The 230,686-nt window shown below is 70.9% G+C and carries 184 protein-coding genes, 2 tRNA genes, 3 rRNA genes, 1 other RNA gene, 2 pseudogenes and 1 riboswitch (2 of these 193 running past the window's edge); of the genes and pseudogenes, 122 read left to right on the top strand and 70 right to left on the bottom strand.

The window, feature by feature from the left end; translation table 11 throughout:
• On the bottom strand, positions 1-501 hold the 5' portion of the coding sequence (locus LNW72_RS16940; RefSeq protein ID WP_250976189.1) for an RNA polymerase sigma factor SigF. The gene continues 390 nt to the left of window position 1, outside the view; only the first 501 of its 891 coding nucleotides appear in the window; the start codon lies at positions 499-501; its stop codon lies off the left edge, out of view.
• A 292-nt stretch (positions 502-793) separates the two neighbouring features.
• On the opposite strand from LNW72_RS16940, the gene LNW72_RS16935 reads away from it, so the two are divergent.
• The 7 genes from LNW72_RS16935 to LNW72_RS16905 all read left to right on the top strand — a co-directional run bounded on the left by LNW72_RS16935 (position 794) and on the right by LNW72_RS16905 (position 7,802).
• Positions 794-1,162 (top strand): STAS domain-containing protein, encoded by a 369-nt coding sequence (locus tag LNW72_RS16935; RefSeq protein WP_138356116.1) that lies wholly within the window; start codon positions 794-796, stop codon positions 1,160-1,162.
• A 123-nt stretch (positions 1,163-1,285) separates the two neighbouring features.
• The gene (locus LNW72_RS16930; protein ID WP_250976188.1) at positions 1,286-1,765 is read left to right on the top strand and encodes an ATP-binding protein; all 480 of its coding nucleotides are present in this window, start codon (positions 1,286-1,288) and stop codon (positions 1,763-1,765) included.
• Positions 1,766-1,869: 104 nt separating this feature from the next.
• Positions 1,870-2,571 carry an LPXTG cell wall anchor domain-containing protein gene (locus LNW72_RS16925; protein ID WP_250976187.1) on the top strand — a complete coding sequence of 234 codons (702 nt, stop codon included), beginning with the start codon at positions 1,870-1,872 and terminating at the stop codon, positions 2,569-2,571.
• A 238-nt stretch (positions 2,572-2,809) separates the two neighbouring features.
• The gene (locus LNW72_RS16920; RefSeq protein ID WP_250976186.1) at positions 2,810-4,117 is read left to right on the top strand and encodes a DUF4175 domain-containing protein; all 1,308 of its coding nucleotides are present in this window, start codon (positions 2,810-2,812) and stop codon (positions 4,115-4,117) included.
• Positions 4,118-4,156: 39 nt separating this feature from the next.
• A complete protein-coding gene (locus LNW72_RS16915; protein ID WP_250976185.1) occupies positions 4,157-5,236 on the top strand; it encodes a WxL protein peptidoglycan domain-containing protein in 1,080 nt (359 codons plus the stop codon).
• A gap of 5 nt (positions 5,237-5,241) precedes the next feature.
• Positions 5,242-6,426, top strand: a complete 1,185-nt coding sequence (locus tag LNW72_RS16910) for a hypothetical protein (protein ID WP_250980186.1) — start codon at positions 5,242-5,244, stop codon at positions 6,424-6,426.
• On the top strand, positions 6,423-7,802 hold the full coding sequence (locus LNW72_RS16905) for a hypothetical protein (protein WP_250976184.1): 1,380 nt from the start codon (positions 6,423-6,425) through the stop codon (positions 7,800-7,802). The genes LNW72_RS16910 and LNW72_RS16905 overlap by 4 nt, the downstream gene beginning before the upstream one ends.
• Before the next feature lie 127 nt (positions 7,803-7,929).
• On the opposite strand, the gene LNW72_RS16900 is transcribed toward LNW72_RS16905, so the two are convergent.
• From LNW72_RS16900 to LNW72_RS16890, 3 genes are all read right to left on the bottom strand, one after another.
• Positions 7,930-8,178: a hypothetical protein gene (locus tag LNW72_RS16900; RefSeq protein ID WP_250976183.1), complete on the bottom strand. Its 249-nt coding sequence runs from the start codon at positions 8,176-8,178 to the stop codon at positions 7,930-7,932.
• Positions 8,175-8,930, bottom strand: coding sequence for a cupin domain-containing protein (locus LNW72_RS16895; protein ID WP_250976182.1), 756 nt, complete (start codon positions 8,928-8,930; stop codon positions 8,175-8,177). The genes LNW72_RS16900 and LNW72_RS16895 overlap by 4 nt, the downstream gene beginning before the upstream one ends.
• A 640-nt stretch (positions 8,931-9,570) precedes the next feature.
• On the bottom strand, positions 9,571-11,100 hold the full coding sequence (locus tag LNW72_RS16890) for an oligopeptide:H+ symporter (RefSeq protein WP_250976181.1): 1,530 nt from the start codon (positions 11,098-11,100) through the stop codon (positions 9,571-9,573).
• 344 nt (positions 11,101-11,444) lie between these two features.
• On the opposite strand from LNW72_RS16890, the gene LNW72_RS16885 reads away from it, so the two are divergent.
• On the top strand, positions 11,445-12,119 hold the full coding sequence (locus LNW72_RS16885) for a response regulator transcription factor (RefSeq protein WP_138356121.1): 675 nt from the start codon (positions 11,445-11,447) through the stop codon (positions 12,117-12,119).
• Between the two features lie 23 nt (positions 12,120-12,142).
• Positions 12,143-13,429: an ATP-binding protein gene (locus LNW72_RS16880; protein WP_250976180.1), complete on the top strand. Its 1,287-nt coding sequence runs from the start codon at positions 12,143-12,145 to the stop codon at positions 13,427-13,429.
• A 10-nt stretch (positions 13,430-13,439) separates the two neighbouring features.
• Here LNW72_RS16880 and LNW72_RS16875 read toward each other — a convergent pair whose 3' ends face one another.
• Positions 13,440-13,961: a GtrA family protein gene (locus LNW72_RS16875; RefSeq protein WP_250976179.1), complete on the bottom strand. Its 522-nt coding sequence runs from the start codon at positions 13,959-13,961 to the stop codon at positions 13,440-13,442.
• Between the two features lie 157 nt (positions 13,962-14,118).
• On the opposite strand from LNW72_RS16875, the gene LNW72_RS16870 reads away from it, so the two are divergent.
• The 3 genes from LNW72_RS16870 to LNW72_RS16860 are packed head-to-tail and all read left to right on the top strand — an operon-like array spanning position 14,119 to position 16,980.
• Positions 14,119-15,258, top strand: a complete 1,140-nt coding sequence (locus tag LNW72_RS16870; RefSeq protein ID WP_250976178.1) for a 5-(carboxyamino)imidazole ribonucleotide synthase — start codon at positions 14,119-14,121, stop codon at positions 15,256-15,258.
• A complete protein-coding gene (purE, locus tag LNW72_RS16865) occupies positions 15,255-15,782 on the top strand; it encodes a 5-(carboxyamino)imidazole ribonucleotide mutase (RefSeq protein ID WP_250976177.1) in 528 nt (175 codons plus the stop codon). Before LNW72_RS16870 ends, purE begins: the two co-directional genes overlap by 4 nt.
• 13 nt (positions 15,783-15,795) lie before the next feature.
• Positions 15,796-16,980 carry a dipeptidase gene (locus LNW72_RS16860; RefSeq protein ID WP_250976176.1) on the top strand — a complete coding sequence of 395 codons (1,185 nt, stop codon included), beginning with the start codon at positions 15,796-15,798 and terminating at the stop codon, positions 16,978-16,980.
• A gap of 225 nt (positions 16,981-17,205) precedes the next feature.
• Here LNW72_RS16860 and LNW72_RS16855 read toward each other — a convergent pair whose 3' ends face one another.
• A complete protein-coding gene (locus LNW72_RS16855; RefSeq protein ID WP_250976175.1) occupies positions 17,206-17,568 on the bottom strand; it encodes a VOC family protein in 363 nt (120 codons plus the stop codon).
• A 91-nt stretch (positions 17,569-17,659) separates the two neighbouring features.
• Here LNW72_RS16855 and LNW72_RS16850 point away from each other — a divergent pair, with 91 nt between their 5' ends.
• Entirely contained in the window at positions 17,660-18,217 is a 558-nt protein-coding gene (locus LNW72_RS16850; RefSeq protein ID WP_250976174.1) for a CGNR zinc finger domain-containing protein, read from the top strand.
• A gap of 189 nt (positions 18,218-18,406) precedes the next feature.
• Here LNW72_RS16850 and LNW72_RS16845 read toward each other — a convergent pair whose 3' ends face one another.
• The gene (locus LNW72_RS16845) at positions 18,407-19,345 is read right to left on the bottom strand and encodes a chlorophyllase (RefSeq protein ID WP_250976173.1); all 939 of its coding nucleotides are present in this window, start codon (positions 19,343-19,345) and stop codon (positions 18,407-18,409) included.
• A 71-nt stretch (positions 19,346-19,416) separates the two neighbouring features.
• Between LNW72_RS16845 and LNW72_RS16840 the strand changes: the two are divergent.
• Positions 19,417-19,785, top strand: a pseudogene (locus LNW72_RS16840) (MerR family transcriptional regulator); the annotation flags it as partial.
• A 153-nt stretch (positions 19,786-19,938) separates the two neighbouring features.
• Here LNW72_RS16840 and LNW72_RS16835 read toward each other — a convergent pair.
• Complete coding sequence (locus LNW72_RS16835) at positions 19,939-21,282, bottom strand: UDP-glucose/GDP-mannose dehydrogenase family protein (protein ID WP_250976172.1); 1,344 nt, start codon at positions 21,280-21,282, stop codon at positions 19,939-19,941.
• 106 nt (positions 21,283-21,388) lie between these two features.
• On the opposite strand from LNW72_RS16835, the gene LNW72_RS16830 reads away from it, so the two are divergent.
• Together LNW72_RS16830 and LNW72_RS16825 are read left to right on the top strand one after the other, a co-directional pair.
• Positions 21,389-22,648, top strand: a complete 1,260-nt coding sequence (locus tag LNW72_RS16830) for an LCP family protein (RefSeq protein ID WP_250976171.1) — start codon at positions 21,389-21,391, stop codon at positions 22,646-22,648.
• A 93-nt stretch (positions 22,649-22,741) separates the two neighbouring features.
• A complete protein-coding gene (locus LNW72_RS16825; RefSeq protein ID WP_285369590.1) occupies positions 22,742-23,917 on the top strand; it encodes an acyl-CoA dehydrogenase family protein in 1,176 nt (391 codons plus the stop codon).
• A gap of 80 nt (positions 23,918-23,997) precedes the next feature.
• Here LNW72_RS16825 and LNW72_RS16820 read toward each other — a convergent pair whose 3' ends face one another.
• The 3 genes from LNW72_RS16820 to LNW72_RS16810 form a co-directional block, all read right to left on the bottom strand.
• Positions 23,998-25,242 (bottom strand): acyltransferase, encoded by a 1,245-nt coding sequence (locus tag LNW72_RS16820; protein ID WP_250976170.1) that lies wholly within the window; start codon positions 25,240-25,242, stop codon positions 23,998-24,000.
• A gap of 202 nt (positions 25,243-25,444) precedes the next feature.
• Positions 25,445-26,653 carry an LCP family protein gene (locus LNW72_RS16815; protein ID WP_250976169.1) on the bottom strand — a complete coding sequence of 403 codons (1,209 nt, stop codon included), beginning with the start codon at positions 26,651-26,653 and terminating at the stop codon, positions 25,445-25,447.
• An 82-nt stretch (positions 26,654-26,735) separates the two neighbouring features.
• On the bottom strand, positions 26,736-28,364 hold the full coding sequence (locus tag LNW72_RS16810) for a hypothetical protein (RefSeq protein WP_250976168.1): 1,629 nt from the start codon (positions 28,362-28,364) through the stop codon (positions 26,736-26,738).
• Positions 28,365-28,633: 269 nt separating this feature from the next.
• Between LNW72_RS16810 and LNW72_RS16805 the strand changes: the two genes are divergently transcribed.
• Together LNW72_RS16805 and LNW72_RS16800 are read left to right on the top strand one after the other, a co-directional pair.
• Entirely contained in the window at positions 28,634-29,866 is a 1,233-nt protein-coding gene (locus LNW72_RS16805; RefSeq protein ID WP_250976167.1) for a cytochrome P450, read from the top strand.
• A gap of 58 nt (positions 29,867-29,924) precedes the next feature.
• Complete coding sequence (locus LNW72_RS16800) at positions 29,925-30,479, top strand: acyl-CoA thioesterase (protein ID WP_250976166.1); 555 nt, start codon at positions 29,925-29,927, stop codon at positions 30,477-30,479.
• Positions 30,480-30,512: 33 nt separating this feature from the next.
• Here LNW72_RS16800 and LNW72_RS16795 read toward each other — a convergent pair whose 3' ends face one another.
• Positions 30,513-32,036: an LCP family protein gene (locus LNW72_RS16795; protein WP_250976165.1), complete on the bottom strand. Its 1,524-nt coding sequence runs from the start codon at positions 32,034-32,036 to the stop codon at positions 30,513-30,515.
• Between the two features lie 110 nt (positions 32,037-32,146).
• On the opposite strand from LNW72_RS16795, the gene LNW72_RS16790 reads away from it, so the two are divergent.
• Positions 32,147-33,178 (top strand): glycosyltransferase family 2 protein, encoded by a 1,032-nt coding sequence (locus LNW72_RS16790; protein ID WP_250976164.1) that lies wholly within the window; start codon positions 32,147-32,149, stop codon positions 33,176-33,178.
• Between the two features lie 59 nt (positions 33,179-33,237).
• Here LNW72_RS16790 and LNW72_RS16785 read toward each other — a convergent pair whose 3' ends face one another.
• The 5 genes from LNW72_RS16785 to LNW72_RS16765 all read right to left on the bottom strand — a co-directional run bounded on the left by LNW72_RS16785 (position 33,238) and on the right by LNW72_RS16765 (position 40,963).
• The gene (locus LNW72_RS16785) at positions 33,238-34,983 is read right to left on the bottom strand and encodes an LCP family protein (protein ID WP_250976163.1); all 1,746 of its coding nucleotides are present in this window, start codon (positions 34,981-34,983) and stop codon (positions 33,238-33,240) included.
• Between the two features lie 5 nt (positions 34,984-34,988).
• Positions 34,989-36,470 (bottom strand): LCP family protein, encoded by a 1,482-nt coding sequence (locus tag LNW72_RS16780; RefSeq protein ID WP_250976162.1) that lies wholly within the window; start codon positions 36,468-36,470, stop codon positions 34,989-34,991.
• Positions 36,471-36,828: 358 nt separating this feature from the next.
• The gene (locus LNW72_RS16775; protein WP_250976161.1) at positions 36,829-38,502 is read right to left on the bottom strand and encodes an LCP family protein; all 1,674 of its coding nucleotides are present in this window, start codon (positions 38,500-38,502) and stop codon (positions 36,829-36,831) included.
• 219 nt (positions 38,503-38,721) lie between these two features.
• Positions 38,722-40,029, bottom strand: a complete 1,308-nt coding sequence (locus tag LNW72_RS16770; protein WP_308401958.1) for an LCP family protein — start codon at positions 40,027-40,029, stop codon at positions 38,722-38,724.
• 178 nt (positions 40,030-40,207) lie between these two features.
• On the bottom strand, positions 40,208-40,963 hold the full coding sequence (locus LNW72_RS16765) for a TIGR03089 family protein (protein WP_250976159.1): 756 nt from the start codon (positions 40,961-40,963) through the stop codon (positions 40,208-40,210).
• 128 nt (positions 40,964-41,091) lie between these two features.
• Here LNW72_RS16765 and LNW72_RS16760 point away from each other — a divergent pair, with 128 nt between their 5' ends.
• The 3 genes from LNW72_RS16760 to LNW72_RS16750 all read left to right on the top strand — a co-directional run bounded on the left by LNW72_RS16760 (position 41,092) and on the right by LNW72_RS16750 (position 44,763).
• Entirely contained in the window at positions 41,092-42,486 is a 1,395-nt protein-coding gene (locus LNW72_RS16760; protein ID WP_250976158.1) for a peptidoglycan recognition protein, read from the top strand.
• Positions 42,487-42,675: 189 nt separating this feature from the next.
• Positions 42,676-43,758, top strand: a complete 1,083-nt coding sequence (locus LNW72_RS16755) for an NDP-sugar synthase (protein ID WP_250976157.1) — start codon at positions 42,676-42,678, stop codon at positions 43,756-43,758.
• An 81-nt stretch (positions 43,759-43,839) separates the two neighbouring features.
• A complete protein-coding gene (locus tag LNW72_RS16750) occupies positions 43,840-44,763 on the top strand; it encodes a DNA-3-methyladenine glycosylase 2 family protein (protein ID WP_250976156.1) in 924 nt (307 codons plus the stop codon).
• Between the two features lie 156 nt (positions 44,764-44,919).
• Here the strand turns inward: LNW72_RS16750 and LNW72_RS16745 are convergent, their stop codons facing one another.
• The 3 genes from LNW72_RS16745 to LNW72_RS16735 are packed head-to-tail and all read right to left on the bottom strand — an operon-like array spanning position 44,920 to position 47,748.
• The gene (locus LNW72_RS16745; RefSeq protein WP_250976155.1) at positions 44,920-46,248 is read right to left on the bottom strand and encodes a coenzyme F420-0:L-glutamate ligase; all 1,329 of its coding nucleotides are present in this window, start codon (positions 46,246-46,248) and stop codon (positions 44,920-44,922) included.
• Positions 46,245-47,201 (bottom strand): 2-phospho-L-lactate transferase, encoded by a 957-nt coding sequence (gene cofD, locus LNW72_RS16740; RefSeq protein ID WP_250976154.1) that lies wholly within the window; start codon positions 47,199-47,201, stop codon positions 46,245-46,247. The genes LNW72_RS16745 and cofD overlap by 4 nt, the downstream gene beginning before the upstream one ends.
• Positions 47,202-47,226: 25 nt before the next feature.
• On the bottom strand, positions 47,227-47,748 hold the full coding sequence (locus LNW72_RS16735; RefSeq protein ID WP_250976153.1) for a cysteine dioxygenase family protein: 522 nt from the start codon (positions 47,746-47,748) through the stop codon (positions 47,227-47,229).
• Positions 47,749-48,417: 669 nt separating this feature from the next.
• On the opposite strand from LNW72_RS16735, the gene LNW72_RS16730 reads away from it, so the two are divergent.
• The 3 genes from LNW72_RS16730 to LNW72_RS16720 all read left to right on the top strand — a co-directional run bounded on the left by LNW72_RS16730 (position 48,418) and on the right by LNW72_RS16720 (position 54,265).
• Complete coding sequence (locus LNW72_RS16730; RefSeq protein ID WP_093737255.1) at positions 48,418-48,681, top strand: WhiB family transcriptional regulator; 264 nt, start codon at positions 48,418-48,420, stop codon at positions 48,679-48,681.
• 233 nt (positions 48,682-48,914) lie between these two features.
• Positions 48,915-52,664, top strand: coding sequence for a glycosyltransferase family 2 protein (locus tag LNW72_RS16725; protein ID WP_250976152.1), 3,750 nt, complete (start codon positions 48,915-48,917; stop codon positions 52,662-52,664).
• Positions 52,665-52,792: 128 nt separating this feature from the next.
• Positions 52,793-54,265 (top strand): DUF5719 family protein, encoded by a 1,473-nt coding sequence (locus LNW72_RS16720; protein ID WP_250976151.1) that lies wholly within the window; start codon positions 52,793-52,795, stop codon positions 54,263-54,265.
• Between the two features lie 125 nt (positions 54,266-54,390).
• On the opposite strand, the gene LNW72_RS16715 is transcribed toward LNW72_RS16720, so the two are convergent.
• Positions 54,391-54,852, bottom strand: coding sequence for a metallopeptidase family protein (locus LNW72_RS16715; protein WP_250976150.1), 462 nt, complete (start codon positions 54,850-54,852; stop codon positions 54,391-54,393).
• Positions 54,853-55,145: 293 nt separating this feature from the next.
• On the opposite strand from LNW72_RS16715, the gene LNW72_RS16710 reads away from it, so the two are divergent.
• From LNW72_RS16710 to LNW72_RS16685, 6 genes are all read left to right on the top strand, one after another.
• Positions 55,146-55,565 (top strand): DUF3499 domain-containing protein, encoded by a 420-nt coding sequence (locus tag LNW72_RS16710; protein WP_250976149.1) that lies wholly within the window; start codon positions 55,146-55,148, stop codon positions 55,563-55,565.
• 82 nt (positions 55,566-55,647) lie between these two features.
• Positions 55,648-57,006 carry a phosphomannomutase/phosphoglucomutase gene (locus tag LNW72_RS16705; protein WP_250976148.1) on the top strand — a complete coding sequence of 453 codons (1,359 nt, stop codon included), beginning with the start codon at positions 55,648-55,650 and terminating at the stop codon, positions 57,004-57,006.
• A gap of 181 nt (positions 57,007-57,187) precedes the next feature.
• Positions 57,188-57,367 carry a Trm112 family protein gene (locus LNW72_RS16700; RefSeq protein ID WP_250976147.1) on the top strand — a complete coding sequence of 60 codons (180 nt, stop codon included), beginning with the start codon at positions 57,188-57,190 and terminating at the stop codon, positions 57,365-57,367.
• 105 nt (positions 57,368-57,472) lie between these two features.
• Entirely contained in the window at positions 57,473-58,609 is a 1,137-nt protein-coding gene (locus LNW72_RS16695) for an SIS domain-containing protein (protein WP_250980184.1), read from the top strand.
• Positions 58,610-58,613: 4 nt separating this feature from the next.
• On the top strand, positions 58,614-59,891 hold the full coding sequence (manA, locus tag LNW72_RS16690; RefSeq protein ID WP_250976146.1) for a mannose-6-phosphate isomerase, class I: 1,278 nt from the start codon (positions 58,614-58,616) through the stop codon (positions 59,889-59,891).
• An 85-nt stretch (positions 59,892-59,976) separates the two neighbouring features.
• A complete protein-coding gene (locus tag LNW72_RS16685) occupies positions 59,977-60,948 on the top strand; it encodes a cation diffusion facilitator family transporter (protein WP_250976145.1) in 972 nt (323 codons plus the stop codon).
• A gap of 117 nt (positions 60,949-61,065) precedes the next feature.
• On the opposite strand, the gene LNW72_RS16680 is transcribed toward LNW72_RS16685, so the two are convergent.
• Positions 61,066-63,141: a fructose-specific PTS transporter subunit EIIC gene (locus tag LNW72_RS16680; RefSeq protein ID WP_308401956.1), complete on the bottom strand. Its 2,076-nt coding sequence runs from the start codon at positions 63,139-63,141 to the stop codon at positions 61,066-61,068.
• A gap of 415 nt (positions 63,142-63,556) precedes the next feature.
• On the opposite strand from LNW72_RS16680, the gene ahcY reads away from it, so the two are divergent.
• A complete protein-coding gene (ahcY, locus tag LNW72_RS16675; RefSeq protein WP_250976144.1) occupies positions 63,557-65,008 on the top strand; it encodes an adenosylhomocysteinase in 1,452 nt (483 codons plus the stop codon).
• 195 nt (positions 65,009-65,203) lie between these two features.
• Positions 65,204-65,818, top strand: a complete 615-nt coding sequence (locus tag LNW72_RS16670) for a hypothetical protein (protein WP_250976143.1) — start codon at positions 65,204-65,206, stop codon at positions 65,816-65,818.
• Between the two features lie 97 nt (positions 65,819-65,915).
• On the opposite strand, the gene LNW72_RS16665 is transcribed toward LNW72_RS16670, so the two are convergent.
• Positions 65,916-66,836 carry an RDD family protein gene (locus LNW72_RS16665; RefSeq protein WP_250976142.1) on the bottom strand — a complete coding sequence of 307 codons (921 nt, stop codon included), beginning with the start codon at positions 66,834-66,836 and terminating at the stop codon, positions 65,916-65,918.
• Positions 66,837-66,952: 116 nt separating this feature from the next.
• Here LNW72_RS16665 and LNW72_RS16660 point away from each other — a divergent pair, with 116 nt between their 5' ends.
• From LNW72_RS16660 to rrf, 4 genes are all read left to right on the top strand, one after another.
• Entirely contained in the window at positions 66,953-67,960 is a 1,008-nt protein-coding gene (locus LNW72_RS16660) for a stage II sporulation protein M (protein WP_250976141.1), read from the top strand.
• A 664-nt stretch (positions 67,961-68,624) separates the two neighbouring features.
• Positions 68,625-70,146 (top strand): 16S ribosomal RNA (locus LNW72_RS16655).
• Between the two features lie 291 nt (positions 70,147-70,437).
• Positions 70,438-73,561: ribosomal RNA gene (locus LNW72_RS16650) — 23S ribosomal RNA — on the top strand.
• Between the two features lie 78 nt (positions 73,562-73,639).
• Positions 73,640-73,755 (top strand): 5S ribosomal RNA (rrf, locus tag LNW72_RS16645).
• Together the 16S, 23S and 5S rRNA genes form the textbook arrangement of a ribosomal RNA operon.
• Positions 73,756-74,020: 265 nt before the next feature.
• Here rrf and LNW72_RS16640 read toward each other — a convergent pair.
• From LNW72_RS16640 to LNW72_RS16620, 5 genes are read right to left on the bottom strand one after another with little or no spacing between them, the layout of a single operon-like run.
• A complete protein-coding gene (locus tag LNW72_RS16640; protein WP_250976140.1) occupies positions 74,021-75,331 on the bottom strand; it encodes a DUF58 domain-containing protein in 1,311 nt (436 codons plus the stop codon).
• Positions 75,332-75,348: 17 nt separating this feature from the next.
• The gene (locus tag LNW72_RS16635; RefSeq protein ID WP_250976139.1) at positions 75,349-76,314 is read right to left on the bottom strand and encodes a MoxR family ATPase; all 966 of its coding nucleotides are present in this window, start codon (positions 76,312-76,314) and stop codon (positions 75,349-75,351) included.
• The gene (locus LNW72_RS16630) at positions 76,311-77,573 is read right to left on the bottom strand and encodes a DUF4350 domain-containing protein (protein ID WP_250976138.1); all 1,263 of its coding nucleotides are present in this window, start codon (positions 77,571-77,573) and stop codon (positions 76,311-76,313) included. Before LNW72_RS16630 ends, LNW72_RS16635 begins: the two co-directional genes overlap by 4 nt.
• Positions 77,570-78,211 carry a DUF4129 domain-containing protein gene (locus tag LNW72_RS16625; protein ID WP_250976137.1) on the bottom strand — a complete coding sequence of 214 codons (642 nt, stop codon included), beginning with the start codon at positions 78,209-78,211 and terminating at the stop codon, positions 77,570-77,572. The genes LNW72_RS16630 and LNW72_RS16625 overlap by 4 nt, the downstream gene beginning before the upstream one ends.
• A 6-nt stretch (positions 78,212-78,217) precedes the next feature.
• Positions 78,218-79,480, bottom strand: coding sequence for a glycerophosphoryl diester phosphodiesterase membrane domain-containing protein (locus LNW72_RS16620; RefSeq protein ID WP_250976136.1), 1,263 nt, complete (start codon positions 79,478-79,480; stop codon positions 78,218-78,220).
• Between the two features lie 87 nt (positions 79,481-79,567).
• Between LNW72_RS16620 and mtnA the strand changes: the two genes are divergently transcribed.
• From mtnA to LNW72_RS16585, 7 genes are all read left to right on the top strand, one after another.
• Positions 79,568-80,635, top strand: a complete 1,068-nt coding sequence (mtnA, locus tag LNW72_RS16615; protein WP_250976135.1) for an S-methyl-5-thioribose-1-phosphate isomerase — start codon at positions 79,568-79,570, stop codon at positions 80,633-80,635.
• 243 nt (positions 80,636-80,878) lie between these two features.
• Positions 80,879-81,556, top strand: coding sequence for a two-component system response regulator MtrA (gene mtrA, locus LNW72_RS16610; RefSeq protein WP_138358886.1), 678 nt, complete (start codon positions 80,879-80,881; stop codon positions 81,554-81,556).
• A gap of 1 nt (position 81,557) precedes the next feature.
• Entirely contained in the window at positions 81,558-83,462 is a 1,905-nt protein-coding gene (gene mtrB, locus LNW72_RS16605; RefSeq protein ID WP_250976134.1) for an MtrAB system histidine kinase MtrB, read from the top strand.
• On the top strand, positions 83,462-85,312 hold the full coding sequence (locus LNW72_RS16600) for an LpqB family beta-propeller domain-containing protein (protein ID WP_250976133.1): 1,851 nt from the start codon (positions 83,462-83,464) through the stop codon (positions 85,310-85,312). Before mtrB ends, LNW72_RS16600 begins: the two co-directional genes overlap by 1 nt.
• Positions 85,313-85,483: 171 nt before the next feature.
• Complete coding sequence (locus tag LNW72_RS16595) at positions 85,484-86,197, top strand: phosphoribosyltransferase family protein (RefSeq protein WP_250976132.1); 714 nt, start codon at positions 85,484-85,486, stop codon at positions 86,195-86,197.
• Between the two features lie 280 nt (positions 86,198-86,477).
• Positions 86,478-87,155 carry a ribosome hibernation-promoting factor, HPF/YfiA family gene (hpf, locus tag LNW72_RS16590; RefSeq protein ID WP_250976131.1) on the top strand — a complete coding sequence of 226 codons (678 nt, stop codon included), beginning with the start codon at positions 86,478-86,480 and terminating at the stop codon, positions 87,153-87,155.
• A gap of 132 nt (positions 87,156-87,287) precedes the next feature.
• Positions 87,288-88,028: a response regulator transcription factor gene (locus LNW72_RS16585; protein WP_250976130.1), complete on the top strand. Its 741-nt coding sequence runs from the start codon at positions 87,288-87,290 to the stop codon at positions 88,026-88,028.
• An 83-nt stretch (positions 88,029-88,111) separates the two neighbouring features.
• Here LNW72_RS16585 and LNW72_RS16580 read toward each other — a convergent pair whose 3' ends face one another.
• Positions 88,112-89,308 carry a winged helix-turn-helix domain-containing protein gene (locus tag LNW72_RS16580; protein WP_250976129.1) on the bottom strand — a complete coding sequence of 399 codons (1,197 nt, stop codon included), beginning with the start codon at positions 89,306-89,308 and terminating at the stop codon, positions 88,112-88,114.
• 158 nt (positions 89,309-89,466) lie between these two features.
• Positions 89,467-90,057 carry a GNAT family N-acetyltransferase gene (locus LNW72_RS16575; RefSeq protein WP_250976128.1) on the bottom strand — a complete coding sequence of 197 codons (591 nt, stop codon included), beginning with the start codon at positions 90,055-90,057 and terminating at the stop codon, positions 89,467-89,469.
• Positions 90,058-90,254: 197 nt separating this feature from the next.
• Between LNW72_RS16575 and secA the strand changes: the two genes are divergently transcribed.
• Complete coding sequence (secA, locus tag LNW72_RS16570; RefSeq protein WP_250976127.1) at positions 90,255-93,032, top strand: preprotein translocase subunit SecA; 2,778 nt, start codon at positions 90,255-90,257, stop codon at positions 93,030-93,032.
• Positions 93,033-93,139: 107 nt separating this feature from the next.
• Here secA and LNW72_RS16565 read toward each other — a convergent pair whose 3' ends face one another.
• A complete protein-coding gene (locus tag LNW72_RS16565) occupies positions 93,140-93,604 on the bottom strand; it encodes an Rv3235 family protein (protein ID WP_250976126.1) in 465 nt (154 codons plus the stop codon).
• Between the two features lie 210 nt (positions 93,605-93,814).
• Between LNW72_RS16565 and LNW72_RS16560 the strand changes: the two genes are divergently transcribed.
• From LNW72_RS16560 to LNW72_RS16550, 3 genes are all read left to right on the top strand, one after another.
• Positions 93,815-94,321 (top strand): hypothetical protein, encoded by a 507-nt coding sequence (locus tag LNW72_RS16560; protein ID WP_250976125.1) that lies wholly within the window; start codon positions 93,815-93,817, stop codon positions 94,319-94,321.
• A 40-nt stretch (positions 94,322-94,361) separates the two neighbouring features.
• Positions 94,362-95,018 (top strand): HAD family hydrolase, encoded by a 657-nt coding sequence (locus LNW72_RS16555; RefSeq protein WP_250976124.1) that lies wholly within the window; start codon positions 94,362-94,364, stop codon positions 95,016-95,018.
• 327 nt (positions 95,019-95,345) lie between these two features.
• On the top strand, positions 95,346-100,289 hold the full coding sequence (locus LNW72_RS16550; RefSeq protein WP_250976123.1) for an NAD-glutamate dehydrogenase: 4,944 nt from the start codon (positions 95,346-95,348) through the stop codon (positions 100,287-100,289).
• 98 nt (positions 100,290-100,387) lie between these two features.
• Here LNW72_RS16550 and LNW72_RS16545 read toward each other — a convergent pair whose 3' ends face one another.
• The 9 genes from LNW72_RS16545 to LNW72_RS16505 all read right to left on the bottom strand — a co-directional run bounded on the left by LNW72_RS16545 (position 100,388) and on the right by LNW72_RS16505 (position 116,824).
• Complete coding sequence (locus LNW72_RS16545; protein ID WP_250976122.1) at positions 100,388-101,701, bottom strand: serine/threonine-protein kinase; 1,314 nt, start codon at positions 101,699-101,701, stop codon at positions 100,388-100,390.
• Positions 101,702-101,878: 177 nt separating this feature from the next.
• The gene (locus LNW72_RS16540) at positions 101,879-102,496 is read right to left on the bottom strand and encodes a class I SAM-dependent methyltransferase (protein WP_250976121.1); all 618 of its coding nucleotides are present in this window, start codon (positions 102,494-102,496) and stop codon (positions 101,879-101,881) included.
• Between the two features lie 185 nt (positions 102,497-102,681).
• On the bottom strand, positions 102,682-106,254 hold the full coding sequence (locus LNW72_RS16535; RefSeq protein WP_250976120.1) for a bifunctional glycosyltransferase family 2 protein/CDP-glycerol:glycerophosphate glycerophosphotransferase: 3,573 nt from the start codon (positions 106,252-106,254) through the stop codon (positions 102,682-102,684).
• 173 nt (positions 106,255-106,427) lie between these two features.
• Positions 106,428-107,351 carry a class I SAM-dependent methyltransferase gene (locus LNW72_RS16530; protein ID WP_250976119.1) on the bottom strand — a complete coding sequence of 308 codons (924 nt, stop codon included), beginning with the start codon at positions 107,349-107,351 and terminating at the stop codon, positions 106,428-106,430.
• A gap of 11 nt (positions 107,352-107,362) precedes the next feature.
• Positions 107,363-109,636, bottom strand: a complete 2,274-nt coding sequence (locus tag LNW72_RS16525; protein WP_250976118.1) for a bifunctional glycosyltransferase/CDP-glycerol:glycerophosphate glycerophosphotransferase — start codon at positions 109,634-109,636, stop codon at positions 107,363-107,365.
• 178 nt (positions 109,637-109,814) lie between these two features.
• The gene (locus LNW72_RS16520; protein WP_250976117.1) at positions 109,815-110,666 is read right to left on the bottom strand and encodes a carbohydrate ABC transporter permease; all 852 of its coding nucleotides are present in this window, start codon (positions 110,664-110,666) and stop codon (positions 109,815-109,817) included.
• Positions 110,663-111,946 carry a carbohydrate ABC transporter permease gene (locus tag LNW72_RS16515; RefSeq protein ID WP_250980182.1) on the bottom strand — a complete coding sequence of 428 codons (1,284 nt, stop codon included), beginning with the start codon at positions 111,944-111,946 and terminating at the stop codon, positions 110,663-110,665. The genes LNW72_RS16520 and LNW72_RS16515 overlap by 4 nt, the downstream gene beginning before the upstream one ends.
• A gap of 79 nt (positions 111,947-112,025) precedes the next feature.
• Positions 112,026-113,408, bottom strand: coding sequence for an extracellular solute-binding protein (locus LNW72_RS16510; RefSeq protein ID WP_250976116.1), 1,383 nt, complete (start codon positions 113,406-113,408; stop codon positions 112,026-112,028).
• Between the two features lie 239 nt (positions 113,409-113,647).
• Positions 113,648-116,824, bottom strand: coding sequence for an FtsK/SpoIIIE domain-containing protein (locus LNW72_RS16505; protein WP_250976115.1), 3,177 nt, complete (start codon positions 116,822-116,824; stop codon positions 113,648-113,650).
• 425 nt (positions 116,825-117,249) lie between these two features.
• Here LNW72_RS16505 and LNW72_RS16500 point away from each other — a divergent pair, with 425 nt between their 5' ends.
• The 4 genes and pseudogenes from LNW72_RS16500 (at position 117,250) to LNW72_RS16485 (ending at position 123,545) form a co-directional block, all read left to right on the top strand.
• On the top strand, positions 117,250-118,890 hold the full coding sequence (locus LNW72_RS16500) for a serine/threonine-protein kinase (RefSeq protein WP_250976114.1): 1,641 nt from the start codon (positions 117,250-117,252) through the stop codon (positions 118,888-118,890).
• A gap of 278 nt (positions 118,891-119,168) precedes the next feature.
• A pseudogene (locus LNW72_RS41665) lies at positions 119,169-120,443 on the top strand (serine/threonine-protein kinase); the annotation flags it as partial.
• A 1,121-nt stretch (positions 120,444-121,564) separates the two neighbouring features.
• A complete protein-coding gene (gene prfB / locus LNW72_RS16490) occupies positions 121,565-122,686 on the top strand; it encodes a peptide chain release factor 2 (RefSeq protein ID WP_250976112.1) in 1,122 nt (373 codons plus the stop codon).
• A 247-nt stretch (positions 122,687-122,933) separates the two neighbouring features.
• A complete protein-coding gene (locus tag LNW72_RS16485; protein WP_250976111.1) occupies positions 122,934-123,545 on the top strand; it encodes an LPXTG cell wall anchor domain-containing protein in 612 nt (203 codons plus the stop codon).
• An 84-nt stretch (positions 123,546-123,629) separates the two neighbouring features.
• On the opposite strand, the gene LNW72_RS16480 is transcribed toward LNW72_RS16485, so the two are convergent.
• Positions 123,630-127,610, bottom strand: coding sequence for a hypothetical protein (locus LNW72_RS16480; protein WP_250976110.1), 3,981 nt, complete (start codon positions 127,608-127,610; stop codon positions 123,630-123,632).
• Between the two features lie 518 nt (positions 127,611-128,128).
• Between LNW72_RS16480 and LNW72_RS16475 the strand changes: the two genes are divergently transcribed.
• The 3 genes from LNW72_RS16475 to LNW72_RS16465 all read left to right on the top strand — a co-directional run bounded on the left by LNW72_RS16475 (position 128,129) and on the right by LNW72_RS16465 (position 136,128).
• Positions 128,129-135,091 (top strand): RHS repeat-associated core domain-containing protein, encoded by a 6,963-nt coding sequence (locus LNW72_RS16475; protein ID WP_250976109.1) that lies wholly within the window; start codon positions 128,129-128,131, stop codon positions 135,089-135,091.
• A 15-nt stretch (positions 135,092-135,106) separates the two neighbouring features.
• Entirely contained in the window at positions 135,107-135,376 is a 270-nt protein-coding gene (locus LNW72_RS16470) for a MafI family immunity protein (RefSeq protein WP_250976108.1), read from the top strand.
• A 143-nt stretch (positions 135,377-135,519) separates the two neighbouring features.
• Complete coding sequence (locus LNW72_RS16465) at positions 135,520-136,128, top strand: hypothetical protein (protein WP_250976107.1); 609 nt, start codon at positions 135,520-135,522, stop codon at positions 136,126-136,128.
• A gap of 68 nt (positions 136,129-136,196) precedes the next feature.
• Here LNW72_RS16465 and LNW72_RS16460 read toward each other — a convergent pair whose 3' ends face one another.
• Both LNW72_RS16460 and LNW72_RS16455 read right to left on the bottom strand, forming a co-directional pair.
• The gene (locus LNW72_RS16460) at positions 136,197-136,394 is read right to left on the bottom strand and encodes a DUF397 domain-containing protein (protein WP_250976106.1); all 198 of its coding nucleotides are present in this window, start codon (positions 136,392-136,394) and stop codon (positions 136,197-136,199) included.
• 11 nt (positions 136,395-136,405) lie between these two features.
• Positions 136,406-137,257, bottom strand: a complete 852-nt coding sequence (locus tag LNW72_RS16455) for a helix-turn-helix transcriptional regulator (protein ID WP_250976105.1) — start codon at positions 137,255-137,257, stop codon at positions 136,406-136,408.
• Positions 137,258-137,533: 276 nt separating this feature from the next.
• Between LNW72_RS16455 and LNW72_RS16450 the strand changes: the two genes are divergently transcribed.
• The gene (locus tag LNW72_RS16450; RefSeq protein WP_250976104.1) at positions 137,534-137,878 is read left to right on the top strand and encodes an ATP-binding protein; all 345 of its coding nucleotides are present in this window, start codon (positions 137,534-137,536) and stop codon (positions 137,876-137,878) included.
• A 101-nt stretch (positions 137,879-137,979) separates the two neighbouring features.
• Here the strand turns inward: LNW72_RS16450 and LNW72_RS16445 are convergent, their stop codons facing one another.
• Entirely contained in the window at positions 137,980-138,168 is a 189-nt protein-coding gene (locus LNW72_RS16445; RefSeq protein ID WP_164299236.1) for a hypothetical protein, read from the bottom strand.
• Positions 138,169-138,441: 273 nt separating this feature from the next.
• On the opposite strand from LNW72_RS16445, the gene ftsE reads away from it, so the two are divergent.
• From ftsE to ssrA, 5 genes are all read left to right on the top strand, one after another.
• Complete coding sequence (gene ftsE / locus LNW72_RS16440; protein WP_138357585.1) at positions 138,442-139,131, top strand: cell division ATP-binding protein FtsE; 690 nt, start codon at positions 138,442-138,444, stop codon at positions 139,129-139,131.
• A gap of 54 nt (positions 139,132-139,185) precedes the next feature.
• Positions 139,186-140,103, top strand: a complete 918-nt coding sequence (gene ftsX, locus LNW72_RS16435) for a permease-like cell division protein FtsX (protein WP_250976103.1) — start codon at positions 139,186-139,188, stop codon at positions 140,101-140,103.
• Positions 140,104-140,170: 67 nt separating this feature from the next.
• Positions 140,171-141,355, top strand: coding sequence for a S41 family peptidase (locus LNW72_RS16430; RefSeq protein WP_250976102.1), 1,185 nt, complete (start codon positions 140,171-140,173; stop codon positions 141,353-141,355).
• An 18-nt stretch (positions 141,356-141,373) separates the two neighbouring features.
• Positions 141,374-141,853 (top strand): SsrA-binding protein SmpB, encoded by a 480-nt coding sequence (smpB, locus tag LNW72_RS16425; protein WP_138357582.1) that lies wholly within the window; start codon positions 141,374-141,376, stop codon positions 141,851-141,853.
• Between the two features lie 118 nt (positions 141,854-141,971).
• Positions 141,972-142,361, top strand: a transfer-messenger RNA (tmRNA) gene (gene ssrA, locus LNW72_RS16420).
• Between the two features lie 47 nt (positions 142,362-142,408).
• On the opposite strand, the gene LNW72_RS16415 is transcribed toward ssrA, so the two are convergent.
• On the bottom strand, positions 142,409-143,746 hold the full coding sequence (locus tag LNW72_RS16415; protein WP_250976101.1) for an MFS transporter: 1,338 nt from the start codon (positions 143,744-143,746) through the stop codon (positions 142,409-142,411).
• 110 nt (positions 143,747-143,856) lie between these two features.
• On the opposite strand from LNW72_RS16415, the gene LNW72_RS16410 reads away from it, so the two are divergent.
• The 7 genes from LNW72_RS16410 to LNW72_RS16380 all read left to right on the top strand — a co-directional run bounded on the left by LNW72_RS16410 (position 143,857) and on the right by LNW72_RS16380 (position 153,471).
• Positions 143,857-144,894 (top strand): LysR family transcriptional regulator, encoded by a 1,038-nt coding sequence (locus LNW72_RS16410; RefSeq protein ID WP_250976100.1) that lies wholly within the window; start codon positions 143,857-143,859, stop codon positions 144,892-144,894.
• A gap of 99 nt (positions 144,895-144,993) precedes the next feature.
• Positions 144,994-146,388, top strand: coding sequence for a nitrate/nitrite transporter (locus LNW72_RS16405; protein WP_250976099.1), 1,395 nt, complete (start codon positions 144,994-144,996; stop codon positions 146,386-146,388).
• A gap of 180 nt (positions 146,389-146,568) precedes the next feature.
• Positions 146,569-147,834, top strand: coding sequence for a uroporphyrinogen-III synthase (locus tag LNW72_RS16400; RefSeq protein WP_250976098.1), 1,266 nt, complete (start codon positions 146,569-146,571; stop codon positions 147,832-147,834).
• A 139-nt stretch (positions 147,835-147,973) separates the two neighbouring features.
• Positions 147,974-148,633, top strand: coding sequence for an ABATE domain-containing protein (locus tag LNW72_RS16395; protein WP_250976097.1), 660 nt, complete (start codon positions 147,974-147,976; stop codon positions 148,631-148,633).
• A gap of 236 nt (positions 148,634-148,869) precedes the next feature.
• Complete coding sequence (locus LNW72_RS16390; protein ID WP_250976096.1) at positions 148,870-151,200, top strand: UvrD-helicase domain-containing protein; 2,331 nt, start codon at positions 148,870-148,872, stop codon at positions 151,198-151,200.
• Positions 151,201-151,590: 390 nt separating this feature from the next.
• Positions 151,591-153,024, top strand: a complete 1,434-nt coding sequence (locus LNW72_RS16385) for an NAD-dependent malic enzyme (protein WP_250976095.1) — start codon at positions 151,591-151,593, stop codon at positions 153,022-153,024.
• Between the two features lie 165 nt (positions 153,025-153,189).
• Positions 153,190-153,471, top strand: a complete 282-nt coding sequence (locus LNW72_RS16380; RefSeq protein WP_007264399.1) for an HU family DNA-binding protein — start codon at positions 153,190-153,192, stop codon at positions 153,469-153,471.
• A 111-nt stretch (positions 153,472-153,582) separates the two neighbouring features.
• On the opposite strand, the gene murA is transcribed toward LNW72_RS16380, so the two are convergent.
• Positions 153,583-154,923 (bottom strand): UDP-N-acetylglucosamine 1-carboxyvinyltransferase, encoded by a 1,341-nt coding sequence (gene murA / locus LNW72_RS16375; RefSeq protein ID WP_250976094.1) that lies wholly within the window; start codon positions 154,921-154,923, stop codon positions 153,583-153,585.
• A 277-nt stretch (positions 154,924-155,200) separates the two neighbouring features.
• Here murA and LNW72_RS16370 point away from each other — a divergent pair, with 277 nt between their 5' ends.
• The 6 genes from LNW72_RS16370 to LNW72_RS16345 all read left to right on the top strand — a co-directional run bounded on the left by LNW72_RS16370 (position 155,201) and on the right by LNW72_RS16345 (position 162,704).
• Positions 155,201-155,779 (top strand): YqgE/AlgH family protein, encoded by a 579-nt coding sequence (locus LNW72_RS16370; protein WP_250976093.1) that lies wholly within the window; start codon positions 155,201-155,203, stop codon positions 155,777-155,779.
• Between the two features lie 11 nt (positions 155,780-155,790).
• Positions 155,791-156,075 (top strand): DUF3039 domain-containing protein, encoded by a 285-nt coding sequence (locus LNW72_RS16365; protein WP_138356570.1) that lies wholly within the window; start codon positions 155,791-155,793, stop codon positions 156,073-156,075.
• 60 nt (positions 156,076-156,135) lie between these two features.
• Positions 156,136-157,767, top strand: a complete 1,632-nt coding sequence (locus tag LNW72_RS16360; RefSeq protein ID WP_250976092.1) for a beta-N-acetylhexosaminidase — start codon at positions 156,136-156,138, stop codon at positions 157,765-157,767.
• Between the two features lie 263 nt (positions 157,768-158,030).
• Positions 158,031-158,924 (top strand): xanthine dehydrogenase family protein subunit M, encoded by an 894-nt coding sequence (locus LNW72_RS16355; RefSeq protein WP_250976091.1) that lies wholly within the window; start codon positions 158,031-158,033, stop codon positions 158,922-158,924.
• Positions 158,921-160,288, top strand: coding sequence for a 2Fe-2S iron-sulfur cluster-binding protein (locus LNW72_RS16350; RefSeq protein WP_250976090.1), 1,368 nt, complete (start codon positions 158,921-158,923; stop codon positions 160,286-160,288). The genes LNW72_RS16355 and LNW72_RS16350 overlap by 4 nt, the downstream gene beginning before the upstream one ends.
• A gap of 94 nt (positions 160,289-160,382) precedes the next feature.
• Positions 160,383-162,704, top strand: a complete 2,322-nt coding sequence (locus tag LNW72_RS16345; RefSeq protein WP_250976089.1) for a xanthine dehydrogenase family protein molybdopterin-binding subunit — start codon at positions 160,383-160,385, stop codon at positions 162,702-162,704.
• Between the two features lie 88 nt (positions 162,705-162,792).
• On the opposite strand, the gene LNW72_RS16340 is transcribed toward LNW72_RS16345, so the two are convergent.
• Positions 162,793-162,864 (bottom strand) — tRNA-Cys (locus LNW72_RS16340).
• A gap of 202 nt (positions 162,865-163,066) precedes the next feature.
• On the opposite strand from LNW72_RS16340, the gene LNW72_RS16335 reads away from it, so the two are divergent.
• Positions 163,067-164,500, top strand: a complete 1,434-nt coding sequence (locus LNW72_RS16335; RefSeq protein ID WP_250976088.1) for an MFS transporter — start codon at positions 163,067-163,069, stop codon at positions 164,498-164,500.
• 168 nt (positions 164,501-164,668) lie between these two features.
• Positions 164,669-166,459 (top strand): DEAD/DEAH box helicase, encoded by a 1,791-nt coding sequence (locus tag LNW72_RS16330; protein WP_250976087.1) that lies wholly within the window; start codon positions 164,669-164,671, stop codon positions 166,457-166,459.
• A gap of 82 nt (positions 166,460-166,541) precedes the next feature.
• On the opposite strand, the gene LNW72_RS16325 is transcribed toward LNW72_RS16330, so the two are convergent.
• The gene (locus tag LNW72_RS16325; protein WP_250976086.1) at positions 166,542-167,072 is read right to left on the bottom strand and encodes a hypothetical protein; all 531 of its coding nucleotides are present in this window, start codon (positions 167,070-167,072) and stop codon (positions 166,542-166,544) included.
• A gap of 585 nt (positions 167,073-167,657) precedes the next feature.
• Between LNW72_RS16325 and LNW72_RS16320 the strand changes: the two genes are divergently transcribed.
• The 4 genes from LNW72_RS16320 to LNW72_RS16305 all read left to right on the top strand — a co-directional run bounded on the left by LNW72_RS16320 (position 167,658) and on the right by LNW72_RS16305 (position 173,286).
• The gene (locus LNW72_RS16320) at positions 167,658-169,154 is read left to right on the top strand and encodes a WxL domain-containing protein (protein ID WP_250976085.1); all 1,497 of its coding nucleotides are present in this window, start codon (positions 167,658-167,660) and stop codon (positions 169,152-169,154) included.
• A 327-nt stretch (positions 169,155-169,481) separates the two neighbouring features.
• Positions 169,482-171,392, top strand: a complete 1,911-nt coding sequence (locus tag LNW72_RS16315; protein WP_250976084.1) for a hypothetical protein — start codon at positions 169,482-169,484, stop codon at positions 171,390-171,392.
• A gap of 312 nt (positions 171,393-171,704) precedes the next feature.
• Positions 171,705-172,397, top strand: a complete 693-nt coding sequence (locus LNW72_RS16310; protein ID WP_138356580.1) for an IclR family transcriptional regulator — start codon at positions 171,705-171,707, stop codon at positions 172,395-172,397.
• 100 nt (positions 172,398-172,497) lie between these two features.
• A complete protein-coding gene (locus LNW72_RS16305; RefSeq protein ID WP_250976083.1) occupies positions 172,498-173,286 on the top strand; it encodes a S16 family serine protease in 789 nt (262 codons plus the stop codon).
• A 32-nt stretch (positions 173,287-173,318) separates the two neighbouring features.
• Here the strand turns inward: LNW72_RS16305 and LNW72_RS16300 are convergent, their stop codons facing one another.
• Genes LNW72_RS16300 through LNW72_RS16280 form a run of 5 tightly spaced genes read right to left on the bottom strand, consistent with a single transcriptional unit; the run spans position 173,319 to position 177,640 of the window.
• Positions 173,319-174,299 (bottom strand): glycine betaine ABC transporter substrate-binding protein, encoded by a 981-nt coding sequence (locus LNW72_RS16300; RefSeq protein WP_250976082.1) that lies wholly within the window; start codon positions 174,297-174,299, stop codon positions 173,319-173,321.
• Positions 174,296-175,180, bottom strand: a complete 885-nt coding sequence (locus tag LNW72_RS16295) for an ABC transporter permease (protein WP_250976081.1) — start codon at positions 175,178-175,180, stop codon at positions 174,296-174,298. Before LNW72_RS16295 ends, LNW72_RS16300 begins: the two co-directional genes overlap by 4 nt.
• Entirely contained in the window at positions 175,177-176,466 is a 1,290-nt protein-coding gene (locus tag LNW72_RS16290) for a betaine/proline/choline family ABC transporter ATP-binding protein (protein ID WP_250976080.1), read from the bottom strand. The genes LNW72_RS16295 and LNW72_RS16290 overlap by 4 nt, the downstream gene beginning before the upstream one ends.
• Entirely contained in the window at positions 176,459-177,106 is a 648-nt protein-coding gene (locus LNW72_RS16285) for an ABC transporter permease (RefSeq protein WP_250976079.1), read from the bottom strand. The genes LNW72_RS16290 and LNW72_RS16285 overlap by 8 nt, the downstream gene beginning before the upstream one ends.
• A gap of 60 nt (positions 177,107-177,166) precedes the next feature.
• Complete coding sequence (locus LNW72_RS16280) at positions 177,167-177,640, bottom strand: Lrp/AsnC family transcriptional regulator (protein ID WP_250976078.1); 474 nt, start codon at positions 177,638-177,640, stop codon at positions 177,167-177,169.
• Between the two features lie 123 nt (positions 177,641-177,763).
• On the opposite strand from LNW72_RS16280, the gene hppD reads away from it, so the two are divergent.
• Entirely contained in the window at positions 177,764-178,909 is a 1,146-nt protein-coding gene (gene hppD / locus LNW72_RS16275) for a 4-hydroxyphenylpyruvate dioxygenase (RefSeq protein WP_250976077.1), read from the top strand.
• 76 nt (positions 178,910-178,985) lie between these two features.
• Entirely contained in the window at positions 178,986-180,353 is a 1,368-nt protein-coding gene (locus LNW72_RS16270) for an FAD-binding oxidoreductase (RefSeq protein WP_250976076.1), read from the top strand.
• A 22-nt stretch (positions 180,354-180,375) separates the two neighbouring features.
• Here the strand turns inward: LNW72_RS16270 and LNW72_RS16265 are convergent, their stop codons facing one another.
• Positions 180,376-180,849, bottom strand: coding sequence for an SsgA family sporulation/cell division regulator (locus LNW72_RS16265; protein WP_187145292.1), 474 nt, complete (start codon positions 180,847-180,849; stop codon positions 180,376-180,378).
• A gap of 268 nt (positions 180,850-181,117) precedes the next feature.
• Here LNW72_RS16265 and LNW72_RS16260 point away from each other — a divergent pair, with 268 nt between their 5' ends.
• Positions 181,118-182,509 carry an RDD family protein gene (locus LNW72_RS16260; protein WP_250976075.1) on the top strand — a complete coding sequence of 464 codons (1,392 nt, stop codon included), beginning with the start codon at positions 181,118-181,120 and terminating at the stop codon, positions 182,507-182,509.
• 369 nt (positions 182,510-182,878) lie between these two features.
• Positions 182,879-183,316, top strand: coding sequence for an RDD family protein (locus tag LNW72_RS41660; RefSeq protein WP_308401954.1), 438 nt, complete (start codon positions 182,879-182,881; stop codon positions 183,314-183,316).
• A 95-nt stretch (positions 183,317-183,411) separates the two neighbouring features.
• Here LNW72_RS41660 and LNW72_RS16250 read toward each other — a convergent pair whose 3' ends face one another.
• The gene (locus LNW72_RS16250) at positions 183,412-183,702 is read right to left on the bottom strand and encodes a hypothetical protein (RefSeq protein WP_250976074.1); all 291 of its coding nucleotides are present in this window, start codon (positions 183,700-183,702) and stop codon (positions 183,412-183,414) included.
• 340 nt (positions 183,703-184,042) lie between these two features.
• Between LNW72_RS16250 and LNW72_RS16245 the strand changes: the two genes are divergently transcribed.
• Complete coding sequence (locus LNW72_RS16245; RefSeq protein WP_374117273.1) at positions 184,043-186,415, top strand: immune inhibitor A domain-containing protein; 2,373 nt, start codon at positions 184,043-184,045, stop codon at positions 186,413-186,415.
• A 68-nt stretch (positions 186,416-186,483) separates the two neighbouring features.
• The gene (locus LNW72_RS16240; protein WP_138356592.1) at positions 186,484-186,792 is read left to right on the top strand and encodes a hypothetical protein; all 309 of its coding nucleotides are present in this window, start codon (positions 186,484-186,486) and stop codon (positions 186,790-186,792) included.
• 81 nt (positions 186,793-186,873) lie between these two features.
• On the opposite strand, the gene LNW72_RS16235 is transcribed toward LNW72_RS16240, so the two are convergent.
• Both LNW72_RS16235 and LNW72_RS16230 read right to left on the bottom strand, forming a co-directional pair.
• Positions 186,874-187,464 carry an isochorismatase family protein gene (locus LNW72_RS16235; RefSeq protein ID WP_250976073.1) on the bottom strand — a complete coding sequence of 197 codons (591 nt, stop codon included), beginning with the start codon at positions 187,462-187,464 and terminating at the stop codon, positions 186,874-186,876.
• A 118-nt stretch (positions 187,465-187,582) separates the two neighbouring features.
• A complete protein-coding gene (locus tag LNW72_RS16230; protein ID WP_250976072.1) occupies positions 187,583-188,911 on the bottom strand; it encodes a nicotinate phosphoribosyltransferase in 1,329 nt (442 codons plus the stop codon).
• Positions 188,912-189,012: 101 nt separating this feature from the next.
• On the opposite strand from LNW72_RS16230, the gene clpS reads away from it, so the two are divergent.
• The 7 genes from clpS to LNW72_RS16200 all read left to right on the top strand — a co-directional run bounded on the left by clpS (position 189,013) and on the right by LNW72_RS16200 (position 193,681).
• Positions 189,013-189,369, top strand: a complete 357-nt coding sequence (gene clpS, locus LNW72_RS16225) for an ATP-dependent Clp protease adapter ClpS (protein WP_250976071.1) — start codon at positions 189,013-189,015, stop codon at positions 189,367-189,369.
• Positions 189,369-189,902: a DUF2017 domain-containing protein gene (locus tag LNW72_RS16220; protein WP_250976070.1), complete on the top strand. Its 534-nt coding sequence runs from the start codon at positions 189,369-189,371 to the stop codon at positions 189,900-189,902. Before clpS ends, LNW72_RS16220 begins: the two co-directional genes overlap by 1 nt.
• Positions 189,903-190,166: 264 nt before the next feature.
• The gene (locus LNW72_RS16215; protein ID WP_250976069.1) at positions 190,167-191,636 is read left to right on the top strand and encodes an amino acid permease; all 1,470 of its coding nucleotides are present in this window, start codon (positions 190,167-190,169) and stop codon (positions 191,634-191,636) included.
• A gap of 134 nt (positions 191,637-191,770) precedes the next feature.
• A complete protein-coding gene (locus LNW72_RS16210; RefSeq protein WP_250976068.1) occupies positions 191,771-192,181 on the top strand; it encodes a M67 family metallopeptidase in 411 nt (136 codons plus the stop codon).
• Between the two features lie 58 nt (positions 192,182-192,239).
• The gene (locus tag LNW72_RS42080; protein WP_374117272.1) at positions 192,240-192,344 is read left to right on the top strand and encodes a putative leader peptide; all 105 of its coding nucleotides are present in this window, start codon (positions 192,240-192,242) and stop codon (positions 192,342-192,344) included.
• 81 nt (positions 192,345-192,425) lie between these two features.
• The gene (locus tag LNW72_RS16205; RefSeq protein WP_250976067.1) at positions 192,426-192,731 is read left to right on the top strand and encodes a MoaD/ThiS family protein; all 306 of its coding nucleotides are present in this window, start codon (positions 192,426-192,428) and stop codon (positions 192,729-192,731) included.
• Positions 192,731-193,681, top strand: coding sequence for a cysteine synthase (locus LNW72_RS16200; RefSeq protein WP_250976066.1), 951 nt, complete (start codon positions 192,731-192,733; stop codon positions 193,679-193,681). Before LNW72_RS16205 ends, LNW72_RS16200 begins: the two co-directional genes overlap by 1 nt.
• Before the next feature lie 55 nt (positions 193,682-193,736).
• On the opposite strand, the gene LNW72_RS16195 is transcribed toward LNW72_RS16200, so the two are convergent.
• Positions 193,737-194,201, bottom strand: a complete 465-nt coding sequence (locus LNW72_RS16195) for a type II toxin-antitoxin system PemK/MazF family toxin (RefSeq protein WP_250976065.1) — start codon at positions 194,199-194,201, stop codon at positions 193,737-193,739.
• A gap of 225 nt (positions 194,202-194,426) precedes the next feature.
• Here LNW72_RS16195 and LNW72_RS16190 point away from each other — a divergent pair, with 225 nt between their 5' ends.
• The gene (locus LNW72_RS16190; protein WP_250976064.1) at positions 194,427-195,179 is read left to right on the top strand and encodes an MBL fold metallo-hydrolase; all 753 of its coding nucleotides are present in this window, start codon (positions 194,427-194,429) and stop codon (positions 195,177-195,179) included.
• 171 nt (positions 195,180-195,350) lie between these two features.
• Here the strand turns inward: LNW72_RS16190 and LNW72_RS16185 are convergent, their stop codons facing one another.
• Positions 195,351-196,601 carry a PTS transporter subunit EIIC gene (locus LNW72_RS16185; RefSeq protein WP_250976063.1) on the bottom strand — a complete coding sequence of 417 codons (1,251 nt, stop codon included), beginning with the start codon at positions 196,599-196,601 and terminating at the stop codon, positions 195,351-195,353.
• A 218-nt stretch (positions 196,602-196,819) separates the two neighbouring features.
• On the bottom strand, positions 196,820-198,118 hold the full coding sequence (locus LNW72_RS16180) for a PTS transporter subunit EIIC (RefSeq protein ID WP_250976062.1): 1,299 nt from the start codon (positions 198,116-198,118) through the stop codon (positions 196,820-196,822).
• Positions 198,119-198,355: 237 nt separating this feature from the next.
• Here LNW72_RS16180 and LNW72_RS16175 point away from each other — a divergent pair, with 237 nt between their 5' ends.
• The 4 genes from LNW72_RS16175 to rdgB all read left to right on the top strand — a co-directional run bounded on the left by LNW72_RS16175 (position 198,356) and on the right by rdgB (position 200,599).
• A complete protein-coding gene (locus LNW72_RS16175) occupies positions 198,356-198,595 on the top strand; it encodes a glucose PTS transporter subunit EIIB (RefSeq protein WP_138356607.1) in 240 nt (79 codons plus the stop codon).
• A gap of 121 nt (positions 198,596-198,716) precedes the next feature.
• Complete coding sequence (gene rph, locus LNW72_RS16170) at positions 198,717-199,439, top strand: ribonuclease PH (protein ID WP_250976061.1); 723 nt, start codon at positions 198,717-198,719, stop codon at positions 199,437-199,439.
• A 128-nt stretch (positions 199,440-199,567) separates the two neighbouring features.
• Positions 199,568-199,957 carry a hypothetical protein gene (locus LNW72_RS16165; RefSeq protein WP_250976060.1) on the top strand — a complete coding sequence of 130 codons (390 nt, stop codon included), beginning with the start codon at positions 199,568-199,570 and terminating at the stop codon, positions 199,955-199,957.
• Between the two features lie 39 nt (positions 199,958-199,996).
• Positions 199,997-200,599 carry an RdgB/HAM1 family non-canonical purine NTP pyrophosphatase gene (gene rdgB / locus LNW72_RS16160; RefSeq protein WP_250976059.1) on the top strand — a complete coding sequence of 201 codons (603 nt, stop codon included), beginning with the start codon at positions 199,997-199,999 and terminating at the stop codon, positions 200,597-200,599.
• A 59-nt stretch (positions 200,600-200,658) separates the two neighbouring features.
• Here rdgB and LNW72_RS16155 read toward each other — a convergent pair.
• From LNW72_RS16155 to bcp, 5 genes are all read right to left on the bottom strand, one after another.
• Positions 200,659-200,743 (bottom strand) — tRNA-Leu (locus tag LNW72_RS16155).
• A gap of 46 nt (positions 200,744-200,789) precedes the next feature.
• Positions 200,790-201,800 (bottom strand): HNH endonuclease signature motif containing protein, encoded by a 1,011-nt coding sequence (locus LNW72_RS16150; RefSeq protein WP_250976058.1) that lies wholly within the window; start codon positions 201,798-201,800, stop codon positions 200,790-200,792.
• On the bottom strand, positions 201,801-202,250 hold the full coding sequence (locus LNW72_RS16145; RefSeq protein ID WP_308401952.1) for an HNH endonuclease: 450 nt from the start codon (positions 202,248-202,250) through the stop codon (positions 201,801-201,803). It lies immediately after the preceding gene.
• 162 nt (positions 202,251-202,412) lie between these two features.
• Complete coding sequence (gene proP / locus LNW72_RS16140; RefSeq protein WP_250976057.1) at positions 202,413-203,921, bottom strand: glycine betaine/L-proline transporter ProP; 1,509 nt, start codon at positions 203,919-203,921, stop codon at positions 202,413-202,415.
• A gap of 113 nt (positions 203,922-204,034) precedes the next feature.
• On the bottom strand, positions 204,035-204,502 hold the full coding sequence (gene bcp / locus LNW72_RS16135) for a thioredoxin-dependent thiol peroxidase (RefSeq protein ID WP_250976056.1): 468 nt from the start codon (positions 204,500-204,502) through the stop codon (positions 204,035-204,037).
• Between the two features lie 131 nt (positions 204,503-204,633).
• On the opposite strand from bcp, the gene LNW72_RS16130 reads away from it, so the two are divergent.
• From LNW72_RS16130 to LNW72_RS16120, 3 genes are all read left to right on the top strand, one after another.
• Complete coding sequence (locus LNW72_RS16130; protein WP_138356614.1) at positions 204,634-204,957, top strand: DUF3618 domain-containing protein; 324 nt, start codon at positions 204,634-204,636, stop codon at positions 204,955-204,957.
• 49 nt (positions 204,958-205,006) lie between these two features.
• Entirely contained in the window at positions 205,007-205,309 is a 303-nt protein-coding gene (locus LNW72_RS16125) for a co-chaperone GroES (RefSeq protein WP_250980180.1), read from the top strand.
• Positions 205,309-205,375, top strand: a riboswitch (guanidine-III (ykkC-III) riboswitch). It overlaps the preceding gene by 1 nt.
• A 32-nt stretch (positions 205,376-205,407) precedes the next feature.
• Positions 205,408-205,728, top strand: coding sequence for a multidrug efflux SMR transporter (locus tag LNW72_RS16120; RefSeq protein WP_138356615.1), 321 nt, complete (start codon positions 205,408-205,410; stop codon positions 205,726-205,728).
• A 21-nt stretch (positions 205,729-205,749) separates the two neighbouring features.
• Here LNW72_RS16120 and LNW72_RS16115 read toward each other — a convergent pair whose 3' ends face one another.
• Complete coding sequence (locus LNW72_RS16115; RefSeq protein WP_250976055.1) at positions 205,750-208,014, bottom strand: transglycosylase domain-containing protein; 2,265 nt, start codon at positions 208,012-208,014, stop codon at positions 205,750-205,752.
• 287 nt (positions 208,015-208,301) lie between these two features.
• On the opposite strand from LNW72_RS16115, the gene LNW72_RS16110 reads away from it, so the two are divergent.
• The 3 genes from LNW72_RS16110 (at position 208,302) to LNW72_RS16100 (ending at position 211,034) form a co-directional block, all read left to right on the top strand.
• Entirely contained in the window at positions 208,302-209,102 is an 801-nt protein-coding gene (locus LNW72_RS16110) for an ABC-2 family transporter protein (RefSeq protein ID WP_250980179.1), read from the top strand.
• Between the two features lie 136 nt (positions 209,103-209,238).
• Positions 209,239-210,003 (top strand): ABC transporter permease, encoded by a 765-nt coding sequence (locus LNW72_RS16105; protein ID WP_250980178.1) that lies wholly within the window; start codon positions 209,239-209,241, stop codon positions 210,001-210,003.
• 20 nt (positions 210,004-210,023) lie between these two features.
• Positions 210,024-211,034 (top strand): ATP-binding cassette domain-containing protein, encoded by a 1,011-nt coding sequence (locus tag LNW72_RS16100; RefSeq protein ID WP_250976054.1) that lies wholly within the window; start codon positions 210,024-210,026, stop codon positions 211,032-211,034.
• A gap of 6 nt (positions 211,035-211,040) precedes the next feature.
• Here the strand turns inward: LNW72_RS16100 and LNW72_RS16095 are convergent, their stop codons facing one another.
• The gene (locus LNW72_RS16095; RefSeq protein WP_250976053.1) at positions 211,041-212,183 is read right to left on the bottom strand and encodes an aminotransferase class V-fold PLP-dependent enzyme; all 1,143 of its coding nucleotides are present in this window, start codon (positions 212,181-212,183) and stop codon (positions 211,041-211,043) included.
• A gap of 156 nt (positions 212,184-212,339) precedes the next feature.
• Between LNW72_RS16095 and LNW72_RS16090 the strand changes: the two genes are divergently transcribed.
• The 7 genes from LNW72_RS16090 (at position 212,340) to LNW72_RS16060 (ending at position 218,371) form a co-directional block, all read left to right on the top strand.
• Positions 212,340-213,671 (top strand): DUF445 domain-containing protein, encoded by a 1,332-nt coding sequence (locus LNW72_RS16090; protein WP_374117271.1) that lies wholly within the window; start codon positions 212,340-212,342, stop codon positions 213,669-213,671.
• 60 nt (positions 213,672-213,731) lie between these two features.
• Positions 213,732-214,550 (top strand): class E sortase, encoded by an 819-nt coding sequence (locus LNW72_RS16085; RefSeq protein ID WP_250976052.1) that lies wholly within the window; start codon positions 213,732-213,734, stop codon positions 214,548-214,550.
• 11 nt (positions 214,551-214,561) lie between these two features.
• Positions 214,562-214,777 (top strand): DUF3311 domain-containing protein, encoded by a 216-nt coding sequence (locus LNW72_RS16080; RefSeq protein WP_374117270.1) that lies wholly within the window; start codon positions 214,562-214,564, stop codon positions 214,775-214,777.
• Positions 214,774-216,246, top strand: a complete 1,473-nt coding sequence (locus tag LNW72_RS16075) for a sodium:solute symporter family protein (protein ID WP_250976051.1) — start codon at positions 214,774-214,776, stop codon at positions 216,244-216,246. The genes LNW72_RS16080 and LNW72_RS16075 overlap by 4 nt, the downstream gene beginning before the upstream one ends.
• A gap of 48 nt (positions 216,247-216,294) precedes the next feature.
• Positions 216,295-216,603, top strand: coding sequence for a DUF6412 domain-containing protein (locus LNW72_RS16070; protein WP_250976050.1), 309 nt, complete (start codon positions 216,295-216,297; stop codon positions 216,601-216,603).
• Between the two features lie 99 nt (positions 216,604-216,702).
• A complete protein-coding gene (locus LNW72_RS16065) occupies positions 216,703-217,431 on the top strand; it encodes a membrane protein insertase YidC (RefSeq protein WP_250976049.1) in 729 nt (242 codons plus the stop codon).
• A gap of 85 nt (positions 217,432-217,516) precedes the next feature.
• Positions 217,517-218,371, top strand: coding sequence for a fumarylacetoacetate hydrolase family protein (locus LNW72_RS16060; RefSeq protein WP_250976048.1), 855 nt, complete (start codon positions 217,517-217,519; stop codon positions 218,369-218,371).
• A 393-nt stretch (positions 218,372-218,764) separates the two neighbouring features.
• Here the strand turns inward: LNW72_RS16060 and LNW72_RS16055 are convergent, their stop codons facing one another.
• Positions 218,765-219,235 carry a heme-degrading domain-containing protein gene (locus LNW72_RS16055; protein WP_250976047.1) on the bottom strand — a complete coding sequence of 157 codons (471 nt, stop codon included), beginning with the start codon at positions 219,233-219,235 and terminating at the stop codon, positions 218,765-218,767.
• Positions 219,232-220,320 (bottom strand): Gfo/Idh/MocA family oxidoreductase, encoded by a 1,089-nt coding sequence (locus tag LNW72_RS16050; protein WP_250976046.1) that lies wholly within the window; start codon positions 220,318-220,320, stop codon positions 219,232-219,234. Before LNW72_RS16050 ends, LNW72_RS16055 begins: the two co-directional genes overlap by 4 nt.
• 56 nt (positions 220,321-220,376) lie before the next feature.
• On the opposite strand from LNW72_RS16050, the gene LNW72_RS16045 reads away from it, so the two are divergent.
• The 11 genes from LNW72_RS16045 to LNW72_RS15995 all read left to right on the top strand — a co-directional run bounded on the left by LNW72_RS16045 (position 220,377) and on the right by LNW72_RS15995 (position 230,478).
• Complete coding sequence (locus LNW72_RS16045; protein WP_250976045.1) at positions 220,377-221,471, top strand: ROK family transcriptional regulator; 1,095 nt, start codon at positions 220,377-220,379, stop codon at positions 221,469-221,471.
• Positions 221,472-221,511: 40 nt separating this feature from the next.
• A complete protein-coding gene (locus LNW72_RS16040) occupies positions 221,512-222,258 on the top strand; it encodes a GntR family transcriptional regulator (RefSeq protein WP_250976044.1) in 747 nt (248 codons plus the stop codon).
• Between the two features lie 138 nt (positions 222,259-222,396).
• Positions 222,397-223,515, top strand: coding sequence for a TIGR03364 family FAD-dependent oxidoreductase (locus tag LNW72_RS16035; RefSeq protein ID WP_250976043.1), 1,119 nt, complete (start codon positions 222,397-222,399; stop codon positions 223,513-223,515).
• Between the two features lie 8 nt (positions 223,516-223,523).
• The gene (locus LNW72_RS16030; RefSeq protein ID WP_374117269.1) at positions 223,524-224,291 is read left to right on the top strand and encodes a phosphonatase-like hydrolase; all 768 of its coding nucleotides are present in this window, start codon (positions 223,524-223,526) and stop codon (positions 224,289-224,291) included.
• A complete protein-coding gene (locus LNW72_RS16025) occupies positions 224,288-225,436 on the top strand; it encodes an ABC transporter ATP-binding protein (RefSeq protein WP_250976041.1) in 1,149 nt (382 codons plus the stop codon). Before LNW72_RS16030 ends, LNW72_RS16025 begins: the two co-directional genes overlap by 4 nt.
• Positions 225,433-226,341, top strand: coding sequence for a 2-aminoethylphosphonate ABC transporter permease subunit (locus tag LNW72_RS16020; protein ID WP_250976040.1), 909 nt, complete (start codon positions 225,433-225,435; stop codon positions 226,339-226,341). The genes LNW72_RS16025 and LNW72_RS16020 overlap by 4 nt, the downstream gene beginning before the upstream one ends.
• On the top strand, positions 226,328-227,125 hold the full coding sequence (locus LNW72_RS16015) for an ABC transporter permease subunit (RefSeq protein ID WP_250976039.1): 798 nt from the start codon (positions 226,328-226,330) through the stop codon (positions 227,123-227,125). The genes LNW72_RS16020 and LNW72_RS16015 overlap by 14 nt, the downstream gene beginning before the upstream one ends.
• A 52-nt stretch (positions 227,126-227,177) precedes the next feature.
• Complete coding sequence (locus LNW72_RS16010) at positions 227,178-228,242, top strand: 2-aminoethylphosphonate ABC transporter substrate-binding protein (protein WP_250976038.1); 1,065 nt, start codon at positions 227,178-227,180, stop codon at positions 228,240-228,242.
• Between the two features lie 93 nt (positions 228,243-228,335).
• Positions 228,336-229,115 carry an HAD-IIA family hydrolase gene (locus LNW72_RS16005; RefSeq protein WP_138358361.1) on the top strand — a complete coding sequence of 260 codons (780 nt, stop codon included), beginning with the start codon at positions 228,336-228,338 and terminating at the stop codon, positions 229,113-229,115.
• A gap of 136 nt (positions 229,116-229,251) precedes the next feature.
• A complete protein-coding gene (locus LNW72_RS16000) occupies positions 229,252-229,821 on the top strand; it encodes a hypothetical protein (protein ID WP_250976037.1) in 570 nt (189 codons plus the stop codon).
• Positions 229,822-229,827: 6 nt separating this feature from the next.
• Complete coding sequence (locus tag LNW72_RS15995) at positions 229,828-230,478, top strand: class F sortase (RefSeq protein WP_250976036.1); 651 nt, start codon at positions 229,828-229,830, stop codon at positions 230,476-230,478.
• Between the two features lie 68 nt (positions 230,479-230,546).
• Here the strand turns inward: LNW72_RS15995 and LNW72_RS15990 are convergent, their stop codons facing one another.
• Positions 230,547-230,686, bottom strand: partial view of a hypothetical protein gene (locus LNW72_RS15990; protein WP_250976035.1) — the final stretch only. The gene runs 421 nt beyond the window's last position; only the last 140 of its 561 coding nucleotides appear in the window; its start codon lies off the right edge, out of view; the stop codon is at positions 230,547-230,549.

Here is a 230,686-nt window from a genome sequence, read left to right as displayed (position 1 = left end):
GGCCAGCTCGTCGCCGGCCTTGGCCAGGTCGAGCCGCAGCTCCTGCAGCCGGCGCGGTACCCGTACCGACCAGCTGGTGTCACGGAAGAAGCGCTTGATCTCGCCGATGATCGTCGGCATCGCGAAGGAGGGGAACTCCACGCCGCGGCTGAGCTCGAAGCGGTCGATCGCCTTGATCAGGCCGATCGTGCCGACCTGGATGATGTCCTCCATCGGCTCGCTGCGGGTGCGGAACCGGGAAGCCGCGAACTTCACCAGGGCGAGATTGAGCTCCACGAGCGTGTTGCGGACGTAGGAGTATTCGTACGTGCCCTCGTCCAGCGTCTCGAGGCGCAGGAACAGTGTCTTGGACAGGGCTCGTGCGTCGACCGGACCCACCGTCTCGAACGGGGGTATCTCGGGGAGGCCCTCCAGCCCCTCCGGCTCTTCCAGGTCTTCCTGCTCAGAGCCAACGGACGGGCTGGTCGTCGTCGCGGTGATCGCGTCAGGCCGGGGTGTCATGCTCTCCTCCCTCGGTTACGGCATCAGGCTGCCGGTGCCATGCCTCTAATACGGTGTGCTGCGCCTCCGAGGCGGCCGGTTTTCGATAGGTGTTGTTCAACCCCTACCCCGTTTCACGCGTGTGGCGCAACTTCCGGCCGACCGTCCCAACGGGCGATTAGCGGGCCGCGGAGGGGGCAGGCGGGAGGCATCCGAGGGGCGTCCACCGGGCAGCTGAGGGGTCGCTTCCCCGTGATTCGGGATGCGCGTAGGGTTCGGGGTGCGCATGACCCAAGATTCCAGAGGAGCGCACATGGACCGCGGGATGGTCGGTACGGCCGGCCGGGACCGGTTGCACGTGGACGTGCGACAGCACGGCACGTACGCCGTCGTCACGCCTGCGGGCGAGCTCGACCACCACACCGCGGAGCTGCTCAGCGAGCCGCTCGAAGCGTGTGTCGCCGCGGGCTGCACCAAGCTCGTGGTGGACTGCTCCCAGCTGGATTTCTGTGATTCCACCGGATTGAACGTCCTGCTGGGCGCCCGGCTGAAGGCCGAGGCGGCCGGTGGGAAGGTCCATCTGGCGGGTATGCTGCCGGTGGTCGCTCGTGTGTTCGAGATCACGGGTGCCGAAGCCGTGTTCACCGTCCACGCAACCCTGGACGAGGCATTGCAGGAGTGACGGAAGCATCGCCGGTGGCGATCTCCCACTCCACCCTGTTTGGTAGAGCTCCCGAGGTGTCCCCGGGAATTCGTCGGGCAGGAGACTCCTGAAACTGTCGGACATCGGTGAGGTGAGGCGCTGATGAGCACCACTCGGCCCCACGCGGCGGACGACCGCGGTTCGGACCCGGGCGACATTGTCGTGCCCGAGGCCGGATCCGCGCGGGTTCTGCGGCTCCTGGGTGAGAGTGCCATCGTCCCGCGCGCCCGCGACTTCACTCGCGAGGCGCTGCAGGCCTGGGGCTGGCTGCCCGCCTCCTCGCCGGAGCGCCGGGCCGCGGCCGAGGACGTGCTGCTCGTCGTCTCGGAACTGGTCACCAACGCGTGCCTGCACGCGGACGGCCCCGATGAGCTGCGGCTGATCCACAGCCCCAAGGTGCTGCGACTCGAGGTCGCCGACAGCGGGGCGGGCGAGCCGGAGCCGCGCGTTCCGCACCGGGCGGGCCGGCCCGGCGGGCACGGCATGTTCATCGTGCAGCGGCTGTGCACGGACTGGGGCGTCGCGCGGCACCCCGAGCAGCCGGGCAAAACGGTCTGGGCCGAACTCGCAGCTCCCGCCTGATTTCCCCCTCTGCACTTCCCTTCCCTCTCCAAGATCACGGGCGTACTGTCGGCCGCCGAATCTGATGTGCCGTCAGTAACTTGTGGCGGAAGGGAGAAGAGCCGATGAAACACGTCATGAACAGCGTCCTCAGCAGAGCGGCCGCCCGCGGTGGAGTACTGGCCCTCGCGACGGCGACCGCGGCGGGTGCGGCGCTGCTGGTCGCCCCGGCCGCACACGCCGAAACGGTGGACGTCGCCTACAGCTGTCAGTCGCCGATCGGGAAGAAGGACGCGGTGTCGCCCATCGACATCACGAGCGTCCCGTCCGGCTCCGGCTACAAACTCACGATGAGCTTCAAGAAGGGTGTCTCCTCCAGCCCGATCGAACTCGGCAAGGGGGCGATGAACCCGAGCGCGACGATCAAGGTCGGCGGTGCGGACTCCGGTTCGGTGTCGGTGGTCGGCACCGCGAACGACGCGGCGATCCCCGCCAACACCCCCATCAAGATCAACGATCTGACCGGCACCTACACGCCCAAGAAGTCGGGCAAGGTCACCTTCACGGCCGGTGTGCTCACCATCAAGGCCCTCGGCACGGTCACGACCTGCAACGCCACCAACAGCCCCAAGCCCTCGCTGGCGCTGGACGTCAAGGCGGCGGGCGGTGGCGGCGACAGTGGTGCCACGGCCCCGCCGGACGCCACGCTGCCGCAGACCGGTCCGGCCGACAGTGCCGTGGCGCTGGGCACCTTCGGCGGCACGGTACTGCTCGCCGGGGTCGCCGGCGTGCTCTGGCTCACCCGCCGGGCCGCCAGAACCCGCTGATCCGGGCCCGTGGCACCGACTCGGGCGTCGGTGCCGCGGCCCGGCATGTCCACGGTCGCAACTGCCCTGACCAGTACGGATGTTGTATCTGACGGTCAGTCAAATCTGGTCGTCCGGCTCCATTGACTTCTTTCGGCCGTCCCGTCTCAATGTCCAGCGTCGGCGCAGAGGAAAAGGGACGCTGCGCCCGGACCGTGATCAAGGGGACAAGATGATCGCTCACGCGCGAAGATCCGTCATGCGCGGACGGAGACTGGCCGCCGTGCTCGGGGCCGCCGCACTCATGGTGGGGGGCGGCGCGGTGCTCGCGGCGCCCGCCCAGGCGGCGACGGCCGTGGACTTCCAGACGCACTGCATTCCGCCCGCCGTGGCCGGGCTGCCGCCCATCGACGGCGTGTCCAACGCGACCGTGTCGGTCGCGCCCGCCAACCCGAAGGTCGGTGACACGGTCACCGTCACCTACACCCTCACCAAGGCGGCCGCGAGCAACCCGACGGACATCGCGCTGCCCGCCGATGTCGTCACGCCCCGCGCCAGCGTCGTGCTCGGCGGTGTCCAGACCGGCGCCGTCGCCGTGACCGGCCCCAAGAGCAACCCGCCGATCCCGGGCAAGGGCTCCTTCCCGCCGCTGGTCATGACCGGCACCTTCGTGGTCACCGCTCCCGGCGCCATCACCCTGTCGCCCGGTGACTACACCATCCACACCAGCTACATCCTGGAGCTGGACACCGTCTGCACCGTCACCGGCGGGCCCGCGCCGGTCTCCGAGACCGTCACCGCGAGCCCGGCGACCACCCCCAACCCGCGGACCCTCGCGCTGGGTTCGGCCCAGGGCGACCCGGGCACCGCGGTCGCCGTCACCGGCGGACACTTCACCGCGGGTGCCACCGTCACGGTCCTGGCCATCGCCGGGTCCAACCCGACCGCGGACATGACCTCCGCGACCGCCGACGCGCAGGGCGGCTTCACCGCCTCGCTCGTCGTCAACGACCTCGCGACCACCGGCATCGTGGCCTTCGAGGGCGCGAGCTACGACCCGGCGACCGCCGCCGGGCCCGCCGCGTACAAGGTCAACGACAACACCCCGATCCCGCCGGGGAGCCAGAAGCTCAACGCCTCGGTCACCGCCGGGACGCTCTCCATGACCCAGGCCGGCGACACCGTGGAGATGACCCCGGTGAACTTCGGTGACGGCGGCGCTTCGACCGGCGCACTGCAGACGGTCACCGTCAAGGACTTCCGTGGCGGCGCCGCGGGCTGGTCCCTGACCGGCGCGGTCACCGACTTCAAGGGCCCGGGAGGCGCCGTCATCGGTGCCGACAAGCTCAGCTGGACCCCGTCCTGCACCGCCAAGGCGGGCAGCCTCAGTGTCTGCGCGGCGGGTTCGCCCGGCGCCGTGGGCACGGGTGGCGCCACGCTGGCCAGTACGTCCAACGGCACCGTGACCGGTGGTGAGTTCACCGCCGACGCGGGCCTGTCGCTGAACGTTCCGGCCTACTCCGGTCCAGGAACCTATTCCGGAGTCTTGACCCTGACCCTGACCTGACGCACAGTCAGTTAACTCGGACCGAGGGAGATGCCAGACATGTCGAGGGCCAAGGCGTGCGCAGTGCTGCTGACGGTCGCCGCGTTGCTCGGCATCGGTCTCGGTCCCGCGGCAGGACCGGCCGGCGCCGCCGACAACGGGCGCTGGTCGGTCTTCCCCGCCCCGGCGGGCGGGGCCAAGGACAAGACGAGTACCAGCCAGGAACGACAGTTCTTCACCCTGGAGGCGGGACCGGGGACCACCGTCAAGGACAAGGTCTCGGTCTCCAACCTCTCCGACGCGCCGATGCAGTTCAAGATCTACGGCGCCGACGCGTACAACACCCCGCGCGACGGCGGGTTCGCCGTGCGCGGCCCCGAGGAGACCAACAAGGACATCGGCACCTGGGTGAAGCTCGCCCAGGGCAGCCTCACCGTCCCGCCCAGGACCCGCGCCGACATCCCGTTCACCCTCACCATCCCCGACACCGCCACCCCCGGCGACCACCCCGGCGCGATCGTCGCCCTCAACACCGAGACCGACAAGACCAAGGGGAGTGTCGCGGTCGGCGTACGGCGGGCCGTCGGAGCCCGGATCTACCTCCGGGTGAGCGGCCCCAGCCTCCCCGCGCTCTCCGTGGAGAACGTCCGTATCGACCACGGCCAGCCCTGGCTGCCCGGCACCGGTGAGAGCACCGCCACCATCCACTACACCCTGGTCAACCGGGGCAACGTCTCCCTGCTGCCGCGCCTGCGGGTCAAGGCCACCGGGCTGTTCGGCAACACCCTGCTGGACCGGCAGGCCAAGGGGCTGCCGCTGGAACTCCTGCCGGGACAGCAGGTCGAGCTGACCGAGAAGTGGGCCGGGTCGCCGCAGTTCGACCGGGTGAGCGTCAAGCTCACCGTCACCACCGACCGGGGCGAGCTCAACGAGACGGCCGGTGCCTCGTTCTTCGCGGTCCCGTGGCTCGCCACCGGGGTGCTGCTCGCCGGACTGGCGCTGCTGACCGCCTGGTTCATCGTCAGGCGCCGCAGGAACCGTCCGCCGCGGCCGGTGGAGGAGGACCCCGATCCCGATACGGGGACGGCAGGGACAGCGGTCGGCGTGACGAGCGTGGGAAGCAGGGGCGGACAGGCGTGAGCACCATGCACAGGGAACCACTCCGGGCGACGGCGGCCGCCGTGCTCGCCGCGGCGCTGCTCGTTCTGTCCGCGCTCACCGCGCAGCCGTCGCACGCGGCGGCGCCGGTGGCGGTCCGCAACCCGGCGGCGGTCCGGGCGCCCGCCGCCGACCAGAAACCCGCGGTGGCGCTGTCGCCGCAGCAGGCCAAGCCCGGTACGGAGATCACCGTCACCGGCCGGGGCTGGAAGCCGACCACCCTGCTCACCCTCCTGGTCTGCGGGCAGAACGCGATCGGCGGCACCAACTCCTGCTCCAACGAGTCCGGCCGCGCGGTCACCACCGACGCCAAGGGCGGCTTCACCCAGAAGCTGCCGGCCGTCGCACCGCCCAAGCCCTGCCCCTGCGTCGTGCACGTCGCGACGGTGATGGGCGACTCCGTCACCGTCGACGCGCCGTTCGTCGTCACCGGGCATCCGGTCGCCGAACTGCCGCAGACGTCCGGTGCCGGGCGGCTCGCGGTGCTCACCGCCAGGCTGCGGGGCGGCGGCGGACTGCTCACCTGGTTCGGCTCCCCGCCGCAGCGCCAACTGGTCTTCACCGTCGGCAATCTCGGCTCGGGACCGGTGAAGAACCCGGTGTTCCAGGTCGGTGTCTCGCACGGCGTCTTCGCCCCGCAGTGGGAGGAGCAGCAGTGGAGCGGCAGCGTGGCGCCGGGGATGAAACAGCAGATCAAGCTGCCCGTCGAGCTGACCTCGGGGGCGCACGGCGACTACCGGGTGCAGCTCAAGTACGGCGACAAGGTGCTCGTCACCGAGCCGTGGGACGTCGGACGGCCCTGGGGCGTCACGCTCTTCTGGATCCTGCTCTGCGTCGTCGTGCCGGCCGCGGTCTTCCGGATCGGGATGGCCGTCGTGGACAGGGCGCGGCCGCGGCTGCCCGGCACGATCTACGCCTCCGGCCGCCGCCGTAAGGCCCCCTGGCGGCCCGCCGCGCTGCTCCACCTGCCGCCGCCCCGCCGTTCGGCGCCGTCCCCGTCGGCCACGTCATCGCCCGACGGCGGGCGCCCGCCGGGCTCCCGGGCCCCGGACGACACGGGCACGCTGCCCTGGTTCAGCCAGGGCACCCTGCCGCCGCCGGCCGCCGGGCCGCAGCCCCCACCGACTTCCGCACCGAGTACCGAACGTCCATCTTCGAAAGGAAGCACGTGACGAATCGACCATCGCGACCGCGGAGGAGCAGGGCCGCCACAGCGGTCGGTGTCGCGCTCATGCTCGGGGGCGGCTCGGCGCTGCTGATCGCGGCACCCGCACAGGCCGCCGAGTCCTCGTTCGCGACCAAGTGCATACCGCCGAAGATCGCGAACCTGCCCGACATCAACGGGACGACCAAGGCGGACATCACCGCACCGGCGACCGCCAAGGTCGGCGACACGATCGACGTGACGTGGAAGACCGTGCAGGCCGCGTCGCAGAACCCGGGCGTCGCGGATCTGCCCGCCAACTCGGTGCTGCCCACCGGCAAGGTCACGATCGGCGGTGCGCAGACCGGATCGCTGGACGTCGCGGGAACCCGGACGAATCCGGCGATCCCGAAGAACAGCCCCATGGTGCTGTCCGACATGAAGGGCAAGCTGAAGCTGACCGCTGCCGGTGACGTCACGCTCTCGCCCGGCGCGTACAACATCAACGCGAACTACATCATGTCGACCGACACCGCCTGTGCGCCGACCGGCACCGTTCCGGTCGCGGTCACGATCAAGGTGACGTCCGGCGGCACGGGCGGCACGACGACGTCCGGCGGTACGACGTCGGGCGGTACGACGTCCGGTGGCACCACGACCTCGGGCACCACCGGTGGCACGACGACCTCGGGCGGCGCCACGTCCGGCGGCACCACCGCAGGCACCACCACCGGTGGTACGACGTCCGGCGGTACGACGGGAGGTGGCGGTGAGCCCAACGGCACCGAGCACAAGGGCACGCCGGTCTCCGTGACCTTCGACTGCGGGTCGTTCGGCAAGCCGACCGGCCAGGTGGCCATCGACGCCACCAAGAGCAGCGCGGGATACAACCTCTCCGTGCGGTTCATCGGCTCGGTCATGAAGACCCCCGCACCCCTCCCCAAGGGCTTCATCACCGCGACCATGGCCGTCAAGGTGGCGGGCGCGGACAGCGGCACGGTCCAGGTCAAGGCGCCGCCCAACACCAAGGCGTTCGCCCAGAACGACCCGGTCACCCTCGATCCCCTCACCGGCGTCTACTCGCCGGGCAGGACCGGATCGGTCACGCTGCACCCGGGCGTCCTCGCCGTCCAGCTCGCGCAGGGCGGCACGCCCGTCGCGACCTGCACGCCGACCAAGGCCGTCGACGCCTCGCTGACCCTCGACATCAAGGAGAAGGGCAGCGACAGCGGCGGTACCAACGGCAGCGCCGCCAACAGCGCGACCACCACCAGCGGCGGTCTCGCCCAGACCGGCGCCGACAACAACGGCTCGCTGCGCGCCCTCGGCCTCATCGCGGGCACCGTCCTCCTCCTCGGCGGCGCCATCTTCACCTTCACCCCGTGGCGCAAGCTGCGCCACTGACCGCACCACACAGCACGACGACACGGCACGGCACGCAAGCACGTACGACGAGGCCCCGGCTACCAGGCGGGGCCTCGTCCCGTCCTCGCGCCCAGGGGGTGCCGCCGCGAGGACGGGCCCCCGGGCATCAGTCGTCGTCGGAGGACCGGAAGCGGGTGAACAGCCCGGAGCCGTGGTCGGCGAGCAGGTGCTTGTACCGGTCGCCCTCGTCGAACTCCTCGTAGTCGGTGATGGCGTCGCCGGCGAGGATCAGGCTTTTCGCGCAACCGAGGCACCAGTCCTTACCGGTCTCCAGGTCCCGCAGGTCGGCGGGGTGCACCGTGCAGAACGAGCAGGGGCGCCGATGCTTGCCGCCGGATGCCGGCCGGTCGGTCACTCCACTCCCAGGACGCTGAGCTGCTGCGCGGTGCGGACGGCCGCGGCCGGGGCGTGCGGGTCCAGCGCTGCGAGCTGGTCAGCCAGCCCCTGACCAGTCTGGGCGATCAGCGCCGCCATGTCGTTGTTCGACAGGTCCGGGGGAAGCGCCGCACGAAGGTACGGATCGGCGGTCACGTGGGCGAGGAGCTGCTGTACGAGCCAGAAGCGGGTGAGGAGCTGCACGCCGAAGGTGATGTGCAGGGAGCGCCGGGTCGTGGTGTGACCGTGGTGGACCCAGCCGCGCGGGATGAACAGCACCTGCCCGGCCGTCAGCTCGACCTCCACGTCCGGATGGTCGGTCACGCGGGCCAGTTGCTCGTCGGTGAAGCCGACCGCCGTCCAGCGGTGGGGTTCCAACGGATCGGTGAAGACCGGTCGGCTCAGCTGCCAGACCTTGCTGCCGGCGGTCTGGGCGAGGAACACACTGTGGGTGCCCCAATGTGGACCGTACCCGCGGCTGCCCGCGGGGGTGCTGTATGCGTTGCCGGTCACGGGGTGCCCGAGCTCCGCGGCGAGCTGCTTACAGAAGGCGACCAGCGGCGGCCACGTGATGTGCAGGCCGTTGAGGACCAGCGTGCTCGTCGGGTGGTCGGCGTCCGGCCGGCGGCCGTCGATGGCGCCTTGGTGCGCCATGCCGATCTCGATCGGCCGCAGCCCGGGGTCGACAGCGATCTGCCGGACAGCGTCCAGGTCGAGGAGCCGCCAGGTCACCGCGGTCCCGTTCGTACACGACGGGGATGTCCGGCCAGGCTCGGCGGAAGGTGTCGGCATCGCCGGGCAGTCTGTCTAAGGCAGCGGCCACGGGGTTCTCCAGGTCCAGGCAGAGGGGTGGCCCGCTGCCCCCGCGGCCACCCGGGATGCGCCATGATCGCGCCAGAGGCAGGCAGGGCGTATGGATGATCAGCCGCCGGTTGTCGTGTTCGGCATCGGCGGATTCCTAGCCGTCTTCCACGGGCCCACCATCGTCGACGTCCTCCTCAACCTCCTCATCTGCGGGCTTCTTGGGACCGCAGCGCGGTGTCTTGGCTACGTGCTTTCCACAAGGACGGACCCCTGCAGAGTCGCATCCCAGACGAGGACCCACCCCACCCCTGGGGCCGCCATCCGCGATAGCCTCCCCCCCCACCCGTCCGGGCTACTGGATGGAAGGGATGCCCTTCGAGTCGTGGCAGCACGCCGACCAGCCGATCCGCCTTGTCCTCACCTGCCGCCGTGGTGACGACGAAGGGATCCTCGCCCGTCGGATCGACAACCCGCCAATGCCGACGCCGGCGGCGCCACCCCAGGCATGACGAGGCCCCGGTGACCGTACGGTCACCGGGGCCTCGTCACGCGTGCGCGGGACGGGACGTCAGCGGACGTCGCCCATCAGCGCGACGACCTTCTTGCGGTACATCCAGATGGCGAAGCCGGCGAGGATGGCGAGGGCCGCTTCGAGGCCCACCATGCCGGTGCCGTTCAGATCCACGCCCGCGATGGACAGCAGGCTGGTGGTGCAGTCGCCCGCGGTGACCGCGAGGAACCAGACACCCATCATCTGGCTGCCGTACTTGGCGGGGGCCATCTTCGTGGTGACCGAGAGGCCGACCGGCGAGAGGCAGAGCTCACCGATGGTCTGGATCATGTAGATCATGACCAGCCACATCGGGCTGACCTTCGTACCGTCCGAGGCCAGGCCCATCGGGACGACGAAGACGACGAACGAGGCGCCGATCAGGAACAGGCCCATGGCGAACTTCACCGTGGTGCTCGGTTCGCGGTTCTTCTTCGACAGCCAGATCCAGCCCCAGGCGATGACCGGGGCCAGCGCCATGACGAAGAGCGGGTTCACGGACTGGAACCACGAGGACGGGAAGTCGATCCCGAACATCGAGCCCTGCGTCTTCGTCTCGCCGAAGATCGACATCGTCGATCCGCCCTGGTCGTAGATCATCCAGAACACGGCGGCGGCGACGAAGAACCAGATGTAGCCGCTCATCTTGGACTGCTCGGCGGCCGAGAGCTCCTTGTCCTTCTTTATCCGGACCAGGACGCCGACCGGGATGACCAGGCCGATCACGGTGATCGGCACCAGCGCCCAGTTGAGCGTGTAGTGCCCGGTGAGCACGACCACACCGTAGAAGACCGCGGCGGCGATCAGCCACAGCAGGCCCTTGCGCAGGGTGGTGTTGCGCTCCTCGACCGACAGCGGCTTCGGGACGACGCTGCTGCGCTCGCTCAGGTGGCGGGTGCCGAGCAGGAACTGGATCAGGCCCAGTGCCATGCCGACGGCGGCGAGGGCGAAGCCCAGGTGCCAGCTGTAGTTCTGGCCGACGGTGCCGATGATCAGCGGGGCGGCGAAGGCACCGATGTTGATGCCCATGTAGAAGACGGTGAAGCCGCCGTCCCGGCGCGGGTCGTTCGGCCCGTCGTAGAGGTGGCCGACCATCGTCGAGATGTTCGCCTTGAGCAGGCCGGAACCGAGCGCGACCAGTGCCAGGCCGACGAAGAACATCGCCTGGCCTGGGACGGCGAGCGTCAGGTGGCCGGCCATGATGATGCCCGCCGCGATGGCGACCGTCTTGCGCGGCCCCCAGACCCGGTCGCCGAACCAGCCGCCGGGCATGGCGAGCAGGTACACCATCGCCATGTAGATGGAGTAGATGGCCACGGCGGTGGCCGCCGTCATCGCGAGGCCGCCGCCCTGGGAGCCCTTCTCGGCGCCGGGGCCGCCGGCGATCAGATAGAGCGGGAGGAGGGCCTTCATGCCGTAGAAGCTGAACCGCTCCCACATCTCGGTCATGAAGAGGGTGGCCAGGCCGCGGGGGTGGCCGAAGAAGGTCTTGCCGCCCGGAGCAGGGGTCCCCTGCGGGGCGGCGTCCTTCGTCAGGCTGGACGCCATGGTCGATCCTTGTTCGCTCGGGACGCGCGACGGAACAGACCGCGCGCCCGGTGGGGGTGGCCGGCACCGGCGCGCTATGGGGGCGCGCCGGGATCCACGCCCGCCGCGCGGTGCGCGCTGCGGACCCGGCCGTCAGGTCAATCACTCACTGCTGGTTTGTGCCAGCCCCGTCACAGAAGAGGCCTTCGGCGCGTGTTGTGCGCGGAAGGACCCTGAGTGCTGCTACGGGCGATTCATTACTTTATGGCAGCCCAACGCGTGGTATAGGGCGTCTTGAGACCTACCTCACAGGGCTGTTGGCACCGCTACCTCGGCGCCTGCCCACGCGGACTACCATCAAGCCCATGACCCGCGTACTTCTTGCCGAGGACGACGCATCCATCTCGGAACCGCTCGCGCGCGCCCTGCGCCGCGAGGGCTACGAGGTCGAGGTGCGTGAGGACGGGCCCACCGCGCTCGAAGCCGCCCTGCTGGGCGCCGTCGATCTGGTGGTGCTCGACCTGGGGCTGCCCGGTATGGACGGCCTCGACGTATGCCGCAGGATCCGTACCGAGGGACACACCTTCCCGGTGCTGGTGCTCACCGCCCGTGCCGACGAGGTCGACACGGTGGTCGGCCTGGACGCGGGTGCCGACGACTACGTCACCAAGCCGTTCCGGCTCGCCGAACTGCTGGCGCGGGTCCGGGCGCTGCTGCGCCGCGGCACCACCGACGCGCCGCAGCCGTCCACCCACGGGGTGCGGATCGACGTCGAGTCGCACCGCGCCTGGATGGGCGACGACGAGCTGCAGCTCACCGCGAAGGAGTTCGACCTCCTGCGGGTCCTGGTGCGCGACGCGGGCCGGGTCGTCACCCGTGAGCAGCTGATGCGCGAGGTGTGGGACACCACATGGTGGTCGTCGACCAAGACGCTCGACATGCACATCTCCTGGCTGCGCAAGAAGCTCGGCGACGACGCGACCGCGCCCCGGTACATCTCCACCGTGCGCGGTGTGGGGTTCCGGTTCGAGAAGAACTAGCCGAAGGCTGACACCCTTCACCCATGCGCCGCCGACTGATCTCCTCCACGCTCGCTGTCGTCCTCGTCGTCATCGCGGTCTTCGGGCTCTCGCTCGTCATCGTCGAGACCCGCACGATCGAGAGCAGCGCGCAGGAGAGCGTCGACTCCGAGGCGGTCCGGCTGGCGGGCAGCGTCGACAGCCGGCGGGCCAGCGGGGAGAAGGTCGACACCGGATCGCTGGCGCAGCAGGTGGCCGCCGACCGGTTCGCGATCGTCCGGATCCCGGGCAGCGCGCCCATCGAGCTCGGGACCCGGCCCTCGGGCCGGGTGATCACCTCGACCCAGAGCGGCGACGACGGCGCGAGCGTGGTCGTCGAGGAGTCCCGCTCCAAGATCAGCCAGGAGATCGGCAGGACCCTGCTGGTCATCCTGGCCGTGGCGCTGCTCGCGGTGCTGGCGGCCGTGATCCTCGCGGTGCGGCAGGCCCGCCGGCTCGGCAGCCCGCTGACCGACCTCGCGGAGACCGCCGAGCGGCTCGGCTCCGGCGACCCGCGGCCGCGGCACCGCCGCTACGGGGTGCCGGAGCTGGACCGGATCGCCGATGTCCTGGACGCGAGCGCGGAGCGGATCGGCCGGATGCTGACCGCCGAGCGGCGGCTCGCCGCCGACGCCTCGCACCAGCTGCGGACGCCCCTGACGGCGCTCTCGATGCGACTGGAGGAGATCGTGGCCACCGCGGACGACGAGGATGCCGTCAAGGAGGAGGCGACGATCGCGCTGAGCCAGGTGGAGCGGCTCACCGATGTGGTGCAGCGGCTGCTGACCAACGCCCGGGACCCGCGCTCCGGCTCGGCGGTCGACTTCGACCTCGACGACGTGATCAAGCAGCAGATGGAGGAGTGGCGCCCGGCCTCGCAGAGCGAGGGGCGCACCATCATCCGCTCCGGCACCCAGGGCCTGCGGGCCGTCGGCACCCCCGGCGCGGTCTCCCAGGTGCTGGCCACCCTGATCGAGAACTCGCTCATGCACGGCGCCGGCACCGTCGGCCTGCACACCCGGGTGACCGGCAACCAGGCGGTCGTGGAGGTCACGGACGACGGGCCGGGCGTACCGCCCGACCTGGGCGCACGGGTCTTCGAGCGGACGGTCAGCGGCCGCAACTCCACCGGACTGGGGCTGGCCGTGGCCCGGGACCTGGCCGAGGCGGACGGCGGGCGGCTGGAGCTGCTCCAGCAGCGGCCGCCGGTCTTCGCGCTCTTCCTGGCCCAGGAGGATCCGACGGGGCGGCCGCGGCGGCCCCGAGGGGACGCCGGCGCGTCTCCCGCGTAGCGCGTGGGACCTACTGCGTGGTGCGGCTGTGCGGCGCGGAATCGGTGTCCGCCTCCGCCGAGGCCAGGATCGACTCCGCCTGCTCCGCCACCTCACGGGCCGGCAGCGCCTTGAAGACCCAGGTCCGGTAGGACCAGAAGCGGAAGAGGGTGGCCACGCCGATGCCGGCGAACTTGAAGATGTTGCTCTGCAGCGAGCTGTCCCAGCCGAACCCGTACGTCGCCACGTAGAGCACCGCGTTCTCGATGACCAGGCCGACGGCGCTGAAGCCCAGGAAGAGGCCCAGCTCCTTCGAGCGGCTGCTCCGGTCGCGGTCACGGTAGGTGAAGTACCGGAAGCCGACGTAGTTGAAGAGAATCGATACGGCGGTGGCGATGATGCTCGCCCGGACCGTCTGCAGGCCGGTGCTGTGCCGCACCAGGTTGAAGATCCCGACGTTGACCAGGACGCCCGCGCCACCGACCACACCGAACTTGGCTACCTCGCGGTACAGGGACCCCAAACGGGACTGCACGGTCTGGCGTCCGCTCATGATGATCCGCTCGGCCCTGTCTGTCGGTGTGACCCGCCCGGGGCCCGTGGTGGCTCTTGGTCTAGTCGTACTGGCTCTTCATGCTAACCGCACGGGCCGAGGCGCTGCCCGTGGGTGGCGTCATTCGGGGGTCCGCCCGCCCGATATCCTGGGGAACGTGACATTCCCGGTAGTCGGCATGGTCGGCGGCGGCCAGCTCGCCCGTATGACCCACGAAGCGGGCATCCCGCTCGGTATCAGGTTCAAACTCCTCAGCGACACCCCGCAGGACTCGGCGGCGCAGGTGGTGAGCGATGTCGTCATCGGCGACTACCGCGATCTGGAGACCCTCCGCGCCTTCGCGCAGGGCTGCGACGTGATCACGTTCGATCACGAACATGTCCCCACCGAGCACCTGCGGGTCCTGGAGGCGGACGGCATCGCCGTCCGCCCAGGACCCGACGCCCTGCAGCACGCCCACGACAAGGGCGTCATGCGGGCGAAGCTCAGCGCGATCGGGGTGCCGTGCCCGCGGCACCGGATCGTCACGGACCCGGCGGACGTCGCACGGTTCGCCGCGGAGGGTGACGGTTTCCCCGTCGTCCTCAAGACCGTGGTCGGCGGGTACGACGGCAAGGGCGTGTGGGTCGTGCGCGACGAGGACGGGGCCGCGGATCCCTTCCTGGCGGGCGTCCCGGTGCTCGCGGAGGAGAAGGTCGACTTCGTGCGGGAACTGGCGGCCAATGTGGTGCGCTCGCCGCACGGCCAGGCCGTCTCCTACCCGGTCGTGGAATCCGTGCAGGTCAACGGGGTGTGCGACACCGTCATCGCCCCCGCGCCCGACCTCAGCGCCGAGCTGTCGGCGCAGGCCCAGCAGCTCGCGCTGACCATCGCCGCCGAGCTGGGCGTCGTCGGGCACCTCGCGGTCGAGCTGTTCGAGACCCGGGACGGCCGGATCCTGGTCAACGAACTGGCGATGCGCCCGCACAACAGCGGCCACTGGACGCAGGACGGCGCGATGACGTCCCAGTTCGCCAACCATGTGCGCGCGGTCCTGGACCTGCCGCTCGGCGACCCGCGCCCGCGCGCGAAGTGGACCGTGATGGCCAACGTCCTCGGCGGCGACTTCCCGGACATGTACTCCGCGTATCTGCACTGCATGGCCCGCGACCCGCAGCTCAAGATCCACATGTACGGCAAGGACGTGAAGCCCGGCCGCAAGGTGGGCCACGTCAACACCTACGGCGACGACCTGGCGGATGTGCGCGAGCGCGCCCGGCACGCGGCCGACTACCTGCGAGGAACGATCACCGAATGACAGCGACTCCTCTCATCGGCATCGTGATGGGCTCCGACTCCGACTGGCCCGTCATGGAAGCCGCCGCCAAGGCCCTGGACGAGTTCGAGATCCCGTACGAGGTCGACGTCCTCTCCGCGCACCGGATGCCGCGCGAGATGATCACGTACGGCGAGCAGGCCGACGGCCGCGGCCTCAAGGCGATCATCGCGGGCGCGGGCGGCGCCGCCCACCTGCCCGGCATGCTCGCCTCCGTCACCCCGCTGCCGGTCATCGGCGTGCCGGTGCCGCTGAAGTACCTCGACGGCATGGACTCGCTGCTGTCCATCGTCCAGATGCCGGCCGGCGTCCCGGTCGCCACGGTGTCCGTCGCGGGCGCGCGCAACGCGGGACTGCTCGCCGTCCGCATCCTCGCCGCGCACGACCCCGAACTCCTCGGCAGGATGCGGCACTTCCAGGAAGAGCTGAACGAACAGGCCACCGACAAGGGCAAGCGGCTGCGCGCCAAGGTCCAGGGTGCGGCAGGCTTCGGGTTCGGCAAGTAACCAAGGAGACCCGATGGACCTGATCGCCCGCGCCACGGAACTGCTCGCCGCCCACCCCGTCGTGGACGGACACAACGACCTCCCGTGGGCACTGCGCGAGCAGGTCCGCTACGACCTCGACCGCCTCGACATCGGCACCGACCAGAGCGCCTCGCTGCACACCGACATCCCGCGGCTGCGCGCCGGCGGCGTCGGCGCGCAGTTCTGGTCGGTCTACGTACGCAGCGACCTGGCCGGCGACGACGCGGTCTCCGCGACCCTCGAACAGATCGACGTGGTGCGCCGGATGACGGAGCGCTACAGCGACGACCTGCGGCTCGCGCTCACCGCCGACGACATGGAGACGGCCCGTGCCGAGGGCCGGATCGCCTCCCTCATGGGCGCCGAGGGCGGCCACAGCATCAACTGCTCCCTCGCCACGCTGCGCGCCCTGCACCAGCTCGGCGTCCGCTACATGACGCTCACCCACAACGACAATCTCCCGTGGGCCGACTCGGCGACCGACGAGCCGCGCGCGGGCGGCCTCACCGCCTTCGGCGAGGAGGTCGTCCGGGAGATGAACCGCTGCGGCATGCTCGTCGACCTGTCACACGTCTCAGCCCCCACGATGCGGGATGCGCTGCGCGTCAGCGAGGCACCGGTCATCTTCTCGCACTCGTCGTCGCGCGCCGTCTGCGACCACGTCCGCAACATCCCGGACGACGTCCTGGCACTGCTGCCCGCCAACGGCGGCGTCGCGATGGCCACCTTCGTCCCGAAGTTCATCCTCACCGACGCGGTCGCCTGGACCCAGGCCGCCGACGAGAACATGCGGGCCAACGGCCTGCACCACCTCGACACCACGCCCGCGGGCATGGCCGTCCAGCGCGCCTTCGAGGCGGCGAACCCGCGCCCGGTCGCCACACCGTCCACGGTCGCGGACCACCTCGACCACATGCGCGAGGTGGCCGGCGTCGACCACCTCGGCCTCGGCGGCGACTTCGACGGCACGGCCTTCACCCCGTCGGGCCTCGACGACGTGGCCGGCTACCCGAACCTGATCGCCGAACTGCTGGGCAGGGGCTGGTCGGACGCGGACCTGGCGAAGCTGACGTGGCGGAACGCGGTGCGGGTTCTGCGGGACGCCGAAGCGGCTGCCGCCTTGGCGCAGGTTAAGAGGGGTCCGTCGCTCGCGACGATCGCTGAACTGGACGGCTAGGTGCGGGTGCGGGTGCGTTGTGGGGTCGGGGGCCGGGCCCTCCGGGGGAGGGGTCCGAAATCGTATATTTAGGGCCTGGCGGCCCACAAATATACGGCAGCATTTCGGACCCCTCCCCCTCCGACCCCGGCCCCCTCACGTCACAGACACCCGTCTGCGGGCGAGCCCTCACCCTCGGGCGCTCCCACGCCACCTGCTCCCTCCGTGAGCAGGTGCTGGGGGTGGTCAGTAGACGCAGAGGCAGAAGGGGTGGCCGGCGATGTCCGCGAAGACGCGCCAGTTGCGCTTGCCGTCGTGGTCGTCCTCAAGGAGCGTGGCGCCGAGGGCGAGTACCGCTTCCTGGGCCGCGTCCAGGTTCTCCACGGCCACGTCGATGTGGAACTGCTGCGGCCGCTGAGGGTCGGGCCACTGCGGCTCCACCAGGTGCGGGGCGCGCTGGAACGAGAGTTTGACGCCGTCGGTGGCGCGCAGCACCACCCAGTCGTCGTCGGCCTCCTCCACATCACCGCCCATCACGGCTGCGTAGAAGGCGGCGAGTGCTTTGGGGTCGGGACAGTCCAGTACCACGGAACCCAGCTTGCCGATCATGGAGCGCACCTCTCTCGATGTCGTTACCGCCATAGGCGTTCAACCGGTAACCGTTACTTCATGATGGCCCAGTGGAGGTAACGTGGCAAGGGTGGAGCAGCCCGGAGAACGCGCCCCCGCTCCTGGACTCCTGCTTCTGGTCCAGGACCTGGCGAACACCGTCGACCTGGAGTCGGCCGAGGACCAACTGCGCGTTCCCGCCGACCTGGACGCCTGGGCGGGGCAACACGATCTGCCCGGCCCGAGCTTCGGCCCGGCCGACCTCGATGACGTGCTCGCGCTCCGCGAAGCGCTGCGGGACGCCTGCCAGGCCCACACGGGAACGCGGCTGCCGGACCCGGCCGCAGCCGAACTGGAACGGCTACTGCGCGCCGCGCCGCTGCTGCTGGCGATCGACGCGGAGGGCGGTGCCGCGGTACGTCCTGCCGACGGGCTGACCGGCGCCCCCGCCCTCACCGCCCACATCGCGGCGGGCATAGCCACCGCCGTCGCCGACGGCACCTGGCCACGCCTCAAGGCGTGCGCGTCCCACAGCTGCCGCTGGGTCTACTACGACCGCAGCCCCGCCGGCCGCAGCCGCTGGTGCACGATGGCCGTCTGCGGCAGCCGAGCCAAAATGCGCGCCTACCGGAGTCGTACGACCACCTAGGGTCTGTCGTCTGGATCTCCGTGGGGGAAGGAGCGGTGTCCGGTGCGTGCAGCTGCAAGGCGGAGGAGGGAGGCAACGCGGAGCGTCGTCGACCGACGACAACGCGGCAGATGTGCGTGCTGGACACCGCGACGCCGCGGAGATCCAGACGACAGGCCCTAGGGCCGCCCATCGTTGATCCTGCGGGGGTCACTTGTCGTCCAGCCGCCCCAGCGGGTGGGCGTCGGCGAGGACGGTCCGGGCCAGCTGCCAGTCGGTGTGGTCGATGCCGGTGATGTGGCGTAGGTAGGCGAGGGTGACCTGCTGGACGAGGGCGACGCGGCTGGGGTCCTCGTCGGTGGTCTCTGCTGCCCGGTAGCCGGAGATGCCGCCGAGGAAGTGCTCGCCGCCGTAGACGGTGAGCAGGCTCTTGTTGCCGCGGCTGAGGGTGTAGGGGTCGCTTGTCCAGGCGGGTCCTCGGGTGGTGAGCGGGAGGTCGTCCTTGTCGCCGGCGACCACCAGCCCGGGGGCGGTGATGTGGGAGAAGTCCTGGTCGCGGAGCCAGGGAAGGTTCTCGTAGGCGAAGGGGCTGAGTTCGTCGCCGCCCTTGCCGGCCGTGGCCAGCTGGATGCTGGCCATGACCCGGGAGTCGGACAGGTCGTCGGCGGTGCCGGTCTGGGGGTCGGTGACGCGCAGACCCACCAGGAGGCCCGCGGTCTGGCCTCCGAAGGAGTGGCCCGCCGCGACGATGCGGCTGTGGTCGACCCGGCCGGAGAGGCCGGGCACGGATGCCTCCAGCGGCTTGAGCTCATCCAGGATGCGCTTCATGTCCTGCACGCGGTAGCGCCACAGGTGGGGCCTGCGGGAGTCGTCCGCGGCGATGGCGACCCGCTTGGAGTCGAGATGCGTGGCTTGGATCACCACGAAGCCATGAGAGGCCCAGTGGTCGACCAGCGGTGCGTAGCCGTCCAGGTCGGAGCCGAATCCGTGTGCGAGGAGCACGATCGGCAGGCGTGTGCCGGTGAGCGGTGCGGAAACGCGTACGTGCAGGTCCTGGCCGCGCTGGGGGGCGGGCAGCACGATCGGCTTGACCGTCACGGTCGGGGTGGGAGCGGGGCCGGTGAGGCCGGTCGTCTGGTGGGTGATCATGTCAGCTACGCTAAAACTTGACGTTGACGTCAAAGGCAAGTCGTTATGGCGCAGATCACCTGGAGCTCGGAATGCGCATTGGGGAACTCGCCCGCCGCACAGGCGTCAGCACCCGGGCCCTGCGGTACTACGAGGAGCAGAACCTGCTCACCGCCGAGCGCAGCAACACCGGCCAGCGCCACTACCCGGAAACCGCGGTCGCCCGGATCGTCCTGGTCCGGGAGCTGTTCACCGCCGGCCTGTCGAGCAAGACCATCGCCGAGCTCACGCCCTGCGTCATCGACGGCAAGGCCACACCCGAACTCCTCGACCGCCTGGCTGTGGAGCGCGGTCGCATCGACCAGCACATCGCCGATCTCACGCACACCCGAGACCGGCTCGACTCGGTCATCGCCAGCGCCTCCGCATCCATGGACACCGGGACCGCCTGCCGGCCCGGCCCGGCATCGACCGCGAATTCACCCTCGCCTACGACGATCAGGCGCGCCCATTCCGCCGGTCCTACGACAGCACCGGCGAAGCACTAGCCGGGGGAACTCACCCGCAACCTGCGATCGGGAGCCGCCCATCCGACCCACCACAAACGGCAACGACTACGCCGACGGCCGGCCCATCGCCCGGAACTTCCACCCCGCCGAACGCCACGCCGCAGGCGACAGCGCGTTGCGGCCGTCGATGATGTGCCGCGTCGCCGCCACCTCGCCCAGCGCCGCCGGGTCGAGTTCACGGAACTCGCGCCATTCGGTGAGGTGCAGAACGACATCCGCACCGCGCACCGCGTCGAGCGCCGTGGCCGCGTACCCGAGGGTGGGGAAGAGCAGCCGGGCGTTGTCCATGCCCTTGGGGTCGTAGACGGTGACCTGGCCGCCCTGGAGGTGGATCTGGCCCGCCACGTTGAGCGCGGGCGAATCCCGTACGTCGTCCGAGTCCGGCTTGAAGGCCGCGCCCAGTACCGCGATCCGCTTCCCGAGGAAGCTGTCGCCGCCGACCGCCTCGCGGGCGAGCTCGACCATGTGGCCGCGCCGCCGCATGTTGATCGAGTCGACCTCGCGGAGGAACGTCAGCGCCTGGTCGGCGCCGAGTTCGCCGGCGCGGGCCATGAACGCGCGGATGTCCTTGGGGAGGCAGCCGCCGCCGAAGCCGATGCCGGCCCGCAGGAACTTGTGGCCGATCCGGTCGTCGTGGCCGATCGCCTCGGCGAGCTTCACGACGTCGCCGTCGCCGGCCTCGCAGACCTCGGCCATGGCGTTGATGAAGGAGATCTTCGTGGCGAGGAACGCGTTGGCGGCCGTCTTGACCAGTTCGGCGGTGGGGTAGTCGGCGACGACGAACGGCGTGCCTTCTGCCACCGGCGTCGCGTAAACCTCCCGCAGCAGCTTCTCGGCGTGCGCGCTCGCGACGCCGACGACGACGCGGTCGGGGTGCAGGGTGTCCTGGACGGCGAAGCCCTCCCGCAGGAACTCGGGGTTCCAGGCCACCTCGGCGTCGGCGCCGGCCGGGGCCAGTTCGGCGAGCCGGGCGGCGAGCCGGGCGGCGCTGCCCACCGGCACGGTGGACTTGCCGACGACGAGGGCGGGCCGCCGCAGATGCGGGGCGAGCAGCTCGAAGGCGCTGTCCACGTAGGACATGTCGCAGGCGTACTCGCCGTGTTTCTGCGGGGTGTTGACACAGACGAAGTGGACATCGCCGAACTCGGCGATCTCCTCCCACGAGGTGGTGAAGCTCAGGCGTCCGGTCGATCCCGCGATACCGGCCACGTGCCGGGCGAGCAGGTCTTCGAGGCCCGGCTCGTACATCGGGACCCTGCCGGCCGACAGCAGCTCGATCTTGCGGGGGTCGATGTCCAGCCCCAGTACCTCGAAGCCGAGCTCGGCCATGGCGGCAGCGTGGGTGGCGCCGAGGTAACCGGTGCCGATGACGGTGAGCTTCAGAGGCATGCGAAGAGCATAGTCGCGTCCTGGTGTGTGAAATCCAGGGTGAGGCCATGGCCAGAGTCCACGCCGGAAGGACAGAATGCGTAGACAGTGCGAGGGGGTGGTGGCCGTGGATCGAGCCGGCCAGGGGGATGCGGTACCGAGACCCGAAACGGGTCTCTCCAAGGCAGCGGGATCCGCACCGGATCAGCGGGACGAGGGGGCGGCCGAGCGGGCCGGCCAGGCGGACGAGGCGGCGGCGCCGGGCGGGGCGGCCGGGGCCGGGAGGGCCGAGCCCGAGGAGGCCGGGGGCCTGATCCCCGGGGTGGCGGAGGACCCGCAGGAGACACAGGTCCGCAGGGCCCGGCGGCGGCGCAGGACCCGTCGGGTGCTGCTCGGCGCCGTGGTGCTGCTGTGCACCGGGGCGCTGCTGATCGTCGGTACGGGCTGGTACGCGTACGAGCACTACACCGGCCGCGTCGACCGGATCCCGAACGTGTTCCCGACGAATGTGCCGGCCGCGGCGATACCCGCGCCCAGCAAGGGAGGACAAACGTTTCTTCTGGTGGGTATAGACGCGCGCTCGGACCTGCCGACCACCGGCAAGGGCGCGAAGGCGCCGGAGTGGCAGCCGGGTGCGCAGCGCAGCGACACGATGATGCTGGTGCACCTGCCGGCCGACGGGAAGCACGCGTATGTGGTCTCGCTGCCCCGTGACTCCTGGGTGGCGGTCCCGGGCCACGGCAGCGCCAAGCTGAACGCGGCCTTCTCCTGGGGCGGCCCGCCGCTGCTGATCGACACGGTGCAGCGGCTCTCCAAGGTGAAGATCGACCATCTCGCGGTCGTCGACTGGAGCGGCTTCAGGAAGCTGACCGACGCGGTCGGCGGGGTGGACATCACCGTCGACAAGACGGTCTCGCGGCGCAACGGCGCGGGGATGTGGGACGCCGGCACCCACCACATGGACGGCGACGAGGCACTGGACTACGTACGCGAGCGGTACGGCCTGCCGCGCGGCGACCTGGACCGCACCCACCGGCAGCAGAACTTCCTTCGGGCGGTGCTGAACAAGGTGCTGTCGGGGGACACCCTCAGCAACCCGCTCAAGGCGAAGCGGATGCTGGACGAGGTGACGAACTCGGTGAGCGTCGACGATTCGCTCTCGAACGGCGCGTTGCGCGATCTGATCTGGGGCATGAAGGACGTCAGGTCCTCGGACATGGCGTTCATGAACGCGCCCGTCGCCGGCTTCGACATGATCAAGGGCCAGTCGGTGGTCCTGCTCGACGGCAACGGCACGTCGGCCCTGTGGGAGGCGATGCGCAACGACACGATGGCCGACTACGTGGCGTCGAACACCCTCGACCGGCTGGGCAACAAGGTGTCGTGAAGCTCACGTGGGCCGGACGGGCCGATCGGCCGGATCCGGCCTACGATCGTAGGGTTACTTAACGGTAGTTAGCACTCGGGGAGTGAGACAGCCTTGGCCGGTTCTTCCGATTTCGACCTCTACCGGACGTCCGAGGAGCACGACATGCTCCGCGACTCGGTCCGTTCGCTCGCCGAGGCGAAGATCGCACCCTTCGCGACCGAGGTCGACGAGGAGGGCCGCTTCCCGCAGGAGGCCCTCGACGCGCTCATCGCGGCGGACCTGCACGCCGTGCACGTCCCGGAGGAGTACGGCGGCGCGGGCGCGGACGCCCTGGCCACCGTGATCGTGATCGAGGAGGTGGCCCGCGTCTGCGGGTCGTCCTCCCTCATCCCGGCCGTGAACAAGCTCGGCTCGCTCCCGGTGATCCTGTCCGGCTCCGAGGAGCTCAAGGCGAAGTACCTCGGCCCGCTGGCCAAGGGCGACGCGATGTTCTCGTACGCCCTGTCCGAGCCCGAGGCGGGCTCCGACGCGGCCGGCATGAAGACCCGCGCGGTGCGCGACGGCGACTTCTACGTCCTCAACGGCGTGAAGCGCTGGATCACCAACGCGGGCGTCAGCGAGTACTACACGGTGATGGCCGTCACCGACCCCGAGAAGCGCTCCAAGGGCATCAGCGCCTTCGTCGTCGAGAAGTCCGACGAGGGCGTCTCCTTCGGCGCCCCGGAGAAGAAGCTCGGCATCAAGGGCTCGCCCACCCGCGAGGTCTACCTCGACAACGTGCGGATCCCCGCCGACCGCATGATCGGCGCCGAGGGCACCGGATTCGCCACCGCGATGAAGACCCTCGACCACACCCGCGTCACCATCGCCGCCCAGGCGATCGGCATCGCGCAGGGCGCCCTGGACTACGCCAAGGGGTACGTCCACGAGCGCAAGCAGTTCGGCAAGGCCATCGCCGAGTTCCAGGGCGTGCAGTTCATGCTCGCCGACATGGCCATGAAGCTGGAGGCCGCCCGCCAGCTGACGTACGCGGCCGCCGCCAAGTCCGAGCGCACCTCCGGTGGCGCCAAGGACGAGGACCTGACGTTCTTCGGTGCCGCCGCCAAGTGCTTCGCCTCGGACGTCGCGATGGAGGTCACCATCGACGCCATCCAGCTGCTCGGCGGCTACGGCTACACGCGCGACTACCCGGTCGAGCGCATGATGCGCGACGCCAAGATCACCCAGATCTACGAGGGCACCAACCAGGTCCAGCGCATCGTGATGGCGCGCAACCTGCCGAAGTAACCCGCGACGACGTACGCGAAAGCCCCGGACGGATCCCGTCCGGGGCTTTCGCGTACTCCGGCCGGTCCGCCGGACGGGTTCTAGCGGTCCGCGCCCGCCAGGACGCCGGCGGTGGTCTCCCGCTCACCCGTCGCCTGCGCGGGGATCGACGGCGTCTGGCGCTTGGACCGCAGGTCCTTCAGCCCCAGGGCCGGGTGCTCCACCAGGTGCCAGGAGAGCATGGCCGCCACCAGGGTGCCGGCACTCGCGAGACCCAGATAGGCGGCGAATCCCCAGCGGGCGCCGCCGAGCGCGGCCAGGGACTGTTCCACCACGAAGCCGTATATGTAGATGCCGTACGAGTAGTCGTGCTTGCGGCCCACCCGCTGGAAGGGCCTGGGCAGCCGGATCGCCAGCCACAGCAGCAGATAGGCGAAGGCCGGCACGCCGAGCGCGTAGAAGGCGCCGTAGTGGAGCGAGACGAGCATCACCAGGGCGGCGAGGGCGGCGAGCGGATCGCTGACCGGCACGTGCTCCTTGTAGAGCTCGAACAGGGCGCCGATCGCGAAGGCGAGGCCGAGGTAGACCAGCCAGTTCATGCTCAGTCCGCCCAGCATCGGGAGGTTGAGGTTCCCGCCGTGGGGCGCGTGCGGGGCACCGTCCCTGATCGGGTGCTTCAGAGCGTCGGCGACGACCAGCCAGCCCAGGACGAGGGCGACGGCCACCACGACCCGGCGCGACCGCAGCACCGAGCCGGTCAGGACGAGTACCGCCACTCCCAGATAGCAGAAGATCTCCAGCTTGAGGGACCACAGCGCTCCGTTGAAGGAGGTGTTGTACGCCAGCCCGTGGGCCTTCGCGGTCTCCATCACGCCGGATATGGGGTACTCCCGCGAGCCCGCGCCCCAGTTCCGGTGGAGGTAGTGCAGCGGTCCGTGCGGATGGTCCCAGAATCCCGTCAGGTTGCTGTGCTGCCGCCAGAACAGGAACGGCGCCACCAGCAGGGCGGTGACGAGCAGACAGGCCCACAGGCCGGGGAGCAGGCGCAGCGCGCGGTGCCAGATGAACCGGCCGATGGTCAGCCGGCTGCCGCTGCGGGTCACCAGGATCCCGGACAGGACGAAGAAGCCGAAGACGGCCACGGTGCCGAGGGTGGTCTGGCCCTGGGAGAACCGCGCGAGGGGTTCCTTGTAGCCGAATCCCAGGATCAGGGAGTGCGAGACGAGGACCGAGACCGACAGCAACAGCCGCAGCAGACCCAGGCTGTTGTTCCGGCCGGAGAAGAGCTCCGCGACCGTGCCACGGGACCAGCGGAACGAACCCCGGCCCACTCGTGCGACTCCCATGACATCCCATCGCGATCGCCGTTGCGTGTATCGAGCGCCGCGTCGGCTGGTCGGAGACCAGCGGGCGCCCCCTGGTCTCCCGGGGGCGCCGCACTGTTCGTTTCGTGAGAGGTCAGTGTGAAGTTACTTTGATATGACTGTCAAAGGGAGCGCATAGATCCGCTGGGGCCGGGGGCTTCCGCGGCCGGCCGCGGAAGCCGCGTCACTTGGAAGTGACGGTGACCGTCTCGTCGTTCTTCAGCTGGGCGAAGAGCTGCTTCGACTTCGTGGAGTCCCACTTCACCGCGACGCCGTCGTTGCGCGTCGGCAGGTTCGCGGTGGAGATCGGAACGGTCATCGACTTGCCGTCGCCGCCGGTCACGCCCTTCATCGCCCAGAACATCGAGGTGATGTTCCACAGGCTCATGTCCTTGTCGACGATGAGGGTGTCGAGGCCGGAGCTGATCACCGGGTAGAGCGTGAACGGGTCCAGCACGGTGGCCGGCGAAGCCGCCTGGTGGGCGAGCGACGACAGGAACTTCTGCTGGTTGCGCATCCGGCCCAGGTCCTGGTCGGCCTCCTGGTGCCGCTGCCGGACGAAGGCGAGACCCTGCTTGCCGTCCAGCGTCTGGCAGCCGGCCGGGAAGTCCGCGCCCGACGCCTTGTCCTTGAGCGGCTTGTCGAGGCACATGTCGACCCCGCCGAGCGCGTCCACCAGGTTCACGAAGCCGGAGAAGCCGATCTCGGCGTAGTGGTCGATGTGCAGACCGGTGTTGTACTCGACGGTCCTGGTGAGCAGCTCGGGGCCGCCGTCCGCGTAGGCCCGGTTCAGCTTGTGGGTGGCCTCGGGGTAGCGCTTGTGGGACTGCTGGCCGGTGAAGGCCGGGATGGTGACGTACGAGTCACGCGGCAGGCTGAGCATCGTGTTCCCGTTGTCACCGACGTGCAGCACCATCATCGAGTCGGTGCGCTTGCCCTCGGCGGCGCCGGTGTGCAGATCCTGCTCCTGCTCCTTGGAGAGCCCCTCACGGCTGTCGGAGCCGACGATGAGGTAGTTCGTGCCCTTGCCGCCGGTCGGCCGGTCCTCGACCTTGCTGAGGTCCACCTCGCGGCGCACCTTGCCGTCGGCCCAGAAGTAGGTGCTCACGGACACCACCAGCAGCGCCACGACCAGACCCAGCAACGTGAACTTCACGATGCGGGCCCGGCTGCCGGGGCGGCGTCCTGAACCCCGGCCGCGACCGCCGCCGGTGCTGGGCGGCCCGTAGCCGTCGCCGCCGGATCCGCCGCCGTACGAAGGCTGCGGGGGAACCCCGCCCGCGGCGCCCGAGCCCGCACGGGCGGCGGCCGCGCCACGGCGCGGCGACAGCTCGGGGGGCAGTGGCGGCTCGGTGCGCCGGCGCTGCTCTGCTTCGTTGGTCCATCCGCTCATAGGCAAAGTGTGCCCGCTGGAGGGCACCCACCGGCAATCGCAGGCGGTTCTGTGGCAGACCCGATGCATTTCCGCACGGATGTCACAGAGCGGTCATCGCGAAGTCCCGGCCAGGGGTCTCCCGGCCCCCGCCGTGCCGCTCGGGACGGCCGTGCAGCCGCTCCCAGAGCGCCGCCAGGGCCCGGTGCACCCGGGGGGAGTCGATGCCCTCGACCGCCCGTCCGGCGTCGGTGGCCAGCCCCCGGGCCCGGTCCGCGGCCCCCTGGTCGAGCGCGGCCACGGCCCGCAGGACGAGGGTGCCGGCCCGGTCACGGGCCCGGCCCTCGGGCAGCGCGGCGAGGGTCCGCCGGAGCCAGTGGTCGGCGGCGGCCGGACGGCCCAGCGCCAGCTCGCAGGCCGCGGCCTCCGCGCAGTAGTCGGCACGGTGGTCGGCGCTGCTCCGGGCGTCCGGGGTGAGGATGGCGCCCGCCGCGGCGAGCAGCCGCTGGCACACGTCGGCCTGCCCCAGTACGGCGTGGGCCCGGGCCTGCCGGGCCATGAGCAGCGCGGCGGAGTGGCGTACGGAGCCGGAGAGCTCTCCGGCGGCCGTGGGCGTGGCTGTGGCGGGGGTCACGGCCGGGGTGGCGGCGCGGCCGTCGCCCGCCGCTTCCCTGGCGAGGCCGGCGCGGGCGGCCCGCGCCACGGCCAGCGCCTCCTGCGGGCGCCCGGCGCTCAGGCACTGCAGGCTCATGGCGGAGAGGACCCGCGCCCCGAGCGGCCGGTCGGCGGCCGCGTGCGCGGCCGAGAGGGCGGCGCTGAAGTACCGCTCGGCCGCGGCCTCGTGCCCGGTGTCGAAGCAGGCGCGGCCCGCGAGGCACGCCAGCTCGCCCGCGACCGCGAACAGCCGTCGTGCCGGGAGCTCCGCGGCGGCCGGTCCCGGCCGGGCGGCGGGCCCCCTGGCCAGCAGATCGGTGACGAGGCGCAGCTCGGCGTCGGCGACCGCGCGGACCGGCCCGCCGCCGAGCGCGGCCTCCATCCGGCGCAGCGCCGGGACCCGCTCCTCCAGAGCGCCGAGCGCGGCGAGCAGCGCGGGCGGAACGGGGTCGGCGGGAGCGTCGGGCACGGCGGACGGACCGGTGCGCTGCGCCGGTACGGAGACCGGGACGGGGACCGGCGGTACGGGGACTGGCAGCGGGGTGGAGGCCGGCAGTGGGGCGGCTCCGGACGCGGGGACGAGCAGCGGCGTGGGCGCGGGCGGCGCGGCCGTCGGCGCCGGCACGGTCGCCGGCAGGGGCCACGACAGGGGGGCGAGCGCGAGCCACCGCTGGGCCGCCGCCGCGGCGCTGCCCGCACCCGCGACCACGAACCCGCGCCGGTCGTGCAGCGCGGTGCCGGCCGTCGCGTCGAGCGCGGCCACGCAGTCCTGCGGCGTCCACGCGACGCGTGCCGCCGTACGGTCGCCCACCGGCAGCCACGCCGGCCACGGGGAGGAGGACAACAGGGCGTGCGGAACGCCCAGTTCGCTGGCCAGGGCCTGCTGGGTCTCCAGATCGGGGACGACACCGCGGTGCTCCCAGCGCCACGCCTTCTCCCGGCGGGCGGACATGTTGCCGACCCGGCGGGCCACGATGTCCACCACGTCCTGGTACGTCCAGCCGCGCTCCGCGCGTATACAGCTCAACGGGTGGCCCAAGGGCTGGTCCCCGTCGGTCACCGCGCGGTTCCCCGGCATGCGGTCCCCCTCCCCGTCCTCGGCTTTCGGATGCCGCACTGTAGCGCCGTCAAATGACCGGCTGTGAAAGTTCGTTGGCGCGGTGAGGCAACAGCGAAGCTACACGGGCGCTCCGGCCGCGCCGCGGGGCCCGGATCCGGGCCCGGACGCCCGGCTTCCGCGGGGCCTGGAGTGCCACCGGTCGATGGCACCAAATGCCGTTCGCTGAACGGTTATTGACAATGGGGTGGCCGGAACGGTCAGCTTCTGCCATCCCCTTGGAGGCAACCATGACCTGCCCCGTCGACCACAGTCGCATCGCCCTCGACCCGCTCGTACGTGATCTTGTCGGGGAGGGCGCCCTGCTACGGCAGGCCGGGCCCGTGGTCGCCATCGAGGTGCCCGGCGGAGTCGAGTGCTGGGCCGTCACGCGCCACGCCGAAGCCCGCCGGCTGCTCACCGACGCGCGCCTGGTGAAGGACATCAACCGCTGGGGCGCCTGGACCCGCGGGGAGATCCCCACGACGTGGCCGCTGATCGGTCTGGTCGCCCCCGGCACGAGCATGGTCACCGCCGACGGCGACGAGCACAAACGGCAGCGGCTGCTCACCGCCCAGGCACTCACCCCGCGCCGGATGGAGCGGCTGCGGCCGCGGATCGAGGAGATCACCCGCACGATCCTCGACGAGTTCGAGGCGGCCGGCGCGGGCGGCGCCGTCGTCGACTTCAAGACCGTGTTCGCGTTCAAACTGCCGATGCGCGTCATCAGCGAGCTGATGGGCGTCGAGGCCACTGAGCACACCCGGCTGCGCGAGCTGTACGACACCTTCTTCAGCAGCGTCACCCCCGCCGACGAGGTGCGGGCGGCGATGGCCGAGCTGTTCGCGTTCTTCGCGAGCGTCGTGGCGGAGAAGAAGCGGCGGCCGGGCGACGACCTCACCAGCGCGCTGCTCGCCGCCACCGAGGGCGGCGACCGGCTGTCCGACGAGGAGCTGGTCGGCACCCTCCTGGTCATGATCGCCGCAGGTCATGAGACCACCATCAATCTGATGGTGAGCGCCGTACGCGGGCTGCTCACCCACCCCGACCAGCTGGCGCTGGTCCGCTCGGGAGCCGTCCCCTGGGCGGCGGTCGTCGAGGAGACGCTGCGCTGGTCGCCGCCGACCACCAACTTCCTGTTCCGCTACGCCACCGAGGACATCCCGGTCGGCGGCGTGGTCATCAAGGAGGGCGACGCGGTGATGATCTCCTACGGCGCGATCGGCCGGGACGAGGTGCAGCACGGGCCGACCGCCGAGGAGTTCGACATCACCCGCGACGCCGCCCGGCACCTCTCCTTCGGCTACGGCCCGCACGTCTGCCCCGGCGCGCCCCTCGGCCGGCTGGAGGCCCTGGTCGCGCTGCCCGCGCTCTTCGACCGGTTCCCCGCTCTCGCCCTGGCCGTGCCCGAGGAGCAGCTGGTGAACAATCCGTCGATCCTGGTGAACAGCCTGCGCGAGCTTCCGGTGCGGCTCTCGGTGTAGCGCGGCGGAGGAACGTGCCCGGGAGGAGCGCGTCCGGAGCCCGGCTTATGGTGGACGCATGACCACCGATCTCGCCGGCAGTACCCCGGAAGCCGGGCTTCCGGGCAAGCCGACCGCGGCAGCCCGCACGACGCTGTCGCACATCATGACGGCGCACGACACCAATCTGCTCGGCACCGTGCACGGCGGCGTGATCATGAAACTCGTCGACGACGCGGCGGGCGCCGTCGCCGGCCGGCACTCGGGCGGCCCGGCGGTCACCGCGTCGATGGACGAGATGGTCTTCCTGGAGCCGGTCCGGGTCGGTGACCTCGTCCATGTGCGCGCCCAGTGCAACTGGACCGGGCGCTCGTCCATGGAGATCGGCGTGCGCGTCATGGCCGAGCGGTGGAACGAGTCCACCCCCGCGACCCAGGTCGGCAGCGCCTACCTCGTGTTCGCCGCGGTCGACGAGTACGGCAGGACCCGGCCGGTCCCGCCGGTGATCCCGGAGACCGAGACGGACAAGCGGCGGTACCAGGAGGCGCAGATCCGCCGGATGCACCGGCTCGCCCGGCGCGAGGCCATCAGGGAGCTCCGCGAGAAGCGCGCCGCCGAAGGATTCGACGACTAGGGCCTGTCCTAGAGCCTGTCGTGGCCCGGCGGCTCAGGCGCACACCACCTGGTCGCCGGTCACCGCGCCCGCCCCGCCACCCGTGGCCGGTGCCGGATCCTGCGCCCGGATCGTCGTCACGCCCTTGTACCCGGCGCCGATGGTCACCTTCATCAGCGGTCCCTGCCCGACGGCCGGCACCAGCTCCGCACCCGGCAGCGCGGCCGCCAGGGACTTCGCCGAGCGGTCCCAGCGGGGGTCGAAGCGGATGACGGTGCGCGGCACGTTGTGCACGTTGGCGTTGCCGGGCGAGCCCGTCGTGGCGAAGCCGGTGGCGCGCAGCGCCTTGTCCGCCCGGTCGCCGAGGCCGGTGACGGCCGTCCCGTTGTCGACCTGGACCCGGACCGCGTGCGGATCGACGTCCACCTGGACCTTCGACTGCCGGCGCTTGGCGTCGGCCGGGGCGCGGACGGCCAGCGGCTGGTCCGCGCGGATCGCCGCCCAGAGCTTGCCTGCCTTGGCGTCGTCCCACTTCACCGTCGAGCCGATGCCCTTGACCTGGTAGCCCATGTTGCCGATCGGCACCGAGGTGAACTCCGACGAGCCGGGGGTGAAGCCGCGCAGGCCCTGGGCCAGCGAGATCAGGTCCTTCGGCTTGAGGTCCTGGTCGGCGCGGACCGATCCGAGCACGGTGGAGGCGACCCGGCTGAGCTTGACCGGGTCGGTGAGCAGACCACCACTGGTGATCTTGTGGATGATCTGGGCGAGGAAGCGCTGCTGGCGCTGCATCCGCCCCAGGTCGGAGGCGCCGTCGAGGTGGCGGGAGCGGACGTACTGCAGGGCCGCGCCACCGTTCAGCTGGGAGGTGCCGACCGGCAGGTTGAGGCCGGTGTACGAGTCCTTCAGCGGGCGGACCGTGCAGACCTGGACGCCGCCGAGGACGTCCACCGTCTTCATGAAGCTGGTGAAGTCGATCTCCAGGTAGTGGTCGATGTGCACCCCGGTCATCTTCTCCACCGTGGCGACGGTGAGCCGGGGGCCGCCGTCCGCGTAGGCCGCGTTGATCTTCGCGGCGTGGCTGACGTGCCGGGCGCCGCTGAACGCGTCGTCGTGCGGCGGCAGCATGACGTAGCTGTCGCGCGGGATGCTGACGACGCTCACCCGGGAACGGTCCTCCGACAGATGCACCAGCATGATCGTGTCGGTGCAGTGGCAGGGCGCTCCGCCGAGGTGGTAGCGCTCCTTGTCGGCCGGTTTCAGCCCGTCCCGCCCGTCGGTGCCGACCAGCAGGAAGTTGATGCCCTTGGTACTGCCGGGGCGGTCCCGCATCCCGCCGAACGCGTCCACCCGGCCGATGCTGTCGCCCACTCCGCTGACCACGGCGTGGCCGACGCCGCTGGTCGTGATGATCGCCAGGGCCAGCCCGCCGGCGATCCGGGTGCTCCAGCGCACCTGCCGTCCGCCGGACCGGGGTCCCCGCCGCGTGCCCGGTCGCGGTCCCGGTCGCCGGGCGGGATTCACCGGTGGGCGGGGCCTGCGGGGCGGGGTGGCGGGCGGGCGAGCGGGTGGAACCGTCATCGGGGCGCACCTCCGCGGGAGACAGGGGACCCGGTCAGGCTAGACAAAACGGACAGTATTCAAAGCCCCCCACACGCTGGGGTCCCCCATTCGCGGTAACGTTTCCCGCGATGAACGCTGCCAACGACCCCGCCACCCCCGCTGTCTCCGTGATCATGCCGGTGCTCAACGAGGAACGTCACCTGCGCGACTCCGTCCGGCACATCCTGGAGCAGGACTACCCAGGTGAGCTCGAGGTCGTCATCGCGCTCGGCCCCTCCGCGGACCGTACGGACGAGATCGCCGCCGAGCTGGTCGCGGAGGACCCGCGGGTCCACACCGTGCCCAACCCGACCGGCCGCACCCCCGCCGCGCTGAACGCCGCGATCAAGGCGTCCCGGCACCCGGTAGTGGTCCGTGTCGACGGGCACGGGATGCTCTCGCCGGACTACATCGCCACCGCCGTGCGGCTGCTGGCCGAGACCGGCGCGGCCAACGTCGGCGGCATCATGCACGCCGAGGGCGAGAACGCCTGGGAGGACGCGGTGGCCGCCGCCATGACGTCCAAGGTCGGCGTCGGCAACGCGGCCTTCCACACCGGCGGTGTCGCGGCCCCGGCCGACACCGTCTACCTCGGCGTCTTCCGCCGTGAGGTGCTGGAGCAGCAGGGCGGCTACAACGAGGAGTTCATCCGCGCCCAGGACTGGGAGCTGAACTACCGGATCCGTGAGGCCGGCCACCTCATCTGGTTCTCGCCCGAGCTGCGCGTCTCCTACCGGCCCCGGCCGAACGTGCGCGAGCTGGCGAAGCAGTACAAGAACTACGGCCGCTGGCGCCATGTCGTCGCCCGCTACCACCGCGGTTCCGTCAACGTCCGCTACCTCGCGCCCCCGGCCGCCGTTCTCGCCATCGCGGCGGGCGTCGTGGTGGGCGCGGCCGTCACCCCGTGGGGCTTCGTGGTCCCGGCCGGCTACCTCGCCGCCATCGGACTCGGCTCGGTCCCGGCGGGCAAGGGCCTGTCGTTCGCCGCCCGGGTGCGGATCCCGGTCGCGCTCGCGACCATGCACATGTGCTGGGGCTGGGGTTTCCTCACCAGCCCGCGGTCCCTGGCCAACAAGGTCATCGCCAGCCGGCGTCCCAGTGTGACGACGGCCGGCGTCTGAACGCACCGCGCCGGCCCGGACCGCTGTCGGTCCGGGCCGGCGCCATGTCCGGGGGTCCGCTACCAGACGTAGTGGGCGCCCGGGTACGTGTTCACCTTCATGCACGCCGAAGTGTCGGCGCCGTTGAGCGCGGACGAGGTGGACGGCGCCTTGTCCGGGGCTCCGGAGCCCGAACCGCCCGCGGTCCTCGGGTACGTGGTGCCCGTACGCCAGTCGGAGCCGATGACCACCGTCACCTTGGTCACGCTCTTGGAGCTCCGTACCGCGCTGTCCGGCAGCCCCAGTGCCTTGGCCACCGCCTGTGCGTCGCCCTTCAGGGTGGCGCTCGGGTAGCTGACCGTGGTGTCGGCCTGCGGCTGCGGGGTGGTGTCGGGGGCGGCCCGGGTGAAGCCGAGGGTGCTGAGCCGGCCGACGATGGTCTTGGCACGGCCGCTGACCGCCGCCTGCGACGCGGTGGCGGTGCCGTTCCGCACCGAGACGTCGATCTCGCCCTTCGGCGCCGCCGGGTCGGCGGGCGAGGCGGTCGCGGTGGCGGCGGCCCCGGGCGTCGGCGCCTTGGCCTTGCCGTCGACCGGGTTGTCCGCGCGCACCAGCGCGAAGAGCTTGTCGGCGTCACCCGGCTTCGGGATGACGTGCGCCTTGTTCTTGGGGTCCCAGTCCCACGGCATCGTGGTCATGGTGATCCGGTCGGCGGGCACCTTCTTCAGCTCGTTGCCCAGGTCGTACAGCTTCTTGACGGTGCCGAGGCCGGTGTCGACGGTGACCGACTTGGTCGCCGCCTCGGCGAGGCCGGTGAGCTGCCCCGGGTCGGTGAGCTTCGCGCCCTTCTTGAGCTCGCGGATCATCGAGTTCATGTACAGGTGCTGCGCGTGCGTACGGCCGAGGTCGGTGCCGTCCTCGAAGCCGTGCCGGGTGCGCAGCCACTGCAGGGCCTGCTCGTCCTTGATGGTCGAGGTGCCGGCCTTGAGCTTCAGCCCGGACTGCTTGTCGTAGATGTTCTTGTCGACGCAGACCGGGACGCCGCCGATGGCGTCGGCCATCTTCACCACTCCGGCGAAGTCGACCATCATGAAGTGGTCGATGGAGATGCCCGTCATCTCCTCCCACGTGGCGACCGTGCAGCCGGGACCGCCGTGCGTGAGGCTGGCGTTGATGATGTCCTCGGACTTCTGGTAGACCGTGCCGTCGTGCGGGTCGGTGCACTTGGGGATGGCCACCCGGGTGTCGCGCGGGATGCTGATGACCGTCATGTTGCTGCGGTCGGCCGACAGGTGCAGCAGCATCTGGACGTCGGCACGGGGCTTCTCGCCCCGGGTGTCCGCGGCGCCGCCGAGCTTGACGTTCTCGTCGGAGTTCCGGCTGTCGGAGCCCATCAGCAGGATGTTGAGCGGCGTCTCGCCCTCGGCGTTGGCCTGCGGCTTGGAGAGCTTCGCGTCGCTGAGGTTGAGCTCGTCCTTCTTGATGTTCGCGTTGAGGTGCTCGTAGTACGCCCAGCCCGCGCCGGCCGTGCCGAGCACCGCCACCGCGGTGCCGATCCCGATCCAGCGCAGGGCCCGGCGCCGGCCGCTCCGCGGCGCCTTGCGGGACCGGGAGCCACCCCGGCGGTGACCGCTGCCCGCTGCCTGCCGAGACGTTTCTGCGGACGGCGAGCCAGGAGTCCGCGACGTGTCGTCCGCGTACGGATCCGCGCCGGCCCCGCCGGCGTCCGACCGGTACAGACTGTCGTCCCAGCCCAGTTCTGAGGGGCTGTTCTGCGCGGGAACGTCGCTCCGCGTCGCCGCGCCTCTGGTTCGCCGGTGCTCCACGTCCTCTACTTCCACTGGTAGGGCTTGTAGACGTCCATGCAGCCCTTGTCGGTGCCGTTCAGCGCGTCCGCGTTGGTCGGGACGGAGCCGGCGCCCGGAGCCGTCTTGCCGTAGTCGGTGCCCGTGGTCCAGTCCGCACCGACGATGACGATGACGCCCGTCACATCGGCGGAGGCCTTCACCGCGGCGGCCGGGATCTTCAGGGCGGCGGCGACGGACAGCGCGTCGGCCCTGCCCTGCTCACCGGCGCTCGTGGGGTAGTTGACGACCGTGCCCTTGCTGGGGTTCGCGGACTGACTGGCCTTCGCCTTCGTGAAGCCGCCCGTGACCAGCGCCTTGGAGACGTTGGACGCGCGGTTCCCGACGGCCGAGCCGTTCTTGTCGCCCGCGGTGCCGTTCACGACGCTGACCGCGATGGTGGCCGGGGCCGCGGCGGCCGGGCCCGACTTGGTCGGAGCCGGCTTCGGGGTGTTCGCGGCGGTGCCGTTGGCGTCCATGGCGACGTCGTTGCGCAGCAGCGTCCAGATCTTCGCCGCGTCCGCCTTGGCCGGGACGTAGTGGGCGTCGGGGTTCAGCGGGTCGGCGAGGTGCGGCATCGTCAGCATCGTCATCCGGTTGGCCGGCACGCTCTTGAGCTCCATGCCGAGGTCGTAGAGCTTCTTCGGCGTGCCGATCTCCTTCGAGACCCGGAACGCCTCCATCGCCTTCGTCGCCAGGTTGTTGAGGCGGGCCGGGTTGGTGAACAGGCTCTGGCTCTGCAGATTGCGCATCATCGAGTTGAGGTACATGTGCTGCGCCTTGGCGCGGCCCGCGTCGTCACCGAAGGCGTGCCGGGTGCGCAGCCACTGCAGCGCCTGCTGGCCCTTGACCGGCCAGGTGCCGGCCTTCATCTTCAGACCGGAGCCGCCCTTCTGGGCCGGGGTCGGATGGTCCCAGATGTTCTGCTTGACGCAGACCTCGACATTGCCGACGGCGTCGGCCATCTTCACCACGCCGGCGAAGTCGACGGTCATCCAGTGGTCGATGTAGACGCCGGTCAGGTTCTGGATCGCCGCGCGCGTGCAGCCCGCGCCGCCGCGGCCCAGCGACTCGTTGATGATGTCGTTCTCGGTCGCCTTGAACACCTTGCCGGTGGTGGTGTCCGTGCACTCCGGGATGGGCATCCGGGTGTCGCGGGGAATGCTGACCACCGACATGTTGCTGCGGTCGGCCGATATGTGGAGCAGCATGATGACGTCGGCCCGGGGCGGTTCGCCCGCCGTGTCGCGGGCGCCGCCCAGATCCTTGTTGGCCTCGGAGTCGCGGGCGTCGGAGCCGAGCACCAGGACGTTCAGCGGGGTGTCGCCGTTCGCGTTCGCCTTGGACGGCGCCACATCGCTCTTGCCGTTGTTCAGGTCACCGGTGCGGATCTTTCCGGCGAGGTACTCGTAGTACGCGTATCCCGCGCCGGCGCCGGCGAGGATGAGCAGCGAGAGCGTGCCCGCCACCCAGCGGAATATCCTGCTCTTCCGGCTGCGCGGCTGCCGCCGGCCACCGGCGCGGCGGTGTCCGCCGCCCCCGCCGGTACCGCCGTTCCGCTGCCCGGGTACCGCGGCCGTGCCGGCGCCGACCAGCGAGGGGTCGGTGACGGCGCCCGTGACGGTGCCCGCGCCGGGGCTCGGATGGGAGCCCGTGCGCGAGGCGGTGCCGTCACCGGATCCGTCCCGGCCCTGGCCCCCGCCCTGGCCCCGCCCTGGTCCCGGTCCTGGTACAAGCTCTCGTCCCAGCCGGGATCTCCCGGCCCTCGGGCGTCTCGCGCCCCACCGCCCCGTACACCGCTGTCCCGCATGGCCCCCCCTGGATACGTCATTTCGCGCAGACGCTCTTGTCGTCCGCCACGACCTTCTGAATTCCCTCCGGCGCCGAAGTCGGCGCGGCTATCGGTGTTCCCGCTCCCTTGAAGTCCTTGCCAAGGGTGAGCGTCATGTTGGCCTTGGCCGCCGCGTCGGCGGTCCCCGGCTGCAGCGCGGACGCCGGCAGCCCCATCATCGCGGCCAGGGCGCGCGCCTGGTCGGCCTGGTTCGGCGCGTAGACGAGCGTGGTCGTCGCCACCGTTCCGGCCGGGGCGTTGCCGCCGTTGGTGGAGCGGTTGACGGCCTTGTTGTTCTGCAGCCAGTTGATGGTGTCCTGCGCGGCCCCGGTTACGCCACTGCCGTTGAACACCTTGACGCGAACCTGTGACGCGGGGGCCTTGGAGCCGGACAGTCTGTCCGGGGCCTTGGAGGCGTCCGGGGTGCCCGGCTTCTTCGCCACCTCGGTCAGCGAGATGTCGCCCTTCACCATGGAGAAGACCTGCTGGGCCTTGGTCGGGTCGAGGATGACCGTCTTGTGCACCTTGCCGTCCGCCGGGTTGTCGATGACCGGGACGGTGGCGAAGGTGATGTTCTTGGTGTCGACCGCGCTGAGGTCCTTCGCCAGGTCGGACAGTTTCGAGATGCTGCCGATGGCACTGTCGACGGTGAGCGCCTTGGTGGCCGCGTTCGCCAGCTTCCACAGCTTGCTGGGGCTGGTGAGGGTGTCACCGGACTTCATCTGGCGGATCATCGAGCCCAGGAACTGCTGCTGGAGCTTGATGCGGTCCAGGTCGCCGCCGAAACCGACCGCGTGCCGGGTCCGTACGAACGCGAGCGCGTCGTCGCCCGAGACCTTGTGGTGGCCCTTGCCGAGGTCGAGGTGCGACTTGGGGTCCTTGATCGGCTTGGCCAGGCAGATGTCGACCCCGCCGACCGCGGTCGACAGGTCCTTGACCGCGGTGAAGTTGGCCATCATGAAGTGGTCCACGCTCACCCCGGTCAGCGCCTTCACCGCGCGCATGGTGCACCCCGGGTCACGGCCCTCCTGGCCGAGGCTGGTGTTGAACCGGACGTTCTTCTCCGCGGCGACGACCTTCGTCGAGCCGTCCTTCTGCTTCGTCGGGCAGTCCGGGATGTCGGTCATCAGGTCGCGCGGAATGCTCAACGCGGTCGCGTTGGTCCGGTCCTTGGAGACATGGAACAGGATCGTGGTGTCGGCATGGCCGACGCTGCCCGCGTCGCCGTACTCCTTGCCGAGCCCCTCACGGCTGTCGGTGCCGATCACGAGGATGTTCACCGGACCGTCGGCGGTGACGTCCTTGTTGCCCGCGTCGCCGACGTCGACGGTGGTGATGTTGTTGTTGAAGTGCTGGTAGACCAGATAGCCGCCGATGGAGCCGGCGACCAGCACGAAGCCGACCGTGGCCGCGGTCCAGACGAGGACCTTCTTCTTGCGGGACTTCCGGGGCTTGGCCTTGCGGCGGCTCGCCCGGTTCGGTGCGTCCGAGGGGTTCGACGGGGCGCTGCGGGTGCCCTGCTGTTCGCGGCGCTCACGCCTGCCGCCCTGTGCGGACACGCTGGGTGACGGAGGCTGTTCGGGATCAATCCGCAGCACGTAGCTGCCCGTCTCCGGATCAAGGACCCACTGGTCTGCCGGGTCGATGTTCCTGTGGCCTTGCGTGTCCACGGTTGCTCGGGTCCTCCGTCGGTGCCACGCGGCGCCTGCCCCCTGGGCGCTCGATCTTCTGGTCTTCCGTGTGAATGCGGGCCGGTTGGCCATCCTCCGGGTCCGGCCGGATCGCTCACACTAGCCCCACACTTCAGCGTCTAGTCACGTGCGTGACAAATTCCACTCCCCTACAACTGGACAAACCATCCAATCCAACCGGCCTGTTGGCCATACCTTTTATTGCGCTTTACCACAGATGTCTTGGTCGGCCGTCGTGCCCGGAAACGTCGGTTCGCCCCCGCTCGGCACCGGAGTCGCCTTCGTACCCCGCGACTTGCCGTCCTCCCCGCTGCCGGTGTCCGTCGGTTCGGCGACCGCCGTGGGGCCGGCGGTCGCGGGTGCGGTGGTCGCCGGCGCGGTGGGCTTCGGCGTTTCGGTCGTCCCCGAGACCCCGACCGGCTGGTCCGCGCGGAGCGTGGCGAAGAGCTGATTCGCCTCGGGCTGCATGAGTTCGTCCCGGTCGTTGTTGTTGATGTACGGCTGGCGCGGCGCGGTCAGGAAGCGCACCGCACTGGTCGGGGTGTTCTCCAGACTGCGGACGAGGTCGTACAGCTCGCCCAGCGAGTCCAGGCCCGGGTCCGCGGTCAGCGACGACGTCGCCGCCGAGAGCAGCGGGTACAGCTTGGTCGGGTTGAGCAGCACACCGTCGCTGCGGATCTTGTTCACCAGCGAGGCCAGGAAGTCCTGCTGGCGGTTCATCCGCTGGGTGTCGCTGCCGTCGCCGATGCTGTACCTGGCGCGCACATAGCCCAGCGCCTGCTCGCCGTAGAGCGTCTGCTTCCCGGCCGGGAGGTTCAGATGCGCCTCCGGGTCGCGGATCGCCTTCGGCACGCACACCTCCACTCCGTCCACCGCGTCGACCATCTTCTTGAAGCCGCTGAAGTCCACGATCAGATGGTGGTCGATGCGGATACCCGTCATCCGCTCGACGGTACGGATCGTGCAGGCCGCCCCGCCGAACTGGAACGCCCAGTTGAACTGGACGTACTTCTCCTGGGTCATGGTTCCGTTCGCCTGTGTGCAACTGGGCACATGGGCCATCAGGTCGCGCGGGATGCTGACCGCGGTGGCGCTGCTGCGGTCGGCGGACAGGTGCAGCAGGATCGTGGTGTCGGAGCGCTGGGTGCCGCTGTCCTTGCCGTACTCGGTGTTGCCGTTGCCGCGGTTGTCCGACCCGATGAGCAGGATGTTCTCGGCCGAGGTCGGACCGGGGGTGGGCCGTTCCGCCTGGATGCGCTCCAGCTCGTTGGCGGTCCTGAAGTCGGTCTTGATGTTGCCGTCGAGCTGCTTGTACAGGTACCAGGCGGTCCCGGTGCCCACGAGCAGCAGGAGGACGGTGGAGCCGCCGAGCACCCGCAGCCAGCGACGCCCCTTGCGCGCCGCGGGTGCGGCGGGCGGGGTGTCAGCGCCCTCGGCGCCGTCCCCGGCAGGCGACACGTCCTCCGGTTCCGGCGGCGGGGCGGGCGTGCCTCCTTGCGTGGTCACGTCTGCGCCCATCCCTCGGTGAGTCACTCGGTGCCGGACTCCTCAGGCGGTGAAGCCCGACCGGCACCCGTTCAGACAGCCGATTCCCGTTCATGGTTGCGTGACTTCGCTCTTCCCTTGGTCGGTGATCAACCCAGCATCCCCCAGGACGGCGCGGAGGGCCCGGGGGAGGGGGTCGTCACTGGGCCGTGTGGGTGACGCGCTCGCTCTTCTCCCGTTGTGCCAGCTGGTCTGTGGGAAGCCGGTCGAGGTGCCGGCACAGGACGACCGAGCCGTCCGTGGCCAGCGGTGCCAGCAGGCCGGCGGCCAGCCCGTCCCAGTCGTCGAAGGACCGGCCGGAGAGCAGCCGGGATCCCGGGCCGAGGCCCAGCCCCGCGGCGCTCTCGCGGGCCCGGCCGACCACCTCGGCGGCGGTCAGCAGCGAGCCGTCCGGGAGCTGGAGCGCGGGTGCGTCCGGGCCGACCGGGGCGTACGGCGCGAAGCGGTCGCCCTGGCTGGGCACCTCGACCGCGTAGTCGGCGAAGCCGGCCGGCGGCTGCGGGAAGCGGCCGCCGAGCGGGCGCAGCGCGAGCGCGACCCGCTCGCCGTCGCAGGCCAGGGCGGCATCGAGCGTCTCCGGTCCGCTGACCACCAGGTCCGCGGCGGCCGGATCGCCGCCGGGGACGACGACCACTCCGGTGGAGAAACAGGCGAGCAGCCAGACCGCGGTCTGCCAGTGCGCGGGCAGCAGCAGCGCGAGCCGGTCACCGGGCTGCGCGCCGAGGTCGTCCTGGATCAGGTTGGCGGTCTTCGCCACCCAATTGCCGAACGTGGCCACGGAGAGTTCGACGCGTTCGCCGGTGGCGTCGTCGTAGAAGGTCACCAGCGGGCGGGCGGGCTCCGTCCGGAGGGCGTAATCCAGCAGGCCGGCGGGGGTGTTGGCGGTAGCGGTCACCCGGCTCAGGCTACCCGCCGCCGGGCCGGCGGCCCTCGCCCGGACGGGCGAGGGCGGAGGGTCGTTCCGGCGGACTGCCCGTCAGATCTCGACTGGACATACATGAGGCTTATGTAACGATCTGTCCTATGCGTGCATTCCTAGCCACCACCATCGGCGTCGCGTGCACGGCCGCGCTGGCGCTTCCGTTCGCCGTTCCCACGGGCGCCGCCGCACAGAGCGGGCGTTCCGCGCGGCCGGCCCACACGACGGCCTCCCACCTCCCGGGCAGCACCCGCAACCTTCCGCTGGTGCCGCTCACCGCCCCCACCGTCACCCATGGAACCGACCGTGCGCCCGGCGCCCCCGCCGAGCAGGGTCTGTCCGCCCGTCAGGTCGCCCCGTTCTCCCTGCTCGGCGTCACCTGGGACAACCCGGCGGCCGATCTCGACGCCGCCGTCCAGGTCCGCACCCGGGCGGCCGGCACCGGCACCTGGTCGGGCTGGCGGGACGTACAGGCGCACAACGACGACGCCCCCGATCCGGACGGCCGGACCGGCCGCGGCGCCACCGCCCCGCTGTGGGTCGGGGCCTCGGACGGTGTCCAGGTCCGCGTCCAGCCGGCCGCCGGCGGTGACCGCGGCGCCGGCTCCGCCGCCAAGGCGGTGCCACTGCCCGGCGGGCTGCGGCTGGAGATGGTCGACCCGGGCGACGACGGCCCGGTCACCCCGGCCACCGCGCCGGGTGCCCCCGTCACCGATCCGAGCGCACCGGACACCACTCCGGTCACCACCCCGGGCACCACCCCGGCCACCACTCCCGCCACCACCCCGGTCCTGGACGACCGCGGTGTGGAGTCGGCCCCGGGCGCAGCTCCGGTCACCGAACTCCCCGCGCTCACCAAGGCCGAGACCGAGGCCGCGGCGGGCGGCGCGTCCTACGTCGGCGCACGTCCCCGGATCGTCACCCGGGCCGGCTGGGGCGCCGACGAGGGGCTGCGTGAGGCGGGCTTCGTCTACACCAACACGGTGAAGGTGGTCTTCGTCCACCACACCGCCACCGGCAACGACTACACCTGCTCGGGGGCGCCCGCCCTCATCCGCAGCATCTACCGCTACCACGTGGAGAGCAGCGGCTGGCGGGACATCGGCTACAACTTCCTCGTCGACAAGTGCGGAAACATCTACGAAGGCCGCGCCGGCGGCGTCGCCAAGCCGGTCATGGGCGCTCACACCATGGGCTTCAACACCGACAGCGCGGGCGTCGCGGTGCTCGGCACGTTCACCTCCAGCTCGGCTCCCGCCGCGGCCGTGAAGGCGGTGTCGCAGCTGGCCGCCTGGAAGCTCGGGCTGCACGGCGGCAACCCGACCGGCACCACGCACCTCACGTCCGGTGGCGCCAACCTGTACACGAAGGGCACCAGCGTCAAGCTCAACGTCATCTCCGGGCACCGCGACGGCTTCGCCACCGAGTGCCCCGGCACCAAGCTCTACGGCCAACTCGGCACCGCCCGTAAGACGGCAGCCGATCTGCAGGGCCGCTGATCCTCCGTCCACCCCTCCCTTCCGCGGCCCCGGCGACCACTGCGTCCCGGGGTCGCGGAACTCGTGCGTGCCGGGGTCGCGGAGCGCCGGGTTCCGCGTGTCCGGCGGTGCGAGTGGTCAGCTCATCCGTTCATCTGCCTAAGATTGCCGCCCACCGGCCCGCCCACCAGGAAGCAGAGAAGAACCCAGGTGACTGAAGCGATCCTCTTGGTCGGCGGCAAGGGCACGAGACTGCGCCCGCTGACGGTGCACACGCCCAAGCCCATGGTCCCGGCGGCCGGTGTGCCGTTCCTGACCCACCAGCTCGCCCGCGCCCGCGCGGCCGGCGTCGAGCACATCGTGCTCGCCACGTCCTACCTCGCCGAGGTCTTCGAACCGCACTTCGGCGACGGCTCCGAGCTCGGCCTGCACCTGGAGTACGTCACCGAGGACGAGCCGCTCGGCACCGGCGGCGCCATCCGCAACGTCGCGTCCCGGCTCCGGTCCGCCCCCGGCGAGCCGGTCCTCATCTTCAACGGCGACATCCTCACCGGCCTCGACATCCGCGCCCTCGTCGACAACCACCGCACCACCGGCGCCGACGTCTCCCTGCACCTCACCAAGGTCGCGGACCCGCGCGCGTTCGGCCTCGTCCCCACCGACCCCTCCGGGCGCGTCACGGCCTTCCTCGAGAAGCCGCAGACCCCCGAGGAGATCGTCACGGACCAGATCAACGCGGGCGCGTACGTGTTCAACCGCTCGGTGATCGACAGCATCCCGGCCGGCCGGCCGGTCTCGGTCGAACGGGAGACGTTCCCCGGCCTGCTGGCGGCCGGCGCGCATCTGCAGGGCATGGTCGACTCCACGTACTGGCTCGACCTCGGCACCCCGCAGGCCTTCGTCCGCGGCTCCGCCGACCTCGTCCTCGGCCGCGCTCCGTCGCCGGCCGTCCCCGGCCGCCGGGGCGAGCGGCTCGTCCTGGAGGGCGCGGTCATCGGTGAGGGCACCAAGCTCACCGGCGGCACCTCCATCGGCGCCGGAGCCCGGATCGGCGCCGACGCCAGCATCGACGGCAGCCTCGTGCTGGACGGCGCGGTCGTCGAGGACGGCGCGGTCATCCGCGACTCCCTCATCGGCACCGGCGCCACCATCGGCGCCCGCACCGTGCTGGACGGCGCGGTCATCGGCGACGGCGCCACCGTCGGCGCGGACAACGAGCTGCTGCACGGCGCCCGCGTCTGGTGCTCCGCCCGGATCCCGGCGGCCTCGATCCGCTTCTCGTCCGACCAGTAGCGGCGTCCGACCAGTAACGGTCGTCCGACCAGTAGCGGCAGGCGGGCGGTCCTGTCCGAGGGGGCGGCTACGCTCGGTCGCGTGCGCACGAGCATCCGCAGCTGGACCCCCGAGGGCCGGCCCGACCTCCGCCTGACGCTGGGCCCGCTGGGCCGCGGCCCGGGCGATCCGGCGTTCCGGATGACGCCCGACGGCGCGATCTGGCGGACGGCCCGCACCCCGCAGGGCCCCGGCACCCTGCGGATCACCGCGGCCGACGGCGCCGTACAGGCGCAGGCCTGGGGCGATGGGCGGGACTGGCTCCTGGAGGCGCTGCCCGGGCTGCTGGGCGCCGGCGACGACCCGACGCCGTTCACCCCGCGCCACCGCGTCGTGCACGAGGCGCACCGGCGGAATCCGGGCCTGCGGCTGACCAGGACCGGCCTCGTCCTCGAATCGCTGATCCCCGCGATCCTGGAACAGAAGGTCACCTCCGACGAGGCGTACCGCGCATGGCGGCTGCTCCTGCGCCGGCACGGCGAACCGGCCCCCGGCCCGGCCACCGGCGGCCCGGACGGCGGGATGTACGTCATGCCCGCCCCGCGCCAGTGGTCCCTCATCCCGTCCTGGGAGTGGCACCGTGCCGGCGTCGACAACAAGCGGTCCTCGACGATCCTGCGCGCGGTCCGGGTGGCCGCGCGGATGGAGGAGGCCGCCACGATGGACCTGGCGTCGGCCACCGCCCGGCTGACGGTGATCCCGGGCATCGGCCCCTGGACCGCCGCCGAGACGCTGCAGCGCAGCAACGGGGACCCGGACGCCCTGACCGTCGGCGACCTGCACCTGCCGAACATCATCGGCTTCGCCCTCACGGGAGCGTTGCGCACTGACGACGCCGCTATGTGCGCCCTGCTGGCCCCGTACGAGGGCCAGCGGCACCGGGCGGCGCGGCTGATCCTGCTCAGCGGCCGGGTACCGCCTCGGCGTGCGCCGCGCTTTTCGCCACGTGACATCAGTCGGATCTGAGCGGGCCGCGGGGTCGGTGGGTCGGGGGCCGGGCCCTCCGGGGTGGGGCTTCGAAATCGACTATTTACGAGCCTGGCGGCTCACAAATAGCTCGGCAGCATTTCGAAACCCCACCCCTGCGGCCCCGGCCCCCTCCTGTCCGATCCCGCCTGCGGGTCAGCGGACCGTGATGAACCCCTCCGCGGTCCGCTCCGGGCGAGCCGGAGGCGCAGCCGACGCGTGGCCGACGGCGACCGCGCCCATCGGGTCCCAGTCGGCCGGCAGTCCGAGGACGTCCCGGACGACGTCGCGGCAGAACATCGTCGAGGACACCCACGCGGAGCCGAGCTGCTCGCCCGCCAGGGCGACCAGCAGGTTCTGGACGGCGGCGCCGACCGCGACGACGAACATCTCGCGTTCCGCGCCCGCCCGCCGCGCGTCCGGATACGCGTGCGCGCCGTCGGCGACCAGGCAGGGAACGATCAGATAGGGCGCGCGCCGCAGCACGTCGCCGCGCCGCAGCCGGCGGGTGATGTTCTCCTCGGGGAAGCCGTCGGCCCGCAGGTCCGCCTCCCAGGCGTCCCGCATGGCGTCGAGCAGCCGGGTCCTGGAGTCCGCGGATTCCAGGAGGACGAACCGCCAGGGCGTCGTGTGGTGCGGGGCGGGTGCGGTGACGGCCAGGGCGACGGCGCGGCGGACCGCGGACCCGTCCACCGGCTCCGTCGTGAAGTCCCGGACCGTGCGGCGGGCCGCGACCGCCTCGCGGACGGCCTCCGACGTGCCGAGCCGGAACATGTCCGTGCCCGCGTCCCGGACGAGGGCGCGGGCGCCCGGTCCGTCGTCCGCCGTCACCAGGTGGCCGAGGCCGCGGACGACGGCGACCGGCAGTCCGGCCGACTTGCCCTTGACGAGGTCCCCGGCGGCGGCGAGTTCGTCCCCGGTGGCGGTCACCGTCATGCTCAGGGCGTTGCCGTGCGAGTCGGTGCCGCCGCGCAGGTCCTCCAGGACCCGCAGCCCGGCGGCGCCGATGGCGACGTCGGTGAGCCCCTCGCGCCACGGCCGTCCGAAGGTGTCGGTGACCACGACCGCGACCTCGACGCCGAGCGCCGCGCGCAGCCCCTCCCGGATCCCGCGGGCGGACGCGTCCGGGTCCTCGGGCAGCAGCAGTACGGTGCCGGGCGCGGTGTTGGAGGCGTCGACGCCGGCCGCGGCCATGACGAAGCCGTGCCGGGTCTCGACGATCCGGGTGGGTCCGCGCCGCGCGACCAGCCGCACCATCTCGGCGTCGATCGCGGCCTCGCGGTCGTCGGCGCGGATGATCCGGCCCTCGGCCTTGCTGACGATCTTCGACGTCACCAGCAGCACGTCGCCGTCGGCGAGCGCGGGATCCGCGGCGGCGATCAGCTTGGCGAGGTCGTCACCGGGCTGCACCTCGGGAATCCCGGAGACGGCCAGCACCTGGAAGGACGGGGCGGCCGCGTCCGCCGGGAAGGACGGAGCCGTCACGTGCGGACCTCCTCCGCCAGCGCCAGCGCTTCGCGCGCCATGGTGGTGGTGGCTTCGAGGTCGGTCATCATCAGCGGCACGGCCCGGCAGCGGATGCCCGCGGACTCGATCCCCTCGACCGCCGCGGCGTCCACGGTGTCGACGAGCCAGCCGTCGAGCAGCCCGGAGCCGTAGTGGGCGGCGACCGCGGCGGCGGTGGTCTCGACCCCGACGGCCTCCAGGACCTTGTCCGCCATTCCGCGCACCGGCGCGTCACCGACGATGGGCGACAACCCGACGACCGGGACGCCCGCCTCGGCGATGGCCTCGCGGATGCCCGGCACGGCCAGGATGGTGCCCACGCTGACGACGGGGTTGGACGGCGGGAAGACGATGACGTCCGCTTCCGCGATGGCCTCCAGGACACCGGGGGCCGGCTTCGCCTGTTCCGCGCCGACCGGCACCACGGCGTGCGCCTCGACGGAGGCGTGCAGCCGCACCCAGTACTCCTGGAAGTGCACGGCCTTGCGCTCGCCGTCGACATCCACGAGGACATGCGTCTCGACGCGGTCGTCCGACATGGGGATGAGCCGGACACCCGGCTGCCAGCGCTCGCACAGCGCCTCGGTGACGGCGCTGAGCGGGTAGCCCGCGCCGATCATCTGGGTCCGCACGATGTGGGTCGCGAAGTCGCGGTCGCCGAGCCCGAACCACTCCGGCCCGACGCCGTACGCCGCGAGTTCGGCCTTGACGGTGAAGGTCTCGTCGGACCGGCCCCAGCCCTGTTCCTCGTGGATGCCGCCGCCGAGGGTGTACATCACGGTGTCGAGGTCGGGACAGACCTTGAGTCCGAACAGGTGGATGTCGTCACCGGTGTTGCCGATGACGGTGATCTCCGCATCCGGTGCCGCTGCTTTGAGGCCGCGCAGGAAACGGGCCCCCCCGATGCCTCCGGCCAATACCACGATTCGCATGGGGACAGTCTGTCAGCCCGGTCCGTCAGCCCCGCACTGACTCCTGCGCCGGCTCCTGCGCGGAGGGCGCGGTGCAGGCGGCGTAGGGGGTCATCGCGGTGAGACCGGGGAAGTAGACGTGCAGGCTGACGGCCGGTTCCAGGGAGTCGTTGACGACCTCGTGGAGGTAGCCGGGCGCGAAGGCGCGCTGGCCGCCCGGCACCAGGGTGCGCCGGACCTCGGCCGAGCCGGCGGACAGCGCGCGCTCGGTCAGTTCGCCCTGGAGGACGGTGAGCACACCGGAGGAGCGGCCGTGGTCGTGCAGCCCGCTGCTCTGCCCGGGTACCCAGCTGAGCAGCCACACCTCGTAGCCGGGGCCGGTCTGCAGCCGGGCGTACCAGCGCGTGGTGGCGTCGTAGCGGACCAGTGGTGCCCAGCGGGCGCGGTCGGCCGCGATGGAACGGGCCAGGCCGGCGAACTCGGCGACGGTGCCGGGGTGCTGGGGCACCGGGGGCAGCAGGTGGGGGAGGGCGAGCGGGTCGCCGGCGATCGAGACATCGCTGTACATGTGCGGAGGTTCCTTGCCGGAAGCTGCGGAGGGCGGCGGACGCGACACCGGGCGATCAGGAGAGAGCGCTCAGTGGTCCAGGAATCAGGACTCAGCGGCAACAACAGGAACGACGACAGCGGACCGGCACAGCGCGGTGGGACTCGCGACGGCGAGTCCGAACGGGCGCATGGGTCACTGCTGGCATGGGTATAGGAGACCGGTCTCCTTGACGGCTTGTCAACCTCTTGTCCGTTATGTCCGAAATCTTTCACCTGAACCGGTCGAGCGAGGTGGTGAAAGGTTTGTGCGGAGAGATGTGCGGATAGGTGGCGCAGCAACCGCACATGGGAGCGTCGTCCTTCTCGGCGCCGCCGCGACCCCGTGGCCGGATTGTGATCCACAACGCTTCATTCCGCGAGGCGGAACGTGGCCCGGCGCTGCGACGTCTGACGAGGTGTGGGCAGTGGATCACGGTGGATCAACTGGAGCAGGGTTGACAGATGCTGGCGTTTGGGATGATTTCCACACTTTCTGCCAACCCTTGGTTCAGCGGAGTGAATAACGGACCCAATAGCAGATCTCGGCTTGACTGGCCCGTATCGGCACACTTGTAATTTCACTCGTGTCGTTCAGCCGCTACTGGTAACGGCAACATCACGGGGAAGCAAAGACAGACGAGGGGCGCGCATGACCGAGCAGTTCCAGCTTCTGCTGGCCGAGGAGGCTGACGAGGAACTCGGGTGGCAGGAGCGCGCGCTCTGTGCGCAGACCGATCCCGAATCGTTCTTCCCCGAAAAGGGCGGATCCACTCGCGAGGCGAAAAAGGTCTGTCTCGCCTGTGAAGTCCGCTCCGACTGCCTCGACTACGCACTCGCCAACGACGAACGCTTCGGAATCTGGGGCGGACTGTCGGAACGCGAACGACGACGTCTCAAGAAGGGCGTGGTCTGAGACCCGTCCACCGCACAAGGTTCGCACGGCCCGCCTCCCGGCCTCATCCGCCGGGAGGCGGGCCGTTGTTGTGTCCGGTGCCGGTGTCCCGCACCGGTGCGGCGGCGGTTATCCACAGGCGCCGGGAAGGGCCGGGGGCGTGAGCCGTTAGTGTGGGGGCCCGTCCGAGGCGCGCCGTCCACCCCAGTGGTCACAGCGTCCACCGCAGTCCAGCGAACCGGGGCCCGAACCGGATGTCCGTGAACAGCCAAGCGTCGGCCTTTTTCCCGGCCGCCCCAGAGTTGCCGCGCCATGTCGTCACCGCCGTGCTCGTCGCGCACGACGGCGCCCGCTGGCTGCCCAACGCGCTCTCGGGCCTCCTTGCCCAGGACCGTCCGGTCCAGGACGTCATCGCCGCCGACACCGGCAGCGCCGACGACTCCGCCCAGCTCCTCGCCGGCTCCCTCGGTGCCCAGCGGGTGCTCCACCTCGCCCGCCGCACCAGCTTCGGTGCCGCCGTGGACGAGGCGGCCCGCGCCGCCGGCCGGCTCACCGCCGAGCAGCTGCCCTATCTCCAGCGCGCCAGCGGATGGGACCCCGTCAGCCGCAGCTGGAACGACGACGCGTACGACGAGCCCGACCACCCGCACGGCGAGCCGGTCGAATGGCTCTGGCTGCTGCACGACGACTGCGAGCCGGAACCCGGCGCCCTCGCCGCCCTGCTGCGCACCGCCGACTCCTCGCCCTCCGCGGCGGTCATCGGCCCCAAGCTGCTCAGCTGGTACGACGCCCGGCAGCTGCTGGAGGTCGGGGTCAGCATCGCCCGCAGCGGCCGCCGCTGGACCGGGCTGGAACGCCGCGAGCAGGACCAGGGACAGCACGACCAGATCCGTCAGGTCCTCTCCGTGTCCAGTGCCGGCATGCTGGTCCGCCGCGACGTGTGGGACGAGCTGGGCGGCTTCGACCGCCATGTGCCGCTCATGCGGGACGACGTCGACTTCTGCTGGCGCGCCCAGGCCGCCGGCCACACCGTCCTGGTCGCCCCGGACGCCGTGATGCGGCATGCCGAGGCCGCCTCCCGTGAGCGCCGCCCGGTGGACTGCGCCGGCCGCTCCGCCGTCAACCCGCACCGCGTCGACAAGGCCGGTGCCGTCTACACACTGCTGGCCAACACCCGCGGTCCGCTGCTGCCCTACGTGATCCTGCGGATCGTCCTCGGCACCCTGCTGCGCACGCTCGCCTACCTCGTCGGCAAGGTGCCGGTACAGGCCGTCGACGAGATCGTCGGGCTGCTGCGCGTGCTGGTGCGCCCCGGCCGGGTGCTCGGCGCGCGCCGCCGCCGCGGCCAGGGCGCCGTCCCGCCGTCCGAACTGCGGCCGCTCTTCCCGCCGCCGGGCGCGACCGTGCGGGCCACCGTCGACCAGGTCGTCAGCAACTTCTCCGGACGCTCGGAGGCCGCCGCCGCGGCCGCCGGCCGGCACGGCGGCGGCATCGAGTCCGGGCCCGGCGACGAGGACGGCGAGTACATCGAGGTCGAGCAGTTCGCCCGGCTCAAGCGCATCGCCCGCAAACCGGGACCGATGCTCTTCGCCGTCCTGCTGGTCGTCTCGCTGGCCGCCTGCCGCTCGCTGCTCGGCTCCGGATCGCTGCTCGGCGGCGCGCTGCTGCCCGCCGCCCCCGGCGCCTCCGACCTCTGGGCCTCGTACAGCGGCGCCTGGCACGCCCTGGGGACCGGCGGCACCCAGCCCGCCCCGCCCTACCTCGCGGTCCTGGCGCTCTTCTCGACCGTCCTGTTCGGCAGCACCGGGCTCACCCTGACCGTGCTGCTGGTCGCCTCCGTCCCACTGGCCGGCGTCACCGCGTACTTCGCGTCCCGGCCGCTGGTCGAGTCCCGCCTGCTCCGCGCCTGGGCCAGCGTCGCCTACGCGTTCCTGCCCGCCGCCACCGGTGCGCTGGCCGGCGGCCGGCTCGGCACCGCGGTCCTCGCGATCCTGCTGCCGCTCATGGCCCGCACCGCGATCGCCACCGCCGGACTGCAGCTGACCGACGGCGCCATCGAGCGCGGCGCCCGGCCCAGCTGGCGCGCCACCTGGGCGCTCGCCCTGATGCTCACCTTCACGACCGCGTTCACCCCGCTGGTCTGGCCGGTCGCCCTGGTGCTGTGCGCGGGTGTGCTCGCGCTGCGCGTGGTGAGCGGCCGGCAGCGGCTGCTCGTTCCGCACCTGCTGCGCTGCGCCGCGCTGATCGTCACCCCGGTCGTGCTCCTCGCGCCCTGGTCGCTGTCGCTGCTCACGCATCCCGGACGTTTCCTGCACGAGGCGGGCCTGCCCTACGGCATCAAGGCCGCCTCGGCCGTCGACCTGCTGATGATCAGCCCCGGCGGGCCGAACGGCTCCGGCGGACTGCTGCTCATCGGCCTCGTCCTCGCTGCGCTCGCCGCCCTGATGCGTGCAGAACGCCGGCTGGCGGTCCTCACCGCCTGGGCGGTCGCGCTGACCGGACTGCTCTTCGCCATCCTGGAGAACGGCAAGGCGTGGGCCGGCCCCGCCACCCTCGTCTACGGCCTCGCGCTGCTGTCGGCCGCCGCGATCGGCGCCGAGGGCGCCAAGGACCGCATCGCCGCCAAGGGCTTCGGCTGGCGGCAGCCCGTCGCCGCGCTGATCGCCCTGGCCGCCGCCGCGGCCCCGCTGCTGGCCGCCTTCACCTGGGTCTCGGACGGCGCCAACGGTCCGCTCAAGCGGCACGACCCGGTACAGGTCCCCGCGTTCGTCGCGGAGGAGAGCAGCAGCAGCGACCAGGCCCGCACCCTGGTGCTCGACGGCAAGCCGACCGGCGTCTCGTACGTCCTGGTCCGTGGCGCCGGCGCGCGGCTGGGCGACGCGGAACTCGCCGCCGAGGCGGGCCGCGACAGCCGCCTGGACGACACGGTCGCCAACCTCGTGGCAGGCTCCGGCGCCGACCAGGCGACCCGCCTCACCGGCTACGCCGTCCGCTACGTCCTCGTACAGCCCGGCGCCCCGCGCGAGATGGGCCGGGTGCTCGACAGCACCCCGGGCCTGACGCGCGTCAGCCAGGCCGACGGCAGCGCCCTGTGGCGCGTCGACACCGCCGTCTCCCGGATGGCCATCGTCAGCAAGGACGCACCGCCGGTGCCCGTCCCGGCCTGGCGGGTCGAGGCGCACGCCAAGATCCCGGCCGGCGGCGCGGGACGCGTCCTGCGCCTCGCCGACGCGGCCTCCGCCGGCTGGCAGGCGACCCTCGACGGCCGGCCGCTCAAGGCCACCAAGGTCGACGAGTGGGCGCAGGGCTTCGAACTGCCCGCGGACGGCGGCCGGCTCGACGTCACGTACCAGGACCCGGCCGCCCACACCGGCTGGCTGTGGGCGCAGGGCTTCCTCCTGCTCGTGGTGGTCGTCCTGGCGCTGCCCGGCCGCCGCCGGCAGATCGACGACGACCTGCCGGAGCAGGAAGCGGTCGCCGCGGACATGTCCGCCTCCGGGATCCCGGCGCAGGCGTCCGGCGAGGGCCGCCGCGCCCGCCGCCTCCAGGCCGCCGCGGACGCCGAGGCCGCCGCCGAGACGGGCCCCGACGACGACGGGAGCGACCCGGACGGGACGGCCCCGGCCGAGTCCCCGGCCGCGGCGATCCCGGACCAGTACGACCCGTACGCGGCACCCGAACCGGTCGACCCGGGCGGCGACCCGTACGCCGCCGTCCCGCAACAGGATCCGTACGGTCAGCAGTGGGACGGCTACCAGTACGCCGCCCCCGCGGACCCCGCCGGCTACGACCAGAACAGCGGCTACGACCAGCAGAACAACGGCTACGGCCAGCAGCAGAACCAGAACGGCGGCTACGACCAGGACAACGGCGGCTACGCCGACCCGTATCCGTACGGCCAGCAGCCGCCGCCGGCCTACGACCCGTACCGGCAGGACGAGGACGGCAACGGGTACTACACCGACGGCGACCAGCACCGCGACGGGGGCAGCCGGCAGCCCTGAGCACCGCGACCCGGCGGCACCGCAGAACCCGTCCGCCGGGTCCCCCACACCAGGTACGTCACGCACGTCACGCCGGCCGTGACCAGGCCGACCGGCCGGCCCCGGGCAACACCGCGAGGTGAAAGTCAGTGAACCGCAGCATCATCTCCCTGGCGGGAGCGACCGCAGCACTCGCCGCCCTCACCGGCGCGGCCGTGCTCACCGGAGCCGGCGACCCGGCCGCCGCGCCCGTGGGCTCCGCCGCCCGGCAGCCGGTGCAGCGGTCGGCGCTCGTCTGCCCGGCGCCGTCGGGCTCCGAGCTGGCGTCCACCACGTACACCTCGTTCACGCCCAAGGGCGCCCAGACGGGCAAGCAGGGCACCGCCCAGCTGCTGCCCGCCATCGGGGACGCGAGCGCCAAGGCCAAGCCGCTCGCCCCGCTCACCCAGCCGGGTGCGCCCGTCACCGCCAAGGTGGAGAAGGCCGACAGCCCGGCGCTGATCGGCACCGCCGAGGGCGGCCTGGCGCCCGGCTGGAGCGTTCAGCAGACCACCGTGGTCAGTGTGGGTCCCGGCCGCGCCGTGCTCGGCACGTCCTGCGTCGCCCCGGACAGCGAGTTCTGGTTCCCGGCCGCGAGCACCGCCGCCGACCGCCAGGACTTCCTGCACCTGGTGAACCCCGACGAGTTGGACGCCGTCGTCGACGTCGAACTGTTCGGCAAGGACGGCGCGCTGAAGGCCACGACCGGCGACGGCGTCTCCGTCCCGTCGCAGGGCAGCACGTCGATCCTGCTCTCCACCCTCGTCACGGAGAAGGTCCAGGACCTGACCGTGCACGTCACCGTCCGCAGCGGCCGGGTCGGCGCGGCCGTCCAGGCCGTGGACGGCAAGGCCGGCGCGGACTGGCTGCCCGCCGCCGCGGACCCGGCCGCCGGCCTGGTCTTCCCCGGCATCCCCGCCGACGCCACGTCCGTGCGGCTCGTCGCGTACGCCACCGGCCAGGACGACGCGGACCTGAAGGTGCGGCTCGCCGCCCCGACCGGCTCGATCACCCCGGCCGGACACGAGACGCTGCACGTCAAGAGCGGTATGACGACCACGATCGAGCTCGGGGACGTCACCAAGGGCGAGGCCGGATCCCTGCTGCTGACCCCGACCGACGCGCATGGGGCCGCGCCGATCGTCGCCGCCCTGCGCATCACCCGCGGCACCGGCGCCAAGCAGGAGACGGCCTTCCTGCCGGCCACCCCGAAGATCGACGAACGGGCCACCGTCGCCGACAACCGGATCAAGGCGTCGACGCTGTCCCTGGTCGCACCGGACAAGGAGGCGGTCGTGAAGGTCACCACCTCGGCGGCCACCGACGGCGGAGCACCGGTCAGCAAGAACGTCACCGTCAAGGCCGGCACCAGCCTGGCGTTCGAGCCGCCCGAGCCCTCGTCGGGCAAGGGCGCCTTCGCGGTGACCGTCGAGCCGGTCTCCGGCGGGCCGGTCTACGCCTCGCGCATGCTGTCGCTGCCGCTCAACGGCATCCCGATGTTCACCATCCAGCCGATGCCGGACGACCGGGGCACGGTCGTGGTCCCGAAGGTCCAGCCGGACCTGACGATCCTCGACGACTGACGATCCCCGACCGCAGACGATTCCGGACCGCTGACGCTTCCCGGCCGCCGATGCTTCCCGGCAACCGGCGCTTCCCGGCCACCGGCGATCAGGGGCCGTCCGGCCGGGTGCGTGTCCGGCCGGGCTTATTCCTGCCCGTACTTGGGGTCCACGTTCTCCGGGGAGAGCCCCAGCAGCTCGGCCACCTGCTCGACGACGACCTCGTGCACGAGCATCGCCCGCTCGTCGTGGCTCTTGGCCCGGATCTCCACCGGGCGGCGGTACACCACGATGCGGTTGGGGGCGTCCTTGCGGCCGCTGATCAGCCGGCCGAGCGGCACGCTGCCGTCGGCGGAGTCGTCCGGCGTCGCCGGTTTCCCCGCGTCGGAGACGAGCGGCACCTCCTGCACGGCGAACTCGACGTCGGCCAGCTGCGGCCAGCGCCTCTCCAGCCGGTCGGCGGCGTCCCGTACGAGATCGTCGAAGGCGTCGGCGCGCGTGAGCGCGAGCGGCACCTGCGGGGGCGCGATGGGTCCGCGCATGCCGCGGCCATGGCGGTCGCGACGACGCGGACGGGGGTCTGAAGAGGGAGGTACGGGGCTGTCCATCGCCTTTGAGCCTAGTCCTCCCGGGGCCCCGGTACACCGCGGACGCCGGGTGGCGCGCCATCCGCCGCGGCTGCCGCGGGACGCCCCTTGACACGCCGTCCGGGAGTGTCCACCGTGGCGAGCCGGGGCCGGGCCAGGGGTGAGGCGGAGCCGCGTCCGGGCTGTGCCTGGGCCGCGCCAGGGCCCGGATCGCCGCGGGGAAACCGCCCCGCAGGCGCCTCCCCGCAGGTCAGCCCGTGATCACGGTTATCAGGCGTTCCCGGCGAACCGGGACGACACGACAGGGTGAGGTCATGGAGAGTCGTCGCGGCCCGCTCAAGAGTGCGGTAGCGTCCAACGTCGTGAGCCCTGTACGTCGCTGTTCGCGGACCGCTTGCGGCCGACCCGCCGTCGCGACGCTGACGTACGTCTACGCGGACTCGACCGCCGTACTCGGCCCGCTCGCGACCTACGCCGAGCCGCACTGCTACGACCTCTGCCACGAGCACTCCGAGCGCCTCACCGCCCCGCGCGGCTGGGAGGTCGTCCGGCTCGCCGTGGACAGCGGCCCGGTGCTCCCCAGCGGTGACGACCTCGAAGCGCTCGCCAACGCGGTGCGCGAGGCGGCCCGCCCGCCGGAACGCCCCGCGAACGCCTCCCGGGGCCGCGAGGCGGACCCCATGGAGGTCGCCCGCAGGGGTCATCTGAGGGTGCTGCGCTCCCCGGAGCCCTGACCGGACCGATCACCCCGCCGGGGTAGGTTGAGCGGGAGTTTTCCGCGCGCCGCCGTCCGGCGCTGTTCAACAGGGGTGTGCTGTGTCCGACTTGTCGCAGATCGTCAAGGCCTACGACATTCGCGGCGTGGTCCCGGACCAGTGGGACGAGCCGCTCGCCGAGCTCTTCGGCGCCGCCTTCGTCACCGTCACCGCGGCCGACGCGATCGTCGTCGGCCATGACATGCGCCCCTCCTCGCCCGGACTGTCCCGCGCCTTCGCGCGCGGCGCGGCCGCCCTCGGCGCGGCCGTCACCGAGATCGGCCTGTGCTCGACGGACGAGCTGTACTTCGCCAGCGGCCAACTCGACCTGCCCGGCGCGATGTTCACCGCCAGCCACAACCCCGCGCAGTACAACGGCATCAAGATGTGCCACAAGGGCGCCGCCCCCGTGGGCCAGGACACCGGCCTGGCCGACATCCGCGCGCTGGCCGAGCGGTGGAGCGAGCAGGGCGCGCCGGAGCCCGCCGCCACCGCCGGGGTGATCACCCAGCGGGACGTGCTGGCCGACTACGCCGGCTATCTGCGGGGCCTGGTCGACCTCGGCGCGATCCGCCGGCTGAAGGTCGTGGTCGACGCGGGCAACGGGATGGGCGGCCACACCGTTCCCACCGTCTTCGCCGGGCTGCCGCTGGAACTGGTGCCGCTCTACTTCGAGCTGGACGGCACGTTCCCCAACCACGAGGCCAACCCGCTCGACCCGAAGAACCTGGTCGACCTGCAGGCGAAGGTCCTGGAGACCGGTGCCGACCTGGGGCTGGCCTTCGACGGTGACGCCGACCGCTGCTTCGCGGTCGACGAGCGCGGCGAGCCGGTGCCGCCCTCGGCGATCACCGCCCTGGTCGCGGCCCGCGAGCTGGCCAAGCACCCCGGCGGCACGATCATCCACAACCTGATCACGTCCTGGTCCGTGCCCGAGGTCGTCGCGGAGCACGGTGGCAAGGCGGTGCGCACCCGCGTCGGCCACTCCTTCATCAAGCAGGAGATGGCCCGCACCGGCGCGATCTTCGGCGGCGAGCACTCCGCGCACTACTACTTCCGCGAGTTCTGGAACGCCGACACCGGCATGCTCGCCGCCCTGCACGTGCTGGCCGCGCTCGGCGCCCAGGACGGGACGCTCTCCGAGCTGGTCGCCGAGTACGACCGCTACGCCGCCTCCGGCGAGATCAACAGCACCGTCGCCGACCAGGCGGGCCGGGTGGCCGCGATCCGCGCCGCGTACGGGAGCCGCCCGGGCGTCACCTTCGACGAACTCGACGGCCTCACGGTCACCACGGCCGACTGGTGGTTCAACGTCCGCGCCTCCAACACCGAGCCGCTGCTCCGCCTCAACGTCGAGGCGCGCGACGCGGCCACCGTCGCCCGCGTCCGCGACGAAGCCCTCGCCGTCATCCGGGCCTGACGCGGCCCCTCGCCGTCATCCGGGCCTGACGCGGCCCCTCGCCGTCATCCGCGCCTGACGCGGCCCCACACGGCACCGCCCCGGCGTTAGGCTGATCACGCGGTATGCCGCTGCCGCGGCACCGGAACGCAGCTGTCGAAGACCACCGTCCGAACCACGCCGTCCGAAAGGACTCGCCACCATGTCGCTCGTCGAAGCCAGCCTCCTGGAGATCCTCGCCTGCCCGGCGTGCCACGCCCCGCTCCGGGAGGACATCGAAGCGAACGAGCTCGTGTGCACCGCGGACAGCTGCGGCCTCGCCTACCCGGTACGCGACGAGATTCCCGTCCTGCTCATCGACGAGGCCCGCCGCCCCGCCTGAAAGGCCTGACGGCCGACACGGCCGGACCGGGCCCCCGGGACGGGGACCCGTGACCTCCCGGGGCAGGACGTGCCCGGGGTGACGGACCAGGACCCGGAGGTCCCGATGCTCGACGAGTCGCTGCTTGACGACCCCGACGCCCTCGCCCGCGCCGACACCCGCGGACTGCTGCTCGGCGCCGCGGCGGCCGGCGCCCGCGTGCGGACCGCCGCGCGGCTCACGCAGGAGGCGGGCGTCCAGGACCTGCGCCCCGACGGGCGGCCGCGCACCGTGCTCGTCGCCGGCTCCGGCCCGGAAGCCGCGGCCGTGGCCGATGTGCTCGGCGCGCTCGGAGCCGGCAGCTGCCCCGTCATACCGCTGCGGTCGGCCGGACCGACCCCGTACGAACCGCGGTGGACGCTCCCCGGCTGGACCGGCCCGCTCGACCTGGTGCTGCTCACCACCGCGAGCGGCAGGGAGGCCGGCCTCGTCGGGCTCGTCGAGCAGGCCTACCGGCGCGGCTGCACCGTCGCCGCTGTGGCACCCGCCAGATCGCCCCTCGCCGAGGCACTGGAGCAGGCGCGCGGCATGACGATCCCGTTCGCCGGGCCCGCGTCGCCGCTTCCCACCGGACCGGCCGGCACCCCTGCGGAGGACCCCGGCGCGCTGTGGGCACTGCTCACCCCGCTGTTCACGCTCGCCGACCGCATCGGGCTGTTCACCGCCCCGCCGACCGCGGTGCAGGCCGTGGCCGACCGGCTCGACGAGGTCGCCGCCCGCTGCGGGCCGGCCATCGCGACGTACAACAACCCCGCCAAGACGCTGGCCACCGAACTGGCCGACGCCCTGCCGCTGCTGTGGAGCACCGGACCGAACGCCGCCCCGGCCGCCCGCCGCTTCGCCGCCGTCCTCGCCACCAGGACCGGCCGCCCCGCGCTCGCCGCCGAACTGCCCGAGGCGCTCGCGGCCCACGGCGCGCTGCTCGCCGGAACCCTCTCGCCGGGAGCCGACCCCGACGACTTCTTCCGCGACCGCGTCGAGGACCACCAGGCCATGCGGCTGCGCGTCGTCCTGCTGCGGGAGGCCGCCGGACAGCAGGCCGTGTCCGCGCCCGCCGCCCGTGAGCTGGCCTACGCGCACGACACCCCGCTGAGCGAGATCGCCGCGGCCGACGGCGGCGTCCTGGAGACCACCGCCGAACTGCTCGCCCTGACGGATTTCGCCTCGGTTTACCTCGCCGTCGCCTCCGCCGAGAGATCATGACGCCATGGACCGTCTGACCAACACCGTGCGTCCCTACGCCTGGGGCTCCACCACCGCCATCCCCGAACTGCTCGGCACCGCCCCCACCGGCGAGCCGCAGGCCGAACTGTGGATGGGCGCGCACCCGGGAGCACCCTCCCTGATCGACCGGGGCGCGGGACCGGTCCCGCTGAACGAGGCGATCGACGCCGATCCGCTCGCGGAACTCGGCGAGCCGGCCGTGCTGCGCTTCGGCCCCCGGCTGCCGTTCCTGTTCAAGATCCTCGCGGCCGGCGCGCCCCTGTCGCTCCAGGTCCACCCCGACCTCGCCCAGGCGCGGGCGGGCTTCGCGGACGAGGAGGCGCGCGGCATCCCCGTCGACGCCCCGCACCGCAACTACAAGGACGCGAACCACAAGCCCGAGGCCATCGTCGCGCTCACCCCCTTCGACGGGCTGTGCGGCTTCCGGCACCCCGCCGAGGCCGCGGAGCTCCTCGAAGCCCTCGGCGTGGACTCGCTCAAGCCGTACGCGGACATCCTGCGCGCCCGGCCCGAGACCGACGCGCTGCGCGAGGTCCTCGCCGCCGTACTGACCGCCGACCGCGACGCGATGGCGGAAACGGTCGACGAGGCCGCCCAGGCCGCCGCCCGGCTCGCCGAACAGGACGGGCGGGACGGTCGGAACACCGCCGACTTCGCCGCCTACGCCGCCACGGCCCACAGCTTCCCCGGCGACCCCGGCGTCATCGCGGCCATGCTCCTCAACCACGTGACGCTGCAGCCCGGCGAAGCCCTCTACCTCGGCGCCGGCGTCCCGCACGCCTACCTCGACGGCCTCGGCGTCGAGATCATGGCCAACTCCGACAACGTGCTGCGCTGCGGCCTGACCCCCAAGCACGTGGACGTGCCGGAACTGCTCCGCATCGTCCGCTTCGAGGCCACCGACCCGGGCGTCCTGCGCCCCGAGGTCTCCTCGAACGGCGAAGAGGTCTACGCGACGCCCATCGACGAGTTCCGGCTCTCGCGCTACGTACTCGCCCCCGGCGGCGAGGCCCGCACCCCCGACGCCCGCACCCCGCAGATCCTGCTCTGCACCGACGGCGCCGCGCGGCTGCGCTCCCCGCACGGGGAGCTGACCCTGGAGCGCGGCGAGTCCGCCTTCGTCCCGGCGGGCGAACAGGTGGAACTGACGTGCCCGGCCGGCATCGCCGGCAGCATCGGGAACACCGCTGGAGGCGGCACCGGAAGCACCGCCGGAAGCATCACCGGAGGGACCGTCTTCCGCGCCACAGTGGTGGCCTGACGCGCCGTCCGCGGGGCAGCCTGCAAGAATGACCGGCCAGTGGCCGGGGGCCGGACCGAAGGACCGAAGGGACGAACCAACACCTATGAGCGCGTCAGGCGGAACCAAGGCGATCGTCGCCGCATTGAGCGCCAACCTCGCCATCGCCGTGGCGAAGTTCGTGGCATTCGCGTTCAGCGGATCGTCGTCCATGCTCGCCGAAGGCGTGCACTCCCTCGCCGACTCGGGCAACCAGGCGCTGCTCCTCGTCGGGGGAAAGAAGGCCAAGCGCGCGGCGAGCGAGGAGCACCCGTTCGGCTACGGCCGCGAGCGCTACATCTACGCCTTCCTGGTGTCGATCGTGCTGTTCAGCGTCGGTGGCATGTTCGCGCTCTACGAGGGCTACGAGAAGATCAAGCACCCGCACCCGATCGAGCACTGGTACTGGCCGATCGGCGTCCTGGTCTTCGCGATCATCGCGGAGAGCTTCTCCTTCCGCACCGCCATCGTCGAGTCCAACCAGACCCGCGGCAAGCTCTCCTGGACCGAGTTCATCCGCCGGTCCAAGGCCCCGGAACTGCCCGTCGTCCTGCTGGAGGACTTCGGCGCGCTCGTCGGCCTCGTCCTCGCCCTCTGCGGTGTCGGCATCGCGCTGGCCACCGGTGACGGCGTCTGGGACGGCATCGGCACCCTCTGCATCGGCATCCTGCTCATCGTGATCGCCCTCGTGCTCGCCGCCGAGACCAAGTCGCTGCTCCTCGGCGAGGGTGCGGGTGCCGAATCGGTGGCCATGATCCGCGAGGCCATCGTCGACGGGGACACCGTCACCGGCGTCATCCACATGCGCACCCTCCACCTGGGTCCCGAGGAACTGCTGGTCGCGGCGAAGATCGCCGTCCGGCACGACGACACCGCCGCCGAGGTCGCCCGCGCGATCGACGCCGCCGAGGCCCGGATCCGCGAGGCCGTGCCGATCGCCCGCGTCATCTACCTCGAACCCGACATCTACAGCGAGGCCGCCGCGGCGGCCGGTCCCGACCCGGCCCAGACACCGGGCGGCGACCCGCACCCCCACTGAGGACGCGAAGCACGGAGGAAGGGCCCCGCACCGATCGGTGCGGGGCCCTTCCCTTGTGCTGATCCCATGTGCTGATGGTGCTGGCGGCCGACGGTGCTGACGGTGCCGCCGTCAGGACTACTCGATCTCGGCCAGCACCCGGAGGATGCCGTCCCGGCCCTCGGCCTTCTGCAGCCGCTCCCGGAAGCCGGTGTCCATCAGCTTGCGCGACAGCTGCGCCAGGATCCGCAGATGCTCGTCACCGGCCGCCGCCTCCGGCACGGAGATCATGAAGACCAGCTTGGCCTTCGTCCCGTCCAGCGAACCCCAGTCGATGCCGTCGGCCGACCGCGCGAAGCCCACCAGCGGAGACGTCACCGCGTCCGTCTTGGCGTGCGGGATGGCGATCTCCTCGCCGAGGCCGGTCGTACCCTGCGCCTCCCGCGCCAGCGCCACGGCCACCAGGGCGTCGACATCCGCGACCTTCCCGGTGGTCGCCAGCATCTCCGCCATCTCGCGGATCGCGGACTCCTTGTCGGAGGCGTCGAGCTGTTCCTTGACGGTCTGCCCGGTGAGATAGCCGGAGAGGACCTCGGTGGCGTCGGCGACCTCGGGAGTGGCGGAGGGTGCCGTACGGGCGGGTGCTGCCGAGACGACTGCCGGGGCACCGACGGCGCCGACGCCGGCCAGCACCGGTTCGAGCGCCGGCTGGGGCACCAGGGCCTTCGCCGCGCCGCCGGCCCGCCGCTCCTTGATGTCGATCAGCGCGTTGGTCGTGAACGCCGTGACCACGGTGCCGATCGCGATGGCCAGGAAGAACACCGGCACTCCGCCGACCGCTCCGAGGACCGCCACGATGGGACCGCCGTGCGGCACCGAGTCCTTCACCGAAGCCATGCCCGCGATGGCACCGGCCACCGCGCCACCGAGCATGTTGGCGGGGATGACCTGCGCGGGCCGCGCCGCGGCGAACGGGATCGCACCCTCCGAGATGCCGAAGCAGCCCATGAACAGGGCCGCCATCCCGGTCTCGCGCTCCTGCTCGGAGTAGAGCTTGCGGCGCAGCACGGTCGCCAGTCCCTGGCCCAGCGGCATGACGGGGATCGCGGCCGCGCACATGCCCATGACGGTCAGGTTGCCCGAACCGATCAGGCCGGCGCCGAAGAGGAACGCGGTCTTGTTGACCGGGCCGCCCATGTCGAACGCGATCATCAGGCCGAGGATCGCGCCGAGCAGGATGGCGCTCGATCCGGTCATCCCGCTCAGGAAGTCGGTGAGGTGCTCGAAGACCCACGAGATCGGCTTCCCGATGACGTAGATGAAGAACAGCCCGAGCGAGGTCGTCGCGACGATGGGGATCACGATGATCGGCATGATCGGCTGGACGAACTTCGGGACCTGGACCTTCTTGATCCACAGCACCAGATAGCCGGCCAGGAAGCCGGTCACGATGGCACCGATGAAGCCCGCACCGGCCTTGGAGTCGTACAGCGATCCGGTGTTGGCGATCCAGCCGCCGATCATGCCCGGGACGAGCGCGGGCCGGTCACCGATCGCGTAGGCGATGTACCCGGACAGGATCGGGACCATCAGCGTGAAGCCGATGACACCGATGTCGTTGACGTGCTTCCAGAAGGTCCCGTCCGGGATGACCAGGCCGCCCTCGGGGTTGGTGTGCCCGCCCAGCGCCAGCGAGATGGCGATCAGCAGCCCGCCGACCACCACGAACGGAATCATGTACGAGACGCCGTTCATCAGCGCCTTGTAGCCGACGCTGCGCTGCTTGCCCGCGCCGCCGCTGTTCCCGCTGCCGCTGCCGCCGCCGAGCGAGTCGGCGCCGCCGCGGCCGCCCCCGCCGTGCACCGGGGCGCTGCGTACCTGCTCGATCAGCCGCTCCGGGTGGCTGATGCCCTCGGAGACCCCGACGGACAGCACCCTCTTGCCGGCGAAGCGGCTGAGATCGACGTCCTTGTCGGCCGCGATGATGATCCCGTCGGCAGCTCTGACATCGTTGTCAGACAAGACGTTCTCAGCGCCGATGGACCCTTGCGTCTCCACTTTCATGTCGATGCCGAGCGCCTCGGCGGCCTGGGCGAGCTTCTCCGCGGCCATGTACGTGTGAGCGATGCCGGTGGGGCATGCGGTCACCGCGAGCAGCTTCAGCCGCTGTGTCGTGGTCCCCGCTGCATCGCGGGGGTCGGCCGGACTGGTCACGTGATCGTCTCCTTCAGCCATTCGGGCGCAAACGGGCGCGAGTCCGCAAGAGTGTTGCTGCCCTGATCGAATCGTGCAACATTCCGGAACCGCGACGGACGTGACATTGGTCCCTTATGTACCCTCCGGTCGGCCTGTCCTTCCTGCTCCCTTCTTGCCTCCGCCCACTGGCCGAAACCGGTACGAGGTGGGGAGCGCGGGGCCGTCCGGTGTAGGTTCGTCTGTAGCCAGACGTCGCTGCTGATGGCGGTCGGGCGGCACCGCGGAAGTGGTTGCCGGCCGAGGGAGAGAGGGCCTCCGACGGAATGCGCTGCTGCAAGGGGACGGGTGTGTCCGCTCAAGGGCGCTGTCTCGTCAGCCTGCGGCTGCGTCAATTCCCCGTCCACCTCGACGCATTCAGCGAGGAGCAGCCCGTATGACCACCACCGCAACTGACTTCAAGGTCGCCGACATCTCCCAGGCCGCTTACGGCCGCAAGGAGATCACGCTGGCCGAGCACGAGATGCCCGGCCTGATGTCGATCCGTGCCGAGTACGCCGAGGCGCAGCCGCTGGCCGGCGCCCGCATCACCGGCTCGCTGCACATGACGATCCAGACCGCCGTCCTCATCGAGACGCTGGTCGCGCTCGGCGCGGACGTCCGCTGGGCGTCCTGCAACATCTTCTCCACCCAGGACCACGCCGCCGCCGCCATCGCGGTCGGCCCGAACGGCACCCCCGAGAACCCGCAGGGTGTGCCGGTCTTCGCCTGGAAGGGCGAGTCCCTCGAAGAGTACTGGTGGTGCACGGAGCAGGCGCTGACCTGGCCGAACACCCCCACCGGCGGCCCGAACATGATCCTGGACGACGGCGGCGACGCCACGCTCCTCGTACACAAGGGCGTTGAGTTCGAGAAGGCCGGCGCGGCTCCGGACCCGTCCACCGCGGACAGCGAGGAGTACGGCTACATCCTCCGCGTGCTGAACCGCACCCTCTCCGAGAGCCCCCAGAAGTGGACCCAGCTGTCGTCGGAGATCCGCGGCGTCACCGAGGAGACCACCACCGGTGTCCACCGCCTCTACGAGATGATGCAGGAAGGCTCGCTGCTCTTCCCGGCCATCAACGTCAATGACGCGGTCACCAAGTCGAAGTTCGACAACAAGTACGGCTGCCGCCACTCCCTGATCGACGGCATCAACCGCGCCACCGACGTCCTCATCGGCGGCAAGGTCGCCGTCGTCCTGGGTTACGGCGACGTCGGCAAGGGCTGCGCGGAGTCGCTGCGCGGCCAGGGCGCCCGGGTCGTCATCACCGAGATCGACCCGATCTGCGCACTGCAGGCGGCGATGGACGGCTACCAGGTCGCCACCCTCGACGACGTCGTCGAGAGCGCCGACATCTTCATCACCACGACCGGCAACAAGGACATCATCATGGCCGCCGACATGGCCAAGATGAAGCACCAGGCCATCGTGGGCAACATCGGCCACTTCGACAACGAGATCGACATGGCCGGCCTGGCCAAGATCCCGGGCATCGTCAAGGACGAGGTCAAGCCCCAGGTCCACACCTGGAAGTTCACCGACGGCAAGGTCCTGATCGTCCTCTCCGAGGGCCGTCTGCTGAACCTCGGCAACGCGACCGGTCACCCCTCGTTCGTCATGTCCAACTCCTTCGCGGACCAGACCCTGGCCCAGATCGAGCTGTTCACCAAGCAGAGCGAGTACCCCACCGGCGTCTACGTGCTCCCGAAGCACCTGGACGAGAAGGTCGCCCGTCTGCACCTGGACGCCCTCGGCGTCCGGCTGACGACGCTGCGCCCGGAGCAGGCCGCCTACATCGGCGTCCCGGTCGAGGGCCCGTACAAGGCGGACCACTACCGCTACTGATCCACCCGGTCCGGGATCGCCGCGGCTGACCGCGGCGATCCACAGCGGTTGATCCAGCGTTTGATCCACAGCGGTCGAGATCCGCAGCGGTCGATCCACTGCGGTTGAGATCGACTGCGGTCGATCCACTGAGCGTCACGAGCGTCGCCCCCGCCGTTTTCCGCGGCGGGGGCTTCGCCGTTTAAGGTCCCCACCATGCCCCGAGGCCGTTACTCGTTCTACGACACGCATGACCACACCCCCCTGGGTGCCGAGCACTTCCACTGCGCCACCGGCCCCTCCGGCTGGCGCTACGTCTCCCAGCTCACCGCCCCATCGGGTGACCACTCCGGCTCCGTCGACCTCACCATCGACGACCTCGGCCGCCCCATCCGCCTCGAACTGAACGCGTCCAGCTGGCAGGTCCGCGGCGCGGCCATCGACGGCGTCACGTGGGTCCGTACCGACCCCGCCGGGGAGCAGGCGCAGGAGGGCAACGTCCCCGCCCATGCCTTCACCGGGGCCTCGCCCGCGTTTCTGATCGCCACCGCACGCCTGCTGCGCCTCGAACCGGGCACCCCCGCCACCCGCGTACGCCTCGTCGCCTTCGCACCCCCCGTGCTCGCGCCCCGCACCCTGGACCAGTCCTGGGCTCTGCTGAACAGGACAACACACGACACCGACAGCGGCCCGCTGCCTGTGGACGAGTACCAGGTGACCGAGCTCGACACCGGCGAGCAGCGGCAGATCCACATCGCGGGCGACGTCGTGCTCTCCGCCCCGGGCATCGAACTCGAAGAGCTCGAATCACCCCCGTCGGCGTTCGCCTGACACCGTCCGTCCCCAGGGATGCGGGGCCCGGCGCGGCCCGGCCCGGTCCCGTTCGGCCCGGTCCCGTTCGGTCCGGTTCGGCTCGGCTCGGTCCGGCTTATGCCGGGGGAGCGAACCCGGTGCGCGGCGGCTCCGGCGCGGCGGGTTTCGACAGCATCGCCGGCGCAGGCTGGACGGGTTGAACAGCCTGAACCGGCTGGGGAGGTGGCATGACCGGCGCCGTCATCACGGGTGGCTGTGCGCCCCCGAAAGGACCGGCCGGAGGCCCGCCCGCGCCGAACATCCGCCGGGCGTCCCGCGACTGCCGTTCCGCCACCACCGCGGCGAGGAACGCCGCCGGCGGGGTCCCCTGCGGCACCCGCGCCCCCGTGCACGCGGCGACATCCGCCGCCAGCCGCTCCGCCATCGACCAGCTGACCTGCGGATCCAGCTGCCACATCCGTGAGAGGTACTGCCGTACGGCGAGCCACAGCCCTTCCGGCACACCCGAGAGGTCCACCCCGGCGAGCTGCGCCGCCAGCCACGGCGGGGCGGGCGGCATCAGCTGCGAGTGCTGCACCGGGACGCGTTCGCGGACGACCAGGGTCCCGCCGAAGACGTCCCCCAGCCGGCGCCCGCGCACCGACACCAGGGACGCGATGCACGCGATGACGCCCAGCGACAGCTGGATCTCGACGACACCGACGGCCCCGCGCACCAGCGCGTGCCGGAAGCGGATCGGACCGCCGTCGTCCCGCACCACCCGCAGCCCGCAGGCCAGCTTGCCCAGCGACCGCCCACGGGTGAGGGTCTCGACGGCTATGGGTATGCCGACCAGGATGAGCAGCAGCGCGCCGATCGACACCGCCGCGACCGCCGCGTCGTCGAGCGACGAGGTCGCCGCGGCGAGCAGGAACATCAGCCCGATGAAGCCCGTCCAGTAGACGACGAGGTCGATCGTCGTCGCGAGCGCGCGGCTCGGCAGCTTGGCCGGGTCCATCCCCAGCGCCACCGCCTCGCCCGTCACCAGTCCACTCACGCGCGAACCCCTCCCACCGCCGTCCGAACCCTTGCCCGAACAGTCTGCCCGGTCTGCCAAGCTGGGGCCTCCCACTGTCCGGCCCCCTTCCGCCAGGAGCACAGGAGCAGCAGTCCATGGACCTCGACGTCTTCGCCGCCGCCCACCGGCACGAGTGGGACCGGCTCGAAGAGCTGCTGGGACGCCGTCGCCGGCTCACCGGTGACGAGGCCGACGAACTCGTCGGCCTCTACCAGCGCACGGCGACCCATCTGTCCCTCGTCCAGTCCAGCGCCCCGGACCCGGCGCTGATCGGCCGGCTGACCACCCTGGTGGCCCGTGCGCGCAGCGCGGTCGCGGGCGCCCGTACGGCGAGCTGGCGCGATGTCGCCCGCTTCTTCACCAGCGCCTTCCCGGCAGCCGTCTACCGTTCACGGCACTGGTGGGTGCCGACGGCGTTGCTGTCGACAGCGGTCGCGGCGGCCGTCGGCTGGTGGATCGCCTCCCATCCGGAGGTGCAGTCGGCCATCGGCGCCCCGGAAGCCCTGCGCTCGATGACCCGGCCCGGCGGTCAGTACGAGACGTACTACTCCAGCCATCCCGCGGCGTCCTTCGCCGCCCAGGTCTGGACGAACAACGCCCAGGCCGCGGCGATGTGCCTGGTCTTCGGGGTGTTCCTCGGGCTGCCGGTCCTCTGGGTGCTGTGGCAGAACGTGCTCAACCTCGGCATCGGCATCGGCCTCATGGGTTCGGCGGGCCGCCTCGACACCTTCCTGGGCCTGATCCTCCCGCACGGCCTCCTGGAGCTCACCGCCGTGTTCATCGCCGCCGGCACCGGACTGCGGCTGGGGTGGACGGTGATCGACCCGGGTCCGCGCTCCCGCAGAACGGCGCTGGCCGAAGAGGGACGTGCTGCCATCGGCATGGCCATCGGTCTGGCCGTCGTCCTCTTCGTCTCCGGCGCCATCGAAGGCTTCGTCACCCCGTCCGGCCTTCCGACCTGGGCCCGCATCACCATCGGCATCGTCGCTGAACTGCTGTTCCTGGCCTACATCTACGGCGTCGGCCGGCGCGCGGCCCTCGGCGGCGAGACCGGCGACCTGGAGGCCGCGGACCGCAGCGCCACCCTCCCGACGGCCGCCTGAGCACCCCGGTCACCCGGATGTGCACTCGGCGTCCCTGACCTGTTAGTCTCCTCTTCGCCCCAGAAACCCGTTGACACGGGTGAACAGGGTAGGTAGATTCGAACGGTTGTCACGAACTAGACATGTTCGAGGCGGCTCGATAGAGTCTCCTTGCTTCTTCGTTCCTCGCGACGAAGACATCGCAAATCCAATCCGAGTGAATTCTCCGACTGGATCCGCATGTCCTCGAAACGGGAGCGGAAAATCCGGCGGAAAGCTTCTGCTAAAGTCGGGTGCAGCGGGAAAGCCGAAAGGCAGAAACGCTAAAGCAAGACAGCAACACGGCAATACAATGCAGGATCTGTAGTACTCCCGCTGACTGGGAATCGGACGCGAAAGCGTCTGATAGAGTCGGAAACACGAAGGGAAGCCCGGAGGGCGCCGGTGAAACGGCACCAAAGGAAGCGACCGTTCCTTGAGAACTCAACAGCGTGCCAAAAGTCAACGCCAGACTTAAAACACCCCGGGCGGAACCCATTCGGGTTTCGTTTGGTGGTTCCTTTGAAAAAGTCCTTCCGCCCTCCGGTCCTTCGGGACGGGAACTGGTGGGAGGCAATTACACAGCGAGGACGCTGTGCACCACGGGCCTTATTCCGGCCGGTGGTGCCGCTCTTGCGTGGAGACATTCACGGAGAGTTTGATCCTGGCTCAGGACGAACGCTGGCGGCGTGCTTAACACATGCAAGTCGAACGATGAAGCCTTCGGGTGGATTAGTGGCGAACGGGTGAGTAACACGTGGGCAATCTGCCCTTCACTCTGGGACAAGCCCTGGAAACGGGGTCTAATACCGGATAACACTCTCCTCCTCCTGGGGGTGGGTTAAAAGCTCCGGCGGTGAAGGATGAGCCCGCGGCCTATCAGCTTGTTGGTGGGGTAATGGCCTACCAAGGCGACGACGGGTAGCCGGCCTGAGAGGGCGACCGGCCACACTGGGACTGAGACACGGCCCAGACTCCTACGGGAGGCAGCAGTGGGGAATATTGCACAATGGGCGAAAGCCTGATGCAGCGACGCCGCGTGAGGGATGACGGCCTTCGGGTTGTAAACCTCTTTCAGCAGGGAAGAAGCGCAAGTGACGGTACCTGCAGAAGAAGCACCGGCTAACTACGTGCCAGCAGCCGCGGTAATACGTAGGGTGCGAGCGTTGTCCGGAATTATTGGGCGTAAAGAGCTCGTAGGCGGTCTGTCACGTCGGATGTGAAAGCCCGGGGCTTAACCCCGGGTCTGCATTCGATACGGGCAGACTAGAGTGTGGTAGGGGAGATCGGAATTCCTGGTGTAGCGGTGAAATGCGCAGATATCAGGAGGAACACCGGTGGCGAAGGCGGATCTCTGGGCCATTACTGACGCTGAGGAGCGAAAGCGTGGGGAGCGAACAGGATTAGATACCCTGGTAGTCCACGCCGTAAACGTTGGGAACTAGGTGTTGGCGACATTCCACGTCGTCGGTGCCGCAGCTAACGCATTAAGTTCCCCGCCTGGGGAGTACGGCCGCAAGGCTAAAACTCAAAGGAATTGACGGGGGCCCGCACAAGCAGCGGAGCATGTGGCTTAATTCGACGCAACGCGAAGAACCTTACCAAGGCTTGACATACACCGGAAAGCCGTAGAGATACGGCCCCCTTGTGGTCGGTGTACAGGTGGTGCATGGCTGTCGTCAGCTCGTGTCGTGAGATGTTGGGTTAAGTCCCGCAACGAGCGCAACCCCTGTTCTGTGTTGCCAGCATGCCCTTCGGGGTGATGGGGACTCACAGGAGACCGCCGGGGTCAACTCGGAGGAAGGTGGGGACGACGTCAAGTCATCATGCCCCTTATGTCTTGGGCTGCACACGTGCTACAATGGTCGGTACAATGAGCTGCGATACCGCAAGGTGGAGCGAATCTCAAAAAGCCGGCCTCAGTTCGGATTGGGGTCTGCAACTCGACCCCATGAAGTCGGAGTTGCTAGTAATCGCAGATCAGCATTGCTGCGGTGAATACGTTCCCGGGCCTTGTACACACCGCCCGTCACGTCACGAAAGTCGGTAACACCCGAAGCCGATGGCCCAACCCGCAAGGGAGGGAGTCGTCGAAGGTGGGACTGGCGATTGGGACGAAGTCGTAACAAGGTAGCCGTACCGGAAGGTGCGGCTGGATCACCTCCTTTCTAAGGAGCATTCTGGCTGCGAAAGTAGTCCAGGGCCATTACGCCGACATCTGTTCGGCGGTGGTTGCTCATGGGTGGAACGTTGACTATTCGGCACGGTCTGGTTGCTCAGGTAAGTACTGCTTCGGCGTGGAAAGCATGAGTGATGGGACTGTACCGGGCACGCTGTTGGGTCCTGAGGGAACGAAAGTTCCTTCTCGACGCCGGCCTCACCGATCTTCGCTTCAGGGCGTGGGGGTGTGGGGGAGGGTTCGTTGCTTGAGAACTACATAGTGGACGCGAGCATCTGTAAGGCAAGTTTTTAAGGGCGCACGGTGGATGCCTTGGCACCAGGAACCGATGAAGGACGCGAGAGGCCGCGATAGGCCCCGGGGAGCTGTCAACTGAGCTGTGATCCGGGGGTGTCCGAATGGGGAAACCCGGCAGTCGTCATGGGCTGTCACCCATACCTGAACACATAGGGTATGTGGAGGGAACGCGGGGAAGTGAAACATCTCAGTACCCGCAGGAAGAGAAAACAACCGTGATTCCGGGAGTAGTGGCGAGCGAAACCGGATGAGGCCAAACCGTATGCGTGTGATACCCGGCAGGGGTTGCGTATGCGGGGTTGTGGGATCGTACTTCAGCAGTCTGCCGACTGTTGGGCGAGTCAGAAACCGTATGGATAGGCGAAGGACATGCGAAAGGTCCGGCGTAGAGGGTAAGACCCCCGTAGCTGAAATCTGTACGGCTTGCTTGTACGACACCCAAGTAGCACGGGGCCCGAGAAATCCCGTGTGAATCTGGCGGGACCACCCGCTAAGCCTAAATATTCCCTGGTGACCGATAGCGGATAGTACCGTGAGGGAATGGTGAAAAGTACCGCGGGAGCGGAGTGAAATAGTACCTGAAACCGTGTGCCTACAAGCCGTGGGAGCGTCGGATACCAGCTTGCTGGTATCTCGTGACTGCGTGCCTTTTGAAGAATGAGCCTGCGAGTTTGCGGTGTGTGGCGAGGTTAACCCGTGTGGGGTAGCCGTAGCGAAAGCGAGTCCGAATAGGGCGAATGAGTCGCGCGCCCAAGACCCGAAGCGGAGTGATCTAGCCATGGGCAGGTTGAAGCGGAGGTAAGACTTCGTGGAGGACCGAACCCACCAGGGTTGAAAACCTGGGGGATGACCTGTGGTTAGGGGTGAAAGGCCAATCAAACTCCGTGATAGCTGGTTCTCCCCGAAATGCATTTAGGTGCAGCGTCGCGTGTTTCTTGCCGGAGGTAGAGCACTGGATAGGCGATGGGCCCTACCGGGTTACTGACCTTAGCCAAACTCCGAATGCCGGTAAGTGAGAGCGCGGCAGTGAGACTGTGGGGGATAAGCTCCATGGTCGAGAGGGAAACAGCCCAGAGCATCGACTAAGGCCCCTAAGCGTACGCTAAGTGGGAAAGGATGTGGAGTCGCAGAGACAACCAGGAGGTTGGCTTAGAAGCAGCCATCCTTGAAAGAGTGCGTAATAGCTCACTGGTCAAGTGATTCCGCGCCGACAATGTAGCGGGGCTCAAGCGTACCGCCGAAGTCGTGTCATTCCCGTGCGAAGCCCTAACGGGTGCGGGGATGGGTAGGGGAGCGTCGTGTGCCGGGTGAAGCGGCGGCGGAAGCCAGTCGTGGACGGTACACGAGTGAGAATGCAGGCATGAGTAGCGATACACACGTGGGAAACGTGTGCGCCGATTGACTAAGGGTTCCTGGGTCAAGCTGATCTGCCCAGGGTAAGTCGGGACCTAAGGCGAGGCCGACAGGCGTAGTCGATGGACAACCGGTTGATATTCCGGTACCCGCTTTGAAACGCCCAGTATCGAACCAGAGGATGCTAAGCCCGTGAAGCCGCCCTGATCTCTTCGGAGTTGAGGGGAGTGGTGGAGCCGGCGACCCGATTCTGTAGTAGGTAAGCGATGGGGTGACGCAGGAAGGTAGTCCAGCCCGGGCGGTGGTAGTCCCGGGGTAAGGGTGTAGGACGTGTGATAGGCAAATCCGTCACACATTGAGTCTGAGACCTGATGCCGAGCCGATTGTGGTGAAGTGGATGATCCTATGCTGTCGAGAAAAGCCTCTAGCGAGTTTCATGGCGGCCCGTACCCTAAACCGACTCAGGTGGTCAGGTAGAGAATACCGAGGCGTTCGGGTGAACTATGGTTAAGGAACTCGGCAAAATGCCCCCGTAACTTCGGGAGAAGGGGGGCCACAACTGGTGAGGGAACTTGCTTCCTGAGCTGGGGGTGGCCGCAGAGACCAGCGAGAAGCGACTGTTTACTAAAAACACAGGTCCGTGCGAAGCCGTAAGGCGATGTATACGGACTGACGCCTGCCCGGTGCTGGAACGTTAAGGGGACCGGTTAGTCACATTTCGGTGTGGCGAAGCTGAGAACTTAAGCGCCAGTAAACGGCGGTGGTAACTATAACCATCCTAAGGTAGCGAAATTCCTTGTCGGGTAAGTTCCGACCTGCACGAATGGCGTAACGACTTCTCGACTGTCTCAACCATAGGCCCGGTGAAATTGCACTACGAGTAAAGATGCTCGTTTCGCGCAGCAGGACGGAAAGACCCCGGGACCTTTACTATAGCTTGATATTGGTGTTCGGTTCGGCTTGTGTAGGATAGGTGGGAGACTGTGAAGTCATGGCGCCAGCCATGGTGGAGTCGTCGTTGAAATACCACTCTGGTCGTGCTGGATGTCTAACCTCGGTCCGTGATCCGGATCAGGGACAGTGTCTGGTGGGTAGTTTAACTGGGGCGGTTGCCTCCTAAAGAGTAACGGAGGCGCCCAAAGGTTCCCTCAGCCTGGTTGGCAATCAGGTGTTGAGTGTAAGTGCACAAGGGAGCTTGACTGTGAGACTGACGGGTCGAGCAGGGACGAAAGTCGGGACTAGTGATCCGGCGGTGGCTTGTGGAAGCGCCGTCGCTCAACGGATAAAAGGTACCCCGGGGATAACAGGCTGATCTTCCCCAAGAGTCCATATCGACGGGATGGTTTGGCACCTCGATGTCGGCTCGTCGCATCCTGGGGCTGGAGTCGGTCCCAAGGGTTGGGCTGTTCGCCCATTAAAGCGGTACGCGAGCTGGGTTTAGAACGTCGTGAGACAGTTCGGTCCCTATCCGCTGCGCGCGCAGGAATATTGAGAAGGGCTGTCCCTAGTACGAGAGGACCGGGACGGACGAACCTCTGGTGTGCCAGTTGTCCTGCCAAGGGCACGGCTGGTTGGCTACGTTCGGAAAGGATAACCGCTGAAAGCATCTAAGCGGGAAGCCTGCTTCGAGATGAGTATTCCCACCCCCTTTGAGGGGTTAAGGCTCCCAGTAGACGACTGGGTTGATAGGCCAGATGTGGAAGCCCGGTAACGGGTGGAGCTGACTGGTACTAATAGGCCGAGGGCTTGTCTAACTATTTTTGCTTCGCGTCCACTGTGTAGTTCTGAAGTAACGAACCGTGATAACACCCGGTTGGTTAACTTCATAGTGTTTCGGTGGTCATAGCGTTAGGGAAACGCCCGGTTACATTCCGAACCCGGAAGCTAAGCCTTTCAGCGCCGATGGTACTGCAGGGGGACCCTGTGGGAGAGTAGGACGCCGCCGAACAATTTTTGAGAAGAAGCCCCCAGGCTATTGCCTGGGGGCTTCTTTGCGTTGTCGGTGCCGGTCCAGCGGTGCTGCCGGCAGGCGTATCGATCTCGTGCCGTTTGCAGCGGTTCAAAGTACGGGCCACCGGCGTGGGCGCTGAACCCGTCGACGTCGGCGTAGGCCTCGTTCAGGTGGAAGAGATCCGGGTTCTCCGCGTCTGCGAGGACCTCGAACCGCTGGGATCCGGGCTCGTACTCCCCGGTGAACCCAAGCGGTCACATCGCTAGAGGCGGCCGGCGGCCTTCAGGGACAGGTACGCGTCCGCCAGGGCGGGGGCGATGTCCGTGGGTGGGGCGTCGACGACGGTGATGCCGTGGCGGGAGAGGCGCTGGCTGGTGCGGCGGCGTTCGGCGCGCGCCTGTTCCGCGGCCGCTGCCGCGTAGACGGCGTCCAGCGTGCCGCGGCCCCGGACCATTTCCTCGATGCGGGGGTCCGCCACGGACGCGATGAGGACCTCGTGCCGATGGGTGAGCTGGGGGAGAACGGGGAGCAGGCCCTCTTCCATGGGGGCCGCGTCGAGGCCCGTGAGCAGGACCACGAGGGAACGGCGTGGGGCGCGCTGCATGATCGCGGCGGCCAGGCCCCTGGCGTCGGACTCGACCAGTTCGGGTTCGATCGGCGCCATCGCGTTGACGAGGGCCGGAAGCATGTCGGTGGTGCTGCTGCCCTGGACGGAGGCGCGGATGCGGCGGTCGTAGGCGAGGAGGTCCACACGGTCGCCGGCCCGTCCGGCGAGGACGGCGAGCAGCAGCGCGGCATCCATGGCGGCGTCGAGGCGGGGAGCGTCGCCGACCCGGCCCGCCGAAGTGCGGCTGGTGTCGAGCACGATGAGGATGTGCCGGTCGCGTTCCGGTCGCCAGGTGCGTACGGCGACGGTCGTGCGGCGGGCGCTCGCGCGCCAGTCGATGGAGCGGGTGTCGTCGCCGGGGATGTATTCGCGCAGCGAGTCGAACTCGGTGCCCTGACCGCGGATCAGAAGTGAGGTGCGGCCGTCGAGTTCGCGGAGCCGTGCCAGCCGGGACGGCAGGTGCTTGCGGCTGGTGAAGGGCGGCAGGACGCGGACGGTCCACGGGATGCTGTGCGAGCCCTGGCGGGCGGCGAGGCCGAGTGGACCGTGCGAGCGCACGATGACGCGTTCGGCCTGGCGGTCGCCGCGGCGGGTCGGGTGCAGCACCGTCGTGACGCGGCGGCGTTCGCCCGGCGGTACCACCAACCGGTGCCGGGACGCGGCCACTTCGGTGCCCGGGTGCCAGCTGCTGGGCGGCCAGGAGTCGCGCAGCAGGGCGCGCAGCGGCCGGCGGCCGGGGTTGGTGACGGTCAGCGTGACGTTCGCGGTCTCACCGAGTCGAACGGATGTGTCACCGATTCGAGTGAAATGGAGCTTTCGCACTGGCGCGGCGAGCGCGAGATCGCACAGAATTCCGAGCAGAAGGACGCCTTCGACAGCGAGGATGCCGCTCCAGCCGGGGAGCAGCACGCCGACGGCGAGGGCGCCGAGTGCGGCGAGAAGGGCGGTGCGTCCGGTGAGTGCCATGGGCTGTTCCTGCCGGCCTAGCGGGGCACGGGGACGTGGGCGAGGATCGCGGTGATGACCGAGTCGGCCGTCACCCCCTCCATCTCGGCCTCGGGCCGGAGTTGCACCCGGTGGCGGAGGGTGGGCAGGGCGAGGGCCTTGACGTCGTCGGGAGTGACGTAGTCCCGGCCGGTGAGCCAGGCCCAGGCGCGGGAGGTCGCCAGCAGGGCGGTCGCACCGCGCGGTGACACTCCGAGGCTGAAGGAGGGGGATTCTCGGGTGGCTCTGCAGAGGTCGACGATGTAGCCGGTGATCTCGGGGGAGACGGACGTCTTGGCGACGGCGGAGCGGGCGGCTTCGAGGTCGTCGGGGCCCGCCACCGGCCGCAGGCCGGCGCCCGCGAGGTCCCGGGGGTTGAAGCCTTCCGCGTGCCGGGTGAGGACGTCTATCTCGGTGGCTCGGGAGGGGAGCGGAAGGATCAGCTTCAGCAGGAATCGGTCGAGTTGGGCTTCGGGGAGGGGATAGGTGCCCTCGTACTCGACCGGGTTCTGGGTGGCCGCGACCAGGAACGGGTCGGGGAGGGGGCGCGGAGTGCCGTCGACCGATACCTGGCGTTCCTCCATCGCTTCGAGGAGGGAGGCCTGGGTCTTGGGCGGGGTGCGGTTGATCTCGTCGGCGATCAGGAGGTTGGTGAACACCGGGCCCGGCTGGAAGGAGAACTCGGCGGTGCGGGCGTCGTAGACGAGGGAGCCGGTGACGTCGCCGGGCATGAGGTCGGGCGTGAACTGGACGCGCTTGGTCTCCAGTTGGAGCGAAGCTGCCAGGGCGCGGACCAGGAGGGTCTTGGCGACTCCGGGGACGCCTTCCAGGAGGACATGGCCACGGCACAGCAGCGCCACCACCAGGCCGGTGACTGCTGCGTCCTGGCCGACGACGGCCTTGGCGATTTCGGTGCGCAGGGCCTCGAGTGAGGTGCGGGCACTGTCGGCTGTCGGGGCGCTCACGGAGTTGCGTACCTCTCTGTGGAAGTGATGCGGCGCTCAAGGGCGTCGAGGTCGTCGGCCAGACGCAGCAGGGCCGCGTCGTCGGATGGGGGCGGGCCGTAGAGGAGCGTGCCCGGGTCGGGATCCGGGCCGCCGGCGCCGGGGCCGCCGAGGAGGGCGGCGACGGCGGCGATGAGGGCCTCGGGGGCGGGTGCCGGGGAGATGCCGACGATCGGTGCGAGCCGGTCGCGGGTTGCCTGGCGCAGTGCTTCGGCGGCCCTGGCGCGGGCGTTGGCCCGGCGGTAGAGGCGGGCGCGGCCTTCGGTGGCTTCGGAGGCGTGCACGGCTACGGGGAGCCGTTCGGCGATGACGGGGCCGAGTCGGCGGGCTCTCCAGAGGGCGGTGACGACGGCGGCGATCAGCAGTTGGAGGAGGCCCCAGCTCCAGCCGTCGGGGATGAGGTCGAAGAAGCTCTTGCGCTCGCCGTCGAGCGCGGAGGTGTCGCTGAGGGAGGGGAGGTACCAGACCAGTTCGGGGTGGGCGCCGAGGAGTTGGAGGGCGAGGGAGGCGTTGCCCTGCTCGTCGAGGCGGTCGTTGGTGAGGAGTCCGGCGGAGCCGAGGACGACGGTGTCGCCGGTGCCGGTGCCAGGCAGTCGGATCAGGGTGGGGTTGCCGCCGCTGGGGTAGCAGCTGTTGGCGCCGGGGACGGAGGTCGTGTACTCGGCGCCGCCGAGCTCGACGTCGCCGGCGCGGGTGGCACTGGGCAGCGAGCACTGGGGGGCGAGGGTCCGGGTGCCGGTGGGCGCGAGTGCCTGGACGCCGGGAGCGAGCGCTTCGGCCGCGGAGGGGCCGGGGGAGACGAGAACCGTACGGCCGCCGGAGTGTTCGGCGGCGCTGTGGAGGAGGGACTGCTGATGTGGGGTGAGCAGGTCGGGGACGGCCACGAGCAGGGTGGTGTCCGTGCCGAGCGCGGCGATGGCTTCGTCGGTGGTGGTCACGACGGTGGTGGTGACGCCCTGGGCCGCGAGGAGTTGGGCGACGGCTCTGCTGCCCGCGGGGTCGGCGGACCGGGGGTCCAGTGCTCCGTGGCTTTCGCCGGAGCGCAGCGCGGCATAGCCGATGCCGAAGATGAGGACGGCGAGCGCGGCTGCCAGCAGGGCGCGCGAGCGGGTCCACAGCTGGCGGGCCGTGGGAGAGACCGAGGTGCCAGCGGTGTTGCCGGCCGGATCGGCGGCGGAGGTGGCCGGCGGGGCGGGTGCCGGGGAGAGGGGAGTGGTCATGGGCGGGCGTCCCCGGCGTCGGCGAACTGGGGTTTGGCGCGCTGCAGCCGGCTGTCGAGGTCGCGCAGGAGCGCGTACGTCTGCTCGGTGCCGGTGCGGCCGCCGTAGGTGAGGTCGTCGAAGAGCCGGGCGGCGTCGCCCAGTTCGGTGGCCTGGTCGGGCAGGGCGCGTCCGGCGTCCGCGGCGGCTTCGTCGGCGGTACGGCCGGGACGCGGGTCCAGGACGGTCCGTTCCTCCAGGGCGCGGACGAGGGCGCGCATCCGTTCCTGGGACGCCTCGGTCCATCTGCGGGCGGCGGCGTGCTGTTCGGCGGCTGTTCGGTGTTCTGCGGCGGTGCGGGTGCGGTCGCCGAACAGGCCGGGTCCGCTGGTGGAGTGCTGGCGTACTTTGCCGAGCCGCCAGCGCAGGGCGACCAGCAGCAGGACGACGGTGAGGACGATGGCCAGCAGCCCCACCCCGCCGCCCGGGGTGGCGCCGGAGGCCACGGTCAGCAGGTCGCCGACCTTCTCCCAGAACCAGTCCAGGGCGCGCTGGAACAGGCTCGGGTCGTGCTGGTGGTAGATCCCCTTGGACAGCTCGTGCTCGGCCGCTTCGCGGGCGGCGTCGCGCGGGGTGGTGACCGGTGCGTCCCCCGACACCTGGGGTCAGCTCTCGGAAGTGGTGCGGTCCGGGGTCCGGGTGTCGCCGTAGCCGGGGAGGCCTGCGGCGCGGGCCAGTTCGATGTCGAGGGCCTCGCGGCGGATGCGCTGGTCCATGTAGAGCAGGGCGGTGACGCCCGCGCTGATGGGGAGGGTGATGGCAGTGCCGATGACGCCGCCGATGGCGGTGACGATGAGGAAGGTCCAGCCGAGGTTCGCGTCCTGGGACATGAAGGAGGTCATGCCGTCTCCGCTGACGGCCCCGGCGATCAGGGTGAACGGAGTCTGGATGATCCCGGAGACGATGGTGACCAGGACCCAGGCGAGCAACTGGACGCCGAGGATCCGCCACCAGGCGCCGCGGACCAGTTTCATGGAGCGCTTCATGGACGTGATGACGCCCTGCTTCTCCAGCATGAGGGTGGGAGAGGCGAGGCTCCAGCGGACCCACAGCCAGATCGCGACGACGGAGGCGGCGAGGCCGCCGATCACGGCGAGGGCGATACCGCCGCCGGTGCCGCCCAGGGCGATGATCACGATGCCCGGCACGGTGCCCGCCGCGATGATCAGCAGGGCGATCAGGGGGAGCAGCAGGGTCAGTCCGAGCAGGCGCAGCAGCTGGGGACGGGAGTCCCGCCAGGCTTCGCCGGTGGTGACCGGTCGTCCGAGTACGGCGCGGCTGATGACCATGGTGAGCATCGCGGTCGCGAAGATCATGGCGAGCAGGCTGATCAGGGCCGCGATGCCGGAACCGGCGAGCGCGCCGCCGGCCGAGCGCAGGATCTCGCCGGATGTCGCGTTCGGGTCCTTCTGTACCTGGTTGAAGTCCGAGTTCTCGTTCAGGAACAGGCCCTGGAGGACGACGAGTACGGCCTGGGTGACCAGGGCGACGGCCAGGGAGATGCCCAGCACGACCCGCCAGTGGGCGCGCATGGTGGAGACCGCGCCGTCGAGGATCTCACCGACGCCCAGCGGGCGGAGCGGGATCACACCGGGCTTGGCCGCCGGGGGCCTGCCCCAGGCCGCCGACTGCCAGCCGCCCGGGGCACCGCCCCAGCCGGGGCCGGGCTGCGGGGGCGGCGGAGGCGGGCTGCCCCAGCCGCCGCCGGCCGGCGCGGACCACTGGTTGGGCGGGGGCTGCTGCTTGGACCAGTTCGGAGCCGCGTCCTGCGGAGCCGGGGGTGGGGGTGGTGCCTGGGGAGTGTCGCCGCGCTCCGGCTCGTTGGAGTCGGAGGATCCGGGCGATGCCCAGCCCGGAGTGTCGTTCATCGCTGCTGCCCCTTCGCCTGCGTTCAGTGTGCTGGCCATCGTGCCATGGGCTGCCATCGGTGGGGCCCGGCAGGGCAGACTGGGCGGATGGGTGATCAGTTCTCGATACCGGCGGCCGTTGCCATTCCCGCGCTCCGATGGGAGGAGCCGCCGGAAGGACCGGTGCTGGTGCTCCTCGACCAGACCCGGCTGCCGGCCGAGGAGGTGGAGCTGGTCTGCACCGATGTGCAGGCGCTGGTGCGGGCGATCCGCGATCTCGCGGTGCGGGGCGCACCGCTTCTGGGGATCGCCGGGGCCTATGGAGTGGCCCTCGCCGCGGCGCGCGGCTATGACGTGGACGAGGCGGCGGACCTGCTCGCGGCTGCCCGGCCGACCGCCGTCAACCTGGCGTACGGGGTGCGCCGGGCTGTGGACGTGTACCGGGCGGCGCTGCCCGACGGCCTGGAGGCGGCGGCGACCGCGGTGCTCGCCGAGGCCCGTGCGGTGCATGCCGAGGACGCGGCGGCGAGTGCGTCCATGGCCCGCCGCGGTGCCGAGGTGCTGGCGGAGCTGGCGCCGGGCGGTGGCTATCGGATCCTGACGCACTGCAACACCGGGGCTCTGGTCTCCGGCGGCGAGGGCACGGCGCTCGCCGTCGTGCTGGCGGTGCACCGGGCCGGTGAGCTGCGCCGGCTGTGGGTCGACGAGACCCGTCCGCTGCTCCAGGGCGCCCGGCTGACCGCGTACGAGGCGGCTCGCGCCGGTATGCCGTACACCGTGCTCACCGACAACGCGGCCGGTTCGCTCTTCGCCGCGGGCGAGGTGGACGCGGTGCTGATCGGCGCGGACCGCATCGCCGCCGACGGCTCGACGGCGAACAAGATCGGCAGCTATCCGCTGGCCGTGCTCGCCCGCTATCACAACGTGCCGTTCATCGTGGTGGCACCGTGCACGACCGTGGACCTGGCGACTCCGGACGGGGCCGCGATCGAGGTGGAGCAGCGTCCGGGCCATGAGGTGACGGATCTGGGGTCCCCGCTGGGCGCTCAGGCGTACAACCCCGCGTTCGATGTCACGCCGCCGGAGTTGATCACGGCCATCGTCACAGAGCGGGGCGTGGTTTCTCCCGTCACGGCGGACGCACTCAGGGTGATGTGCGCTCCCCGGGCGGAGTGACGGCCGGGTCGGTGGGCCGCTTGCGCTGCGTAACCTGTCCCCTGGCTCTGGCGCACGGTTGCACGGTCAGTGGCGAGATCATGCACTGGCGTCTGTGCGCAGTACCGGAGTGACGTATACGCCATTTTTCAACGGGGCGTGATACCGCAGGCCGACCGCTGACCTGCGCAGACACGCCCGTGGATGGGGTGACTATTAACACGCTGGTCGATCAAACGGTTACGACAATGGGATGATGATGCAATGAAGGGTCGAGTCCTGGTCGTCGATGACGACACCGCACTGTCCGAGATGCTCGGCATCGTGCTGCGTGGTGAAGGTTTTGAGCCGTCGTTCGTAGCAGACGGTGACAAGGCCCTTGCCGCTTTCCGGGAGACCAAGCCTGATCTGGTTCTCCTCGACCTCATGCTCCCGGGTCGGGACGGCATCGATGTATGCCGGCTGATCCGCGCGGAGTCCGGGGTACCTATCGTCATGCTCACCGCGAAGAGCGACACCGTCGACATCGTGGTGGGCCTGGAGTCCGGCGCCGACGACTACGTCGTCAAGCCGTTCAAGCCGAAGGAGCTGGTCGCACGCGTCCGGGCCCGGTTGCGGCGGGCGGAGGAGCCGACGCCCGAGCAGCTCGCGATCGGTGACCTCGTCATCGACGTGGCCGGGCACTCCGTCAAGCGGGAGGGCCAGCCGATCGCGCTGACCCCGCTGGAGTTCGACCTGCTGGTCGCGCTCGCCCGCAAGCCCTGGCAGGTGTTCACCCGCGAGGTGCTGCTGGAGCAGGTGTGGGGATACCGGCACGCGGCCGACACCCGGCTGGTCAACGTGCACGTCCAGCGGCTGCGCTCCAAGGTCGAGCAGGACCCCGAGCGTCCCGAGATCGTGGTGACCGTCCGCGGCGTCGGCTACAAGGCCGGTCCGGGCTGACATGTCGGCGTCGTACGAGCGTGAGCGCTTGGAGAGCCGGCATGCGGACCCGCTGAGCGGTCTGCTGCCGGTGCTGCGCTCGTGCGTGCGCTGGGCACGCCGTCCGCTGCTGCCCGCTGTCCGGCTGTGGCGGCGCAACATCCAGCTGCGGGTGGTGGCGGTGACGCTGCTGATGTCGCTGGGCGTCGTGCTGCTGCTGGGCGTGGTCGTCATCGGACAGGTGAAGAACGGCCTGCTCGACGCGAAGGAACAGGCGTCGCGCGGCCAGGCGAGCGGTGGGTTCTCCGTGGCGCAGGCGCAGGCCGACAAGGAGAAGGAGCGGGACGCCGTTCCGGTCGCGGGTGGTGGGACCACCCGCGGAATGATCGACTCCGGCACTTGGCTGAACAATCTGGTCGGCCAGCTCGCCAGTGGTGGCAAGGGCGTCTACTCGGTTGTCGCGCTCAGCCCCGGGACCGGCGACGGAGCCGATGCCCGCGGCCCGCGCACCTCGGGCCTGGTGCTGCCCGACGACAGCATTCCGCAGGATCTGCGCGACAGCGTGGAGACCCGTTCCGGGTCGCAGGAGACCTACGCGACGATCAAGCGGGAGAACGATCCGCGGCCGGAGAACGCGCTGGTCATCGGCAAGCGGATGAGCGATGTGAACGGCAAGCCGTACCAGCTCTACTACCTCTTCCCGTTCGATCAGGAGGAGACGACCCTCGGCCTGGTCAAGCGCACCCTGGCGACCGCGGGGATCTTCGTCGTGGTGCTGCTCGGGGCCATCGCCTGGCTGGTCACCCGCCAGGTCGTGACCCCCGTCCGGATGGCCGCCGGGATCTCCGAGCGGCTCGCCGCCGGCCGGCTCCAGGAGCGGATGAAGGTCTCGGGCGAGGACGACATCGCACGGCTCGGCGAGTCCTTCAACAAGATGGCGCAGACCCTGCAGATCAAGATCCAGCAGCTGGAGGAGTTGTCCCGGCTGCAGCGCCGCTTCGTCTCGGACGTCTCGCACGAGCTGCGCACACCGCTCACCACCGTCCGGATGGCCGCGGATGTCATCCATGACGCCCGCGAGGACTTCGATCCGGTGACCGCGCGCTCCGCGGAACTGCTCGGCAGCCAGCTCGACCGGTTCGAGGGGCTGCTGTCCGACCTGCTGGAGATCAGCCGGTTCGACGCGGGCGCCGCGGACCTGTCCGCCGAACCGATCGACCTGCGGGACGTGGTGCGGCGTGTGGTGGACGCCGCCGAGCCGCTGTCCGAACGCAAGGGCAGCCGGGTGATCGTCAGGGGCGACGAGCAGCCGGTGATAGCGGAGGCCGACCCGCGCCGGGTCGAGCGCGTCCTGCGCAACCTCGTGGTCAACGCCGTGGAGCACGGTGAGGGCCGCGATGTGGTGATCCGGCTGGCGACGGCCGACGGGGCGGTCGCGGTCGCGGTGCGGGACTACGGCGTGGGCCTCAAACCCGGTGAGGCGACCCGGGTGTTCAACCGATTCTGGCGCGCCGATCCGGCGCGGGCCCGTACCACCGGCGGAACGGGCCTCGGCCTGTCGATCGCGGTGGAGGACGCCCGGCTGCACGGCGGGTGGCTGCAGGCATGGGGCGAGCCCGGCGGCGGCTCGCAGTTCCGCATGACGCTGCCGCGTACCGCGGGCGAGAGCCTGCGCGGCTCACCGATCGCGCTGGAGCCCGAGGACTCCCGGCGCAATCGCGGCCTGAACGCTTCCGGTGCGCCGCCGCGGCCGGACGCCCCGCCGATGCCCCGCACCTCCCCGCTGTCGCCCGCGCTGCCGCCCATGCCGTCGGCACCGGCGCGGCCGCCGTCCGCGAACCCCGCGGCGCTGCCCGGGAACGGGTCGCGGGTGGTGGGGCACGAGTCGGGTGCCCCAGGAGACTCTGCACGGGAGGACGAACGCTGATGCGGGCGATGGGGGAGCGGCGGACCCGCTGGGGCGGCCGGCAGGCCCGGGTGTGGGTGCCGGTGGTCTGCGCGGTGCTGCTCGCGGGATGCGCGTCGATGCCGGGCAGCGGCGAGGTGCACAGGGTCGCCGGGGAGCAGAGCGCCGACTCGGACCAGCAGGTGCAGGTGCTCGGGATCAAGCCGCAGCCCGGCGAGTACCCCGACCAGATCGTGCGCGGCTTCCTGGAGGCGACCACCAGTGACGAGGCCGAGTACGCGACGGCCAAGGAGTACCTGACGACGTCGATGGCCCAGCGCTGGGACCCGTTCGCGAAGATCACGGTCCTGTCGGGCGGCCCGTCGCCGGTCGAGGAGCAGGCCGGGACGGCGCGCAAGGAGGGTTTCCACACGTTCGGGCTGAGCGGTACGCAGGTCGCGGCGGTGGACGAGAAGCACGCCTACACCTCGGGTGACGGAACGACGTTCCACACCTCCTTCCAGCTGGTGAAGGAGAAGAACGAGTGGCGGATCGACTCGGTCGACAACGGGCTGGTGCTCACCGACTCCGACTTCCAGCGGATCTACCACTCCGTCAACATGTACTACTTCGCCAACCTCGGGAACCCCGGTGCGGGCTCGCCGACGCTGGTGGCCGACCCGGTGTATCTGCGGCGGCGGATAAATTCGCTGGAGTCGGCGGTCTCGGCGATGCTCGGCGGCCCGACCGACTGGCTCGGTCCCGTGGTGCGCTCCGCGGCGCCCAAGGGCGTGGCGCTCTACAACAAGGACACGGACCACGGCGTCTCCCTCGACGACTCGCAGCATCTGCGGGTGCGGCTGAACGCGATGGCGGACCGGATGGACGCGGCGCAGTGCCAGCGGCTGGCCGCGCAGCTGCTGCCCACGGCGCAGAGCCAGTCGGCGACGAAGATCACCTCGGTGGAGGTGCAGCGCGCGAACGGCGATTCGGCGTGCACCCTTTCGGACGAACGGGCCAAGCCGTATCTGCCGGAGACGCTGAGCGGGGTGTCGCCCCGGCAGTTCTTCATCGACGACCACCAGCAGCTCGTCGCGCTGCCCGACGACAACAGTTCGTCGGCGGATACCGTGCCGGGCGTGCTCGGCGGGTCCACCGCGAAACTGGTGTCGGCCGCGGTGAAGCGGGACGAGCAGTACGCGGCCGGGGTCAGGACCGGCGGGCGCGAGCTGATCGTCGCGAACATCTCCAAGAGCTCCGTCGACCCCGGCCGGGTGGTGCTGACCAGCGCCGCGCACGCCGTGAACGACGGTCTGAGCGCACCCAGCTGGGACGGGTACGGCAACCTGTGGGTGGCCGACCGCGACGGACCGCGGTCCCGGCTGATGATGCTGCGCGACGGCACGGGCGATCCCTACGAGGTGCCGGTGCCGGATCTCGGCGACGGGCGGATCCAGTCGCTGCGCGTGGCGCCGGACGGGACGCGGATCGCGATGCTGGTGAAGAAGGACGGCCGGACGGCGCTGAAGCTCGGCCGGATCGAGCGCGGGGGGACGGCGCAGACGCCCGTGATCACGGTGACGGCGCTGAAGGGCGTGACTCCGCAGCTGGAGGACGTCACCGCCGCGTCCTGGGCGGGCGGCAGCCGGCTGCTGGTGGTCGGTACCGAATCGGGTGGCCTGCAGCAGATCCAGTACATGAACACGGACGGCTCACTGCCGTCCACGCCCGCCCTGCCGGGCATCAGTGACGCGGCCTCGGTGGCGGCGTCGGAGGACCAGACGAAGCCGCTGCTGGCGGCGTACAAGGGCGGTATCTACCGGCTGTTGACGCTGGACGCGAGCTGGAAGCAGATCGCGGCGAAGGGCATCGGGCCGGTCTACCCGGGCTGACGTCCGGCGCGCCGCGGCACCTTCGCCGAGGGCCTGGTGCGACGCCCGGTGAGGGCTCCAGGCCCTGCCGGGCATCCCGTGCGGGCTCCGCCGCGGTCCGCCCGCGCGGGGTTTTCCACAGGCTGGGCGGGGGTCTGGTGGAGGGATCCCGCAGCGGGCACAGTGGTGGCCATGCGGGCGTGGTGGCGGGAGTTCACCGGACTGGTCCTGCCGGTCGACTGCGCGGGATGCGGTCTCCCGCGCACGGCACTGTGCGGTGCGTGCGGAGAGCTGCTGGGCTCGCCGGACGGGGCGGCCGTGCGGCGGGTGCTGCCGGATCCGGCGCCGGGCGGGCTGCCGGAGGTCCACGCCGCGGCGACGTATGCGGACGAGGTGCGGGCGGTGGTGCTCGCGCACAAGGAACGCGGCGCTCTGGGGCTGGCACGACCCCTGGGCGCGGCATTGGCCGGTGCGGTGCTCAAGGTGGACACCGTGGGGCCGTTGCTGCTGGTGCCGGTGCCCTCCGCGCGGCGGACGGTCGCGGCCCGGGGGCATGACGCGACCCGGCGGATCGCGCGGTGCGCGGCCGGCGAGCTGCGCCGGTCGGGGCGGCGGGCGCGGGTGGCCGCGGTGCTGCGCCAGCGGCGGGCGGTCGCCGACCAGGCGCGGCTGGGCGGCCGCGAGCGGCTGGAGAACCTGTCGGGTGCCGTGGTGGTCACCGGCAGTGGTCACAGGCTGCTGGAGGTGGCCCCTGTGGTGCTGGTGGACGACCTGATGACGACCGGGGCGTCGCTGGCCGCGGCGGCGCGGGCGGTGGAGGCGGCGGGCGGCCGCATCGCCGGTGCGGCGGTCGTCGCGGGGCCGGTGGAAACGGAACTTTGGCCTGAAACACATCGTTGCAGCTAGTACAGCCGGGCGTTCACCCGAACGGAGGTATACCGATGCTGGGGATGCCGACCTCCGCTCTCCAGGACTATGTTCGGTTGTGAGGCAAGGTGAACATCATGGGGTGTTGATCTTGCTGGTGGGGGAGAAGGAGGTGAAAGCGGCCGCTTCGGTGGCTCCGGGGAATTCCGGGGCAGGAGAAGCAGCAGCTGACGCAGCGCCGGACGGGACAGGTGCCCGCTCGGCCTAAGCGAATGGGATGCGCTCCGCGTGTTCGGAGCGATCCGGAACGGAGTTCTGAGTGGACATCGTCATCAAGGGCCGCAAGACCGACGTGCCTGATCGGTTCCGTAAGCACGTGACCGAGAAGCTGGACAAGATCCAGAAGCTCGATGGCAAGGTGATCAGCCTTGACGTCGAGGTGTCCAAAGAGCTCAACCCCCGCCAGTCGGACCGTTCCGACCGGGTGGAGATCACACTGAACACCCGCGGCCCCGTGGTGCGAGCCGAGGCCTCTGCGGCCGATCCGTATGCCGCGCTCGACCTCGCGGTGGCCAAGTTGGAGGCGCGGCTGCGCAAGGCGGCCGACAAGCGCCGGGTGCATCACGGCGGAGGGCGTACACCCCTCAGCGTCGCCCAGGCCACAGCCTCGCTGACCGGCGAGCTGAACGGCTCGGCGCCCGAACCGGCCGCGGAGAACACCGTACCGACGACCCGGATCGGGTCGCTCGAGGTACAGGGGGACGGCCCGCTGGTGGTGCGCGAGAAGACGCACGCCGCGGCGCCGATGGCGCTCGATCAGGCTCTCTACGAGATGGAGCTGGTCGGGCACGACTTCTATCTGTTCATCGACTCCGACACGGGCTCACCGAGTGTCGTCTACCGGCGGCACGGCTACGACTACGGAGTCCTTCACCTGAAGGCGGACCCGTCCGCCGAGGAGGCGCCCGCAGGCGCGGGCGGCGCGCTACGCCGCTGATTTCCAGCTGAAACGCATCATGGATGGCGTCGCCCCCGGGGGCTTTCCCGGGGGCGACGCCGCGCCCCGGACAGGCCCCAATCATGAAAGCATGGGTCAAGCTGCCAACTCTGGCCTGAGGGGGAGGATCTGATGCCGGACAGCTTCGAGCCCGCAGACATCAGCGACGAGGGGCACGCCCCTGCGCGAGACCACCTGGAGGCGCTCCGCAAGGAGCCCATCCGGGTACTGGTCGTCGACGACCACGCCCTGTTCCGGCGGGGGCTGGAGATCGTCCTCGCGCAGGAGGAGGACATCCAGGTCATCGGCGAGGCGGGGGACGGCGCCGAGGCGGTGGAGAAGGCCGCCGACCTGCTGCCGGACATCGTGCTGATGGACGTCCGGATGCCCAGGCGCGGCGGTATCGAGGCCTGCACCTCGATCAAGGAGGTCGCCCCCAGCGCCAAGATCATCATGTTGACGATAAGCGATGAAGAGGCCGACCTCTACGAAGCGATCAAGGCCGGCGCGACGGGATATCTGCTCAAGGAGATCTCCACGGACGAGGTCGCCACCGCCATCCGCGCGGTCGCCGACGGCCAGTCGCAGATCAGTCCTTCGATGGCGTCCAAGCTCCTCACCGAGTTCAAGTCGATGATCCAGCGGACCGACGAGCGGCGGCTGGTGCCCGCGCCGCGGCTCACCGACCGGGAGCTGGAAGTGCTCAAGCTCGTGGCGACCGGTCTGAACAACCGTGACATCGCCAAGCAGTTGTTCATCAGCGAGAACACCGTGAAGAACCACGTGCGCAACATCCTGGAGAAGCTGCAGCTGCACTCCAGGATGGAGGCCGTGGTCTACGCGATGCGCGAGAAGATCCTCGAAATCCGGTAGTCGAAGTCCGGTAGCGGAAGCCGGTAGCCGGTAGCAGGCAGGAGACGGCGCCGGCGCCGGGCCGGGGGTGACGGGCGGCCGGGTCAGCGGCGGTCGTGGGTCCGGTTCAGGGCGTCCGCCAGGGGCTTCCGCAGCGTTTCCGGCAGCACCCGTTCCACCCGCGCCTCCACGCAGCCGACCCAGCCCGCCGCCTCGGCGATCGCCTCGGCCGCCGGCTGCACCGCCTTCGGGCCGTCGAGCGTCACCTGCCGGGCCACGAGGGTGCTGCCCTCGCGCGCCGGGTCCACCCGGCCCACCAGATTCCCGCCCGCCAGCAGCGGCATCGCGAAATAGCCGTGGACGCGCTTCGGCTTGGGGACGTACGCCTCCAGCCGGTGGGTGAAACCGAAGATCCGCTCGGTGCGCGGCCGGTCCCAGATCAGGGAGTCGAACGGGGACAGCAGGGTCGTACGGTGCCGGCCGCGCTTCGCGGCGGACTCGGCGTCCAGCACCAGCGGGTCGGCCCAGGCCGGCTTGCCCCAGCCCTCGACCTCCACCGGCACCAGCCCGGAGCCCTCGATCACCGCCATCACCTGCTCGCCCTTGAGCCGGTGGTAGTCCGCGAGGTCGGCGCGGGTGGCCACGCCCATCGCCGCCCCGGCCTGCGCCACGAGCCGCCGCATGCACTCCGCGTCATCGATGTCGTCGTGCAGCAGGGCGTCCGGGATGGCGCGCTCCGCCAGGTCGTAGACGCGCTTCCAGCCGCGCCGCTCGGTGCAGACCACCTGGCCGGTGTCGAGCAGCCACTCCACCGCGATCTTCGTCTCCGACCAGTCCCACCAGGGGCCGCCGTTCTTGGCGCCGCCCAGTTCCGTGGACGTGAGCGGCCCGTCGGCCTTGAGCCGGTCCAGCACGGCGCCGCACGAGCGGTCCGCGTCCTCCAGCACGTGCCAGCGGTGGCCGCGGTCCCGCCGGGCACGGCGCCGGAAGGCGAAGTGCGGCCATTCCTCGATGGGCAGGATGCAGGCGGCGTGCGACCAGTACTCGAAGGCGTGCGACTCGGTCCAGTACGCCTTCTCGATGGCGTCCCGGCCCACGGCGCCCAGCCGTGCGTACGGAATGAGCTCGTGCGACCGTGCCAGGACGGAGATCGTGTCGAGCTGGACCGCTCCCAGCCGGCGCAGCACACCGCGGACCCCGGCGCGCCGGTCCGGGACGCCCAGCAGGCCCTGCGCGCGCAGGGTGATCCGGCGGGCATCGTCCGCGGACAGGGTGGCTACGGGGCGGGGCAGCGGTGTCATGCCGGAGAGCCTAGAACGCGCCACTGACAATGCCCCGGGGCCACCGGCGACCCGCCCGCCCCCGGCCCGTGCGCCACCCGCCCGAGCTCTCGCACCGCCCGCGACCCGTGCGCCACCCGCCCCCGGCCCGCGCGCCACCCGCCCGCCGCCGAGGTCCCCTACGCGCCCGGGAAGGGCAGGTAAGGCGTCGCCAGCGGAAGCCCCAGGTCCGAGGGGAGCAGCGAACCGGTCCAGCAGTCCCGCCGGGTGCCGTTGTGGACGATCTTGGCCCGCATGGTGCCCTCCATGACGAAGCCGATCCTGCGGGCGACCGCGCGCGACGCCTCGTTGCCCGCGTCCGCGAACCACTCCATCCGCTGCACGCCGAGGTCGGCGAACGCCCACCGGCACACCGCGAGGCCGGCCTCCGCGGTGTACCCGCGGCCGCGCTGCTCCTTGACCGCCCAGTAGCCGAGCTCGGCCTGGTGGTCGGGCGCGCCCAGCTTGCCGAGCCGCACCAGTCCGATGGAGCCGACCAGCGTCCCGCCGTCCCTGGTGAAGGCACCGAAGTTGTAGAGGATGTCGTCGGCCCACCCCTGGGCGCTCACCGGACCGGTGAAATCCGCCGCGTCCTGACGCGTGTACGGCGACGGGACGCTGGTCCAGCGCGGGATCTCGGGGTCCTGGCAGGCCTGGTACACCGCGTCGGCGTCGGCCGGCTCCAGCGTGCGCAGGACCAGGCGTTCGGTGGTGAGGGTGATCGGCTCCATGAGCGGAGTATCGCCGACCGCCGGGCCGGTTGAAAAAGCGATTTGTATCACTACGCGGGGTGACGGTGGACCGGTGTGCTGACGGACCTCCCGGCCCGCAGGTGTCCTCGCTTACGATGGCCGTTGCGGCGGAGTGCATCCCGCTGTGCCCAGCGCGAGATTACGTGCCAGGCCCGACCGGCAAGGAGCCAGCCTACGTGTCCGTCTTCAACAAGCTCATGCGTGCAGGCGAAGGCAAGATCCTGCGCAAGCTGCACCGCATCGCGGACCAGGTCAATTCCATTGAAGAGGACTTCGTCAATCTGACGGACGCCGAGCTTCGGGCCCTGACCGACGAGTACAAGGAGCGGTTCGAGGGCGGCGAGACCCTCGACGACCTGCTTCCCGAGGCGTTCGCCACGGTCCGCGAGGCCGCCAAGCGCGTGCTCGGCCAGCGTCACTACGACGTCCAGATGATGGGCGGCGCCGCTCTCCACCTCGGCTTTGTCGCAGAGATGCGCACCGGTGAGGGCAAGACCCTGGTCGGCACCCTGCCCGCGTACCTGAACGCGATCTCCGGCAAGGGCGTCCACCTGATCACCGTCAACGACTACCTCGCCGAGCGTGACTCGGAGTGGATGGGCCGGGTGCACAAATTCCTCGGCCTCGAGGTCGGCTGCATCCTGGCGAACATGTCGCCGGCGCAGCGCCGCGAGATGTACAACTGCGACATCACGTACGGCACCAACAACGAGTTCGGCTTCGACTACCTGCGCGACAACATGGCGTGGTCGAAGGACGAGCTGGTGCAGCGCGGCCACAACTTCGCGATCGTCGACGAGGTCGACTCGATCCTCGTGGACGAGGCCCGTACCCCGCTGATCATCTCCGGCCCCGCCGACCAGGCGACCAAGTGGTACGCCGACTTCGCGCGCCTGGTGAAGCGGCTGAACAAGGGCGAGGCCGGCAGCATCGGCGTCGAGGAGACCGGCGACTACGAGGTCGACGAGAAGAAGCGCACGGTCGCCATCCACGAGAGCGGCGTCGCCAAGGTCGAGGACTGGCTCGGCATCGACAACCTCTACGAGTCGGTGAACACCCCGCTCGTCGGTTACCTGAACAACGCGATCAAGGCCAAGGAGCTCTACAAGAACGACAAGGACTACGTCGTCATGGACGGCGAAGTCATGATCGTCGACGAGCACACCGGCCGTATCCTCGCGGGCCGCCGCTACAACGAGGGCATGCACCAGGCGATCGAGGCGAAGGAAGAGGTGGACATCAAGGACGAGAACCAGACCCTCGCCACGATCACCCTGCAGAACTTCTTCCGCCTCTACGACAAGCTCTCCGGCATGACCGGTACGGCCATGACCGAGGCCGCCGAGTTCCACCAGATCTACAAGCTCGGCGTCGTCCCGATCCCGACCAACCGCGACCTCGCGCGGCTGGACCGGGCGGACCTGATCTACCGCACGGAAGAGGCGAAGTTCGCGGCGGTCGTCGAGGACATCGCCGAGAAGCACGAGAAGGGCCAGCCGGTCCTGGTCGGCACCGTCTCGGTCGCGAAGTCCGAGTACCTGTCGGCGCAGCTGTCCAAGCGCGGTGTCCCGCACGAGGTGCTGAACGCCAAGCAGCACGACCGGGAGGCGTCCATCGTCGCCCAGGCCGGCCGCAAGGGCGCGGTCACCGTCGCCACGAACATGGCCGGCCGTGGCACCGACATCAAGCTCGGCGGCAACCCCGAGGACCTCGCCGAGGCCGAGCTGCGCCAGCGCGGCCTGGACCCGGTCGAGCACGTCGAGGAGTGGGCCGCGGACCTGCCTGCGGCGCTGGAGCGCGCCGAGGCGGCCGTGAAGGCCGAGTTCGAAGAGGTCAAGGAGCTCGGCGGCCTGTACGTGCTGGGCACCGAGCGCCACGAGTCCCGCCGGATCGACAACCAGCTGCGCGGCCGCTCCGGCCGTCAGGGCGACCCGGGCGAGTCCCGCTTCTACCTCTCCCTCGGTGACGACCTGATGCGCCTGTTCAAGGCGCAGATGGTCGAGCGCGTGATGTCGATGGCCAATGTGCCGGACGACGTCCCGATCGAGAACAAGATGGTGACGCGCGCGATCGCGTCCGCCCAGTCGCAGGTCGAGCAGCAGAACTTCGAGATCCGCAAGAACGTCCTGAAGTACGACGAGGTGCTCAACCGGCAGCGCGAGGTCATCTACGGCGAGCGCCGCCGCGTCCTGGAGGGCGAGGACCTGCACGAGCAGGTGCGGCACTTCATGGACGACACGATCGAGGCGTACATCGAGGCCGAGACGAAGGACGGCTTCGCCGAGGACTGGGACCTGGACCGGCTGTGGAACGCCTTCGGGCAGCTCTACCCGATCAAGATCACCGTCGAGGACCTGGAGGACGCGGCCGGCGACCGGGCCGGCATCACCGCCGAGTTCATCGCCGAGACCGTCAAGGACGACATCACCGAGCAGTACGAGGAGCGCGAGGAGCAGCTCTCCGGTGACGTCATGCGCGAGCTGGAGCGGCGCGTGGTCCTGTCGGTGCTGGACCGCAAGTGGCGCGAGCACCTCTACGAGATGGACTACCTCCAGGAGGGCATCGGGCTGCGCGCCATGGCGCAGCGCGACCCGCTGGTCGAGTACCAGCGCGAGGGCTTCGACATGTTCACCGCCATGATGGAGGGCATCAAGGAGGAGTCCGTCGGCTACCTGTTCAACCTGGACGTCCAGGTCGAGCAGCAGGTCGAGGAGGTCCCGGTCGAGGACGCGGCGCCGTCGCTCGTCAAGGACGCCCGTCCGGAGATCCGTGCCAAGGGCCTGGAGGCCCCGAAGCGGGCGGACCGGCTGCACTTCTCCGCTCCTTCGGTGGACGGCGAGGGCGGTGTCGTCGAGGGCGACTTCGAGAGCGAGGGTGCCGGTTCCGACGGGGACGGCCAGACGCGCGCGGAGCGCCGCAAGGCCGCCAAGGGCGGGAAGCGCCGCAAGAAGTAGCGCGGGCGCGCCGCACGAAGCAGCAACCGAAGCACCGGCCGGGGCCGGACTCCCATCGCGGGGGTCCGGCCCCGGCCGCGTTCCCACGGGGCCGCCGGGGCGGCGGGTCAGCGGGCCTCGACCGCGGTGCAGCGCCAGACACCCCCGCCCGCCCCGTCGGCCGCCCCGCCCGCCGGGCCGCGCTCCAGCCGGAAGGCGATGGCGCGGAAGGCGTCGTGGGCCAGCGAGACGACGGCCGTCACCTCCAGGGCGCCGTCGTGCTGCCGTGCGACCTGGCAGCTGTGGACGTAGGGTGCCTCCCCGCGGGCCCGGCGCTGCCAGTCGGCGCGGGAGGTCACCAGCTCCCAGAGCCGGTCGTAGGCGGGGCCGCGGACCCGGCCGGCGAGGCAGCTGATGGGCTGCCGCCCGGTGAGGACGGTGAGCAGCCGGCCGGCGAACCACAGGTGCGGCGGAACGGCGGCCGGCCGCCCCGCCCGGACCGGCGGCCGCCGGTGGTCGTGCCGGTTGGGCGGTCCGGAGCGGCGGGCGCGGGCCGGTCCCGGACGGGCGGACGCGGGTGAGGTGACGGCCATGCTGATACCCCCGTGGTGCGGTGCCGGCGGGATCCGCCGGATTCGGCCGGAATGTGGCCGGGCGTACCCGGACCACCGGTTTCTACCGTTCGGTAACCCGGTTGTACGCGGCACCCGTGGGCGGGGACAACGCGGTCCGCCGGCGTGGGGCGCGGGCGGCCGTTTCACCTATCCGCGTGGTCGGGCCGTTACGCACGTATGCTGACGGCCATGCGCGTCTACATCCCCACGACCCTGTCCGGCCTGGCCGAGGCCCACAAGGCGGGTGAACTGGGCCCCGCACCGCTGGACGCCTACGCGGTCACCCCCAGCCTTCGCGAGTGGTACGTCTCGGACGACATCGAGGAGCTGGAGTACGCGGCGCTGACCCGGGCCGCCCAGGCGTCGCTCCGGCAGCTCGCCGTGAACCCCGGCGCCCCGCGCCGCCGCATCGTGCTCGCGGTGGACGTGCCGGATGCGGCCGTCGCCTTCGACCCGGACCGCGGGCTGGACGCCGCCGCCCTCGGCGAGGTCCGGCTGGCCGCGGTGGTGTCGATGAACGACGCCGCCGCCGTGCACCTGGACGCCACCGACGCGGAGCCGGACGTGACCGCGGCGGCGCTGGCGCTGGGCGCCGCGGACGCGGGCGACGACGACGCCCAGTTCACCGTCGACGGCGCGGAGGACCACGAGCTGCTCTGGTTCGCGACGCAGGAGATCCCCAACCTGATCGGCTGAGGCCGCCGGGCTGTCGTACCCGCCGGGTAACGTCGGGGGCGTGAACGCTCATCTGGTGTGGGACTGGAACGGGACCCTTTTCCACGACATCGACGCGGTGCTGGAGGCCACGAACGCCTCCTTCGCCGAGCTCGGCCTGTCCCCGATCACCCTGGACCGCTACCGCGAGCTGTACTGCGTACCGGTGCCGAAGTTCTACGAGCGGCTGATCGGCCGGCTGCCCACGGACGCGGAGTGGGTGGTGATGGACGAGGCGTTCCACCGGCACTACTGGGAGCGGGCGGGGAACTGCGGTCTCGCCGAGGGCGCGGCCGAGCTGCTGGCCGCCCAGCAGCACGCGGGGCTGACGCAGTCGCTCTGTTCGCTCGCCCCGCACGACCTGCTGATACCGATCGTGCGCACCCACGGCATCGAGCGGCACTTCGTCCGGATGGACGGCGCGACCGGGCCGTCCGGCGGCGGCAAGGCCGAGCAGATGGTCCGCCACCTCGCCGCCCTGGAGGGCGTCGCGCCCGACCGGGTCGTCGTCATCGGCGATGCGGTGGACGACGCGCTGGCGGCGGCTCACGCGGGCGCCCACGCCGTTCTGTACACCGGGGGATCGCACAGCCGGGCCAGCCTGGCGGCTGCCGGGGTGCCGGTGGTGGATTCGCTCGCGGAGGCGGTCGAGGCCGCCCGGCGGCTCACCGCGGGGTGACCGGGCCTCGACGACGAGGCCTGATCGGCCGGGCCCGGGATGCCGGGAGCTGACCGGATCGGACACCCGGCTGTTTGCGTGCTGTCCATTTGGTCCAAGAATCCGGCCAGGTTTTGTACAGAGGCGTCCCCTGACAGCCCCCCGGGCCGGAGCGATAGCCTTACTGCGTGATCAGCGTTGATCCATGCAGGCGGGTCCGATCCGTGAACAACGGCACGGCGACCCTGTATCCCGGCATAGCGTCGTCCCGTAGCGGTCAACCCGCGCCCCGGGACGCCGCGCCATCACCCGACGTCACGCAACGGCGCGCGACAGGAGTCAGAGGACATGCAGACCAAGCTGGACGAAGCCAAGGCCGAGCTGCTCGCAAGGGCGGCCCGGGTAGCTGAGAACAGCCCGGCAGGGGGACACCCCGGCCAGGGCCTCGACGCAGAGGCGCTGACCGCGTTCCTCCAGCGCTACTACCTGCACAGTGCACCGGAGGACCTGCTCGACCGCGATCCGGTCGACGTGTTCGGCGCGGCACTGTCCCACTACCGGCTCGCAGAGGTACGCCCGCAGGGCACCGCGAATGTCCGGGTCCACACCCCGACGGTCGAAGAGAACGGCTGGGCCTGCAGCCACACCGTCGTCGAGGTCGTCACCGACGACATGCCCTTCCTCGTCGACTCGGTCACCAACGCCCTGTCGCAGGCCGACCGGGCGATCCACGTGGTGGTCCACCCGCAGATCGTGGTGCGCCGCGACGTGACGGGCAAGCTGCTGGAGATCATCGGCAACGGCTGCTCGCTGCACGACAACGGCGGCGACCCCGACAACCTCCCGCACGACGCGCTCACCGAGTCCTGGATCCACGTCGAGATCGACCGCGAGACCGACCGCGGCGATCTCAAGGAGATCACCGCGGAGCTGCGCGGCGCGCTGTCCGACGTCCGTGAGTCCGTCGAGGACTGGACGAAGATGCGCGAGGCCACGCTCCGGATCGCCGAGGAGCTCGCCGCGACGCCGCCGCCGCTGCCCGAGCAGGAGGTCGGCGAGGCCTGGGAGCTGATGAAGTGGCTCGCCGACGACCACTTCACCTTCCTCGGCTACCGCGAGTACGAGCTGACCACCGACGCCGGCCCGGACGGCAGCGGCGAGGACGTCCTGTCGGCGATCGCCGGCACCGGCCTGGGCATCCTGCGCTCCGACCCCCAGCACGGGGACGACGGCACGCACCCCGGCTCCCCGTCGTTCAACCGGCTGCCGGTCGACGCACGGGCCAAGGCCCGTGAGCACAAGCTGCTGATCCTCACCAAGGCCAACAGCCGCTCCACCGTCCACCGGCCCTCCTACCTCGACTACGTCGGGGTGAAGAAGTTCGACGCCGAGGGCAACGTCATCGGCGAGCGGCGCTTCCTGGGCCTGTTCTCCTCGGCCGCGTACACCGAGTCGGTGCGGCGCGTCCCGGTGATCCGCCGCAAGGTGGAGGAGGTGCTGGAGGGCGCCGGCTTCACCCCGGACAGCCACGACGGCCGCGACCTGCTCCAGATCCTGGAGACCTACCCGCGCGACGAGCTGTTCCAGACGCCGGCCGACGAGCTGCGCTCCATCGTCACCAGCGTGCTGTACCTCCAGGAGCGCCGCCGGCTGCGGCTGTTCCTGCGGCAGGACGAGTACGGCCGCTACTACTCCGCGCTGGTCTACCTGCCGCGCGACCGCTACACCACGGCGGTGCGGCTGCGGCTCACCAACATCCTCCAGGACGAGCTGAACGGCCACAGCGTCGACTTCACCGCCTGGAACACCGAATCGGTGCTCTCCCGGCTGCACTTCGTCGTGCGCGTGGCGCCCGGCACGGCCCTCAACGACCTCACCGAGGCCGAGATCGACCGGATCGAGGCCCGGCTCGTCGAGGCGGCCCGCTCCTGGGCCGACGGCTTCGCCGAGGCGCTCACCGCCGAATGCGGCGAGGAGCGGGCCGCCGAGCTGACCCGCAGCTACGCCCAGGCCTTCCCCGACGGCTACCGGGCCGACTTCACCCCCCGCTCGGCCGTCGCGGACCTGCAGCACATCGAACAGCTCAAGCCCGAGGGCGACTTCACCCTCAGCCTGTACGAGCCGGTCGGCGCGGCCCCCGGGGAGCGCCGCTTCAAGATCTACCGCACCGGTGCGCCTGTCTCGCTCTCCGCCGTTCTGCCGGTGCTGCAGAAGCTCGGCGTCGAGGTCGTGGACGAGCGCCCCTACGAGCTGCGCCGCACCGACCACACCCGCGCCTGGGTGTACGACTTCGGCCTGCGGCTCGACCCCTCCCTCGGCGATCTCGGCGACGACGCCCGCGAGCGCTTCCAGGAGACGTTCGCCGCCACCTGGACCGACGAGGCGGAGAACGACGGCTTCAACTCCCTGGTGCTGCGCGCCGGCCTCAACTGGCGCCAGGCCATGGTGCTGCGCGCCTACGCCAAGTACATGCGGCAGGCCGGCTCCACCTTCAGCCAGGACTACATGGAGGACACCCTCCGCAACAACGTCCACACCACCCGGCTGCTGGTGAACCTCTTCCAGGCCCGGATGTCCCCTGACCACCAGCGGGCCGGCAAGGAACTGACCGACGGGCTCCTGGAGGAGCTCGACGGCGCGCTCGACCAGGTCGCCTCGCTGGACGAGGACCGCATCCTGCGGTCCTTCCTCACCCTCATCAAGGCGACGCTGCGCACCAACTACTTCCAGCGCCGCGACGACGGGCAGCCGCACAGCTACCTGTCGATGAAGTTCGACCCGCAGGAGATCCCGGACCTGCCCGCACCGCGCCCGGCGTTCGAGATCTGGGTGTACTCACCGCGGGTCGAGGGTGTCCACCTGCGCTTCGGCAAGGTCGCCCGCGGCGGCCTGCGCTGGTCCGACCGGCGCGAGGACTTCCGTACCGAGGTACTGGGCCTGGTCAAGGCGCAGATGGTGAAGAACACCGTGATCGTGCCGGTCGGCGCCAAGGGCGGCTTCGTCGGCAAGCGGCTGCCCGACCCGGCGGTGGACCGTGACGCGTGGCTGGCCGAGGGCATCGCCTCGTACAAGACCTTCATCTCCGGCCTGCTCGACATCACCGACAACCTGGTGGGCGGCGAGGTCGTCCCGCCGAACGGCGTGGTGCGGCACGACGAGGACGACACGTACCTGGTCGTCGCGGCGGACAAGGGCACCGCGTCCTTCTCCGACATCGCCAACGAGGTCGCCGTCAGCTACGGCTTCTGGCTGGGCGACGCGTTCGCCTCCGGCGGCTCGGTCGGCTACGACCACAAGAAGATGGGCATCACGGCCAAGGGCGCCTGGGAGTCCGTCAAGCGGCACTTCCGCGAGATGGGCCACAACACGCAGTCCGAGGACTTCACGGTCGTCGGCGTCGGCGACATGTCGGGCGACGTGTTCGGCAACGGGATGCTGCTCAGCGAGCACATCCAGCTGATCGCCGCCTTCGACCACCGGCACATCTTCCTGGACCCGACCCCGGACGCGGCGGTCTCCTACGCCGAGCGGCGCCGGATGTTCGAACTGCCGCGCTCCTCGTGGGCGGACTACGACAGCTCGCTGATCTCGGCGGGCGGCGGCATCCACCCCCGCAGCGCCAAGGCCATCCCGATCACCGCCCAGGTCCGCAAGGCGCTCGGCATCGACGGGAACGTCGCCAAGCTGACGCCCGCCGAGCTGATGAAGGCGATCCTGCAGGCCCCCGTGGACCTGCTCTGGAACGGCGGCATCGGCACCTACGTCAAGGCCTCGACCGAATCGCACACCGACGTCGGCGACAAGGCCAACGACGCGATCCGCGTCGACGGCGTGGACCTGCGGGCGAAGGTCGTCGGCGAGGGCGGCAACCTGGGGCTGACGCAGCTCGGCCGTATCGAGTTCGCCCTCAACGGCGGCCGGATCAACACCGACGCGATCGACAACAGCGCCGGCGTGGACGCCTCGGACCACGAGGTCAACATCAAGATCCTGCTCAACAGCGTGGTCGCGGAGGGCGATCTGACCGTCAAGCAGCGCAACACGCTGCTCGCCGCGATGACCGACGAGGTCGGCAGCCTGGTGCTGCGCAACAACTACGCGCAGAACGTCGCGCTCGGCAACGGCATGGCGCAGGCCTCCAGCCTGCTCCACGCCCACCAGCGCTTCATGCGCAAGCTGGTGCGCGACGGCCGGCTCGACCGGGCGCTGGAGTTCCTCCCCACCGACCGGCAGATCCGCGAGCGGCTCGCCAACGGGCAGGGGCTGAGCCAGCCCGAGCTGTCCGTGCTGATGGCGTACACGAAGATCACCGTCGCGGAGGAGCTGATCCACACCGACCTCCCGGAGGATCCGTACCTGCGCACGCTGCTGCACGACTACTTCCCGAAGCCGCTGCGCGAGCGGTTCGAGACGCAGATCGAGAACCACGCGCTGCACCGTGAGATCGTCACGACGATGCTGGTCAACGACACCGTCAACACCGGTGGCACGACCTTCCTGCACCGTTTCCGCGAGGAGATCGGCGCGACCGGCGAGGAGATCGTCAGGGCGCACACCGCGGCCCGCGCGATCTTCGGACTCTCCGCGATCTGGGACGACGTCGAGGCGCTCGACAACGTCGTGGACGCCGATGTGCTGACCCGGATCCGGCTGCACTCGCGCCGCCTCGTCGAGCGCGCCACCCGCTGGCTGCTCAACAACCGGCCGCAGCCGCTGGAGATCGCCGGCACCATCGAGTTCTTCCGCGACGGGGTGGCCACCGTCTGGTCCCAGCTGCCGAAGCTGACGCGCGGCGCCGACCTGGAGTGGTACCAGAGCATCCATGACGAGCTGACCGGCGCGGGTGTCCCGGAGGAACTGGCCACCCGGGTCGCGGGCTTCTCCTCCGCCTTCCCGGCCCTCGACATCGTCGATGTCGCGGACCGCACCGGCAAGGACCCGCTCGAGGTCGCCGAGGTCTACTACGACCTCGCCGACCGGCTCCAGATCACCAAGCTGCTGGACCGCATCATCGAACTGCCGCGGGCCGACCGCTGGCAGTCGATGGCCCGTGCGGCCATCCGTGAGGACCTCTTCGCGGCGCACGCCTCGCTCACCGCCGACGTGCTGTCCGCCGGGAACGGCACCTCCAACCCGGAGCAGCGCTTCCAGGCGTGGGAGGAGCAGAACGCGGCGCTCATCGGCCGCGCCAGGACCACCCTCGAGGAGATCCAGGGCTCGGAGGAGTTCGACCTCGCGAACCTGTCGGTCGCGATGCGGACGTTCCGTACGCTGCTGCGCGCCCGCCGCTGAGGCGGGGGCCGGACAGACCCCTCGCCGGCGCAGGACCGTGAACGCCGGCCGGACCCCGTACACCGGGGCCCGGCCGGCGTTCCCGCGTCCGGGGCGCGTCAGCCGGGTGTTCCCGGCAGGGTTGAGCTCGGTGTCGGCCCCTGGGGTGATACCGGCGTTCCGCAGCACCGCGAGGTGCCGGGCGCCGGTGAAGGGGTGGCCGGTGGCGGGTGGTCGCCTTCGCCGTTCCGTACGAAGGCGAAGGTCAGGGTGACCGCGAGGAGCAGTGCGACGACGCTGCCGGCGATCGCGAGCAGCGTCTGCTGGCGGTACTTGCCGCCCACCGGCGGGATGTCGGGTGTGGCGGTGCCCCAGTTGGACCAGGTGGAGACGACCGGGCCGAAGAGGTTGCCGGCGGCCGGCTCGGCGGACGGGTCCGCTGCCGGGCCGCCGAATGTCATGGATTCCGGCTCGGGCGGCCGCTGGGCGGCGGCCGCACGCCGGGCGATCTCCGCCGTCAGCGGTTCGGGCAGCCAGCCGGTGACGTCGCGCAGCGGCCGTCCGGCGGCCCGCTCGCACAGCCCGGCCAGTTCGGCGGGCTCGGGCCGGTCGGCGGGCTCGGCGGCCAGACAGCGCTCCAGCACCGGCCGCAACAGGTCCGGGTAGCCGGACAGGTCCGGCGGGCGAAGGGCGGTGTTGGCGATCCGGGTGGCGAGGCTGATGGGGCCGCCGGGACCGCCGTCGCCGTACGGATGGCGGCCGGTCGCCGCCACCGCGGCGAGCAGGCCGAGCGAGAAGACGTCGGTCGCGGGGGTGAGGGCGTCCCCGTTGGCGTGCTCGGGCGACATGTACTGCGGGGTCGTGATGAGGCCGCGGCCACGCGTCAGACGGCTGGATTCGGCGGCCCGCGCTATACCGAAATCGGCCAGCCAGGGACCGTCGTCGCTGAGCAGGACGTTGCCCGGCTGGAGATCACGGTGGACGATCCCGCCGGCGTGCACCGCGCGCAGCCCCTCGGCCACACAGCCGGTCAGCTGCAGGGCGGCGGGCAGCGGCAGCGGCCCGAAGGCGGTGAGCGCGTCGTCGAGGGAGAGACCGGGTATGTAGGCGGTGGCCAGCCAGGGCCGGTCCCCGGCGGAGTCATGGCCGACGATCGGGACGACGTGGTAGCCCCGTACGTCCCGTGCGGCCCGCACGTCCCGCTGGAAACGCCGGCGGAACTCCTTGTCCCGCGCGTACTCCCCGCGGATCACCTTCAGGGCCGCGGGCTGCCCGCCCGGGGTGTGCGACAGGTAGACGGTGCCCAGGCCGCCCTCGCCGATCCTGGCGAGCAGCCGGTACCCGGCGATCTCGCGGGGGTCCTCCGGACGCAGCGCGCCGAGAGCGCCGGGCGCGCCGCCGCTGTCGCTGTCGTTGCTGGCGATGTCCGGCACCCCCGATTGGCGATCGAGGGACGATGCTATCGGTCCGAACTCCTGTGCATGGCACGGGAATCCGGCCAGGAAACGGCTGCTCCACGGCCGCTTTCCGTCCGGTGGGAACGATCGCGCCCCCGCCCTCCCGGCGGACCGGGTGGGCGGGGGCGCGGCTGGTTCGCGGGGTGCGGCCGGTCAGGCCGCCGGAGCCGAGGAGACCAGGACGAACTCGTTGTAGGGGAAGACCTTCCCGGCGGCGCGGGGGAACGGGAAGGAGTACGTGCGCTGCGTGGTCAGACCCGCGTCGGCGGCGTAGGCCCGCAGTTCCTCGAAGCCGATGAAGCGCACATGCGTGGCGTCCGTGCGGTAGCCGGCCTCCTGCGGGGTGATCAGGACCACCGAGCCGCCGGGCTTCACAAACGGCAGGTACTGGGCGAGCAGACCGGACGCGACGTCCTCGTCCAGGTGCTCCAGCACGTGCGCGCACAGCAGGCTGTCGAACGAACCGGGACCGCAGTCCGCTGCCTCGGCCAGCTCCTCCGGGGTGTACGCGGTCAGACCGCGCTCACGGGCGGTCGCCACCGACGTCGGGTTGTGATCGACGCCCACGCTGTCCGGACCGCAGTTCTGCAGGTTGCGGCCCAGTCCGCAGCCGATGTCGAGCACCCGGCCCAGCTTCAGGCGGCGCAGGTTCCAGCGGTACGGGGCCTGCGTGGGAAGCAGCCGCTTGATGCCGGCCTTTTCCAGGGTCGCCAGACGCTCGGTGTAGTTGGCGTCTGCGGTGCTCTTACGGTCCTGCGAGGTGTCGGACATCAGCCGGAGTAGCTTTCTCTGGGATGAACGGGAAGAACGCTGGGTGACAAGAGGACGTCTCGGCCCGGAGACCGGCGATGGGCGGCCTTGTCCGAGCCGACCTGGACGGGAGGCACTCTCCGTGAACGCTAGCAGCGCGGAGAACGCAAACACCAGGGCCGACGGGCACGGTGGCCGGCGGGCCCTCAGCTGTGATCGGAAAGCAGCAGGTCAGCGACTCGGGAGGCGGCCGAGCCGTCATCCAGGGGGCAGAAGGCGGTGCGGAAGCGGGCGTAGCTCTCCGCACTTCGCACGGTGACGGAGTCCAGATCGCGCAGCGCGCCGATCAGATCGTCGGTGCTGCGCAGCAGCGGGCCGGGCGCCTGGGCCTCGAAATCGAGGTAGAAACCGCGCACGGTGTCCCGGTAGTGGTCCAGGTCCGGGGTGAGGAACAGCATGGGGCGCCCGGTGTTCGCGAAGTCGGTCATCACGGACGAGTAGTCGGTGACGAGCACGTCCGCGATCAGCAGCAGCTCCGCGAGATCCGGGTAGCCGGACACGTCATGGGCGAAGCCGCCGCCGTTGACCGGCACCCGGTCCGCGACCAGCGGATGGGCGCGCACCAGGAGCACGTGGTCGGCGGCGAGCGCCGACTCGGCGGCGGCGAGGTCCAGGGCCAGGTCCAGCCGGTAGTGCCGGTCGTCGTACGCCCGGTCGTCGCGCTGGGTGGGGGCGTACAGGACGACCCGCTTGCCCGCCGGGAGACAGAGCCGGGTGCGGACCTCCTCGGCGAGCTTGTCCCGGTCGTCGGCGAAGAGCAGATCGGTGCGCGGCAGCCCGGTCTCGACGACCTCACCGTCGTAACCGAGCGCCTGGCGCAGCAGCGGGGTGCTGTACGGGTTCGGGGAGAGCAGTACGTCCCACTGGTGGCCGCGCCGGGGCTGCGGCCACAGGTGGGCCAGGTCGGCGCACAGGGTGCCGGCCAGGTCCTGGCCGATCCGCTTGACGGGGGTGCCGTGCCAGGTCTGGACGACCCGCTGCCCCTCGCGCCGCTCGAACCAGGCGGGCAGATGGGTGTTGGTGACGAGGTGCCGGCTGCGGGCGAGCGCCTCGTGCCACGCCGCGCTGCCGTGGGTGACGGCGCGCGCCGTGGGCGGCAGCTGCACACGGGCGTCGCCGACCACCCACAGGTGGTCCAGGGCGGCGCCGCGGCGCACCAGCTCCTCGTGCACGGCACGCGGCGAGTCCGAGTACTGGCGCCCGTCGAAGCTGCTGTACAGCACGGTGTCGCGCAGCGTACGGGCGCGGGCCTGCGGATAGTGCCGCTCGCGCAGCAGCCGCCCGCGGTACGGGCCGCGGTCCTCCGGCGCCACGGCGGGACCGGCGTCCAGGAACAGCTGGTCGTGGCAGCGGCGGTCCAGCGTGAGGGCCCGGTCGGCGTCCGGCTGCCGCGTCGGGACCGGGAGCGGGAGCGGAAGGGACGGGAACGCGCTGGGGGCCACGTGGACGGGGGTCTCTGCGGTGACGTCGGCGCCGTCCGCGCTGCCGGTGCGCAGGTGGAGGTACCAGTGGCCCTCGGTCGGCGCGGCCTCCGCGGGCCGGACGGTCACGCTGAAGCGGTCCCCGTCCGCGGTGACCGGGAAGGCGGCTTCCGCCCGGTGCGTGCCGTGCCGCAGTACCAGCTCGGCTCCCGCGGGGGTCATGGCCGGCAGCTCGCCCTCGATGAGCAGCGAACCGTCCGCCCGCAGCCCCACCTGGTCGGCCACCGCCCGGAGCGTACGGTCCCGCAGCTCCAGGTCACCCGCGGCGGTGACGCCGAGGACCAGCTCACGGCGGAGCCCGCCGAGCAGCGGGTCGGTGCCGAGCGCGTACCGGCCGGGCGACAGCGACGGGCCGACGGCGATCCGGGCCGATCCGTCGGTCAGGGTGAAGGCGACGTCCCAGGTCGCGCTCGCCCCGGGGGAGGCGCCCGGCGGGCCGTCGGTGCGGGCGCCGCTGCCGTCGGCGGGGGTCGGGGCGGGGGCGGTGGCGCGGGCGGTCGCCAGGTCCGCGAGGGAGAACCGGCTGGTGACGACGCTTCCGGGCCTTCCTGCGGTGCCGGCCGGGCGGCAGACGGCGGGGTATTCGAAGAACGTTCCGGAGGCGCGGTGGGTCAGCAGCAGGGTGCGCGGCTGCTCCCTGCCGCTGTTGACGGCGAGCACTTCGACGGTGTCGTCGTCCAGTGCGTGATGGCCGGTCAGCCGGACGTCGGCCGGTTCGACCGACAGCCGCAGCCGGCCGTCCTCGAAGCAGGGGACGAGGCGCAGCCCGTCGCCCAGCGGATGCGGCACCGGTGAGGCGCCCGAGCCGGTGTCCCCGGCGTGCACCTCGGTGGTCCTGACGACGCCGGAGGTCGCCACGGTGACGCCCAGCCGCCACCGGCCCGCGGTCCACCGGCCGCCGCGCCGCAGCCGCTTGGGGTCGACGGTGATCTCGAAGCCGGACCAGTCGTAGCAGTGCTGCTCCTGCCGCGAGGCGTCCGTGGCCTCCGGCACCGGCACGGTACGCAGCGGTACCAGGAGTTTGCGGCGGCCCGACGTCAGGACCGCGGTCTTCAGCGACCTGCGCTTCGCGGAGACGTCGAGGTTCTGGATGTACGCATAGCCCCTGAGCACGAGCTTGCCGTCCTGCCAGCGCGTTTCCAGGAGGCGGGACCGTACGGAGAGGTCGGCCGCGGACAGCGCGGCCACGTCGTGCGGCAGCCGGATCGTGCCACCGGCGCCCGCGCCGTCGGGGATCTCGGCGCGCCTGCGGAGCGGGGGGCCCGCGACGGTGAAGCCGGCGTGGTTGCGCTCCTCGTGCGCCAGCACGGCGAGCAGGTCGTCAAGCCGGCCCTCGCGGATGAGGTGGCAGGTGATCCGCGGTCCTACCGGGAGTTCGCCCAGGAGGGCGGGGTCGACGCGGGTGAGGAAGTCCCGGGCGCGGTCCATGAAGACCTCGCGGTACTCGGGGCCGGCCATCGGCAGCGCGGCGGCGCGGTCCAGCAGGTCACCGGAGAGGACGGAACGGTCGTACTCCAGCTTGCCCGCCTCCCGCTGGTGCGTCGATGCCGGCTTCTCCGCAAGGAAACGGCTGACGCCGTCGACGGCCGCGAGGTGGTCCCGCAGGTCCTGGACGTCGGTGCGGCGACGGGTCGCCGGGCCGGGGCCGGGGCGGTCGCGCACCCGCTCGGGCAGGACGTCGACGGCTTCGGCGAGGAAGTGCGCGGGGATCGTGACCGCGCCGTCCTCGTGGCGGACGTCTTCGGGGAACGTGAGGGCGTGGCGGTCCCAGAAGGTGCGGCGGAACACCTTGTTCGTCGCCGAACGGTCCGCGAGGAGGGTGAGGTCCCGGGTGATGTGGGTGGTGCCCGTGCCGGTGGTTCGGAAGGCGGTCGCGAGGTCCGCGCGCGAGCGGTCCAGCCGGGTCACCAGCTTCTCGTACGTGCGGGGCGGGAGGGCGTCGTCCCCGTCGAGGAAGGTCAGGTACGTGGTGCGGGGATCCGCCTGCCCTGCTCCCGTGTTGCGGGCGTGACCGAGGCCCCGCGGGTCCGGCCGCGCGGTGCGTACCAGCCGGAAGCGCCGGTCGTTCTCGGCGAACCGCCGCGCGATCTCCGGGGCGCGGTCCGCGTCCCCGTCCACCACGTCGACCATCACCACATCGAGTGCGTCCAGCGTCTGTTCCGCGACCGACCGGAGGCATGCCTCCAGGTGCTGCTCGACGTGGTGGACGGGGACGACGACGGTCAGTCGGGGCGTCATACGGCGGCTGGGGCCTTTCCGGGCGGGGTGCGGGTGCCGGGGACGGGCTCTCCGAGCCCGTCCCCTCCCGTCGCCGGGCCTGCTCGACCCGGCGTGGCGATCTGGTCGACATAGCGTAGCCGCTCAGTCGCCCAACGTAGTCGCCCGGAAAGTGGTGTTGCCCCGCCCGGTCGTCAGCCGCGGCGGCTCACCACCGCCTTCGTGATGAACGGCGGCAGCACGTTCACCGCGAAGCGCCGCAGCGGGGAGCGGCGGCGCTTCGCGGGCGCGGGCGCCGCGGGTGCCGGTGCCGGGATCGCCACCGGGGCGGCCTCGGCCGGGATGGTGCCCTGGTGGCGGGAGGCGGGCTGGGCGGGGAGGGCGGCCTTCCGCCCGTTGATCCGGATGAGCTGCTCGCCGGCGACGGTCTGCACCTCGTGCCAGAGGTCCTCGCGGGTCTCCAGCCAGGTCAGCAGCTCGGCGCGCACGGCCGCCGGGTCGCCCCAGGTGCCGTAGAGCTTCCGCTCGGTGATGCAGATGACGTGCAGCCCGCCGGTGGTCACGGCCTGCCAGGCCGCGGCGGCGACGCCGGGGCAGTGCTCGGCGCGGAAGTCGTCGAGGACGACCACGCCGTGCGCCTTCAGCAGGTCCCGGGCGTCGGTGATGTCCGCGTGGACGTGCTCGTAGAGGTGCGAGGCGTCGATGTGGACGAACCGGCAGCTGTCGGCGGTGACATGGTCGGGCACCACCGAGGACAGGCCCTGGACGACCGTCGGCAGCTCCTCGTGGAAGGAGAGGTAGTTCGCCTCGAACGCCCGCCGGGTGAGGGTGGAGTACGACCTGGCCATCTCGGCGCTGTTGTCGCTGTCCTCGGCGGGCGCGTCGAACAGGTCGCAGACCGTGAAGCGCTCTCCCTCGCGGCGGTAGGAGCCCGTGAAGATGGCGCTCTTGCCCATGTACACCCCCACTTCCAGCAGGTCGCCCGGCTCGGTGCGCTCCTGCTGTCGGCTGAGGAGCCAGTCGAAGAGCAGCTGGTCGGCCGGGAAGAACCAGCCCTTCACCTCGGCCAGTTCGGTGGGGGTGGGGAGCTGCTCGGTGGGCTTGGTGGGGGCTTCCATGGGTGTTCCGTTCAGCTGGGCGCGAGTGAGGCGGAGAGGGATCCGGTGTGCGGGCGGCTGGACAGCGCGCGCACCTGGCCGGGGGCGGGCGCCGGGCGGCGGTCCTGGAGCGGGATCACCGACGGGAGGGTGTCGCCGCGGTTCTCCAGGAACAGCCGGCGGACGACGCGTTCCGCGGCGTATCCGTCGTCGTACGGGCAGAACCGTTCGCGGAACGCGGCGCGCAGCTGGGCCGAGCGGGGCCCGCGCCAGGCGTCGGTCGCGAGGATGTCGATCAACTCGTCCTCGCTGCGCGCGAGGAGGCCGGGCGGGTGCGCGGTGATGTCGAAGTAGGCTCCGCGCGAGGCACGGTAGACCTCCCAGTCCTCGGCATGGATGACGATGGGCCGGTCGAGATTGGCGTAGTCGAACATCAGCGACGAATAGTCGGTGAGCAGCACGTCCGAGGCCAGGCACAGCTGCTCGACGGACGGGTGCCGGGACACATCGAGGAAGACCGGCTGTCCGGCAGCGTGCTGGGCGCCGGTGTCGTAGAGGTGATGTGTGCGCATCAGGACCGTGAATCCGGGGCCAAGTTCGCGGGCGATCCGCTCCACGTCGAGATCGGCGTGGAAACCGGCTCGGTAGTCGCGGTGGGTGGGTGCGTAGAGCACCGCCGTGGAGTCGCGCGGAATGCCCAGGTCGGCGCGGATGCGGAGCACGTCGTCGGTGGTGGCCCGCTGGTAGACGTCGTTGCGGGGCTGGCCGTACTCCAGGGTGGTGAAGCCGGAGGGGTAGGCGCGTTCCCAGGTGAGGCTGGAGTGCCGGCTGGAGGACAGGTTGTAGTCCCAGAGATCCGCCTGGGCGAGGACGTGTTCGAAGTCCGTCGACTTCGCGGCGGCCGGGAAGTCCCGCAGGTCCAGGCCCATGTGCTTGAGCGGGGTGCCGTGGTGGGTCTGGAGGGTGAGCTGGCCGGCGCGCTTGGTGTAGCGGGGGTGCAGGTCGTCGTTGGTGACCAGGTACTTGGCCCGGGCCATCGCCGTCCAGTACGCGGCCGAGCCCGGCTGCAGGCGGCGTACGCCCGGCGGCAGGGTGTGGGCGTGCTCGGGGGTGGTGACCCAGGCGGTGCGGATGTGCGGCGCCAGCTCGCGCAGCCGGGTCTCGATCGCCGCCGGGTTGCAGACGTAGCCGCGGTCCCCGTACGCGGCGAAGACCGCCAGCTCCTGGTCGAGGGCGCCGCGCCGCTGGAGGCGGTAGTGCAGCCGCAGCGCCGCCTCGCGGATCCGGCCGTACCGGGCGGCGACCCGGGCCTGGGCCCGCAGCCGCGTCCGGTGGACGCCGCCGAGCGCCTGGAAGGCGCGGCGGGCCCCGAGGCGCACCAGGAGGTAGCGCAGTCCGGCCTGGCCGAAGGGGGTGGGGGCGCGGAAGGCCCGCGGGCGGTGCCGGCGGTAGTAGGCGCGGCACCGTTTGAAGTAGTCGGCGCGCGAGGAGCGCGGCAGCCGGTCGGGGGAGTTGTAGACGGTGGTGAGGTGGTCGAGCATCCGGCGGAAGAGGGCGGGCCGCCAGTGCTCCAGCCGGGGATGGCTGTCGAGGAAGGCGAAGACCCGGTCGTACTGCTTGAAGATGTCGAAGTGCCGGCGGCTGGTGGTGCCGAGGAGGGTGCCGCGGCGGCGCTGCCGGTAGCGGACGCACACCTGGTCCAGGACGGCGATGGTGCCGGCGGCCAGCAGCGCCGGGTACGTCCACGCGGTGGCCTCGTAGTAGCCGGGCGGGAAGGTGAGGTCCACCCGCTCGGCGAACTCCCGGCGGTAGGCCTTGTTCCAGACGACGGTGAGGAGCTGGAGCAGTTCCGGGCGGTCGCCGAGGGTGAACGTCTCCGGTCCGGTCTGGCTCAGGTGCCCGGCGAGGCCGTTGCGCCGTGCTTCGCCGTTCCAGTAGGTGCGCTCGTAGTCGAAGACGAGGATGTCGGGGCCACCGGTCTCCTTGAGGCGGTCGGTGATCGCCAGCAGGGAGCCGGGGGCGAGGCTGTCGTCGCCGTCGAGGAAGAGCAGGTAGTCGCCGGTGGCGCGGATCAGCCCGGCGTTGCGGGCGTGGCCGGGGCCGACGTTCTCGGGGAGGTGGATGGCGGTGATCCGGCGGTCGCGGCCGGCGAACTCGTCGATGATGTCGCCGCTGCCGTCCGGTGAGCCGTCGTTCACCACGATCAGCTCGAAGTCGGTGAAGGACTGAGTCGTTACGGATTCCAGGCAGGCGTGCAGATAGGCCTGAACCTTGTAGGCGGGAACGATGACGCTGAACCGGGGCAAGGGACATCCAGGTGTTGACGCGGGCGCTGTGGACGGGCGCCCGCGTACACACGAGGATTGCTCGGTTATCGGATGAACAATGACGTACGCGGCCTGTGCCCGTTATATGGGGCGCAACGTCGCGGAGAGTGATCTGGTTACGGCGTCCAGGGGTGAGCTTCCCGCCGGTGGGCGCGGGCTACTTCACGGCGCCGGCCATCACCCCCGAGACGAACTGCCGCTGGAAGGCGAAGAACACCACGAGCGGGATGACCATGGACACGAACGCGCCCGGCGCGAGGATGTCGATGTTGCTGCCGAACTGCCTGACCTGCTGCTGTAGGGCGACGGTGATCGGCTGCGAGTCGCTGTCGGCGAAGATCAGCGCCACCAGCATGTCGTTCCACACCCACAGGAACTGGAAGATGCCCAGCGAGGCGATGGCGGGGCCGCCCAGCGGCATGATCACGGTGGTGAAGAGCCGCAGCTCACCGGCTCCGTCCAGCCGCGCCGCCTCCAGCAGTTCGCGCGGGATCTCGGCGAAGAAGTTCCGCAGCAGGAAGATCGCGAACGGCAGGCCGAAGGCGGTGTGGAAGAGCACGACGCCGGTGATGTCGCCGAAGATGCCGATCTTCCCGAAGAGCTGGGCGACCGGGATCAGCGCCACCTGGATGGGGACCACCAGCAGGCCCACCACGGCCAGGAACCACCAGTCGCGGCCCCGGAAGTCCATCCACGCGAACGCGTAGCCGGCCAGCGAGCCGATGACGACGACGAGCAGCGTGGTGGGGACGGTGATCAGGATGGTGTTGACCAGCGAGTTGACGACGGTGTCGTTGCTGAGCAGCGACTTGTAGTTGGAGACGGTGAGCTGGGACGGGGAGCTGAGGACCTTCCACCAGCCGGACGCCGCGATGTCCGTGGGGTCGCGCAGGGAGGACAGCAGCAGACCGATGGTCGGCAGCAGCCAGAAGAGCGCGACCACGATGAGGAAGACGCGTACCGCGCCTCCGCTGACCCAGGAGGCGAGTTTCGCCGCGATCGCGCTCATCGTCGTGCCTCTCTGCGCAGCCGCCGGATATTGAAGATCATCACGGGCAGGACGAGCAGCAGCAGAAGCACGCCGATCGCACTGCCGACGCCCTGGTCGTTGCCGCCGCCGAAGGACTTCAGATACAGCTGCAGGGCGAGCACGTTGGCGTCGCTCTGGGAGGCGCCCGGGGCGATGATGTAGACGAGGTCGAAGATCTTCAGCACGTTGATCATCAGCGTGATGAGGACCACCACCAGCACCGGTGCCAGCAGCGGCACGGTGATCTTCCGGAACACCTGCCACTCGTTCGCGCCGTCCACCCGTGCCTGCTCCAGCAGTTCACGCGGCACGCCCGCCAGGCCGGCCGCGATCAGCACCATCGCGAAGCCCGCCCACATCCAGATGTACGAGACGATGATCGACGGCGTGACCAGGCTCGGTCCGAGCCAGTCCACCCCGTTGTACTGGGTGGCGAAGTTGGACGAGGGCAGCCGCAGCTGGGCGCCGGCCGCCGAGGCCGGCAGCGAGAACGTGCCGTCGTCACCGGACTTCGCCGACGCGACGACCTTCCCGTCCTTCACCGCCTCGACCTTCACGCCGGGCAGTGCCTTCTCGCCCGGGTCGATCGCGCCGGTCGTGCCGCCGCCACCGGGCTTGAAGTCCAGCCACACCGTGCCCGAGACACCGCCGTCCGCCGCGGGCGCGGCGGCCTTGGCGTCCTGTGCGTCGCCCGGAATCTTGTTCTGCGGGATGCCGATCAGCGGCAGCGCCGCCGCCGTGCCCGGCTGCGCCGGTGCCTTGGTGGTGAACGAGCCGCCCGCCGACGGCGCGAGATCGGCGTTGGGACGGGGTCTGGCGCCCGGATAGGCGGACGCCTCGGCGAAGGTGTCATGGATGCCGACCACGACCGCGTTGGCGACGCCGCGGTCCGGGTCGTTCTCGTAGACCAGCCGGAAGATGATGCCGGCCGCCAGCATCGAGATCGCCATCGGCATGAAGACGACGAGCTTGAAGGCCGTGCCCCAGGAGACCCGTTCGGTCAGCACCGCGAAGATCAGGCCCAGCGCGGTGGCCACCACCGGGGCGATGACCACCCAGATCGCGTTGTTCTTGACGGCCGTCAGATTGCTGTGGTCGGTGAAGACCTCGCCGAAGTTCTTCAGGCCGACGAACGCCGAGTTGTCCGCGTCGAAGAGGCTGCGCTGGATCGTGTACCCGATCGGGTACAGCACCAGCGAGCCGAGCAGCACCAGCGCGGGCAGCAGGAAGACCAGTGCCACCCAGGGGCGGGTGCCCATCAGGGACTTGCGCTTCACGGGAGGCGGGCCGGCCGCGGCCGGCCCGCCTCCCGTGGTCACTGTCGAGGCCACCGGTGCCTCAGTTCTTGTACGCCTTGGCGGCGTCCGCTTCGAGTTTCGCCTGGGCGCCCGCCACGTCGGTCGGCTTCACCAGGAAGTCCTGCAGGTCCTTCCATTCGCCCTCGCCCTTGGTCCCGCCGAAGGCGGCGGGTGCCTGGTCGGACATGTCGAAGCGGAAGTCGTCGCCCGCCGAGATCAGCGCCTTGGCGATCGAGCGCGAGACCTCGTCGGGGTAGGCCGACAGGTCCAGCGACTTGTTGGGCGACACATAGCCGCCGGGCTTCGCCCACACCTGCGCCGCGTCGGTCGAGCCGAGGAAGGTCATCAGCGCCTGGGCGCCCTTGCCGTCCTTCAGCACCACGGCGACGTCGCCGCCGCTGACCACGGGCGGCTTGCCGCTGCCGACGGCCGGGAAGGGGAACACCTTGGCGTCGGTGCCGACCTTCGCCTTGGTGCTGGAGGAGATCACCGCGGCGGAGAAGTCGCCCTCGTAGACCATCGCGGCACCGGGCGGGGTGCCGGTGAACGTCTGACTGATCGACTTCGGGAAGTCGGTCTGCAGCGCGCCGCTCTGGCCGCCCGCTATCAGGTCCTTCTTGCCGAACAGCCCGGCCAGCGTGGTCAGCGCGTCCTTGACGGACGGGTCGGTCCACTTGATCTTGTGCTGCGCGAGCTGGTCGTACTTCTCGGGCCCCGCCTGGCTCAGATAGACGTTCTCGAACCAGTCGGTGAGGGTCCAGCCGTCCGCGCCGCCGACCGATACCGGGGGCGTGCCCGACTCGAAGACGGTCTCCGCGGCCTTCAGGAAGTCGTCCCACGTCTTCGGCTCGGTGACGCCCGCCTGCTGGAAGGCCGCGGTGTTGTACCAGATCAGCGACTTGTTGGCGGCTTTGGCGTAGACCCCGTACTGCTTGCCCTGATAGGCGCCGAGATCCTGCCAGCCCTTCGAGAAGTTCTTGGTCAGCTGCGCCTGGGCCTCGGGCCCGATCGGCTTGAGCCAGCCCTTGTCCGCGAACTGGTGCAGCACGCCGACCTGGGGAAGGAACGCCACATCCGGCGGCGCCCCGCCCTGGATCTTCGTCCCGAGGAAGGTGGAGGTGCTGTCGCCGGTCGGGACGAACGTCACCTTTGCCCCGGTGCGCTTCTCGAACTCGTCCAGCACACCCCGGAAGTTCTTCTGCTCGGCGCCGGTCCACACGGCGGCCACTTCGAGCTTCTGGCCCTTGAGATCCGGCAACTGGAGCCCCGACGACGAGGCCGAAGGAGCGCCCGAGGACGGCCCCGCGTCCTTCTTGTCGTCACTGCCGCAGCCGGCCGCGGTGAGCGCCAGTGCGGCGGCCGCCACAACGGCCAGCGCGGTTCGTGCCTGGTGGTTGTGCGCGCGCGTGCTGAATGTACGCATCTGCTCATCCCCTCGGTCCGGTCCGTCTGTCCTACGCCCGCGCCGATCGGCGACGCAAGGGCATGGGCGGGGTATAGGGGTTGATCGTGACCTTGACGTGATGCGGCGTCAGAGGGGTTTAATCACCGGAGAATTGGGCCCCAGCGCGATCCGCCGGGGCCGGCGGTCGCGCATCCGTCACACCAGCGGCCGGGCCGGGGCGCATCCGTCACACCAGTGGTCGGGCCGGGCCCCAGCTGTCATACCAGCGGCTGGGCCGGGGCCGCCCCCGCGGATTCCGCGGCCCGCTGCAGCGCGCTGGCGAGCAGCGCCAGGTCCGTCGGCCCGTTGCCGAGCTCGCGCAGCGGCCGGCGGGTCGGCGGGTCGCCCATCCGTTCCCACTCCAGCGGTACGACCGTGGGCCGCAGCGTCGCCGTACGGGGGATGCGTCCGCTGACCCGGCCCGCCTGGAACGGCGCCACCGCGCCGCCGGGACGGCGCAGATAGCCGCGGCCGGGCACCTCCTCGTCCAGCCCCGCCGGGTCCTCGACATGGACCAGCAGGGCGGCCGACGCGGGGTCCTCGGTGCGCAGCGCGATCCGCAGCCGTGACCGTTCGTCCGCCTCGGTCCCCGAGGTGCGCTCCGGGCGCCCCGTCGACGCGATCAGGTGCACGCCGAGCCGCTCGCCCTCGCGGGCCACCGCCTCCAGCGCCCGCACGACGGAACCGGCCGCCGGGCGGCCGGTGCTGCCGAGCCCCGGCGCCACCAGCGCGTCGAAGTCGTCGACCACGACCACCAGCCGGGGGAGCGCGGAGTCGCTGCGGGTCTGGACGCGCAGCGCGCCCTGCTCGGACGGTTTGCGGCCGTCGCCCCGCCCGCCGTCGCCGCGCGCCGTCGACTGCCGGGGCACGGTCACCATCCGGTCCGCGTGCCACTCCCCGAAGCCCTGGCCGCCCAGCAGCTCCTCGCGGCGCTTGAGTTCCGCGCCGAGCGCCTGGGCGAACTCCCGCATGCGGGTCGGGTCGGAGGCCGCCAGATACGTCGACACATGCGGCAGGTCCGTGACCGCGCGCAGTCCTTCGCCGCGCTCGGTGCCCGCGCCGTCGACCAGGACCAGCGCCAGCCGGTCCGGCCGTTCGGCGGCGGCGAGGGCCGAGGCGATCGAGCGCAGCAGCTCGGTCTTCCCCGAACCGGCGGCGCCGCCCACCATCAGATGCGGCCCCTCGGCCGCCAGGTCCACCACGACCCGGCCGCCGGAACCCGAGCCCAGCACCGCCAGGGCGCGGCCTCCGGCCCGGGCGTAACCGGTGAGGGCCGGCTGCCCGCCGTCCCGTCCGGTCTCCTCGGCGCCCGCGTCGTCCGGGGCGCCGTCCCAGCGGGCGGTGATCTTCGCGGGGGTGGCCAGCGCCAGATCCAGCGCGTCCAGCAGCCGCACGGTGCGCGGCAGCGCGTTGCGGGCGCGCGGCGCCGTGGTGTCCGTCTCCCGCAGCGGCGCGAGGGCCCGCGCGAAACGCTCCGCCCACGCGGGCGAGACCGCGTCGACGACGACCTGCGTCGGCCCGTACGGATCCATCCGCAGGGTGGTCGCCACATCGCCCGACAGCTGGGCGACGGCGCCGCACTCCGTCGCGAGCCGGTCCGGCGACTCGGCCAGGCACAGCACATGCATCCCGACCGAGGGACCGGCGGCCGCTATCCGCCCGAGGGTGTCGCGCAGCGTCGCGGAATCGGGGTCGCCGTCCACGACGACCAGGGTGTACGGGCCCTCGCGGTGGGCCGCGGCCTCGGCGACGGCCTCCGGCGCGGCCCCGGCCCAGCTGGAGCCCAGCGGGCCCTCCTCCAGCCGGCGGGCCAGCTCCGTGACCCGCGCCGCGGCCTGGTCGCGGTCGAAGGCGAGCAGCAGCCGGCAGTCCTGGCCGTGCGCGGGACGCAGCTGCGGCAGCCAGTTGAGCCAGGACCACTCGTCGGCCCGCTGCTCGGCGCCGCGCGAGCGGTCCGCACTGATCAGGACGAGCTCCAGCGTGCTGGGGGAGTGCAGCGCGCAGGCCTGCGCCAGCACCGCGCGGGCCAGCCCGGCCAGCCGCGGCCGGGGCCCGGTGAGGCCGAGCGCGAAGGTGTGCGGATCGCGCAGGTCGACGGTGAAGGGGACGGTGCGCAGGGTGCCCGCGCCGTCCTCCGACGGCAGATCGGCCGTGCCCAGCCGCAGCGTCAGCGCGTCCGGGTGGTCGGGCCCGCGCTCCCACAGCCTGCGGCCGGGGCCCAGCGCGGTCAGCAGCACGGTGGCCGGGTCCGGCCAGCGCTCGCGCAGCGCGGCCGCCTCGGCGGCCAGCCGGGCGCCGTCCGCGCCCTGGCCCGCCGCACCGCTCCCGGTCCGGCCGGCCGCCAGCCGCCGTGCCCAGGCTCCTATGGTCCCGGCGACCCGTCCGGCGCCGGGCTGCGGCGGCTTCGGCACCCGCACCTGCACCGTGTCGTCCGGCCGGAGCCGCTCTCCGCGGCCGTACGTCGCGGTGTCGTCCGTCCCCTCGGTGTGGTCGGCGTAGCCGTGCGAACCGCTGCGCGGGGTGTCCAGCCGGCGCGACGGCCCGGCGGCGGGCGGGACGGGGGCGGGCGGCGCGGACGGCCGCGGCGGCGGGGCGGCCGCCTCGGGACTCCGGTGGGCGGCGGGCGCGGACTCCGGTCGGGGCCCGGACTCCGGGCGGGGGCCGGGGTACGTGGCGGAGCCGTGGCCACCGCCTGCGCGTGCCGCCTCGCCGGTCCGTCCGGTCGTGGATGCGTTCCCCGGCAGGAGGGTGACCCGCAGATGGCCCTCGCTGTCGGGCGCCGCCGGGACGGCCGCGTCCCGCGGGCCGGGTTCCAGGTGGAGCGTGGATTCACCGATCCGCAGCAGCGCGCCGGGGGAGAGTGCGACCGGCCGCTCCCCGACGGGGCGGTCGTCGACGGTGGTGCCGTTGGTCGAGCCGAGGTCGGCGACGGTGACCCGGCCGTCGGCCGCGACCGTGACGGCGCAGTGCAGCCGGGAGACGTCCGGATCGTCCAGCGGGACATCGGCCTCGGCGGAGCGGCCGATCCTGACCTGGCCGCCCTGCAGCAGATGGACGCCGCCGGAGTCCGGACCGCCGATCACGCACAGCCGGGCCGGGGCGGACGCGCCCGACGGCGGCTCCGCGTGCTGCTCGGCGGGGGTGTGCAGGGACAGCACGGCGCCGTCCACGAGCGGTGGCATGCCGAGCAGCGCGCCCGGGTCGAGCCGCTCGGCGCCCGAGTAGAGCGCGACCGAGGAGCCGGAGGAGCGCGCGGGCTGGCCGGAGCCGGCTCCGGACGCGAGCGCTCCGGAAACCGCGCTCAGCGCGGTCCCCGCGGGCGCGGTGACCAGCACGTCGCAGGTGCGCCCCGCTCGGCCGCTGCGCGGCCCGAGGACGGTCAGCCGGATCTGCATCTCGTCCGCGGTCCCTTCTGCCCGGATGCCTGGCAGGAAGCCTCCCCACCGCGCACGGGCGCGTCGACACGTACAAGCACGAGCGGGCGGGCGCCTGTTGCCCCGTCACACCCGTACGGGATGCATCCTCCCACTTGCCACTGACAACCCGCCCCCGGTCCTGACAGGAGCGATCTTGAATGATCAGTTGTTGACCGGAAAGGTGCTGCTTGTCGCAATGGGGGCCGGTCGCGGAGCAACCAAGCGGTGGCCTGCCGCGTCCTACCTCCGAGCTCCGTTTTTTGTACATGCGGCCTGTGTATGCGGCTGTCAGCGGGCCGCCGCGGCCGTCCGCACTACAGTTGGCACGGTCGGCCCACAGGCCGCGGCTCAGCAGGGAACCACGAAGTACCACGAAGCACCACCAAGACCAGGGAGCGCATGACGTGCGGCCGGTAGGCAGCAAGTACCTCCTCGAGGAGGTACTCGGACGCGGGGCCACGGGGACCGTCTGGCGCGCCCAGGTGCGCGACGAGGACGGCGTCGTCGCGATCAAGGTGTTCAAGGAAGAGCTCGCGAGCGACCCCGACATCGTGATGCGCTTCCTGCGCGAGCGCGCCGTACTCGTACGGCTGCGCCACCCGCACATCGTGCGGGTCAGGGACCTGGTGGTCGAGGGCGATCTGCTCGCTCTGGTGATGGACCTCGTCGACGGCCCGGACCTGCACCAGTACCTGCGCGACAACGGCCCGTTCTCGCCGGTCGGCGCCGCCCTGCTGACCGCCGCCGTCGCCGACGCGCTCGCCGCCAGCCACGCCGACGGCGTGGTGCACCGCGACCTCAAGCCCGCGAACGTGCTGCTCGCCACGACCTACGGCGAAGACGGCAGCCCGCGCATGCACCCGATGCTCACCGACTTCGGCATCGCCCGTCTGGCGGATTCGCCCGGGATCACCCGCACCCACGAGTTCGTCGGCACCCCGGCCTACGTCGCGCCGGAGTCCGCGCAGGGCAAGCCGCAGACGTCCGCCGTGGACCTGTACGGCGCGGGCATCCTGCTCTACGAGCTGGTCACCGGCCGTGCGCCGTTCCGCGGCGACAACGCGCTGGAGGTGCTGCACGCGCACCTGAGCCAGGAGCCGGTGCGCCCCGGCAACGTGCCGGAACCGCTGTGGACGGTCATCGAGCGCTGTCTGCGGAAGAACCCGGAGGAGCGGCCCAGCGCCGAGAACCTGGCCCGCGCGCTGCGCGTGGCCGCCGCCGGGATCGGCGTGCACGCGACTCCCGCCGAGGCGGAGGCGGCGCTCGGCGTCGCCGCGCTGCTCGGCCCCGACCTCGCGCCGACCACCGTCCCCGGCAGCGCCGACCCGACCCAGGTGCTGCCCGCGCACCGCTATGACCCGAACGGCGCGACCGGCGTGCTGCCGGTCGCCACCGCGTCCGGCGCCGACGGCACCCGCGTCCTGCCGCCGGTGCCCGACGGCCCGCCGCAGGGCCACGCGGATCAGCAGCAGGGCCCGCACCCCTGGCAGTCCCAGCTCAGCGCCGCCCGCCAGCGCGGCGAGCAGACGGAGCTGCAGTACCTCGACCCGGAGCAGGACCCGCTGCGGCGCAGGCCGCGACGGCAGCCCGGCGGCCAGCCGCAGGGCCGGGGCCAACAAAACCAATACCAGCAGGACCAGTACGGCCAGAACCAGGGCCAGTACCAGCAGCAGGGGCAGCAGCCGTACGCCCCGCAGCAGCCGTCCCAGCCCCAGCCGCGCTACCAGCAGCAGCCGCAGCAGCAGGTCCAGCCGCGCTACCAGCAGCCCCAGCCGCAGCGGTACGAGCCGCAGCGGCCGCCGGAGCCCGAGCCCCGGCGCGAGCCGCGGCCGCGCAGCGCCAACCCGATGAAGATTCCGGGTCTGGGCTGCCTCAAGGGCTGTCTGACGACGATTCTCGTGCTGATCGTCATCTTTGTAGTGGTCTGGTACACCACGCCGCTCCCGGAGTGGGTCGACAGCGGCCAGAACCTCTGGGACACCACGACAGGCTGGATCAGCACCGCCTGGGACAAGGTCAACGAGGTGACCGGGTCGGGCAACTGACCCCGGCCACGCTCACCGCCGACCTTCACGCCGACCTTCACGCCGACGTTCACGCCGACCTTCATCACGCGTGCCGCCGCGCCTCGTCATGCCCGCCGTCGACCCCCATCACGCGCGCCATGCTGCCGACTTGTCGACACCTGGCGGGTGATTTCCCCCGCAGAACCACACGTCACCGCACACCGGCCCCCGAACGGCCGCCGGGCCGCGTAGTTTTGTCGCCAACGCGACAGCGCTGCATACGGCGCGACGGACCGTCGGAGGAGTCGGAGCAGGCCTTGGCAAGGAAGATCGGCAGCCGGTACACCGCCCACCAGGTGCTGGGGCGGGGATCCGCCGGCACGGTGTGGCTGGGTGAGGGCCCCGAGGGTCCGGTCGCCATCAAACTGCTGCGCGAGGATCTCGCCTCCGACCAGGACCTCGTGGGCCGCTTCGTGCAGGAGCGCACCGCGCTCCTCTCGCTGGACCATCCGCAGATCGTCGGGATCCGTGACCTCGTCGTGGACGGCACCGACCTCGCGCTGGTCATGGACCTGGTGCGGGGCACCGACCTGCGGTCCCGCCTGGAGCGCGAGCGCCGGCTCGCCCCCGAGGCCGCCGTCGCCATCGCCGCCGATGTCGCGGACGGCCTCGCCGCCGCGCACGCCGCCGGCGTCGTCCACCGCGACGTCAAGCCCGAGAACGTGCTGCTCGACTCCGCCGCCCCCACCGGACCCGGCGGCGCGCCCCCCGCGCTCCTGACCGACTTCGGCATCGCCCGCCTCGTCGACTCCCCGCGCCGTACCCGGGCCACCCGCATCATCGGCACCCCGGACTACCTCGCCCCCGAGATCATCGAGGGCCTCCCGCCGCGGGCCAGTGTCGACATTTACGCCCTGGCGACCGTGCTCTACGAGCTGCTGGCCGGTTTCACGCCGTTCGGCGGCGGCCACCCCGGCGCCGTACTGCGCCGCCATGTGACCGAGGCCGTCGCACCGCTCCCGGACGTTCCCGACGAGCTGTGGCAACTGCTCTCGCAGTGCCTCGCCAAGGCCCCCGCGTCCCGGCTCACCGCCGGTGAGCTGGGTGAACGCCTCCGGGATCAGCTGCCGCGGCTGGCCGGGCTGCCGCCGCTCGACGTGGACGCGCCGGACGAGCACCCGGCCGACTCCGACGACGACACCCCGTACGAGCCGGACATCGGGCTGTTCGAGCCGCCGAGCCACCGCGGCGCCGTGCCGCTGGTGCGCGGCGCGGCCCCCGACTCCAGCCGCGACACCCACACGAGCATGAAGCTGCCCACCGCCGAGGAGCTGGCCGCGTACGGCCGCGGCGCCCGCTCCGGCGGTGGTCCCGGCGGATCCGGTGGCAGCGGGTCGTCCGCCGGCCGCCCGGCGAGCCCGCGGCACCGCGCCGTCTCCGACGTCGTGCGCCGCCGCCGGGTGCGCGTCGGCGCGGCGGCGGCCGCCGCACTGGTCGTCGCGGGGCTGGGCGGCTGGGGCATCGCCTCGCTGGGCGGCGACTCCGGGCCGAAGGCCCCTGCGGACAACGACCACCCCACCACCGCCCCGCCCACCACGCACCCGACCGCGCCCACCGCCGGAGCCGCCTCCCCGCAGGGCTCCATCGGAACCCCGGTCGAGCTGCCGCGCTGGTCCGCGTTCAGCGCGGTCCCCGCGCCCCGCGTGAAGCTGGTCGGCGGCCCGCGCGCCATCACCGTCGCCGGGACCACGTACGTCTTCGCCCGCGGCGAGGACAACGACGTCTGGTACGTCACCCGGGGCGTCGGCGCCTCGGGCGCCTACAGCGCCTGGCAGCACCTGACGGGAATAGGAGTCGCCGACGACCCGGCGGTCGTCTCGGCCTCGCCGGGCCGCCTGGACCTGTTCGCTCTCGGCACCGACGGCCTGCTCTACCGGCGGACCATGATCAACGGAACCTGGAACCAGTGGTACCAGGTCGACGAGCGCACCCGGTTCGACGCCGCCCCGGCCGCCGCGTCCTCCGAGCCCGGCCGGATCGACCTCGTCGGCCGGTCCGGCGGCGACCTGGTCACCGCCTCCCTCGTCGGCACCCGCTGGAACGCCTGGTCGGTGGTCCCCACCCCGGGCCGCATCACCGCCGCCCCCGGGCTCGTCTCCCGTTCGAAGGGCACCCTGGACGCGTTCGTCGTCCGCAAGGCCGACGGCGCCGTGCTGCGCCTGCCGTACTCGGCGGGCGCCTGGCGGCCGACGGTCCTCCTGCGGGGCATGGACGCGGCCGGCCGCCCCGAGCCGCTGGCCTCCGGCGACCGGGTCTACGCCTTCGCCCCCGCCCCGTCCGGCGGCCTCTCGCAGGCCGCGGGCCCGGTCGCGGGCGGCGCGGAGTGGTCCGTCGCCGCCCTGCCCGGCGCCACCGCGGCGACCACCCCGGCCGCCGTCACGTCGTCCGGCCGCGTCCTCGAGCTGTACGTCCGCACCCCGGCCGGATCCCTCACCCGGGCCACCGCGCAGGTCTGACGCGCGGCGTCCGGGCGGGTGCGGGACCGGCGTCCGGGCGGGTGCGAGTGCGGCCTCCAGGTGGGTGCGAGTGCGGCCTCCAGGTGGGTCCGGCCGACGCCTCGGGCCGGGTCCGGCCCGGGGCCCGAAAGTGTCTCCCGTCACAGGACCGCCCCCGGGCGAGAACGTCCCGTTCGACCAGCCGGTAGTCTGGACCCGTGGCAGTCGTCGATGTATCCGAAGAGCTGAAGTCCCTCTCCTCGACCATGGGGTCGATCGAGGCCGTCCTTGACCTCGACGCGATGCGGGCCGATGTCGTCGTTCTCGAGGAGCAGGCCGCGGCGCCGTCCCTCTGGGACGACCCGGAGGCGGCGCAGAAGATCACGAGCAAGCTCTCGCACCTCCAGGCCGAGCTGCGCAAGGCCGAGCAGCTCCGCAGCCGGATCGACGACCTGTCGTTGATGTTCGAGCTCGCCGAGGACGAGAGCGACGCCGATGCCCTCGCCGAGGCCGAGGAAGAGCTGGTCTCGGTCCGCAAGGCGCTCGACGAGCTGGAGATCCGCACCCTCCTCTCCGGTGAGTACGACGCCCGCGAGGCCCTGGTCAACATCCGTGCCGAGGCCGGTGGCGTGGACGCCGCCGACTTCGCCGAGCAGCTCCAGCGCATGTACCTGCGCTGGGCCGAGCGGCACGGCTACCAGACGGAGGTCTACGAGACCTCCTACGCGGAAGAGGCCGGCATCAAGTCGACCACCTTCGCGGTGAAGGCCCCGTACGCGTACGGCACCCTCTCCGTCGAGCAGGGCACCCACCGCCTGGTGCGCATCTCGCCCTTCGACAACCAGGGCCGCCGCCAGACCTCCTTCGCCGGCGTCGAGGTGCTCCCCGTCGTCGAGAAGACCGACCACCTCGAGATCGACGAGTCCGAGCTGCGCGTCGACGTCTACCGCGCCTCGGGCCCCGGCGGCCAGGGCGTCAACACCACCGACTCCGCGGTGCGGTTGACCCACATCCCCACCGGCATCGTGGTCTCCTGCCAGAACGAGCGCTCCCAGATCCAGAACAAGGCCAGCGCCATGAACGTCCTCCAGGCCAAGCTCCTCGAGCGCCGCCGCCAGGAGGAGCAGGCCCTGATGGACTCCCTCGGCAAGAGCGACGGCGGGAACTCCTGGGGCAGCCAGATGCGTTCGTACGTCCTGCACCCGTACCAGATGGTCAAGGACCTGCGCACCGACTACGAGGTCGGCAACCCGCAGGGCGCCCTCGACGGTGACATCGACGGCTTCATCGAAGCGGGCATCCGCTGGCGCAAGGGCCAGCAGAAGGCCTCCCAGGACTAGCCCCTGACGCGTCCGCTTCTGTCGGCAACTGCCATCCATTGGATGGCAGTTGCCATTTTTATGTCACAGCCACCTACACAACTGACCGCCATATGACGCTAATTCCGGCATTCCGGTTGGAATGACCTTGACGCTGCCGGGAATTATGGGAAAGGTGTTGCGCGGCATGCGTATGACCGGGACGTGAGTTGCCGTCCTGTCATAGCTGCTCCACATACGAAGATCCGCTACTGGGGGTAGTTACCAGATGAGCAAGAAGAACACTCGGCTGCGCGTGGCTCGCATAGCCGCCGCCGCAGTCATCGCTGCGGGCGCGTCCTTGACCGCCGTGGGGGTGGCTCAGGCCGTTACCGTCGATGTCACCGTGAACGCTGACGACCCGGTGCCGACGAACACGGACCCGGTGCCGACGAACACCGACCCGGTGCCGACGAACACCGACCCGACGCCGACGGAGACCACGCCGACGGGAACGCCCACGGACACGGGCTCTCCCACGCCCACGGACACGGGCTCGCCCACTCCGACCAAGGACCCGACGACCCCGCCGACCACCACGCCGACGACGAAGCCGTCCACGCACACGCCGTCGACGAGCCCCACCACGGGCGCCCCGTCCAGCACCACCGGCGGCACCGGTGGCGCCTGCACCCTCACCGGTGACAGCGTCGACTGCAACAACACCGGCACCGACAGCCACAACACCATCCCGGTGGCCCAGGGCGACACCAGCCAGGAGCTGGCCAAGACCGGTTCCGGCGAGACCACGTTCCTGCTGGTCGGTGCCGCGACGATGATCGCCGGTGGCGTCGGTTTCCGCATGATGCCGCGCCTCACCAACCGGCGCACGGCTGCCTGATCCGGCCGCCACTAGTTCAGATACTGCAGGAGGGGCCCGGAGCGCGCAGGCGGCGCGCTCCGGGCCCCTCTCGTGCGTGGTGGATCAGGAGTCGACGGGAGACCGATCAGGGCTGAGGGCGGTGAGGTCGAAGGCCGAAGTTATGGCCCGATAGGCGTCGTTCGTCAGGTTGACATGGTCGCCGGTGTCGAAGTCGTCCGGGGCTGCTCCCGCGTTGAGTTTCAGGGCGGGCGGGTCAAGGGTGCTCGTCTCGTCAGGGACCGCTACCGCCGCTTCGCTGTCGACGTTGGTGACATAGGGAGCCGTGATGTCCGTCTGTTCCGTGATCCAGCTGTTGACGTCCACGCGATTTGCATCGACGGCGTCGGTGCAGGGCGCGTAGCCGTGGCAGGGCGTGATGGTGGTGAAGACGACCTTGATGCCCCATGCCTCGAGCTGGTCACGCAGCGTCGTGTAGCCGTTGATGAGAGTCGTGTCGTCCGTGCCGAGGACAAGGTCCTTGAGGCCCTCGTTCACCACCACGGTCCTGATGCCGGGTACGGACAGGACGTCACGGTCGAGGCGGCTCAGGAGGGCGATGTCCCCCGTGGAGGCCAGATCGACCGCCACACGGTTGTTCTCCATACCGGCGGCCACAACTCCGTAGTCGGGTACGGCCGGGTCGTTCCGCAGCGCCGTCCCAAGATCGTCGGAGAGACGTTGCCCGCTCGGGACAGCCTTGTTGCCGGCGGTGAAGGGATCGATCAGACCGTCGCCGGTGACCGCCACGGTGGGCTGGTTGCCGGCCGTGGTGACGGCTATGTCTGTGAGGACGTCGGTGAACCCACCCCAGAGGAACCCAGAGCCCGAGAAGGCGCCACCCGCCGTGTCCGCGGTGTGGTCCCCCGATCCGACGGCGCTCACGTACATGCTCGTTGCCGAGGCCCAGCTGTGGTGCGGCAGATAGGCCGCGCTGTTGGCCAGATGGAAGCTGACCATGACGTTCGCGCCCGCGGTGACCGTGGTCGTCACCGGGTCACTGTACTTTTCACCGCCTACGGGAATCGTGATTGAGCGACTGCCGCCGTCGAAGGTGAGATCGGCCGGGACTGCGGTCGGAATGGCGCCCGAGGACTGGGCCGCGAGCGTGGTGTGGTCGATGACCAGGGGCGTGACCCCCTGGGCGTTCGACAGGCGGATACGCAGCCCGGTTCCGCTGACGCTGGGCGTCGCCGCGACCCGGAAGGTCTGGTCCCTGAAGTCGGTGCCTTCGTACCTGGCCGCCCATTCGGTCGGTGAACTCCACGCGCCCGTCCACGAAGCACCGTTCGGCGCCGGCGTGGTGTCCCGTACCGCCATGCCGAAGATGTGCAGCCCCGGGACGTTGTGTACGGCGGAGCCGCTGATGTCGGGGAGGGTGACCGAGTCGATCTGCGCGCCTGGCCGGAGCGGGACGGCGAAGGCGTAGATCTTGGCGGGGATGTTCTTCTGGCCGGCGGGCGAGTTGAGGTGGGGGAGCGTGATCGTTCCGAGGCTGTGGGCGCCCGTGGCCCAGTCCGGTGCGGACAGATAGTACGGTGCGGGCGCCGTGGAGCCGCTGTAGGTGATCGAGCCGGTCGGGGACTCGCAGTCGGTCGGGATGCCGTAGCCGAGCCGGCAGTTGGTACCGACGACAGGGCTGCCGTCCGGAATGACGGGGCTCGAATGGTCGGCGGGGTTCAGGTCCGAGGCGGTGTAGCCGTGGGTGGAGGTGGCCAGGAAGACCAGCGCGTTGCCGCTGACGCCGTTCATGCCGATGGTCTGGTTGGCGGCCATGACGTTGTCCGCCGCGCCCGATCCGAAGGCCGGAAGGGTGAACGTGGCACCGTCCACGGTGAGCTTGCCGCCCGGCTGCCAGTCGGCCGCCTGAAGGTCCTGGAGGGACAGGCTCTGGCCGTCGGCGTCGGCGTTGGCCGCGCCTGGGGTGCTGTTGGAGGAGACCGCCGTGTTGTTGAAGGCGGCCTGGAGGCTCGGGTACGTACGCGGGGCGTGTCCCATGGCGATGAACTCGTAGGAGTACATGGCCGATGCGTTGCCGGCCCCGTCGACCGCGTACACCCACAGGGTGTGAGTGCCCGGCCCCGGCGGGGTGACCGGGATCGGGGCGCTGTTGTTGACTGCGTTCACGGTCTGGGTGGCGGGCGGGTTGCTCGTCGGCGGCTGGGCGTCGAGGCCGTAGACGAACTTCGCTGCGGTGTTGTTCGACGTGCCCGGGTTCACGCTGGCGGTGAAAGTGCCCGGGGTGCCGGCGGCGGCGCCCGGAGTGTGCTCGGGATAGAGGTTGTTGACCGATTTCACGGTCGGCACGTCGGGCTGGCGCTGGTCGACGGTGAAGTGGCAGAGGGATCCGTTGCCGGTGGTGTCCTTACCGTCGGTGGCGGTGACCTGCCAGTCGACGACCGAGCCGTCCTTGAGGCCCGCGATGAACGCCGTGGGCAGTTGGACGGGGGCCTTCTGACCGCTGGCCACGGTCGCGGATGTCGCGGTGGCCTTGGCCGTGGTGCCGTTGACCCAGTAGGTGTACGTGGCCGCCAGGGCGTCCCGGTCGTTGTCACTGACGGTCGAGGTGAGTTTCGGAGGGGTGGTCGCGACGGTCTTGCCGACGACCGGGTACGGAGTGGACGTCGCGCAGCCCAGCGCCATGGATCCGACGTCGGCGGACAGGGAGCCGGGGACGTTCGGGACATGGTTGTAGGTGATGCTCAGCGAGGGGTTCGGGGAGAAGCGCTTGAAGTATGTGCCGCTGGACTCGTCTCCGACCAGGGCGAACGTCCAGCTGCCCTGGGATGCGGCGGCGGCTTTGGCGATGGTCGCGGTGACCGGGTAGCCGTAGGAGGGCTGGCTGCTGCAGGCGGGGCCCCAGCTGTGGGTACCGAGGTTGCTGATGCCCGCCGGCTTGTTGTTCCAGGTGGTGTTGGCGTTGAACGCGTTGCTCGACACGAGTGCCACGTTGGCGGAGGCGCTGCAACTCGACGAGGACGCCTCGAGGACGTTCGTCGTCGCGGACACGATATGGGTGCGCCAGACGCTCGACGGGATCGCGACCTGGAAGTACGAACGCTCCAGTCCGACGCAGCCGGACCAGGTGTTGTTCCCCACTCCCGGGTTGCCGTACTTGGTCGAGTCGTAGTTCTTCGCGGTCGGGCAACCCGACTGCACCTCGACGAAGTGCTGCCGGGAGCCTGACGCGGGATGCGGATTCCAGGAGGGATCAATGAAGAGCGGGTAGTGGGTGGCAGCCCCGGTCAGCAGTTTCCGGTCCGGCGTGAGGGAGATGGACGAGCCGCCCACCTTGGCGCCGATACGTGCCACTCGGGCACCCTTGCCCGGTCCCCGCGCGGTGGAGATGGCGGGCTCCCCCGCCCCGGAGCGGGCGGCCTGTGTGCCCTCGCTGCCTTTGAGGGTGTCGGAGGAGGAGTCCCACATCTGCGGTTGGGGAGCGCTGAACAGAAGCAGTCCCTCAGGCGTGACCGCCCTGAGGTTGTCCTGGCCGTCATCGGTCACCCGCACCCCTCTGGTGCGGGTGACGAGTTTGAGCGAGCCCAACTGCGGGTTGGCAGCAGCTGTGGCGTTCTTGACGATCAGGACCTCGGTGAAGCCGCCGCGGATGTCCGCAGCGAGCTTGAGGTCGACGCCGGGCAGAACCTCGGGATAGGTGATGGCCGACCCCGCGGCCACGGGTGTCGGCAGCGCCGTCGGCCAGGAGAGGGCGAGCTCGGCCTGACCGTTCCTCATCACCGCCAAGGGCGTGGTTCCACCGCCGGAGAAGGTGAGAGAACCGGATGCGGCGAGCGGGCTGAAGGTGCCGTTGTCGTTCCTGCCCAGGGTGCTGTCCACAGGCACCCAGCGGTTGTTCTTCCTGACGCGCTGGGCCTGGACGCTCGTTGTCCACGTCACAGTTCCGGACGGATTCACACTCACCGTGTCGGTCTCGCTGGTGAGCGCGTCGACAGCCACCGTCCGTCCAGTGGCGACGGCCTTACGCTGCGCGACGTCGAGTGCCCGTTCCTGGGAGTCGGTCAGTCCGGAGCTCTCGTTCTGGAGCATTCTTCCCAGGGGTCGGTCAGGAGCCGGATCAGGGAGAACAGGAGCCTGTCGCAATACGGAATTGTCACTTCCGGGATTGTCGGCGAAGGCTGTCGGTGCAGCCGCCAGAATTACTCCCGGTGACGCTGTCGCAATGAGTGCGGCGCACAGCAAAGTTGCCGTGCGGCGTCTGTGGAGCGAAGAGCGATGGTCCCGCATGCGGGCCCCCCATGGGCATGTCGGAGATGGCGTTCTCGCTCCGGGACGGTAGCGATTTAACGGCACGCGTAACAAGAGATAATTGGCAAAGATGCCGCCGCATCGACTTGGGACTCATGTCCAGATTTCGCACCATTGACATCGGATCAACTGTCTCGTACGTAACACGGCTTGGCTCTTTCTTTGCGATTGCTTAACTTCCTTAATAAGTTCATAAACGTGTTCGCTGCTAGGTTCGCCGGGCTATCACTTCGAAGCGGGGGGTTTCGGTGATCAATCGTCCTGGGGCGGGCTCTGGATTCCGGCATCGCGACAGAACGATGGTTTCCGCGGCCTGGATCGTGTTCGCCTCCGCGCTGCTGCTTCTCGTCACCAGTGCGGATCCGGCCACTGCCCTCGCATTCGACAGCTCGGGTAAGCGGAATTACGCCGTCACCCCGGACAAGGCGCATCCGGTGGACGTCACGCCGGTCGCGACACACCCCGTGAAGAGCCGGACGACGCCTGCCTGGGACGCGGCGCACGCCAAGAAGTCCTGGCCGTTGGCCGGCTCGGCGGACGTCGTCCTGCCGGCGCCCGGATCGGTGGCCTCGTCGGCACGGTCCTCGGCACAGTCATCGCCGTCGGCAGCGGCCGGCAATGCATCGGCCCGGAGTTCCCTCCAAGCCGGAAAGCTGCCGATCCGGGTATCGGCCCTCAAGACCCCCGCGACCCCCGCGACCGCCGCCAGTCCCGCAACCCCCGTCACCAAGGTGCGCGTGTCGATGGCCGGGCAGGACGCCGTCACCCGGGCCGGAATCGCCGGTGTCATGACGTCCGTGACCCGTACGGACGGCGGAACGGGCGGTTCGGTCCACCTCGCTCTCGACTACACGGCGTTCCGCGACGCATACGGCGGCGACTGGGCCTCCCGCCTGCACTTGGTCCAGCTGCCCGGCTGTGCGTTGACCACCCCTGGTCTCGCGCAGTGCCGTACCCAGACCCCGCTGCGTTCCGCGAACGACGTCGCGAGCGGCCAGGTCTCCGCGGATGTCGTGCTTCCCGCCGCGTCCACCGGCGGATCCGCCGCTCCCGCGTTCCGTCCCGCCGCTCAGCCCGTCGTGCTGGCAGCCCTCGCGGGTGGCAGTGGCGGCGGCGGTACCTACGGCGCGACGTCCCTCTCCCCTTCGGGCCAGTGGTCGGCGGGAGGTTCGACCGGCGGGTTCTCCTGGTCGTACCCGATCGGACTGCCGGAGGTTCCGGGCGGCCTCAAGCCGTCCGTCGCCCTGAACTACGGGTCGCAGGGAGTGGACGGCCGGATCTCCTCCACCAACAGCCAGGCCTCCTGGGTCGGTGACGGCTGGGACTACTCACCCGGTTTCGTGGAGCGGAGTTACGTCTCCTGCTCAGACGACGCTGCGGGCGGCAGCCCCAAGACTTCCGACGAGTGCTGGTCGGAAGCCGCCGACTCGATCACCCTCTCGCTCAACGGCTCCTCCAACACCCTGGTCTACGACGACGCCAAGAAGACCTGGCACCCGCAGAGCGACAGCGGCGAGAAGATCTCGGTCCGGACGGACACCGTCAACGGCGACAACGACCACGAGTACTGGGTCGTGACCACGCAGGACGGCACCGACTACTACTTCGGCAAGAACCAGCTTCCCGGCTGGACCACCGGCAGCGCCGCGACCAACTCGGTCTGGACCGTCCCGGTCTTCGGCAACGACGCCAACGAGCCCTGCCACGCCGCGACGTTCGACGCCTCGTCCTGCCAGCAGGCGTACCGCTGGAACCTCGATTACGTCGTGGACAGCCACGGCAACGCGCTGAGCTACTGGTACACCCCGGAGACCGGCTACTACGGCAAGAACAACGCGACCACGCCGCCCACGTCGTACACCCGGAGCGGCTACCTGGCGAAGATCCAGTACGGTCAGCGTGCCGGAAAGGTCTACGACGCCGCCTCGCCGGCCGCCGCCCAGGTGCTCTTCGACACCGCCGAACGCTGCACCCCTGTCCCCAAGGTCTTCGACTGTGCTCCCGACAAGCTGACGGCCGCCAACGCGGCACGCTGGCCGGACGTGCCCTTCGACCAGAACTGCCCGTCCACCGGCAGCTGCGCCAACCACGGCCCGTCCTTCTGGACGACCAAGCGCCTGACCGGAATCCGTACCCAGGTGCTGGCCGGCACGAAGCTGCTGGATGTGGACGGGTGGTCGCTCACCCACAGCTTCCCGGCCACCGGTGACACCACGACCCCGGCGCTGTGGCTGACCTCCATCACCCGCACCGGCCTGGCGGGCGGCGGCAGTGATCCACTGCCCCCGGTGACGTTCGAGAACCAGGTGTACGCCAACCGGGTCGACGGCAACGACGGCTACCAGCCCATCACCCGTCCGCGCATGACGACCGTCAGGACCGAATCCGGTGAAGTGATCACCGTCAACTACAACGCGGCGCAGTGCCATCGCAAGGGCACGGTCGTCATGCCGGCGAGCCCGGCCACCAACACCCTGCGCTGCTATCCCTCGTACTGGACGCCACCGGGCCAGACCGCACCACAACTGGACTGGTTCAACAAGATCGTCGTCGGCTCCGTCACCGAGCAGGACCCGACGGGCGGCGGCCTTCCCAAGCAGGCGACGTACACCTACGGCACCGACGCCGCCTGGCACTTCAACGACGATCCGGGTACCGATCCCAAGTACCGCACCTACAACCAGTGGCGCGGCTACGGCCAGGTCGACGTGACCACGGGTACCGCACCCGAGAACATCACGCAGTCCCGGAGCACCTTCTTCCGGGGCATGGGCAAGAACCTGGGCAACAGCGCCAACTCCGACACGGTCAACGACGCGGACGCGCTGGCGGGCCAGACGTACGAGACGCTGAGCTACAACGGACAGGGCGGAGCCCTGCTCGCAGACACCGTCAACTACCCGTGGCTGGGGCCGGTGACGGCGACCCGGACACGCACCAAGGTCGGGCTCGACCCCTTGCAGGCGCGGCCCGCGGCCAACACCGCACGCACCCGTACCACCACGACCAAGGCGGATCACACAGCCCGCACCACGGAGACCGTCACCGACTTCGACGACGCCACCGGGCTGCCCGTCTCCGTCGACGACAAGGGCGACCTCTCGACCGCCGCCGACGACAAGTGCTCCCGCACCTGGTACGCCAAGGACGCCTCCGGAGGCACGCTGCCGCTGCCGCGCCGGGTCCAGACCGTCTCGGTCGGCTGCGCTGCCACCCCCACGTTCCCGCAGAACGCGGTCAGCGACGACCTGACCTTCTTCGACGGCTCCACCGACAACCTGGCCGTGCCCGGATTCGGTGACACCACCATGGTGCAGAAGGCCGATTCGGTGGCGGCCGACGGCACTCCGCACTACATCACGGCCCTGAAGTCGCACTACGACGCGTACGGCCGCCAGGACAGCGAGACCGACGCGCTCGGCCGCACCACCACGACCGTGTTCACCGCCGCCACCGACACCACCCCGCCCACCATCAAGGTCACCCGGCCCCAGGTCGCCGGGCAGTCAGCGGCGTTCACCACCACCACGACCCTGGACCCGGCCCGCGGCCTGGACGTGAAGACCACCGACGCCGCCGGCTACTCGACCACCAGCACGTACGACGCCCTCGGCCGGCTGACCGCCGTGTGGCAGCCCGGGTTCTCCACCAGCAACGGCCCCAACACCAAGTACGCCTACAACCTCAGGTCCACCGGGCCGTCGACGGTCACCACTCAGACCCTCAACGACCACGGCACCTACCGCACCTCGGTCGCGCTGGTCGACGCGCTGCTCCGGCCGCGCGAGACCCAGACCGAGACCGTCGACGGCGGCCGGGTCATCTCCGACACGGTGTACGACTCGCACGGCTGGCAGGTGAAGAGCGCCGGCCCGTACTACGCCACCGGTACACCGTCCGGCACCCTTGTCAGCGCCCCTGACAACCAGGTCCCGACCCAGACCGGCACCTTCTACGACGGCGCGGGCCGCGTCACCGTCTCCGCGGCGTACACCAAGGCATCCGAGACCTGGCGCACCACCACCGCCTATCCGGGTGCCGACCGCACCGATGTCACCCCGCCCGCCGGCGCCACACCCACCTCGACGTACACCGACGCCCGTGGCAACACCAGCTCGCTGCTCCGCTACCACGGCGCCACGCCCGGCGGACCCGCCGACACCGCCACGTACACCTATGACGTGTCGGGCCGCCAGCTCACCCAGGACGACGGAGCCGGGCACACCTGGTCCAACACCTACGACCTGCTGGGCCGCCGGTACGCGCAGGACGACCCGGACACCGGTCACTCGACCTCCACGTACGACAACGGCGGCCAACTGCTCTCCGCGACCGACGCGCGGGGCAAGAGCGTCAGCTACACGTACGACGAGCTGGGCCGCAAGACCGCTTCGTACGACACGACCGGCGGTGCTGCCCCCTCGAGCGGCAACCAACTGGCCTCCTGGGCGTACGACTCCCTCAAGAAGGGGCTGCCGACCTCCTCGACCCGCTACGCCGACGGCGCCGCCTACACCAGCAAGGTCGTCGGCTACGACTCGCACGGCTGGCCCACCGCGAGCGCGCTGATCGTGCCCCCCGAGGAAGGCGCCCTCGCCGGCTCGTATGTCACACAGAACCAGTACAACCCGACCGGCACGCTGCTCTCCTACACCGACGCGAACCCTTCCACGAGCCTGCTGCCGCAGGAGACCGTGACCTACGGCTATGACGAGTTCGGCCGCCAGAAGAGCGCCGGCAGCACCACCCTGGCCGCCTCGCTGAGCTGGACGGAGTTCGACGAGCCGTATCAGTACACCCTGGGCGCCAGTGGCAACTTCACCCAGCAGACCTTCACCTACGACCAGCAGACGCACCGGGTGAAGGACTCGTTCGTGGTGACGGCCGCGGGCGCGAAGGTCGCCGACCAGACGACCTACGACTACCAGCCGTCCGGCAACGTCACCAGGATCCGCGACGGCCTCGGCGACGGCACCACCGACACCCAGTGCTTCACCTATGACTGGGCCCAGCGCCTCTCCTCCGCCTGGACCGCCACCGACGCCTGCGCGGCAGCGCCGGCGGCGGGTGCCGCGACCACGGTCGGCAGCCCCCTGGCCGCCCCGGCGTACTGGCAGTCCTGGACCTACGACGCCACCGGCAACCGGCGGTCCCAGACCGACCACGACCTGACGGGCGACGCGACCAAGGACTCCGTCTCCACCTACACCGAGGCCGCGGCGGGCAAGGGGCCGGCGCACGCCCTGTCCAATGTCAGCACGGCGGGTCCGGGCGGTCCGGCCGGCAACACCAGCACCGACTACACGTACGACAGCGCCGGAAACATCGCCACCCGCACCTCCCGCGCCGGCACCGACACCTTCACGTTCAACGACGAGGGCAAGCTGGCGGACCTGGCCAGGACCGGCACCGCCGGTTCCACCAAGTACCTCTACGACGCCGGCGGCTCGCTGCTCATCCGCCGCGACGCCGACTCGACCGTCCTCTTCACCGGCGACCAGGAGATCACCCTCAAGAACGGCGCCGCCAAGTCGGACGGCTCCCGCTACATCTCCCTCGGTGGCCAGACCGTCGCCGTCCACACCGCCGACTCCGCCGGCGAACGCGTCGCCTACTCCATCTCCGACCGGCAGGGCACCGCCCAGCTCCAGATCGACGCGGGCACCCAACAGGCCACCCGCCGCCAGTACAAGCCCTTCGGGGAGTCCCGCACCACCGCCGCGACCTGGCAGGGGACCCGCGGTTACGTAGGCGGCGAACAGGATGATGCCACCGGCCTGACCAACCTCGGCGCCCGCGAGTACGACTCCTCCGTCGGCCGCTTCCTCACCCCCGACCCGGTCCTGGTCCCCGGCGCCCCCGACTCGTGGAACGCCTACGCCTACGCCGGCAACAGCCCGGTCACCTCTTCCGATCCCTCGGGCCTGTGCCCGGCGGACCTGTGCGGAGTGGGTGTCCCGTACGCCGACGGATCGGGCCGCATCAACCAGAGCGGCCCGATCGATCCGGGCAACCCGGACGCCGGCTCCTGCCACAACGGCAAGTGCAGCCGCCCCGACGGCAATCCGGTCGGCAGCAACAAGGCCAGCGCCGCCGACGCGGCCCGCTCCCAGTCCGAATCCGCCGCCGCCGAGCGCGCCGCCGCCACCGCCCAGGCGGCAGCCACCGCCGCCCGCAAGTCGAAGCAGGGCCTGACCAGCCAGATCATCAACCTGGTCGGCGACCTCATCGGCTTCAACGACGCCAAGTCCTGCTTCACCGAGGGCGACGTCATGGGCTGCATCAACACGGCCCTCAACGCCGTCCCCTGGGGCAAGCTCTTCAAGGCGGTCAAGGTCGCCTTCAAGGCCTTCAAGGTCTGGCGCTCCCTGAAACGCGCCGAGACAGCCATCAAGGACGCCGAGGAAGCGGCCCGCGCGGCAGAAGACATCGTGAAGGCGACGCACGCCCAGTCGGAAGCGCGCGAGGCGGTCGATGCGGTAGCGGAAGCCTGCTCCGTCCACAGTTTCACCGCCGGTACCGGCGTTCTCCTGGCGGACGGCAGCACCAAGCCCATCGCCGAGGTTCAGCCGGGCGACACGGTCAAGGCCACCGACCCGCAGACCGGCACGACCGCGTCGGAACCGGTCCAGAAGCAGATCGTCACCACGGACGACACAGAGTTCACCGACGTGACGATCGCGGCGGCCCCCACAGGGCCGCCGTCCAACATCACCACCACCTGGCACCACCCCTTCTGGGACGCCACCCACCACAGGTGGACGGACGCGAAGGACCTGACCCCGGGCACCGAGCTGCGGCAGCCGGACGGCAGGACGCTCACGGTGCTGGGGGTCCGTAACTACCACTCGACGGGTATTACTTACGACCTCACGGTCACGGACCTTCATACGTATTTTGTGCTGGTGGGGATCGCTCCGGTCCTGGTGCACAATTGCGGGCCCGGGCGGGAATTGATCGGCGACGAGAGGTCGGATCATATTCTGGAAGGGCACGCGCATCCGGGCGCCCCTGGAAAGACTGTATTCCCTGAGAATTGGACTCACGACGACATACTCGATGCGGTAGCCGACGTGGCGACGAGTCCGAACAGTACGCGAGTATGGTCAAAGGGATCTGCGAAATTTGCTGAGAGAACCTTGCGGACCAGGAAGGGAGAGCCCGCGATTCAGGATGTCACGGGGGTTGTGAACGGCGTGAAGATCCTCGTGCGCTACGAGCCGCTCAACGATATCGTTCATACAGCTTTCCCGCTCTATTGAGGTGAGGTGCCGCTCGTGGGCCGACTGGACGACTTCTATGCTCGACGTTCGCTGGTGGTCCAGCTCTTGCGGGAATCTCCTATAACGTCCCCAAAGGTGCTTGCGAGCATCGATGTCCTGCTCGGGGCGGGCGAAGAGGTCGAAGCTTTCGACATGCTGTGCTCGTGGATCTATGAGGATGAACTTCCTATAGCCAGGGAGTACTATGCGCGAATCGTGGCCGCTGCTGACATGCTAGGGACGCCAGGTTCCGCGGAAAGACTTGACGAGTTGCTCATCGATTGACGATTGTGGGATTCGGAATCTTTATGGAACGAGAATGGCCAGGGCGTAGCCGCACAAGCGGGGCATTCGCAATGGCGGCAATACTGGCGGTTGCGGGCTGCGGGGGATCCGGAGATGCCTCGGGGCCGGGGCTTGGGAGTTCCGTGCCCACGCCGACGGCCACTGCCAGTCCCGTGAAGGTGCTCACCACCGCCCAGCTCGCGGCGGCCGTTCTCACGGTCAAGGATCTGGACGTGAATGCCGGGGACAAGGTGAGCACGCCGAAGGCGAGCTCCGGTCACGCGAAGGCGGACAAGCCGGCGTGCCAGCCGCTGGCGGATCTGCTGAGTATGTCGAGCGCGGTTGCGCCGCGGGCGTTCGTGGACCGGGAAGTGGTGGAATCGGTCAATCCCAAGGCGCCGGTGCGGCTGCGGTTGGCGTCGTATGGGCCTGGGGACGCGGAGCGGGTCATGGAGACGATCAGGACCGCGGTCGGTGCGTGCGGGGACGGGTTCGTGGCGTCGGGTCCCGGCGGCGCGACGCACTTCGCGGTGAAGACGGATACCACCGCCTTCGGTGGACAGGACCCGCTGGGGGTGTGGCTCACTCCGGCCGCAGGCGGTGGCAAACTGCCCGTCGACTTCTGGGTGATCCGCGCGAACGGGGTTCTCGCCTACTTCAAGACGGTAGATCTGCCGGAGGATCCGTACCAGGCGATGCCGACGGAGGTCGTCTCGGCACAGGTCGGCAAGATGGCGGTCGCGGCCGGCTGACGTGACGCCCCGTCGCGTCTGCCGGGCGTTCACCACATCGCGTGCGCGGACCGGCGAATGCCGGGTGCCTATGTGGTGGTGCGCGCGCTTACCTTGATGTGGTGCAGGAAGGCTCCTAGGGCCACCGGAGTGGTTGTGAGCACCGCGTCCGGACTGTCGCTCTCGCGGAGGTGCAGACCGGCGGGGGATATGCCGATTTCGACGCAGTCGTTTCCCTGGGCGCCTCCGGAGAAAGAGGACTTCTGCCAGTCGATCGATGAGGGCACTGCTTTGCCTTTCACATGTCCCGCGCGATGCGGTGGATGAAATCGCGTGACGCGTCAGCCGTGAGCGACGAGGCTTCGATGCGGTCGAAGAGGCCGCGGTACTTCCTCAGTTGGGCCTCCGCGTCGAGGAAAATACTGCCGTGCGCCGTGTCCAGTTGGACGGTGTCGAGTGGGGAGACCGCACCGCCCGCGTAGAGCATGGAGAATCCCGCGCCCGCGAAGTCGTCCACGTCGAAGGGGATGACGCGTACGGTCACGTTGTCCCGTTCGGACAGGGCCAGGATGTGTTCGAGCTGGGCTCGGGACGACTTCACGCCGCCCACCTTGATGCGCAAAGCCGCCTCGTGGACTACGGCTTCAAATGCCGGAGCCCCCTCGCGCTCGATCACCTCGCGCCGCCGCATGCGATGGGTCACTTCGGCTTCGAGCTCGTTCGCGGGCAGGTCGGGGTTGACGTAGGCGAAGGCGGCGCGCACCCGGTCCTCCGTCTGGAGAATGCCGGGGATGTGCAGCACTTGGAGCGTGCGCAGGTACGTGGCGTGGTGTTCCAGCTCCGCGAGGTCGAGCGCCTGAGGGACGAGGGCTCCCCGGTACTCCTCCCACCAGCCCTTGCCCCGTTCGCTCGCCATGGCGACGAGGGCATCGACGAGGTCGGCGTCATCGCAGACGTAGAAGGCGGCCAGCGTGCGGAGCCGTTCTTCGCTGATCCCGAAGCGACCCGACTCGATGTGGCTGACCTGGGTGTGGCTGGCGCTGAGGCGGGCGGCGGTATCGCGAGCGGTGACGCCGGCCGCTTCACGCAGCTTGCGCAGCTCCGTTCCGAGGCGCACCTGCCGTGCTGTGGGGTTGATCCTCGGCGGCATGCGGTCCTTCCCTCGTGTCGCTTCAGAGTGTGCCGCTTCGGCTTGAGATGGTCCAAGGCGGTCCGTGCAGATATGCGGAAACAGTTGATACGTATCACCCTTTACCTCTACGCTCTGTGGTGTACCTCACAGCAGTGAGTGACGGTTGCCGCTGTCCCAGTGTCCCCACGCCCTGCCCGCGCAGCGGAAGCGCACCCCGAGCTTCGCCAGGGGCAATGCCACCGCCGGGCAACGCTGTTCGCCCATCCCGTCCCCGCACGGAAGACGAGACGTTCCATGAGCCTTCAGACCGCCTCCGCCTGGCCGCTCGACGGCTGCGCGGCGCCGCACTCGTACACGCTGTTCTGCCCGCCGCTGATCACCAATGCCTATCAACATGCCAAGGGCGCCGGGTCGTTGCTGTGGCTCGCCGTCGAGGCGGCGTACGTCCGGATCACCGTCTACGACGGGACGCCGGATCCGCCGGTCGTCGTCCCGGCGGGCTGCGAGGAGGAGGGCGGGCGCGGGCTGTTGCTCGTCGCTGCGCTCGCCGACGACTGGGGGACGGTCGGCGGCGCACCGCTGGGGCCCGTGGCCGGGGAGGGCAAGGGCGGGTGGTTCACGCTCGCCAGGGCCGCGTAGCTGCACCGCGTCGTACGGCGGAAATCGTGACTCTGGGAGACGAAAAGGGGTCAGCGGCTTGTTCGCTGACCCCTATATACGCGGCACACGTGCCCGAACGGCTACGTGGCGTGTTCGACGACCAGGACGACGGCCAGCAGGGCCACCAGCAAGGCGATCAGGGCTGCCGGGGTCAGGGCGGACCAGGGGTTTTCCTGTTGGAGGCGGGCGCGGTTGGCGCGGCAGACCGCGCAGCGGCCCTCGCTGACGGGGCCGGCGCAGTTGGCGCACACCAGTCGGTCGGATGTCATGCCATCTCCTCCTCCGCCCGGTGAACGCGCCGGTAGGCCGTTCCGTTCCTCCACTGTGCCAGCTTCGGGCGCAATCGGCGCGCCTCGCATGATTTCACGGGGTGACGTGCATGGCCCGATGCCTGGTTTGTCCCCCTGTGCCCTGTGCGTAAACACACGAACCCAGGACGCCGACTGCGCGGCCCTACGCCATTCGCGTATGGTCGCCCACACCAGGAGAGCCGCCCCTGCGGTTGTCCGCCCCCAATATCCGGCTACCTCACTGGTGCGAACGTGATCCGATTCGACAGCGTCACCAAGACCTACCCCAAGCAGAACCGTCCTGCACTCCGGGATGTCTCGCTGGAGATCGAGAAGGGCGAGTTCGTCTTCCTCGTCGGTTCGTCGGGGTCCGGAAAGTCGACCTTCCTCCGGTTGATCCTGCGCGAAGAGCGCACCGACACCGGCATGGTGCACGTCCTCGGCAAGGATCTGGCGAGGCTCTCCAACTGGAAGGTGCCGCAGATGCGGCGCCAGCTGGGCACGGTCTTCCAGGACTTCCGGCTGCTTCCGAACAAGACCGTCGCGGAGAACGTGGCGTTCGCGCTGGAAGTGATCGGCAAGCCGCGCGGGACGATCCGCAAGACCGTTCCCGAAGTGCTGGACCTGGTCGGCCTGGCCGGCAAGGAGGACCGCATGCCGGGTGAGCTGTCGGGTGGTGAGCAGCAGCGTGTGGCCATCGCCCGCGCGTTCGTCAACCGGCCGATGCTGCTGATCGCGGACGAACCGACGGGAAACCTCGACCCGCAGACCTCGGTCGGCATCATGCGGCTCCTGGACCGCATCAACCGCACCGGAACCACCGTGGTGATGGCCACCCACGACCAGAACATCGTCGACCAGATGCGCAAGCGCGTCATCGAGCTCGAGAAGGGGCGACTGGTGCGCGACCAGTCGCGCGGTGTCTACGGCTACCAGCACTGAACCGAACCGGGTTCTGCTCCGTAGTCATAGCCACCAGCCCCCTGAAAGGACATCATGCGCGCCCAGTTCGTCCTGTCGGAGATCGGCGTCGGTCTCCGGCGCAATCTCACCATGACCTTCGCGGTGATCATCTCCGTCGCGCTCTCGCTCGCCCTCGCCGGCGGATCCTGGCTCGCCAGCCAGCAGGTCGACGCCATGAAGGGGTACTGGTACGACAAGGTCCAGGTGTCCATCTTCCTGTGCAACAAGGCGGATGTGAAGAGCACCCCCTCGTGCTCCAAGGGCGCCGTGACGGACGAGCAGAAGAAGGCGATCAAGGCGGACCTGGAGAAGCTCCCGGTCGTCGAGACCGTCTTCTACGAGTCCTCACAGGAGGCGTACAAGCACTACCAGGAGCAGTTCAAGGACTCGCCGGTCGCCGGGTCCCTCTCTCCTGACCAGTTGCAGGAGTCGTACCGCGTCAAGCTCAAGGACCCGACGAAGGTGCAGGTCGTCTCCAGCGCCTTCGCCGGCCGGCCGGGCGTCCAGGAGGTGCAGGACCAGCGCAAGCTGCTGAAGAACCTCTTCGACCTGCTCGGCGGCATGACGGCGGTGGCCTTCGGGACCATGGTCTTCATGGTGATCGTGGCGATGCTGCTGATCGTCAACACCGTGCGCGTCTCGGCGTTCAGCCGACGGCGCGAGACCGGGATCATGCGCTTGGTGGGCGCGTCCGGCTTCTACATCCAGATGCCGTTCATCGCCGAGGCGGCCTTCGCCGGCCTGGTCGGCGGCGGCGTGGCCTGCGGCATGCTCATGACCGGCCGGTACTTCCTGATCGACCACGGGCTGAAGCTGCAGGACAAGATCCCGCTGGTGAACTTCCTCGGCTGGGGCGATGTCATCAAGGTGCTGCCGCTGGTGCTCGTGGTCAGCATGCTGATGCCGGCCCTCGCCGCCCTCGTCACGCTGCGTAAATACCTCAAGGTCTGAGTGCCGCTTCGGGTGGTCTGCGGTCAACTCTCCGTATGGCGCCCGTTTCTGGCCTAGACTTCCCGCCATGTCCGGCCGGTTGATGTTCGGGACGCCCCGCGGCTCACGCCGCGGGGTCGCCCTGACGATCGTTTTCGGGGCGGTGCTGGCCACCGGCGCGGCGGCCGGCACCCTGGTGGTTCCGGCCCGGTCCGCGTCGGCCGCGCAGAGCAGGATCCCGGCGGGCAACGTCGCCGACTCCGACGCGATCGCCAAGGCGATCGACGAGGGCAAGGTCGGCCCGGAGGCCGCCGAAGAGCTGGTCAGCCGCAGTGGCGACCGCTGGTCCTCGTTCTACACCGCCCAGGAGTACGCGGGCCTGCAACAGGCCCTGAACGGCCGGTACGTGGGCGTCGGGCTCTGGGTGCGGCGCACCGGCAGTGGCTGGATCCAGGTGGCCCGGGTGCAGGACGGCAGCCCCGCGGCGCTCGCGCGGGTGCAGGTCGGCGACCGGCTCCAGTCGATCGACGGGGTGCGGGCGGACGGCAAGCCGGTCACCGAGGTCGTGGCGGAGCTGCGCGGCGACAACGCCGCGGGGTCCGTCGTCCGGCTCGGCCTGGACCACGCCGGCGGTAACCGCGACATCACGCTGCGTCGCGCGGTGCTGGCCACCGAGGCCGTCACCGTCGGGAAACTGGACGGGGACGTCACCTCCATCAAGATCGAGGCGTTCACCAAGGGCGTCGGCGGCCAGGTACGTGCCGCGGTACGTGCCGCGGTGCGCTCCGGGAGCCGGGGCGTGCTGCTCGATCTGCGCGGCAATTCCGGGGGTCTGGTCACCGAGGCCGTCACGGTCTCCTCGGTCTTCCTCGACGGCGGCCTGGTCGCCACCTATGACGTGCACGGCCGGCAGCGCGCCCTCTACGCCAGCGACGGCGGCGACACCGACACCCCGCTGGTGGCCGTGGTCGACGGGGGCACCATGAGCGCCGCGGAGCTGCTCGCGGGCGCGCTGCAGGACCGCGGCCGGGCGGTCGTGGTGGGGTCGCGGACCTTCGGCAAGGGCGCGGTGCAGATGCCCAGCGAACTGCCGGACGGGTCGGTCGCCGAGCTGACCGTCGGCCATTACAGCCTGCCCGACGGGCGGAACGTGGACGGCCGGGGCATCGAGCCGGATCTCACGGTGAGCGGCGGATCGGCCCCCTCGGGAGCCTCCGACAAGGCGGTCGCGGAGGCCAGGGAAGTATTGAGTGGCCTCAGACCCCCCTCCTAGTGCGAGAATGGCCGCGCTATGGCGAAAGAGACTGGTCACAAGCTGATCGCGCAGAACAAGAAGGCGCGCCACGATTACCTCATCCTGGACACCTTCGAGGCGGGCCTGGTGCTGACCGGCACCGAGGTCAAGTCGCTGCGCATGGGCCGTGCCTCGCTGGTGGACGGCTTCGCGCAGCTGGACGGCGGTGAGGCGTGGCTGCACAACGTCCACATCCCCGAGTACACGCAGGGAACCTGGACGAACCACGCGGCACGCAGGAAGCGCAAACTCCTGCTGCACAAGACCGAGATCGCGAAGCTGATCCACAAGACGCAGGAGTCGGGGCACACGATCATCCCGCTCCAGCTGTACTTCAAGGACGGCCGGGCGAAGGTCGAGATCGCGCTGGCCAAGGGCAAGAAGGAGTACGACAAGCGGCAGACCCTGCGCGAGAAGCAGGACACCCGCGAGTCGAACCGCGCGATCTCCGCGGTCCGCAGGCGCCAGCGCGCCTGACACGGGCGCGCGGGAATGCAGTGGCCCGTCAAGGCGTTGGTCACGTACGATGGGTACAGCGCCACCGGATCTGTCGGGTTCGCCCGGCTGCGCCGGTGACACTTTGAAAAATCAACATGGGGATGATCGGTTTCGACTGGGGATGTCGAAGCAGGGGAAGCGAGCCGAGGAAGCGGCAATGATCTCGTTAACCATATGTCGCAAAACATAATCGCCAACACCAAGCGCGATGCCTCCGCTTTCTCCCTCGCTGCCTAATAAGTAGCTAGAGAGAAAGCTCTACGGAGTGTCAGCCCAGGAGCTGTTCCCGGCCTGGATCCTGGCATAATCAAGGGAACTAAACTTCTTGACCCGGTCACGGGGGCTTGAAGGAAACCAAACAGTGACTGAGCCCGTTGGCAACTTGTCCGCGTGATTGCCAGGGCTGAGAAAAGCACAGCGGACTGCGCTCGGAGAAGCCCTGATTCCGCACCACAGGACGCGGGTTCGATTCCCGCCATCTCCACCAACCCCATGTATGACGAAGGCCTCGCCGCTCACGCGGTGGGGCCTTTTTCATGTGCGCGTTCCGGTGGTCCCCTTCCGTACCCGCAGGGCCAGGACGGCGGCCGGCGCGCCCGCGGCGGCGGGGAGCCAGAAGCCGGTGCCCGGGGGAAGGCGTTCGGCGGCGGTGCCGGCGAGGGCGGCGCCGGCGGAGATGCCGGCCAGGATGCCGGTGACGGCGAGCGTCATGCCCTCGTTGAGGCGGGCCGGCGGGGCGAGGCTCTGCACCAGGGTCATGCCGTTGACCATGGTGGGGGCGGTGGCGCAGCCGGCGAGGAAGAGACAGCAGGCGAGCGCCGGCAGCCCGCCGGCGAGCAGCGGCAGCGTCATCAGGGCGGCCATCGCCGCCACCGAGGCCGCGAAGCGGGTCGTGGCGGGTCCGGTGGGCCGGGACAGGCCGTAGAGCAGGCCTGCGGCGCCCGATCCGGCGGCCTGCAGGGCGAGGACGGCGCCGGCCGCCGACGCGTGTCCGCGGGCGTCGGCGAAGGCGATCGTGGTGACCTCCAGCGCGCCGAAGATCACCCCGGTGCAGAAGAACACCGCCAGCAGGGCCGGCAGGCCGGGTATCCGGAGCAGGGAGCCGCTACGGGCCGCGGAGCGTCCCGGGGCGGGCGGCTCCGTGCCGCGCTGGGCGGTGAAGAGCAGCACGCCGGCGAGCAGCAGCACGTTCGCGACCAGCATGCCCGCCTCGGGGAAGAGCGCCGTGCACAGGAACGCGGCCAGGACGGGGCCGAGCATGAAGCACAGCTCGTCGGCGACCTGCTCGAAGGAGTTGGCCACATGGCGGGCCGCGGGGTCGTCGCGGTAGAGGTGCGCCCAGCGGGCGCGGGCCATGCCGCCGGTGTTCGGGGACGTGGACCTCGCGATGTACGTGGCGAAGAGCGTCCAGGACGGGGCGTCGTAGCGCACACACAGCAGCAGGACGAGGCAGGCCGCCACGGACCACACGGTGGCGGGCACGGCGATCCCGGCCTGCCCGTACCGGTCGGTGAGCCGGGCCACGACCGGGGCGAGGACGGCGGTCGCGGCCATGCCGGCGGCGGCCACGGCGCCCGCGAGGGCGTAGGAGCCGCGGGTCGTGGCGATCATGATGATCAGGCTGACGCCGAACATCCCCATCGGGGCGCGGGACAGCAGGCTGCCCACGGTGAAGGCGGTGGCGCCCGGAGCGGCGAAGATCCGCCGGTAGGCGCCGAAGCGGCCGGGCGGCCGCGGCGTACGGACGTGCCGGGGCGGGAGGGGCCGACGGGGCGGCCGGCCGGCGTCGGGTTGGTTGACGGTGCGGTCGGCGGCGATGAGGGTGCCGCCGGTGGCCATGAGCAGCAGCGGCGGCGGTGCGGGACGGTGCATGTGATCAGCCTCGGGGCGGGCTCCCGGCGCGGTCCAACACCTGATCGGCGGCCATTGACGCATTCCTGTTGTCAATGGCCGTGAGGGAGGGGCCGGTGTTCAATGGCGGCGTGCCTCATGACCTGGAACCCCGCCTGCTGCGCGCATTCACCGCCGTCGCCGAGGAACTGCATTTCTCCCGTGCCGCGGCGGCGCTCCATGTGGCGCAACAGGCCCTCAGCCGTGACATCCGGCGGCTGGAGCGGGAGTTGGGCGCGGAATTGTTCGTCCGCACCACCCGGCGCGTCGAACTCACCTCCGACGGGGAAAGGCTTCTTCCGCACGCGCGGCGGGTGCTCGCGGCGCACGACGAGCTGGCCGCGGCCTTCGCGGCGGCCGACCGGCCGCTGCTCGTCGACGTCAGCGCGCCGGTCAGCACCGGGCGCCGCGTCCTGGACGAGGCGCGGGCGACCGCCCCCGGCAGTGAGCTGATCGCCCGCTTCCACAGCGGTCTCACCGGTGCCGCCGCCGACATCCTCGCCGGCCGGCTGGACGTCTCCTTCGGCCGTGTCGCCGGGCTGGCCCCGGCCGCCCTGTCCCGGCTCGAGCACCGGCCGGTGCGCTACGAGCCGATGGCCGTCGTCCTGTCGCGGGAGCACCCGCTCGCGCGCCTGGAGCGGATCCCGCTGGACGCGCTCGCGGGGGAGACGCTGTACGCCGGGGCCGGGAACCCGACCACCGCCGAGTGGACCGATCTCGCCGAGCGGCTCTTCGCGGGCCGGGGGATCGCGGTGGCCGCGCCGTTCCCGCAGATCGAGGGCGAGGCGGAGTTCATCCGGCTGGTGGCGAAGCACCGCTGGCCGGTACTGGCCACCACCGAGTTCGTCGACATGCCCGGCGCGGTGCTGCGGCCGCTGGTGGAGCCCGTCCCGCTCGCCTTGGTCTCGATGGTCTGGCGCCGCGGGCTGCGCCACCCCGGGCTGACCGCCCTGCACGAGGCGGTGACCACGCTGGCGGCGGCCGGACGCTGGCTGCACCGGCCCGCCGGCAGCTGGCTCCCGGATCCCGACGCGCGTCTCGCGGCGCTCCCCGAATCCGGTGACGTCCGTCCCGCCGCGCAGCTCCACCCCGACGACGGGCGTCTCACAGTGCCCCCCGGCGCCGGGTGAGTGCATGGTTCCCCCCGCGTCACCTCGGGCCATCGGGCGGTAACGGGCCGTTCCTACTGTCGTGGACGACACCCGACACCGGCAGGGCCTGGAGGCGTTATGCATGCCACCGCTACGGAACCGCGCGCTACGGAACCGCGCAAGGGGAGCCGCTGGATCGAGCGGTGGGACCCGGAGGACACCGAGTTCTGGGAGAACGGCGGACGCAGGACCGCCAACCGCAATCTGCTCTTCTCCGTCCTGTCCGAGCACATCGGCTTCTCCGTCTGGACCCTGTGGTCGGTCCTGGTGCTCTTCATGGGCCCCCGGTACGGCATCGACCCGGCCGGAAAGTTCTTCCTGGTGGGCATGGCGACCGCCGTCGGCGCCTTCGTCCGGGTCCCGTACACGTTCGCCGTGGCGCGCTTCGGCGGCCGCAACTGGACGGTCTTCAGCGCGCTGATGCTGCTGCTCCCCACCATCGCGGCCGCGGTCGTGATGAAGCCCGGCACCTCGTACAGCACCTTCATGCTGGTCGCGGTGCTCACCGGGGTGGGCGGCGGCAACTTCGCCTCCTCCATGACCAACATCAACTCCTTCTTCCCGCTCCGGAAGAAGGGCTGGGCACTCGGCCTGAACGCGGGCGGCGGCAACATCGGCGTGCCCGTGGTCCAGCTCGTCGGGCTCCTCGTGATCGGTACGGCGGGCGCGTCGCACCCGCGGATCCTGCTCGGGGTGTACATCCCGCTGATCGTGATCGCGGCGACGCTGGCCGCGCTGCGGATGGACAACCTGGCGCCGGTCAGGAACGACACCGGTGCGGCCCGCGAGGCGGTGCGGGACGCCCACACCTGGATCATGTCCTTCCTCTACATCGGCACCTTCGGCTCGTTCATCGGCTACAGCTTCGCCTTCGGCCTCGTGCTGCAGAACCAGTTCGCCCGCACCCCGCTGCAGGCCGCGTCGATCACCTTCATCGGGCCGCTGCTCGGCTCGCTGATCCGCCCGGTCGGCGGGCGCCTCGCCGACCGGTTCGGGGGAGCGCGCATCACGCTCTGGAACTTCCTCGGGATGGCCGGCGCGACGCTCGTCGTCGTGCTCGCCTCCGTGCAGAAGTCGCTGCCGGTCTTCACCACGGGATTCATCGCCCTGTTCGTGCTCACCGGGCTCGGCAACGGCTCGACGTACAAGATGATCCCCGGCATCTACCACGCCAAGGCGCTCGCCAAGGGCCTCAGCGGCGAGGCGGCGGCGGCGTACGGGCGCCGGCTCTCCGGGGCCTCGATGGGGCTGATCGGCGCGGTCGGCGCGCTCGGCGGCCTCGGCATCAACCTGGCGTTCCGCGAGTCCTTCCTCTCCGCACACACCGGCACCCCGGCCTTCGTCTCCTTCCTGGCCTTCTACGCGGTGTGTTTCGCGCTCACCTGGGCCGTATACCTCCGCCGTCCCGCCACGCCGCCGGCGCTCTCCCCGGCGGCGGAACCGGCGCCGCAGCTGAGCTACGCGGAGGTGTGAGCGGGCCCGGCCGCGCCGGGAGCCCGGGATCCGGGCGTAACACCCGGGAAATCCTGGCGATCCCCGCCCGTCACCCCGCGTTGGCACGATGCGTCCGACCGGGCGATCGGCCGGACGTGAGCCAACCACCGGCGGCGGGGGCCACCAGGTACGTGTACCTCCAGCGGAGCGGGGCAAGCCATGCAGGTGCGGAAGACAGAACAGCGTACGGACGGTGCGCGGGCGCCCTCGGCCGCGCCCACCGGATCCACGGCACCGGTGACGGCAGCGGTCACGGCACCGGTCACGGCACCCGGCGAGCCCGCGGCGGGCCGCCCGGTGCTGCCGCTGGCCGGTTTCACGGTCGGGGTGACGGCGGCCCGGCGGGCCGATGAGCTGGCCGCGCTGCTGGAACGGCGCGGGGCGGCGGTACTGCGGGCACCCGCGCTGCGCATCGTGCCGCTGCTCGACGACGCGGAACTGCTGTCGGCGACCAAGGAACTGCTCGACGACGGCCCGGACATCGTGGTGGCCACCACCGCGATCGGGTTCCGCGGCTGGGTCGGCGCCGCCGACGGCTGGGGCCTCGGCGAGGCCCTGCTGGACCGGCTGAGCGGGGTGGAGGTGCTGGCCCGCGGCCCCAAGGTGAAGGGCGCGATCCGGGCGGCCGGGCTGACGGAGACCTGGTCGCCCGCCTCCGAGTCGATGGCCGAGGTGCTCGACCGGCTGCTGGAGCAGGGTGTGGCGGGCCGGCGGATCGCCGTCCAGCTGCACGGCGAGCCGCTGCCCGGCTTCATCGAGTCGCTGCGGGCGGCGGGCGCCGAGGTCGTCGGCGTGCCGGTGTACCGGTGGATGCCGCCGGAGGACATCGGCCCGGTCGACCGGCTCATCGACGCGGCGATCGCCCGGTCGCTCGACGCGGTGAGCTTCACGAGCGCCCCGGCGGCGGCCTCGCTGCTGGACCGTGCCGCCCGGCTCGGCCGGCTCGACAAGCTGGTCGACGCGCTGCGGCACGACGTCCTGCCGGCCTGCGTGGGCCCGGTCACCGCTCTCCCGCTGGAGGCCCACGACATCCCGACGTTCCAGCCGGACCGCTTCCGGCTCGGCCCGCTCGTCCAGCTGATCGCCGCCGAACTGCCGGGACGGGTACGGGCGTTGCCCGTCGCGGGGCGCCGGGTCGAGATCCGCGGCCAGGCGGCCGTCGTCGACGGCGAACTGCGGACCGTACCGCCCGCCGGCATGGCGCTGCTGCGCGCGCTGGCGCGGCGGCCGGGGTGGGTCGTTCCGCGCGCGGAACTGCTGAAGGCCCTGCCGGGCGCGGGCAGCGACGAGCACGCCGTCGAGACCGCGATGGCCCGGCTGCGGACGGCGCTGGGGGCGCCCAAACTCATCCAGACCGTCGTGAAGCGGGGCTACCGGCTGGCACTGGACCCGCTGACGGACGAGAAGTACGCGGGGGAGGAGTAGACCGCGCCCCACCGCCGCGCCCGCCACCCCGCCCACCGGCCTGTCCATCCACCTGCCCACCGGCCCTGGCCCCTTTGGCCCCGGCGGGGCACTCTGGGGGCAGCGGGTGACGGGCGGCGGCTGGAAGGGTGACAGGCACATGACGGTTACAGCCTCCTCCGAGCTTCGATTCGACACCGGGCGGGTGAGCCTCGACCTGCTCGCGACGGTCACCGGACGGCTCTCCGAGGAGCCCGTCGACCGTCTCGATTCGCCACGCCGCCTCACCGAATGGCTGTACGGCACCGGACTCGTCCCGAGCGGTACGGCGGTGGCCGCCGACGCGGCATGGCTCGGCCGCTTCCTGGTGCTGCGGGACGTGCTGCGGCGGGTCGTGGCGACCCAGCTGGCGGCCGCGATGCCGGCGGCGGCGCTCCCGTCGGCGTCGCGGGAGGTTCCCGAGGAGCCGCCGCTGCCGACGACGCCCGCCGCCGCCGACGTCTCCCGGCTCAACGCCGCCGCCCTGGCCGCCCCGCCCGCGCCCAGCGCCCGGTCCGCGCCGGACGGCACCCTCGTCCGCACCCTGGCCGCGCAGCCCGACTGCGGGGCCCTGCTCGCGGCCGTCGCCCGGGACGCCGTCGAGCTGCTCACGGACCCCGCCGCGCGGGCCCAGCTGCGGCGGTGCGAGGGGGAGAGCTGCTCCCTGGTCTACCTCGACGCGTCGCGCGGGCGGCGGCGGCGCTGGTGCAGCAGTGAGGTCTGCGGCAACCGGGAACGCGTCGCCCGCCACCGCCGCCGCGCGGTGGCCGCCCAGGCCTGACCACGCGGCGGTCCACCGTCCACCCACCTCCTCCCGCCCCGATCGGCTGGGCACGGCCGCGCACGGCCCTGCACGGCTGGGCACGGCCGGGTATCGGCCGGGGTGGGGAATCGCAAGCCCGTCGCAGGCGGAGTGGTGCGCAGGGGGGTGCGGGTCGCGTACGGTTGCAGGCTGCCCCGTGCGTGTAGCAGAACCCGCACGGAGCGCTCTCAACGCACAGGAGAAGGGGGTCTTGCGTGGCCGCGCAAACCGCAGCGCCCGGGGGGGTCCGGGACGTGGAGATCGCCGTCGAACAGGCGCACCTGGACCGGGTGTACCGCCGGCTCGAGGAGAAGATCCACGAAGCCGAATTCCTTATGGATGACGCCGCCAAGCGCGGTCAGGTGGGAACACCCGGCGCGCTCGCGGAGCGCGACGCGCAGGTGTTCCGCGCCGGGTTGCACCTCAACCGGCTCAACGCGGAGTTCGAGGACTTCCTCTTCGGACGGATCGACCTGCTGCAGGGCAAGGACGGGAAGCGCGGCGCCGACGGCGCGTTCACCTCGCTCGAACCGGCCGACGACGCCGTCGTCAACGACGCCGCGAAGATCGCGGAGGTGCTGCACATCGGCCGTATCGGCGTCCTGGACGCCGACTACGCGCCGCTGGTGATCGACTGGCGGGCGCCCGCGGCCGCGCCGTTCTACCGCTCCACACCGGTCGCCCCGGGCCGGGTGGTGCGCCGTCGCGTCATCCGTTCCAAGGGCCGCAGGGTGCTGGGGGTGGAGGACGACCTGCTGCGCCCGGAGCTGGAGACCGGGCTGCCGGTGGTCGGTGACGGTGCGCTGATGGCCGCCCTGGGGCAGGCCCGCAGCCACACGATGCGCGACATCGTGGCGAGCATCCAGGCCGAGCAGGACATGGTGATCAGGGCGCCCGCCGCGTCCGTCACCGAGGTCACCGGAGGCCCGGGCACCGGCAAGACGGCGGTCGCGCTGCACCGTGCCGCGTATCTGCTCTACCAGGACCGCCGGCGGTACGCGGGCGGCATCCTGGTCGTCAGCCCGACGCCGCTGCTGGTGGCGTACACCGAGGGCGTCCTGCCGTCGCTCGGCGAGGAGGGCCAGGTCGCGATCCGCGCCGTCGGCTCGCTCGTCGACGGTGCGGAGGCCGATACGTACGACGAGCCTGCGGTCGCCCGCATCAAGGGCTCGCTGCGGATGCTGAAGGTGCTGCGCAACGCCGCACGCGGCGCGCTGGAGGCACCGCAGGCCGTCAAGCCGCAGCAGCAGGCCGCCCTCTTCGAGGACGACGAGGAGGAGAACGAGGCCGGGCAGCGCGTCTCCCGCACCACGCTGCGCGTCGTCGCCTTCGGGCGGCGGCTGGAGCTGGGCGAGCAGGAGCTGTCGTCGATCCGGCACAACGTGCTGGGCGGCACCGCCCCGGTGAACCTGCTGCGCCCGCGCGCCCGCAGGCTGCTGCTGGACGCGCTGTGGCGGAAGGCCGGACGCCGCTTCGACGACCAGGAGCTGGCGGCCGAGGAGCGCCAGGGCTTCGACGAGGACATCTCGACGGAGCCGGAGTTCCTGGACTTCCTGCAGTCCTACTGGCCGATCCTCACCCCGCGCGGGGTGCTCGCGGCGCTGGCCGACGAGAAGCGGCTCGGCCGCTGGGCGCGCCGGGTGCTCACCCCGCCCGAGGTGCGCCGGGTGGCGCGTTCGCTGCGCCGCGACGGGGTGACCGTGCACGACGTGGCGCTGCTCGACGAGTTGGAGACGCTGCTGGGCCCGCCGCCGCGCCCGAAGAAGCGCGACGCGGACCCGCTGGACATGCTGACCGGTCTGGACGAGGTCACCACCTCGGCCGACCGGATGGGCGGCGGCCGCCGCAACCGGGCGGACCGGCTCGACGAGGAGCGGACCGAGTACGCGCACGTCATCGTCGACGAGGCGCAGGACCTGACGCCGATGCAGTGGCGGATGGTCGGCCGCCGCGGCAGGACCGCGACCTGGACGATCGTCGGTGACCCGGCGCAGAGTTCCTGGACGGATCCCGACGAGGCCGCCCAGGCGCGCGAGGAGGCGCTCGGCAGCCGGCCGCGCCGCCGCTTCACGCTGACGGTCAACTACCGCAACCCGTCGGAGATCGCCGATCTGGCGGCGAAGGTGCTGCAGCTGGCGATGCCCGGCATGGAGTCGCCGCGCGCGGTGCGCTCCACCGGTCTGGTGCCGCGCTTCGCGGTGGCCGGCGCCGATCTGGGCGCCGCGGTGCGCGCGGAGGCCGAGCTGCTGCTGGCCGACGTGGACGGCACCGTCGGCGTCGTGGTGGCCATGGGCCGCCGCGGGCAGGCCCGCAAGTGGCTGGCCGGGCTCGGCGAACGGGTGGTGGCGCTGGGCAGCCTGGAGGCCAAGGGCCTGGAGTACGACGCGACGATCGTGGTCTCCCCGGCGGAGATCGCCGACGAGTCGCCGGCCGGACTGCGGGTGCTCTACGTGGCGCTGACCCGCGCCACCCAGCGGCTCACGGTGCTCTCCGGCGAGCGCGACAGCCCGGACGAGTCCGGCGTCCCGGACCTGCTGCGGGACTGACCGGCGGTCAGCGAGCCGGCCGGACGGCCGGTGGAACGACGACGGGCGCCCCTCGTGAGAGGGGCGCCCGTCGGACGTTGGTGACACCGACCCGCCATGCTCGCCTCGCGGCAAGTGGGCGCTCGAAGCGCCTAAGGTTGGGCCCGGGGGCTTGGATCGAGCCGGTGCCGTACCCAGGCTAACAAACCGTCCCGTGGGTTGCTTCCCGCATCTGCCGACAACCCTGAATTTGCTCAAGGTCACAGTCCGGGCTTGAAAATTCAGCCCGTTTCTCGCATGGTGGAAGTATCTTTCCGTTGCCAAGGTCACGGTTACGCGTACCGGCCAGTAGGTGCAACGATCGAGCGGCAGAGCGTGTGAACCAGCAGGCAGCGGAAGAAGGTCGTCAGGATGGCAACGGCGCCAAGCGTCTCGTACTCGATCACGGTACGGCTGGAGGTCCCGGCGAGCGGGACCGCGGTCAGCCAGCTCACCACCGCGGTGGAGTCGTCGGGAGGGTCGGTGACCGGTCTTGACGTGACCGCCTCCGGCCACGAGAAGCTCCGGATCGACGTGACCATCGCGGCCACGTCCACCGCGCACGGCGACGAGATCGTCGAGAAGCTGCGCGGCATCGAGGGCGTCGTCCTCGGCAAGGTCTCCGACCGTACGTTCCTGATGCACCTCGGCGGCAAGATCGAGATGCAGTCGAAGCACCCCATCCGCAACCGTGACGACCTCTCGATGATCTACACCCCGGGCGTCGCCCGCGTGTGCATGGCCATCGCCGAGAACCCCGAGGACGCCCGCCGCCTCACCATCAAGCGCAACAGCGTCGCCGTCGTCACCGACGGCTCCGCGGTGCTCGGCCTGGGCAACATCGGCCCGATGGCCGCCCTGCCGGTCATGGAGGGCAAGGCGGCGCTCTTCAAGCGCTTCGCCGGCATCGACGCGTGGCCGATCTGCCTCGACACCCAGGACCCCGACGAGATCGTGGCGATCGTGAAGGCCATCGCGCCGGGCTTCGCGGGCATCAACCTGGAGGACATCTCCGCGCCGCGCTGCTTCGAGATCGAGGCCCGGCTGCGTGAGCTGCTCGACATCCCGGTCTTCCACGACGACCAGCACGGCACCGCCATCGTGGTGCTCGCCGCGCTCACCAACGCGCTGCGTGTCGTCGGCAAGGACATCGGCGACGTACGGGTCGTCATGTCGGGTGCGGGCGCGGCCGGTACGGCCATTCTCAAGCTGCTCATCGCCGCCGGGGTGAAGCACGCGGTCTCCGCCGACATCCACGGTGTCGTGCACGCGGGACGCCCCGACCTCGTCGACGCCGACCCCGAGTCGCCGCTGCGCTGGATCGCCGACAACACCAACCCCGAGGGCATCACGGGCACCCTCAAGGAGGCCGTGCGCGGCGCCGACGTCTTCATCGGCGTCTCCGCTCCCAACGTCCTGACCGGCGACGATGTCGCCGCGATGGCCCAGGGCGCGATCGTCTTCGCCCTCGCCAACCCCGACCCCGAGGTGGACCCGGCGGTGGCCCGGCAGACCGCCGCGGTGGTCGCCACCGGCCGCAGCGACTTCCCCAACCAGATCAACAACGTCCTGGTCTTCCCCGGTGTCTTCCGCGGCCTGCTGGACGCGCAGAGCCGTACGGTGAACACCGAGATGATGCTGGCCGCCGCGCACGCTCTCGCCGATGTCGTGGGCGAGGACGAGCTGAACGCGAACTACATCATTCCCAGCGTTTTCAACGACAAGGTGGCGGGCGCCGTCGCGGGAGCCGTTCAGAAGGCGGCAAAGGCGATGGGCGCGGCAACCGACTCGACGGCCACTGTGTGACGACACTGGGTCATCGCAACGCATCCGAGCCGCTTTTTCAGCGACCCGCTCGGGTGCCGGATTGGCTTTCCCCCCATATATGGGGGCAGGATGCAACTCGGGCAGTGAGGCAGCATCAGCTTCAAGCTCGCGCCCCCCTGGCAGAAAGAACACGGGAGTAAAGATATGAACCGCAGTGAGCTGGTGGCCGCTCTGTCCGAGCGCGCCGAGGTGACCCGTAAGGACGCCGACGCCGTTCTGGCCGCTCTCGCCGAGACCGTCGGCGAGATCGTCGCCAAGGGCGACGAGAAGGTCACCATTCCCGGCTTCCTGACCTTCGAGCGCACCCACCGTGCCGCTCGCACCGCGCGCAACCCGCAGACCGGCGACCCGATCCAGATCCCGGCCGGCTACAGCGTGAAGGTCTCCGCGGGCTCCAAGCTCAAGGAAGCCGCCAAGGGCAAGTAGTTCCCGACTGGCAAGGCGAAGGGCGGCCATCTCCCCGGGGGGATGGCCGCCCTTGCTGTGACCGGGCTCCGGACGGGTCCGGACGGGCCCTGGGGCCCGTCCGGGGGAGTGCTAGACGCTCACGGGGTTCGGCAGCTCGACGTTGGCCCCCAGCTCCGCGAGCTTCGCCATGAAGTTCTCGTAGCCGCGGTTGATGAGGTCGATGCCGTGCACCCGGGAGGTGCCCTGGGCCGCCAGGGCGGCGATCAGGTACGAGAAGCCGCCCCGGAGGTCGGGGATGACCAGATCGGCGCCCTGCAGCTTCGTGGGGCCGGAGACGACCGCCGAGTGCAGGAAGTTGCGCTGGCCGAACCGGCACGCGGAGCCGCCCAGGCACTCGCGGTACAGCTGGATGTGCGCACCCATCTGGTTGAGCGCCGAGGTGAAGCCCAGCCGGGACTCGTAGACCGTCTCGTGGACGATCGACAGGCCGGACGCCTGCGTCAGCGCCACCACGAGCGGCTGCTGCCAGTCGGTCTGGAAGCCGGGGTGGACGTCCGTCTCCAGCGCGATGGCGTTGAGCGGGCCGCCCGGGTGCCAGAAGCGGATGCCCTCGTCGTCGATCTCGAAGGCGCCGCCGACCCGGCGGAAGGTGTTCAGGAACGTCATCATCGACCGCTGGTGGGCCCCGCGGACGTAGATGTTGCCCTCGGTGGCCAGCGCCGCGCTCGCCCAGGAGGCCGCCTCCAGGCGGTCCGGGAGCGCGCGGTGGTTGTAGCCGCCGAGCTTGTCGACGCCGGTGATCCGGATCGTCCGGTCGGTGTCCATCGAGATGATCGCGCCCATTTTCTGCAGGACGCAGATCAGGTCCTCGATCTCCGGCTCGACCGCCGCGTTCGACAGCTCGGTGACGCCCTCGGCCAGCACGGCCGTCAGCAGCACCTGCTCGGTCGAGCCGACCGACGGGTACGGCAGCGTGATCTTGCAGCCGCGCAGCCGCTGCGGGGCTTCCAGGTACTGGCCGCCGGGCCGCTTCTCGATGGTCGCGCCGAACTGCCGCAGCACGTCGAAGTGGAAGTCGATCGGCCGGCCGCCGATGTCGCAGCCGCCCAGGCCCGGGATGAAGGCGTGCCCGAGGCGGTGCAGCAGCGGGCCGCAGAACAGGATCGGAATCCGGGAGGATCCGGCGTGCGCGTCGATGTCGGCGACGTTGGCGCTCTCGACGTGCGAGGGGTCGAGCACCAGCTCGCCCGGTTCCTCACCGGCCTGGACCGTCACGCCGTGCAGTTGGAGCAGCCCGCGCACGACGCGGACATCGCGGATGTCGGGCACGTTGCGCAGTCGGCTCGGCTCGCTGCCGAGGAGGGCGGCGACCATGGCCTTCGGCACGAGGTTCTTCGCGCCGCGGACACGGATCTCGCCCCGGAGCGGGGTTCCGCCATGGACAAGCAGTACGTCGGAAGCGTCGGTCATGGATCTCGCGTTCCTGGAGACAGTCATAAAAATGGGCGGGGTCCCCGCAGGCACCAAGAAGAAATGGTAATGCGCCTACAGGGGACTCCTGTAAGCCCAGGAGGCGCCAGCTGTGTCATGACTTCGCTACAGCCGCTCCGGCCCACCTGGTTACCAGCCGGTACAGGGCGCCCCGGGCCGGCGGGGCCCACCGCTCGACTGCCCGCACGCTGCGCGATTACGCCGGGGCCGGTCGTTGGCCCCCCGCGAAGGCCCGGGATGCGGGATCATGTTGACCATGACGGAGGTCACTTCGCTCACCGGCAGGCTGCTCGTGGCGACGCCGGCTCTGGCGGACCCGAATTTCGACCGTGCGGTGGTACTCCTTCTCGACCACGACGAGGCGGGGTCGCTCGGCGTTGTGCTGAACCGCCCGACCCCGATCGGGGTGGGCGATGTGCTCCAGCCGTGGGCGGTGCTCGCCGGGTCGCCTCCGGTGGTGTTCCAGGGCGGCCCCGTCTCGCTGGACTCCGCGCTGGGGCTGGCCGTGGTCCCCGGTGAGTCCTGGGACGACGGGGACGACGCGCCGCTGGGCTGGCGGCGGGTGCACGGCGCGATCGGCCTGGTCGACCTGGAGGCCCCGCCGGAACTGCTCGCGGCGGAGCTGGGATCCCTGCGGATCTTCGCCGGCTACTCCGGGTGGGGGCCGGGGCAGCTGGAGGCGGAACTGGTCGACGGCGCCTGGTACGTCGTGGAGTCGGAACCGGGTGATGTGTCCTCGCCGGACCCGGAACGGCTGTGGCGCTCCGTGCTCAGACGGCAACGGAACGAATTGGCGATGGTGGCCACGTACCCGGACGACCCGTCGCTCAATTAGGCTTGACGGTTATGAGCACTCTTGAGCCCGAACGCGGGGCCGGTACTGGCACCCTCGTCGAGCCGACCCCGCAGGTGTCGCACGGCGATGGCGACCACGAGCGCTTCGCACACTATGTCCAGAAGGACAAGATCATGGAGAGTGCGCTCTCCGGATCTCCGGTGGTCGCGCTGTGCGGGAAGGTCTGGGTGCCGGGACGGGACCCGAAGAAGTACCCGGTCTGCCCGATGTGCAAAGAGATCTTCGAGACGATGCCCCTCGGTGGCGGCGACAAGGACAAGAGCGGCAAGAACTGACCACAGGTCTCCGCCTGATTGGTCTATGCCAATTCGGTGCCGGCGGGGCAGGATGTCGTCATGGACCTGATCCCCGCCCCGCGCCTGGTGACCGACTACACCGCGGACGACTGCTTCGTCCTCGGACCCGACACGGTGCTGGCCGCCGGGCCGGGCACGGAGCGGGCGGAGAGATGGCTGCGCTCCGAACTCGGAGCGGCCACCGGTCACCGGCTCGCGCCGGGCGATGGCACCGAGACCGACGGCATCAGGATCACGGTCCACGAGATGGTCACCAGGGACCTCGGAGCCGAGGGCTATCGCCTGATGATCTCGCCGACCGGCGTCCATCTCTTCGGCGGCGGCCCTGCGGGCGTCTTCTGGGGCGCGCAGACGCTGCGTCAGCTGCTGGGCCCCGACGCCTTCCGGCGCGCACCACTCGCGGCGGCCCGCGAGTGGCGGATCCCGTTCTGCCACATCCAGGACTCCCCGCGCTTCGGCTGGCGCGGCTTCATGCTCGACGTGGCCCGGCACTTCATGCCCAAGGACGCGGTGCTGCGCCATCTCGACCTGATGGCCGCGCACAAGCTCAACGTGCTGCACCTGCACCTCACCGACGACCAGGGCTGGCGCGTGGAGATCAAGCGCTACCCGCTGCTCACCGAGGTCGGGGCCTGGCGCGAACGCACCAAGGTGGGGCTGCGGGAGTCCCCGCTGTGGGACGAGCGGCCGCACGGCGGCTACTACACCCAGGACGACATCCGCGAGATCGTCGCCTACGCGGCGCAGCGGCACATCACCGTGGTGCCGGAGATCGACATCCCCGGCCACTCGCAGGCCGCCATCGCCGCCTATCCCGAACTCGGCAACACCGACGTCGTCGACACCGGCGCGCTCTCCGTGCTGACCAGTTGGGGCGTCAACCCCAATGTGCTGGCCCCCGCCGACACCACCCTGCGCTTCTACGAGGGCGTCTTCACCGAGCTGCTCGACCTGTTCCCGTCCGAGTTCTTCCACATCGGCGGCGACGAGTGCCCCAAGGAGCAGTGGCGCGCCTCCGCCGCCGCCCAGGCGCGGATCAAGGAACTGGGGCTGGCCGGTGAGGACGAGCTGCAGAGCTGGATCATCCGGCACTTCGACGGCTGGCTCGCCGAGCGCGGCCGCCGGCTGATCGGCTGGGACGAGATCCTGGAAGGCGGGCTGGCGCCGGGCGCCGCCGTCTCCTCCTGGCGGGGCTACGAGGGCGGGATCGCCGCCGCTAAGGCCGGACACGACGTCGTGATGTGCCCGGAGTCGCATGTCTATCTGGACTGGCGGCAGTCGGACCGGGCCGACGAGCCGGTGCCGATCGCGCGGGTGCGCACCCTGGAGGACGTCTACCGGTTCGAGCCGGTGCCCGCGGAACTCACCGAGGAGCAGGCCGCGCACGTCATCGGGACCCAGGCCAACGCCTGGACCGAGGTGATGGACTCACCGCGGGTCGTGGACTACATGGTGTTCCCGCGGCTGGCGGCGGTCGCCGAGGTGGCCTGGTCGGAGCTGCCCGCGCCCGCCGAGCGGGACTGGCCGGACTTCGAGCGCCGAATGGAAGGCCACTACGCACGACTTGACGCGCTCGGTGTGGAGTACCGCCCGCCGGGCGGTCCGCTGCCGTGGCAGCGGCGCCCCGGTGTACTCGGACGCCCGATCGACGGACCACCCCCGATCGTGTGAGCAATCCCGCAACATGTGTCCCCCGCAAGGGCGGGCCTGGCACGGTGGATTGGCGTATCTTCGCAACACCCTCGAAGAGCGCCAATCCCGACACTGGGGTGATACCCGACAGAACGGGGCATTCACTCCCGTGAAGGGCAGGCCCGCACTTCGCGGACCCTCGCGTTGACCATCGCGGAACATGTGCCAGAGTTGCCACGTCCGGGCTGTCAGCACGTACGGTACGGCTACCGCACGGCGGAGAGCCGGGAAGGGGCAGCTGCGTGAGCACGAATGCACAGCAGACGGCACGCAACGTCACGTTGCCGTCCTCGCTCGACGAGGCGGTGGCGGCGCTCGCCGCCGCGCCCAGCGCCGTGCCCGTGGCCGGCGGCACCGACCTGATGGCGGCCGTCAACTCCGGGCTGCTGCGCCCGGCCGGGCTCGTCGGTCTCGGCCGGATCAGCGAGATCCGCGGCTGGCAGTACGCCGACGGCCACGCCTTGCTCGGCGCCGGCCTCACCCACGCCCGGATGGGCCGCCCCGACTTCGCCGCGCTCATCCCGGCGCTCGCCGCCGCCGCCCGCGCGGCCGGACCACCGCAGATCCGCAACGCGGGCACCCTCGGCGGCAACATCGCCACGGCCGCGCCCACCGGCGACGCACTCCCGGTGCTGACCGCGCTGGAGGCGAGCGTCATCCTGGCCGGCCCCGGGGGCAACCGGGAACTGCCGGTCAGCCATCTGCTGACCGGGATGGACCCGCTGCGCCCCGGCGAACTTCTCGCTTTCGTGCGCGTGCCGCTGCTGCACGCGCCGCAGACCTTCCTCAAGGCCACCGGCCGCACCGGCCCCGGCCGGGCGCTGGCCTCGGTCGCCGTCGTCCTGGACCCCGCCCGGCGCGGTGTGCGCTGCGCGGTGGGCGCGGTGGCGCCCGTACCGCTGCGGCCGCTGGAGGCCGAGCGGTGGGTCGCGGGACTGATCGACTGGGACGGCGGACGGCTGCTCGCCCCCGAGGCGTGCACGGCCTTCGGCGAGTACGTCGCCGGAGCGTGCATCCCGGACCCCGTGCCGGGACCGGACGGGGCCGAGGCCGTCGAGCTGCCGCCCGCCGCCGTACAACTGCGCCGCACCGTGGCGGCGCTGGCCCGCCGAGCGCTCGGGAGGGCACTGGCATGACCGACCAGCCGCAGCCGCAGCCGGGCACCCCGCTCACCCCGGGCACCTGGCAGCCCGTGCCGGGCGGCGGGGACTACGACCCCGACCAGACCATGCACGTCTCCTTCGCCGCGATGCTGCCGCCGGTGGCCGACGCGGGCGACGCGGCGACCCAGTGGTCGATCCCGCTCGTCGCGGCCGACCCGGTGGAGGAGTCCGGCGAGTACCCCCTGGGCGCCGTCACGGACGGCTTCACCGCGCCGTGGGCCGGCCGGCACCCCGACGAGACGCACTCCCGGCCCGACGTACCCGCCCCCCGGCCGTTCAGCGCCGGGCAGTTCGGCCAGGGCGCGGCGGCGACCGCGGCGCGGCCGCCGGCCGGAACCGGGCACGACCTCGGCCCGCAGGCCGTCGGCGAGCGCGGCGGCGAGCCGGCCGGACCGTACCCGCCGGCCGGCCACGGGTCCGGCGAGGACGCGCGGCCGCCGGCCGCCCAGGACCCGGCGGCCCGGCACCCCTACTTCGCCGAACACCCGCCGTCCGCCACCGCCGGCGCGACGCCGCCCACCGACGGGACCGGGCACTGGAGCCTGCCGTTCGTCGCGGAGGACGCGGCGGACGAGTCCGGCGAGTACCCCGTGGGCGCCGTGGGGGCGATCCCCGGAGCCGAGTCCGTCGTGGTGACCGAGGACGGCCCGGAGGCGGCGGAGAGCCCCTCCGACGGGCCCGTCGAGCACGCGGAGCGGACGGAGCAGCCGGAGCAGGCCGAAGCGGCGGCGGACGACGAGGAGCCGGCGCCCGGAGAGGCGCACAGCGAACACCCGCTCGCCTCCTACGTGCTGCGCGTCAACGGCGCCGACCGGCCCGTGACCGACGCCTGGCTCGGCGAGTCCCTGCTGTACGTCCTGCGGGAGCGGCTCGGCCTGGCCGGTGCGAAGGACGGCTGCGAGCAGGGCGAGTGCGGAGCCTGCTCCGTACAGGTCGACGGCCGGCTCGTCGCCTCGTGCCTGGTGCCGGCCGCGACCGCCGCCGGGAGCGAGGTCCGCACCGTCGAGGGGCTGTCCGGCGACGGGCAGCCGTCCGACGTGCAGCGCGCGCTCGCCGAGTGCGGCGCCGTGCAGTGCGGCTTCTGCGTTCCCGGCCTCGCGATGACCGTCCACGACCTGCTGGAGGGCAACCACAAGCCCACCGAGCTGGAGACCCGCCAGGCCATCTGCGGCAACCTCTGCCGGTGCACCGGCTACCGGGGCGTGCTGGACGCCGTCCAGGACGTCGTGGCGTCCCGCGAGGCCAGCGCCGCGGAACACTCCGAGCACACTGCCGACGGGGCGCGGATCCCGCACCAGGGCGGGCCGCACGGCAGCCACCCGGGAGGCACCGCGTGACCCGCCGTACGATCCCGGGCCGACGGCCGGAGCCGCGGCACACGCGCCCGGCCGGCACGGGCGAACCCACCGGCAGCAGCGAGAGGGCAGCGGCATGACTGGATCCGACGCGGCCACGGCGGTGCCCGCCCAGGCCACCCAGACGCCCGCGGCGCCCGAACCGGTGCTGCACGGGCTGGGCGTCTCCGTGCGGCCCGTGGACACCCTCGCGAAGGCGCAGGGGACGTTCCCGTACGCGGCCGACCTGTGGGCCGAAGGACTGCTGTGGGCCTCGGTGCTGCGCTCCCCGTACCCGCACGCGCGCATCGTCCGCATCGACACGTCGGCAGCCACCTCGATGCCCGGCGTCCGGGCCGTCGTCACGCACGAGGACGTGCCGGGTGACGCCATGCACGGCCGCCGCGTCGCGGACCGGCCGGTCTTCGCCAAGGACATCGTCCGGCACCACGGCGAGCCGATCGCCGCCGTCGCCGCCGACCACCCCGACACCGCGCGGCTGGCCGCCGCGGCGATCCTCGTCGAGTACGAGGTGCTGGAGCCGGTCACCGACCCGGAGAAGGCGTTCGCCGCCGAGCCGCTGCACCCCGACGGCAACCTGATCCGCCACATCCCGCTGCGCTTCGGCGACCCCGACGTCATCGGCGAGGTCATCGTCGAGGGCCTGTACCGGATCGGCCGGCAGGACCCGGCGCCCATCGGCGCCGAGGCCGGGCTCGCCGTACCGCGCCCGGACGGCGGCGTCGAGCTGTACGTGGCCTCCACCGACCCGCACACCGACCGGGACCTGGCCGCCGCCTGCTTCGGCCTGGAGGCCGACCGGGTCAAGGTCGTCGTCACCGGCGTGCCCGGCGCGATGGGCGACCGCGAGGACTCCGGCATCCAGCTGCCGCTCGGGCTGCTCGCGCTGAAGACCGGCTGCCCGGTGAAGTTCGTGGCCACCCGCGAGGAGTCCTTCCTCGGGCACTCCCACCGCCACCCCACCCTGCTGCGCTACCGGCACCACGCCGACGCCGAGGGCCGGCTGGTCAAGGTCGAGGCGCAGGTGCTGCTCGACGCGGGCGCGTACGCCGACCACTCCTCGGAGGCGCTGGCCGCCGCCGTGGCGTTCGCCGCCGGCCCCTACGTCGTGCCGCACGTCTTCGTCGAGGGCTGGGCCGTCCGCACCAACAACCCGCCGTCGGGACACGTCCGCGGCGAGGGCGCGCTCCAGGTCTGCGCCGGGTACGAGGGCCAGATGGACAAGCTCGCGGCGAAGCTGGGCCTGGACCCGGCCGAGCTGCGGATGCGCAACGTCATGGCCACCGGCGACCTGCTGCCCACCGGCCAGACCGTCACCTGCCCGGCGCCCGTCGGCGAGCTCCTCAAGGCGGTCCGCGACGCGGACCTGCCGCCGCTGCCCGTCGACGAGGAGGAGTCGCAGTGGCTGCTCCCCGGCGGCCCCGAGGGCGCCGGGGAGCCCGGCGCGGTCCGGCGCGGGGTCGGCTACGCGCTCGGCATGGTGCACATGCTCGGCGCGGAGGGCACCGACGAGGTCTCCACCGCCACCGTACGGATCCACGACGGCCGGGCCACCGTCATCTGCGCCGCCGTCGAGACCGGCCAGGGCTTCACGACCCTCGCCCGGCAGATCGTCCAGGACGTGCTCGGCGTCGAGGACGTCGGCGTGCTGGCCGCCGACACCGACCAGCCGCCGTCCGGGGCGGCCGCCCGCGGCCGGCACACGTGGGTGTCGGGCGGCGCGGTCGAGCGGGCCGCGAAGATGGTGCGCACGCAGCTGCTGCAGCCGCTGGCCGCCAAGTTCGGGATGTCCGTCGAGCTGCTCACCATCGCCGACGGCAAGATCACCTCGTACGACGGGGTGCTCAGCACGACCGTCGGGGAGGCCCTCGAGGGCAAGGAGCTGTGGGCCACCGCGCAGTGCCGCCCGCACCCCACCGACCGGCTGGACGACGACGGCCAGGGCGACGCGTTCGTCGGCCTGGCCTTCTGCGCGGTCCGCGCCGTCGTGGACGTGGACATCGAACTGGGCTCGGTACGGGTCGTGGAGATGGCCGTCGCGCAGGACGTCGGCCGGGTGCTGAACCCGCGCCAGGTCGCCGCCCGGATCGAGGCCGGCGTGACCCAGGGCGTCGGTCTCGCGCTCATGGAGGACCTGCGGGCCCCCCGCGGCATCATCAAGCGGCCGAACCTCACCGGCTACTCCCTGCCGACCGCGCTCGACGCCCCGGACGTGCGCATCGTCAAACTCGTCGAGGAGCGCGACGTGCTGGCGCCCTTCGGCGCGAAGGCGGTCAGCGCGGTCCCGGTGGTGGTCTCACCGGCCGCCGTCGCCGCCGCCGTGCGCGCCGCGACCGGCCGCCCCGTCAGCCGGCTGCCGATCCGCCCGCAGGCGGCGGTCGTCAAGCCGCAGTCCTGACCGGACGGCACCTGGGAACGGACAACGCAGCAGACAGCGGAAAGGCCCGGCAGCGATGCGCTGCCGGGCCTTTCCGTCTTCCTCACGGAGGCCGTAGCGGGAATCGAACCCACGTGCCTCGCTTTGCAGGCGAGTCCCTAAACCACTCGGGCATACGGCCGTGTTGGTGACATCACCGAGGATAGGGCGCCGCCCCCGGGGTCGGTCAACGGTCGCGGCGGGCCCGCAACAGGACTGCCATACGCCGTTCATGAACGGAGCCGGGGGCCCGGGAGCGGCGGCACGGCCTAGGACCAGCGGAGGAGGGGCAACCCGTCCGCAGGAAGGGGGTGAAATGTGCCTGAGCCCCTTACTCTTGCTCGGTGACCACCGTAGAAGCGCAGAGCAGCGAGCCGGCCGCCCCGCCGGAGCGGACCGGGAGTCCGGAGACCCCGCACACCCCGGAGACCCCGGACACCGACGGGGTCCTCGGGCGGCGCTATCGTGCGCTCACCCTCGGCATCGTCTCCGTGGTGCTGCTGATCGCCTTCGAGGCGAGCGCCGTGAACACCGCGATGCCGGTCGCGGGCCGCGCCCTCGACGGGCTGTCGCTCTACGCGTTCGCGTTCTCCGGGTACTTCACGGCCAGCCTGCTGTCGATGGTGGTCTCCGGCGAGTGGTGCGACCGCAAGGGCCCGCTCGCCCCGCTCTTCACCGGCATCGCCGCCTTCGCGGCCGGATTGCTGATCTCCGGCTCCGCGCAGAACATGTGGACGTTCATCGCCGGCCGCGCGGTCCAGGGCCTCGGCGGCGGACTGGTGATCGTCGCGCTGTACGTCATCGTCGGCCGCGCCTACCCCGAGCGGCTGCGGCCCTCGGTCATGGCCTCGTTCTCCGCCGCCTGGGTGCTCCCGGTGATCATCGGCCCGGTGGTCGCCGGAGCCGTCACCGAACACCTGGGCTGGCGCTGGGTCTTCCTGGCCATCCCGGTGCTGGTGCTGCTGCCGCTGGCCGTGATGCTGCCCGCGCTGCGCAAGCTGACGCCGGGGGACCGGACCCCGGCCCTGAACCGGCGCCGCATCCTCCTGGCGCTGGCCGTCGCGACGGGTGCGGGCCTGCTGCAGTACGCGGGCCAGGACCTGTCGCCGCTCATGCTCGTACCCGCCGCCGTGGGCGCCGCGCTCCTGGTGCCCGGCGTCCTGCGGCTGCTGCCGCGCGGGACGTTCCGGGCCGCCCGCGGACTGCCCGCCGTGATCCTGCTGCGCGGGGTCGCCGCCGGATCGTTCATCGGCGCGGAGAGCTTCATCCCGCTGATGCTCGTCACCGAGCGCGGCTATTCGGCCACCCTGGCCGGGCTCTCGCTCACCGGCGGCGGCCTGACCTGGGCGCTGGGATCGTATGTGCAGAGCCGTCCGCGGCTGCAGCCGCACCGCGAGCGGCTGATCAGGATCGGCATGCTCCTGATGGCCGCGGCCGTCGCGGGACCGGCCCTCGCGCTCGACCTGTCCGTGCCCGCCTGGATCGTCACCGTCTCCTGGATCGTCGGCGGCTTCGGCATGGGCCTGGTCATCTCCAACGGCAGCGTCCTGCTCCTCAAGCTCTCCCGCCCCGACGAGGCCGGCAGCAACTCCGCCTCGCTGCAGGTCTCCGACGCCCTCGGCAACATCGTCCTCGTCGGCGCCTCAGGAGTCCTGTTCACCGCCCTGGGCGGTGGCTCCGGCCACCCCGGAGCCTTCGTGGCCGTCTTCCTCTCCATGGCGGTCGTCGCCCTCCTGGGCGTCCTGGTGGCGGGCCGGCTGACGCCCCGGGAGACGTGATCCGCGCCGCCCGCCGACTGTGAGCTGGGTCGCACAGTCGGCGTACCCGACCGCGTTCTGCCGGGGAGGCCGGGGGGCCGCCGGTAGGCTGTGACGGTTTTCCTACCTAAGCCGCTCACGGACGGCGCCGACCGGCCGTTCCGTCCCGCCGACCCGCATCCGGAGACCGTGACTACTACCGCCGCCAGTGCCTCCCACCACCTTTCACCGGCCTTCCCGGGCCGTGCCCCCTGGGGCACCGCCGGGAAGCTGCGCGCCTGGCAGCAGGGGGCGCTCGACGAGTACATGCGGCTGCAGCCGCGCGACTTCCTGGCCGTGGCGACGCCCGGTGCCGGGAAGACCACGTTCGCGCTGACGCTCGCCTCGTATCTGCTGCACAACCACCTGGTGCAGCAGATCACGGTGGTCGCGCCGACCGAGCACCTCAAGAAGCAGTGGGCGGAGGCGGCGGCGCGGATAGGGATCAGGCTGGATCCGGACTACAGCGCGGGCCCGGTCAGCAAGGAGTACCACGGCGTCGCGGTGACCTACGCGGGCGTCGGGGTGCGGCCGATGCTGCACCGCAACCGCTGCGAGCAGCGCAAGACCCTGGTGATCCTGGACGAGATCCACCACGCCGGTGACTCCAAGTCCTGGGGCGAGGCGTGCTCCGAGGCGTTCGACCCGGCGACCCGGCGGCTCGCGCTGACCGGTACGCCGTTCCGCTCGGACACCAACCCGATCCCGTTCGTGGCGTACGAGGAGGGCAACGACGGGATCCGCCGCAGCTCCGCCGACTACACCTACGGCTACGGGAACGCGCTCGCGGACGGCGTCGTCCGGCCGGTGATATTCCTCTCCTACAGCGGCAACATGCGCTGGCGCACCAAGGCGGGCGACGAGATCGCCGCCCGGCTCGGCGAGCCGATGACCAGGGACGCGATCGGCCAGGCCTGGCGCACCGCGCTGGCGCCGACCGGCGAGTGGATCCCCGCCGTGCTGAAGGCGGCCGACCAGCGGCTCACCGAGGTGCGCAGGAGCATCCCGGACGCGGGCGGGCTGGTGATCGCGACCGACCAGGAGTCCGCGCGCGCCTACGCGAAGATCCTCAAGGACATCAGCGGCCACAAGGTGACCGTCGTGCTCTCCGACGAGAAGGCCGCGTCCAAGCGCATCGACGCATTCACGCACTCCGAGGACCGCTGGATGGTCGCGGTGCGCATGGTGTCCGAGGGCGTGGACGTGCCGCGGCTGGCGGTGGGCGTCTACGCGACGACGATCTCGACCCCGCTGTTCTTCGCGCAGGCGGTGGGCCGTTTCGTCCGGTCCCGCAGGCGCGGCGAGACCGCGTCCGTCTTCGTGCCGACCATCCCGATGCTGCTCGACTTCGCCAACGAGATGGAGGTCGAGCGGGACCACGTCCTGGACAAGCCGAAGAAGGCCGGCGACGAGGAGAACCCCTTCGCCGAGGAGGACCAGCTGCTGGCCGACGCCGAGAAGCTGGAGGACGAGGAGACCGAGGAGCAGCTGCCCTTCGAGGCGCTGGAGTCCGACGCCGTCTTCGACCGGGTGCTGTACGACGGCGCCGAGTTCGGCATGCAGGCGCACCCGGGGAGCGAGGAGGAGCAGGACTACCTCGGCATCCCGGGACTGCTGGAGCCCGACCAGGTGCAGATGCTGCTGCAGAAGCGGCAGACCCGGCAGATCGCGCACAGCCGGCAGAAGCCCGCGGACCAGGCCGACCTCATCGAGCTGCCGGCCGAGCGGCGTCCCATCGTCACGCACAAGCAGCTGCTAGAGCTGCGCAAGTCGCTGAACACGCTGGTGTCGGCGTACACCCACCAGAGCGGCAAGCCGCACGGCGTCATCCACAACGAGCTGCGCCGGGTGTGCGGCGGGCCGCCGAGCGCCGAGGCGACGGCCGGGCAGCTGAACGAGCGGATCAAGAAGGTCCGGGAGTGGGCCACGAAGATGCGCTGACCGCCGCCCGGTAGCGGCGGGGCACAGGGCCGGGTCCCCGGAAGGCGCCTTCCGGGGACCCGTTGCGTTCACCCGGCCGCTGTCACCAGGTGAAGGCCGACGACTGGACCGCCGTCGCCGTGCAGTAGACCGTCGCCACGGTGGGCGACGAGGTCACGATCTTCAGTGACCAGTTGGTGGCGCTCGGAGTCCCGGTCAGCACCAGGGAGTTGGTGGTGTTGCCGGTCGCGATGGTGCCGGAACTCAGCGACAGCGGGCCCAGGGTGATCGGGTTGCCGCCGGACATCGCCGGGTTGAGCTTCGCGGAGAACTGCACCTCGCTGGTGACGCCGCCGGCGGTCTTGTTGACCTTCAGCGTCGTCGTGATGCTGTTCGGGTTGGCGCTGGAGCCGACCGGCATCGTGATCGCGGTGGAGGTGAGCTTGATCTTCTTGACGCCGCCGGTGTCGGTGGCCGTCAGGGTGCCCAGTCCGCTGCCCCACGTACCGCAGTCGTAGGTGGCGGTCGCGGTGGCCGGGGCCACGGCGAACGACGAGGTGGACAGGGCGAGGGTCGCCGTGACCGCCCCGACCGTGCCGAGAACGGCCAGGCCGACAAGTCTGGAACGTGCCATGTGGTTGGTGCTCCTTCCGGTGGATGGAGCGCCGGGCGCATGCCGAATTCAAGGTTTCCCAACCAAAGAAGTATCGCCAGGGCATTACGTCCGTCGCTGTTCCGCCGCCCCTTCGACGGGGGCGTGCGGTGCCGGGCCCGGCATACTGAGTCGTAGTGAAACCATGATCTCCAGAACAGTCAACACATATGCGGGACAATTTTTCCATGGCGTAAAGCGGAGGCTTCTGCCGTGTTTCCCGGTGATCGGTTCGAGTACTTCTCGACCCGATCCTGAGATTCCCGAAGATCCCTTCCTTTGCTTCTCTTGACTTCTTTGGTCCTGGACCTCTCAATGTCCTGAATCATTCGACCGAGCCATCGCACTCCTACCCCTCCGGCTCCTCCCGGCGTCCTGCCGTGCCGCACCCGGTGAGGCCGGGGCGGTGGCCACCGTCACGAGGAGTCAGGTGTCCCGACAACGAAGATGCGTACCGCGCCGGTTGGCCGCGGGCGCGGCCGGCCTCGTCCTGGTGCTGACCGGCGGGGAGCGGCCCAGGCCCTGATCGTCTCGCCCTCGGGAACGGTCAGCCCGGTCGTGCACTGTGTGCTGCCGCTCGGTCAGGGCGAGGCCACCGGGCCGCAGGACATGACCGTCGAACTCAGCCCGTCCACCGTGCTCCCCGGCGGCAAGGTGCACGCCAAGGTCACGCTCGGTCCCGGCCCCGCCCTCAGCCCGATCTCCATCACCCAGGTGCCGACCACGCCCAACCTCGACCTGACCCTGTCCGGCGGCGCCACCGGCACCGTCACCGTCACCGGCCCCGAGGTGCCGGTGGACGTCGAGGCCGGAAAGCCCACGGTCATCCCGCCGTTCGAGGGCGACTTCTTCGTCCCGCAGAACGCCTCGGGCCCGGTCGACTTCACCCCGCTGCGCAATCTGACCAGGACCAAGGTGCTCGGCGGGACCTACGAGACCCCCTGCGACGTGGTCAGCGGCAGCGGGAGCATCGGCACGGTCGACGTGCAGGGCTCCGGCGGCACGCCGGCTGTTCTGGTCGCGCCCACCGGGGCGGTCCGGCCCAACACCCCGGTCCCGCTGACCGGTTCGGACTGGACGCCGGGCGGCACGGCCGTCCCCTCGCTGTGCTCCGCCGCCGGCACCGGCTGCGACCCGGCGAAGTTCTCCGCCAGCGCGCTGACCATCGACGCCGCCGGCGCCTTGGCCGGGACGGCGACCCTGGCCCCGGCCACCGACGTCCCGGACGGCGACTACCTGGTCAAGGTCAACGACGGGACGAAGGAGGCCACCGCGCCGCTGACGGTCAAGGCCGTGGCGGCGGGCGAGCGGGAGTTCACGCTGTCGAGCAGCAGCGGACCGGTCGGCAGCGTCATCACCATCACCGGCAGGAACTACCGGCCGGACCAGTGGATCAACATCGTCGGTCTCAACGCCGACGGCGCGACCCTGGACGACACCGCCGTCTACCCGCAGAGCACTCCGGACGGCACGTTCTCCACCGAGTTCACGGTCAGCGACCCCACGCTGGTCGCCGTCCAGGCGGACGAGGGCGGCGACCCGGCGACCGTCAGGACGCAGCCGTTCACCGTCACCACCGGCGGCGGGGGCGACGGCACCACCGGCAGCCAGACGCTGCGGACCTCGGTGGTGCCGGGCCTGCTGTCGATGACCCAGGCGGGCGACACCGTCCAGTTCGGGTCGGTGCAGGTCGACGGTGACGCGCACACGTTGAACAGCGCGCTGAACAAGGTCACGGTGCACGACGCCCGCGGCGTCAACACGGGCTGGTCGCTGACCGGCACCATGACCGCCTTCACCAGCGGCTCCGGGGCCACCATCCCGGCCGACGCGGTCGGCTGGGTGCCGGTGTGCACGGCGCAGCCGGGCAGTGTCGGTACTCCGGTGGCGGGCTCTCCCGCGCAGCTGGGCAGCGCGGCCGCGACGCTGTGCGGCCTCGCGCCCGACGGGTCCCGCCAGTTCACCGGCGGGAACTTCGACGCCGGCGCCGGTCTCACGCTCCAGGTCCCGGGGATGGCCCGGCCGGGCGACTACAGCGCCACGCTCACGCTGACGCTGTTGTGAACCGGTGAACCGGTGAACCGGTGAACGTATGAACCTGTGCACCGAACTCTGAATTGATCGTTCCGCTGGGCTTCCGGCCGGTACCCGCAGCTTCGGGTACCGGCCGGAAGCGCATTCAGGAAAAAGATCTGACGCATCATCAGGTACTTTTCGAACGCCTATTGACTTATGAGGGCCGCGCCTTCTCAATGTGCCGTGAATTAACGGAATGACATCCCCGATCTTGTTTCGAAGAATGGGAGTCACGTGTTCTTGCGACCAGGACCATTGGCACATCGACTGATGTCAGGCTCCGCGGCCCTCGCCCTCGCTCTGACCGGAGCCGGCTTGGCTCTCGCACCCGCCGCCCACGCCGGGACGATCACTCCCACGGTGCACTGTTCGCTGCCGGCCGGCCAGGGTGAGGCGACCGGCCCGCAGACCATGACCGTCGACCTCACCCCGTCCGTCGTCGACCCCGGCGGCAGCGTGCACGCCAAGGTCACGCTCGGCGGGAGCCCGGCGACCAGCGGCATCGCGTTGAGCAACGTGCCGACCACCCCCAGCATCGACCTCGCCATGTCCGGCGGCGCCACGGGTACCGTCACCGTCCGCGGCCCCGAGATCACCATGGACATCCCCGCCAACACGCCCATCCTGATCCCGCCCTACGAGGGCGACTTCCTCATCCCGGTCAACGCCGCCGGACCGATCACGTTCAGCGTGGTCCGCACCCTGACCCAGACCAAGGTGCTCGGCGGTACCTACCAGACCCCCTGCGACGTCACCGCGAACGGCGGCAGCGTCGGCACGGTGACCGCCCAGGGCACCGCCGGCGTCCCGGCCACCCTCCACGCGCCCGCCACGCCCGTCCGCCCCAGCACCCCGGTGGCGCTCACCGGTGACCTGTGGACACCCGGCGGCACCCCCGTCGCGTCGCTGTGCGACAGCACGGGCGGCGGCTGCGACCCGGCGAAGTTCGCCTCCAGCACCCTGGCGATCGGCGGCAACAAACAGCTGACGGGCTCCGCGACGCTCTCCGACGCCAACTCGGTGCCGGACGGCGATTACCTGGTCAAGGTCAACGACGGGACCAAGGAGGCCACCGCGCCGCTGACGGTCAAGGCCTTCGTGCCCACCGGCCCACGGGCGTTCACGCTCTCGCAGAGCCAGGGCCCGGTCGGCAGCGTCATCACCGTCTCCGGCACCAACTACCGGCAGGACCAGTGGATCAACACCGTCGGCCTCGACGCCGGCGGACAGACCCTGGACGACACCGCCGTGTACGTGCAGACCACCGCCGACGGCACCTTCTCGGTGGACTTCACCGTCAGCGACCCGGCGCTGGCCGCCGTACGGACCGACGAGGCCGGAGACCCCGCCACCACGCTCACCCGGCCGTTCACCGTCGTGGCGGCCGCCGCCACGCTCGGCACCGGCACCGGCAAGGTCAAGCCCGGCGGGACCGTCGCCGTCTCCGGCACCGGCTGGCCGGCCGGCGCCGCCGCGACCGCCTCGCTGTGCGCCGCCGACGGCACCGGCTGCGCCGCGAGCCGCATCTCCGCGAAGTCCCTGACGATCGCGGCCGACGGAACCCTGCACGGGACGGTCACCGTCGCGTCCTCGGTCGCCCCGGCCGCCTATCTGCTCAGGGTCGAGGCGGGCGGGGTCTCGCAGACCGGCGCGCTGACGGTGGCGAAGTACTTCATCGTCCTCAGCCCCTCCAGCGGCCCCAAGGGCACCCAGGTGACCGTCGTCGGCCAGGGCTTCGCCCCGGTCTGCACGGTGGTGATCTCCGGGCTGAAGGCGAACGGGTCGCAGACCTCCGACATCCCCAAGACCAAGGTCGTCGGCCTCGACGGCGCGTTCTCCCAGACCTTCACGGTCAAGGACGCCGGCACGGTCGCCCTCCAGGTCAAGGAGGTGCTGGTCAATCCGCGGGTCGCGCTGGCCGCCTTCACCGTCGACAACAGCATCCCGCCGCCCTCCGCGGGCTTCGCGCTCTCCCCGGACTCGGGCCCGCTCGGCACTGTGGTCCAGGTCACAGGCCGGGGCTTCGCGCCGGTCGCCACGGTGTCGGTGACCGGACGCCGGGCCGACGGGTCGCAGACGTCCGACGGATCCGTGCTCCGCGTGATCGGCCTGGACGGCAGCTACGCGCTCAACTTCACCGTGCACGACCCGACGACCGTCGCCCTCAAGGCCTGTGAGGTGCTCGTCGACGGCAGAACCGTGCAGCGCACCTTCACCGTGACCTGACGGGCGGGGCGCGGAGGAACGGCAGAACCGAAGGCGGCGCGGCCCCGGAACCGGGACCGCGCCGCCTTCGTCATAGGCCCGTGAGCTTAAAGAGCGGGTCAGGAGTTTTCCTCGGTGTGACCGGATTGTGGACGACCCCTTCCGCTCAGCGGTACTCGGTCGCTACCGTGCCCGTCACGCACGCGCCGTGGCAGAGCAGCCGCGGAGCGCAGCCGGTACCACCGCGACCGGCGGCCTCTCCGCGCGCTGCCGCGGGACCGGCAGTGCGTCCCGCCGTGAGATGAGCCGCCACTCATATGAGGAGGGGGCGTCGTGACCGCGGAGACATCTCAGACGCTCGACAGAGGACTGCGGGTCCTCAAGCTATTGGCCGACACCGATCACGGGCTCACCGTCACCGAGCTCGCCACCAAGCTGGGGGTCAACCGCACCGTCGTCTACCGTCTGCTGGCCACCCTGGAGCAGCACGCACTGGTACGGCGTGACCTCGGCGGGCGGGCCCGCGTCGGGCTCGGCGTGCTGGGGCTGGCGCACCAGGTGCATCCGCTGCTGCGGGAGGCGGCACTGCCGGCCCTGAGGTCACTCGCCGAGGACATCGGTGCCACCGCGCACCTGACCCTCGTCGACGGCAGCGAGGCGCTGGCCGTGGCGGTGGTCGAACCGACCTGGACCGACTACCACGTCGCCTACCGCACCGGTTTCCGGCACCCGCTGGACCGGGGCGCGGCGGGCCGGGCCATCCTGGCCGGCCGCGGCGTCCTGCCGCACGCACCCGGGCAGGAACAGAACGGCGCGGAGCCGGGGGAGGGGCGCACCGAGCCGGTCCGCTACGTCCTCACCCACGGCGAACTGGAGGCCGGCGCCAGCGGCGCCGCCGCCCCGCTCATCGGGGTGACCGGAATAGAGGGCAGCGTGGGCGTGGTGATGCTCGCCGAGGCGGTGCCCGAGCGGGTCGGCCCCAGGGTGGTGGAAGCGGCCACGGAGGTCGCCGACGCGCTGCGCTAGGGAACTCGACGACACGACCCGGGCCCCGGCCCGCCGCGTGGCGGACGGGGCGCCCGGCCGGGGTGCCCCGCCCGTCACGGCGGTGGACTACATTCTCTGCATGCCCGCAGTCTCCCGCCGTGCCCGAGTCCTTGCCCTTTGCGCGACGCTGGTGGCAGCGCTGCTGGCCGTCGCGGCGCTCGCCCCGCTCCCGGTGTCGATCGTGGTGCCGGGGATGACGGCGGACGTTCTCGGCGCGGACAAGGGCCAGCAGGTGATCACCGTCACCGGCACCCCGACCCGGACCACCAGCGGGCAGCTGCGGATGACCACGATCGCCGCGACCCAGCCCGACGCGTCGGTCCACCTCCCCGACGTGCTCAGCGCCTGGTTCGCGACCGACCAGGCGGCGATGCCGCGCGGCGCGGTCTACCCCGGCGGCGGCTCGGTCCAGGAGATCGAGCAGCACAACGCGCAGGAGATGACCGACTCGCAGGACGCGGCGACCGGGGCGGCGCTCCAGCACCTCGGGCTGTCCCCCGCGAAGGTCAAGGTCGTGCTGCACCTCGCGGACGTGGGCGGACCGAGCGCCGGGCTGATGTTCAGCCTCGGCATCATCGACAAGATCGACGGGAACGGCCGCGGCGGTGACCTCACCGGTGGCCGCACCGTCGCCGGTACCGGCACCATCACCGCCGACGGCAAGGTCGGCGCGGTCGGCGGCGTACCGCTGAAGGAACGGGCCGCCAAGCGTGACGGCGCCACCGTCTTCCTGGTCCCCAAGGGCGAGTGCTCCGACGCCAGCGCCGAGCTGCCGGCCGGGCTCCGGCTGGTCCCGGTCACCGACCTGGAGGGCGCCCTGGCGGCCCTGGCCGCGATCAACACCGGCGGCAAGGTCCCCAGCTGCTGACCTCCACCTGAACCGTGGGCGGGGGCGGCGGTTCAGCCCTCCTTGATGAAGCCCTCCTGGATCAGCCAGTCCTTGGCGACGTCGTGCGGGTCCTGGCCGTCCACGTCCACCAGCGCGTTCAGCTGCTGGGCGATCTGGGTCGTCAGCCGCTTGCTGATGGGATCCAGCAGCCCGGCGATGGCCGGGTACTTGTGGAAGGCCTTGCTGTTGAGCTCGGGCGCCGCGTTGTAGTTCGGGAAGAAGTGCTTGTTGTCCGCCATCGTGTCCAGGTTCATGGCCTTGATCCGCCCGTCGGTGGTGAAGGCCTCACCGAGCAGGCAGGTGCCCTTGGCCACCTGGGTGTAGACGATGCCGGCGTCCATCTTCCGGATGTTGGAGGCGGGGATGTGCATCCCGTACGCCTTCTCCATGCCGAGCAGCCCGTCGTCGCGCGAGGCGAACTCGTTCTCCACGCACACCGTCACCGCCGACGGGTCGGAGTTCGAGAGGGCGGCCACGTCGGAGAGCGTCTTGAGGTGGTACTTGGCGTTGTTCGCCTGGTTGATGGCGAGCGTGTACGTGTTGTCGAGGGAGGACGGCGGCAGCCAGGTGACGCCGTTCTTCACGTCCTCGTCGCGCACCGCCCGCCACTGCGCCAGCGGGTCGGTGATCGGTTTGTCGTGGCCGAGATAGGTGATCCAGGCGGTGCCGGTGTACTCGTACATCGCGTCCGCCTCACCGGACTTGATGGCCTCGCGGGCACCGATCGACCCCTGGATGTTGGTGCGGTCCAGCACGTCCGCGCCCGCCGCCTTGAAGGCCAGGCCGATCATCGAGCCGAGGATGATCTGCTCGCTGAAGTTCTTCGAGGTGACGATGAGCGAGGCGCCCTTGAGCGGCAGGCCCTGGCCGATGGAACCCGGGACCACGTCGTCCACCAGGGGGCTGCCGCTCTTGAGGCCGCAGCCGCTGAGCGTGGCCACCGCGACGAGCAGCCCGCAGCCCGCCGTCGCCAGGGTGCGTCCGTACTTCATACCCCCACCTCCAGGCCGCGCGGCCGCATCAGCTGTTCGGCGACCGAGGCGATCCAGTCCACGGCCAGCGCCAGCAGCACCGTCAGGATGGAGCCGAGCACCAGCACCGGCATCCGCTGGGTCTGGATGCCGGTGGTGATCAGATCGCCGAGCCCGCCGCCACCGCCGAAGGTGGCCAGCGTGGACGTGCCGACGTTGAGGACCAGCGCGGTGCGCACCCCGGCCAGGATCAGCGGTACGGCGAGCGGCAGTTCCACCTTGGCCAGGACGCCGACCGCCGACATCCCGATGCCGCGCGCCGACTCGACGAGCGTCGGGTCGATGCTCCGCAGCCCGGCCATGGTGTTGGACAGCACCGGCAGCACGGCGTAGGCCACCATGCCGATGATCGCGGTGCGCGGACCGATGCCCAGCCAGATGACGAGCAGCGCCAGCAGGCCGATCGCCGGGGTCGCCTGGCCGATGTTGGCCAGCGCGGTGACGAACGGGGTGGCCTTGCGCAACTGCCGGCGGGTCAGCGCGATGCCGACCGGGATGGCGATGATCAGCACCCAGAACGTGGAGTACGCGGTGAGCTTGACGCTCTGCCAGAACCGCAGCTGGACGGTGTCGCCGGCCAGCGCGTTGTGGGCGATCGAGTCGAGGTCGGCGTTGCTGATCCACAGATAGGTGGCGCCCAGCGCGGCGGCGAGCACCAGCGGGGTGACCACCAGCTTGGGCCAGCGCAGCCGGCGCTCGGGTGCCTGGTTCGCGTGCTGCCCGGTACGCGTCCCGACGACGTTGGTCACCCCGTCGTCCTCGGCCGCCTCCGGGTCGTCACGGAAGGCCAGGCCGCGCACCTCGTGCTCGCCCGGCGGGCGTTCCGGGCGGCGCGCGCTCACGTGTCCGCCCTCGTCGGTCCCTCCGGGGCGGGAGCGGCCTCCGCGCCCTCCTGCTCCAGCCGCGTCTGCTGCCTGCGCAGCTCCTCCAGTTCGTGCTGGTGCTCGATGGCGGTGAGCCGGTCGGCCTCCAGCATCTCGTGGACGGAGTTCATCAGCGTCTCCATGTCCACGACGCCGATGAACTCGCCGCGCCGGCCGGTCACCGCGACCCGGCCGCCGCTGTCGGTGAGCACCGCCTCCAGCGCGTCGCGCAGCGTCGCGTCCCGGGTCACCGTGTCGTGCACGAGGGTGCCGGCCCGCGCCAGGGAGCCCTTGGCGCGCATCAGGTCGCCGCGCCGCAGCCACTTGTACGGGCGGCCGCGCTGGTCCAGCAGCAGCAGTTCGTTGGTGGTGGCGTCGCGCAGCCGGTCGAAGATGGCCTGCAGCGGGTCGTCGACCGTCACGGTGGGGAACTCGGCGATCCCGACGTCCCGCACCCGGGTGAGGTTCAGCCGCTTGAGGGCCGCGCCCGCGCCGACGAAGCCGGAGACGAAGTCGTCCGTCGGGTTGGTGAGGATCGCCTCGGGGGTGTCGAACTGGGCGATGTGCGAGCGTTCGCGCAGCACCGCGATCCGGTCGCCGAGCTTGATGGCCTCGTCGAAGTCATGGGTGACGAAGACGATCGTCTTGTGCAGCTCGTGCTGCAGCCGGATCAGTTCGTCCTGCAGATGGTCGCGGGTGATCGGGTCGACGGCGCCGAACGGCTCGTCCATCAGCAGCACCGGCGGATCGGCCGCCAGGGCGCGCGCGACCCCGACCCGCTGCTGCTGCCCGCCGGACAGCTGGCGCGGGTAGCGGCCGTGGAACTCGCGCGGGTCCAGGCCCACCAGGTCGAGCATCTCCTCGACGCGGTCCTTCACCCGGGACTTCGACCAGCCCACCATCTTGGGGACCAGCGCCACGTTCTCGGCGACCGTCATGTGCGGGAAGAGCCCGGAGGACTGGATCGCGTAGCCGATCTTGCGGCGCAGTTTGACCGGGTCCATGTCGGTGACGTCCTCGTCGCCGATCCGGATCCGCCCCGAGGTCGGCTCGATCAGCCGGTTGATCATCTTCAGGGTGGTCGACTTGCCGCAGCCGGACGGGCCGACGAACACCACGGTCTCGCCCGCCTTGATCTCCATGCTGACGCTGTCGACCGCCGGTTCCGCGCTGCCGGGATAGCGCTTGGTCAGGTTCTCCAGCTGGATGGTGGCACCCGCCACCGAGGCGCCGGACGCCGGTGACCGATCGGACGGTTCAGACACGGATCCCCCTCGGGATGGTCAGACGGCCCACGACGACGTACGCGGCGTCGAAGAGCAGCGCCAGGATGACGATGCCGAGCGTGCCGGCGAGCACCTGGTTGAGCGCGTTGGCACTGCCCAGCGACGCGATACCGCGGAAGATCTCGTTGCCCAGCCCGGGGCCGGAGGCGTACGCGGCGATGGCCGCGATGCCCATCAGCATCTGTGTGGAGACCCGGATGCCGGTCAGGATCGGCGGCCAGGCGAGCGGCAGCTCCACCTTGGCCAGCCGGGCGAAGCGCGACATCCCGATGCCCTTGGCCGCGTCCACCAGCGTGGGGTCGACGCCGCGCAGCCCGACGATGGCGTTGCGCACGATCGGCAGCAGCCCGTACAGCGTCAGCGCGGTGACGGTTGGCGGGACGCCGAGGCCCAGCACCGGGATCAGCAGACCGATCAGCGCCAGCGACGGGATGGTGAGAACGGTCGAGGTCGCGGTGACGGCCAGATTGCCCGCCCACTCGCTGCGGTACGTCAGGACGCCGAGCACGACGCCGATGACGGTGGCCAGCACCATGCACTGGAAGACGGCGCTGGCGTGCTGGAAGGCGTCGGTCAGCAACTGCTGGTGCCGGTTGCCGAGGTAGCTCCAGAAACTCACCGTCCGGCTCCCTCCTGCTCGTGCCGCGGGGCGCCGTCCGTCACCGCACGGGCGGTCCCGTCACGGGCGGTCCTCCGCTGCCTGTTCGACCAGCGGGATGATCCGGAGTGGCACCGGATTTTCCATGACGATCGCCGTGGAGGCCCGCATGATGCCATCAAAGCCCACAACCCGGTCGATCACCCGTTGAAGATCCGCGTTGGAACGGGCCACCAGCCGGCAGAGCATGTCGCCGTGACCGGTCGTGGTGTGCAGCTCCAGCACCTCGGGCACGCCCGCCAAGTGGGCGCGGACGTCCACGCCTTGGCCCTGCTTGATCTCCAGCGTCGCGAAAGCCGTCACCGGATAGCCGAGCGCGGCCGGATCCACCTGGGGCCCGAACCCCCGGATCACCCCATTGGCCCGCAGCCGGTCCAGCCGGGCCTGCGCCGTCCCGCGGGCCACACCCAGCCGCCTGGACGCCTCCAGCATCCCGATCCTCGGCTCATCGGCGAGCAGCTTGATCAGCTGCCCGTCCAGCACATCGATCCCCACGACTACCGCCTCAGATGGTCAGACTGCACAGATTGACCCGTCGTTCCCGGGATTCACTGTGCTTATTGTCCAGTGAAATCGGCAACTATTGCGCACTCTGGTCCGCAGGGCGACGCTTTTGACATGACTGAGACGACTGAGACGCAGCAGACCGCCGAAGCGCAGCAGAAGGACCTGTTCCCGGTGAAGGGCATGGACGCCGTCGTCTTCGCCGTGGGCAACGCCAAGCAGGCCGCGCACTACTACTCGACCGCCTTCGGGATGAAGCGCGTCGCGTACTCCGGCCCGGAGAACGGCAGCCGCGAGACCGCGTCGTACGTGCTGGAGTCCGGCGGCGCCCGCTTCGTCTTCACCTCGGTCGTCAGGACCGCCACCGAGCGCGGCAAGTTCCTCGAAGCGCATGTCGCCGAGCACGGCGACGGCGTCATCGACCTCGCCATCGAGGTCCCGGACGCCCGCGCCGCCTACGCCTACGCCGTCGAGCACGGCGCGACCGGCCTGGAGGAGCCGCACGAGCTGACGGACGAGCACGGCACCGTCGTCCTCGCCGCGATCGCCACCTACGGCCAGACCCGCCACACCCTCGTCGACCGCTCCGGCTACACCGGCCCGTACCTGCCGGGCTACGCCGCCGCCGACCCGATCGTCGAGCCGGGCACCCGCCGCTTCCAGGCCATCGACCACTGCGTCGGCAACGTCGAGCTCGGCAAGATGAACGAGTGGGTGGACTTCTACAACCGCGTCATGGGCTTCACCAACATGAAGGAGTTCGTGGGCGACGACATCGCCACCGAGTACTCCGCGCTCATGTCCAAGGTCGTCGCCGACGGCACCCGGAAGGTGAAGTTCCCGCTCAACGAGCCGGCCATCGCCAAGAAGAAGTCCCAGATCGACGAGTACCTGGAGTTCTACGGCGGCCCCGGCGTCCAGCACATCGCCCTCGCCACCAACGACATCGTCGCGACCGTACGGGCCATGCGCGCCGCCGGCGTCGAGTTCCTCAACACCCCGGACTCGTACTACGACACCCTCGGCGAGTGGGCCGGCGAGACCCGCGTCCCCGTCGAGACCCTCCGCGAGCTGAAGATCCTGGTCGACCGCGACGAGGACGGCTACCTGCTGCAGATCTTCACCAAGCCGGTGCAGGACCGGCCGACCGTCTTCTTCGAGATGATCGAGCGGCACGGCTCCATGGGCTTCGGCAAGGGCAACTTCAAGGCCCTGTTCGAGGCGATCGAGCGCGAGCAGGAGCTGCGCGGCAACCTCTGAGCAATCGGGTACGTCGGCGGGCCGTGCCGGGGCGGCAGAGCTTCCCCGGCCACGGCCCGGGTGCCAGTCTGGAACCATGCGCGAACTGATCGAACGACTGCACGAGGGACTGCCGGGGGAGGCGGTCCTCACGGACCGGGACGTCACCGCCTCGTACGCCCATGACATGGCGAGCTTCTCCGAGGCGGGCACGCCGGCGGTGGTGGTGCTGCCCCGCACCGTCGAGCAGGTGCAGCACGTGATGCGCACCGCGACCGCGCTGCGGGTGCCGGTCGTCCCGCAGGGCGCGCGCACCGGTCTGTCGGGTGCGGCGAACGCGTCGGACGGCTGCATCGTGCTGTCGCTGGTCAAGATGGACCGGATCCTGGAGATCGACCCGGTCGACCGGGTCGCCGTCGTGGAACCCGGTGTCGTCAACGCCGTGCTGTCCCGCGCGGTCGCCGAGCAGGGCCTGTACTACCCGCCCGACCCGTCGAGCTGGGAGCAGTGCACCATCGGCGGCAACATCGGCACCGGCGCCGGCGGACTGTGCTGTGTGAAGTACGGCGTCACCGCCGAGTACGTGCTCGGCCTGGAGGTCGTCCTCGCCGACGGCCGCCTGCTGAACACCGGCCGCCGCACCGCCAAGGGCGTCGCGGGCTACGACCTGACCCGGCTCTTCGTCGGCGCCGAGGGCACGCTGGGCATCGTCGTGCGGGCGGTGCTCGCGCTGCGGCCCGCCCCGCCGCGGCAGCTCGTCCTCGCGGCGGAATTCCCGTCGGCGGCCGCCGCGTGCGCCGCGGTCTGCGAGATCATGGCCCGCGGCCACGCCCCCTCGCTGCTGGAACTGATGGACACCACCACCATCCGGGCGGTCAACGACCTGGCCCACATGGGGCTGCCGGAGACCACCGAGGCGCTGCTGCTGGCCGCGTTCGACACCCCCGACCCCGCCGCGGACCTCGCGGCGGTCGGTGAGCTGTGCACGGCCGCCGGCGCCACCCAGGTCGTCCCGGCGGAGGACGCCGCCGAGTCCGAGCTGCTGCTGCAGGCCCGCCGGCTGGCCCTCGTCGCCCTGGAGCGGGTCGGCACGGCGACGATGATCGACGACGTGTGCGTGCCGCGCACCAAGCTCGCCCCGATGATCGAGGGCGTCGCCGCCATCGCCCAGAAGTACGAGCTGACCATCGGCCTGTGCGCGCACGCGGGCGACGGCAACACCCACCCCATCGTCTGCTTCGACGGAGCGGACGCGGACGAATCGGCGCGCGCCCGTGAGTCCTTCGACGAGATCATGGCGCTGGGCCTGTCCCTCGGCGGGACGATCACCGGTGAGCACGGCGTCGGCCTGCTGAAGAAGGACTGGCTGGCCCGGGAACTCGGCCCGGTGGGCGTGGAGTTGCAGCGCGGCGTACGGCAGGTCTTCGACCCGCTCGGCCTGCTCAACCCGGGCAAGCTCTTCTGAACCCCCGCGTTCCCCCGCGCCCTCACCCCTCGGGCGACTCGTCCGTCACCGTCCATGGATCGCGCAGCCACAACTCGTCCCGGGTCGTCGGGGCCAGCAGCTCGTTCAGCCCGTCGTCCATGCCGAGCTGCTCGTGCTCGGTCCCCGGCGGCACGGCGCGCAGGGTGCGCTCCAGCCAGGACGCCACCGGCGAGGACGGCGCCTCCAGCAGCGCGTTGCCGTCCGGGGAGCTCAGCGCCATACAGATGACGCTGCGCCCGTTGACCTTCGTCGGCCAGATGCGCACGTCCCCGTGCCCGCACGGCCGGAACACCCCTTCCACCAGCAGTTCGCGGGCGAACGTCCAGTTCACCGGGGCGTCCGAGCCCACATGGAAGGTGATGTGCACGGCAAAGGGATCATCTGTGCGATAGGCCAGCCGGGCCGGTACCGGAATGCTGCGCTCCGGCGACAGCACCAGGTTCAGTTCCAGTTCGCGTTCCACCACGGTCTGCATCAGGTCGTCGTCCTTTCCTTGGCGGGCGGCCCCTTGCGGTGTCGCGCAGCGGGTGCTGCGCGGGGCCCGCACCAGGAGAGAGCGCATACAACCCCAACCATTACGCGACTTCTCCGAATCGCGGTGAAAATTACGGAAGGCCCCGCGCGGGTCCCTCCCACCCGGTAAGGGTGTGTGGTGTGCGGTACCGCGGACCCGGCGGGTCCGCCTGTCTGGTAGATGTGGTCATTGCACTCCCCTGGCCGAATAGATACGGACCTCACGAACCATGAGCTCACCCTCCACTGGCTCCTCCGGTTCCTCCGGTTCCCCCGTTCCGGGGTACTACCCGGATCCGTCGATCCCGGGCTACATCCGGTACTGGAACGGTGGCGCCTGGGTGCCGGGCACCAGCCGCCCCGCACCGCGGCCCGGCGAGGAGCTCGCCCCGCCGCCGGGGCAGGACGCCGGCGGCCGGGGAACGCCCGGCCCAGCGGCCTCCGCGCCGGCCTCCGGCCGCGGTACGAGCCTGCCCGCCGTCGAGGAGTCCGGCGTCATGTTCTTCGACGAGGACCCCGTGCGGGCCCAGGAGCCGACGGCGTCCGACGGGCGCGGCGCGGCCGCCGCCCCGGTCTGGTCGGCGGCACCGGCCGTCGAGCCGCCCCGCACCACCTGGGGCGCCGCGGAGCCGCAGCCGCAGCCGGAGCGATCCGCCCCGGACGCCAACCTGCCCGCCACGCGCGGGGCTTCGGCCCCGGCCGGCACCGCGGCCACCGGCACCCCCGCCGCCGGGACCCCGTGGGGCACCGAGCCGCGCCGGTCGCCGCCGCAGCCGCAGACGCCGGAACACCCGCAGCCGCACCTGCCGCGCCAGTCGCAACAGCAGCAGTTCCCGCAACAGCCGCAGACCCCGCAGCAGCAGTCCCCGCAGCAGTCGCAGCCCGCCGCGGGTGAGGGTACGGACGGGCGGCGCGCCGGTTCCGCGCCCCTCGCGCAGGCCGCGCCCGCGCCCTGGGCGCAGCAGGTGCACGAACTCGCCCGGCAGGGCCCGGGCGGCACCGGTCCCGGTACCGGGACGGGCGGCGGCACGGCCGGCGGGGGTGTCGTCGCCGTGCCGGGGCAGCAGGGGGAGTCGGCCGGTGTGGTGCCGTGGCGGCCGCCGGTGAACGACCCGTTCGCGTCGATGGTGCAGGAGCAGGGCCGGCCGGCCGGGCTCGGCCGCCGCCTCGCCGCCCGGCTGCTCGACACGGTCATCGTCCTGGCGCTCACCGGCGCGGCCGCGGTACCGCTCGGCACGGCCGCGTACCACCACCTCAAGGACAAGGTGGACGAGGCGCGGCAGACCGGCGAGACCGTCACGGTCTGGCTGATCGACGGCACCACCGGCGTCCAGCTGGCCATCGTGGTCGGCGTCGCCCTGGTCGCCGGGCTGCTGTACGAGGTGCTGCCCACCGCCAAGTGGGGCCGGACGCTGGGCAAGAAGCTGTTCGGGCTGCGGGTGGTCGACATCGAGTCGCAGCTCGCCCCCGGCTTCGGCCCCTCGCTGCGCCGCTGGCTGACGCACACGGTGCTCGACGCGCTCGTCATCGGCGTCGTCGGTCTGGTGTGGTGCATGATCGACCGCCCGTGGCGGCAGTGCTGGCACGACAAGGCGGCCCGCACGTTCGTCGCCCGGCAGTAGCGGGCGGCGGTGCCGGTCCGTTCGGGGTACCCCGAACGGATCTTGCCGGAAGGCGCGTCTGCTTCCTGCGGGTTTCACTCGGTTCATGAGTACCGACCAGCCGACGCCCGGATCCCCTGACGATCCGTTCGCCAAGCCCCCCAGGACAGTGGCCCCGGTACGCCCGGCGGCTCGCCCTACGGTCAGCAGCCGCCCTCCTACCCGCCGCCCCCGCAGGGAGGCGGCGGCAACGACCCGTACGGTGGCAACCCCCACGGCGGCAACCCGTACGGCAATCCGCCGCCCGGTGGCACCCCGCCCGGCGGCGGTGCGCCGCCGCCCTACGGCGGCGATCCCTACGGCGGTGGCACGCCCGACCCGCTGGCCGGCATGCCGCCGCTCGGCGACGTCGGCAAGCGACTGCTCGCGAGGATCATCGACTTCATCCTCATCTCCATCCCGGTCGGCCTGCTCGACTGGGCGTTCGGCACCTTCCAGACCGACACGGACGACATCAACTACGGCCGGTCGATCCTGGGGTCCTGCGTGGCCGCGGTCCTCTACATCGGCTACGAGTGGTGGATGACCAGGGCGACGGGCCAGACCCTGGGCAAGAAGTGGCTGGGGGTGCGCATCGCCATGCTGGACAACGGCGCCGCCCCCACCTCGTCGGCGGCGCTGATCCGCGCCTGTGTGTTCTGGCTGCCGACGCTGTTCTGCTGCCCGTGCCTGTGGATCGTGCTCATCGGGATCCTGCTGCTGCTCGACAAGCCGTACCGCCAGGGTCTGCACGACAAGGCGGCGAAGACCGTGGTCGTCACGGCGTGACGGTCCGCCCCGGCGGGTCCCGTCGGCGTACCGGTCCCGCCGTCCGCACGCGACGGCGGCCCCGGAGCAACCGCTCCGGGGCCGCCGCCGGCCGCTCAACGCCGCAGCGAGTGCTCGCTGACGCGGGACGGGCCGGAACTGTGCACCCGTGGGCGGGGGACCGTCGCGGGCGCGGTACGGACGGTCGTACGGCTGCGGGCCTTGGCACGGGCGGTCAGCGGGATCGTGGTCGTCACCGCGACCAGCACGCCGAGCAGCAGCCCGGCCGCCGCGATGATGACGACGCTGACGCCGGAACGGGCCTCGGAGAGCAGCAGCATCGCAAGAGTGGACAGGACAACGGTCGCGGAACCGTAGGCAAGTTGCGCGGGGGTAGGACGCGGCATGGCGGGATCCGTCCTCGAATACGTCGGTTAAGTCGCAGTGTCGGAAGGGGCGGTGGAAATCTTCATGCGTGGGCGCCGGCAACTGACTCTACGGATCGGCATGCCCGATGGGAACGGTTGGTAAGCGTGACCTAACCCACGGTGGGGGAGCACAGGGGGGCGCACGGAATCTCGACCCGGTCCACCCGTCTCAACTGGCAGACGGTCCACCTGGGTTGATGTCCGTTATCCGGACCTCAAAAGCCGGTCAACGTACTGGTCTGCCATGAGCAAGTCAAGACCTGTCTTTTCTTCCGGCACTTAGATGCAATGGCATCTCCCAAGGGGAGGTCAAGACATCTTGAAGAATCTTCGCAGCAACATCAGACCCGCCACCCTCGCGGTGGCGCTCGTCGCACTCGGTGCGATGGCGATGCCCGCGACCTTGGCCGCAGCCGCTCCCGCGGCGGGCAACGAGGCGCAGGCGAGCCACGATCCGATGCAGGCGCCGACCGGCAAGGCGCCGGCCGGCACCAAGGCCAAGGTCGACGACGACCGTCTCGGCCCGCTCGGGCGCGAGCAGGCGGTACGCCGGCAGGACGCCCTGCAGAAGGTGATCGCGGGGGACCTCACGGTCCAGGACAGCGGCCGCTCCAAGGTCGCCAAACTCAGCGCGGGCAAGTACGTCGAGCTGAGCCGCGAGAAGACCGACAAGATCTTCGTGATCCTCGCCGAATTCGGCGACAAGGTCGACCCGCAGTACGGCGGCACCGTCGGACCGCTGCACAACCAGATAGCGGAACCCGACCGTTCCACGGACAACAGCACCGCCTGGCAGAAGGACTACAACGCGCAGTCCTTCCAGGACCTCTACTTCTCCCACGACCCCAAGAAGGAGTCGGTGGCGAAGTACTACGAGAAGCAGTCCTCCGGCCGCTACTCGGTCAACGGCGAGGTCTCCGACTGGGTCAAGGTCGACTACAACGAGGCCCGTTACGGCAACAACAAGTGCGGCGCCACCAACTGCGCCACCGTCGAGGACCTGGTCCGCGACGGCACCGCGCAGTGGGCCGCGGACCAGAAGGCCAAGGGCCGCACCGCCGCGCAGATCAAGACGGACCTGGCCCAGTACGACCAGTGGGACCGTTACGACTTCGACCACGACGGCAACTTCAACGAGCCCGACGGTTACATCGACCACTTCCAGATCGTGCACGCGGGCGAGGACGAGTCCGCGGGCGGCGGCGTCCAGGGCACCGACGCGCTGTGGGCCCACCGCGGCTACGCCTACCAGGGTGACGAGGGCTTCTCCGGCCCGGCCGGCAACCAGCTCGGCGGCACCCCGATCGGCGACACCGGCATCTGGGTCGGCGACTACACGATGCAGCCGGAGAACGGCGGCCTGGGCGTCTACGCCCACGAGTACGGCCACGACCTCGGCCTGCCCGACCTGTACGACACCACGTACATCGGCGAGAACGGCACCGCCTTCTGGTCGCTGATGTCGTCCGGCTCCTGGCTCTCCAACGGCACCACCGACATCGGCTCGCTGCCCGGTGACATGGACGCCTGGGACAAGATGCAGCTCGGCTGGCTGAAGTACGACACCGCCAAGGCCGCCAAGCTCTCCACGCACAAGCTCGGCGTCGCCGAGTACAACACCAAGGACCCGCAGGGCCTGGTCGTGACGCTGCCGTCGAAGAGCGTCACCACCGCGATCACCACGCCCTTCGCGGGCACCAAGCAGTGGTGGAGCGGCTCGGGCAACGACCTGCGCAACACCCTGACCCGCCACGTCGACCTCACCGGCAAGACGTCCGCCGCCCTGTCGTTCAAGGGCTGGTACGACACCGAGGACGGCTACGACTACCTCTACACCGAGGTGTCCACCAACGGCGGCGTCAACTGGGCCCCGATCGACGGCACCATCGACGGCCAGCCCATCACCCGCAACGGCAGTGGCCGCCCGGCCATGACCGGCACCACGGGTGGCTACAAGGACATGAACTACCCGCTCGACGCCTTCGCCGGAAAGCAGATCGAGCTGCGCTTCCGCTACCGCACCGACGGTGGTGTCGCGCAGAAGGGCTTCGCGGCCGACAACCTGACGATCACCGCCGACGGCGCGGCCGTCTTCACCGACGGTGCCGAGGGTGACGACAACGGCTGGACCGCGAACGGCTTCAGCCGCTCCGAGGCGTCCTTCACCAAGTCGTACCCGCAGTACTACATCGCGGAGAACCGCCAGTACGTCAGCTACGACAAGGTCCTGAAGACCGGTCCTTACAACTTCGGGTTCGGCACCGCCGCCCCGAAGAAGGTCGAGCACTACGCCTACCAGAACGGCCTGCTGATCTGGCTCTGGGACACCTCGCAGCTGGACAACAACGTCGGCGAGCACCCCGGCCACGGCCAGATCCTGCCGATCGACGCGCACGCCAAGCCCGACGCCTGGTCGGACGGCGCGCTGTTCCGCAACAAGATCCAGTCCGCGGACTCCACCTTCGGCTGGTACCCGACCGACGCCCTCACCGCGCACAAGAACGGTGTCGCCACGACGATCAAGTCCAAGCCGGGCGTCCCGGTCTTCGACGACCGTCACGGCACGTACTGGTACGACACCAACCCGTACGCGAGTGTCCAGGTGCCGAACACGAATACCCGCATTTCGATCCTGTTCGACTCCCCGAACGGACAGAACACGATCGTCGCGGTCAGCCCCGCAGGTCGCTGACCTGCGTTAACCTAGTGTTCGGCCCACGCCCTCTGGTGGGCGGGGGCCGATCACCGGATTATGTGGGCATGGCAGTCGGTGGATTCACCAAGCTTCCCAACGGCAACGTCGTCGTCGCTCTCAAGCTGCCCCACCCGGGCGGTGCGGAGGACAGCGTCCGCGTCATCGTGCACGCCCAGAACCGCCAGCGGGCGCTCACCCGGCTCCGGAATCTCGGCTTCCGGGCGGCCCGGCTCAGCGGTAACACCGAACCGCCGACGCCCGACGAGGTCACCGCCGTCCTGCACCACCCGGACGGCCTCGTCTGGCGCCACTCCGCGTCCGGCTCGGAAGAGCTCTGGCAGCCCTTCCGGGCCACCCACCGCCGCGCGGGCTGAGCGGGCGGGCGGTCCCGGCCTCCGGGGCCGCCCGACCCGCCCGGGGCCGCTCAGGGCCGTCTGGGCCCCTCCGCCCCGCGCTCAGGCCCCGACCGCCGGCTTTCCCGTCAGCCGGACGCCCGCGGCCAGCAGCTCGGCCAGCGCGCTCTCCGTGGTCGCCGGGGCGACACCCGCCGTGAGATCGAGCAGCACCTGCGTGACGAAGCCCTCCCGGGCCGCGTCCAGGGCCGTGGCCCGCACGCAGTGGTCGGTGGCGATCCCGACCACGTCCACCTCGGTGACAGCGCGCTCCCGCAGCCACTCGGTGAGCCCCAGGCCGTTCTCGTCCAGCCCCTCGAAGCCGCTGTAGGCGGCCGAGTACGCGCCCTTGTCGAAGACCGCGTCCACGGCGCCGGAGGCGACCGCGGGCGCGAAGTTCGGATGGAACCCGACGCCCTCGGTGCCCGCCACACAGTGCACGGGCCAGGACGTCACGAAGTCCGGCCGGTCCGAGAAGTGGTCCCCCGGATCGACGTGGTGGTCACGGGTGGCCACCACATGGCGGTAGCAGGCGGTGGCCTGGCCGACGAGATCGGTGATCGCGGCGGCCACGTCCGAGCCGCCGGCGACCGCGAGGCTGCCGCCCTCGCAGAAATCGTTCTGGACGTCCACGACGATCAGTGCGCGGTGCATTCGCGGTCCTCTTCGGTCGGCTGACCGCCGTGCGGGGACAGGCGGCACGCGTTGAGCGTAGGGACTCGGGCCCCGATCCGCGACAGTCCCGGCCCCGCCGTCCCCGGCGGCCGCCGCGTCACACCTGCTCCGTGGGGAGCACCGGCTCGCCGCGGGAGAGCTGCGAGGCGGACAGCGGCAGCCCCGCGCGTGCCTCGATGTGCCGGGTGCGGGCCGCCTCCAGCGGCTCGCGGCCGGTGATCTCCCCGCCGCGGACCAGCGGAACCAGCAGCTGCCGGTCCGCGAGCTCCGCCGGCACGGGCCCGGTGCCGACCACCTCGGCCTCCGCGACCCCGTCCTCGTCCAGCCGCCGGGCCGCCCACTTGCGGCCGCCGACGCTGCTCTTGGCGCCCATCGACTTCTTGGCGACGGCCACCATCGGCGCGTCCGGCTCGTTCGACGAGGCCCGGGAGACCAGTTTGTAGACCATGGAGCAGGTCGGGTGGCCGCTGCCGGTCACCAGCGAGGTGCCGACGCCGTACGCGTCCACCGGCGCCGCCGCCAGCGAGGCGATGGCGTACTCGTCGAGATCGGAGGTCACCACGATCCGGGTGTCCTTGGCGCCGAGGTCGTCCAGCTGCTGCCGCACCCGGTGGGCGAGCAGCAGCAGGTCGCCGGAGTCGATGCGGACCGCGCCCAGCTCGGGCCCGGCGACCTCGACGGCGGTGCGGACCGCCGACATCAGGTCGTAGGTGTCCACCAGCAGCGTCGTACCCCGGCCCAGCGATTCCACCTGCGCGACGAAGGCGTCCCGCTCGGTGTCGTGCAGCAGGGTGAAGGCGTGCGCGGCCGTGCCGATCGTCGGCAGCCCGTAGCGGAAGCCGGCCGCCAGGTTCGAGGAGGACAGGAAGCCGCCGACGTACGCGGCCCGCGACGCGGCGACCGCCGCCAGTTCGTGCGCCCGCCGGGCGCCCATCTCCATCAGCGGACGGCCGCCGGCCGCGACCGCCATCCGCGACGCGGCCGCCGCGATCGCGGAGTCGTGGTTGAGGATCGACAGGATCACCGTCTCCAGGATCACCGCCTCGGCGAAGCTGCCCTCCACCCGCAGGATCGGCGAGCCGGGGAAGTACACCTCGCCCTCGGGGTAACCCCAGATGTCGCCGGTGAACCGGTACGTGGCCAGCCACTCCAACGTCGGCCCGTCCACCACGTTCTCGCGGGCGAGGAAGTCCAGCACATCGGCGTCGAAGCGGAAGTTCTCCACCGCGTCCAGCACCCGTCCGGTGCCGCAGACGACGCCGTACCGGCGGCCCTCCGGCAGCCGGCGGGTGAAGACCTCGAACACCGAGTGCCGGTGCGCCGCCCCGCTGCGCAGCGCGGCCTGCAACATCGTCAACTCGTACCGGTCGGTGAACAGCGCGGTGGACGGTACGGCCACCGGCAGCCCCAGATCTGCAGCGCTCATGGAACGGATGGTACCCCGACTACTCGTCAGAGTGACGATTTCTCTGCGCTTCCGCGTCCATTTGTGCGAAGCGCCGCCATAGCGGCAGCATTGGAGAAGTGATGAGTGCCCGCCCGTCTCCCTCCCCCGCCCTTCCAAGGACGCGCTCCGCGCGCTGTTCTGTCGCCCCCGCAGAGATCGCCCGGCCCGAGTCGACCGAGGCCCCCTTCGAAGTGCCCGACCCGGACGTCCCCTGGGTGACCCTGGTGCACAACGACCCCGTCAATCTCATGAGCTACGTGACGTACGTCTTCCAGGCGTACTTCGGATACTCCAAGGACAAGGCCGTCAAACTCATGAAGGACGTCCACCACAAGGGCCGCGCCGCCGTCTCCAGCGGCACCCGCGAAGAGATGGAGCGCGACGTGCAGGCGATGCACGGCTACGGCCTGTGGGCGACCCTGCAGCAGGACCGCTGATGGCCGGCTACTTCGAACCCGCCCCGGGCGGCGGCGCCGTCATCACCCTCGACACCGTCGAGATCTCCATCCTGCGCAGCCTCACCGTGCAGCTCCTGGAGATGATCGGCCCGGGGGAGGAGCCGGTCTCCGACGACCCGCTCGCCGCGCTGTTCCCGGCCGACGGGCCGACGAAGCCGCCGGCAGACCCGGCGCTGGCCCGGCTGTTCCCCGACGCCTACGAGGACACCGCCCAGTCCTCGGAGTTCCGCCGCTTCACCGAGAACGACCTGCGCACCCGCAAGCGCGAGGACGCGCTGGCCGTGGTCCGCTCCCTCGACGACGCCGCCCCTGAGCTGCTGCTCACCCCCGAGGACGCCCGCCGCTGGCTCGGCGCCCTCAACGACCTGCGGCTGACCATCGGCACCCGGCTGGAGGTCACCGACGAGGACACCGAGCTCTACCGGCTGCCGGACGACGATCCGCTCAAGCCGATGGTGATGGCGTACCTGTGGCTCGGCGGTCTGCAGGAGACGCTGATCGAGACCCTGTGACGTCCCGCATTCGCTCAGCGGACGCTCAAATCCGGATAACGATCATGTCACCGTGATCATCCGATATGCCGCTTCACTTCACCTTCGGGGTGTTTTTCCTGTGACCCGCGCCACATCCGCCTCTTCGGACGGCGTCTCAGCCCGTGGTACTAATTCCGACCACTGGCCGGGACGCCATCCCTGTTCCGCCAGGCGCTGAGCCGGCCGATCGCCGGCTCGCAACTCCACTGTCCGGGGGGATATGGAGAAAGGCGCACCATCACCATGCCGACGGAACACACCCGACACGAGGCAGCCGCAGCCGACGCGGCCGCCGCGCCGGTCACCGAAGAGGGCTACCAGCGAGGGCTCGGCAGCCGGCAGATCCAGATGATCGCCATCGGCGGTGCCATCGGCACCGGCCTCTTCCTGGGCGCCGGCAAGGCCATCCATCAGGCCGGACCGAGCCTGATCATGATGTACGCCATCGCCGGCGTCATCATCTTCTTCATCATGCGGGCGCTGGGCGAACTGCTCACCTACCGCCCCGTATCCGGCTCCTTCGCCGACTACGCCCGCGAGTTCCTGGGCCCGTTCTGGGGGTTCGTCACCGGCTGGACGTACTGGCTGATGTGGGTGGTGACCGGCATGGCCGAGGTCACCGCCGCCTCGGTGTACATCACCTACTGGTGGAAGGACATCCCGCAGTGGATCTCCGCCCTGATCTTCCTGCTGGTGCTCTTCGGAGTGAACCTCATCTCGGTGAAGGTCTTCGGCGAGGTCGAGTTCTGGTTCTCGATGATCAAGGTCACCGCGATCATCGGCATGATCCTCATCGGCATCGGCGTCCTGACCATCGGGTTCTCCGCCGCCGGCGACACCGCCTCGCTCAGCCATCTGTGGGGTGACGGCGGGGTCTTCCCCAACGGCGTCGGCAAGTCCCTCATGACGCTGCAGATCGTGATGTTCGCCTACCTCGCCGTCGAACTCGTCGGCGTCACCGCCGGTGAGGCCGAGAACCCCCGCGAGACGCTCCCCAAGGCCATCAACACGCTGCCCTGGCGGATCGGCGTGTTCTACGTCGGCGCGCTCATCGTGATCCTCGGCGTCGTCTCCTGGACCGAGTTCCAGCCGGGCGTCAGCCCGTTCGTGGCCGCCTTCGCCAAGATCGGCATCCCGTTCGGCGCGGCCATCGTGAACTTCGTGGTCCTCACCGCCGCCCTGTCGTCCTGCAACTCCGGCATGTACTCCACCGGCCGCATGCTGCGCGACCTGGCCGTGAACGGCCAGGGCCCCAGGGCCTTCGCCAAGCTCAACTCCCGCCAGACCCCGGCCGCCGGCATCCTCGTCTCCGTCGCCCTGATGGGCATCGGCGTCTGGATCAACTACGTCGACCCGGACGGCGCCTTCACCTACATCACCGCCTTCGCGACCGTCGCCGGCGTCTGGACCTGGGCGATGATCCTCATCTCCCATCTGCGCTACCGCGCGGCGGTCAAGGCCGGCCGCGCCGCCGAAGCCTGGTTCAAGGCGCCCGGCGCCCCCTACACCAGCTGGATCGCGCTGATCTTCCTGGCCGGCGTGATGGTCCTGATCGGCATCGACAAGGACGCACGGATTTCGCTCTACAGCGCCCCCGTGTGGTTCGCGATCCTCGGCATCGGGTACGCCTGGCTCAAGCGCAAGAACCCGGAGGCGTTCGCCCCCAAGCCGCACGTCGCCCCGGAACCCGCACTGGCCGACGCCGCGAGCTGAGCCACCGCGCGCCGAAACCACCACCTGCCGCGAAGGCCCGCCCCCGCACCCCTGGGGCGGGCCTTCGTCCGCGCTCCGCGCGCTGTCACCCCCACCCTCATGGCGAGCGCTTCGCGCCCTGTTAGCTTTTCGCCATGCTGACCATCACGCAGGAGATCCACGACGCGATCGTCGCCCACGCCCGCGCCGACCACCCCGACGAGGCGTGCGGCATCGTCGCGGGACCTGAGGGCAGCGGCCGTCCCGAGCGCTTCATCCCCATGCTGAACGCGGCCCGCTCACCCACGTTCTACGAGTTCGACTCCACCGACCTGCTCAAGCTCTACCGCGACCTGGACGACCGCGACGAGGAGCCGGTGATCGTCTACCACTCGCACACCGCCACCGAGGCGTACCCGTCCCGCACCGACATCACCTACGCGAACGAGCCCGGCGCGCACTACGTCCTGGTCTCCACCGCGGAGGAGTTCCAGTTCCGCTCGTTCCGCATCGTGGAGGGGGTCGTGACCGAAGAAGACGTGCGGGTAGTGGCCTCCGGCGCCTGACGTCCGAATCGTGGGACACCTGTCTCGGACGTCGCCCGGGAATCGATACGATGAGCCCATGGTTCCCCACGACGTGAAGAACAACCCGCCGGGCATGCTGCTCGTCGCGCGGCTGCACGTCGACCTCTGCCGTGTCGCCAGCGCCGCGTGTTCGCGCGCCTGAGCACTGCCGCCACCCCGGCACGCCGCACAGCACGCCCGCACGTCCCCCCCGTCTGACGCCCGCATGTAACGGAGCCCACCCATGGCCATCGAGGTCCGCATTCCGACCATCCTCCGCACCTACACCGACGGCGCCAAGGCCGTCGACGGTGCGGGCAGCACGCTCGACGAACTCTTCTCGGACCTCGAGAGCCGGCACACCGGAATCCGCGAGCGCATCGTCGTCGACGGCGGCCTGCGCCGTTTCGTCAACGTCTACCTCAACGACGAGGACGTCCGCTTCCTCGACGGCATCAGCACCAAGCTCACCGACGGTGACAGCGTCACGATCCTCCCGGCCGTCGCCGGCGGCTCCAGCTCCGCGGCGATCGAAACGAACGCCGTCTGATGCGCTACGACAGCCCGCTGGCCGCGGTGGGCAACACCCCGCTCGTCCGCCTCCCGCGCCTGTCCCCGTCCGACGCCGTCAGCGTCTGGGCCAAACTGGAGGACCGCAACCCCACCGGCTCGATCAAGGACCGCCCCGCGCTCCACATGATCGAGCAGGCCGAGGCCACCGGCCGGCTCACCCCCGGCTGCACCATCCTCGAACCCACCTCCGGCAACACCGGCATCTCGCTGGCCATGGCCGCCCGCCTCAAGGGCTACCGCATCGTCTGCGTCATGCCCGAGAACACCTCGTCGGAGCGGCGCGAACTGCTCGCGATGTGGGGCGCCGAGATCATCTCCTCACCCGCCGCGGGCGGCTCCAACACCGCCGTCCGGATGGCGAAGGAGATCTCCGCCGAGCACCCCGACTGGGTGATGCTCTACCAGTACGGCAACCCCGCCAACGCGGGCGCCCACTACGCGACCACCGGCCCGGAGATCCTCACGGACCTCCCCACCATCACCCACTTCGTCGCCGGCCTGGGCACCACCGGCACCCTGATGGGCGTCGGCCGCTACCTGCGCGAGAAGGTCCCCGGAGTCGCCATCGTCGCCGCCGAGCCCCGCTACGACGACATCGTCTACGGCCTGCGCAACCTCGACGAGGGCTTCGTCCCCGAGCTCTACGACGAGTCCGTCCTCACCACCCGCTTCTCCGTCGGCTCCGAGGACGCCGTCCGCCGCACCCGCGAGCTCCTCCAGCAGGAGGGCATCTTCGCCGGCGTCTCCACCGGCGCGGCCCTGCACGCCGCACTCGGCGTCGCCGCCAAGGCCCACAAGGCGGGGGAGCGCGCCGACATCGTCTTCGTCGTCGCCGACGGCGGCTGGAAGTACCTCTCCACCGGCATCTACACCGCCCCCAGCACCGAGGCCGCGGTCGAGCAGCTGCACGGCCAGCTCTGGGCCTGACCACCCCCGCGCACCCGCGCGGCGCCGGCCGGCCCACCCGGGCGGCCGGCCGCGGTCAGCGCACCATCCGCCGCACCTGCTGCCACAGCGCGGCGTCCAGCACGCCCGCCCGGCGGCGGAACGCCGCGGAACGCACCTCCCGCAGCTCGTCGGTCTCCAGATAACTCGTACGGCCCTGCGCGTCGCCCACGGTTCCCGGCGGCAGGGCGATCACCCCCGGCAGCTCCTCGTGGAACTTGCTGGTGATCTTCGCGACGCGCACCGTGCCGCCCTTCACGGACAGCACCAGACACGGCCGGTCCTTCGCCCCGGACCCGTCCTCGAACGGCACGTTCGCCCACCAGATCTCCCCCGCGGCCGGCGCCCGCCGCCCGCCACGCCCGGGCCCCGGACGATCCGCCGCGCGCGGCGGCCGCACCGGACCACCCGGCCGCCGGCGCCCCGCCGACCGCCTCCACGCCGTGAAAACAGCCAGTACGACCACGGCCGCGACCGCCACCAACCACCAGGTCATGTCCATATGGGCTCCCACAGTCGAAAATCTGTCGAAGAAGATCCTCAATCGGAACCGACCGTACCGGCCGCCCCTCGTACTGGTGATTCCGCCCACAACAGGGCACTGAGGAGGCGCGTCGGCCCGCCCCGCGCCTTACTCTCGTCAACACATGGCGGACCGCACCCGCCTAACCCCCCACTCCAACCGGTATGGGGGCGATCTGTGGCGCGCCCACGGAGGTTTCACGGCATGAAGCTCACCGTCGTCGGCTGCTCGGGGTCGTTCCCGTCCGCGGAATCGGCCTGCTCGAGCTACCTCGTCGAGGCCGACGGCTTCCGGCTGCTGCTCGACATGGGCAACGGAGCCCTGGGCGAACTGCAGCGCCACTGCGGCCTCTACGACCTGGACGCGGTCCTGCTCAGCCATCTGCACGCCGATCACTGCATCGACATGTGCGGCTACTTCGTGGCCCGTTACTACCGCCACGACGGCGGCCCCGCCGACGCCATCCCCGTCTACGGCCCCGAAGGCACCGAACGCCGGCTCTCCACCGCCTACGGCGACATGCCCGACGAGAAGTGCATGAGCGAGGTCTTCGACTTCCGCACCCTGGAACCCGGCAGCTTCACGCTCGGCCCCTTCACCATCACCACCGACCGGGTCAGCCACCCCGTCGAGGCGTTCGGCTTCCGCATCGAACACGCCGGCCGGACCCTGACGTACTCCGGCGACACCGGCCCCTGCGACGCCCTGCTCGGCCTCGCCGAAGGCACCGACCTCTTCCTGTGCGAAGCCTCCTTCACCCACGGCAAGGAAGACATCCCCGACCTGCACCTCAACGGCAGCCAGGCCGGCGAACACGCCGACCGCGCCGGCGCCGGGCGCCTCGTCCTCACCCACATCCCGCCGTGGACCGACCCCGCCCGCAACCTCACCGACGCCCGCGCCGTCTTCGACGGCCCGGTGGAACTCGCCACGTCGGGCGCGGTGTACGAGATCTGAGCCTGCCGGCACCGATCCGCCGCGCGAACCCGACGCAGAGACGAGGGCGGCCCGTTCCGGACGCCGGTCTCCTCACTCACCGTAACGGCGCGCGGCCCCCGGAACCGTACGGTTCCGGGGGCCGCGCGCCGTTCTCGACGAGCGGTTCTCAACGAGCGGGGTTCACCCGGCTCACGCCTTGGTGAGGTCCTCGATCTCCTCCTCGGGCTCGCGGCCCGGGGTGGTGAGGTTGAACTTGGTGATCGCGAAGCGGAAGACCACGTAGTAGATCACCGCGAAGCAGAGCCCGATGGGAATGATCAGCCACGGCTGTGTCGCGAACTTCCAGTTCAGGACGTAGTCGATGGCTCCCGCGGAGAACGTGAAGCCGTCGTGCACACCCAGGGCCCAGGTGACCGCCATCGAGACGGCGGTGAGGACCGCGTGGATCGCGTACAGCACGGGGGCGATGAACATGAACGAGAATTCGATCGGCTCGGTGATGCCCGTGACGAACGAGGTCAGCGCGAGCGACATCATCATGCCCATCACGGCCTTGCGGCGCTCGGGGCGGGCACAGTGCGCGATGGCCAGGGCGGCGGCCGGGAGGGCGAACATCATGATCGGGAAGAAGCCCGACATGAACTGTCCGGCGGAGGCGTCGCCGTGGAAGAAGCGGTTGAGGTCGCCGTGCCACACCGCGCCGGCGGCGTCGGTGTGACTGCCGATCTCCTGCCAGGCGACCGTGTTGACGAACTGGTGCATACCGATCGGGAGCAGCGCGCGGTTGATCAGGCCGAAGATGCCGGCGCCGACGGCGCCCAGACCGGTCATCCACTCGCCGAAGTCGGTGATGACGTCACCGATCGGACCCCAGCACAGGCCGAATATGACGCCCATGAGGGTGCCGACGAAGGCCATGATGATCGGGACGAGACGGCGGCCGTTGAAGAAGCCCAGCCAGTCCACCAGCTTGGTGCGGTGGAAGCGCTGCCACAGGACCGCGGACAGCAGGCCCATGATGATGCCGCCGAAGACCTTCGGGTCGTTGTACGTCGCGGCGACGTCCGCACCGGCCTGGATCTTGGCGTCGGTGACGGGGAACGCGGTCAGCACGTTCTTGTAGACCAGGAAGCCGACCAGCGCGGCGAGCGCGGTCGAGCCGTCGGCCTTCTTCGCGAAGCCGATGGCCACGCCGATACAGAACAGCAGCGGGAGGTTGGAGAAGACCGCGTCACCGGCGGTGGCGAAGACCGTGGCGACCTTCCCCCAGCCGAGACCGTCGGCCCCGAACACATCGGGCTGGCCGAGGCGGAGCAGGATGCCCGCGGCCGGCAGAACGGCGATCGGCAGCTGGAGGCTGCGACCGACCTTCTGCAGACCGGAAAAGAGACCGGAGCCCCGCTTCTTCGCGGGGGCCGCCGTAGCGGTGGCCGTACTCATCAGATTCCTCCTGGTGAGGCGGGCACTTCAAGGGGGACGGCCCGCCGCTATGGTCTATACCACTGAGTGGTGTAGACCAGTTTTAACACGTCGGGGCGGGATAAAGGAATCCCCAGTTCCGGTGGTCTAAACCACATGCCGAACGGCCCCCGGGTCCAAGGACTCGGGGGCCGTTCGTGGTGGGTTTTATGACCGCATCTATCCGGGATATTGCCGGGCTATTTGACGTTCTCCGCCTCCAGCGCGTCCCCCACCTCGTCCGGCTCGCGGCCGGGCGTCTCCAGATTGAACTTGGTGATCACGAAGCGGAAGAGGGCGTAATACACCACCGCGAAGCAGAGCCCGATCGGAATGATCATCCAGGGTTTGGTGGCCAGCCCCCAGTTGATGACGTAGTCGATCAGACCCGCCGAGAAGCTGAAGCCGTCATGCACGCCCAGCCCCCAGGTGACCGCCATCGAGAGGCCGGTCAGCAACGCGTGGATCGCGAACAGCAGAGGGGCGATGAACAGGAACGAGTACTCGATCGGCTCCGTGATACCGGTGATCAGCGACGTCAGACCGATCGACAGCATCATGCCGCTGACCTCCTTGCGGCGGTGCGGCTTGGCGCAGTGCGCCATCGCCAGCGCGGCGGCCGGCAGCGCGAACATCATGATCGGGAAGAAGCCCGAGGTGAACTGACCCGCGGTCGGGTCACCCGCCAGGAACCGGGTGATGTCGCCGTGCACGACCGTCCCGTCCGGCTTGGTGAAGTTGCCGAACTGGAACCACACGAACACGTTCAGGAACTGATGCAGACCGATCGTCAGCAGCGCGCGGTTGGCGACACCGAAGATGCCCGAACCGCCCGAACCCAGGTCCACCAGCCACTCGCTGAAACTGGTGAGCGCATCCCCGATCGGCGGCCAGATCCACAGGCAGAGCACCGCGAAGACGATCGCCACGAACGACATGATGATCGGCACCAGCCGGCGGCCGTTGAAGAACCCGAGCCAGTCCACCAGCTTGGTGCGGTGGTACCGCTGCCAGAAGTAGGCCGTCGCCAGACCGATCACGATGCCGCCGAAAACCCCCGGATTCTGGTAGGCGGCCGCGGTGACCGACGTGCCCGCGAGACAGACCCCCTGAAGGAAGTCGCCGGCCTCGCAGTCCTGCGGGAACTGACGCAGCACGTTGTAGTAGACGAGGAAGCCCGCGACCGCCGCCAGCGCGGTCGAGCCGTCCGCCTTCTTGGCCATACCGATCGCCACACCCACGGCGAACAGCATCGGCAGACCCAGCGAACCGTCCAGCAGCGCCCCGCCCGCACCCGCGAAGACCTTCGCGACCTTGTCCCAGCCCAGCCCGTCCGCACCGAAGACATCCGGTTGGCCGAGCCGGTTCAGGATGCCCGCCGCGGGAAGCACCGCGATCGGCAACTGCAGGCTGCGCCCCATCTTCTGCAGCCCCTGGAAGAAGACGCTGGTCCACTTCTTCCGGGGTTGCTGCCCGACGGCGGCGTTCTCCGAACTCATCGGTGGCCTCCTGGTGGCTGCCGGCCCGGCAGCTGTCGCGTCGCCTGTGTTTTGTCGCCAGGCCCAAAGTGGTGTAGACCATTTACGACGTGGGTGGCACTACGCCCCCGAGGGCACGGCACCAGTGATCGTTATCTTTCGTCACAAACCGGAACCCTGCCCGCGAAGATGGGCCAAACGTGCGTTACCGTTTGAAACCGGGCCGGGCCGCCGGGCCGAGACACTCAGGAGTGAGCAATGGCCACCAAGGCTGAGCAGATCGTCGCCGGACTCGGCGGACTCGACAACATCGAAGAGGTCGAGGGCTGCATCACCCGCCTCCGCACCGAGGTGAAGGACCCCGGCCTCGTCGACGAGGCCGCCCTCAAGAAGGCCGGCGCCCACGGCGTCGTCAAGATGGGCACCGCGATCCAGGTCGTCATCGGCACCGACGCCGACCCCATCGCCGCCGACATCGAAGACATGATGGACAACTGAGCTCACCGGACAACTGAGCCCACAGCACAACTGAGCTCACCCCTCAGCGCACCACCCACACCCGCGGGGGCCCGTTCCGACACCGGAACGGGCCCCCGCCGTTTGTCGATAGGCTCGAACCATGTCTCGATTCGATGGCCGCACCCCCGAACAGCTCCGCCCCGTCACCATCCAGCGCGGATGGAGCAAGCACGCCGAGGGCTCGGTCCTCGTCTCCTTCGGCGACACCAAAGTCCTCTGCACCGCCAGCGCCACCCAAGGCGTACCCCGCTGGCGCAAGGGCAGCGGCGAAGGCTGGGTCACCGCCGAATACTCCATGCTCCCGCGCGCCACCAACACCCGCGGCGACCGCGAATCCGTCCGCGGCAAGATCGGCGGCCGCACCCACGAGATCTCCCGCCTCATCGGCCGCTCGCTCCGCGCCGTCATCGACTACAAAGCCCTCGGCGAGAACACCATCGTCCTCGACTGCGACGTCCTCCAGGCCGACGGCGGCACCCGCACCGCCGCCATCACCGGCGCCTACGTCGCCCTCGCCGACGCCGTCACCTGGATGCAGCAGAAGAAGCTCATCCGCGCCAGCGCCAAACCCCTCACCGGCACCGTCGCCGCCGTCAGCGTCGGCATCGTCGACGGCGTACCGCTCCTCGACCTCGCCTACGAGGAAGACGTCAAGGCCGAGACCGACATGAACGTCGTCTGCACCGGCGACGGCCGCTTCATCGAAGTCCAGGGCACCGCCGAAGGCGCCCCCTTCGACCGCACCGAACTCAACGCCCTCCTCGACCTCGCCGTCGGCGGCTGCGCCGAACTGACCGCAGCTCAGCTCGCCGTACTCGGCTAGGGCCTGTTCGGCTCGAGCACCCACCACGAAACCTGTCACTTTCGCGCAACCAGGCAACTGGGGCGGTGCGCGGCGCGTGTCTACCGATACAGATCTCACACGGAGATCCCCGGGGGAGGAACCCACCCATGGCCACGCGCCGCCGCATCACCGTCGCCGCCCTCGCGGCGGCCGCCGCCCTGACGCTCCCGGCCGCCGCCGGCTGCAGCGCCATCGACAAGGCACTCGACTGCGCCCACGTGGCCGCCGCGGTCGCCGGCGACGTCCAGAACCTGCAGAACGCCGTCGGCAACGCCGGCAACAGCCCCCAGGACGCCGTCAACGCCCTCGACCAGATCTCCCGCGACCTCAAGGACGTCGGCAACAAGACCGGCAACGCCGACGTCAGCAAGGCCGTCAACGACCTCAACACCGCGGTCAAGAACGCCCGCACCGCCGCCAACAACGGCACCACCCCGGACGTGACGCCGGTCGCGGACGCGGCCGGCGAACTCACCAAGGTCTGCACCCCGGGCTGACGGCCGGGCCGCGCTTCCCGCCAGGAGATAATCGACGCCATGCAGCGCCTTGTCCTCGCGACCCGAAACGCCCACAAAGTCACCGAACTCCGCGCCATCCTCGCCGACACAGGTCTCGCCGTGGACCTCGTCGGTGCGGACGCCTACCCCGAGATCCCCGACGTCAAGGAAACCGGCGTCACCTTCGCCGAGAACGCCCTCCTCAAGGCCCACGCCCTGGCCCAGGCCACCGGCCTGCCCGCCGTCGCCGACGACTCCGGCCTCTGCGTCGACGTCCTCGGCGGCGCCCCCGGCATCTTCTCCGCCCGCTGGGCCGGCACCCACGGCGACGACGCCGCCAACCTCGCCCTCCTGCTCGCCCAGCTCTCCGACATCGACGACACCCACCGCGCCGCGCACTTCGCGTGCGCGGCCGCCCTCGCCCTCCCCGACGGCACCGAACGCGTCGTGGAAGGCCGCCTCCCCGGCACCCTCCGCCACACCCCTGCGGGCAGCGGCGGCTTCGGCTACGACCCGATCCTCCAGCCGCTGGGCGACACCCGCACGTGCGCGGAACTGACCCCGTCGGAGAAGAACGCGATCAGCCACCGGGGGGAAGCGTTCCGTGGGCTGGCGCCGATCGTGGCCGAGCTTCTCGGCTGAGAAACGCCGAAGGCCCGATCCGAGCAGTGCTCGGATCGGGCCTTCGATTCAAAGCCAAGTGCGGCCGGTGGGATTCGAACCCACACGAGGTATGACCTCACTGGGACCTAAACCCAGCATGACTGCCAGTTCCATCACGGCCGCATGTTTTGGTCATGCTACCGGCTGCCCTTGCTGGGTTCACGCGGTTTCAGCCCGTTGTCGGCTTGCTCTTACCCCCTCGGCACCACGTGGCCGTGGTGGCGTGGCAATTGGGGCACAGATAGCGGAGGTTCTCCCGGCGGTTGTCGAGCCAGTCGCCGTTGATGTGGTCGATCTGCAGGGTGACGGGCTTGCCCAGCCACTCACCCTCGTTGCCGCAGGAGACACAGCGGTACGGAACCCCGAGCTCACCGAGTGCCCGATGGAGCCGAGGACGATTCACGCGAGGCGACCCCTTGGGGCGCATTCGAAGCACCTCGGCGGCCACGGGTTTCGGCTCGGCCACTCGCACCGTGCCCCAGGTCCTGCGCTTGAAGTGGCCGGTATCCAGGCCGAGTCCGGTGACCAGCCGCCGTACTCTGCGGTGGTTCGTGTCGTTCACGGGCACTCCCACCGACCGCATGACATCAGCGAAGCTGGTGGCGCTGGCCACCGCCTCTCGCACATGGTCTTCGGGGAGGGCGAGCCGCCCGTTGCGGAAGTGGGCGATATCGATGCCCAGCTCTCCGAGCAGGCGCCGGAGCGCCGCACGGGAGCCGCTGTCGTCGGGGATACCCAGGTGCCTGGCCATACCGCGGATGCTGGTCGTCGCTGCGGCCGCGGTCCTGAGCTCCTCGTCGGTGAACGGCAGATCCCGTTGCGGACGGTTCAGGGCGGGGAAGTGATCGGTGTCGATCCCCGCTGCGGCGATCCGGCGCCGGATGTGGGACAGCGTTCCCGTGGCCGGTGGCGCGCCTAATTTCTGGACGACCTCGCGCAGCGTGCTCGACGAGGCGACGGCTTCGGTGATGGCCTCGTCGGGATACTTGCGCCAGGGGCTGCGCTGCTTGAAGTGGCTGGTGTCGATCCCGAACTCGGCTGCCGCCTCCTGCACCGACCTGCGGCGCCCCCCGGTGATCTCAAAGCCGAGCCGCCGGATCAGGTCGCTCCAGTTCACCGCTTGGGCCGCTGCCTCGGTGAGACGCTCGGCGTCGTACGGGTTGTCTGCGCGGTCCGCCACCTAGGCCACCTCCCCGTGCGGGAGGCCGGGGCGTACAGCGACGGACGAAGCGCGCCTGCCGCCGGCCCACGGCGGCCGCAGGACCAAGCCCGCTCCGACCGCCGTGCGTCCCTGGCGCACTTGCGTGGAGCGGGATGCGTCGAGGCCCAACGCCGTGATGCGGCGGCCGATGTGGGCCTGGTTGCCGCCGACCGGGTTGATCCCGAGGCGGCGGACGACCTCGGCCACGCTGCGCGAGCAGGCGACCAGTTCGCGCAGGGTCTCTTCGGTGTGCCGCACGCGGCCGGTGGTGAAGTGCGCGATGTCGATGCCCGCTTGGGACATCTTGGTGCGGAGATAGCTTCGGCTGCCCGGCGTCGGATCGCCTCCGCACCACCGGACGGCCTCGTCGAGGTTCGTCGTTTCCCGGGCGGCTTCGGTGAGCAGGGCGCGGGTGTATCTGATCGGCATGGGATCCCCCTCCGGATCGGGTCGGTGGGAGGGGGATTCCGGGCAGCCGTGGGCGGGGGAATCCCTCGCTCACCGGTGGTGGCTGCAGAGCCTGGGTGCGGCCGCGTGTCGCAGCCTCGTACGTATTAACGAGGCATTCGGGTGACGGTCACGCCGGGTGGGTCAGAAGCGGGGGGACGGGGACCGGGCGGCGCAGAGTTCTGCGGCTTCGGCGTCGGTGGCGACGGCGGGTGGGGAGCCGGCCAGGGGTTGTTGGGCGGTTTCCTTCATGCAGGCGACGGCGATGACGCCGACGAGGGCCGCGGCCATGGAGTAGTACGCGGGCATCATGTCGCTGCCGGTCAGGCTGATGAGGCCGGTGATCACCAGGGGGGTGGTGCCGCCGAAGAGGGAGGCGGAGAGGTTGTAGCCGACCGAGAGGGAGCCGTAGCGGACCTGGGTGGGGAAGAGCGCCGGGAGGGCGGCGGACATGGTGCCGAGGAGGCAGACGAGGGAGAGGCCGAGCATCAGCATGCCGGCGGCGACGGCGGGCAGGCTGCCCTGTTTGACGAGCAGGAACGCGGGGGCGGTGAGGACGAGGAAGCCGAGCATGCCGGTCATGAGGAGCGGTTTGCGGCCGAAGTGGTCGCTGAGGCGGCCGACCTGATTGATCACCAGCATCAGGAAGACCATGACGGCGAGCAGGATGAGCAGGCCGTGGGTCTCGTTGTAGTGGAGTTCGTCGGTGAGGTAGGTCGGCATGTAGGAGAGCAGCATGTAGTCGGTGATGTTGTACGCGCCGACGAGGGCGATGCAGAGGATGAGGGTCGGCCAGTAGTTGGTGAAGATCTTGGCGAGGTCGCCCTTGGCGGTGGTCTCGACGCCGTTGGCGGCGTCGGAGGCGCGGGCGGTGTCGGTGCCGAGTTTCTGGAAGGCGGGGGTCTCGTCGAGCTTGAGGCGGAGGTAGAGGCCGATCAGGCCGATCGGGCCGGCGACGAGGAAGGGGATGCGCCAGCCCCAGCTCTGCATGCTGCCGTCGTCGAGGACGGTGGTGAGGATCGTGACGAGTCCGGCGGCGCCGATGTAGCCGGCGAGGGTGCCGAATTCGAGGAAGCTGCCGAAGTAGCCGCGGCGTTTGTCGGGGGCGTATTCGGCGATGAAGGTGGAGGCGCCGCCGTATTCGCCGCCGGTGGAGAAGCCCTGGACCAGCCGGAAGAGGATCAGCAGGACGGGTGACCAGAAGCCGATGGCGGCGTAGGAGGGGATCAGGCCGATCGCGAAGGTGCCGACGGCCATCATGATCATGGTGAGGGCGAGGACCTTCTTGCGGCCGACCTTGTCGCCCATGGGTCCGAAGACCATGCCGCCGATGGGGCGGACGAGGAACGCGACGGCGAAGGTCGCGAAGGACGAGAGCAGCTGGACGGTGTCGCTTCCCGAAGGGAAGAAGACATGGCCGATGGTGACGGCCAGGTAGCTGTAGATGCCGAAGTCGAACCACTCCATGGCGTTGCCGAGCGACGCGGCTTTCACGGCGCGCTTGACGGCGGCCTCGTCGGTGACGGTGATGTCGCTGCGGCGCAGCGGCGGGTTCTTGCTGCGCCGGATGACCCGGAAGAGGCCAGGGTGGCGGCGGCGGGCGCCGTGCTCGGCCTCGGTTTCGGCCGTGGGGTCGGCTTCGCGGGTCGGCACAGGGAGTCCTCTCGTTCGGTGGTTCTCGTCCGAGGGTCTCTTCTGCGCGATGGGTGCGGGAGTAAACCAAAGCCCCGTTTTCCGGGACTTTGGTCACTCCGCCGCTGATCTGCTCAGACCTTGAGGTCCTTGATGAGCTTGGCGACGTGGCCGGTGGCCTTGACGTTGTAGAAGGCGTGTTCGACCTTGCCGTCGGCGCCGACGATGACGGTGGAGCGGATGACGCCGGTGACGGTCTTGCCGTAGAGCTTCTTCTCGCCGAAGGCGGCGTAGGCCTCGAGGACCTTCTTGTCGGGATCGCCCACCAGGGTGACCTTCAGGTTTTCCTTTTCGCGGAACTTGGCGAGCTTCTCGGGCTTGTCGGGGGAGACGCCGATCACGTCGTAGCCGGCGGCGGCGAGCAGGTCGAGGTTGTCGGTGAAGTCGCAGGCCTGCTTGGTGCAGCCGGGGGTGAGGGCGGCCGGGTAGAAGTACACGATGACTTGGCGGCCCGCGTGGTCGGCGAGGGAGACGGGTTTGCCGTCGGCGTCCGGGAGGGTGAAGGCGGGGGCGGTGTCGCCGGGCTGGAGGCGTTCGGTCATGGGTGGTGGCTCCTTACGCGGTACACGCGGGGTACTCCCGGGTACGCAAACGGGGTGCCGACGGGGCGCGGTCCGCGTCGGGCTGACAGACTGTCCGTCACGGTACCGGTCTAGGCGTTGGAGGCAGTGCGGTGTCGGAAGGCAGGACTCCCGCCCAGATTGAGGCGGAGATCTCCCGTAGGCGGCAGGATCTGGCCGCGACGCTGGACGAGATCGCGGTAAGGGTGCATCCGAGTACGGTCGCGCGGGACATGAAGGCGAAGGCCTTCTCCGCGGTGGACCGCACGGCGGGCCGGGCCTTCGTGGGGGTGAATCGCGCGGTGAGTGATGCGCGCGGGCACTTCGTGTCGGAGGACGGTGTGCTGCGGGTGGACCGGGTGGTGCCGGTGGCGGTGGCCGCGGTGGCGCTGGTCGCGGTGGTGGCCGGGCTCTCGGTCCGCCGGCGTCGCCGGTAACGTCGTCGCCGTGAGTTCCAAGAATGAGCACGACAAGCTGCCGATCCGGATGCTGCATGACCGGGTGCTGGTCAGGGCCGAAGGTTCCGAGGGGGAGCGCCGCTCGGGTGGCGGCATCCTCATTCCCGCCACGGCCGCGGTGGGCCGCCGGCTGGCGTGGGCCGCGGTGGTCGCGGTGGGCCAGAACGTGCGGACGGTGGAGGTCGGGGACCGGGTGCTGTACGACCCGGAGGACCGGGCCGAGGTCGAGGTGCGGGGTGTCGCGTACGTGCTGATGCGTGAGCGGGATCTGCACGCGGTCGCGTCGGAGCGGCTGCAGGGGTCGGAGGACTCTACGGGCCTTTACCTTTAGTTTGCTATGGTCGGAGAGAGCCCGACGAGACGCGCCGTACCGGGACCCATGCAAAGACGACGCACCCCCTGGAAGCAAGCAACCATGGAGGTGCCGTCATGGCATGGGTCCTTTTGTGCGTCGCGGGTCTGGTCGAGGTCGCCTGGTCGATCGGTATGAAGTACACCGAGGGGTTCACCCGGCTGTGGCCGAGTGTGTTCACGGGTGCGGGCATCGTGGTGAGCATGGTGCTGCTGGCGCAGGCCGCGAAGACGCTGCCGATCGGTACGGCGTACGGCGTGTGGGTGGGCATCGGTGCCGCCGGGGCGGCGGTCCTGGGCATGGTGGTGCTGGGTGAGCCGGCGACCGCCGCCCGGATCTTCTTCATCTGTCTGCTGCTGGTGGCCGTGGTGGGCCTGAAGGCCACCTCGGGCCACTAGCGTCCCGGGCCCGCCCGGGCGCTAGCCCCCGTCCGGGCCGCCGTCCCCGCCGTCCCCGCCGCCTCCGACCGCGCCGCCGCTGGGCAGCAGGGTCGGGGGTCCGCTGGTCTCGGGCGGGGTCTCGGTGGGGGTTTCCGTCGGGGTTTCCGACGGTGTCTCGGACGGGGTCCGGGACGGTGTCTGCGACGGGGTCCGGGAGGGCGTCTGCGACGGGGTCTCGGACGGTGTCGATGACGTGGGCGGTGTGCTGGGGGCCTCGGTCGGGGCGGTGGCGCCGTCCTGCAGTTGGAGGTCGAAGTCGATGTCCTCGGTGCCGCTGAGGGCGGCCTCGGTGTAGGCGGCCCAGACCTCGCCGGGCGCGCCGCCGCCGTTGACGCGCGGTACTCCGAGTGCTCCGTTGAGCGATTCGAGTCTGCCGGTGTCGGAGTTCTGGCCCATCACGGCGACGACGGTGACGAGGTTCGGGGTGTAGCCGGCGAACCAGGCGGCCTTGTCGTCGTCGATGGTGCCGGTCTTGGCGGCGGAGGTGCGGCCGGACTCCTGGGCGACGGAGGCGGTGCCGCCGTCGACGACGCTCTGCAGGATGGACGTGGTGGTGTCGGCGGCCTCACGGGAGACGGCCTGCTTGGCGTCGCGCTTGGGGAGGCCGAGGTCGCCGCCGTCCTTGGTGATCTTCTCGACGAGGGTGTACGGGATGTACTTGCCGTGGTTGGCGAGGGTCGCGTAGCCCTGGGCCATGGCGAGGGGACTGGCTTCCATGGTGCCGAGCGCCATCGAGGGAAAGGCGTTGAGCGACTTGGTGGCCGGCAGGCCCAGCGCGTGCACGGTGTTGACGACGTTGTCGGGACCGACGTCCTGGGCCATCTGGGCGTAGACCGCGTTGACCGAGTTGTCCATGGCCTTGGTGACGGTGATGTCGCCGTAGTCCCGCTGGTCCTCGTTGGGCGGCGCGTAGCCGACGGGGCCGTTGGGGCCGATCACCGGGCGGCGGTTGTCGCCGTCGTAGATGGTGCGCGGGGTGATCGTGCGGCCGTCCTGCGTCTGGGAGTTGTTCTGGACGGCGGAGGCGAAGATGTAGGGCTTGAACGTCGAGCCGACCTGGTAGTCGGTCCTGGTGGCGTTGTTGACGTACTGCTTGGTGTAGTCGATGCCGCCGTACATGGCGACGACCTTGCCGGTGGCGGGGTCGATGGAGGCGCCGCCGGCGCGGACGTAGCTGTCGGCCTTGGTGGTGCCGAGCTGGTCGTAGACCTTTTTCTTGGTGGCGGCGACGAAGGCGTCCTCCTTGTCCTTCTGGATCGTGGTGACGATCCGGTAGCCGCCGGCGCGCAGGGTTTCCGCGTCGATGATGTTGTTGTCGGCGAGGTAGTCGTTGACGGCCTCGATGAGGTAGCCGCGCTGGCCGGTCTTGCTGGCGGCGGGCTTGGGCTTGCCGGGGGTGGGGAAGGTGATGACGGCGCGTTCGGCGGCGTTGAGCCAGCCTTCCTTCACCATGCCGTCGAGGACGTAGTTCCACCGGGCCTGGGCCTTGGGGATGTTCTGCGGGTGGGCGACGACGTCGTACTCGCTGGGGGCGTTGAGGAGGGTGGCGAGGTAGGCGCCTTCGGCGGTGGTGAGTTTGTCGGCGTCCTTGCTGAAGTAGGCCTGGGAGGCGGCCTGGATGCCGTAGGAGTTGCGGCCGAAGTAGCTGGTGTTCAGATATCCCTCAAGGATTTCGTCCTTGGTTTCATTGCGGTCGAGTTTGATCGCGATGAAGAATTCCTTGACCTTGCGAAGTGCGGTCTGCTCCTGGTTGAGGTAATAGTTCTTCACGTACTGCTGGGTGATCGTGGAGCCGGACTGTTTGCCCTTGCCGGTGACGGTGTTCCAGGCGGCGCGGATCATCCCTTTCGGGCTGACGGCGGACTCGTGGTAAAAGCCGCGGTCCTCGGCGGAGAGCGCCGCGTACTGGGCGGTCCTGGCGATCTGGGCGAGGGTGACGTTCTCGCGGTTGATCTCGCCGTCGCGGGCCAGTTCGGTCTTTCCGTCGGCGTAGAAGTAGACGTTGCTCTGTGCGGTGGCGGCGGCGTTGGGGTTCGGGATCGGCACCAGGGCGTAGCCGATGAAGAACCCGCCGATGCTGATGAGCAGGACGATGATGACGGTGCTGGTCACCATCCGCCAGGTCGGGATGAGCCGGCCGAGGCCGGTGCGCTTGGGCCGTCCTCTCCGGTTGAGGACCGGCGGTCGGGGCTCCCAGCCTGGCGAAGCGTTACTGCTTTTCTGCTGCTCCGGCTCGTCGCTCATGTCTGTTAGGACTCCTCCGCCGCCGCCGGGGTTGGTCCGCGACGGAACATCTTGGGTCAATCGTTACGTACGCCCCGTTGAACACTGTCGCATCATCCGTGCTTGTGCGATCAACGGCGCGCACCCGTGACAGGGCTGTGACAGGCCGAATGGCTGATCCGGTGCACTCGAAAGGGTGGAAAACCATTGGCGGGTCCTCCCGATGGGCGATTAAGCTCGGCAGCTTTGGCGCGAACGGCGGGTGCGGGACCAGGCCCTGACGGAGGGGACGTGGGGGAGTGGGCGGCATCCGGCTGTACGCGGCGGTCGCGCTGAGCGGGTTCCGGCGGTTCGCGACGTATCGGGTGGCGACGGCCGCCGGTGTCTTCACCAACACCGTCTTCGGCTTCATCCTCGCCTACACCTATGTCGCGTTGTGGGACGCGCGTCCGGGGCTGGGCGGTTACGACCGGTCCCAGGCGCTGACGTATGTGTGGGTCGGCCAGGCGCTGCTGATGACCACGGCGATGATGGGCGGCGGTTTCCAGGACGAGTTGATCGAGCGGATCCGTACCGGGGACGTGGCGATCGATCTGTACCGGCCCGCCGACCTGCAGTTGTGGTGGCTCGCCACCGACCTGGGCCGGGCGGCCTTCCATCTGCTGGGCCGGGGCGTCGTCCCGCTGCTGATCGGCTCGCTCGCCTTCGATCTGGCGCTGCCGGCCGGCCCGCTGACCTGGCTGTTGTTCCTGGTGTCGGTGGCGCTGGGGGTCGTCGTCAGTTTCGCGCTGCGCTATCTCGTCGTGCTGAGCGCGTTCTGGCTGCTCGACGGCGCCGGGGTGAGCCAGATCGCCGGGCTGGCCAGCATGTTCTTCTCGGGCGCGCTGCTGCCGCTGACGCTGTTCCCGGGCTGGCTGGGGGAGCTGGCGCGGGCGCTGCCGTGGGCGGCGCTGCAGCAGATCCCCGCCGATGTCTTCCTCGGCCGGCACACCGGCACCGGTCTGCTGCGGGTGTTCGCCTTCCAGGCCGGCTGGGCGCTGGCGCTGCTCGCGGCCGGGCGGGCGCTGCAGTCCGTGGCGACCAGGAAGGTGGTGGTGCAGGGTGGTTGAGGGCGGAGCAGTCGAGAACCGGGCGGCCGAGCGGGTGGTGGCCGGCGGCGGTGCGGCCGGGTTCCGGGCGGTCGACCACAGCGCGCCCGAGCGCCGGGTGGTCGACGGGCTGCGGGTGTACGGGCTGATCGTCGCGATGTGGGTGCGGTCGACGATGGCGTACCGGGCGTCGTTCCTGATGACCGCGCTCGGGAACTTCGCGACCACGGGACTGGACTTCGCCACGATCCTGTTGATGTTCTCCCACGTCACGACGCTGGGCGGGTTCTCGCTGCCCGAGGTGGCGTTCCTGTACGGGACGACCAGCACCGCCTTCGGGCTGGCCGATCTGACGATGGGCAGCATGGACCGGCTCGGGCGCCGGGTGCGGGACGGCACGCTGGACACGCTGCTGCTGCGCCCGGTGCCGGTGCTCGCGCAGGTGGCCGCCGACCGGTTCGCGCTGCGGCGGCTGGGGCGCATCACGCAGGGCTCGCTGGTGCTGGGGTGGTCGCTGAGCCGCCTCGACATCGACTGGACGGTGCTGAAGGTGCTGATGATGCCGATGATGCTGCTCAGCGGGGGTGCGATCTTCGGGGCGGTGTTCGTGGCCGGGGCGGCCTTCCAGTTCTGGGCGGGTGACGCGTCCGAGGTGCAGAACTCCTTCACGTACGGCGGGAACACGCTGCTGCAGTACCCGCCGTCGATCTTCGCCAAGGACCTGGTGCGCGGCGTCACCTTCATCGTGCCGCTGGCGTTCGTCAACTGGCTGCCCGCGCTGCGGATCCTGGGCCGTGACGATCCGCTGGCGCTGCCGGGGTGGCTGGACTTCGCGTCGCCGCTGGTGGCGGTGGCGTGCTGCGCGGTGGCCGGGCTGGCGTGGCGGACGGGTCTGCGGTCGTACCGGAGCACGGGAAGCTGAGGGGACGGAAGGTGGGGACAGTGGACGGCGACGGCGCGCACATCGAACTCGACGCGGTGGAGAAGGTCTTCGACGTGCGCCGCAAGTCCGGGCGGTGGCGGCGGGAGCGGCATCAGGTGCCGGCGGTCGACGGGATCTCGTTCTCGGTGCCGCGCGGCGAGATGGTCGGGTACATCGGGCCGAACGGGGCCGGGAAGTCCACCACCATCAAGATGCTGACGGGGATCCTGATGCCCAGCGGCGGGCGGGTGCGGGTCGCGGGGATCGACCCGTCGCGGGACCGGACGAAGCTGGCGCGGCGGATCGGGGTGGTCTTCGGGCAGCGCACCACCCTGTGGTGGGACCTGCCGCTGAAGGACTCCTACCAGCTGGTGCGGCGCATGTACCGGATCGAGGACGGGCGGTACGCGAAGAACCTCGCGCGCTGCGTCGACCTCCTCGACCTCGGCCCGCTGCTGGACGTGCCGGTGCGCCAGCTGTCGCTGGGGCAGCGGATGCGCGGCGACATCGCGGCGGCGCTGCTGCACGATCCGGAGGTGCTGTACCTGGACGAGCCGACCATCGGTCTCGATGTGGTCAGCAAGGCGAAGGTGCGGGAGTTCCTGCGGACGGTCAACGCCGAGCAGGGCACGACGGTGCTGCTGACCACGCACGATCTGACCGACATCGAGCAGCTCTGCGAGCGGGTGATGGTCATCGACCACGGGCGGCTGATGTACGACGGCGGGCTGAGCGGGCTGCACGCGGTGGGGGAGAGCGAGCGCACGCTCGTCGTCGACTTCGAACGGGAGCTGCCGGCGGTGGTGGTGGCGGGCGCGCGGTGCGTGAAGGTCGAGGGGCCGCGCCAGTGGCTGGCGTTCCCGGCGGCGGCCAGCGCGGCGCCGCTGGTCGCCGACCTGGCGGCGCGCTATCCGCTGGTGGACCTGTCGGTGCGGGAGCCGGCGATCGAGGACGTCATCGCGCGGATGTACTCGTCGGCGCCGGTGCCGGCTCAGACGGCGGTCCCGGCGGCGGGACGTCCGGCGGAGTGAGGACGTTCAGCGCAGTGAGTTGAGGGCCGCGTGCACGCGGTCGACGGCGGCCAGCGGGGTCGAGGCGTGCGCCGACAGGCGCAGCGAGTCCGCGCGGACCGTCGGGGTGACCTCGTACCTGTGCAGCGCCTTGGCGACGAGCCGCGGGTCGGTGCCGGGGATGCGGAAGGAGACGATGCCGGCGCGCTGCTCGGGGGCGACGGGGGACAGCACCTCGCCGCCGCAGGCCAGAACGGTGTCGATGAGTTGGGCCACCCGGGTGGTGATGTGCTCCTCGATGGCGGGCACCCCGGACCGTTCGACGAGTTCCAGGGCGGCGGCGAAGGCGGCCGCGGTGACGGGGCTCAGGTTGGTGATGCTCCACCGCTGGGCGCCGGCGGCGGGCGGGTGCTCCCGGTCGTCGAAGAGGCCCGCGTCCTCGACGCCGGTCCAGCCGGTGAGGACGGGCTCCAGCCGCTCCAGCGCCCGGTCGGACAGCGCGGCGAAACCGGTGCCCCAGCCGGCCCGCAGCCACTTCTGGCCGCCGGTGACGACGACGTCCGCGACCTGCCAGGGCAGGTCGGCGACCCCGAAGCCCTGGATGGCGTCCACGACGAGCAGCCGGTCGCCGATCACCTCGCGGATCGCGGCCAGGTCGGCGCGGTGGCCGGTGCGGAAGTCCACGGCGCTCAGCGCCACGGCCACCACGTCACCGGCGCCGGGTCCGGTCAGGGCGTCGCGGACGGTGTCGGGGGTGATCAGGCCCCGCTGGTCGGGTTCCAGCAGGCGCGGTACGGCCCTGCCGACCTCCCCGGCACGCTGCCACGGGTACCGGTTGGCGGGGAATTCCCCGGACGGGACGAGCACGGTGCCGCCGGTGATGCCGAAGGCGGCGTGGAACAGTCCGGTGGACGTGTTCGGCAGCAGCACGATGTGGCCGGGGTCGGTCCCGGCCAGCCGGGCGGCGGCCTCCCGGGCCCGGGGTTCGGCGCGCATCAGGTCGTCCACCGTGCTGTGGGTGGCACGGGCGGAGTCGGCCAGGGCCTGCGCCGTGGCGTCCAGGACGTCGCGGGACGGCGGGCCGTAGCGGGCGAAGTCCAGGTACCCCTCGGGCTCCTCGAAGTGTCCGGCGTAGCCGGGCAGCCCTCCGGTCCTGTCCTGCGCTGTCATGGCGGCTCGCTCCCTCGGTGCGGGGTCCCCGGACGGCGTCCGCGGCCGTCCCGCCGTTCCTGGCGTGACTTCCCGGGACGCGGGGAACCTGTTGTTCGTTCCCAGGTTGGCAGTGGCGGTGACGATACGCGGGTGGAGCGGATGGAAGCAGCGGTAATGAGCGATCCAGGCGGCGGTCCGGACGACGGTCCACGCGGCGGTGCACCGGCCGGTCCTGGCACGGTGCTGAGCGCGACGGAGGCCGCCGACGCGGGGCGGCGCCGCGGGGTCCGCCGGATGAAGGTGATCGCGACCGGGCTGCTGCTCGCCGCGACGGTGGTCTACGCCCTGGCGAAGTGGGCGGACTCGGCCGGCGCCGGTCCCTGGGCGGGGTACGTCGCGGCGGCCGCGGAGGCGGGCATGGTCGGTGCGATGGCGGACTGGTTCGCCGTCACGGCGCTGTTCCGCCGCCCGCTGGGACTGCCGATCCCGCACACCGCGATCATCCCGACGAAGAAGGACGCCCTCGGCCACAGCCTGGGCGATTTCGTCGGCGAGAACTTCCTGTCGGCCGATGTCGTCAGGACCCGGCTGCGGGCCGTCGGCATCGGCTCGCGGCTCGGCACCTGGCTCGCCGATCCCGAGCACGCCGACAAGGTGACGGAGCAGGCCGCGGCGGCGCTGCGCGGGGTGCTGAAGGTGCTGCGGGACTCCGACGTCCAGGCGGTGGTCGGTGAGGCGATCACCCGGCGGGCGGAGGGCCAGGAGGTGGCGCCGGGCGTCGGCAGGATGCTGGAGCGGGTCGTCGCGGACGGCGGCCACCGGCGGGTGGTCGACCTGGTCTGTGTGCGGGCGCACGACTGGCTGGTGGAGCACGGCGACTCGGTGATGGACGCGGTGCAGGGCGGCGCGCCGGGGTGGACGCCCCGGTTCGTGGACCGCAAGGTCGGTGAGCGGGTCTACAAGGAGCTGGTGCGCTTCACCGCCGAGATGCGCGACATGCCGGACCACCCGGCGCGCGGGGCGGTGGACCGGTTCCTGGGGGACTTCGCCGTCGAGCTGCAGTCCGATCCGGACACCCGTGAGCGCGTCGAGCGGCTGAAGAAGGATTTGCTGGCGCGCGGCGAGGTGCAGGATCTGATCGAGTCGGCGTGGACCGCGGTCCGCGGCATGGTCGTGGCCGCCGCCGAGGACGAGCGCAGCGAGCTGCGGCTGCGGACCCGCGCGTCGCTGCTGTCGCTGGGCGCCCGGATGGCGACCGACCCGGCCCTGCAGGCGAAGGTGGACGGCTGGCTGGAGGACGCCGCCACGTATGTGGTGACGACCTACCGGGACGAGATCACCTCCCTGATCACCGAGACGGTGGCGGGCTGGGACGCCGACCAGACGTCCCGCAAGATCGAGGCGCATGTGGGGCGTGACCTGCAGTTCATCCGGATCAACGGCACGGTCGTCGGAGCGCTGGCGGGGCTCGCGATCTACTCGGCGTCCCGGCTCTTCGCCGGCTAGGAACGTTCCGCCGGACAGGCCCCTGTCCGGCGGGCCGGGAACGGCCGTATCGTCACCCGTATGACGGTGCGTCAGAAGTCCAGGCCGGTCCGGGTCGTCGTCCAGGGCCGGGGGCGGCTGCTGCGGCGCGGCGGCGCGCGGCGCACTCCGCTGGGGCGGGCGCTGTGGGGCGCCGCCGAACTCGCGGTGACGTTCGGGGTCGTCGTGCTGCTGCTGGTGGCGCACCAGTTGTGGTGGACGAATCTGCGGGCGCACGAGTCCGCCCGGCGCGAGGTCGCGGCGCTGGAACAGCAGTGGAGCGCGGCCCCCGCACCGGCGCCCTCCTCCGTTCCGACGCAGGCTCCCGCCGATACGCCGACGATGGATACATCCGATGACAAGACGTCCGCCGGGACCTCCACGCGGCAGGTGACGGCACCGGAACGGGACGATCTGGCCTACGCCGTGATCCGCATCCCCGCGATCGGCGTGACCGCCCCGGTCGCCCAGGGCATCAGCAAGAGCGCCATCCTCAACCACGGCTACGTCGGCCACTACCCGCAGACCGCCCAGCCCGGCCAGACCGGGAACTTCGCCGTCGCCGGGCACCGCAACACCCACGGCGAGCCGTTCCGCTACATCAACCGGCTGCGGGCCGGCGACACGGTGACCGTCGAGACGGCCACCGGCCGCTTCGTCTACGTCGTGGAGAAGACCGTGCCGCAGACGAATCCCTCCGACGGGTCCGTGATCGCCCCGGTGCCGTTCAGCTCCGTGCACCCGGACGCCCGGATGACCGGCGCCGGCGCGTACATCACGCTCACCACCTGCACGCCCGAATACACCTCCAAGTACCGGCTGGTGGTGTGGGGGCGGCTGAAGTCGGCGCAGGCGCGCTAGGGTCGGGCCGCGTGTCCAAGGTGCCCAGGGTATTCCGAGGCCGACGCCATCTGCTGTGGCTGCTCGTGCCGTACGTGCTGTACCTCGGCGTGCTGCCGCTGGTGAACCGGGTGCACCCCGTGGTGTTCGGGATCCCCTTCCTCTTCTTCTGGATGCTGGCCGCCACGCTCGCCACCCCGCTCGCGGTGTGGCTGGCCTACCGCGGCGACCGGCGGAGGCGTACGTGAACGCCGCGGTCGCCACCTCGATCTTCGGCGCCTTCATGGTGGTGACCGTCGCGCTCGGACTGCTCGCCGTCCGCGGGCGCGGCTCCCAGGGCGGCCTCACCGAGTGGTCGGTGGGCGGCCGCAGCCTCGGCCCGGTCTTCATCTGGGTGCTCATGGCCGGTGAGAGCTACACCAGCTTCAGCTACCTGGGCGCGGCCGGCTGGGGCTACAACTTCGGCGCGCCCGTGCTCTACGTCCTGGCGTACCTGTCGTGCGGCTACGCGGTCGGCTACGTCGTCGGCCCCATGCTGTGGGCCTACGCGCGCCGCCACGACCTGGTCGGCATCACCGACATGATCGCCCACCGCTACGCCAGCCCGCGGCTCGGCGCGCTCGTCGCCGTCCTCGCCACCGTCTGCCTGCTGCCGTACATCCAGCTGCAGATCACCGGCATGGGCGTCGTCGTCTCGACGATCTCCTACGGGGCGATCAGCCTGAACTGGGCGTACTTCCTCGGCTTCGCCGTCACCACCGGATTCGTCGTGGTCAGCGGGCTGCGCGGCAGCGCCTGGGTGTCGGTCCTCAAGGACGTCCTCGTCATCGCGACCCTCGGCTTCCTCGCCTGCTACGTCCCCTTCCACTACTTCGGCGGCTACGGCGAGCTGTTCCGGCGGCTGACCGAGGAGAAGGCGCGGTGGCTGACGTTCCCCGGGCACGCGTCCGGCGGCCTCGGCGGGAGCTGGTTCATCACCACGAGCCTGCTCAACTCGCTCACCGTGGTGATCTTCCCGACGACGGTCGCCGGCTATCTGAGCGCGCGCGACGCGGACGCGCTGCGCCGCAACGCCATCGCGCTGCCCTTCTACCAGGTGCTGCTCCTCGTCCCGATCCTGCTCGGCATGGCGGCGCTGTTCGTCGTGCCGGGCCTGACCGGCGCCGGCTCCAACCTCGCCCTGTTCGAGCTGATCACCGACTCGCTGCCGGCCTGGGCCGTCGGGATCATCGGGGTGGCCGCGGCCCTGTCGTCCATCGTGCCGATGGCGGTGTTCATGCTCGTCATCGGCACCATGTGGGGCCGCAGCGTGCTCGGCGCGGTCCCGCGGCTGGCCGGCCGGCAGAAGCTGTGGTCGCAGCTGGTCGTGGTCGCCGCCGGCTCGCTGGCCCTGCTGCTGACGTACACCCTCCCCAACACCCTGGTGCGGCTGTCGCTGATCTCCTACGAGGGCATGGCGCAGCTCGTCCCGATGCTGCTGCTCGGCCTGCTGTGGCGCCGGCTGACGCTCGCGGGCGCGCTCAGCGGTCTGCTGGCGGGCGGCGCGGTCGTGTGCTGGCTCGTCTTCACCGGCCGCGATCCCCTCTGGGGTGTGAACGCGGGGCTGCTCGCGCTCGCGCTGAACGTGGCCGTCGCCCTCGCCGTGACGTACGCCCTGCCGGCGCCGGCCGACGCACGGCCGGACGAGGAGGTCCTCGCGCAGGAAGCCGTCGCCTAGAGCGTGGGGCTACCATCGGAATCCGGACCGACCGAAGGAGGCGAGCTCGTGCGACGTGACACCGCGGCGTTCCGCCTCTTCGTGGGCGCGTTCTTCCTCGCCCTGTCCGGGGTGCTGCTGACCCAGACCGGTCTGGTGTCCAGCGCCGCCGCCGCCGCGACCACGGTCGCCGCCGCCTTGCTGTGCCGCGCCTTCATCGTCACCGCCGCCTGGCCGGGGCCCGTCGTGCCCGGCCGGATCCGGACCGCGATCCGGGACCGGGAGCGCCGTACCGCCTTCCTCGTGCAGCGCGATCCCGACGCCGCGGGCCGTCCGCGCCCCCGAGCGCCCGGCCGTCTCGTCCCGACGGCCGCGTAGGCGCTCCTACCCCGGTACCCACCGGTTCCCGCTGCGCCCCGCGCGGCTCGTCACGCCGACTTCTTCCGGCTCGACGAGACCCCGTGGAGGGCTCACCCCATGTCCGTATTCGCTCATTTCGTCATGTCCGTCGCCTCCCTGCTCGGCCCGCTCCTGGGCGCCTCGGCGACCGCGGCCGCCATCGTCGCGATCACCGTCGCCGTACGTCTGGCCCTGCATCCGCTGGCGCGGGCCGCCGCCCGCGGCGAGAAGGCGCGGGCTGCGCTGGCACCGCGGGTGGCCGAATTGAACCGCAAGCACAAGAAGAACCCGGAGCGGCTCCGGAAGGCACTCGCCGACCTCTACGCGAAGGAGGGCGCCTCGCCGTTCGCCGGCTTCGTCCCGATGCTCGTGCAGCTGCCGGTCTTCTTCCTCATGTACCGGGTCTTCTCCTCCTCGGGCGGAGACCTCCTCGACCACACCCTCTTCGGCGCACCCCTGGGCGGCCGGTGGACCGACGCGCTCGCCGACGGCGGGGTGGCCGGGCCGCACGGGGCCGTCTTCCTCGGGCTCTTCGCGGTGATCGCGGCCGTCGCGGGCTGGACGTATCTGCGGGCCCGGAAGGCCGCAGCGACCGCCCCGGCCACCGCCGCGCCCGCGGCACCCGGTGCCGCCACCATGGCGAAGATCCTTCCGCTGCTCTCCTTCGGCACCCTGCTGACCGCCGCCTTCGTCCCGCTGGCGGCCGGGCTGTATCTGGCCACCACCACCGCCTGGAGCGCCGCGGAGCGCGCCTGGCTGCAGCGTGCCCCACATGTGGCACTGAATGCCGCGAAGTCCACTTCGTGAAAGGGGGCTTGCGGGACGGCCGTAGCTGATTGGAGGATCTGCCAAGACATCCGATGACCACCCTCGCCCAACAGGGAGTACGTCTGTGAAACTGCTGCGTGTCGGACCCGCCGGAGCGGAAGCTCCGGCCCTGCTGGACGGCGACGGAATCCTGCGCGACCTGTCCGGCGTCGTGCCCGACATCGACGGCGCACTCCTCGCCGACGATGCCGCGCTCGCGCGGATAGCCGCGGCCGCGGCGGACGGATCCCTGCCCCGGCTGGACCCCGCCCTGCGCGTCGGCCCGCCGCTCGCCCGCATCGGCAAGATCGTCTGCATCGGTCTCAACTACCACGACCACGCGACGGAGACCGGCGCGGCGATTCCGGCCGAGCCGATCGTCTTCATGAAGGCCCCGGACACGGTCGTCGGGCCCGACGACACCGTCCTGGTGCCACGCGGCAGCGTGAAGACCGACTGGGAGGTCGAGCTCGCCATCGTCATCGGACGCGAGCTGCGCTACGCGGCGTCCCACGAGGAGGCACTGGCCGCGGTCGCCGGTTACTCCCTCTCCCACGACGTCTCGGAGCGCGAGTTCCAGATCGAGCGCGGCGGCCAGTGGGACAAGGGCAAGAACTGCGAGACCTTCAACCCCATCGGCCCCTGGTTCGTCACCGCCGACGAAATCCCGGACCCGCAGGCCCTCGGCCTGCGCCTCTGGGTCAACGGCGAACCGAAGCAGGCCGGTTCCACGGCGGACCAGATCTTCCCCGTGGCGGAGGTCGTCCGGTACCTGAGCCAGTTCATGGCGCTGTACCCCGGTGACGTGATCAACACGGGGACACCGGCGGGGGTGGCGATGGGCCAGCCGGACCCCAAGCCGTATTTGAGGGCGGGGGATGTGGTGGAACTGGAGATCGACGGCTTGGGCCGCCAACGCCAGGTCCTCGCGAACGCGTAGCCCCTACCGGGGCGAGGGTGCGGGTACGCCTGCCGGCGGGGGCGCGGGGTACGACGGCCCGCGCGGGCCGGTGCGCGCCTGCGGCGGGCTTTTCCCGCCCACCCGCCCAATGCCGGCACGGATGCGCGAGCGTCGGCACCCGCGGGGGTGGGGGGCGGGGCCGGAGGGTCGGGGACGGATGCGCCTGCGTCGGCACCCGCCCGGACCCCGCAGTCGGGGGTTCCCCACGACCCGCGCTCCCACCCCGCCGCCTGGACGTGAGGGGGACGGGGTCGGAGGGGGAGGGGTCCGAAATGCTGCCGTGTATTTGTGAGCCGCCAGGCTCGTAAATATACGATTTCGGACCCCTCCCCCGGAGGGCCCGGCCCCCGACCCACAACACACCGGCAACCGCTAAGCGCGCACGAAGCGCGACAACGCCTCCACCACCAGCGCATGATCCTCCGACTGCGGCAGCCCCGACACCGCCGCCGTCCCCACGATCCCCACCCCCGCCACACGCAGCGGCACCGCGCCCCCGTGGGCCGCGTACAGGTTCGGGTCCAGGCGGGAGGACTCCTCGAAGGTGGTGCCCTTGGCGCGGAAACGGGCGCCGACGAGGTACGACGACGCGCCGTAGCGCTCCGCGACGCGGGACTTGCGGGCGAGCCAGGCGTCGTTGTCCGGGGAGGTGCCCTCCAGCGCGTAGTGGAAGAGTTGCTGGCTACCGCGACGGATGTCGACCGTCACCGGAGCCTCGCGCTCGCGCGCCAGGTCGACCAACAGGCACCCCAGCCGCCAGGCGTCGTCGTTCGTGAAGCTCGCGAGAACCAGGTCGCGCTCCTGCGCTTCGAGCTCGGCGACAAGGTCCGTGGGAGTGCTCATGAGCGCGCCTCCAGTTCCACTGTGCGCCCCTCGCGGGCGGAGAGCCGGGCCGCCTCCAGGACTTCGAGGGCGGCGGCCGCCTCCAGGGCGGTGACCGGCGGGGCCGAACCGTCGCGGAGGGCGGCGGCGACAGCCGCGTAGTACGCGGGGTAGTCGCCCGGCAGCGTCGGGACGGGGCGAACGGAGTCGCCGGCCCCGAGGGTGCCCCAGTCGGACTCCGGCTCGGTCCCCCACCCGGCAGGCCCGGCGGCAGCCCCGGCGCCAGGCCGCAGGCCGTCGCGGAGGGCGGCCTCCTGCGGGTCGAGGCCGTACTTGACGTACCCGGCGGTGCTGCCGAGCGCGCGGAAGCGGGGGCCGAGCTGGGCGGTGGTGGCGCTGGCCCACAGGTGGGAGCGGACGCCGCCGGCGTGGGTGATCGCGATGAACGTGTCGTCGTCGACCTCGGCGCCGGGGCGGCGCACATCGGACTCGGCGTAGACGCGGACGGCCGGGCCGAAGAGCGTCAGGGCCTGGTCGACGAGGTGGCTGCCGAGGTCGTAGAGGAGCCCGCCGATCTCGGCGGGGTCGCCGGACTCGCGCCAGCCGCCCTTGGGCCGCGGCCGCCACCGCTCGAAGCGGGACTCGAAGCGCTGCACGGTGCCGAGCTCGCCGCTGTCCACGAGGTGGCGCAGGGTGCGGAAGTCGTTGTCCCAGCGGCGGTTCTGGAAGACGGAGAGCAGCAGGCCGCGGTCCTTGGCGAGGGCGGCCAGCTCGTAGGCCTCGGCGGCGGTGCCGGCGAGCGGCTTGTCGACGACGACGGGCACACCGGCCTGGAGGGCGGCGGTCGCGAGCGGCACGTGGGTGCGGTTGGGGGAGGCGAGCACCACGAGGTCGACGGGGTCGCCGGTCCACAGCTCGTCGGGGGAGGAGGCGAACCGGACGCCGGGGTGCTCGGCGCGGGCCTGCTCGCGGCGCTCGGGGTTCGAGGTGACGACGGTGTCGAGGACCAGGCCGTCGGTGGCGGCGACGAGCGGGGCGTGGAAGACGGAGCCGGCCAGGCCGTAGCCGACCAGTCCGACGCGGAGGGGGGTGGCGGGACTACTCATGCCCACCACTTTCGCAACAGTGTTGCCAAAGAGCAAGCACCGAGGACAATGGAGGGGTGAACAGGGGAATCTCAGGGGCGAATCTGCCCGCGCTGCGGCACCACAACGCCGCTCTGGTGCTCGATCTGCTGCGCGCCGCCACCCGGCACGGGACCGGCGGCATCAGCCGGCTGGAGCTCGCCGAGCGCACCGGGCTCACCCCGCAGGCGGTCAGCAAGATCACCGCGCGGCTGCGGGCCGAGGGGCTGGCCGAGGAGTCGGGGCGGCAGGCGTCGACCGGCGGCAAGCCGCGGACCGAGCTGCGGCTGGTGCGCCGGGCGCGGTACGCGGCCGGGGTGCACCTGGACCGTGACGAGCTGACCGTCGTCCTCGCCGACCTGTCGGGCGAGCGGGTGCAAGCGCGTACCTCCCGGCTCGACCTCGGCCGCCCCGCAGGGGAGGTGCTGGAGGCGGTGGCGCGCGAGGTGCGGGCGCTGGACGCCGGCCCCGCCATTCTCGGCGTCGGCGTCGCGGCTCCCGGGCCGCTCGACCACGCCTCGGGCGTGCTGCACCGCGTCACCGGGTTCCCGGACTGGGACGGCTTCCCGCTGCGCGACGCCCTGGAGCGGCGGCTCGGACTGCGGGTCGTCGTCGACAAGGACACCAACGCGGCGGCGCTCGCCGTTCTCGGCCAGGACGCGGGCGGCGGCTCGTTCGCGTATCTGCATCTGGGCACCGGGCTGGGCGCCGGGCTGGTGCTGGACGGCGCGGTCTTCCGCGGCGAGCGCACCGGCGCGGGCGAATTCGGGCACCAGGTGGTGCAGTTGGACGGTCCGGTGTGCGGATGCGGCAACCGCGGCTGCATCGAGGCGATGTGCCTGGCCGCGGTCGACCGCGGTGATTCGGCGGGCGCCGCGTACCTGCTGGGCGTCGGCGCGGCCAATCTCGTCTCGCTGCTCGACATCGACCGGGTGGTGCTCGGCGGGCGCACCGTGCTGGCCGACGAGACGCTGTTCCGGCAGGAGGTCGCGGCGGTGCTGACCGAGCGCACGGCCCGTTCCGTGGGGCGCACGGTGCCGGTCTCGGTGGCCCCCGGCGGAACGCGGGTGGTGGCCGACGGCGCGGCGCTGCTCGTGCTGGCCTCGGTGTTCGGCGGCGCCGCACTCGGCTGAGGGGCAGGTGGACCGCCGCTGTTCTGCGAGGATCGGTCCCGTGACAGATCCACATGCCCCGATCCGGTCCGGCATTCCCGAGCACGGCCGGGTGCCCAAGTACTACGCCGTGAAGACCCGGCTGGAGGCCGTGCTCGACGAGCTCGGCGAGGGCGGACTGCTGCCGACGGAAAGGGAGTTGGCGGCCACGTTCGAGGTGGCGCGGGAGACCGTGCGGCAGGCGCTGCGCGAGCTGCTGATCCAGGGCCGGGTGCGGCGCAAGGGGCGGGGCACGGTGGTGGCCGGCCCGAAGCTGGAGCAGCCGCTGTCGCTGGCGAGCTACACCGAGGGCGTCCGGCGGCAGGGCCGGGTCCCGAGCCGCCATCTGATCACCCTGGAGCGGCTGGCGGCGGACGCGGTGCTGGCCCGCGAGTTGCGGATCTCGGCCGGTGACGAGGTCTGGCACATGGAGCGGGTGCTGCTCGCCGACGAGGAACGGGTCGGCCTGGAGAGCACCTATCTGTCGGTGGCCCGACTGCCTTATCTGGAGCGGGACTTCGCCCCCGACTCGTCCTTCTACGTGTATCTGCGCGACCAGGTGGGGCTGGAACTGGCGGCGGCCGACGAGCGGATCGAGACGGTGCTCGCTACGCCCCGCGAGGCGCTGCTGATCGGTACGCCGCCCGCGCTGCCGATGCTGCTGCTGCACCGGACGAGCCGGGACGGCGGGGGCGTGCCGATCGAGCGGGTGCGCTCGCTCTACCGCGGCGACCGGTTCAGTTTCACCACGCAGATGTCCAAGGAGTAGCCGGGCCGACGGGAGGCTGTGCGGAGGATTTCGATCACGAAATGGTAACGGGTCTAGTCCAAGCGTTGCTGGGCTGTTCACCATCGGTTCATGCGCGAGATACGTACGCTTCCGAAGGCCCGAGCACCTTTGGGCCACATGAGAGTCCTGATCGTCGGCGCCGGTGCGCTCGGCACGATGCACGCCTGGCAAGCCGTCCACCGCGGCCATGAGGTCGTCCACCTGGAGCGCGAGCGGGAGGCCCGCGGCGCCTCCGTACGCAACTTCGGCCTGGTGTGGGTCGGCGGCCGGTCGGCCGGCGAGGAGCTGGAGACCGCGCTGCGGGCCCGTGAGCTGTGGGAGGACATCGGCGCCCGGGTGCCGGGTACCGGCTTCCGCGCCAACGGCTCGCTCACCGTGGTCCGCACCGCGGCCGAGAAGGCCGTCGTGGACGAGGTCATCGCCCGCCCCGACGCCGCCGAGCGCGGCTTCAAGTGGCTGGACGCCGCGGGCGCCAGGGAGCACAACCCGGCGCTGCGCGGCGACATCACCGGGGCGCTGCTGTGCGAGCGGGACGCCGCCGTCGAGTCCCGGGTCGCGCTGCCCGCGCTGCGCGAGCACCTGGCGGCGACCGGCCGCTACACGTTCCTCCCCGGCCGTGAGGTCCGCGAGGTCGGGCCCGGCACGGTCCGCGACGACCACGGCGAGGTGCACCGGGGAGACAGCGTCGTCCTGGCCACCGGGGCCTGGCTGTCCGGGCTGGTGCGCGAGCTCGCCCCCGAACTGCCGGTCCGCCGGGTGCGGTTGCAGATGGCGCAGACCGACCCGCTCGGCGAGCGGCTGACCACCTCGGTCGCCGACGCCGACAGCTTCCGCTACTACCCGGCCTACGAGGGCGACGCGCTCGACGCGCTGCGCGCCGGACAGCCGCAGCCGCCGGTGGCCGCCGCGCACAAGATGCAGCTGCTGATGGTCCAGCGCCTCGACGGCGGACTGACCATCGGCGACACCCACGAGTACGACGCGACGTTCAACTTCGACGTCGTCGAGGACCCGTACGACCACCTGCTGGAGCGGGCCGGACAGCTGCTCGGCCGGCCGCTGCCGCGCATCAGGCGCCGCTGGGCCGGGGTGTACGCGCAGTGCGTGGACACCGCGCGGGTGGTGCACCGGCAGGAAGTACTGGACGGAGTGTGGCTGGTCACCGGGCCCGGCGGGCGCGGCATGACCTGTTCCCCGGCGATCGGTGAGACGACCGCCGACGCGTTGGGCTGGTGAGGGAAGCGATGACGGACAGGACGGACACCATGACGGATTCCATGACGGACGGCAGCATCAAACTGGTCGTGCTCGACATGGCCGGGACCACGGTCGCCGACGGCGGCCTCGTGGAGCAGGCCTTCTCCCGCGCCGCCGAACGGCTCGGCGTGGAGCCCGGCAGCGACGACCACGCGAAGAAGCTCGACTACGTCCGCGCGACGATGGGCGAGTCGAAGATCACCGTCTTCCGCGCGCTCTTCGGCGACGAGGACATCGCCCAGCGCGGCAACGCGGCGTTCGAGAGCGCCTACGCGGAACTGGTCGACGGCGGCCGCTGCGCGCCGCTGCCCGGCGCCGCCGAGACGATCGGGAAGCTGCGCGAAGAGGGCCGCACGGTCGTGCTGACCACCGGCTTCTCGCGCGTCACCCAGGACGCGATCCTGGACGCGCTCGGCTGGCAGGACATCGCCGACCTCACCCTGTGCCCGGCCGACGCCGGACGCGGGCGCCCGTTCCCCGACCTGGTGCTCGCCGCACTGCTGCGCACCGGGGCGGCCGACGACGTACGGGAGATCGCCGTGGCGGGCGACACCTCGTACGACATGCTCTGCGGCCGCCGCTCCGGCGCCTCGGTGGTCGCCGGCGTGCTGACCGGCGCGCACGACGAGGCCGCGCTGCGCGGCGCCGGGGCCACCCACGTCCTGGCGTCCGTCGCGGAACTCCCGCGGACGATCGCCGGGTTCACCGCCGCCGACGGGTTCGCCGCGGCCGCCGGGGCGGGGCAGCAGCGATGAGTACGGAGCCGGGCGGGCCCGAGGCGGTCCCGACGTCGCGCGCGGTGCGCAGCGGCATTCGTTTCGACCACGTCAGCGTCCGGTACGGGGACCTGACGGTGCTCGACGCGCTCGACCTCACCGTCGAGCCGGGCGAGGTCCTCGCCCTGCTCGGCCCGTCCGGCTCCGGCAAGACCACCGCGCTGCGGGCGGTCGCCGGCTTCGTGCGGCCGTCCGGCGGGCGGGTGCTGATCGGCGGGCAGGACGTCACCGATCTGCCGCCGCACCGGCGCGGCATCGGGATGGTCGTCCAGCAGTACGCCCTCTTCCCGCACCTGCGCGTCGACCAGAACGTCGCGTTCGGCCTCAGGGCGCAGCGCTCGCCGCGGGCCGGGATACCCGGCCGGGTCGCGGAAGCCCTGGAGATGACGGGGATGGCCGGCTACGCCCGGCGCTATCCGCGCGAACTCTCCGGCGGCCAGCAGCAGCGCGTCGCGATCGCCCGCGCGCTGGCCATCAGGCCCGGCGTCCTGCTACTCGACGAGCCGCTGTCCGCGCTGGACGCGCAGCTGCGCTCGGGCATGCTCGCCGAGCTGGCGCGGCTGCACCGCGAACTGCCCGACGTCTCCATCCTGTACGTCACCCACGACCAGATCGAGGCGCTCACCCTCGCCGACCGCATCGCGGTCATGGACAAGGCGCGGCTGCAGGACTGCGGTACCCCGCAGGACCTGTACCGCCGCCCGCGCACCGAGTTCACCGCCTCGTTCGTCGGCAGCGCGAACCTGCTGCCGGTCCGGGTCGCCGGGGAGGGGGCGCTGCACTTCGGCGACGCGGTGGTGCGCGCCGCCGAGGTCCCGAAGGGCGCGGTTGAGGGTGCCGAGGCCACGATGTGCGTCCGTCCGCACGCCCTGCGGCTGGCCGCCGAGGGCGCGGCCGGCGGCGCGGCCAACTCGCTGCGCGGCACGGTGACGGGCGTGCAGTGGCGCGGTTCGACCCACCGGCTGCTCGTCGACTCCGGCGGCCACGAGATCCGCGCGGACGTCGGCGACCTGCGGCGGCCGCCGGTGGTCGGGGCGACGGTGACGCTCGCCTTCGACCCCGAGGACACGGTGCTCCTGCCGGCCGGCGTCGGCACCGGACGACCGCTCCTGGAGCGGGTATGAGCACCGGGACCGTGCGGACCCCGGAGCTGGCGGCGCCCGCGCCCCGTCCGGCGCGGACCTCGCGCGCGGTGCCCCGCTGGGTCTGGGCGCTGCCGCCCGTGGCCGGGCTGGCGCTGGCGTTCCTGTACCCGCTCGCGCTGGTCGTCCAGCAGTCGTTCACCCCGGAATCCGGCGGTCACGATCTGTCCGCCTACCGCGAGGTGTTCGCCTCGACGGGTTTCCGCGAGGCGCTGTGGACGACGGTCTGGATCGCGGTCGGCTCCACCGTGGGCTGCCTGGTACTGGGCTTCGCGCTGGCGCTCGTGATCGCCTTCGTACCGTTCCCCGGCGGGAAGGCGCTCAGCCGGTTCATCGACATCTTCCTCGCCTTCCCGTCCTTCCTGATCACGCTCGCGCTGCTGTTCGTCTACGGCACCGTGGGCATGGCGAACGGCCTGTGGACGGATGTGACGGGCGCGGCGAGCGGCCCCGTCGACTTCCTGCACACGCCGTGGGGCGTGCTGCTCGCGGAGATCACGTACTTCACACCGTTCGTCATGCGGCCGCTGCTCGCCGCCTTCTCGCAGGTGGACACCGCGCAGATCGAGGTCGCGTCCTCGCTGGGCGCGAAGGCGCCGCGGATCGTGCGGCAGGTGATCCTGCCGGAGGCGCTGCCGTCGCTCGCGGCGGGCGGCAGCCTGGTGCTGGTGATGTGCCTGAACGAGTTCGGCATCGTGCTCTTCACCGGCGCCAAGGACGTCACCACGCTGCCGATGCTCGTCTACAGCAAGGCGATCCTGGAGTCGGACTACACCGGCGCCTGTGTCGTCGCGGTCGTGAACATCGCCCTGTCGGTCGCCCTCTACGGGCTGTACCGCGTCGTCGTCGCCCGAACAGCCGCCGGAGGCCGTCGTGCTGGTGCATAGCCGCAGTGGCCGCTGGGCCGTGTGGGCCGTCTTCTTCGTCCTGTTCCTGCCGCTGTTCGCGCTGCCGTTCGCGGTGATCGCGCTGGCGTCCTTCGCGACGAACTGGAGCGGGGCCTTCCCCTCCGGCGCGACGCTCACCCACTACCAGGACATCACCCGCGGCGAGTCGCTGGACGCGCTCACCACCAGCCTGGTCACCGCGCTGGCCGCGAGCGTGCTGGCCCTGCTGGTCGGCGGCTGGGCGGCGCTGGCCGCCGACGCGCTGCGCGGTAGGGGCCGCCGGGTGCTGGACGCGCTGTTCATGCTGCCGGTGGCGGTGCCGTCGGTGGTGGTCGGGCTGTCCCTGCTGGTGGCGTTCTCGAAGCCGCCGCTGCTGCTCAACGGCACCCGCGGCATCGTCGTCCTGGCCCATACGGTGCTGGTCACGGCCTTCGCCTACCAGTCCGTCGCGGCGGCCGCCGCCCGGCTCGACCCCGCCTACGAGCAGAGCGCCGCGAGCCTGGGCGCCCGCCCCGCGTACGTGCTGTGGCGGGTGAAACTGCCGCTGCTGCTGCCGTCCCTCACCGCGGCGGCCGGCCTCTGCTTCGCCCTGTCCATGGGCGAGTTGAGCGCCACCATGATGCTCTACCCGCCCGACTGGCTCCCGCTGCCGGTCAAGATCTTCGGTGCCACCGACCGGGGTTCGCTCTTCTCCGGAGCCGCCCTCGCCGTGGTGCTGATGGTGACGACGCTCGTCGTCCTGCTCGGCGTGAGCCGGATCCGCACCAGGGCCGCCTACCGCTGACGTCCCGCACCACCCCGGCAATTCCCTTACCCAGCAAGGAGATCGATCTGCCATGCCCGCACACAGCCTCAAGCCGCTCGCCGCCGTCGCCGGCGCCCTGGTCCTCGCCGGTTCGCTCACCGCCTGCGGCGGTTCCTCGGCCGCGAGCGACGCCAAGGAGATCACCGTCTACAGCGCCGACGGCCTCAAGGCCGACGACGGCTCCGGCTTCTACGACAAGGCCTTCAAGGACTTCACCGCCAAGACCGGCATCAAGGTGAAGTACGTCGAGGGCGGCTCCGGCGAGATGGTGCAGCGGCTGGCCCGGGAGAAGTCCAACACCCAGGCCGACGTCGTCGTCACCCTGCCGCCGTTCATCCAGCAGGCCGACAGCAAGGGACTGCTGGACGCCTACCGGCCGGCCGGCTCCGACCAGGTCGCCGCCGCCGACAAGGACGCCGGCGGCAAGTGGACCTCGGTCGTCAACAACTACTTCTGCTTCATCTACAACACCAAGGAGCTGAAGCAGGCCCCCAAGACCTGGGACGACCTGCTCGACGCCCGGTACAAGGGCAAGCTGCAGTACTCCACGCCGGGCGTCGCCGGTGACGGCACGGCCGTCGTCATCAAGGCGATCCACGACTTCGGCGGCCTGGAGCCGGCGATGGCGTACCTGAAGAAGCTGCAGACCAACAACGTCGGACCGTCGAAGTCGACGGGCGCGCTCGCGCCCAAGGTCGACAAGGGCGAGCTGGTCGTCGCCAACGGCGATGTGCAGATGAACTACGCCGACATGAAGTCCATGCCGAACCAGGGCATCTTCTTCCCCGCCGCGAACGCGACCGGCAAGCCCACCAGCTTCGCCCTCCCGTACGCGGCCGGCCTGGTCAAGGACGCCCCGCACGCGGAGAACGGCAAGAAGCTGCTGGACTTCCTGCTCACCCCCGAGGTGCAGCAGGAGGTGTCCTCGGTCGGCGGCGGCTTCCCGGCCCGTACCGATGTGACGGCGACGGACGCGAACGCGGTGAAGCTGAAGGCGATCATGTCCGGCGTCGAGATCTTCACGCCCGACTGGGCCACCGTGAACACCGGCCTGACGTCGTACGTCGACGCCTGGAAGAAGGCGACCGGCAGCTGATCAGCGGATGAGACGGCCGGGGCGTACGCGGTGCGCCCCGGCTACGCTGGGCAGCGCAACGCAGCCGCACACCAGGATCAGGAGAACACGCCCGTGTCGACACGCAAGCCGATCGAATCCTGGCTCACCGACATGGACGGGGTGCTGATCCACGAGGGCACGCCGATCCCCGGCGCCGACGCCTTCATCAAACGGCTGCGGGAGTCCGGCAAGCCGTTCCTGGTGCTGACGAACAACTCCATCTACACCGCCCGTGACCTGCACGCCAGGCTGTCGCGGATGGGTCTCGACGTTCCGGTCGAGAACATCTGGACCTCGGCGCTGGCCACCGCGAAGTTCCTCGACGACCAGCGCCCCGGCGGTACCGCGTACGCGATCGGCGAGGCCGGTCTGACCACCGCGCTGCACGACGTCGGGTACATCCTCACCGACGTCGAGCCCGACTACGTGGTGCTGGGCGAGACCCGCACCTACAGCTTCGAGGCGCTCACCAAGGCGATCCGGCTCATCAACGGCGGTGCGCGCTTCATCTGCACCAACCCGGACGAGACCGGCCCGTCGGCCGAGGGCCCGCTGCCCGCCACCGGCTCGGTGGCCGCGCTGATCACCAAGGCCACCGGCAAGGACCCGTACTTCGTCGGCAAGCCGAACCCGCTGATGATGCGGGCCGGGCTGAACGCGATCGGTGTGCACTCCGAGACCAGCGCGATGATCGGCGACCGGATGGACACCGATGTGCTCGCCGGGCTGGAGTCCGGCATGGAGACCTTCCTGGTGCTGACCGGCCTGACGTCCAAGGCCGACATCGACAAGTACCCGTTCCGGCCGTCGCGGGTCGTGAACTCGATCGCGGACCTCGTCGACGAGATCTGAGCGCTCGCACTGTGTGTGACCGGCACCCCCTGATGGCGTAACCAAACGCCGTCCGGGGTGCGGCGGAACCCTCCTGGATGGATGTTCGAAGCACCGGGTACCGCTGGCCGTACCCGGCCGAGCGGAGGTTCCCCCGATGCTAGATATCCGACGACCGGCTGCTGCCGGTGCGGCCGTACTGTTCCTGCTCAGTGGTGCTGTCCCGGCATTCGCCGACAACGAGAGTTCGGCGTCGGCCTCGGGGACGGTGACCGTCACCCCGGGCAAGACCTGGGCGGGCGCGGTCATCACGCTGCATGTGAAGAGCGCCTGCAAGTCGGCGAAGGCCAAGGCCAGTGCCGAGGTCTTCGTCAGTTCGGTGACCCTGGCGCCGCCGGTCGACGGCCAGGACGGACTCGTCAGCGACGCGTCCATCCGGTCCGACGCGGTGGCGGGCACCTACTCCGTCTCCGTCGAGTGCGACGGCAACACCCACGCCGCCCAGGGCAGCGTGGTCATCATCAACCAGATCGCGCCCGTCACCCCCGTGAAGCCCGAACCGCTCTGGCCGACGGCCCCGGTTCCGGCGGGCGGCGGTGGAACCGCGCAGCTGGCGGCCGGCCCGGCCGAGGCCGGTCCCGGCACCGACTCGGTGCTGGCGGTCGGCGGCGCGGCGGCGGCATCGCTCGCGGCCGTGGCGGTGTACCGCCGACGCCGCCACGGTTAGGCCGCGGTGCCCGACGAGGAACGCACGTCCGTCAGCGGCCGCACCTGGGCCGCGGTGGCGATGGGGCTGGTGCTCTTCGCCGCCTGGCTGATGGGCCACCCCGGCGACGGGGTGGACCCGGCCGGCCCCGGCGGACAGCCGGCGGCCGGCTCCGCCGACCGGCCGCCACAGGTCTACGCCCCGCACCTCCCGCTGCCGGACTCCAAGCCGGTGCGGGTGGACATCGCGTCGATCGGGCTGCACGCCGGGATCGTCGAACGGGGCCTGGCGAACGGTGCGGTGGACCCGCCGCCGTACAGCACCCCGGACGTCGCCGGCTGGTTCCGCGGCGGTCCGGCGCCGGGTGCGGCGGGCGCGGCGCTGCTCGTCGGCCATGTCGACACCGAGACCAGGCCCGCGGTCTTCTACGGGCTGAGCACGGTGACGCCGGGCGCCGAGGTGGACATCCAGCGGGCGGACGGCTCCGTCGCGGAGTTCACGGTCGAAGGCGTCGAGGTCGTCGACAAGGACCACTTCTCCGCGGACCGGGTCTACGGCGCGGGCAGCCGGCCGGAACTGCGGCTGATCACCTGCGGTGGCACGTTCGACCAGGAGAAGCGCGCGTACTCGGCGAACGTGGTCGTCTTTGCCGCGCTGACCGGATCACATCAGGACTGACCGCCGCCGCACGTCATTCGCGCCCGGCCGGCGACCCGCTCCCCCCGGAGCCGCCGGCCGGGCGCACCTCACCCTCGGGCGCCTGGACTGCGGGAGTGGTCCGGCGCGGCCGGGGGAGGCTGGGGGAGCCCTGGGGCGGAGTCGTCGGCGGCCTCGGCCGCGGAGGCGGGAAGCAGGGCGCGGAAGCGGATCAGGACCGCTCCGTCGG

The organism is Streptomyces sp. RKAG293 (genome assembly GCF_023701745.1).
In the GTDB taxonomy this organism is placed as follows: Bacteria; Actinomycetota; Actinomycetes; order Streptomycetales; family Streptomycetaceae; genus Actinacidiphila.
Note: the sequence above shows the minus strand (reverse complement) of the source record. Positions and strands in the feature narration are given on the sequence as shown.

Excerpts from the sequence above, each read along its gene's own strand:
- LNW72_RS16860 (WP_250976176.1), top strand. The coding sequence starts at position 15,796 with ATGGACCTGATCGCCCGCGCCACGGAACTGCTCGCCGCCCACCCCGTC.
- LNW72_RS16205 (WP_250976067.1), top strand. The coding sequence starts at position 192,426 with ATGGCCATCGAGGTCCGCATTCCGACCATCCTCCGCACCTACACCGAC.
- LNW72_RS16930 (WP_250976188.1), top strand. The coding sequence starts at position 1,286 with ATGAGCACCACTCGGCCCCACGCGGCGGACGACCGCGGTTCGGACCCG.
- LNW72_RS16595 (WP_250976132.1), top strand. The coding sequence starts at position 85,484 with ATGCGGGCGTGGTGGCGGGAGTTCACCGGACTGGTCCTGCCGGTCGAC.
- mtnA (WP_250976135.1), top strand. The coding sequence starts at position 79,568 with ATGGGTGATCAGTTCTCGATACCGGCGGCCGTTGCCATTCCCGCGCTC.
- LNW72_RS16855 (WP_250976175.1), bottom strand. The coding sequence starts at position 17,568 with ATGATCGGCAAGCTGGGTTCCGTGGTACTGGACTGTCCCGACCCCAAA.
- LNW72_RS16805 (WP_250976167.1), top strand. The coding sequence starts at position 28,634 with ATGACCTGCCCCGTCGACCACAGTCGCATCGCCCTCGACCCGCTCGTA.
- LNW72_RS16025 (WP_250976041.1), top strand. The coding sequence starts at position 224,288 with ATGAGTACGGAGCCGGGCGGGCCCGAGGCGGTCCCGACGTCGCGCGCG.
- bcp (WP_250976056.1), bottom strand. The coding sequence starts at position 204,502 with ATGACCGAACGCCTCCAGCCCGGCGACACCGCCCCCGCCTTCACCCTC.
- LNW72_RS16445 (WP_164299236.1), bottom strand. The coding sequence starts at position 138,168 with ATGACATCCGACCGACTGGTGTGCGCCAACTGCGCCGGCCCCGTCAGC.
- LNW72_RS16455 (WP_250976105.1), bottom strand. The coding sequence starts at position 137,257 with ATGCCGCCGAGGATCAACCCCACAGCACGGCAGGTGCGCCTCGGAACG.
- LNW72_RS16430 (WP_250976102.1), top strand. The coding sequence starts at position 140,171 with ATGTCCGGCCGGTTGATGTTCGGGACGCCCCGCGGCTCACGCCGCGGG.
- clpS (WP_250976071.1), top strand. The coding sequence starts at position 189,013 with ATGAGTGCCCGCCCGTCTCCCTCCCCCGCCCTTCCAAGGACGCGCTCC.
- LNW72_RS16845 (WP_250976173.1), bottom strand. The coding sequence starts at position 19,345 with ATGATCACCCACCAGACGACCGGCCTCACCGGCCCCGCTCCCACCCCG.
- LNW72_RS16890 (WP_250976181.1), bottom strand. The coding sequence starts at position 11,100 with ATGGCGTCCAGCCTGACGAAGGACGCCGCCCCGCAGGGGACCCCTGCT.
- LNW72_RS16560 (WP_250976125.1), top strand. The coding sequence starts at position 93,815 with ATGCGCGTCTACATCCCCACGACCCTGTCCGGCCTGGCCGAGGCCCAC.
- purE (WP_250976177.1), top strand. The coding sequence starts at position 15,255 with ATGACAGCGACTCCTCTCATCGGCATCGTGATGGGCTCCGACTCCGAC.
- ahcY (WP_250976144.1), top strand. The coding sequence starts at position 63,557 with ATGACCACCACCGCAACTGACTTCAAGGTCGCCGACATCTCCCAGGCC.
- LNW72_RS16600 (WP_250976133.1), top strand. The coding sequence starts at position 83,462 with ATGCGGGCGATGGGGGAGCGGCGGACCCGCTGGGGCGGCCGGCAGGCC.
- LNW72_RS16710 (WP_250976149.1), top strand. The coding sequence starts at position 55,146 with ATGGAGAGTCGTCGCGGCCCGCTCAAGAGTGCGGTAGCGTCCAACGTC.
- LNW72_RS16365 (WP_138356570.1), top strand. The coding sequence starts at position 155,791 with ATGAGCACTCTTGAGCCCGAACGCGGGGCCGGTACTGGCACCCTCGTC.
- LNW72_RS16620 (WP_250976136.1), bottom strand. The coding sequence starts at position 79,480 with ATGAACGACACTCCGGGCTGGGCATCGCCCGGATCCTCCGACTCCAAC.
- ftsX (WP_250976103.1), top strand. The coding sequence starts at position 139,186 with ATGCGCGCCCAGTTCGTCCTGTCGGAGATCGGCGTCGGTCTCCGGCGC.
- LNW72_RS16380 (WP_007264399.1), top strand. The coding sequence starts at position 153,190 with ATGAACCGCAGTGAGCTGGTGGCCGCTCTGTCCGAGCGCGCCGAGGTG.
- LNW72_RS16250 (WP_250976074.1), bottom strand. The coding sequence starts at position 183,702 with ATGCCGCGTCCTACCCCCGCGCAACTTGCCTACGGTTCCGCGACCGTT.
- LNW72_RS16055 (WP_250976047.1), bottom strand. The coding sequence starts at position 219,235 with ATGAGCACTCCCACGGACCTTGTCGCCGAGCTCGAAGCGCAGGAGCGC.
- LNW72_RS16215 (WP_250976069.1), top strand. The coding sequence starts at position 190,167 with ATGCCGACGGAACACACCCGACACGAGGCAGCCGCAGCCGACGCGGCC.
- LNW72_RS16585 (WP_250976130.1), top strand. The coding sequence starts at position 87,288 with ATGCCGGACAGCTTCGAGCCCGCAGACATCAGCGACGAGGGGCACGCC.
- LNW72_RS16165 (WP_250976060.1), top strand. The coding sequence starts at position 199,568 with ATGGCCACGCGCCGCCGCATCACCGTCGCCGCCCTCGCGGCGGCCGCC.
- LNW72_RS16415 (WP_250976101.1), bottom strand. The coding sequence starts at position 143,746 with ATGCACCGTCCCGCACCGCCGCCGCTGCTGCTCATGGCCACCGGCGGC.
- LNW72_RS16115 (WP_250976055.1), bottom strand. The coding sequence starts at position 208,014 with ATGAGCGACGAGCCGGAGCAGCAGAAAAGCAGTAACGCTTCGCCAGGC.
- LNW72_RS16800 (WP_250976166.1), top strand. The coding sequence starts at position 29,925 with ATGACCACCGATCTCGCCGGCAGTACCCCGGAAGCCGGGCTTCCGGGC.
- murA (WP_250976094.1), bottom strand. The coding sequence starts at position 154,923 with ATGACCGACGCTTCCGACGTACTGCTTGTCCATGGCGGAACCCCGCTC.
- LNW72_RS16240 (WP_138356592.1), top strand. The coding sequence starts at position 186,484 with ATGGCAGTCGGTGGATTCACCAAGCTTCCCAACGGCAACGTCGTCGTC.
- LNW72_RS16735 (WP_250976153.1), bottom strand. The coding sequence starts at position 47,748 with ATGTACAGCGATGTCTCGATCGCCGGCGACCCGCTCGCCCTCCCCCAC.
- LNW72_RS16515 (WP_250980182.1), bottom strand. The coding sequence starts at position 111,946 with ATGGGCACCCGCCCCTGGGTGGCACTGGTCTTCCTGCTGCCCGCGCTG.
- mtrB (WP_250976134.1), top strand. The coding sequence starts at position 81,558 with ATGTCGGCGTCGTACGAGCGTGAGCGCTTGGAGAGCCGGCATGCGGAC.
- LNW72_RS16715 (WP_250976150.1), bottom strand. The coding sequence starts at position 54,852 with ATGGACAGCCCCGTACCTCCCTCTTCAGACCCCCGTCCGCGTCGTCGC.
- LNW72_RS16700 (WP_250976147.1), top strand. The coding sequence starts at position 57,188 with ATGTCGCTCGTCGAAGCCAGCCTCCTGGAGATCCTCGCCTGCCCGGCG.
- LNW72_RS16660 (WP_250976141.1), top strand. The coding sequence starts at position 66,953 with ATGGACCTCGACGTCTTCGCCGCCGCCCACCGGCACGAGTGGGACCGG.
- LNW72_RS16795 (WP_250976165.1), bottom strand. The coding sequence starts at position 32,036 with ATGACGGTTCCACCCGCTCGCCCGCCCGCCACCCCGCCCCGCAGGCCC.
- LNW72_RS16505 (WP_250976115.1), bottom strand. The coding sequence starts at position 116,824 with ATGCAGATCCGGCTGACCGTCCTCGGGCCGCGCAGCGGCCGAGCGGGG.
- LNW72_RS16035 (WP_250976043.1), top strand. The coding sequence starts at position 222,397 with ATGAGAGTCCTGATCGTCGGCGCCGGTGCGCTCGGCACGATGCACGCC.
- LNW72_RS16405 (WP_250976099.1), top strand. The coding sequence starts at position 144,994 with ATGCATGCCACCGCTACGGAACCGCGCGCTACGGAACCGCGCAAGGGG.
- rdgB (WP_250976059.1), top strand. The coding sequence starts at position 199,997 with ATGCAGCGCCTTGTCCTCGCGACCCGAAACGCCCACAAAGTCACCGAA.
- LNW72_RS16875 (WP_250976179.1), bottom strand. The coding sequence starts at position 13,961 with ATGAGCGGACGCCAGACCGTGCAGTCCCGTTTGGGGTCCCTGTACCGC.
- LNW72_RS16095 (WP_250976053.1), bottom strand. The coding sequence starts at position 212,183 with ATGACAGCGCAGGACAGGACCGGAGGGCTGCCCGGCTACGCCGGACAC.
- mtrA (WP_138358886.1), top strand. The coding sequence starts at position 80,879 with ATGAAGGGTCGAGTCCTGGTCGTCGATGACGACACCGCACTGTCCGAG.
- LNW72_RS16810 (WP_250976168.1), bottom strand. The coding sequence starts at position 28,364 with ATGCCGGGGAACCGCGCGGTGACCGACGGGGACCAGCCCTTGGGCCAC.
- LNW72_RS16730 (WP_093737255.1), top strand. The coding sequence starts at position 48,418 with ATGACCGAGCAGTTCCAGCTTCTGCTGGCCGAGGAGGCTGACGAGGAA.
- LNW72_RS16230 (WP_250976072.1), bottom strand. The coding sequence starts at position 188,911 with ATGAGCGCTGCAGATCTGGGGCTGCCGGTGGCCGTACCGTCCACCGCG.
- LNW72_RS16925 (WP_250976187.1), top strand. The coding sequence starts at position 1,870 with ATGAAACACGTCATGAACAGCGTCCTCAGCAGAGCGGCCGCCCGCGGT.
- LNW72_RS16090 (WP_374117271.1), top strand. The coding sequence starts at position 212,340 with ATGAGCGATCCAGGCGGCGGTCCGGACGACGGTCCACGCGGCGGTGCA.
- LNW72_RS16190 (WP_250976064.1), top strand. The coding sequence starts at position 194,427 with ATGAAGCTCACCGTCGTCGGCTGCTCGGGGTCGTTCCCGTCCGCGGAA.
- LNW72_RS16920 (WP_250976186.1), top strand. The coding sequence starts at position 2,810 with ATGCGCGGACGGAGACTGGCCGCCGTGCTCGGGGCCGCCGCACTCATG.
- LNW72_RS16880 (WP_250976180.1), top strand. The coding sequence starts at position 12,143 with ATGCGCCGCCGACTGATCTCCTCCACGCTCGCTGTCGTCCTCGTCGTC.
- LNW72_RS16370 (WP_250976093.1), top strand. The coding sequence starts at position 155,201 with ATGACGGAGGTCACTTCGCTCACCGGCAGGCTGCTCGTGGCGACGCCG.
- LNW72_RS16000 (WP_250976037.1), top strand. The coding sequence starts at position 229,252 with ATGCTAGATATCCGACGACCGGCTGCTGCCGGTGCGGCCGTACTGTTC.
- LNW72_RS16185 (WP_250976063.1), bottom strand. The coding sequence starts at position 196,601 with ATGAGTACGGCCACCGCTACGGCGGCCCCCGCGAAGAAGCGGGGCTCC.
- LNW72_RS16200 (WP_250976066.1), top strand. The coding sequence starts at position 192,731 with ATGCGCTACGACAGCCCGCTGGCCGCGGTGGGCAACACCCCGCTCGTC.
- LNW72_RS16085 (WP_250976052.1), top strand. The coding sequence starts at position 213,732 with ATGACGGTGCGTCAGAAGTCCAGGCCGGTCCGGGTCGTCGTCCAGGGC.
- LNW72_RS16065 (WP_250976049.1), top strand. The coding sequence starts at position 216,703 with ATGTCCGTATTCGCTCATTTCGTCATGTCCGTCGCCTCCCTGCTCGGC.
- LNW72_RS16695 (WP_250980184.1), top strand. The coding sequence starts at position 57,473 with ATGCTCGACGAGTCGCTGCTTGACGACCCCGACGCCCTCGCCCGCGCC.
- LNW72_RS16530 (WP_250976119.1), bottom strand. The coding sequence starts at position 107,351 with ATGGAAGCCCCCACCAAGCCCACCGAGCAGCTCCCCACCCCCACCGAA.
- LNW72_RS16630 (WP_250976138.1), bottom strand. The coding sequence starts at position 77,573 with ATGACCACTCCCCTCTCCCCGGCACCCGCCCCGCCGGCCACCTCCGCC.
- LNW72_RS16010 (WP_250976038.1), top strand. The coding sequence starts at position 227,178 with ATGCCCGCACACAGCCTCAAGCCGCTCGCCGCCGTCGCCGGCGCCCTG.
- LNW72_RS16475 (WP_250976109.1), top strand. The coding sequence starts at position 128,129 with ATGGTTTCCGCGGCCTGGATCGTGTTCGCCTCCGCGCTGCTGCTTCTC.
- LNW72_RS16550 (WP_250976123.1), top strand. The coding sequence starts at position 95,346 with ATGCAGACCAAGCTGGACGAAGCCAAGGCCGAGCTGCTCGCAAGGGCG.
- LNW72_RS16325 (WP_250976086.1), bottom strand. The coding sequence starts at position 167,072 with ATGGCACGTTCCAGACTTGTCGGCCTGGCCGTTCTCGGCACGGTCGGG.
- LNW72_RS16815 (WP_250976169.1), bottom strand. The coding sequence starts at position 26,653 with ATGAGCGGATGGACCAACGAAGCAGAGCAGCGCCGGCGCACCGAGCCG.
- LNW72_RS16125 (WP_250980180.1), top strand. The coding sequence starts at position 205,007 with ATGCTGCATGACCGGGTGCTGGTCAGGGCCGAAGGTTCCGAGGGGGAG.
- LNW72_RS16910 (WP_250980186.1), top strand. The coding sequence starts at position 5,242 with ATGCACAGGGAACCACTCCGGGCGACGGCGGCCGCCGTGCTCGCCGCG.
- LNW72_RS16400 (WP_250976098.1), top strand. The coding sequence starts at position 146,569 with ATGCAGGTGCGGAAGACAGAACAGCGTACGGACGGTGCGCGGGCGCCC.
- LNW72_RS16305 (WP_250976083.1), top strand. The coding sequence starts at position 172,498 with ATGCCCGCAGTCTCCCGCCGTGCCCGAGTCCTTGCCCTTTGCGCGACG.
- LNW72_RS16395 (WP_250976097.1), top strand. The coding sequence starts at position 147,974 with ATGACGGTTACAGCCTCCTCCGAGCTTCGATTCGACACCGGGCGGGTG.
- LNW72_RS16210 (WP_250976068.1), top strand. The coding sequence starts at position 191,771 with ATGCTGACCATCACGCAGGAGATCCACGACGCGATCGTCGCCCACGCC.
- LNW72_RS16350 (WP_250976090.1), top strand. The coding sequence starts at position 158,921 with ATGACCGACCAGCCGCAGCCGCAGCCGGGCACCCCGCTCACCCCGGGC.
- smpB (WP_138357582.1), top strand. The coding sequence starts at position 141,374 with ATGGCGAAAGAGACTGGTCACAAGCTGATCGCGCAGAACAAGAAGGCG.
- LNW72_RS16935 (WP_138356116.1), top strand. The coding sequence starts at position 794 with ATGGACCGCGGGATGGTCGGTACGGCCGGCCGGGACCGGTTGCACGTG.
- LNW72_RS16450 (WP_250976104.1), top strand. The coding sequence starts at position 137,534 with ATGAGCCTTCAGACCGCCTCCGCCTGGCCGCTCGACGGCTGCGCGGCG.
- LNW72_RS16120 (WP_138356615.1), top strand. The coding sequence starts at position 205,408 with ATGGCATGGGTCCTTTTGTGCGTCGCGGGTCTGGTCGAGGTCGCCTGG.
- LNW72_RS16510 (WP_250976116.1), bottom strand. The coding sequence starts at position 113,408 with ATGCGTACATTCAGCACGCGCGCGCACAACCACCAGGCACGAACCGCG.
- LNW72_RS16220 (WP_250976070.1), top strand. The coding sequence starts at position 189,369 with ATGGCCGGCTACTTCGAACCCGCCCCGGGCGGCGGCGCCGTCATCACC.
- LNW72_RS16670 (WP_250976143.1), top strand. The coding sequence starts at position 65,204 with ATGCCCCGAGGCCGTTACTCGTTCTACGACACGCATGACCACACCCCC.
- LNW72_RS16835 (WP_250976172.1), bottom strand. The coding sequence starts at position 21,282 with ATGCCTCTGAAGCTCACCGTCATCGGCACCGGTTACCTCGGCGCCACC.
- LNW72_RS16575 (WP_250976128.1), bottom strand. The coding sequence starts at position 90,057 with ATGGAGCCGATCACCCTCACCACCGAACGCCTGGTCCTGCGCACGCTG.
- LNW72_RS16105 (WP_250980178.1), top strand. The coding sequence starts at position 209,239 with ATGTGGGTGCGGTCGACGATGGCGTACCGGGCGTCGTTCCTGATGACC.
- LNW72_RS16685 (WP_250976145.1), top strand. The coding sequence starts at position 59,977 with ATGAGCGCGTCAGGCGGAACCAAGGCGATCGTCGCCGCATTGAGCGCC.
- LNW72_RS16820 (WP_250976170.1), bottom strand. The coding sequence starts at position 25,242 with ATGGGAGTCGCACGAGTGGGCCGGGGTTCGTTCCGCTGGTCCCGTGGC.
- LNW72_RS41660 (WP_308401954.1), top strand. The coding sequence starts at position 182,879 with ATGCCGCCGCTCGGCGACGTCGGCAAGCGACTGCTCGCGAGGATCATC.
- cofD (WP_250976154.1), bottom strand. The coding sequence starts at position 47,201 with ATGCGAATCGTGGTATTGGCCGGAGGCATCGGGGGGGCCCGTTTCCTG.
- LNW72_RS16385 (WP_250976095.1), top strand. The coding sequence starts at position 151,591 with ATGGCAACGGCGCCAAGCGTCTCGTACTCGATCACGGTACGGCTGGAG.
- LNW72_RS16270 (WP_250976076.1), top strand. The coding sequence starts at position 178,986 with ATGCGCGAACTGATCGAACGACTGCACGAGGGACTGCCGGGGGAGGCG.
- LNW72_RS16195 (WP_250976065.1), bottom strand. The coding sequence starts at position 194,201 with ATGGACATGACCTGGTGGTTGGTGGCGGTCGCGGCCGTGGTCGTACTG.
- LNW72_RS16565 (WP_250976126.1), bottom strand. The coding sequence starts at position 93,604 with ATGGCCGTCACCTCACCCGCGTCCGCCCGTCCGGGACCGGCCCGCGCC.
- manA (WP_250976146.1), top strand. The coding sequence starts at position 58,614 with ATGGACCGTCTGACCAACACCGTGCGTCCCTACGCCTGGGGCTCCACC.
- LNW72_RS16030 (WP_374117269.1), top strand. The coding sequence starts at position 223,524 with ATGACGGACAGGACGGACACCATGACGGATTCCATGACGGACGGCAGC.
- LNW72_RS16535 (WP_250976120.1), bottom strand. The coding sequence starts at position 106,254 with ATGACGCCCCGACTGACCGTCGTCGTCCCCGTCCACCACGTCGAGCAG.
- LNW72_RS16260 (WP_250976075.1), top strand. The coding sequence starts at position 181,118 with ATGAGCTCACCCTCCACTGGCTCCTCCGGTTCCTCCGGTTCCCCCGTT.
- LNW72_RS16360 (WP_250976092.1), top strand. The coding sequence starts at position 156,136 with ATGGACCTGATCCCCGCCCCGCGCCTGGTGACCGACTACACCGCGGAC.
- LNW72_RS16885 (WP_138356121.1), top strand. The coding sequence starts at position 11,445 with ATGACCCGCGTACTTCTTGCCGAGGACGACGCATCCATCTCGGAACCG.
- LNW72_RS16235 (WP_250976073.1), bottom strand. The coding sequence starts at position 187,464 with ATGCACCGCGCACTGATCGTCGTGGACGTCCAGAACGATTTCTGCGAG.
- LNW72_RS16725 (WP_250976152.1), top strand. The coding sequence starts at position 48,915 with ATGTCCGTGAACAGCCAAGCGTCGGCCTTTTTCCCGGCCGCCCCAGAG.
- LNW72_RS16915 (WP_250976185.1), top strand. The coding sequence starts at position 4,157 with ATGTCGAGGGCCAAGGCGTGCGCAGTGCTGCTGACGGTCGCCGCGTTG.
- LNW72_RS16790 (WP_250976164.1), top strand. The coding sequence starts at position 32,147 with ATGAACGCTGCCAACGACCCCGCCACCCCCGCTGTCTCCGTGATCATG.
- LNW72_RS16760 (WP_250976158.1), top strand. The coding sequence starts at position 41,092 with ATGCGTGCATTCCTAGCCACCACCATCGGCGTCGCGTGCACGGCCGCG.
- LNW72_RS16480 (WP_250976110.1), bottom strand. The coding sequence starts at position 127,610 with ATGCTCCAGAACGAGAGCTCCGGACTGACCGACTCCCAGGAACGGGCA.
- LNW72_RS16580 (WP_250976129.1), bottom strand. The coding sequence starts at position 89,308 with ATGACACCGCTGCCCCGCCCCGTAGCCACCCTGTCCGCGGACGATGCC.
- LNW72_RS16520 (WP_250976117.1), bottom strand. The coding sequence starts at position 110,666 with ATGAGCGCGATCGCGGCGAAACTCGCCTCCTGGGTCAGCGGAGGCGCG.
- LNW72_RS16345 (WP_250976089.1), top strand. The coding sequence starts at position 160,383 with ATGACTGGATCCGACGCGGCCACGGCGGTGCCCGCCCAGGCCACCCAG.
- LNW72_RS16300 (WP_250976082.1), bottom strand. The coding sequence starts at position 174,299 with ATGAAGTACGGACGCACCCTGGCGACGGCGGGCTGCGGGCTGCTCGTC.
- LNW72_RS16180 (WP_250976062.1), bottom strand. The coding sequence starts at position 198,118 with ATGAGTTCGGAGAACGCCGCCGTCGGGCAGCAACCCCGGAAGAAGTGG.
- LNW72_RS16020 (WP_250976040.1), top strand. The coding sequence starts at position 225,433 with ATGAGCACCGGGACCGTGCGGACCCCGGAGCTGGCGGCGCCCGCGCCC.
- LNW72_RS16485 (WP_250976111.1), top strand. The coding sequence starts at position 122,934 with ATGAGCAAGAAGAACACTCGGCTGCGCGTGGCTCGCATAGCCGCCGCC.
- LNW72_RS16640 (WP_250976140.1), bottom strand. The coding sequence starts at position 75,331 with ATGGCACTCACCGGACGCACCGCCCTTCTCGCCGCACTCGGCGCCCTC.
- LNW72_RS16175 (WP_138356607.1), top strand. The coding sequence starts at position 198,356 with ATGGCCACCAAGGCTGAGCAGATCGTCGCCGGACTCGGCGGACTCGAC.
- LNW72_RS16540 (WP_250976121.1), bottom strand. The coding sequence starts at position 102,496 with ATGTCCGACACCTCGCAGGACCGTAAGAGCACCGCAGACGCCAACTAC.
- LNW72_RS16050 (WP_250976046.1), bottom strand. The coding sequence starts at position 220,320 with ATGAGTAGTCCCGCCACCCCCCTCCGCGTCGGACTGGTCGGCTACGGC.
- hppD (WP_250976077.1), top strand. The coding sequence starts at position 177,764 with ATGACTGAGACGACTGAGACGCAGCAGACCGCCGAAGCGCAGCAGAAG.
- LNW72_RS42080 (WP_374117272.1), top strand. The coding sequence starts at position 192,240 with ATGGTTCCCCACGACGTGAAGAACAACCCGCCGGGCATGCTGCTCGTC.
- LNW72_RS16145 (WP_308401952.1), bottom strand. The coding sequence starts at position 202,250 with ATGCCGATCAGATACACCCGCGCCCTGCTCACCGAAGCCGCCCGGGAA.
- LNW72_RS16265 (WP_187145292.1), bottom strand. The coding sequence starts at position 180,849 with ATGCAGACCGTGGTGGAACGCGAACTGGAACTGAACCTGGTGCTGTCG.
- rph (WP_250976061.1), top strand. The coding sequence starts at position 198,717 with ATGTCTCGATTCGATGGCCGCACCCCCGAACAGCTCCGCCCCGTCACC.